Source organism: Nonomuraea sp. JJY05, assembly GCF_043496855.1.
Taxonomy (GTDB): Bacteria; Actinomycetota; Actinomycetes; order Streptosporangiales; family Streptosporangiaceae; genus Nonomuraea.
This window is the reverse complement of record NZ_JBIEIS010000009.1, coordinates 112815-343500: the sequence shown is the minus strand read 5'-3', so window position 1 is coordinate 343500 and position 230686 is coordinate 112815. Positions and strand designations below refer to the sequence as shown.

The 230686-nt window shown below is 71.5% G+C and carries 202 protein-coding genes, 1 tRNA gene, 1 pseudogene and 2 riboswitches (2 of these 206 only partly in view); of the genes and pseudogenes, 61 read left to right on the top strand and 143 right to left on the bottom strand.

Translation table 11 applies throughout. The features are described from left to right. Both ACFKCF_RS16645 and ACFKCF_RS16640 read right to left on the bottom strand, forming a co-directional pair. Positions 1 to 198 carry the start of an SPFH domain-containing protein gene (locus ACFKCF_RS16645; protein ID WP_394494471.1) on the bottom strand. 1035 nt of this gene lie to the left of the window's left edge, so only the first 198 of its 1233 coding nucleotides appear in the window; its start codon is at positions 196 to 198; its stop codon lies off the left edge, out of view. Position 199: 1 nt separating this feature from the next. Continuing rightward, positions 200 to 1804 (bottom strand): SPFH domain-containing protein, encoded by a 1605-nt coding sequence (locus ACFKCF_RS16640; protein WP_394494469.1) that lies wholly within the window; start codon positions 1802 to 1804, stop codon positions 200 to 202. Between the two features lie 208 nt (positions 1805 to 2012). Between ACFKCF_RS16640 and ACFKCF_RS16635 the strand changes: the two genes are divergently transcribed. After that, positions 2013 to 2246 carry a helix-turn-helix transcriptional regulator gene (locus ACFKCF_RS16635; protein WP_394494467.1) on the top strand — a complete coding sequence of 78 codons (234 nt, stop codon included), beginning with the start codon at positions 2013 to 2015 and terminating at the stop codon, positions 2244 to 2246. Positions 2247 to 2252: 6 nt separating this feature from the next. Here ACFKCF_RS16635 and ACFKCF_RS16630 read toward each other — a convergent pair whose 3' ends face one another. After that, positions 2253 to 3038 (bottom strand): class I SAM-dependent methyltransferase, encoded by a 786-nt coding sequence (locus tag ACFKCF_RS16630; protein WP_394494466.1) that lies wholly within the window; start codon positions 3036 to 3038, stop codon positions 2253 to 2255. A 137-nt stretch (positions 3039 to 3175) separates the two neighbouring features. On the opposite strand from ACFKCF_RS16630, the gene ACFKCF_RS16625 reads away from it, so the two are divergent. The 4 genes from ACFKCF_RS16625 to ACFKCF_RS16610 all read left to right on the top strand — a co-directional run bounded on the left by ACFKCF_RS16625 (position 3176) and on the right by ACFKCF_RS16610 (position 6015). Then, positions 3176 to 4228: a hypothetical protein gene (locus ACFKCF_RS16625; RefSeq protein WP_394494464.1), complete on the top strand. Its 1053-nt coding sequence runs from the start codon at positions 3176 to 3178 to the stop codon at positions 4226 to 4228. Further along, positions 4228 to 4845 (top strand): hypothetical protein, encoded by a 618-nt coding sequence (locus tag ACFKCF_RS16620; protein WP_394494462.1) that lies wholly within the window; start codon positions 4228 to 4230, stop codon positions 4843 to 4845. The genes ACFKCF_RS16625 and ACFKCF_RS16620 overlap by 1 nt, the downstream gene beginning before the upstream one ends. 10 nt (positions 4846 to 4855) lie before the next feature. Continuing rightward, positions 4856 to 5677, top strand: a complete 822-nt coding sequence (locus ACFKCF_RS16615) for an inositol monophosphatase family protein (protein WP_394494460.1) — start codon at positions 4856 to 4858, stop codon at positions 5675 to 5677. A 95-nt stretch (positions 5678 to 5772) separates the two neighbouring features. Continuing rightward, on the top strand, positions 5773 to 6015 hold the full coding sequence (locus tag ACFKCF_RS16610) for a hypothetical protein (protein WP_394494458.1): 243 nt from the start codon (positions 5773 to 5775) through the stop codon (positions 6013 to 6015). Here ACFKCF_RS16610 and ACFKCF_RS16605 read toward each other — a convergent pair whose 3' ends face one another. Then, positions 6016 to 7188, bottom strand: coding sequence for an SLC13 family permease (locus tag ACFKCF_RS16605; RefSeq protein ID WP_394494456.1), 1173 nt, complete (start codon positions 7186 to 7188; stop codon positions 6016 to 6018). It abuts the gene before it with no gap. A gap of 66 nt (positions 7189 to 7254) precedes the next feature. Here ACFKCF_RS16605 and ACFKCF_RS16600 point away from each other — a divergent pair, with 66 nt between their 5' ends. After that, on the top strand, positions 7255 to 12822 hold the full coding sequence (locus ACFKCF_RS16600; protein WP_394494454.1) for a TIR domain-containing protein: 5568 nt from the start codon (positions 7255 to 7257) through the stop codon (positions 12820 to 12822). A gap of 7 nt (positions 12823 to 12829) precedes the next feature. On the opposite strand, the gene coaE is transcribed toward ACFKCF_RS16600, so the two are convergent. Then, entirely contained in the window at positions 12830 to 13432 is a 603-nt protein-coding gene (gene coaE, locus ACFKCF_RS16595) for a dephospho-CoA kinase (RefSeq protein ID WP_394494452.1), read from the bottom strand. Between the two features lie 32 nt (positions 13433 to 13464). Here coaE and ACFKCF_RS16590 point away from each other — a divergent pair, with 32 nt between their 5' ends. After that, positions 13465 to 14151, top strand: coding sequence for a Clp protease N-terminal domain-containing protein (locus ACFKCF_RS16590; RefSeq protein WP_394494450.1), 687 nt, complete (start codon positions 13465 to 13467; stop codon positions 14149 to 14151). Here the strand turns inward: ACFKCF_RS16590 and ACFKCF_RS16585 are convergent. From ACFKCF_RS16585 to polA, 5 genes are all read right to left on the bottom strand, one after another. Beyond that, the gene (locus ACFKCF_RS16585) at positions 14039 to 14518 is read right to left on the bottom strand and encodes a GNAT family N-acetyltransferase (protein ID WP_394494512.1); all 480 of its coding nucleotides are present in this window, start codon (positions 14516 to 14518) and stop codon (positions 14039 to 14041) included. The genes ACFKCF_RS16590 and ACFKCF_RS16585 overlap by 113 nt on opposite strands. An 18-nt stretch (positions 14519 to 14536) precedes the next feature. Continuing rightward, entirely contained in the window at positions 14537 to 16129 is a 1593-nt protein-coding gene (locus tag ACFKCF_RS16580) for an alpha/beta fold hydrolase (RefSeq protein ID WP_394494448.1), read from the bottom strand. An 867-nt stretch (positions 16130 to 16996) separates the two neighbouring features. Further along, on the bottom strand, positions 16997 to 18484 hold the full coding sequence (gene rpsA, locus ACFKCF_RS16575; RefSeq protein WP_192792326.1) for a 30S ribosomal protein S1: 1488 nt from the start codon (positions 18482 to 18484) through the stop codon (positions 16997 to 16999). Between the two features lie 192 nt (positions 18485 to 18676). Further along, complete coding sequence (locus ACFKCF_RS16570) at positions 18677 to 19771, bottom strand: polysaccharide deacetylase family protein (protein WP_394494446.1); 1095 nt, start codon at positions 19769 to 19771, stop codon at positions 18677 to 18679. A 56-nt stretch (positions 19772 to 19827) separates the two neighbouring features. Then, positions 19828 to 22518, bottom strand: coding sequence for a DNA polymerase I (polA, locus tag ACFKCF_RS16565; RefSeq protein WP_394494444.1), 2691 nt, complete (start codon positions 22516 to 22518; stop codon positions 19828 to 19830). 131 nt (positions 22519 to 22649) lie between these two features. Between polA and ACFKCF_RS16560 the strand changes: the two genes are divergently transcribed. The 6 genes from ACFKCF_RS16560 (at position 22650) to ACFKCF_RS16535 (ending at position 27874) form a co-directional block, all read left to right on the top strand. After that, on the top strand, positions 22650 to 22994 hold the full coding sequence (locus ACFKCF_RS16560; RefSeq protein ID WP_394494511.1) for a PaaI family thioesterase: 345 nt from the start codon (positions 22650 to 22652) through the stop codon (positions 22992 to 22994). A gap of 384 nt (positions 22995 to 23378) precedes the next feature. Next, positions 23379 to 24668 carry a branched-chain amino acid ABC transporter permease gene (locus ACFKCF_RS16555; RefSeq protein ID WP_394494442.1) on the top strand — a complete coding sequence of 430 codons (1290 nt, stop codon included), beginning with the start codon at positions 23379 to 23381 and terminating at the stop codon, positions 24666 to 24668. Positions 24669 to 24684: 16 nt separating this feature from the next. Further along, complete coding sequence (locus tag ACFKCF_RS16550; protein WP_394494441.1) at positions 24685 to 25683, top strand: branched-chain amino acid ABC transporter permease; 999 nt, start codon at positions 24685 to 24687, stop codon at positions 25681 to 25683. Beyond that, complete coding sequence (locus ACFKCF_RS16545) at positions 25673 to 26623, top strand: ABC transporter ATP-binding protein (protein WP_394494439.1); 951 nt, start codon at positions 25673 to 25675, stop codon at positions 26621 to 26623. Before ACFKCF_RS16550 ends, ACFKCF_RS16545 begins: the two co-directional genes overlap by 11 nt. Continuing rightward, positions 26620 to 27411: an ABC transporter ATP-binding protein gene (locus tag ACFKCF_RS16540; RefSeq protein ID WP_394494437.1), complete on the top strand. Its 792-nt coding sequence runs from the start codon at positions 26620 to 26622 to the stop codon at positions 27409 to 27411. The genes ACFKCF_RS16545 and ACFKCF_RS16540 overlap by 4 nt, the downstream gene beginning before the upstream one ends. Positions 27412 to 27472: 61 nt before the next feature. Then, the gene (locus ACFKCF_RS16535) at positions 27473 to 27874 is read left to right on the top strand and encodes a hypothetical protein (RefSeq protein ID WP_394494435.1); all 402 of its coding nucleotides are present in this window, start codon (positions 27473 to 27475) and stop codon (positions 27872 to 27874) included. Positions 27875 to 27928: 54 nt separating this feature from the next. Here the strand turns inward: ACFKCF_RS16535 and ACFKCF_RS16530 are convergent, their stop codons facing one another. Continuing rightward, positions 27929 to 29230 (bottom strand): ABC transporter substrate-binding protein, encoded by a 1302-nt coding sequence (locus ACFKCF_RS16530; RefSeq protein WP_394494433.1) that lies wholly within the window; start codon positions 29228 to 29230, stop codon positions 27929 to 27931. A 188-nt stretch (positions 29231 to 29418) separates the two neighbouring features. On the opposite strand from ACFKCF_RS16530, the gene ACFKCF_RS16525 reads away from it, so the two are divergent. Beyond that, on the top strand, positions 29419 to 30261 hold the full coding sequence (locus ACFKCF_RS16525; protein ID WP_394494431.1) for a hypothetical protein: 843 nt from the start codon (positions 29419 to 29421) through the stop codon (positions 30259 to 30261). Between the two features lie 88 nt (positions 30262 to 30349). Here ACFKCF_RS16525 and ACFKCF_RS16520 read toward each other — a convergent pair whose 3' ends face one another. From ACFKCF_RS16520 to ACFKCF_RS16510, 3 genes are all read right to left on the bottom strand, one after another. Next, the gene (locus tag ACFKCF_RS16520) at positions 30350 to 31654 is read right to left on the bottom strand and encodes an ABC transporter substrate-binding protein (protein WP_394494429.1); all 1305 of its coding nucleotides are present in this window, start codon (positions 31652 to 31654) and stop codon (positions 30350 to 30352) included. Between the two features lie 230 nt (positions 31655 to 31884). Continuing rightward, on the bottom strand, positions 31885 to 33225 hold the full coding sequence (locus ACFKCF_RS16515; protein ID WP_394494427.1) for an ABC transporter substrate-binding protein: 1341 nt from the start codon (positions 33223 to 33225) through the stop codon (positions 31885 to 31887). A 153-nt stretch (positions 33226 to 33378) separates the two neighbouring features. Next, complete coding sequence (locus ACFKCF_RS16510) at positions 33379 to 33963, bottom strand: ANTAR domain-containing response regulator (RefSeq protein WP_394494425.1); 585 nt, start codon at positions 33961 to 33963, stop codon at positions 33379 to 33381. Positions 33964 to 34058: 95 nt separating this feature from the next. Here ACFKCF_RS16510 and ACFKCF_RS16505 point away from each other — a divergent pair. Then, positions 34059 to 34131 (top strand) — tRNA-Leu (locus tag ACFKCF_RS16505). 337 nt (positions 34132 to 34468) lie between these two features. On the opposite strand, the gene ACFKCF_RS16500 is transcribed toward ACFKCF_RS16505, so the two are convergent. Both ACFKCF_RS16500 and ACFKCF_RS16495 read right to left on the bottom strand, forming a co-directional pair. Next, positions 34469 to 34735 (bottom strand): hypothetical protein, encoded by a 267-nt coding sequence (locus ACFKCF_RS16500; RefSeq protein WP_394494423.1) that lies wholly within the window; start codon positions 34733 to 34735, stop codon positions 34469 to 34471. Between the two features lie 22 nt (positions 34736 to 34757). Further along, the gene (locus ACFKCF_RS16495; RefSeq protein ID WP_394494421.1) at positions 34758 to 35486 is read right to left on the bottom strand and encodes an SDR family oxidoreductase; all 729 of its coding nucleotides are present in this window, start codon (positions 35484 to 35486) and stop codon (positions 34758 to 34760) included. A gap of 71 nt (positions 35487 to 35557) precedes the next feature. Here ACFKCF_RS16495 and ACFKCF_RS16490 point away from each other — a divergent pair, with 71 nt between their 5' ends. The 3 genes from ACFKCF_RS16490 to dapD are packed head-to-tail and all read left to right on the top strand — an operon-like array spanning position 35558 to position 37892. Then, positions 35558 to 36559, top strand: a complete 1002-nt coding sequence (locus ACFKCF_RS16490) for a LysR family transcriptional regulator (protein ID WP_394494419.1) — start codon at positions 35558 to 35560, stop codon at positions 36557 to 36559. Beyond that, positions 36483 to 36905 carry a pyridoxamine 5'-phosphate oxidase family protein gene (locus ACFKCF_RS16485; RefSeq protein WP_394494417.1) on the top strand — a complete coding sequence of 141 codons (423 nt, stop codon included), beginning with the start codon at positions 36483 to 36485 and terminating at the stop codon, positions 36903 to 36905. The genes ACFKCF_RS16490 and ACFKCF_RS16485 overlap by 77 nt, the downstream gene beginning before the upstream one ends. A gap of 24 nt (positions 36906 to 36929) precedes the next feature. Then, complete coding sequence (dapD, locus tag ACFKCF_RS16480; protein ID WP_394494415.1) at positions 36930 to 37892, top strand: 2,3,4,5-tetrahydropyridine-2,6-dicarboxylate N-succinyltransferase; 963 nt, start codon at positions 36930 to 36932, stop codon at positions 37890 to 37892. Between the two features lie 517 nt (positions 37893 to 38409). Here the strand turns inward: dapD and pyk are convergent. The 6 genes from pyk to ACFKCF_RS16450 form a co-directional block, all read right to left on the bottom strand. Next, positions 38410 to 39840: a pyruvate kinase gene (pyk, locus tag ACFKCF_RS16475; RefSeq protein WP_364832680.1), complete on the bottom strand. Its 1431-nt coding sequence runs from the start codon at positions 39838 to 39840 to the stop codon at positions 38410 to 38412. A 35-nt stretch (positions 39841 to 39875) separates the two neighbouring features. Further along, positions 39876 to 40226 (bottom strand): DUF2784 domain-containing protein, encoded by a 351-nt coding sequence (locus ACFKCF_RS16470; protein WP_394494414.1) that lies wholly within the window; start codon positions 40224 to 40226, stop codon positions 39876 to 39878. Continuing rightward, the gene (locus tag ACFKCF_RS16465; protein ID WP_394494412.1) at positions 40223 to 41944 is read right to left on the bottom strand and encodes a S8 family peptidase; all 1722 of its coding nucleotides are present in this window, start codon (positions 41942 to 41944) and stop codon (positions 40223 to 40225) included. Before ACFKCF_RS16465 ends, ACFKCF_RS16470 begins: the two co-directional genes overlap by 4 nt. Positions 41945 to 42077: 133 nt before the next feature. Further along, the gene (locus ACFKCF_RS16460; protein WP_394494411.1) at positions 42078 to 43577 is read right to left on the bottom strand and encodes an MDR family MFS transporter; all 1500 of its coding nucleotides are present in this window, start codon (positions 43575 to 43577) and stop codon (positions 42078 to 42080) included. A gap of 86 nt (positions 43578 to 43663) precedes the next feature. Then, a complete protein-coding gene (locus ACFKCF_RS16455; protein ID WP_394494409.1) occupies positions 43664 to 44245 on the bottom strand; it encodes a TetR/AcrR family transcriptional regulator in 582 nt (193 codons plus the stop codon). Between the two features lie 109 nt (positions 44246 to 44354). Beyond that, a complete protein-coding gene (locus ACFKCF_RS16450) occupies positions 44355 to 45416 on the bottom strand; it encodes an aldo/keto reductase (protein WP_394494408.1) in 1062 nt (353 codons plus the stop codon). Positions 45417 to 45509: 93 nt separating this feature from the next. Between ACFKCF_RS16450 and ACFKCF_RS16445 the strand changes: the two genes are divergently transcribed. Continuing rightward, positions 45510 to 46340, top strand: a complete 831-nt coding sequence (locus ACFKCF_RS16445; RefSeq protein ID WP_394494406.1) for a helix-turn-helix domain-containing protein — start codon at positions 45510 to 45512, stop codon at positions 46338 to 46340. Between the two features lie 40 nt (positions 46341 to 46380). Here ACFKCF_RS16445 and ACFKCF_RS16440 read toward each other — a convergent pair whose 3' ends face one another. Beyond that, positions 46381 to 47859, bottom strand: a complete 1479-nt coding sequence (locus ACFKCF_RS16440) for a glutamate synthase subunit beta (protein ID WP_394494404.1) — start codon at positions 47857 to 47859, stop codon at positions 46381 to 46383. A gap of 76 nt (positions 47860 to 47935) precedes the next feature. Further along, positions 47936 to 52441 (bottom strand): glutamate synthase large subunit, encoded by a 4506-nt coding sequence (gltB, locus tag ACFKCF_RS16435; protein WP_394494402.1) that lies wholly within the window; start codon positions 52439 to 52441, stop codon positions 47936 to 47938. Positions 52442 to 53555: 1114 nt separating this feature from the next. Between gltB and ACFKCF_RS16430 the strand changes: the two genes are divergently transcribed. Then, entirely contained in the window at positions 53556 to 55100 is a 1545-nt protein-coding gene (locus ACFKCF_RS16430) for a bis-aminopropyl spermidine synthase family protein (protein ID WP_394494400.1), read from the top strand. A gap of 685 nt (positions 55101 to 55785) precedes the next feature. Here ACFKCF_RS16430 and ACFKCF_RS16425 read toward each other — a convergent pair. From ACFKCF_RS16425 to ACFKCF_RS16400, 6 genes are all read right to left on the bottom strand, one after another. After that, on the bottom strand, positions 55786 to 56373 hold the full coding sequence (locus ACFKCF_RS16425) for a hypothetical protein (protein ID WP_394494398.1): 588 nt from the start codon (positions 56371 to 56373) through the stop codon (positions 55786 to 55788). A 346-nt stretch (positions 56374 to 56719) separates the two neighbouring features. Further along, complete coding sequence (locus ACFKCF_RS16420; protein ID WP_394494396.1) at positions 56720 to 57460, bottom strand: hypothetical protein; 741 nt, start codon at positions 57458 to 57460, stop codon at positions 56720 to 56722. Positions 57461 to 59109: 1649 nt separating this feature from the next. Next, positions 59110 to 59814 carry a VIT1/CCC1 transporter family protein gene (locus ACFKCF_RS16415; protein ID WP_394494395.1) on the bottom strand — a complete coding sequence of 235 codons (705 nt, stop codon included), beginning with the start codon at positions 59812 to 59814 and terminating at the stop codon, positions 59110 to 59112. Then, positions 59811 to 60962: a prolipoprotein diacylglyceryl transferase gene (gene lgt, locus ACFKCF_RS16410; RefSeq protein ID WP_394494394.1), complete on the bottom strand. Its 1152-nt coding sequence runs from the start codon at positions 60960 to 60962 to the stop codon at positions 59811 to 59813. Before lgt ends, ACFKCF_RS16415 begins: the two co-directional genes overlap by 4 nt. 26 nt (positions 60963 to 60988) lie before the next feature. After that, a complete protein-coding gene (locus ACFKCF_RS16405) occupies positions 60989 to 61747 on the bottom strand; it encodes a DsbA family protein (RefSeq protein ID WP_394494392.1) in 759 nt (252 codons plus the stop codon). Then, the gene (locus tag ACFKCF_RS16400; protein WP_394494390.1) at positions 61734 to 62267 is read right to left on the bottom strand and encodes a MauE/DoxX family redox-associated membrane protein; all 534 of its coding nucleotides are present in this window, start codon (positions 62265 to 62267) and stop codon (positions 61734 to 61736) included. Before ACFKCF_RS16400 ends, ACFKCF_RS16405 begins: the two co-directional genes overlap by 14 nt. 169 nt (positions 62268 to 62436) lie before the next feature. Here ACFKCF_RS16400 and ACFKCF_RS16395 point away from each other — a divergent pair, with 169 nt between their 5' ends. Beyond that, positions 62437 to 62964 (top strand): TetR/AcrR family transcriptional regulator, encoded by a 528-nt coding sequence (locus ACFKCF_RS16395; protein WP_394494388.1) that lies wholly within the window; start codon positions 62437 to 62439, stop codon positions 62962 to 62964. A gap of 9 nt (positions 62965 to 62973) precedes the next feature. Here ACFKCF_RS16395 and ACFKCF_RS16390 read toward each other — a convergent pair whose 3' ends face one another. From ACFKCF_RS16390 to ACFKCF_RS16340, 11 genes are all read right to left on the bottom strand, one after another. Next, on the bottom strand, positions 62974 to 66852 hold the full coding sequence (locus ACFKCF_RS16390) for an endo-alpha-N-acetylgalactosaminidase family protein (RefSeq protein ID WP_394494387.1): 3879 nt from the start codon (positions 66850 to 66852) through the stop codon (positions 62974 to 62976). A 136-nt stretch (positions 66853 to 66988) separates the two neighbouring features. Beyond that, positions 66989 to 67783, bottom strand: coding sequence for a tryptophan synthase subunit alpha (trpA, locus tag ACFKCF_RS16385; RefSeq protein WP_394494385.1), 795 nt, complete (start codon positions 67781 to 67783; stop codon positions 66989 to 66991). A 74-nt stretch (positions 67784 to 67857) separates the two neighbouring features. Further along, on the bottom strand, positions 67858 to 69081 hold the full coding sequence (gene trpB, locus ACFKCF_RS16380; RefSeq protein ID WP_394494510.1) for a tryptophan synthase subunit beta: 1224 nt from the start codon (positions 69079 to 69081) through the stop codon (positions 67858 to 67860). 20 nt (positions 69082 to 69101) lie between these two features. Beyond that, a complete protein-coding gene (gene trpC, locus ACFKCF_RS16375; protein WP_192792295.1) occupies positions 69102 to 69941 on the bottom strand; it encodes an indole-3-glycerol phosphate synthase TrpC in 840 nt (279 codons plus the stop codon). A 129-nt stretch (positions 69942 to 70070) separates the two neighbouring features. Beyond that, positions 70071 to 70502 carry a DUF2752 domain-containing protein gene (locus ACFKCF_RS16370; protein ID WP_394494383.1) on the bottom strand — a complete coding sequence of 144 codons (432 nt, stop codon included), beginning with the start codon at positions 70500 to 70502 and terminating at the stop codon, positions 70071 to 70073. Between the two features lie 23 nt (positions 70503 to 70525). Further along, positions 70526 to 71107 (bottom strand): CD225/dispanin family protein, encoded by a 582-nt coding sequence (locus ACFKCF_RS16365; RefSeq protein WP_394494381.1) that lies wholly within the window; start codon positions 71105 to 71107, stop codon positions 70526 to 70528. 158 nt (positions 71108 to 71265) lie between these two features. Continuing rightward, positions 71266 to 71919, bottom strand: a complete 654-nt coding sequence (locus tag ACFKCF_RS16360; protein WP_394494379.1) for a DUF4190 domain-containing protein — start codon at positions 71917 to 71919, stop codon at positions 71266 to 71268. A 130-nt stretch (positions 71920 to 72049) separates the two neighbouring features. Further along, positions 72050 to 72652, bottom strand: a complete 603-nt coding sequence (locus ACFKCF_RS16355) for a Trp biosynthesis-associated membrane protein (RefSeq protein WP_394494377.1) — start codon at positions 72650 to 72652, stop codon at positions 72050 to 72052. A gap of 8 nt (positions 72653 to 72660) precedes the next feature. After that, complete coding sequence (hisI, locus tag ACFKCF_RS16350) at positions 72661 to 73008, bottom strand: phosphoribosyl-AMP cyclohydrolase (protein WP_394494375.1); 348 nt, start codon at positions 73006 to 73008, stop codon at positions 72661 to 72663. A gap of 156 nt (positions 73009 to 73164) precedes the next feature. After that, positions 73165 to 74946 (bottom strand): ABC transporter ATP-binding protein, encoded by a 1782-nt coding sequence (locus tag ACFKCF_RS16345; protein ID WP_394494373.1) that lies wholly within the window; start codon positions 74944 to 74946, stop codon positions 73165 to 73167. Then, on the bottom strand, positions 74943 to 76733 hold the full coding sequence (locus ACFKCF_RS16340; RefSeq protein WP_394494508.1) for an ABC transporter ATP-binding protein: 1791 nt from the start codon (positions 76731 to 76733) through the stop codon (positions 74943 to 74945). Before ACFKCF_RS16340 ends, ACFKCF_RS16345 begins: the two co-directional genes overlap by 4 nt. Positions 76734 to 76849: 116 nt before the next feature. On the opposite strand from ACFKCF_RS16340, the gene ACFKCF_RS16335 reads away from it, so the two are divergent. The 3 genes from ACFKCF_RS16335 to ACFKCF_RS16325 all read left to right on the top strand — a co-directional run bounded on the left by ACFKCF_RS16335 (position 76850) and on the right by ACFKCF_RS16325 (position 79247). Continuing rightward, positions 76850 to 77479 carry a TIGR03085 family metal-binding protein gene (locus ACFKCF_RS16335; protein ID WP_394494372.1) on the top strand — a complete coding sequence of 210 codons (630 nt, stop codon included), beginning with the start codon at positions 76850 to 76852 and terminating at the stop codon, positions 77477 to 77479. A gap of 128 nt (positions 77480 to 77607) precedes the next feature. Beyond that, the gene (locus ACFKCF_RS16330) at positions 77608 to 77823 is read left to right on the top strand and encodes a hypothetical protein (protein ID WP_185079467.1); all 216 of its coding nucleotides are present in this window, start codon (positions 77608 to 77610) and stop codon (positions 77821 to 77823) included. A 62-nt stretch (positions 77824 to 77885) separates the two neighbouring features. Then, positions 77886 to 79247: a glutamine synthetase family protein gene (locus ACFKCF_RS16325; protein WP_394494370.1), complete on the top strand. Its 1362-nt coding sequence runs from the start codon at positions 77886 to 77888 to the stop codon at positions 79245 to 79247. A 59-nt stretch (positions 79248 to 79306) separates the two neighbouring features. Here the strand turns inward: ACFKCF_RS16325 and hisF are convergent, their stop codons facing one another. The 9 genes from hisF to hisD are packed head-to-tail and all read right to left on the bottom strand — an operon-like array spanning position 79307 to position 85343. Continuing rightward, positions 79307 to 80068, bottom strand: a complete 762-nt coding sequence (gene hisF / locus ACFKCF_RS16320) for an imidazole glycerol phosphate synthase subunit HisF (protein ID WP_394494368.1) — start codon at positions 80066 to 80068, stop codon at positions 79307 to 79309. Then, entirely contained in the window at positions 80065 to 80454 is a 390-nt protein-coding gene (locus tag ACFKCF_RS16315; RefSeq protein ID WP_357728606.1) for a Rid family hydrolase, read from the bottom strand. The genes hisF and ACFKCF_RS16315 overlap by 4 nt, the downstream gene beginning before the upstream one ends. Before the next feature lie 42 nt (positions 80455 to 80496). Continuing rightward, positions 80497 to 81219, bottom strand: coding sequence for a bifunctional 1-(5-phosphoribosyl)-5-((5-phosphoribosylamino)methylideneamino)imidazole-4-carboxamide isomerase/phosphoribosylanthranilate isomerase PriA (priA, locus tag ACFKCF_RS16310; protein WP_394494366.1), 723 nt, complete (start codon positions 81217 to 81219; stop codon positions 80497 to 80499). Then, entirely contained in the window at positions 81220 to 81549 is a 330-nt protein-coding gene (locus tag ACFKCF_RS16305) for a hypothetical protein (RefSeq protein ID WP_394494364.1), read from the bottom strand. It abuts the gene before it with no gap. A 39-nt stretch (positions 81550 to 81588) separates the two neighbouring features. Then, positions 81589 to 82227 carry an imidazole glycerol phosphate synthase subunit HisH gene (gene hisH, locus ACFKCF_RS16300; protein ID WP_394494362.1) on the bottom strand — a complete coding sequence of 213 codons (639 nt, stop codon included), beginning with the start codon at positions 82225 to 82227 and terminating at the stop codon, positions 81589 to 81591. Continuing rightward, complete coding sequence (locus tag ACFKCF_RS16295) at positions 82218 to 82373, bottom strand: hypothetical protein (RefSeq protein ID WP_394494361.1); 156 nt, start codon at positions 82371 to 82373, stop codon at positions 82218 to 82220. Before ACFKCF_RS16295 ends, hisH begins: the two co-directional genes overlap by 10 nt. Next, complete coding sequence (gene hisB, locus ACFKCF_RS16290) at positions 82370 to 82963, bottom strand: imidazoleglycerol-phosphate dehydratase HisB (RefSeq protein ID WP_185073043.1); 594 nt, start codon at positions 82961 to 82963, stop codon at positions 82370 to 82372. Before hisB ends, ACFKCF_RS16295 begins: the two co-directional genes overlap by 4 nt. Continuing rightward, the gene (locus ACFKCF_RS16285; RefSeq protein WP_394494360.1) at positions 82960 to 84030 is read right to left on the bottom strand and encodes a histidinol-phosphate transaminase; all 1071 of its coding nucleotides are present in this window, start codon (positions 84028 to 84030) and stop codon (positions 82960 to 82962) included. The genes hisB and ACFKCF_RS16285 overlap by 4 nt, the downstream gene beginning before the upstream one ends. Then, positions 84027 to 85343 (bottom strand): histidinol dehydrogenase, encoded by a 1317-nt coding sequence (gene hisD, locus ACFKCF_RS16280; protein WP_394494358.1) that lies wholly within the window; start codon positions 85341 to 85343, stop codon positions 84027 to 84029. The genes ACFKCF_RS16285 and hisD overlap by 4 nt, the downstream gene beginning before the upstream one ends. 386 nt (positions 85344 to 85729) lie before the next feature. Here hisD and ACFKCF_RS16275 point away from each other — a divergent pair, with 386 nt between their 5' ends. The 3 genes from ACFKCF_RS16275 (at position 85730) to ACFKCF_RS16265 (ending at position 88569) form a co-directional block, all read left to right on the top strand. After that, on the top strand, positions 85730 to 85924 hold the full coding sequence (locus ACFKCF_RS16275; protein WP_394494356.1) for a hypothetical protein: 195 nt from the start codon (positions 85730 to 85732) through the stop codon (positions 85922 to 85924). Positions 85925 to 85972: 48 nt separating this feature from the next. Further along, positions 85973 to 86983 carry a non-homologous end-joining DNA ligase gene (gene ligD, locus ACFKCF_RS16270; protein WP_394494354.1) on the top strand — a complete coding sequence of 337 codons (1011 nt, stop codon included), beginning with the start codon at positions 85973 to 85975 and terminating at the stop codon, positions 86981 to 86983. A 104-nt stretch (positions 86984 to 87087) separates the two neighbouring features. Beyond that, positions 87088 to 88569 (top strand): trypsin-like peptidase domain-containing protein, encoded by a 1482-nt coding sequence (locus ACFKCF_RS16265; protein WP_394494352.1) that lies wholly within the window; start codon positions 87088 to 87090, stop codon positions 88567 to 88569. A gap of 258 nt (positions 88570 to 88827) precedes the next feature. Here ACFKCF_RS16265 and ACFKCF_RS16260 read toward each other — a convergent pair whose 3' ends face one another. Further along, a complete protein-coding gene (locus ACFKCF_RS16260; RefSeq protein WP_394494349.1) occupies positions 88828 to 89952 on the bottom strand; it encodes an MFS transporter in 1125 nt (374 codons plus the stop codon). Positions 89953 to 90005: 53 nt separating this feature from the next. Here ACFKCF_RS16260 and ACFKCF_RS16255 point away from each other — a divergent pair, with 53 nt between their 5' ends. After that, positions 90006 to 91133, top strand: a complete 1128-nt coding sequence (locus tag ACFKCF_RS16255; protein WP_394494347.1) for a helix-turn-helix domain-containing protein — start codon at positions 90006 to 90008, stop codon at positions 91131 to 91133. Between the two features lie 59 nt (positions 91134 to 91192). Further along, complete coding sequence (gene ybaK / locus ACFKCF_RS16250) at positions 91193 to 91648, top strand: Cys-tRNA(Pro) deacylase (protein WP_394494507.1); 456 nt, start codon at positions 91193 to 91195, stop codon at positions 91646 to 91648. On the opposite strand, the gene ACFKCF_RS16245 is transcribed toward ybaK, so the two are convergent. Next, positions 91645 to 93885, bottom strand: a complete 2241-nt coding sequence (locus ACFKCF_RS16245; protein ID WP_394494345.1) for a transglycosylase domain-containing protein — start codon at positions 93883 to 93885, stop codon at positions 91645 to 91647. The two genes, ybaK and ACFKCF_RS16245, sit on opposite strands and share 4 nt — an antisense overlap. 53 nt (positions 93886 to 93938) lie before the next feature. After that, a complete protein-coding gene (murA, locus tag ACFKCF_RS16240; RefSeq protein ID WP_394494342.1) occupies positions 93939 to 95249 on the bottom strand; it encodes a UDP-N-acetylglucosamine 1-carboxyvinyltransferase in 1311 nt (436 codons plus the stop codon). Positions 95250 to 95312: 63 nt separating this feature from the next. Here murA and ACFKCF_RS16235 point away from each other — a divergent pair, with 63 nt between their 5' ends. Beyond that, entirely contained in the window at positions 95313 to 95834 is a 522-nt protein-coding gene (locus ACFKCF_RS16235; RefSeq protein WP_394494341.1) for a hypothetical protein, read from the top strand. Positions 95835 to 95850: 16 nt separating this feature from the next. Here the strand turns inward: ACFKCF_RS16235 and ACFKCF_RS16230 are convergent, their stop codons facing one another. Then, positions 95851 to 97221: an amidase gene (locus ACFKCF_RS16230; protein ID WP_394494339.1), complete on the bottom strand. Its 1371-nt coding sequence runs from the start codon at positions 97219 to 97221 to the stop codon at positions 95851 to 95853. Beyond that, complete coding sequence (locus ACFKCF_RS16225) at positions 97218 to 98138, bottom strand: CPBP family intramembrane glutamic endopeptidase (protein WP_394494337.1); 921 nt, start codon at positions 98136 to 98138, stop codon at positions 97218 to 97220. Before ACFKCF_RS16225 ends, ACFKCF_RS16230 begins: the two co-directional genes overlap by 4 nt. Positions 98139 to 98262: 124 nt before the next feature. Here ACFKCF_RS16225 and ACFKCF_RS16220 point away from each other — a divergent pair, with 124 nt between their 5' ends. Together ACFKCF_RS16220 and ACFKCF_RS16215 are read left to right on the top strand one after the other, a co-directional pair. Next, positions 98263 to 99414: a sensor histidine kinase gene (locus ACFKCF_RS16220; RefSeq protein WP_394494334.1), complete on the top strand. Its 1152-nt coding sequence runs from the start codon at positions 98263 to 98265 to the stop codon at positions 99412 to 99414. Continuing rightward, positions 99411 to 100076 (top strand): response regulator, encoded by a 666-nt coding sequence (locus ACFKCF_RS16215; protein ID WP_394494331.1) that lies wholly within the window; start codon positions 99411 to 99413, stop codon positions 100074 to 100076. Before ACFKCF_RS16220 ends, ACFKCF_RS16215 begins: the two co-directional genes overlap by 4 nt. Positions 100077 to 100638: 562 nt before the next feature. On the opposite strand, the gene dnaE is transcribed toward ACFKCF_RS16215, so the two are convergent. Further along, the gene (gene dnaE / locus ACFKCF_RS16210) at positions 100639 to 104166 is read right to left on the bottom strand and encodes a DNA polymerase III subunit alpha (RefSeq protein ID WP_394494328.1); all 3528 of its coding nucleotides are present in this window, start codon (positions 104164 to 104166) and stop codon (positions 100639 to 100641) included. A 169-nt stretch (positions 104167 to 104335) separates the two neighbouring features. Here dnaE and ACFKCF_RS16205 point away from each other — a divergent pair, with 169 nt between their 5' ends. Together ACFKCF_RS16205 and ACFKCF_RS16200 are read left to right on the top strand one after the other, a co-directional pair. Next, positions 104336 to 105691 carry an amino acid permease gene (locus tag ACFKCF_RS16205; protein WP_394494325.1) on the top strand — a complete coding sequence of 452 codons (1356 nt, stop codon included), beginning with the start codon at positions 104336 to 104338 and terminating at the stop codon, positions 105689 to 105691. A 133-nt stretch (positions 105692 to 105824) separates the two neighbouring features. Continuing rightward, complete coding sequence (locus tag ACFKCF_RS16200) at positions 105825 to 106844, top strand: SGNH/GDSL hydrolase family protein (protein ID WP_394494322.1); 1020 nt, start codon at positions 105825 to 105827, stop codon at positions 106842 to 106844. A 7-nt stretch (positions 106845 to 106851) separates the two neighbouring features. On the opposite strand, the gene ACFKCF_RS16195 is transcribed toward ACFKCF_RS16200, so the two are convergent. Beyond that, the gene (locus ACFKCF_RS16195; RefSeq protein WP_394494320.1) at positions 106852 to 107829 is read right to left on the bottom strand and encodes a chorismate mutase; all 978 of its coding nucleotides are present in this window, start codon (positions 107827 to 107829) and stop codon (positions 106852 to 106854) included. A gap of 292 nt (positions 107830 to 108121) precedes the next feature. Between ACFKCF_RS16195 and ACFKCF_RS16190 the strand changes: the two genes are divergently transcribed. Genes ACFKCF_RS16190 through ACFKCF_RS16165 form a run of 6 tightly spaced genes read left to right on the top strand, consistent with a single transcriptional unit; the run spans position 108122 to position 114768 of the window. After that, complete coding sequence (locus ACFKCF_RS16190) at positions 108122 to 110002, top strand: serine/threonine-protein kinase (RefSeq protein WP_394494317.1); 1881 nt, start codon at positions 108122 to 108124, stop codon at positions 110000 to 110002. 10 nt (positions 110003 to 110012) lie between these two features. Beyond that, positions 110013 to 111596 (top strand): serine/threonine-protein kinase, encoded by a 1584-nt coding sequence (locus ACFKCF_RS16185; RefSeq protein ID WP_394494314.1) that lies wholly within the window; start codon positions 110013 to 110015, stop codon positions 111594 to 111596. Next, positions 111593 to 112435, top strand: a complete 843-nt coding sequence (locus ACFKCF_RS16180) for an AraC family ligand binding domain-containing protein (RefSeq protein ID WP_394494312.1) — start codon at positions 111593 to 111595, stop codon at positions 112433 to 112435. The genes ACFKCF_RS16185 and ACFKCF_RS16180 overlap by 4 nt, the downstream gene beginning before the upstream one ends. Before the next feature lie 11 nt (positions 112436 to 112446). Continuing rightward, positions 112447 to 113145, top strand: a complete 699-nt coding sequence (locus ACFKCF_RS16175) for an AzlC family ABC transporter permease (RefSeq protein WP_394494311.1) — start codon at positions 112447 to 112449, stop codon at positions 113143 to 113145. After that, positions 113142 to 113453 carry an AzlD domain-containing protein gene (locus tag ACFKCF_RS16170; protein WP_394494308.1) on the top strand — a complete coding sequence of 104 codons (312 nt, stop codon included), beginning with the start codon at positions 113142 to 113144 and terminating at the stop codon, positions 113451 to 113453. The genes ACFKCF_RS16175 and ACFKCF_RS16170 overlap by 4 nt, the downstream gene beginning before the upstream one ends. A gap of 10 nt (positions 113454 to 113463) precedes the next feature. Continuing rightward, entirely contained in the window at positions 113464 to 114768 is a 1305-nt protein-coding gene (locus ACFKCF_RS16165; protein WP_394494307.1) for a protein kinase, read from the top strand. A 12-nt stretch (positions 114769 to 114780) separates the two neighbouring features. Here ACFKCF_RS16165 and ACFKCF_RS16160 read toward each other — a convergent pair whose 3' ends face one another. Genes ACFKCF_RS16160 through ACFKCF_RS16150 form a run of 3 tightly spaced genes read right to left on the bottom strand, consistent with a single transcriptional unit; the run spans position 114781 to position 116655 of the window. After that, entirely contained in the window at positions 114781 to 115710 is a 930-nt protein-coding gene (locus ACFKCF_RS16160) for an RluA family pseudouridine synthase (RefSeq protein WP_394494305.1), read from the bottom strand. Next, the gene (gene lspA / locus ACFKCF_RS16155) at positions 115703 to 116302 is read right to left on the bottom strand and encodes a signal peptidase II (RefSeq protein WP_394494304.1); all 600 of its coding nucleotides are present in this window, start codon (positions 116300 to 116302) and stop codon (positions 115703 to 115705) included. The genes ACFKCF_RS16160 and lspA overlap by 8 nt, the downstream gene beginning before the upstream one ends. Then, complete coding sequence (locus ACFKCF_RS16150; protein WP_319719369.1) at positions 116266 to 116655, bottom strand: TraR/DksA C4-type zinc finger protein; 390 nt, start codon at positions 116653 to 116655, stop codon at positions 116266 to 116268. Before ACFKCF_RS16150 ends, lspA begins: the two co-directional genes overlap by 37 nt. Positions 116656 to 117108: 453 nt before the next feature. On the opposite strand from ACFKCF_RS16150, the gene ileS reads away from it, so the two are divergent. Continuing rightward, complete coding sequence (gene ileS / locus ACFKCF_RS16145) at positions 117109 to 120255, top strand: isoleucine--tRNA ligase (RefSeq protein ID WP_394494302.1); 3147 nt, start codon at positions 117109 to 117111, stop codon at positions 120253 to 120255. 576 nt (positions 120256 to 120831) lie between these two features. On the opposite strand, the gene ACFKCF_RS16140 is transcribed toward ileS, so the two are convergent. The 18 genes from ACFKCF_RS16140 to mraZ all read right to left on the bottom strand — a co-directional run bounded on the left by ACFKCF_RS16140 (position 120832) and on the right by mraZ (position 142915). Then, the gene (locus tag ACFKCF_RS16140) at positions 120832 to 122970 is read right to left on the bottom strand and encodes a hypothetical protein (RefSeq protein WP_394494300.1); all 2139 of its coding nucleotides are present in this window, start codon (positions 122968 to 122970) and stop codon (positions 120832 to 120834) included. 41 nt (positions 122971 to 123011) lie between these two features. After that, complete coding sequence (locus tag ACFKCF_RS16135; protein WP_364832558.1) at positions 123012 to 123884, bottom strand: DivIVA domain-containing protein; 873 nt, start codon at positions 123882 to 123884, stop codon at positions 123012 to 123014. Between the two features lie 106 nt (positions 123885 to 123990). Further along, positions 123991 to 124278 (bottom strand): YggT family protein, encoded by a 288-nt coding sequence (locus tag ACFKCF_RS16130; RefSeq protein WP_185073017.1) that lies wholly within the window; start codon positions 124276 to 124278, stop codon positions 123991 to 123993. Between the two features lie 80 nt (positions 124279 to 124358). Then, positions 124359 to 124859, bottom strand: coding sequence for a cell division protein SepF (locus ACFKCF_RS16125; protein ID WP_192792253.1), 501 nt, complete (start codon positions 124857 to 124859; stop codon positions 124359 to 124361). A 139-nt stretch (positions 124860 to 124998) separates the two neighbouring features. Further along, entirely contained in the window at positions 124999 to 125691 is a 693-nt protein-coding gene (locus tag ACFKCF_RS16120) for a YggS family pyridoxal phosphate-dependent enzyme (protein ID WP_387557751.1), read from the bottom strand. Between the two features lie 100 nt (positions 125692 to 125791). After that, positions 125792 to 127276 carry a cell division protein FtsZ gene (gene ftsZ, locus ACFKCF_RS16115; protein ID WP_394494298.1) on the bottom strand — a complete coding sequence of 495 codons (1485 nt, stop codon included), beginning with the start codon at positions 127274 to 127276 and terminating at the stop codon, positions 125792 to 125794. A 325-nt stretch (positions 127277 to 127601) separates the two neighbouring features. Then, positions 127602 to 128267 carry a cell division protein FtsQ/DivIB gene (locus tag ACFKCF_RS16110; protein WP_394494296.1) on the bottom strand — a complete coding sequence of 222 codons (666 nt, stop codon included), beginning with the start codon at positions 128265 to 128267 and terminating at the stop codon, positions 127602 to 127604. A gap of 193 nt (positions 128268 to 128460) precedes the next feature. Further along, the gene (gene murC / locus ACFKCF_RS16105) at positions 128461 to 129858 is read right to left on the bottom strand and encodes a UDP-N-acetylmuramate--L-alanine ligase (protein WP_394494295.1); all 1398 of its coding nucleotides are present in this window, start codon (positions 129856 to 129858) and stop codon (positions 128461 to 128463) included. After that, positions 129855 to 130931: an undecaprenyldiphospho-muramoylpentapeptide beta-N-acetylglucosaminyltransferase gene (gene murG, locus ACFKCF_RS16100; RefSeq protein WP_394494293.1), complete on the bottom strand. Its 1077-nt coding sequence runs from the start codon at positions 130929 to 130931 to the stop codon at positions 129855 to 129857. The genes murC and murG overlap by 4 nt, the downstream gene beginning before the upstream one ends. A 12-nt stretch (positions 130932 to 130943) precedes the next feature. Further along, on the bottom strand, positions 130944 to 132218 hold the full coding sequence (gene ftsW, locus ACFKCF_RS16095; RefSeq protein ID WP_394494292.1) for a putative lipid II flippase FtsW: 1275 nt from the start codon (positions 132216 to 132218) through the stop codon (positions 130944 to 130946). Then, positions 132202 to 133578, bottom strand: a complete 1377-nt coding sequence (gene murD, locus ACFKCF_RS16090; protein WP_394494290.1) for a UDP-N-acetylmuramoyl-L-alanine--D-glutamate ligase — start codon at positions 133576 to 133578, stop codon at positions 132202 to 132204. The genes ftsW and murD overlap by 17 nt, the downstream gene beginning before the upstream one ends. After that, complete coding sequence (gene mraY / locus ACFKCF_RS16085; protein WP_394494287.1) at positions 133575 to 134633, bottom strand: phospho-N-acetylmuramoyl-pentapeptide-transferase; 1059 nt, start codon at positions 134631 to 134633, stop codon at positions 133575 to 133577. Before mraY ends, murD begins: the two co-directional genes overlap by 4 nt. Next, a complete protein-coding gene (gene murF, locus ACFKCF_RS16080) occupies positions 134630 to 136363 on the bottom strand; it encodes a UDP-N-acetylmuramoyl-tripeptide--D-alanyl-D-alanine ligase (RefSeq protein WP_394494285.1) in 1734 nt (577 codons plus the stop codon). Before murF ends, mraY begins: the two co-directional genes overlap by 4 nt. Continuing rightward, on the bottom strand, positions 136363 to 137901 hold the full coding sequence (locus tag ACFKCF_RS16075; protein ID WP_394494283.1) for a UDP-N-acetylmuramoyl-L-alanyl-D-glutamate--2,6-diaminopimelate ligase: 1539 nt from the start codon (positions 137899 to 137901) through the stop codon (positions 136363 to 136365). Before ACFKCF_RS16075 ends, murF begins: the two co-directional genes overlap by 1 nt. A gap of 40 nt (positions 137902 to 137941) precedes the next feature. Further along, positions 137942 to 140668: a penicillin-binding transpeptidase domain-containing protein gene (locus ACFKCF_RS16070; protein ID WP_394494281.1), complete on the bottom strand. Its 2727-nt coding sequence runs from the start codon at positions 140666 to 140668 to the stop codon at positions 137942 to 137944. Continuing rightward, complete coding sequence (locus tag ACFKCF_RS16065) at positions 140665 to 141309, bottom strand: hypothetical protein (protein ID WP_394494279.1); 645 nt, start codon at positions 141307 to 141309, stop codon at positions 140665 to 140667. Before ACFKCF_RS16065 ends, ACFKCF_RS16070 begins: the two co-directional genes overlap by 4 nt. Further along, on the bottom strand, positions 141299 to 142264 hold the full coding sequence (gene rsmH, locus ACFKCF_RS16060) for a 16S rRNA (cytosine(1402)-N(4))-methyltransferase RsmH (RefSeq protein WP_394494277.1): 966 nt from the start codon (positions 142262 to 142264) through the stop codon (positions 141299 to 141301). Before rsmH ends, ACFKCF_RS16065 begins: the two co-directional genes overlap by 11 nt. 219 nt (positions 142265 to 142483) lie before the next feature. Beyond that, positions 142484 to 142915 carry a division/cell wall cluster transcriptional repressor MraZ gene (gene mraZ, locus ACFKCF_RS16055; protein ID WP_090930667.1) on the bottom strand — a complete coding sequence of 144 codons (432 nt, stop codon included), beginning with the start codon at positions 142913 to 142915 and terminating at the stop codon, positions 142484 to 142486. A 408-nt stretch (positions 142916 to 143323) separates the two neighbouring features. Here mraZ and ACFKCF_RS16050 point away from each other — a divergent pair, with 408 nt between their 5' ends. The 3 genes from ACFKCF_RS16050 to ACFKCF_RS16040 are packed head-to-tail and all read left to right on the top strand — an operon-like array spanning position 143324 to position 148093. Further along, a complete protein-coding gene (locus ACFKCF_RS16050; protein WP_394494275.1) occupies positions 143324 to 144364 on the top strand; it encodes an AAA family ATPase in 1041 nt (346 codons plus the stop codon). 40 nt (positions 144365 to 144404) lie between these two features. Continuing rightward, positions 144405 to 145667, top strand: a complete 1263-nt coding sequence (locus ACFKCF_RS16045; protein WP_394494273.1) for a DUF58 domain-containing protein — start codon at positions 144405 to 144407, stop codon at positions 145665 to 145667. Further along, the gene (locus ACFKCF_RS16040; RefSeq protein WP_394494271.1) at positions 145664 to 148093 is read left to right on the top strand and encodes a transglutaminaseTgpA domain-containing protein; all 2430 of its coding nucleotides are present in this window, start codon (positions 145664 to 145666) and stop codon (positions 148091 to 148093) included. The genes ACFKCF_RS16045 and ACFKCF_RS16040 overlap by 4 nt, the downstream gene beginning before the upstream one ends. A 222-nt stretch (positions 148094 to 148315) precedes the next feature. On the opposite strand, the gene ACFKCF_RS16035 is transcribed toward ACFKCF_RS16040, so the two are convergent. The 9 genes from ACFKCF_RS16035 to ACFKCF_RS15995 all read right to left on the bottom strand — a co-directional run bounded on the left by ACFKCF_RS16035 (position 148316) and on the right by ACFKCF_RS15995 (position 157982). Further along, the gene (locus tag ACFKCF_RS16035) at positions 148316 to 148723 is read right to left on the bottom strand and encodes a DUF3040 domain-containing protein (protein WP_394494269.1); all 408 of its coding nucleotides are present in this window, start codon (positions 148721 to 148723) and stop codon (positions 148316 to 148318) included. Positions 148724 to 148952: 229 nt separating this feature from the next. Next, the gene (dinB, locus tag ACFKCF_RS16030; protein ID WP_394494267.1) at positions 148953 to 150194 is read right to left on the bottom strand and encodes a DNA polymerase IV; all 1242 of its coding nucleotides are present in this window, start codon (positions 150192 to 150194) and stop codon (positions 148953 to 148955) included. 46 nt (positions 150195 to 150240) lie between these two features. Next, complete coding sequence (locus ACFKCF_RS16025) at positions 150241 to 150993, bottom strand: methyltransferase domain-containing protein (RefSeq protein ID WP_394494505.1); 753 nt, start codon at positions 150991 to 150993, stop codon at positions 150241 to 150243. Between the two features lie 447 nt (positions 150994 to 151440). Next, positions 151441 to 151851 carry a transcription antitermination factor NusB gene (gene nusB / locus ACFKCF_RS16020; RefSeq protein ID WP_080041071.1) on the bottom strand — a complete coding sequence of 137 codons (411 nt, stop codon included), beginning with the start codon at positions 151849 to 151851 and terminating at the stop codon, positions 151441 to 151443. Position 151852: 1 nt separating this feature from the next. Further along, the gene (gene efp, locus ACFKCF_RS16015; protein WP_394494265.1) at positions 151853 to 152413 is read right to left on the bottom strand and encodes an elongation factor P; all 561 of its coding nucleotides are present in this window, start codon (positions 152411 to 152413) and stop codon (positions 151853 to 151855) included. A gap of 26 nt (positions 152414 to 152439) precedes the next feature. Continuing rightward, positions 152440 to 153477: a M24 family metallopeptidase gene (locus ACFKCF_RS16010; RefSeq protein WP_394494262.1), complete on the bottom strand. Its 1038-nt coding sequence runs from the start codon at positions 153475 to 153477 to the stop codon at positions 152440 to 152442. Between the two features lie 70 nt (positions 153478 to 153547). After that, entirely contained in the window at positions 153548 to 155245 is a 1698-nt protein-coding gene (locus tag ACFKCF_RS16005; protein ID WP_394494261.1) for a serine/threonine-protein kinase, read from the bottom strand. Between the two features lie 179 nt (positions 155246 to 155424). After that, the gene (locus ACFKCF_RS16000) at positions 155425 to 156714 is read right to left on the bottom strand and encodes a dicarboxylate/amino acid:cation symporter (protein ID WP_394494259.1); all 1290 of its coding nucleotides are present in this window, start codon (positions 156712 to 156714) and stop codon (positions 155425 to 155427) included. Between the two features lie 227 nt (positions 156715 to 156941). After that, positions 156942 to 157982 carry an LLM class F420-dependent oxidoreductase gene (locus ACFKCF_RS15995; protein ID WP_394494257.1) on the bottom strand — a complete coding sequence of 347 codons (1041 nt, stop codon included), beginning with the start codon at positions 157980 to 157982 and terminating at the stop codon, positions 156942 to 156944. Between the two features lie 94 nt (positions 157983 to 158076). Here ACFKCF_RS15995 and ACFKCF_RS15990 point away from each other — a divergent pair, with 94 nt between their 5' ends. Then, a complete protein-coding gene (locus ACFKCF_RS15990) occupies positions 158077 to 158964 on the top strand; it encodes an endonuclease/exonuclease/phosphatase family protein (RefSeq protein ID WP_394494255.1) in 888 nt (295 codons plus the stop codon). Here ACFKCF_RS15990 and ACFKCF_RS15985 read toward each other — a convergent pair. The 32 genes and pseudogenes from ACFKCF_RS15985 to pyrR form a co-directional block, all read right to left on the bottom strand. Then, the gene (locus ACFKCF_RS15985) at positions 158950 to 159528 is read right to left on the bottom strand and encodes an NTP transferase domain-containing protein (protein WP_394494253.1); all 579 of its coding nucleotides are present in this window, start codon (positions 159526 to 159528) and stop codon (positions 158950 to 158952) included. The two genes, ACFKCF_RS15990 and ACFKCF_RS15985, sit on opposite strands and share 15 nt — an antisense overlap. Beyond that, on the bottom strand, positions 159525 to 160616 hold the full coding sequence (locus ACFKCF_RS15980) for an XdhC family protein (RefSeq protein WP_394494252.1): 1092 nt from the start codon (positions 160614 to 160616) through the stop codon (positions 159525 to 159527). The genes ACFKCF_RS15985 and ACFKCF_RS15980 overlap by 4 nt, the downstream gene beginning before the upstream one ends. Then, on the bottom strand, positions 160609 to 161685 hold the full coding sequence (locus ACFKCF_RS15975) for a VWA domain-containing protein (RefSeq protein WP_394494250.1): 1077 nt from the start codon (positions 161683 to 161685) through the stop codon (positions 160609 to 160611). Before ACFKCF_RS15975 ends, ACFKCF_RS15980 begins: the two co-directional genes overlap by 8 nt. Then, on the bottom strand, positions 161678 to 162544 hold the full coding sequence (locus tag ACFKCF_RS15970; protein WP_394494247.1) for an AAA family ATPase: 867 nt from the start codon (positions 162542 to 162544) through the stop codon (positions 161678 to 161680). The genes ACFKCF_RS15975 and ACFKCF_RS15970 overlap by 8 nt, the downstream gene beginning before the upstream one ends. Positions 162545 to 162639: 95 nt before the next feature. After that, positions 162640 to 163092 carry a PH domain-containing protein gene (locus tag ACFKCF_RS15965; RefSeq protein ID WP_394494245.1) on the bottom strand — a complete coding sequence of 151 codons (453 nt, stop codon included), beginning with the start codon at positions 163090 to 163092 and terminating at the stop codon, positions 162640 to 162642. Between the two features lie 19 nt (positions 163093 to 163111). Beyond that, entirely contained in the window at positions 163112 to 163579 is a 468-nt protein-coding gene (gene ribH, locus ACFKCF_RS15960) for a 6,7-dimethyl-8-ribityllumazine synthase (protein WP_394494244.1), read from the bottom strand. Positions 163580 to 163646: 67 nt separating this feature from the next. Further along, a complete protein-coding gene (locus ACFKCF_RS15955; protein ID WP_394494242.1) occupies positions 163647 to 164864 on the bottom strand; it encodes a bifunctional 3,4-dihydroxy-2-butanone-4-phosphate synthase/GTP cyclohydrolase II in 1218 nt (405 codons plus the stop codon). Then, a complete protein-coding gene (locus ACFKCF_RS15950; protein WP_394494240.1) occupies positions 164861 to 165520 on the bottom strand; it encodes a nicotinamide riboside transporter PnuC in 660 nt (219 codons plus the stop codon). Before ACFKCF_RS15950 ends, ACFKCF_RS15955 begins: the two co-directional genes overlap by 4 nt. After that, the gene (locus ACFKCF_RS15945; protein ID WP_394494238.1) at positions 165517 to 166107 is read right to left on the bottom strand and encodes a riboflavin synthase; all 591 of its coding nucleotides are present in this window, start codon (positions 166105 to 166107) and stop codon (positions 165517 to 165519) included. The genes ACFKCF_RS15950 and ACFKCF_RS15945 overlap by 4 nt, the downstream gene beginning before the upstream one ends. Further along, complete coding sequence (gene ribD / locus ACFKCF_RS15940) at positions 166107 to 167495, bottom strand: bifunctional diaminohydroxyphosphoribosylaminopyrimidine deaminase/5-amino-6-(5-phosphoribosylamino)uracil reductase RibD (protein ID WP_394494236.1); 1389 nt, start codon at positions 167493 to 167495, stop codon at positions 166107 to 166109. Before ribD ends, ACFKCF_RS15945 begins: the two co-directional genes overlap by 1 nt. A gap of 110 nt (positions 167496 to 167605) precedes the next feature. Then, positions 167606 to 167736: riboswitch (FMN riboswitch) on the bottom strand. Between the two features lie 75 nt (positions 167737 to 167811). Next, positions 167812 to 168621, bottom strand: coding sequence for an oxygenase MpaB family protein (locus ACFKCF_RS15935; protein ID WP_394494234.1), 810 nt, complete (start codon positions 168619 to 168621; stop codon positions 167812 to 167814). A 30-nt stretch (positions 168622 to 168651) separates the two neighbouring features. Then, positions 168652 to 169314, bottom strand: a complete 663-nt coding sequence (rpe, locus tag ACFKCF_RS15930) for a ribulose-phosphate 3-epimerase (protein WP_394494232.1) — start codon at positions 169312 to 169314, stop codon at positions 168652 to 168654. A gap of 73 nt (positions 169315 to 169387) precedes the next feature. Then, complete coding sequence (locus ACFKCF_RS15925) at positions 169388 to 170896, bottom strand: RsmB/NOP family class I SAM-dependent RNA methyltransferase (protein ID WP_394494230.1); 1509 nt, start codon at positions 170894 to 170896, stop codon at positions 169388 to 169390. 41 nt (positions 170897 to 170937) lie between these two features. Beyond that, positions 170938 to 171864: a methionyl-tRNA formyltransferase gene (gene fmt, locus ACFKCF_RS15920; RefSeq protein ID WP_394494228.1), complete on the bottom strand. Its 927-nt coding sequence runs from the start codon at positions 171862 to 171864 to the stop codon at positions 170938 to 170940. 4 nt (positions 171865 to 171868) lie between these two features. Then, the gene (gene def / locus ACFKCF_RS15915; RefSeq protein WP_394494226.1) at positions 171869 to 172417 is read right to left on the bottom strand and encodes a peptide deformylase; all 549 of its coding nucleotides are present in this window, start codon (positions 172415 to 172417) and stop codon (positions 171869 to 171871) included. A gap of 27 nt (positions 172418 to 172444) precedes the next feature. Beyond that, on the bottom strand, positions 172445 to 173779 hold the full coding sequence (locus ACFKCF_RS15910) for a hypothetical protein (protein WP_394494224.1): 1335 nt from the start codon (positions 173777 to 173779) through the stop codon (positions 172445 to 172447). A 37-nt stretch (positions 173780 to 173816) separates the two neighbouring features. Next, a complete protein-coding gene (locus tag ACFKCF_RS15905) occupies positions 173817 to 175250 on the bottom strand; it encodes a hypothetical protein (protein ID WP_394494222.1) in 1434 nt (477 codons plus the stop codon). Between the two features lie 49 nt (positions 175251 to 175299). Beyond that, on the bottom strand, positions 175300 to 177411 hold the full coding sequence (locus tag ACFKCF_RS15900) for a primosomal protein N' (RefSeq protein WP_394494219.1): 2112 nt from the start codon (positions 177409 to 177411) through the stop codon (positions 175300 to 175302). Positions 177412 to 177773: 362 nt separating this feature from the next. Beyond that, the gene (gene metK, locus ACFKCF_RS15895) at positions 177774 to 178964 is read right to left on the bottom strand and encodes a methionine adenosyltransferase (RefSeq protein ID WP_394494217.1); all 1191 of its coding nucleotides are present in this window, start codon (positions 178962 to 178964) and stop codon (positions 177774 to 177776) included. A 128-nt stretch (positions 178965 to 179092) separates the two neighbouring features. Next, positions 179093 to 179416, bottom strand: a complete 324-nt coding sequence (locus ACFKCF_RS15890) for a hypothetical protein (RefSeq protein ID WP_394494214.1) — start codon at positions 179414 to 179416, stop codon at positions 179093 to 179095. 179 nt (positions 179417 to 179595) lie between these two features. Further along, positions 179596 to 180873: a bifunctional phosphopantothenoylcysteine decarboxylase/phosphopantothenate--cysteine ligase CoaBC gene (gene coaBC / locus ACFKCF_RS15885; RefSeq protein WP_394494212.1), complete on the bottom strand. Its 1278-nt coding sequence runs from the start codon at positions 180871 to 180873 to the stop codon at positions 179596 to 179598. 8 nt (positions 180874 to 180881) lie between these two features. Further along, positions 180882 to 181151 carry a DNA-directed RNA polymerase subunit omega gene (gene rpoZ / locus ACFKCF_RS15880; RefSeq protein WP_043638590.1) on the bottom strand — a complete coding sequence of 90 codons (270 nt, stop codon included), beginning with the start codon at positions 181149 to 181151 and terminating at the stop codon, positions 180882 to 180884. Between the two features lie 5 nt (positions 181152 to 181156). Further along, positions 181157 to 181750 carry a guanylate kinase gene (gene gmk / locus ACFKCF_RS15875; protein WP_185072975.1) on the bottom strand — a complete coding sequence of 198 codons (594 nt, stop codon included), beginning with the start codon at positions 181748 to 181750 and terminating at the stop codon, positions 181157 to 181159. Between the two features lie 116 nt (positions 181751 to 181866). Beyond that, on the bottom strand, positions 181867 to 182190 hold the full coding sequence (gene mihF, locus ACFKCF_RS15870) for an integration host factor, actinobacterial type (protein ID WP_020541698.1): 324 nt from the start codon (positions 182188 to 182190) through the stop codon (positions 181867 to 181869). A gap of 717 nt (positions 182191 to 182907) precedes the next feature. Then, positions 182908 to 183603 (bottom strand): orotidine-5'-phosphate decarboxylase, encoded by a 696-nt coding sequence (gene pyrF, locus ACFKCF_RS15865; protein ID WP_394494503.1) that lies wholly within the window; start codon positions 183601 to 183603, stop codon positions 182908 to 182910. 55 nt (positions 183604 to 183658) lie between these two features. Next, positions 183659 to 184630, bottom strand: a pseudogene (locus ACFKCF_RS15860) (dihydroorotate dehydrogenase); the annotation flags it as partial. Beyond that, entirely contained in the window at positions 184620 to 185471 is an 852-nt protein-coding gene (locus tag ACFKCF_RS15855) for a dihydroorotate dehydrogenase electron transfer subunit (protein ID WP_394494210.1), read from the bottom strand. The pseudogene ACFKCF_RS15860 and the gene ACFKCF_RS15855, both read right to left, overlap by 11 nt. Positions 185472 to 185509: 38 nt before the next feature. Then, positions 185510 to 188797 carry a carbamoyl-phosphate synthase large subunit gene (gene carB, locus ACFKCF_RS15850; RefSeq protein ID WP_394494207.1) on the bottom strand — a complete coding sequence of 1096 codons (3288 nt, stop codon included), beginning with the start codon at positions 188795 to 188797 and terminating at the stop codon, positions 185510 to 185512. Beyond that, a complete protein-coding gene (gene carA, locus ACFKCF_RS15845; RefSeq protein ID WP_394494205.1) occupies positions 188784 to 189890 on the bottom strand; it encodes a glutamine-hydrolyzing carbamoyl-phosphate synthase small subunit in 1107 nt (368 codons plus the stop codon). Before carA ends, carB begins: the two co-directional genes overlap by 14 nt. Continuing rightward, entirely contained in the window at positions 189887 to 191173 is a 1287-nt protein-coding gene (locus tag ACFKCF_RS15840; RefSeq protein WP_394494203.1) for a dihydroorotase, read from the bottom strand. Before ACFKCF_RS15840 ends, carA begins: the two co-directional genes overlap by 4 nt. Beyond that, positions 191170 to 192087, bottom strand: coding sequence for an aspartate carbamoyltransferase catalytic subunit (locus tag ACFKCF_RS15835; protein WP_394494201.1), 918 nt, complete (start codon positions 192085 to 192087; stop codon positions 191170 to 191172). Before ACFKCF_RS15835 ends, ACFKCF_RS15840 begins: the two co-directional genes overlap by 4 nt. Beyond that, positions 192084 to 192629 (bottom strand): bifunctional pyr operon transcriptional regulator/uracil phosphoribosyltransferase PyrR, encoded by a 546-nt coding sequence (pyrR, locus tag ACFKCF_RS15830; protein ID WP_394494199.1) that lies wholly within the window; start codon positions 192627 to 192629, stop codon positions 192084 to 192086. Before pyrR ends, ACFKCF_RS15835 begins: the two co-directional genes overlap by 4 nt. A gap of 206 nt (positions 192630 to 192835) precedes the next feature. Between pyrR and ACFKCF_RS15825 the strand changes: the two genes are divergently transcribed. The 5 genes from ACFKCF_RS15825 to ACFKCF_RS15805 all read left to right on the top strand — a co-directional run bounded on the left by ACFKCF_RS15825 (position 192836) and on the right by ACFKCF_RS15805 (position 198109). Further along, entirely contained in the window at positions 192836 to 194080 is a 1245-nt protein-coding gene (locus ACFKCF_RS15825) for an arginine deiminase (protein ID WP_394494197.1), read from the top strand. Positions 194081 to 194090: 10 nt separating this feature from the next. Further along, entirely contained in the window at positions 194091 to 195026 is a 936-nt protein-coding gene (arcC, locus tag ACFKCF_RS15820) for a carbamate kinase (RefSeq protein WP_394494195.1), read from the top strand. Between the two features lie 10 nt (positions 195027 to 195036). After that, the gene (locus ACFKCF_RS15815) at positions 195037 to 196461 is read left to right on the top strand and encodes an amino acid permease (RefSeq protein WP_394494193.1); all 1425 of its coding nucleotides are present in this window, start codon (positions 195037 to 195039) and stop codon (positions 196459 to 196461) included. Then, entirely contained in the window at positions 196458 to 197315 is an 858-nt protein-coding gene (locus ACFKCF_RS15810) for a universal stress protein (RefSeq protein ID WP_394494191.1), read from the top strand. Before ACFKCF_RS15815 ends, ACFKCF_RS15810 begins: the two co-directional genes overlap by 4 nt. Before the next feature lie 299 nt (positions 197316 to 197614). Continuing rightward, positions 197615 to 198109 carry a transcriptional regulator gene (locus ACFKCF_RS15805; protein WP_026214021.1) on the top strand — a complete coding sequence of 165 codons (495 nt, stop codon included), beginning with the start codon at positions 197615 to 197617 and terminating at the stop codon, positions 198107 to 198109. Positions 198110 to 199127: 1018 nt separating this feature from the next. Here ACFKCF_RS15805 and ACFKCF_RS15800 read toward each other — a convergent pair. The 3 genes from ACFKCF_RS15800 to ACFKCF_RS15790 all read right to left on the bottom strand — a co-directional run bounded on the left by ACFKCF_RS15800 (position 199128) and on the right by ACFKCF_RS15790 (position 201382). Continuing rightward, positions 199128 to 199577, bottom strand: coding sequence for an SAV_6107 family HEPN domain-containing protein (locus ACFKCF_RS15800; RefSeq protein WP_394494189.1), 450 nt, complete (start codon positions 199575 to 199577; stop codon positions 199128 to 199130). A 413-nt stretch (positions 199578 to 199990) separates the two neighbouring features. Further along, positions 199991 to 200182: a ferredoxin gene (locus ACFKCF_RS15795; RefSeq protein WP_185072964.1), complete on the bottom strand. Its 192-nt coding sequence runs from the start codon at positions 200180 to 200182 to the stop codon at positions 199991 to 199993. Positions 200183 to 200188: 6 nt separating this feature from the next. Next, positions 200189 to 201382 carry a cytochrome P450 gene (locus tag ACFKCF_RS15790; protein WP_394494187.1) on the bottom strand — a complete coding sequence of 398 codons (1194 nt, stop codon included), beginning with the start codon at positions 201380 to 201382 and terminating at the stop codon, positions 200189 to 200191. 96 nt (positions 201383 to 201478) lie between these two features. Between ACFKCF_RS15790 and ACFKCF_RS15785 the strand changes: the two genes are divergently transcribed. Beyond that, positions 201479 to 202096, top strand: a complete 618-nt coding sequence (locus ACFKCF_RS15785) for a TetR/AcrR family transcriptional regulator (protein WP_394494185.1) — start codon at positions 201479 to 201481, stop codon at positions 202094 to 202096. A 50-nt stretch (positions 202097 to 202146) separates the two neighbouring features. Continuing rightward, the gene (locus ACFKCF_RS15780; RefSeq protein WP_394494183.1) at positions 202147 to 202665 is read left to right on the top strand and encodes a hypothetical protein; all 519 of its coding nucleotides are present in this window, start codon (positions 202147 to 202149) and stop codon (positions 202663 to 202665) included. Positions 202666 to 202694: 29 nt separating this feature from the next. On the opposite strand, the gene ACFKCF_RS15775 is transcribed toward ACFKCF_RS15780, so the two are convergent. Together ACFKCF_RS15775 and ACFKCF_RS15770 are read right to left on the bottom strand one after the other, a co-directional pair. After that, positions 202695 to 204461: a hypothetical protein gene (locus ACFKCF_RS15775; RefSeq protein WP_394494181.1), complete on the bottom strand. Its 1767-nt coding sequence runs from the start codon at positions 204459 to 204461 to the stop codon at positions 202695 to 202697. 156 nt (positions 204462 to 204617) lie between these two features. Further along, a complete protein-coding gene (locus ACFKCF_RS15770; RefSeq protein ID WP_394494179.1) occupies positions 204618 to 205346 on the bottom strand; it encodes a peptidoglycan-binding protein in 729 nt (242 codons plus the stop codon). A gap of 199 nt (positions 205347 to 205545) precedes the next feature. Between ACFKCF_RS15770 and ACFKCF_RS15765 the strand changes: the two genes are divergently transcribed. Then, positions 205546 to 206022, top strand: coding sequence for a YbaK/EbsC family protein (locus tag ACFKCF_RS15765; RefSeq protein WP_394494178.1), 477 nt, complete (start codon positions 205546 to 205548; stop codon positions 206020 to 206022). 10 nt (positions 206023 to 206032) lie between these two features. Further along, positions 206033 to 206593 (top strand): GNAT family N-acetyltransferase, encoded by a 561-nt coding sequence (locus tag ACFKCF_RS15760; protein ID WP_394494176.1) that lies wholly within the window; start codon positions 206033 to 206035, stop codon positions 206591 to 206593. A 585-nt stretch (positions 206594 to 207178) separates the two neighbouring features. Here the strand turns inward: ACFKCF_RS15760 and metF are convergent. Further along, the gene (gene metF, locus ACFKCF_RS15755) at positions 207179 to 208099 is read right to left on the bottom strand and encodes a methylenetetrahydrofolate reductase [NAD(P)H] (RefSeq protein WP_394494174.1); all 921 of its coding nucleotides are present in this window, start codon (positions 208097 to 208099) and stop codon (positions 207179 to 207181) included. A 169-nt stretch (positions 208100 to 208268) separates the two neighbouring features. On the opposite strand from metF, the gene ACFKCF_RS15750 reads away from it, so the two are divergent. Beyond that, positions 208269 to 209336 carry a polyprenyl synthetase family protein gene (locus ACFKCF_RS15750; protein WP_394494173.1) on the top strand — a complete coding sequence of 356 codons (1068 nt, stop codon included), beginning with the start codon at positions 208269 to 208271 and terminating at the stop codon, positions 209334 to 209336. A gap of 198 nt (positions 209337 to 209534) precedes the next feature. Here ACFKCF_RS15750 and thiE read toward each other — a convergent pair whose 3' ends face one another. The 3 genes from thiE to ACFKCF_RS15735 are packed head-to-tail and all read right to left on the bottom strand — an operon-like array spanning position 209535 to position 211725. Then, a complete protein-coding gene (thiE, locus tag ACFKCF_RS15745) occupies positions 209535 to 210173 on the bottom strand; it encodes a thiamine phosphate synthase (protein WP_394494172.1) in 639 nt (212 codons plus the stop codon). Then, positions 210151 to 210525 carry an Rv2175c family DNA-binding protein gene (locus ACFKCF_RS15740; protein ID WP_318787511.1) on the bottom strand — a complete coding sequence of 125 codons (375 nt, stop codon included), beginning with the start codon at positions 210523 to 210525 and terminating at the stop codon, positions 210151 to 210153. The genes thiE and ACFKCF_RS15740 overlap by 23 nt, the downstream gene beginning before the upstream one ends. A 30-nt stretch (positions 210526 to 210555) precedes the next feature. Next, on the bottom strand, positions 210556 to 211725 hold the full coding sequence (locus tag ACFKCF_RS15735) for an NAD(P)/FAD-dependent oxidoreductase (protein WP_394494170.1): 1170 nt from the start codon (positions 211723 to 211725) through the stop codon (positions 210556 to 210558). Positions 211726 to 211778: 53 nt separating this feature from the next. Continuing rightward, positions 211779 to 211896, top strand: a riboswitch (TPP riboswitch). On the opposite strand from ACFKCF_RS15735, the gene thiO reads away from it, so the two are divergent. The 4 genes from thiO to pknB all read left to right on the top strand — a co-directional run bounded on the left by thiO (position 211886) and on the right by pknB (position 215953). After that, positions 211886 to 213001: a glycine oxidase ThiO gene (thiO, locus tag ACFKCF_RS15730; RefSeq protein WP_394494168.1), complete on the top strand. Its 1116-nt coding sequence runs from the start codon at positions 211886 to 211888 to the stop codon at positions 212999 to 213001. Its footprint overlaps the riboswitch before it by 11 nt. After that, the gene (gene thiS, locus ACFKCF_RS15725) at positions 212998 to 213198 is read left to right on the top strand and encodes a sulfur carrier protein ThiS (RefSeq protein ID WP_394494167.1); all 201 of its coding nucleotides are present in this window, start codon (positions 212998 to 213000) and stop codon (positions 213196 to 213198) included. Before thiO ends, thiS begins: the two co-directional genes overlap by 4 nt. Next, entirely contained in the window at positions 213191 to 213946 is a 756-nt protein-coding gene (locus tag ACFKCF_RS15720; RefSeq protein WP_394494165.1) for a thiazole synthase, read from the top strand. The genes thiS and ACFKCF_RS15720 overlap by 8 nt, the downstream gene beginning before the upstream one ends. Before the next feature lie 105 nt (positions 213947 to 214051). Beyond that, positions 214052 to 215953 carry a Stk1 family PASTA domain-containing Ser/Thr kinase gene (gene pknB / locus ACFKCF_RS15715; protein ID WP_394494163.1) on the top strand — a complete coding sequence of 634 codons (1902 nt, stop codon included), beginning with the start codon at positions 214052 to 214054 and terminating at the stop codon, positions 215951 to 215953. A gap of 45 nt (positions 215954 to 215998) precedes the next feature. Here the strand turns inward: pknB and alc are convergent, their stop codons facing one another. From alc to uraD, 10 genes are all read right to left on the bottom strand, one after another. Continuing rightward, positions 215999 to 216949 carry an allantoicase gene (gene alc, locus ACFKCF_RS15710; protein ID WP_394494161.1) on the bottom strand — a complete coding sequence of 317 codons (951 nt, stop codon included), beginning with the start codon at positions 216947 to 216949 and terminating at the stop codon, positions 215999 to 216001. A 2-nt stretch (positions 216950 to 216951) separates the two neighbouring features. Continuing rightward, a complete protein-coding gene (allB, locus tag ACFKCF_RS15705; protein WP_394494159.1) occupies positions 216952 to 218256 on the bottom strand; it encodes an allantoinase AllB in 1305 nt (434 codons plus the stop codon). Further along, positions 218257 to 219411, bottom strand: a complete 1155-nt coding sequence (locus ACFKCF_RS15700; protein WP_394494157.1) for a glycerate kinase — start codon at positions 219409 to 219411, stop codon at positions 218257 to 218259. Between the two features lie 139 nt (positions 219412 to 219550). Then, entirely contained in the window at positions 219551 to 219763 is a 213-nt protein-coding gene (locus ACFKCF_RS15695; protein ID WP_394494155.1) for an EF-hand domain-containing protein, read from the bottom strand. Positions 219764 to 219811: 48 nt separating this feature from the next. Next, positions 219812 to 221197, bottom strand: a complete 1386-nt coding sequence (locus ACFKCF_RS15690; protein WP_394494154.1) for an 8-oxoguanine deaminase — start codon at positions 221195 to 221197, stop codon at positions 219812 to 219814. Next, positions 221194 to 221667 carry a (2Fe-2S)-binding protein gene (locus ACFKCF_RS15685; RefSeq protein ID WP_394494152.1) on the bottom strand — a complete coding sequence of 158 codons (474 nt, stop codon included), beginning with the start codon at positions 221665 to 221667 and terminating at the stop codon, positions 221194 to 221196. Before ACFKCF_RS15685 ends, ACFKCF_RS15690 begins: the two co-directional genes overlap by 4 nt. Continuing rightward, entirely contained in the window at positions 221667 to 222527 is an 861-nt protein-coding gene (locus tag ACFKCF_RS15680; protein WP_394494151.1) for an FAD binding domain-containing protein, read from the bottom strand. Before ACFKCF_RS15680 ends, ACFKCF_RS15685 begins: the two co-directional genes overlap by 1 nt. A 5-nt stretch (positions 222528 to 222532) precedes the next feature. Then, a complete protein-coding gene (gene pucL / locus ACFKCF_RS15675; RefSeq protein WP_394494149.1) occupies positions 222533 to 223393 on the bottom strand; it encodes a factor-independent urate hydroxylase in 861 nt (286 codons plus the stop codon). Beyond that, entirely contained in the window at positions 223394 to 223693 is a 300-nt protein-coding gene (uraH, locus tag ACFKCF_RS15670) for a hydroxyisourate hydrolase (protein ID WP_394494147.1), read from the bottom strand. It abuts the gene before it with no gap. After that, positions 223690 to 224190 carry a 2-oxo-4-hydroxy-4-carboxy-5-ureidoimidazoline decarboxylase gene (uraD, locus tag ACFKCF_RS15665; protein ID WP_394494145.1) on the bottom strand — a complete coding sequence of 167 codons (501 nt, stop codon included), beginning with the start codon at positions 224188 to 224190 and terminating at the stop codon, positions 223690 to 223692. Before uraD ends, uraH begins: the two co-directional genes overlap by 4 nt. 167 nt (positions 224191 to 224357) lie before the next feature. On the opposite strand from uraD, the gene ACFKCF_RS15660 reads away from it, so the two are divergent. After that, entirely contained in the window at positions 224358 to 225197 is an 840-nt protein-coding gene (locus ACFKCF_RS15660) for a deoxyribonuclease IV (RefSeq protein ID WP_394494144.1), read from the top strand. 338 nt (positions 225198 to 225535) lie between these two features. Here the strand turns inward: ACFKCF_RS15660 and ACFKCF_RS15655 are convergent, their stop codons facing one another. From ACFKCF_RS15655 to ACFKCF_RS15635, 5 genes are all read right to left on the bottom strand, one after another. Continuing rightward, positions 225536 to 227026: a cation acetate symporter gene (locus tag ACFKCF_RS15655; protein ID WP_394494142.1), complete on the bottom strand. Its 1491-nt coding sequence runs from the start codon at positions 227024 to 227026 to the stop codon at positions 225536 to 225538. 98 nt (positions 227027 to 227124) lie between these two features. After that, complete coding sequence (locus ACFKCF_RS15650; RefSeq protein WP_394494141.1) at positions 227125 to 227418, bottom strand: hypothetical protein; 294 nt, start codon at positions 227416 to 227418, stop codon at positions 227125 to 227127. Continuing rightward, a complete protein-coding gene (locus ACFKCF_RS15645) occupies positions 227415 to 228155 on the bottom strand; it encodes a LytR/AlgR family response regulator transcription factor (RefSeq protein ID WP_394494139.1) in 741 nt (246 codons plus the stop codon). The genes ACFKCF_RS15650 and ACFKCF_RS15645 overlap by 4 nt, the downstream gene beginning before the upstream one ends. Before the next feature lie 66 nt (positions 228156 to 228221). Beyond that, positions 228222 to 229379, bottom strand: coding sequence for a sensor histidine kinase (locus tag ACFKCF_RS15640; RefSeq protein WP_394494138.1), 1158 nt, complete (start codon positions 229377 to 229379; stop codon positions 228222 to 228224). 54 nt (positions 229380 to 229433) lie between these two features. Then, positions 229434 to 230075 carry a molybdopterin-dependent oxidoreductase gene (locus tag ACFKCF_RS15635; RefSeq protein ID WP_394494136.1) on the bottom strand — a complete coding sequence of 214 codons (642 nt, stop codon included), beginning with the start codon at positions 230073 to 230075 and terminating at the stop codon, positions 229434 to 229436. Between the two features lie 220 nt (positions 230076 to 230295). On the opposite strand from ACFKCF_RS15635, the gene aroF reads away from it, so the two are divergent. Beyond that, a protein-coding gene (gene aroF, locus ACFKCF_RS15630) for a 3-deoxy-7-phosphoheptulonate synthase (protein ID WP_394494135.1) crosses the window boundary here: on the top strand, positions 230296 to 230686 show its 5' end (the start). Its footprint extends 641 nt past the window's final position; only the first 391 of its 1032 coding nucleotides appear in the window; its start codon is at positions 230296 to 230298; its stop codon lies beyond the right edge, outside the window.

Genomic DNA, 230686 nt, shown 5'->3' with positions numbered 1-230686 from the left:
GATCACGGTGAGGTCGGTCAGGACCGCCATCCCCGCGAAGTACACCCCCAGGAACACCAGCGACATCCAGGCGAAGCCGCGCCGGTCCTTGGGGATCACGACGGGGACGAGCTGGCCCTGCTCGCCGCCGCGCAGCAGCTGGCGGATGTCGCCCCAGGAGGCCAGCGACTCCTTGATCTTCGAGAACTCGCGGCTCATGTCAGATCTCCCTCTTGCCGGGCAGCAGGCGTTCGACGGTGCTCTCCAGGTCCGCGTCGGGCTTCGGCGGCGCCTGGGGCTCGCTCACGTCGGCGGCGGCCTTCTTGAGCAGGACGGCGATCTCGGCCTCGCGGCCCTGCACGCGGGAGCCGATCTCGTCGAGCCTGGCGCGGATGGCGGCCATGTCCTCGGCGGAGAACAGCGCCGCGTCCTTGCCGCCCACCAGCTGCTGGGCCAGGGCCAGGAAGTCGATGTCGGTCTGCTCGCCCACCTGCACGACCTGCGGCAGCCTGGTGGCGACGGACTCCAGCTTGTTCAGCAGGTCCTGCTGGAAGCGGTAGTCGAGGATCTCGGGCGCCTCCGCTGCCGACAGCGCCCTGATGTCCAGCGCCTGCGCCTCCAGGAGCGCGGCGTTGGCGTTGGCCGTGGACTCGGCCTCGACCAGGCGCTGCCTGGCCTGCGCGGTGGCCTGGTGGCTGGCGCGTTCGAGGGCGGTGTCCATGCGGGCCTGGTAACCGGCGATCTCCGCCTGGATGGCGCTCAGCGTCTCCTGCAGCCCGGCCAGCTCCTTGACCAGGTCGCCCTCGTTCTGCTCCTTGCGCAGTTGCAGCTCGTACTCGTAGGTGTAGGCCTCCTTGGCGACCCGGACCATCTCGGGGGCGGCCAGGTCCATCCGGTATTCCTGGCTGGACGGCTCGGCGTGCGTGATGTTCACGTCGGTGAGCCGTACGGCGGGCAGGAACTGCTGGTTGAGGCTCTCCAGCATGCCCAGCGTGCTCTCGCCCACCAGGTCGTAGATCTCCTCGGCCCGCTGGGCGTAGATGAGGGAGCGGGTGACCTCGCTGATGGCGTTCTGGAGCTTGGACTGGAAGCCGCTGACCGAGCCGAGCACGAAGATGAACTCCGCCGGGTTCTCGATCCTGAACTGCAGGAACAGGTCCACGCTGGCCTTGACGCCCTGCTGCGTCGGCGCTTCGCTGATCGGCGCGTTGAACGGGTACTCGCGGGTGGTGTTGACGATGTAGCTGACCCGCTTCCACGGGTTGAACAGCGTCACCCGGCCCGGGTCCGCGATGTGCACCAGCTTGCCGAACTGGGTGATCAGGGCCTTGCAGCCCTCGGGCACCATCACCACGCTGCGCCGCCACCACAGGAACGCGGCCGCCAGGACCAGCACCACCCAGTAGTGCGGGCCGAAGATCAGATCGGTGTTGGGGATGACGTTGCCGAGCGCCCCGATCAGGCCGAGCACCACGAGGATGCCCAGCGGCACGATCACCTTCGCGGTGCTCCCCTTGGGGATCACCACCGGGGAGATGACGTGCATGCCGTTCTCGGTGAAGCTGCGGTTGACGATCTCGCCGGCCTCGTTCAGCGACGCCGACCTGGCCTCGATGGCCGTGCCGACCGACGCTCCGCCGTCGCGGGCCGCGGCGAAGTCGTGGGGGTTCAGCGCGAAGCCCCGGGCCTGGCCCGTGAACTGTCCCGCCTGTTCGACGACCTGGCCCATGGCCTGCCCCATCGCCTGCCGCATGTCACCCCCTTGGGCAACCGCTTGGGCTATGCCCTGACCTGCCTGGATCAGTGCCTCTCTGGGTCGTGACATCGAACCTTCCTTCTCCGCTACAGGCGAATCCGACCGTATCGGGTGCGACTTACTGTTCGCTTGCAATGCATGTCATATGTCTATTGCGTCCCGTAGTAGGTGTGCTGTCTATGTAGTAGAGCTACTATCTGGCGAATTGATGGATGCGATAAGAGAGCTCGCAGGCGGTCCCAACCCGACCGGGTCTCTCCAGCCCCAAGGAGGCTCGATGGGCGAGACCGTCCACAACCGCATCGCGCTGCTGCGCGCAGAGCGGAACGTGACCCGCAGGCAGCTGGCCGACGCCCTGGGGGTCCACTACCAGACCGTCGGCTACCTGGAACGAGGGGAATACAGCCCCAGCCTCTTCCTGGCGCTGCGGATCGCCGCGTACTTCGAGGTGCCGGTGGAGGTGGTCTTCTCGATCAGCCCGTTCCCCCGGATCGGGGAGCGGACCGCCTGACCTCGGTCAGGCGGTGGCCACGGCCAGGAGGTGACCGCTGACCCCCAGGAGCGACGGCTCCGACTCCAGCCTGCGGGCGGCGTCGAGCAGCAGCTCGCGCCGCTCGTCGTCGTCCAGCCAGTCGTCCACGTCGCCGTACAGCCAGAAGGCGCCCTCCAGGCCGTAACGGTCGGGGCGCGGCAGCCCGGCGTCGGCGAACTCGCCCAGGATCTCCTCGGGGTCGTGGAAGTAGCCGCGGAAACCGCCCGGCCTGCACGAGATCATCACGCCGGTCTCCAGGGCCCGGTAGTCGGCCGCCCGCTGCTCCTCGTCCAGGAGGAAGCCGCGATAGACGCCGTCGTGCACGGCCGCGAACCGGCTGATGAGGGCCGCCACGACCAGCCCGCCCGGGCGCACCGCGCGTCCGGCCTCGGCCAGGGCGCGGACGCGGTCGGCCCGTTCGGGCAGGTGATAGAGCGGGCCGAGCAGCAGCGCCGCGTCGGCCCGGCCCGAGGGGACGGGCAGGTCACGGGCGTCCCCCAGGCGGGCGCTCACCCCGGGCAGCGCGGCGGCCTCCTGTACGTGCAGCGGCACCGGGTCGATCAGCTCCACCTCGTAACCGGCGGCGGCCAGCCACTCGGCGTGCGCGCCGGTGCCCCCGCCCACGTCGAGCACCCGCGCGGGCGCCGGCGGCAGGACGCGGCGCAGCACGTCACGCGTGCGCCAGTACTCCAGCCGGTTGCGTCCCCGACGCAGCCTGGTCAGCTCGCCGCCCTGCTCGTAGTAACCCAGCACCTCGGGATCCATGATCATGCGAGCCGATGCTACCCACGGGACCCGCGCGGGTTCGAGCCGATAAAGCTCCCTGGCTCTGGGTGTACTGGTGGTCGCATGGCGCGGTCGTTACCATGACCTCGGGACTGAATGATCGTCGAACGGCGGGGCGAGCGATGACACGGTTCGTGGCGGCGGTGAAGCAGGTCGCCCCATGGGCTGCGCAGAACGCCGACGGGGCCATCGCGCTGGTGCTCGCGATCGTGATCGGCGTCGTGGGCGTCATGCCCAACGAGATCGTGCCCGACGAGGTGCAGTCCCAGCTGGTCAACGCCGCGACCCTGGTCATCATGGCGCTGGTGGCCACCGCGCTGCTGCGCGACCGCGCGCGCCAGGCCCCGGTCGAGGAGACGATCACCTCGGGCGCGCTGGCCGAGCTGCCCGCGCGCCTGGCCCGCCTGCAGGAGATCGAGGCGCTGGTCGACAGCACCCGCAAGGCCCTCGACGCGCTCCAGCTCGTACGGGTGCTGGGCAGCAGCCAGGAGATCGCCCAGTCGCACGCGGAGGCGCGCAAGGACACCCACCGGTGGAGCTTCAAGGGCGGCACCGGCACCTACCTGCGCGCGGTCACCCTGCCCGAGTGCGTCGCCGCGGCCCGCAGGGAAAAGCGCCACCTCACGGTCAGGGTCGAGGTGATCGACCCGTCCAACCTGGAGGTGTGCGAGGCGTACGCCCACTACCGCCGCTCGCTGTCGGACGCCCCCGACGGCACCGGCGAGACGTGGACGACCGACCGGGCCAGGAAGGAGTCGTACGCGACGATCCTGGCCGCCTTCTGGCACCGCCAGCGCTACGGGCTGCTCGACATCGCGGTGGGCCTGTCCTCGACGATGACCACGTTCCGCTGGGACGTGTCGGCCACCCGCCTGATCATGACGGTCGAGGACCCCAACAAGGCGATGACCGCGCTGGCCGGCACCTTCTACTACGAGAACTGCGACACCGAGCTGCGGCTCAGCTTCGAGCAGGCGCGGCGGGTGCCGCTGGAGATGTACAAGAAGGTGCCGTTGAGCGACGAGCCCACCATCGAGGAGGTTCAGGAGCTGTTCGAACGCATCGGGATCCCCCTGCCCAAGGCGTACAACGGCCGTGACGTCGTCGACATCGCCCGCAAGGCGTTGCGGGCGATGGATCCCTATGGCGAGCCCCATGATCGAGCTGGTCTGTGATGAGCCATCACGGCGTCCACCAGCGGGTGCTCGGGGGTGAGGCCAGGGCCTGGGCGCTGGAGACGCTCTCGTCCGGCGGCCTGACCGCGGTGCGCCACCCGCTCGGATTCGTGTGCCTGCCGCTGGAGCGCGACGGCGGCGAAGGGGTGTGCCTCCACCTGTGGTCCGACTCGTTCGCGCACGCCGAGAGCACGACCTCGCAGATCCACTGCCACAGCTGGGACCTGGTCAGTCACGTCCTCTACGGCCAGGTGCGCAACGTGCACGCGGTGGTGACCGATGCCGGCCGGGACGCCACGCACCGGGTCTTCGAGGTGGTCAGCGGGGCCGACGGTGACCGCATCTCGCCCACGGGGCGCACCGTGCGGCACGCGACGGGCCTGGTGGAGGTGTTCGGCCCCGGCGACACGTACACGCTGGCCGCCGACCGCTTCCACAGCAGCGTCGTGCCGGAGGGCGGCGAGGCGGCCACGATCGCGCTGGGACGGGGCCGGCCCGGCAGCCGCGACCTGTCGCTCGGCCCGCTGGGCGGCGGGCCGCACCACGTGGCCAGGCAGCCCCTGGACGCCCAAGAGACCGAGCTGGCCGTACGCCTGATCACCGCTCACCTGACCTGAGAGGCATCCGATGGACCTGGATCACGCCCGCACGGTCGCCGTCGAAGCCGCCGAGGCCGCGGGGGCGCTGCTCCGGGAGGGCATGCGCGGCGTGGTCGGCGTCCGGGCCAAGGGCGAGGCGGGCGACGTGGTGACCGACCTCGACCTGGCCTCGGAGAAGCTGCTGCTGGAGCGCATCCTGACGGCGTACCCGTCGCACACGGTGATCGCCGAGGAGTCGGGGCTGGTGGGGGCCGCGGGCGGCGAGTGGACGTGGCTAGTCGACCCGCTCGACGGCACCAACAACGTGGCGATCGGCCTGCCCGCGTACGTGGTGGGCGTGGCGCTGTGCCGGGGCGGGCGTCCCGTGCTGGGCGTCGTGCACGATCCCGTCTCCGCCCGGACGTGGTCGGCCGTGCGCGGGCGGGGCGCGCTGTCCGCCGCGGCGGGGTCGTCCTCGGGGGTACGCCTGGCGCCCCCGTACGCGCCGAGCCCGCACGGGCCGCTGCTGGCCTGGACCCAGGGCTACGACGTGGGCAGGGGCGACGCGACCGTGCGCGCGCTGCGCTCGGCGCTGGAGCTCAACGCACGCCGGGTGCTGCAGCTGTGGGCGCCGCTGCTGGCGTGGGCGATGCTGGCGCGCGGCGACATCGACGGCATCGTGGGCTACCGGGCCGAGGCGGTCGACCTGCCCGCGGGCGCGCTGCTCGCCCGGGAGGCCGGCATCGAGATCAGGGCGCTGGACGGCGGCCCGTTCGAGGAGTGCATCGACGGCACGGCCGACGACCGCAGCTTCGTCGCCGCCCATCCCCGGGCGGTCCCCGGGCTGCTCGCCCTCCTCGGGCTCGAATGAGGAAAAGTCCACAGAATATGTGTGTCGTTCGTCGATGAGTTCCGCTCCCGTTCGTCGTCTATTTAAGAGAACGGAACAAGGGAGAGGGGCTCGACATGATGACCACGACCGAGCTGGCGCAGGTGCTCTTCGCGACCGCTCTGCAACCGTCCGACCGGCTGTCCCCGTTCCAGATCCGCGAGGCCGTGGACGAGCGGCTGTGCCGGTGCGGCGGCGACCCGGCCCGGTGCGCGGCGTACGTGGCGCAGGAGGCGGGCGACCACCCCGACACGTACGTCGTGCGGATGCGCTGGGCGCTGGACGCGGTCGCCGGCGCCTACGCGCTGGCCGCCGCCTGATCAGCCGAACCGCACCAGGGTCCACACGGTGGCGAGCAGCCCGACCACGGCCAGGCCCGTGCCGGTCAGCAGGAAGCGCCGCATCGGGACCTTGACCTCGTGGCGGCGGCACGACTCGAACCACAGCAGCGTGGCCAGCGACGCCCACGGCGTGATGACCGGCGCCACGTTGGTGCCGGCCAGCAGGGCCAGCAGCTGGTCCTGGTCGGCGGCCGGGATGACGGTCTCGACGGCCTTGTAGGCGGGCAGGTTGTTGATGGTGTTGGAGAGCCCGGCCCCGACGGCGGCCGTGCGGTAGGGGTCGCCCTCCGTGCCGACCATCCAGGTCATCAGGTCGGACAGGCCGTGCCTGCTGAGCGTGGGCACCACCAGGAACAGCCCGGTCACGAAGATCACGAGCTGCCACGGGATGAGGCTCCAGGTCAGGCGGTCGCGGGCGCGTACCAGGAAGGCCACCACGACGATCGCGGCAGCGCCCGTGGCGGCGACGGCGACGTGCGCCTTGAGCAGCAGCATCGCGATGAACAGCAGGCAGCCGGCCGACGCGGCGCCGAACAGCACGCGGTCGGCCACCGGCTCCAGCAGCGGCGGGGTGTAGCGCAGGTCGCGCCGCTGGCCGCGGCGCCAGTAGAACACCCACAGGAACACCATCGTCACCGCGATCGAGGCGAGCTGCGGGGCCCACATGCGCGCGGCGAACTGCTGGGCGTCCAGGCCGATCTTCTCCATGCCCAGGAGGTTGGTCAGGTTGGAGACTGGAAGCAGCAGGCTGGCGGTGTTGGCCAGCCAGATCGTGGTCATGGCCAGAGGGAGGGCGGCGATGCGGGCTCTGGGGGCGAGGGCGAGCATGACGGGCGTGAGGAGGACCGCCGTCGTGTCCAGATTCAGAAATATCGTGATAAATGACGCGAAAGCAGTGCAAAGAAAGAAAAGCGCGGCGTAGTTGCCGCGGCCGAGCACCGCCATCCTCGCCGCGATGGCGTCGAAGACTTGCGCCTCCTTGGTCAGCTCGGCCAGCACGATGATCGCGACCAGGAAGATCAGCAGCGGCCCGATCTCGTCGAGGCTCTCAGCCGCCGCCTCCCAGGGCAGCAACCCGGTCGGCACGAACACCACGCCGAGTATGAGCAGCCCGATCCTGACCAGGTCGAGCACTCCAAGTCGCCGCCACACCCGTAGATGATCCCATACCTGCGAAAGGGCGCTGAAACCGGCGCTCTCACAGGGGATACTGAGCTCATGGCGCGTGACGGCAGGCCGACAGAGATCTTCGTCAGCTACTCCCCGGCCGACACGGCGTGGGCGACCTGGATAGCGTGGGAGCTCGAGGCGGCCGGCTACAAGACCATGATCCAAGAGTGGGACTTCGTGCCGGGCACCAACTTCATCGACTTCATGGACCGCGGGGTCAGCGAGGCGCAGCTGGTCGTGGCCGTGCTCTCGCGCAACTACCTCAACTCCCGCTACGGCCGGATGGAGTGGCAGGCCGCGCTGCGGGCCGACCCCGACAACCCCTCCAACAAGCTCGTCACGATCAGGCTGGAGGACGTCCGGCTCGAGGGCCTGCTGTCCACGATCACCTGGGTCGACCTGCTGGGCGTCACCGACCCGGGGCAGGCCAGGGCGCTGCTGCTGGGCCGGGTGCGGGAGGCGATGGCGGGCCGGGCCAAGCCGGAGGCGGCGCCCGCGTTCCCCGACGGCTCCAGGGCGGCGGTGCCCGCCCCGACGCTCCCGCCGCCGGGCGACCGGGCCAGGGCGCGGCGCACGCCGGTGACGGCGCCGAAGTTCCCCCCGACGGTGAGCAGCGACCGGGCGCGCGCGTCGATCAGCGTGCTGCACATCGGCGGCCCCAGGTTCGGCAGGGCGCTGCCCGATCCGGGCGAGCCGTTCACGCCCGAGGACATGCAGGCGCGCATCTGGGCGGACCTGACCGCCATGTACGACCGGGGCATGCCGCGCCCCGACCTCATGCTGGTCACCGGCGACCTGACGGAGTCGGGCAGCCTGGGGCAGTTCGGGCAGGCGACGCGGTTCGTGACCGACCTGCGGCTGCTCATCGGGCTGGAGCAGCACCGGCTGATCCTGCTGCCCGGGCCGCGTGACGTGACCAAGGCCGCCGCCAGCGCGTACTTCATGACCTGCGAGGCCGACGACGTGAGCCCGCAGCCGCCCTACTGGCCCAAGTGGCGGCACTTCGCCGGGCTGTTCGGCGAGGTCTACCAGGGGCTGGACGACCGGGTGTTCGACGGCGGGCAGCCGTGGACGCTGTTCGAGGTGCCCGATCTGAAGGTGGTCGTGGCGGGGCTCAACTCGACGATGGCGATGAGCCACCTCGAACGCGACGCGTACGCGCAGCTCGGGGAGGCGCAGGCGGCCTGGTTCGCCGAGCGGCTGCGGCCCTACGAGGAGAGCGCGTGGCTGCGGCTGGGCGCCATCGGGCATCCGCCGGGCGAGCTGCGGGACGCGCCCACGTACGAGCGGCTGCTGGCCCACCGGCTCAACCTGCTCTTCCACGGCGGGTCCGCCCACCAGGCCGAGGGCATGATCGCCGCGCCGCGCTCCGGGCGGCACCAGGTGGTCGAGATCACCCCTGACGGCCTGCGGATCTGGCGGCCCGACGCGGGCGAGCCCGAGCCGCTCCCGCACCGGTGGAAGGCCGTGCGGGCCACGTTCACCGGCGACAGCCCGGCCCCCGAGCCGCCCGCGCCCAAACCGGACGAGCGCGCGCCGAGCCCGGTCGAGCTGCTGCTCGACCGGATCGCCGAGGTCTGCGAGGCCAGGCACGAGCGGGCCAGGATCCGCCGGTTCGACACGCACCTCGTGGTCACCCACCCGGAGGACGGCTTCGTCCGCCAGACGATGATCGGCGCGCACGTGGGCGAGCTGACCGAGAGCGCCGCCGACGGCTTCGCCCGCCAGGCGCACGCCACCGGCCTGGCTGCCGAGCTGGTCTACCAGGGGCCGCCCGCCTCCCGGGCGGTCCGCGACGACCTGATGCGCAAGGGGGTGCGGCTGCGCACCTTCACCGAGTTCCAGGGGCTGCTCGACCTGACCGGCTACGTCGCCGAGCAGACGGCCAGGCTGACGGCCGACCGCCGCTATCCGCCCGACCTGTACGTGCCGCAGCGCTACCGCGAGCTCGACCGCCCGGGCGGCCAGGTCAAGCACGGTCTGACCGACGAGCTGATGCGGCTGCTGGCCACCGACCACGGCCGGTTCCTGCTGCTGCTCGGCGACTTCGGCCACGGCAAGACGTTCGCCCTGCGGGAGCTGGCCCGGCGCATCCCGGCCGAGCTGCCGCACCTGACGCCGATCCTGATCGAGCTGCGCGCCCTGGACAAGGCGCACTCCGTGGACGCGCTGGTGGCGGCCCATCTGGCCGGGCACGGCGAGGAGTTCATCGACCTCAAGGCGTTCCGCTACCTGCTCAGGCAGGGGCGCATCGTGCTGCTGTTCGACGGGTTCGACGAGCTGGTGACCCGGCTGACTTTCGATCGGGCGGCCGATCACCTGGCCACGCTGCTGGCGGCGGCCGAGGACAAGGCCAAGATCGTGGTCGCCAGCCGCACCCAGCACTTCAAGTCGCACAGCCAGGTGCTGACCTCGCTCGGCGAGATGGTGGGGGTGCTGCCGCAGCGGCGGGTGCTCAGCGTCGAGGACTTCACGCACGACCAGATCCGCTCCTACCTGGCCAACCGGTTCGACGACGGCGACGAGGCCAGCGCGCGCATGTCGCTGATGGGCGAGATCAAGGACCTGCTGGCGCTGGCCCAGAACCCGCGCATGCTGACCTTCATCGCCGACCTCGACGCCGACCGGTTGTGTACGGTGGCGGACACCCGCCACACGATCAGCCCCGCGCTGCTGTACGACGAGATCCTCAGCTCCTGGCTGGCCTTCGAGGAGCGGCGGGCCAGGATCCCCGGCTCGGCCACGGCGTTGACCGTCGACGAGCTGTGGCAGGCGGTGACGGCGCTGGCGATGCGGCTGTGGGACACCGGCGAGTCGCTGCTGGGCGTGGACGAGCTGACCGAGATCGGCGAGACGCTGACGGACCTGTCCGACGGGCAGCTGTCGGCGGCGCACGCGGCGTACCGGATGGGCTCGGGCAGCCTGCTGGTGCGGACCGAGGACGGGATGTTCGGTTTCATCCACGCGTCGGTGATGGAGTGGCTGATCGCCCGCCACATCGCCCTCGACAACCTCGCGCTGCTGTCACGCAGGCCGCTGTCGGCGCTGACCGTGGAGTTCCTGTGCGACCTGGCCGACGTACGGGCACTGCGCGCGTGGGCGGCCGAGCCGCCGGGCGACGACGTGTCCAGGGCGAACGCGGTCAAGATCTCGGCCAGGCTGCGCACCCCGGCGCGGGCCGACCTGCGCGGTGCGAACCTCAAGGGCGAGGACCTGTCGGCCAGGGACCTGAGCGAGGTCGACCTCACCGGCGCCGACCTGTCCGAGGCCACCCTGGCGGGCACGAACCTGTCCAGGGCCGTCCTGCGCGAGGCCAGCCTGACCGGGGCGCGGCTCGACGGCGCCGCGCTCACCGGGGCCGACCTGACCGGCGCCGACCTGTCGGGGGCGCGGCTGGCGCGGGTCGACCTGAGCGACGCGGCGGTCGAGGGCGCCCGCTGGCACCGGGCCTCGCTGATCGACGTGACCGGCACGCTGCCCCACCTGCCCGGCGCGGCGGTGGTGCCGGGCCGGCCGGTGGAGGTCGAGTTCGCCCCGGCCGGCATCGGCGTCCCGTACGGCTACCACTTCCAGACCAGCCGCCTGCCCGAGCCCATCGCCTACAGCCCCGACGGCTCCACGATCGCGATCGGCAACGAGGACGGCGGCGTGCTGCTCTGCGTCGGCGGCGCGCCCGTGCGCACGCTGCAGGGGCACCGGGGCCGCGTCTACGCGGTCACGTTCGCCCGCACCCGCGACCTGCTGGCCACCGGCGCGAGCGACGGAGCCGTGCTGCTGTGGGACTCCCTCACCGGCGAGTGCCTGCACGCGCTCAAGGGCCACGCCGACGGCGTCTGGCCGGTACGCCTCAGCCCGGCCGGCGACCTGGTGGCGGCCGGGGGCGGCGACGGCATCGTACGCGTGTGGGAGACGGCCACCGGGCGGCTCGCGCACGCGCTCGAAGGGCACCAGGCGCCGATCTACACGGCGTCGTTCGGCCACTCGGTGCTGGTGACGGGCGACGCGGCCGGCGTCGTACGCGTCTGGGACCTGACGTCCGGGCAGGTGAAGGAGACGCTCGACGGCCATCGCGGCAGCGTCTACCGAGCCGTGCACAGCCCCGACCGCCGCCTGCTGGCCACCGGCGACGAGGCGGGCACCGTCAGGCTGTGGGACACCGCCACGTGGCGGCCGCTGCACGTGCTGAGCGGGCACGCGGGCAGCATCTACTGCGTGGCGTTCTCGCCGGACGGCTCGCTGCTGGCCACCGGCGACACGGCGGGCGCCGTACGCCTGTGGGAGCCGTCGGGCGAGTCCCGGGGCGTGCACACCACGCACGCGGCGGCCGTCTACCAGGTGACCTTCAGCCCCGACGGGCAGTCGCTGGCCAGCGGCGACTCGGGCGGCGTGCTCCGGCTCCAGCAGGTCGGCGGCGGCCGGCGGGTCGAGCTGACGGGCCACCGCAGCTCCGTCTGGCCGTTCGCGTTCCGCCCCGACGGCCAGCAGATCGCCACCAGCAGCAACGACGGCACCGTGCGCCTGTGGGACCCGGGCTCGGGCCAGTGCCAGCGGGTGCTGCGCGGCCATGGGCGGCGCATCTCGTCGGTCAGGTTCAGCGCCGACGGCTCGATGCTGGCGACCAGCGGCAACGACGGCGTCGTACGCGTGTGGGAGCCGCGTACGGGGCGGCGGCTGCGGGAGTTCACCGGCACGGCCGACCGGCTCATCTCGGCCCTGTTCTCCCCCGCCGGGCCCGTGCTGGCCACCTCCAGCAACGACGGCGGCGTGCACTTCTGGAACGCCGTCACCGGCGACTACGAGCGCGAGCTGAGCGCCGAGACCGACCACGTCTGGGCCGAGGCGTTCAGCCCCGACGGCAGCCTGCTGGCCACGGCCAACGACGACGACAGCGTCAAGATCTGGTACCGCCCGACCGGGCGGCTGGCGGGCAACCTGGCCGACCACCGCGGGCGGGTGCGCTCGATCGCGTTCAGCCCCGACGGCGAGTACGTGGCCACGGGCTGCGACGACCGGCTCGTACGCCTGTGGCACGTGGCCTCCGGCGGCCGGGTCGCCACGCTCAAGGGCCACACCGACCGGGTCTACTCGGTGGTCTTCTCCCCCGACGGCCGCCACCTGGCCAGCGCCGGCAACGACGGCCGGGCCATGGTGTGGGAGCTGCGCCCGGGACAGCCGTGGCAGCCGCGCCTGGTGCACGAGCTCTGGCACGAGGGGCGGCTGTGGAGCCTGGCGTTCGACGCCACGGGCGAGCGCCTGGCCACGGGCGGCGACGACCTGGTGGTGCGGGTCTGGGACACCGCGACCGGGCGGCCGCGGCACACGCTGGCCGGGCACGCCCGCCGGGTCTGGTCGGTCGCCTTCAGCCCGGTCGCCGACCTGCTGGCCAGCGCGGGCGACGACGGCGTGGTGATCCTCTGGGAGGGCGGCGAGCGGCGGGCCACCCTGCTCGGGCTGGCCGAGGGGTGGGCGGCGCTGGCGCCCGACGGGCGCTACAAGGTCCAGGGCGAGCCGGCCGGGCAGTTCTGGCACGTGATCGGGATGACCCGGTTCGAGCTGGGCGAACTCGACCCCTACCTGCCGGGCGTGCGGCAGGTGCCGCTCGACTCGCCCTTCTGAGCTCGGGTCAGCCGCGGCCGGCGCGCCTGGTCAGCTCCTCCCAGACCTCGTCCACCCGGGCGTCGAGCTCGGCCAGCGAGCCCTCGTTCGGAATCACGATGTCGGCCACCGCCAGCCGGTCCTCGCGGGCGGCCTGGGCGGCGATGCGGGCCTTCGCGTCGGCCTCCGCCATGCCCCGGTGCTCGGCCAGGCGCCGGACGCGGGTCTCGTCGGCCGCGTCGACGACGATGACCACGTCGTACATGGGGGCCAGGTGGTTCTCCGCCAGCAGCGGCACGTCGTAGACGGTGATCGCGTCGTCGGCCGCCCGGCTCTGCAGCTCCGCCACCCGCTCCCCCACCAGCGGGTGGACGATCGCGTTGAGCGCGGCGAGCCGGTCGGGGTCGGCGAAGACGATGGAGCCGAGCTTCTCCCTGTCGAGCGAGCCGTCCAGGCGCAGCACGCCCTCCCCGAACGCGGCCACCACCCTGGCCAGCCCCGGTGTGCCCGGCTCGACCACCTCGCGGGCGAGCCTGTCTGCGTCGATCACGACGGCGCCCTTGGCCGCGAGCCGCCTCGACACCTCGCTCTTGCCCGATCCGATACCGCCTGTGAGCCCAGTCTTCAACACGGGCAAAAGCCTACGGCGTCATCATCGTAGACATGAAGACGACGATCGTACGGGCCGCGCACGAGCAGGCCGCGGCCGTCGGGGACGACTGGGTGGGGCCGCAACACGTCGTGCTCGCCCTGCTGGCCGGTGAGTCCCTGGCCGCCCGGGTGCTGACCGAGGCGGGGCTGGACCACGCGCACGCGCTCGCGTGCCTGCCGCACCACGCCAGGCCCGCGCACGGGGCGGGCGGCTTCGCCAACCCCGCCTTCTACAAGCTGTACGGCATCGCGACCGGCCTGGCGCTGGCCGCGGGCCACCGGCACGCGGAGCCGGAGCACTGGCTCATGGCCCTGGCCTACGACATCGAGGAGGAGAGGGGGCCGACGCCGCTGCACCTGTTCGGGGTGGATCCGGCGGCGGTGGCCGCGGCGCTGCGCGCGCACGGGGTCCGGACGCCGCCGATCGGCCCGCCCGTGCACGTGCCGTGGCGGGGCCGCCACCAGGTCATCGTGCCCGCCTCCGCCCTCCAGGGCGTGCTCGACCGGCTCAACGCCGAGCATCCGGCGGGCTCGGAGTGGCGCTGGGGATGGAACTGGGTGGACGACGACCTGGGCCGCGCCGTGATCACGGCTGAGGAAGGGATCGATCTGGCCGCATACGCAGGTGGATCAGCGTCAGATGATCGTCCATCCGCTCCCGGCTCGTCTCCCGGTAGCCCAGACGGCGGTAGAGCTTGAGGTTGGCCTCTGACAGGTGCCCCGTGAACAGGTCGAACGCCTCCGCCTCCGGCACCGCCTCGTGCAGGGCGGTCAGCAGCGCCGTGCCGATGCCCTGCCCCTGGCGGTCGGGGGCCACGACCAGGCGGCCGACCAGGCAGGTCGTGCCGGACACCTGCCCGCGCACCGCCCCGATCACGCGGCCGGCGTCGAGCGCCTTGAGCACGACGGCGCCCTCGATGACCTTGCGGACCTGCTCCAGCGACTCGACGAGCGGCGGGATGTACGGGTCGCCGTACAGCTGGGCCTCGCTCACGTAGGCCGCCCGCTGCAGGGTGAGGATCTCGCCCGCGTCCGCCGTAGTCGCCCGTTCGATCAGCACGCGCAGCACCTTATCGTTCGCCGTTCACGAATACATGCCCGCCGTGAGCTCGCCGGGGCATTCGGTGCCCTCCTGCGGCAGCTCCCCGTTGACGAGGTAGTCGTGCACGTGCGTGCGCAGGCAGGTGGCGCGGAGCCGGTTGATCCCCTGGAGCAGGTACGCGTCGGGCCCGTCGCCGTGCGACAGCACGACCGCCCCGGGGATGCGCCCCGCGGGCCGGGCGTCCGCGTCCAGCCGGCCGATCCCGACCAGGACCGTGGGCTCGTGGCGCGGGGCCGGCACGTGCGGGGGCCAGCTCGGGGCGCCCTTTCGCGGTATGCCCAGGCATCGCGCGACCTCGTAGCGGCCGCTCACCCATCCCACGCGCGGCGCCACCTCGCGCAGCCGCGTCTCCATCGCGAGGAAGCGCCGGTAGGCGGGCACGGCCGGCATGAAGTCGTGGCAGAGCATGGATCCGGAGACGGTCGCGGACGCCGCCGGGTTGCTCACGGCGGCCGGCTTGATCGCGGGCGCTCCCGGGGCGCTGCCGGTGGCCGGCTTGGTCGTGTCGCCTTCTCCGGCCTCGGAAGCCATCACCGCCGGCCTGGTCGCGTCGCCCTCCCTGACACCGGAGGCCGTCGCCGCCGCCCCGGTCGCGTCGCCCTTCCTGACCCCGGAGGCCATCGCCGCCAATCTGGTCGCGTCACCCTCCCTGGCCTCGGACATGGCCCGGGCCAGTTCCGGCCAGCGCCCCGGGACCAGCCCGGCGTGGACGGCCACCGCGAGGTGGCGGGCCTTCACCGTATGTCCGGGGCCGGCATGCAGGGGCGTGCGGCGGGTCAGGGCGTCGTAGACCTTCACGGCGTCGGCGTCGTCGAGCGGGCAGCCCAGGTGCCTGCGGCACCAGTCGCGGAAGGCGAACAGCTGCTGTTCGGCCGCCCGCGCCTGGTCGGTCAGCCGCTGCTCCAGGGCGGGCTCGGTGTGGTCGGGCCCGCCTTCCAGGTACATCCGCCCGACCCGGTGCGGGAACAGCTCCATGTACGCCTGCCCGTACACGGCCCCGTAGGAGGCGCCGAAGTACCGCAGCCGGGGCTCCCCCAGCTCGGCGCGCAGGGCGTCGAGGTCGTGGGCGACCTGCCAGGACGTGAGCCCGTCGTAGGCGGGTCCGGCGGCGGCGCGGCAGCTCCGGTCGTAGGCGGCGTTGTCGCGGGCGTAGGCGCGCCACCCGCCCCGTCCGGGGGCAAGGACGAGGCGCAGCGGGTCGGGCTGCGCCACCGCGCACCGGACGGCGGCCGCGCTCCCCCGGTCGCCCAGCCCGCGCGGCTCGACCAGCACCACGTCGAACCACCTGGTCAGCTCGCTCACGCTCTCCGGCCGGGCGCGCACGCCCTGGACGGTGGAGGCCGCGCCGGTGTTCACCACCAGGAAGCCGCGGCTGTGCTGCGGGTCCTGCGCGGGCATCCTCGCCAGGTCGATCTCGGTACGGGCGCCGTCCGGCCTGGCCCAGTCGACGGGCACGGACAACTTGGCGCACTGCAGCCCGTCGCCGCAGTCCTGCCACTGGGGAACGGCCGCGCCCTTCACCGCCGGCGACGCGGTGGCCGCGGCCGCCAGCGCGGCCGTGGCAAGGATGATCACCCGCTGAACCATGCCCAATGCGTCGCCCCTGGGAATCGATCGTGGTGTCAACAGCGCAGGTCAGTCTGTCAGCACCGATCGTCACGGGCGGAGGGCTCGCCAACACCCAAGGTAAAATCTCCGACCCCCTCAACGAACCGCCCGAAAAGCCCCCTACGCCCCCCGCACGCCCATGGCGCCGCATCCACACAGAACGACCTCGGCAGCCCCCACGCGCTACGCCGCAACCGCACCGCACCGCCCGCCAGCACCCGCGCCCAGCGCCGCGCACCGCACCGCAGCACACCGCACCGCACCGCACCGCCAGCGCCCGCGCACGAAGGCCACACGCCCATAGCGCCCGCCCACAGCGCCGCGCCCACGATGCGGCTACGGTGCGGCTGCGGCGCCGCTGTGCGGGCCTCTGTGGCACGGTGTGAGCGGAGCGCCGCCGTCCCGGTGTCACCCCCGCCTCAGGGAGCGCCGCGCACGCATAATGGCGCCCACGGCTTCTTTCGCCCGGTGCCCAGATGCCCAGCGCCTCTCACCCGATGCCCGAAGGCCGAGCCCACGGAGCCCAAGCCCACGGAGCCCAAGCCCACGGAGCCCAAGCCCACGGAGCCCAAGCGCACGAAACCCGAGCCCGCAGACTCCCAGCCCGCAGACTCCCAGCCCGCAGACTCCGAGCGCACGGAAGCCGAGCGCCGGGAGACCGAGTCCCCAGGAGGCGGGAGGCCGTGGCGGCAGGGGGCACGTTTAGGGGCGGTCACCGGCGGTCGGACCGGAACCCCCGTGGGCAACGTATGGGGGCAGGCATGCGGAAGGCCCCGCACCGTGAACGATGCGGGGCCTTCCGGAGTTACGACCGGGCCTCAGCCGACCCGAGGGTCAGCTCTGACCGCCGGCGAGCTTCTCGCGCAGAGCCGCGAGCGCCTCGTCCGAGGCGAGCGCACCGCTGGCCGGAGCCGACGACGAGGAGGAGCCACCGGCCGGAGCCTGCGTCTCGCCGCTGTAGGACGAGGGAGCGGCCTCGCCGGCCTCCGCCTCGGCCTTGCGGGCCTCCTCGATCTGCTTCCGGTGAGCCTCGAAGCGCGTCTGGGCCTCGGCGTACTGCCGCTCCCACTCCTCGCGCTGCTTGTCGAAGCCCTCGAGCCACTCCCCGGTCTCCGGGTCGAAGCCCTCGGGGTAGATGTAGTTGCCCTGGTCGTCGTACGTGGCCGCCATGCCGTACAGGGTCGGGTCGAACTCGACCTCGGCCCCGACGCCCTCGTTGGCCTGCTTCAGCGAGAGGCTGATGCGACGACGGTCGAGGTCGATGTCGATGATCTTCACGAAGATCTCGTCGCCGACCTGGACGACCTGCTCCGGGATCTCCACGTGGCGCTCGGCCAGCTCGGAGATGTGGACCAGGCCCTCGATGCCCTCCTCGACCCGGACGAACGCGCCGAACGGCACCAGCTTGGTGACGCGGCCCGGCACGACCTGGCCGATCTGGTGGGTGCGGGCGAACTGCTGCCACGGGTCTTCCTGGGTCGCCTTGAGCGACAGGGAGACGCGCTCGCGCTCCATGTCGACGTCGAGGACCTCGACCGTGACCTCCTGGCCGACCTCGACAACCTCGGAGGGGTGGTCGATGTGCTTCCAGGACAGCTCGGACACGTGGACCAGACCGTCGACCCCACCGAGGTCGACGAAGGCGCCGAAGTTGACGATCGAGGAGACGACGCCCTTGCGGACCTGACCCTTCTGGAGGGTGTTGAGGAACGTCTGGCGAACCTCGGACTGCGTCTGCTCGAGCCAGGCGCGGCGCGACAGAACCACGTTGTTGCGGTTCTTGTCGAGCTCGATGATCTTGGCCTCGAGCTCGCGGCCGACATACGGCTGCAGGTCGCGGACGCGGCGCATCTCCACGAGGGACGCCGGCAGGAAGCCACGCAGGCCGATGTCGAGGATGAGACCACCCTTGACGACCTCGATGACGGTGCCGGTGACGATGCCGTCCTCGTCCTTGATCTTCTCGATCGTGCCCCAGGCGCGCTCGTACTGAGCACGCTTCTTGGACAGGATCAGGCGGCCCTCTTTGTCCTCCTTCTGGAGAACCAGGGCTTCGACGTGCTCCCCGACCTCCACGACGTCAGCTGGGTCGACATCGTGCTTGATGGAAAGCTCGCGCGAGGGGATGACACCCTCGGTCTTGTAGCCGATATCGAGAAGAACCTCGTCTCGATCGACCTTGACGACGGTGCCCTCGACGATGTCGCCGTCGTTGAAGTACTTGATGGTCTCGTCGATCGCCGCGAGGAAGGCTTCCTCGGACCCGATGTCGTTGACCGCTACCTGCGGGGTGCTCGAGGTGGCCTCAGTGCTGGACGTCATGTGTGGAATTGCTCCGAACGCGGACAGGATGTCGATGTGGCGGATGCGCGGCAGGCCCTCTTCCGCATCAAGCCGAGGAATTACGACATCGACGTGACCGAGCGCGAGCCCGCTCCGTCTGAGGCGCGCGCGAGCCCACAGCGCAGCGATCAGCATATGAGACCATCGCCACGGGGTCAATCCGGGGAGCAATCAATACGCGATGACCTGCAGTTTGCTCTTGGCGTCGATTTTACCTCGCAGTTTCTCCGGTATGGAGATGCGGGCCGGGTCGCCGTCGGAGACATAGCGCTCGCCAGGGTGCTTGTCCAGCCATTCCAGCCAGTACTGCGAGCACCACTTGCGGCACTCGCCCTTCTTGCCGTTGCTCTGGATGCGCTGGATGGCTCCCCGGTCGAATTTTTTCGCGTAGGGCGAAAGTGACGGCTCCGCACCAGCGAGGAAGACGCCCGCGAAATCATACCGGGTGCCGTCCCAAGCCCCGGTACGGGCGAGCTTCTTCGGCCGGGGCATCGACCCGAACGGCAGGGCCATGGTCCGCGACTGCGGCACGCCGAGCTTCTTGAGCAGGCGTTCGAGCCGGACGATCTGCTCGCGGACCTTCTTCTTGCGCAGCACGCGCAGGTTGGGGTGGCTCCAGGTGTGGTTGGCCACCTCGTACCCGTGGTCGATCAGCCACTTGACGGCGGCCGCCTGGGACTCCCGGTCGGTCAGCCCGAACGGCTCCCTGTTGATCCAGAAGGTGGCGACCGGCCGGAACCCCGGATATTTCCTGGCCACCTCCTGGAGGACGGCCACGGCCGTGCCGGCCTTGGGGTTGCCGTTCGCGTCGAGCGCGAAGTGGCTCGGGTGCCCGTCGTCGAACGTCAGCACGGCCGGGAACTTCCCCGCCGGCACCTTGATGTCGCCGGTGGCGAACTCTCTGGCGGTGATCGGCACGTAGCCCTGCTTGGCCAGCTTCTCCAGCTCTTTCCTGAGCTGGTCGGGCGTCCTGTCGATCGAGGCCAGCCGTTTGGCGAGGATCCGGTGGTACATCAGGACCGGCACCAGCCCGGCCTCGTTGGCGTGCACCTGCCGGGCGAACTCGGGCGTGGCCACGACCCCGGGCGGCTCGCCCACCGGCGTCTGGCTCGGCGGTGCGACGCTGCCCTGGATCTTGGCCAGGTCCTTCGGCTTGGCGTGGGGGCGCTGCTCCGACGGTAAGAGGCTCAGGCCGACGACGGCCACCGTTACCACCACCACGTTGGCGATGCCGATGATCCGCGTGAGGGACGCTGAAATCCGCACAGAGCTCCTGGCCGACTGGTGAAGTTTCCTCCAGGTTAGTCGAAAGAGATGATCAGTCAGTGCCCGGCGTCCTCCCACGTACGCCCGACGCCCACGGAGACCTCCAGCGGGACGCGCAGGTGGTAGGCGGCGTTCATCTGGTCGCACACGAGCTGCTTGAGCTGCTCCAGCTCCCCTGGCGCGACCTCGAACACCAGCTCGTCGTGGACCTGCAGCAGCATCCTGGAGGCCAGCTTCTCCTCACGGATGGCCTGGTGGACGTTGAGCATGGCGACCTTGATGATGTCGGCGGCCGAGCCCTGGATGGGCGCGTTGAGCGCCATCCGCTCGGCCATCTCGCGGCGCTGGCGGTTGTCGCTGGTGAGGTCGGGCAGGTAGCGGCGGCGACCCATGATCGTCTCGGTGTAGCCGTCGGTGCGCGCCTGCTGGACGATGGCCTGCAGGAAGTCGCGCACGCCGCCGAACTCGGTGAAGTATTCCTCCTTCAGCGCCCGCGCCTCCGAGACCGGGATGTTGAGCTGGCCGGACAGCCCGAAGTCGGACAGGCCGTAGGCCAGGCCGTAGTTCATGGCCTTGATGCGGGCCCGCAGCTCGCCGTCGATCTGCTCGGGCGGCAGGTTGAACACGCGCGCGGCGGTGGCCTGGTGGAAGTCGTGGCCCGACTCGAACGCCGCGATCAGCGACTCGTCGCCCGACAGGTGGGCCATGATGCGCAGCTCGATCTGGCTGTAGTCGGCCGTCAGCAGCGTCTCGTAGCCCTCGCCCACCACGAAGCCCTGCCGGATGCGGCGGCCCTCGGCGGTGCGGATCGGGATGTTCTGCAGGTTGGGCTTCTCGGAGGACAGCCGGCCGGTGGCGGCGATGATCTGGTTGAACGTGGTGTGGATGCGCCCGTCGTCGGAGATCTCCTTGATCAGGCCCTCGACGGTGGTGCGCAGCTTCTGCTGGTCGCGGTGGCGCAGCATGATCGTCGGCAGCTCGTGCTCGGTCTGCGTGGCCAGCCAGGCGAGCTGGTCGGCGTCGGTGCTGTAGCCGGTCTTGATCTTCTTCGTCTTGGGGAGGTTGAGCCGGACGAAGAGGATCTCCTGCAGCTGCTTGGGCGAGCCCAGGTTGAACTGCTCGCCGACGGAGCGGTGGGCCTCCTCCACGGCGTGCTTGACCGCGGCCCCGAACTCGGCCTCCAGGCCCGCGAAGTATTGGCCGTCGACGGCGATCCCGGCCCGCTCCAGCTCGGCCAGCACGGTCAGCAGGGGCAGCTCGACGTCGGCCAGGAGCTGGGTGCCGCCGCGCCCGGCCAGGAAGGTCTCCAGGGAGTCGGCCAGCTCGCGCACGGCGTGGGCGCGCAGCGCGAGGTCCTTGGCCGGGGCGTCCTCGTCGTCGCCGAACAGCGCGGCCTGCCCGGTGGACTCCTCCTCGGCCCGCAGGTCGCGGTGGAGGTAGCGCCTGGCGAGGTCCTCGAGCGCGAACGTGCGCTGCCCCGGCATCGCCAGATAGGCCGCCAGCGCGGTGTCGCAGCTCAGGCCGCGCAGGTCGAGGCCCTGCGCCCAGAGCGCCAGGATGGGCCCCTTGGCGTCGTGGACGGCCTTGGGCCTGCTCTCGTCACCCAGCCAGGCCCGCAGGGCCGCCTCGTCGGCCTCGGTGAGCTTGACGGGGTCGAGGTGGGCGGCGGTGCCGTCGGGCGAGGCGATGGCGATGCCCTCGACGCGGCCGGTGCCGCTGCCGTAGGCGCCCTTGAAGGCCAGCCCGGCCCGGCCCGCGGGCATCGCCGACAGCCAGCCGGCCACCCGGTCGGGGCCGAGCAGCACGGTCTCGACCTCGAAGCCCTGCTCGGGCTCCTGCTCGCCGCTGCCGAGCACCTTGAAGACGCGCTCGCGCAGCTCGCCGCGGATCTGCAGGGAGTCGAACAGCTTGTTGATCTCCTCGCGGTCCCACGCGCCCTGCGTGAGGTCGCCGAGGTCGGCCTCGATCGGGACGTCGCGCAGCAGCTCGGTGAGGCGCCGGTTCATCAGCACCTGGGCGACGTGCTCGCGCAGCTTGTCGCCGACCTTGCCCTTGACCTCGTCGACCCGGTCGACCAGCGCGGTCAGCGAGCCGAACTCGCGCACCCACTTGGCGGCGGTCTTCTCGCCCACGCTCGGGATGCTCAGGAGGTTGTCGCTGGGGTCGCCGCGCAGGGCGGCGAAGTCGGGATACTGCTCCGGCGTCAGGCCGTACTTCTCGACGACGGCCTCGGGCGTGAACCGCGTCATGTCGCTGATGCCGCGCCGGGTCATCAGGACGGTGACGTGCTCGTTGACCAGCTGCAGCGCGTCGCGGTCGCCGGTGACGATCAGGACGTCCATGCCCTCCGCGTGCGCGCGGGTGGCGAGCGTGGCGATGAGGTCGTCGGCCTCGAAGCCCGCCTTGGACAGGCGCGGGATGCGCAGGATGTCGAGCAGCTCGTAGATGAGCTGCATCTGACCGCGGAAGTCCTCCGGCGTCTCGCTCCTGTTGGCCTTGTAGTCGGAGTAGGCCTCGTGGCGGAACGTCGGCTCCGACCTGTCGAAGGCCACCGCCACATGGGTCGGCTGCTCGTCGCGCAGGACATTGGTCAGCATCGAGGTGAACCCGTAGACCGCCTCGGTGTGCTGACCATCGGTGGTCATCAGGTTGGCGTCTTTGAGCGCGTAAAAAGCGCGGTAGGCCAGGGAATGCCCGTCTAGCAGCAACAGGCGCGGGCGGCTGGGGGTCACTTCACTCTTCGGCACACCCGCAGCCTAGTCTGCGTCTGCGACAGAAAACCTGAGCTCGGAAGAGTGGAGACGTCCCTTTGACGCAGACCAACCCCCTGGACTTCTCGGTGCTCGGCGCCGTGCACGAGGGCACGCTGGCCGACCGCATGGGCATCGAGTTCCTCGAGGCCGGCCCCGAGAAGGTCGTGGGCCGCATGCCGGTCGAGGGCAACACCCAGCCCTACGGCCTGCTGCACGGCGGGGCCTCGGCCGTGCTGGCCGAGACGCTGGGCTCGGTGGCGGCCGCCATCCACGCGGGCCCCGAGCGCATCGCCGTGGGCATCGAGATCAACGCCACCCACCACCGCTCGGCGACCGCCGGACACGTCACCGGCGTGGCGACCAGGCTGCACGGCGGCCGGACCTTGGCGACGTACGGCATCGAGATCACCGATGAGCAGGGAAAACTCGTTTGCACCTCTCGTCTCACCTGCATGCTGCGCGACAGGTGAAACTCCTGCCCCTTTGCGCGTCGCGCCCGTAGGTCATACGGTGGTCCGAACGCGAGCCCGCGGGGTGGCCCAGTAGAAAACGTGTGCGGCCGGGGAAGCCCTACACGGTCCCAAAGGCCGCCCGCGCGGGCTCGTCCACGTTTTACGGCGATCGTTACGGATTCGTTCACCAAGCCGCCAGGCGTCTCCTGCGATTTAGCCCCTGACCTGGCTTGTTGTTTGCTCACATCAGCGACACACACATGTCACTAATTGGTGACGAACGATACTGAACCGGGCGCCACCAGAATAAGCTCCCGCCACAGCATCCCAGTTGTGCCTGCGATGCGCGCGTGTCGAGATGGAGGGGCACAACCCCGCCTTGACCTACTTGAGGGAGCACCATTGCGCAGAGCCGTGATCGCGTTCACGGCCTTCCTGAGTGGACTCGTCTTCCTGCTGGCCAGCCCCGCCCACGCGGGGCCCGCCGATTGCCAGGGACTGAGGGGAACACTCAAACTCCAAGGCCAGCCAGTGAACGGCGCCAAAATCGCCGTGACCACCGAGAGCGGACAACCCGTTAAGGAGGTCACGAGCAACGCACAAGGCACTTGGGACGTTCAGGTCGACAAACCCGGTAAGTACAAGGTCACCCTGGACGTCAGCAGCCTTCCGCAGAACGCGGAGGTGCGTGGCGGCAACAACGTCCGCACACCGACCGTCTTCGAGGGCAACTGCTCGACGGTCCTGTTCGCCCTCCAGGCCAAGGGCGCCCCTGGCCAGCAGCCGCAGGACGGCGGCGGCGAGAGCTCGTTCTGGACGACGGCCGCGCAGCTGACCTTCGAGGGCCTCAACCTCGGCCTGATCATCGCCCTGGCCGCGCTCGGTCTGTCGCTCATCTACGGCACGACCGGCCTGACCAACTTCGCCCACGGCGAGCTGGTCACGCTCGGCGCGATCCTCGCCTATGCGTTCAACGTGGGCTTCGGGCTGCATCTCATACCCGCCGCCGTCATCGCGGTCGTGGTCGGCGGCATCCTCGGCTACCTGCAGGACCGCCTGTTCTGGGGCCAGCTGCGCAAGCGCGGCACCGGCACCATCGCCATGATGATCATCTCGATCGGCGTGGCGCTCTTCCTGCGGTACGTGTTCCTGATCCTCTTCGGCGGCCAGAACGAGGCCTTCGCCCAGTACACCGCCCAGCCCGGCATCCAGGTCGGCCCCATCTCGGCCGCCCCCAAGAACTTCGTCGCCATGGGCATCGAGCTCGCGGTCCTGATCATCGTCGGCCTGGCCCTGATGCGCACCCGCACCGGCAAGGCGGCCCGCGCCGTGGCCGACAACCCCGCGCTCGCGGCCTCGTCCGGCATCAACGTCGACCAGGTCATCAGGATCATCTGGACCACGGGCGGCGCCATCGCCGCGCTGGCGGGCATCATGCTCGGCCTGTCGCAGAGCCTCAAATACACGATGGGCCAGGACATCCTGCTGCTCATCTTCGCCGGCGTGACGCTCGGCGGGCTCGGCACCGCGTTCGGCGCGCTGGTCGGCTCGCTGGTGGTGGGCCTGTTCATCCAGGTCTCGACCCTGTGGGTGCCGCCGGAGCTCAAGAGCGTCGGCGCGCTGGCCGTACTCATCATCGTGCTCCTCGTCCGGCCGCAGGGCATCCTGGGCCGCCGCGAGCGGATCGGCTGATCGGGGGAGGATCAGAATGGACTGGATCACGATCATCAGCACCACGCTCAAGTCGGCCATCGGCGTGGACACGGTGCTGTACGCCCTCGCGGCCATCGGTATCAACATCCACTTCGGCTACACCGGCCTGCTCAACTTCGGCCAGGCCGCGTTCATGGGCGTGGCCGGCTACGGCCTGGCCGTCACGGTCACCGTCATGGGCCTGCCGTTCTGGATCGGCATCTTCGTCGGCCTGGCGGCCGCCGTACTGCTGGCGATCCTCATGGGCATCCCGACGCTGCAGCTGCGCGCCGACTACCTGGCCATCGTCACCATCGCTGCGGCCGAGATCATCAGGCTCGTCTTCCGCTCGGTGGCCTTCAAGGACATCTTCGGCGGCTCCGACGGACAGCGCGGCTTCTCCGACGGCTTCTACGCGCTCAACCCCTTCCCCGAGGGCGAATACGGCTTCAACCTCGGCCCGGTGCCGATCTTCTTCAACAACCGGGTGCTGTGGGTGCTGTTCGTCGGCTGGGTGCTGATCGCCATCTGCTGCGGCATCGTCTACCTGCTCATGAAGAGCCCGTGGGGCCGTGTGCTCAAGGCCATCCGCGAGGACGAGGACGCCGTGCGCAGCCTCGGCAAGAGCGTCTTCTCGTACAAGATGCAGTCGCTCATCCTGGGCGGCGTCATCGGCTCGCTCGGCGGCTTCATCTACGGCCTGGCCTTCGCCTCCGTGCAGCCGGACGTCTTCGGCACCGAGACGACCTTCTACGTCTACACCATGGTCATCCTCGGCGGCGCGGCCCGGGTGCTCGGCCCGGTCGTCGGCTCGATGATCTTCTGGGTGCTGCTGGTCTTCATCTACGGTGTGCTCACCGAGGCGGTCGGCGCCGGGTACATCACGTTCATGGACACCAACCAGGTGGGCGCTTTCCGCTACATCATCGTGGGTCTTGGCCTCATCCTGTTGCTCGTCTTCCGGCCACAGGGCGTCTTCGGTGACAAGAGGGAGATAGCAATCGATGCACGCTGAAACCCACACCCAGGCAGGCACCACCGAGCGCAAGGCGGCCGCCCTGGCGGCGTTCAAGGACCTGGCGCGCGATCCCGGCGTGCCCAAGCCCGACCCCATCCTCGTGGTGGACAACGTGGTGCGCCGCTTCGGCGGCCTGACCGCGGTCGAGGTCGGCCACGTCGAGATCCAGCGCGGCTCCATCACCGCGCTGATCGGCCCCAACGGCGCCGGCAAGACCACGTTCTTCAACCAGCTCACCGGGTTCGACACGGCCGACTCCGGCTCGTGGACGTTCAACGGGCGGGCCATGAACGGGGTGCCCGCGCACAAGGTGGCCCGCGCCGGCATGGTGCGCACGTTCCAGCTCACCAAGGCGCTGTCCCGGCTGACGGTCATGGAGAACATGCGCCTGGGCGCCCAGCAGCAGAAGGGCGAGAGCTTCTTCCGGGCGCTCGTGCCGAGCCTGTGGCGCGGCCAGGAGGACGAGATCACGGTGCGGGCCGAGGAACTGCTGGAGCGGTTCAAGCTCGCCGCCAAGCGTGACGACTTCGCCGGGTCGCTGTCGGGCGGCCAGCGCAAGCTGCTGGAGATGGCCCGCGCGCTCATGGTCCAGCCCGAGCTGGTCATGCTCGACGAGCCCATGGCCGGGGTCAACCCGGCGCTGACGCAGTCGCTGCTCGGCCACGTCAAGGACCTGCGCGAGCAGGGCATGACGGTGCTGTTCGTGGAGCACGACATGGACATGGTCCGCGACATCAGCGACTGGGTGATCGTCATGGCGCAGGGCGCGGTCATCGCCGAGGGCCCGCCCTCGACGATCATGTCCGACGAGCGCGTGATCGACGCCTACCTGGGCGCCCACCACGACGCGCCGCTCTCGGAGACCGAGCTGGAGGCCCAGCTCCACGAGGCCGAGGCGGCGCTGGAGGCCGAGATCGAAGAGGAGACGCAGAAGTGACCGTCCCTGAGCCGGCCCAGTCGAAGGCGGCCGTCACCGACCGCAGCGACCACCTGGCGGGCGCCGAGGACGCCGTGCTGAGGTGCGACGAGCTGATCGCCGGCTACCTGCCGGGCGTCAACATCCTCAACGGCTCCGACCTCTACGTCAAAGAGGGCGAGCTGATCGGCATCATCGGCCCCAACGGCGCCGGCAAGTCGACGCTGCTCAAGGCCATGTTCGGACTGGTCAACATCCGCAGCGGCACCGTGCTGCTGAAGGGTGAGGACATCACGAACATGAAGGCGCACTCGCTGGTCGCCCGCGGCGTCGGCTACGTGCCGCAGACCAACAACGTCTTCCCCAGCCTCACCATCGAGGAGAACCTCGAGATGGGCGCCTTCCAGGTGCCGGGGAAGTTCAAGGAGCGCTTCGATTTCGTGGCCGAGCTGTTCCCCGCGCTCAAGGAGCGGCGCAAGCAGCGCGCCGGCTCCCTGTCCGGCGGTGAGCGGCAGATGGTCGCGATGGCCCGGGCCCTCATGACCGAGCCGTCCGTACTCCTGCTCGACGAGCCGTCGGCGGGCCTGTCGCCCAAGCTGCAGGACCTGGTGTTCATCCAGGCCCAGCAGATCAACAAGGCGGGCGTGACGGTGATCATGGTGGAGCAGAACGCGCGGCGCTGCCTGCAGATCTGCCACCGCGGCTACGTCCTCGACCAGGGCCGCAACGCCTACACCGGCACCGGGCGGCAGCTCGCCAACGACCCCAAGGTCATCGAGCTGTACCTCGGCACGCTGGCCAAGGCGTAAGACGACCGAGAACGGCGAAGGGGCTCCCATGGGGCCCCTTCGCCGTTCTTTAATGTGCGTTGTGAAACGTTTGGCGACAGTCGCGCTCATCCTTCCCGTCCTGCTCGTCGGATGCCAGGGCAACGCCTCGTCCGCGTCCAAATACAGCACCGGCGGCGATCCCACCGACAGCCCGTGCGCCCGCGTGGTCTCGGCCATCGGGTACGCCAACCTCATGCTGAAGCCGAAGGGTCAGGAGGACCGGCAATATTTCGAGGACGCCGTGATCGGCCGCCTGGCGGAGCTGCGCGGGATCACGCTGGAGTTCGGAGACCGGCTGCCCGACTCGCTGCAGGGCGCCGTACAGACGATCAAGACCACGACCGCCGGGCTGTCCAGGAACGACGTGCCCCGGGCGCGGCAGGTGGCGCTGCTCAAGCAGTACCGCGTGGCCGCCGACCAGATCGTGGCGGGCTGCAGGTAACGACGAGAAGGGCCCGGCCGTGACGGCCGGGCCCTTCTCTGTGAGGCGGCGGTACTAGCCGGCGATGTTGCCGGTGCGGTACTCCAGCGCCTTGGTGGCGTACTTGTTGTTGGCGCCGTACTGGTAGATGCCGATGGTGGCCACGGACGGGTCACCGGCCTCGTTGAACTCGACCGGGCCGCTGACGCCCTCGTAGTCGATGTCCTTGCCGGCCTTCAGCAGGTCCACGCACTCCTTGAAGGACTTGCACTTCTCGCCGCCCTTGCTCACCTCGGCGAGCTTGGCCGCGATGTCCGTGCCGGCGTCGCTCTTGGCGGCCTCGGCGGCCAGCGCGATCAGGTTGGCCGCGTCGTAGGACTCGGGGGCGTAGCTGAAGTCCTGGAGCTTGGGGTTGACGGCCAGGAGCTTCTTCTCGAACTCCTCGGGGGCCGCGGCACCCGGGATCGTGCCCTTGACGCCGTCGAGCGTGCCCTTGGGCATCTTCACGTAGTTCGTGTTGGACGTGTTGCCGTCCACCATGTACCACTTGTGCTTGCTGGCGGGCAGGCCCTGCTTGACCAGCTCGGCCACGACCTTGGCGGTCTCCTCGAACCCGATCAGCACGATGCCCTTGGGGTTCTTGGCCTTGATCTTGGCCACGTCCGCGGAGAAGTCGGCCGCCTTGGGGTCGTAGTCGACCCGCTCGACGACCTCGCCACCGCCGTCGGTGACGGTCTTCTGCACCTGGTCGGCCAGACCCGTGCCGTAGGAGTCCTGCATGGCCAGGATGCCCACCGTGTCGTTGCCGTCGGCCACCACGAGGTCACCCAGCACGCGCCCCTGCAGCTTGTCGGGCGGCGAGGTACGGAAGTACAGGCCCTTGTCGTTGATCGTGGTGAACTTGTCGGAGGTGTTGGCCGGCGAGAAATGCACCACGCCCGCACCGGTGATCTTGTCGATCACCGACTCCGACACCGATGACGACGCGGCGCCGATGATGGCGTCGGCCTTCTGTGCCAGCAGCTTGTCCACCGACTGCGAGGCGATGTTGGTGGTGGTGTCACCCGAGTCGGTGTCGTACTTGGTGATCGGCTTGCCGAGCACGCCACCAGCCTCGTTGATCTCCTTGACGGCGGCGTCGACTCCCGCGATCTCGGGCGGGCCGAGGAAGGCCAGCGAACCGGTCTGGGGCAGCAGGGTGCCGATGGTGAGAGTGCCATCGCCCTTCGCCGCGGCGGGCGCCGACGACGATGGCGCGGCAGCAGACTCTGACGTCTGCGTGGCGGTGTTGCCGCCGCCACCGCCGCAGGCTGTCAGGGCGAGGCTGGTGGCAGCCACGACAGCCAGCGCCCGCCCCACGGGAGCAATGCGGATCATGAAGTGTCTCCTTCATTTCCAGGCCGGGATCGGTCAGCACCGCCGAGCGTTCCCGAACGAATGCAGGAAACGTATAAAACTGCTGCGTGCTCCAACCAGATGCACTGGGGAACTGTCGGCACTTGGATGCGGAGTCGTAATCAGTCCTCAACTTACGGACCTGGGCAAGCACGCTTAATCTGCATCGAGTGAAGCGCTTTACGGTTCCCCTCGCCATGGTGCTCCTCCTCGCCGGTTGCGGAGCCTCCGGACGGCCTTCCCCGCCACCCGCGACGCCCCCGGCGGGAGTATCCGTCTCGCTGGCGCAGTGGCGTTCGGACGAGCCCGTGCACGCGCTGGAAGTGGCCGTCCGCAACACCAAGGACACACCGGTCTATTTCGCCGACGTCCAGCTGGTCACGCCTTCGTTCGAAACCCTGCCGGCGCAAAGGACCGACGCCACCATCAAGAAGACCGAGCGGACGGACCTGCGCATCACGTACGGGCCCGCCAACTGCCTGCCCCAGGGGCTGCCCCAACTCCAGCCTGCCACAGTCGTGGCGCACGTCAGCACCGGCTCCGAGCAGCCGCGGAAGGTGGTCTTCAGCGTCCCCCACCCCGATCCGCTGCTGGCCAGGCTGCTGCGCGACGAGTGCTCGGAGTTCCTGATCAAGGAGGCGGCGGACATCGAGTTCGGCCCGGAGTGGAAGGACGTCGGCAAGGCCATGCGGGGCAACCTGGTGATCACCCGGCGCGGGAACGGCGCCGTCACCGTGACCGACATGGGCGGGACCACCCACTTCATCGTCACGCCCGAGCACCGGCCCCTGGGCGTGCTGGCCGCCGGTCGGCAGCGGCTGGAGGTGCCGATCGCGCTCACCCCCGGCCGCTGCGACCCTCACGCGTTCGCCGAGGCCAAGAAGGCCTTCCTGTTCCCCGTACGGGCCAGCATCGACGGGGGTCAGGAGCGCGTGGTCATCGTGGTGCCGCCCAAGCCGCTGCAGGACCGCCTCATCCCCTGGGCGATGAAGACGTGCGGATTGGGACGATGAGAAACCTGCCAAGCGAACTGCCGCTACGGCGTTGACCGGGCACAAGCCTGGGGCGGCAGTCCGATGAGCAGGATTCTTGTCGGAAGGCCTAGCCCTCGATCTTGCCGGTGCGGTACTCCAGCGCCTTGCCGGGGTACTTGTTGTCGTCGCCGTACTGGTAGACGCCGATCGTGGCCACCGCCGGGTCACCGGCGTCGTCGAACTCGATCGGGCCGCTGAGGCCGTCGTAGTCGATGTCCTTGCCGGCCTTCAGCAGGTCCACGCACTCCTTGAAGCTCTTGCACTTCTCGCCGCCCTTGCTCACCTCGGGCAGCTTGGCGGCGATGGAGGCACCGGAGTCGTCCTTGGCCGCCTCGGCGGCCAGCGCGATCAGGTTCGCCGCGTCGTACGACTCGGCAGCGTACGTGAAGTCGGTCAGCTTGGGGTCGAGCTCCTGCAGCTTCTTCCTGAACTCCTCGGGCGCCTCGGCGCCGGGGATGGTGCCCTTGACGCCCTTGAGCGTGCCCTTGGGCATCTTCAGGTAGTTGGAGTTCGACATGTTGCCGTCCACCATGTACCACTTGAACTTGTCCGCCGTCAGGCCCTGCTTGACCAGCTCGGCCACGACCTTGGCGCCCTCCTCGAAGCCGATCAGCACGATCGCCTTCGGGTTCTTCGCCTTGATCTTGGCCACGTCGGCGGAGAAGTCGGCCGACTTCGGGTCGTAGTCGACCCGCTCCACCACGCTGGCGCCGGCCTCCTCGGCGGTCTTGGTGACCTGGTCGGCCAGGCCGGAGCCGTAGGAGTCCTGCATGGCCAGGATGCCGATGGTGTCGTTGCCGTCGGCGGCGATCAGGTCGCCGAGCACGCGGCCCTGGAGCTTGTCCGGCGGCGCCGTACGGAAGTACAGGCCCTTGTCGCTGATCGTGGTGAACTTGTCCGAGGTGTTGGCCGGCGAGAACTGCACGACCCCCGCACCCGTGATCTTGTCGATGATCGACTCCGACACCGACGACGACGCGGCGCCGATGATGGCGTCGGCCTTCTGCGCCAGCAGCTTGTCCACCGACTGCGAGGCGATGTTCGTGCTCGTGTCACCCGAGTCCGTGTGGACCTTGGTGATCGGCTTGCCGAGCACGCCGCCGGCCTCGTTGATCTCCTTGACGGCCTGGTCCACGCCGGCGAACTCGGGCGGGCCGAGGAACGCGAGCGACCCCGTCTGCGGCAGCACGGTGCCCAGGGTCAGCGTGCCGTCGCCCTTCGCCGCGGGGGCCGAGGAGGCCGCCGTGGACGGGGCCGCCGACTCGGACTGCTTCGCGGCCGTGTCGCCACCGCCACCGCCACAGGCCGTCAGAGCCAGGCTCGCCGCGGCCGCGACGGCCAGCACGCGCCCCGTTGGAGCAATGCGGATCATAAAAGAGACTCCCCCTATCTCAACGAAGGAACGATCACCTTCGCTGGGTTTTCCGAGCTCAGCATGCCTGTTCGAACAGGTGATGGGGAGTTCTTACGCGGCTTTTATGCGGATTCGTAATGTCCCAAACACTGATAGTAATGATGTGTTTCGTGTGAGTTACGGTGTTGCCGGAGCACAAGACAGCCCAGATCCGGAAATGTCCGGATCTGGGCTGTAACGGGCGCCCCTCAGCCCGCGATGTTGCCCTGGCGATATTCGAGCGCCTTCGCCGCGTCGAACTTGTTGTCCGCGCCGTACTGGTAGACCCCGATCGTCGCCACCGACGGGTCGCCCACCTCGTTGAAGTCGACCGGCCCGCTGACGCCCTCGTAGTCGATGTCCTTACCGGCCTTCAGCAGGTCCACGCACTCCTTGAAGCCGATGCACTTCTCGCCGCCCTTGCTCACGTCCACCAGCTTCGCCGCGATGGCCGCCCCCGAGTCGTCCTTGGCCACCTCGGCCGCCAGCGCGATCAGCGTCACCGCGTCGTACGACTCCGCCGCGTACGTGAACTCGGTCAGCTTGGGATTGACCGTCAGCAGCTTCTTCTGGAACGCCTCGGGCGCCGCCGCGCCGGGCAGCGTGCCCTTGACGCCCTTGAGCGTGCCCTTCGGAGCCCTGGCGAAGTTGGTGTTCGACATGTTGCCGTCCACCATGTACCACTTGTACTTGTCCGCCGTCAGCCCCTGCTTGACCAGCTCCGCCACGACCTTCGCCGTCTCCTCGAACCCGATCAGCACGATGCCCTTGGGGTTCTTGGCCTTGATCCTGGCCACGTCGGCGGAGAAGTCAGGCGCCTTCGGGTCGTAGTCGACCCGCTCGACGACCTCGCCACCGCCGTCGGTGACGGTCTTCTGCACCTGGTCGGCCAGACCCGTGCCGTAGGAGTCCTGCATGGCCAGGATGCCCACCGTGTCGTTGCCGTCGGCCACCACGAGGTCACCCAGCACCCGCCCCTGCAGCTTGTCCGGCGGAGCCGTGCGGAAGTACAGCCCCCGGTCGTTGATCGTGGTGAACTTGTCCGAGGTGTTGGCCGGCGAGAACTGCACGACCCCCGCCCTGGTGATCTTGTCGATGATCGACTCAGACACCGACGAGGACGCCGCGCCCACGATCGCGTCCACCTTCTGCGTCAGCAGCTTGTCGGCCGACTGCGAGGCGATGTTCGTGGTGGTGTCACCCGAGTCGGTGTCGTACTTGGTGATCGGCTTGCCCAGCACCCCGCCCGCCTCGTTCACCTCCTTGAGCGCCAGGTTCACCCCCGTGAACATGGGCGGGCCCAGATACGCGAGCGAACCCGTCTGCGGCAGCACCGTGCCGATCGTCAGCGTGCCGTCCCCCTTCTTCGCGGCCGCGGCCGAGGAGGGCGGAGCCGAGGAGGACCCGGCGGGGGCGGCGGTCGTACCTCCGCCCGAACACGCGACCAGCACCAGGCACGCCGCCGCGACGGCGACCGGTAAGCGGGCGGCGGCGAGCACCGGTACGCGGATCGCTGTGGCGGCGACCGGCGCGCGGGAAATACGGATCATCGAAAGCGTCTCCGTTCGAGATGAGCGGACCTTCCGTCCGCCCATCAGTTACGCGCCGGGACACCTCCCACGAAAAGCACTCGAAGCCGGTTGGATGCCCACTCGTGACCACACCACAACCCACCGGCCCGAAAGAGCTGATATTGGCCTTCTTCAGCTCCGCTCGGCCGCGTCGTCTATAACGATCTGAGCAACCTCACGCATGCTCAACCGCCGATCCATCGACGCCTTCTGGATCCACCTGAACGCCTGCGGCTCACTCCAGCCGTGCTGCGTCATCAGCTGACCCTTGGCCCGCTCCACCAGCTTCCTGGTCTCCAGCCGCTCCGACAGGCTCGACACCTCGGCCGCCAGCGCCACCATCTCCTCGTGCCGACTGACCGCCATCTCGATCGCCGGCACCAGATCCGCCTTGGTGAACGGCTTGACCAGATAAGCCATCGCCCCCGCGTCCCTGGCCCGCTCGACCAGGTCACGCTGGGAGAACGCGGTCAGGATCAGGCACGGGGCGATCCGCTCGGCCACGATCCGCTCGGCCGCCGAGATGCCGTCGAGCACGGGCATCTTCACGTCCAGGATCACGAGGTCCGGCCTCAGCTCGGCGGCCAGCCGGATCGCCTGCTCACCGTCCCCGGCCTCGCCCACGACGACGTAGCCGTCCTCCTGGAGCATCTCCTTGAGGTCGAGGCGGATCAGGGCCTCGTCTTCCGCGATCACTACTCGCCGCTGCGTACTCACGAGCAGAAGAGTACCGATGTCCGGTACATTAGAGCCACGCTGGCGGTCGGCAGGCGATCTAGCTCGGCGCTAGGATGCACCGTAAATCCGGAAATGCCCCGGTATTCCAACGGCAGAGAAGATGGCCTCAAAATCCATTCAGTGTGGGTTCGAATCCCACCCGGGGCACTTTTCAACCGCCCGGCCTCTCGACCGGGCGGTTTTGTCATACCCGCCTGCGCCACTCTCCGCATGCACGAGCTCGCTCTACGCAATCGTACGCTACGCCTGCTGGAGTCCGGGCTGAGCGTCGTCGAGGCGAGTCGCCAGACCGGCGTCAGCCCGAGCACCATCCGCCGGTGGCGCGAGGTGCCCGAGACTCACTCCCCCATGGCCCACGGTTGCGCCCGTTGTGCGCCGATTCCGCTCTCTCCGGCGCCCGCCGACGGCTATGCCCACCTGCTCGGTCTCTACCTCAGCGACGGCCACATCGTGCGCTGCCCAAGGGGGTCCACCTGCTCACCGTCTACTGCGACGACAGCCGGCCCGGCCTCATCGAAGAAGCCGCCGCCACCATGGCGCGGGTGATGCCCGCCTCGGCGGTGAGCCGGCGCAGGCGCAACGGCTGCACCGAGGTCAGGAAGCCTTTCCAAGCACTGGCCGCACCTGTTCCGCAGCACGGCCCCGGTAAGAAGCATGACCGCCCCATCGGCTCGGCGTGGCCTGGCGGTTCAACAACCGCGACGAGCTCTCGGTCGCCCGACGAGAGGCGGTGGAGCTGCTCGATCTTCACGTCGGCCCGAAATACTGACCGGTCACCAGGGCACGATCCCGGCGTCGTCGAAGAAGCCGCCCGTCGGGCCGTCCGGGCCGAGGGTGGCCAGGCGGATGACGACGGCGGCTCCGTCCGCGGCCGTGCGCGTGAGCTCGTACGGCAGGTCCCTGGTGAGGTCGGTGGCGCAGGCGCCCGGGGCGGCGGCGTTGACGAGGATGCCTTCCTCGCGCAGTTCCTTGGCGTACTGGACGGTCAGGGAGTTGAGCGCGGTCTTGGACACGGGATAGGTGGCCGAGGGCGGCAGGGCCGACATGTAGTGGCCGGGGTCGGTGTGGTGGGCGAGGGAGCCGACGCCGCTGGAGACGTTCACGATGCGGGCCGCCGGTGAGCGTCTGAGCAGGGGGAGCATGGCGTTGGTGACCATGAGGACGCCGACGACGTTCGTCTCGAACACCTCCCGGACGATCGACGGGGACATGGCGCTGGGCGGGTCGCCCATGGGGCCCGAGATGCCGGCGTTGTTGACCAGCACGTCGAGGCGGGTCAGCGTGGCGGCGGCGGCGTCGATCGTGGCCGGGTCGGTGACGTCCAGCACGACGGGGCGCACGTCGCCGCCCTCGGCGCGGAGCCGGGCGGCGGCCTCCTCCCCCCGCGCCCGGTCGCGGGAGCCGAGCAGCACCGTCATGCCCTTGCGCGCGAGCCCGGCGGCGACCTCGTATCCGATGCCCTTGTTCGCCCCGGTCACCAGGGCTGTGGTCTTGTCCGTCATATCGGGAAGCACACCATCGCCGGCCGTTCCGGGGCCAACACCCGGTGGGTCATGGGCCATACCCTGAGGGTATGGAAACGCGCGAGCTGGCCTATTTCGCCGCCGTCGCGGAGGAGTTGCACTTCGGGCGGGCGGCCGAGCGGCTCGGCATGGCGCAGCCGCCGCTGTCGAGGGCGATCCAGAAGCTGGAGCGGCGGCTCGGGGTGACGTTGTTCGACCGGTCGGGGCGGCGGATCTCGCTGACTCCGGCGGGCGAGGTGCTGTTCAGGGAGGCGGCCAAGGTCCTCGACGCGGTGGCCGCCGCGACGGCGCGCACTCAGCGGGCCGGGCGCGCCGAGCCCCGGCTGGTGGTGGCGATGAAGGCGGGCGGCGACGGCGGCCTGCTGCCGGAGATCCTCGCCGCCTACCGCGTCCATCCGGACGCCGTCGAGGTGGACCTGGTCCTGTGCGCGGTGACGGAGCGGGCGCGGATGCTGCGTGACGGCACGGCCGACGTGGCGTTCCTGCACAGCCCGTACGAGGATCTGGCGGGCTTCGACAGCGAGCCGCTCCGGGAGGAGGGCAGCGTGGCGATCGTGCGGCCCGGGCACCGGCTGGCGACGCGGCCCTTCGTGCACCTGGCCGAGCTGGAGGACGACCCGACGCCGTGCTGGCCGGGCCGGCATTCCGACCTGAACGATCCCTCCATGCTGATGCAGCTGGTGGCGTTGGGGCGGTTGATCGCGGTGGCCCCGGAGTCGGTGCGGGATCAGCTGCGGCGGGATCTGGTGTGCGTGCCGGTGCTCGACGGCCCCCCGACGACGGTCGTGCTGGCCTGGCCGGAGGGGGCGCGGTCGCGGGCGCTGGCGGCGTTCGTCCGCACGGCGACGACGGTCGCGGCCCGGCATGCCACCGCGAACGGGGATCACCTGGGCAAAGCTGCGATTGAGCAGCTTTCGGGACCGCTCCCACCGGGAATAGCCGTCTCAAGATCGATGCAGACGGGGGTGGGGCGGCATGCCGTTGAGCGTGGCGGCGAGGGAGGCGTTCCTGGCGGAGCCGCACATCGCGAGCCTGGCGGTGGAGACGGGTGACGGGCGCGCGCCGCTGATCGTGCCCGTCTGGTACGACTACGTCCCCGGCGGCGAGATCCGCTTCCTGACGGACGGCGATTCGCGCAAGGCCAAACTGATCGCGAAGGCGACCAGGTTCTCGATGCTGGTGCAGCGGGCCAGCCCGACCTACCGGTACGTGTCCGTCGAAGGGCCCGTCGTGCACTCGGGGCCCACGACGCTGGAGGACCTGACACGCATCTCCTCCCGCTACCTGCCGCCCGACGCGGTGGAGGGATACGTGCAGGGCTCGGACCTGCACGTGCTCATGACGTTCCGGATGCGGCCCGAGCACTGGCTCTCCGCCGACCTGGGCGCCCTCGGCTGACCCGGAAACGGTATTTTTGGGCCCGTGACTGCTATCGATCCCACCTCGACCGGCGCGTTCGGCGTCGGCCTCGCGACCATCGCCGCCGACGGCACCGTACTCGACACCTGGTTCCCCGCCCCCGAGCTGGGCGACGCGCCCGCGACGGGCACGCAGCGGCTCTCCGCCGGCGAGGCCGGTGAGCTGGCCGAGCTGACGGGTCCCGACGCGGCGCGGGGCGTGGAGGTGGTGGCGGTGCGCACCGGCATCGCCAAGCTCTCCGAGGCGCCCGTGGACGCCCACGACGTCTACCTGCGGCTGCACCTGCTGTCCGCGCGCCTGGTCAGGCCGCACGGGGTCAACCTGGACGGCGTCTTCGGCCTGCTCGCCAACGTCGTGTGGACCAATTTCGGCCCCTGCCCGGTGTCCGACTTCGAGCGGACGCGCCTGCGGCTGCGGGCGAGGGGCGCGGTGACGGTGTACGGGGTGGACAAGTTCCCGCGGATGGTGGACTACGTGCTGCCTTCCGGCGTCCGGGTCGCCGACGCGGACCGGGTGCGCCTGGGCGCCCACCTGGCGAGCGGCACCACGGTCATGCACGAGGGCTTCGTGAACTTCAACGCCGGCACGCTGGGCGCCTCCATGGTCGAGGGCCGCATCTCGGCCGGCGTGGTCGTCGGCGACGGCTCCGACGTGGGCGGCGGCGCCTCCATCATGGGGACGCTGTCCGGCGGCGGCAAGCAGGTCATCTCGATCGGCGAGCGCTGCCTGCTCGGCGCCAACGCGGGCATCGGCATCTCGCTGGGCGACGACTGCGTGGTGGAGGCCGGGCTCTACGTGACGGCGGGCACGAAGGTGACGCTCCCGGACGGCACGGTGGTGAAGGCCGCCGAGCTGTCCGGCTCGAACGGGGTCCTGCTGCGCCGTAACTCGCAGTCGGGCGCGGTGGAGGCGGTGCCCCGCACGGGCGGCGGCATCGAACTGAACGCCGCCCTGCACGCCAACTGACACACCGACCGCTCCCACGGGCGGCGCCCTGACAACCAGCGCCGCCCGCCGACGGCCCCGCTGACCCCGCGGGTGGCGCCCACCCCTCGACACAGCGCACGTCGCTGGGCGCATGGCGGTGGGGCCGCCGTCAAGCAAGAGCAGGCAGCACCGTGGGCGCCCTGCATCCCTCGGCGCACGGCCAACCGGAGCACGCAGGCATCCTCCGCGCACGGCCAGGCCGGAGCCCGAAGGCGCCCTGGGCGCACCGCACGTCCCCTGGCGCGCCGGTCAGGCGAAAACCACGGAGATGGCTCACGGCACGCTGCTACGGCGGCGCGCCGGTGAGGCGGGTGAGCGTCTCCCTGGAGGGCCCTCAGCCACGGTCGGCGGATGGTTCCGACCGTGGCCGGCCGTAAAAAACCCTAAAAGCCCTAGCCACGGTCGGCGGGTGGTGCCGACCGTGGCTAGCCAGAAAAGACCCCAAAAAGCCCCAGCCACGGTCGGCGGACGGTGCCCGCCCACGAAGCCGTAAAATTCAGTGCGCGTGGGAGACGGCGGAGCCGATGGTGTGGACGCGCAGGGCGTTGGTGGAGCCCGGGGTGCCGGGAGGCGAGCCGGCCACGATGACCACCTTGTCGCCCTTCTCCAGCCGCCCGGACGACAGCAGCGACGCCTCCACCTGCCGCACCATGTCGTCGGTGTGGTGCACGAACGGCACGTGGAACGTCTCCACCCCCCACGTCACCGACAGCTGCCCCCGCACGTGCGGCGACGAGGTGAAGGCCAGCAGCGGGATCGGCGAGCGGTAGCGGGCCAGGCGGCGGGCCGTCTCGCCGGACATCGTGAAGGCCACCAGCGCCTTGGCCCCGACGACGGCCCCCACCTCGGCCGCGGCGCGCGCGATGGCGCCGCCGGTGGTCTCCGGCATGCGCTCCAGCTTGTGGGTGGCGTGCAGGGACGTCTCCTCGGCGGCGCAGGCGATGCGGTCCATCGTGGACACGGACTCGATCGGGTAGTTGCCGACCGACGTCTCGCCCGACAGCATGACCGCGTCGGCGCCGTCCATGACCGCGTAGGCCACGTCGGAGGCCTCGGCGCGGGTGGGGCGCGGGGCGTTCATCATCGAGTCGAGCATCTGGGTGGCGACGATGACCGGGTGGGCCTTCTCGCGGCACAGCTCGATGATGCGCCGCTGCACGATCGGCACCTGCTCCAGCGGCAGCTCGACGCCGAGGTCGCCGCGGGCGACCATGATGCCGTCGAAGGCGTCGACGATCTCGGGGAGGCGGTCGACGGCCTGCGGCTTCTCGATCTTGGCGATCAGCGGCAGGCGTACGGCCTCCTGCTCCATGATGTTGCGCACCACGTCGGCGTCGGACGGGCGGCGGACGAAGGACAGGGCGATCATGTCGAAGCCGGTGCGCAGCGCCCAGCGCAGGTCGGCCTCGTCCTTGTCGGTCAGGGCGGGGGCGCTGACGTTGACGCCGGGCAGGTTGAGGCCCTTGTTGTCGGAGATCATGCCGCCGATGACGACGCGGGTGGTGATGCGCTCACCGTCGACGCGGGTGGCCTCGAGCACGAGGCGGCCGTCGTCGACGAGGATCGTGTCACCGGGGCGCACGTCGTTCGGCAGCCCCTTGTAGGTGGTGGAGACCTGCTCGCGGTCGCCCGGGACGTCTTCGGTGGTGATGGTGAAGACGTCGCCGAAGCCCAGCCTGACGGGGCCCTCCTCGAACGTGCCGACACGGATCTTGGGGCCCTGCAGGTCGGCGAGCACGCCTACACCGCGGCCGAGTTCGGCCGCCACCTCCCTGACCCGGTCGTAGACCTCTCTGTGCATGTCATGATTGCCATGGCTGAGGTTGAACCGTGCCACGTCCATGCCTGCGGCGATCAGCTCGCGGAGGCGTTCTTTGGACGAAGTGGCGGGGCCTAGGGTGCAGACGATTTTCGCGCGACGAGTCACGAGTCCTACCTTAATTGGTACAGACCACTTGGCAGTCACTGACGACGGAGAACGTAGCCTACGTAAGAGAACAGAACGAGAACGGCAACCCCCAGACGTACCAAGTTCGTGTACTGCTCCGGGTAGATCACGCCCTCGATGTAGTTGTCGATGAATCCGCCGGCAGGCAGCCCGGCCAGCCCGGCATTGCGGCGTCCCCAGTCCTCGATCACGGTGAGCGGGCACTCGACGCCGGTCACGATCGAGACCAGGCCCCAGCCGACCACGGCCAGATGCGCCCAGAGCGTACGCCGCCAGCGCCACGCGAGGAACCCGCCCACGGCCAGGTAGACCAGGAACGCGAAGTGCATCACCATCGCGGCCTCCGCGATGATGCGATACATCATGGTTCGACGGTAGCCGCTTTCCAGGCGTCCACGACACCGTGCCCGAAGAAGCCGTTGTCCGCCTGGTCTCCCTCGCAGACCTGCGTGATGTCCTGGCCGTAGGCCTTGTACACGTACTGGCGGGGCGTGGGGCACGGCTTGGGGGTGGCGGTCTTGTACAGCAGGTCCTCGACGGTGGCCGGGGCCAGTTCGAGGCCGCCCCTGCCGGGTTTGCCGAAGCGGCTGATGAGGATGGCGGCGACTCCCGTGGCGTGCGGGGCGGCCATGGAGGTGCCGTCGAGGTACTGGTAATAGCCGCAGGTGCCGTTCTTGCAGTCCTTGACGACGTCGGCGCCCTTGGGCTCGCCCTTGGCGTCGATCCGCCCGGCGGCCCGCAGGACGTTCTCGGGCGCGGCGCCCAGGATCGAACGGGTGGCCCTGGCGCCCTTGCCGTCCAGCGCGTCGCCGCCCGGCGCGGACACATCGGCCTGCTCGACGCCGTAGTCGCTGTAGATCGCCTTGCGGCCGGAGGGGCCGAGCCCGGCGACCGAGATCACGCCGGTGGACTCGGCGGGCACGTTGATGCAGGAGTTGTCGACCTTGCGCTCCTTCTTCTCGCCCACCGGGTAGCCGGGGCTCTCCTTGTCGACCTTGGGGTGGCCGAGGTCGGTGGAGCCGTTGCCGAGGGCGGAGATGAGCGTGACGCCGCGCTGGCGGGCGTAGTCGAGCGCCCGCTGCATGCCGGTGATGACGGCGGCCTGTTCGAGCTGTTCCTTCTTGGAGTCGGCCTTGTTGGCCGTGCAGTTGAACAGCCAGGGGTCCACGTAGTAGCTCATGTTCACGACGTCCACGCCGATGTCGCCGGCGTAGGTGAGCGCGTCGAGGCTGGGCTTGAGGAAGAAGAATCCGGAGTCCTGGCCGGCTCTGATGTTCACGATCTGCACGCCGGGGGCGACGCCCGCGATGCCGAGGCCGTTGATCGGGGCGGCGATCGTGCTGGCCACGTGGGTGCCGTGGCCGTCGTCGTCCTCGTCCACCGGGTCCTTGCAGCCGCTGACCTCGCACGGACCGTCGAGCGTCTCGCCGTCCTCGTCCTTGGGTTTGTCGGTGACGAAGTTGCGGCTGAGCTCGCGGTTGAAGTTAGGGGCGAGGTCGGGGTGCTTGCCGTCCACGCCGGTGTCGATGACGCCGACCAGCACCTGCTTGCTGCCGGGCGCCTTGGCGTTGGCGCGGTCGGCGCCGATCATCCGCATGTCCCACTGGCGGCCGGCGAGCGGCTCTCCCGAGGCGCCCTTGATGAGCGACCGCGCGTCGGGGAAGGCCACCGTCCGGGCCTCGGCTCCTCCGGTACCGCGGGTGGAGAGGGCGGCCACCGTGCGCGCCTTGGCTCCTCCGGTACGGCGGGTGACGGGGGCGGCGCGGCCGGCCTCGGCGAAGCCGATGCTGCGGTCCGGGGACACCCCGACGACGGACCCGTCGGCGCCCACGCTCTCGACGAACCTGGCGCCACCGCCCGTGGCCGTCAGGTAGCCGAGTTTGGCGTCGTTCGCGAGGGTGGTGCCGCCGGCGCGTTCGACGGCCTGCTGTGCCTGGCGCTGCCCGCCTTCGGTGTAGAAGACGAGGTATTCGGGGCCCGCGGAGGAGACGGGGCGGGAAGGGGTGTCCGATGTGCCGGGCGAGCAGGCGGCCATCGCGACCACGGCGGCCAGCGCTGTCAAGCCCGAGGCGACTCGCCGCATTGTTCCCCCATCCACCCACTGCCGCAGATTCTGCATCTTCCCGACAGTTACCAGGTGATGCAACCTACTGATGAAATTTCGGACTATAGGTGGCTAAGCGGACCCCGGGTGCGGGATCCGCTCGGCCCTGGGCTCAGGCCCGTACGCCGGACTTCGGGGCCGGCTCGGACGGGACCTGGTCGGTCAGCCGTACGTCCCTCAGGAAGGCCAGCAGCAACGCGGCGGCCAGCAGGATCGGCCCCACCCAGGCGAACACCCCGCTGATGGCGTCGGAGAAGGCCAGCTGCGTGGCGTGCCGCGCGGCCTCAGGCAGCGCCTGGATGGCCTCGGGCGTGAGCGAGGCGTGCCCCAGCGCGAGCCTGCCGCTGAAGACACCGCCCAGCACCGCCACGCCCACCGCGCCGCCGACGCCCCGGGCGAACGTGACGGCCGAGGTCGCCGCGCCCCGCTCCGCCGCCGTGGCGCTGGTCTGCACCACCAGCAGCACGTTCTGCATGACCATGCCGAGCCCGGCCCCGAAGAGCACCATGTACGCGCCGGAGACGAACCCGCTGGTCCCGAAGTCCATGGTGGAGAACAGGAACCCGGCGACCCCGGCGAGCGCCGTCCCCGTGACCATGAACCACTTGAACCGGCCGAACCGGTGCACCAGCTGCCCCGTCAGCGTCGACGAGACGACCATCCCGATCATCATCGGCAGCAGCAGCAGCCCCGAGTCCGCCACACTCGCCCCGGTGGCCAGCTGCAGGAACACGGGCAGGAACGTGGCCGCGCCGAGCATCGCGGTGGCCATGAGCACGACGCAGGCCACCGGGATCGTGAACATCCGGTCGCGGAACAGCCGCAGCGGCAGCACCGGTTCGGCCGCCGCCCGCTCCACCAGCACGAACAGCACGGCCAGCAGCACCGCGCCGCCGCCGAGCCCGATGACGACCGGCGAGGACCAGGCGTAGAGGGTGCCGCCCCAGGAGGCGAACAGCGTCAGGCAGGTCAGCACCCCGGAGATGAGCACGGCGCCGAGCCAGTCGATCCGGTGCGGGGAGACGCGCTTGGGCAGCTTCAGCACGGCGAACGCCACGGCCAGCGCGATCACGCCGAGCGGCAGGTTGATGTAGAAGATCCAGCGCCAGGAGACGTGCTGGGTGAGGTAGCCGCCGAGGATCGGCCCGGCGATCGAGGCCAGGGTGAAGACCCCGCCGAAGATGCCCTGGTACTTGGCCCGTTCGCGGGGCGTGACCAGGTCGCCGACGATGGTCATGGTCAGCACCATGAGACCGCCCGCCCCGATGCCCTGGAAGGCCCGGAAGGCGATGAGCTGGCCCATCGACTGCGCCAGACCGCACAGGGCCGAGCCCAGGACGAACAGGACGATGGCCGACAGGTAGAGGTTCTTGCGGCCGTACATGTCGCTGAGCTTGCCGTAGAGGGGCGTGGCGATGCCCGAGGTCAGGGCGAACGCGGTGACCAGCCACGACAGGCTCTCCAGGCCGTGCAGCTCGCCCACGATGGTCGGCATGGCGGTCGCCACCACGGTCTGGTCGACGGCGGCCAGGAACATGGTGAGCATGAGTGAGCCCATGCTCACCCAGAGTGAGCGCCCAGGTGCGGCCTCGGCTGTGGTTGTGGATAGCATTGGTCGTCTCCTTGCTTCTTTCGCGAGGGCAGGAGTGATCGGCGGCGATCGGGGGTGCCACCCCGGTCGCCGCTTCCTCTATGGGGTCAGAGCCCGTTCTCGAGCAGCGTGAACGCCTCTTCCAGCAGGTCCTCCACCGAGCCGCGGCCGGCCGTCGCCTCCTGGATCGCCGAGATGGCCGCGCCGAACGAGGCCACGATGAGCAGCCTGGCGTGCATGGGACCGGTGACGCCCGGACGGCTCCTGACGGCCTCGAAGACCGTTTCCATGATCTTCGTCTCGTCGGCCGCCCTGGCCTTGGCCGCCAGCTCGGGGTGGCGCTTGCGCAGCTCCATGAACGGCTCCATGTCCGTCCAGATCCGCTGACTCCGGACGGCGAAGGTCCGCATGACCGTTTTCAGCGCCTGGAAGGCGGGCTCGCCGGCGGGCCTTTCCGTGAGCATGCCGACGAGCTCCTCAGGGTGCCAGAGAGGCTCCATGACGAGCGCCTCTTCCTTGGAGGCGAAGTAGTTGAAGAAGGTGCGCGGCGAGATGTCGGCCGCCGCGCTGATCGCCTCCACGGTCGCGGCCTCGATCCCCTCGTCGAGCGCGAGCTTCACCGCGGCCATCCGGATGGCCTGCCGCTTCTCGGCCCGCCGACGGTCTCGACGCTGCTGCGGACTCTCCATACCTTGCACTGTACGCAACCCTTGCACACTCTGCAAGCCTTGCAGGGAGTGCAATTCCCCGGACATGCGAAGGCGCCCGCCGTACAGACGGGCGCCTCAACGCAAGGGGTCAGCGGGCGAGGTCGAGCTTGACACCGCCCAGGATGACCTGGCGCGGCATCGGCCGGGCCAGGAACTCGTGCGGGAATCCGAGATCCACCCGGCTGGCCTCCTCCAGCGCGGCCAGCTGACTGTCGCTGAAGCGCACGTCCAGGGCTCCCAGGTTGTCCTCCAGCTGCCCCAGCGTGCGCGCCCCCACGATGGGCGCCGTGACGCCGGGGTTGAGCGTCGTCCAGGCCAGCGCGACCTGCGAGGGCTTGACCACGAGCTCGCCGGCGACCTGCTTCACGACGTCGGCGATGTCCAGGGCGCGCTCGGTCAGCGACCCGTTGGCCGCCGCGACGTTCTTGCGCGTGCCGGACGGGTCGGCGGAGATCTCCTCGGCGAGGTCGTCCCGGCTGTACTTGCCGGTCAGCACCCCGCCGGCCAGGGGCGACCATGGGATGACGCCCAGCCCCATCTCCCGCGCCATCGGGATGAGGTCGCGCTCGACGGTCCGCTCGACCAGGCTGTACTCGATCTGCAGGGCGATCAGCGGCGCCCACCCGCGTAGGTCGGCGATGGCCTGCATGCGCGACACCTGCCAGGCGGGCGCGTCGGAGATGCCCACGTAGAGCACCTTGCCCGCCCTGACCAGGTCGTCCATGGCCCGCAGGATCTCCTCCACGGGGGTGGTGAAGTCCCAGGCGTGCAGGTAGAGCAGGTCGATGAAGTCGGTGTTCAACCGGCGCAGGCTCGCCTCGACCGACTGCACCATGCTCTTGCGGTGGTTGCCGCCGGAGTTCGGGTCGCCGGCCCGCCTGGCCATGGTGTACTTCGTGGCCAGCACCAGCTCCTCGCGCCGTCCCGACGCGAACTCGCCGATCAGCGTCTCCGCGGTGCCCTCGGTGTACTGGCTGGCGGTGTCGATGAAGTTGCCGCCCCGCTCCACGTACGTGTCGAAGATCCGCCGCGACTCGTCCTTGTCCGAGCCCCAGCCCCAGTCCGTACCGAACGTCATGGTCCCCAGAGCGAGCGGCGAGACGCGCAGTCCCGAGCGGCCGAGCAGGCGGTAGGTGTCAAGAGTCGTCATGCCATCAAGGCTGCTCCGGCCGGGATCCAGGGGGAAGGGAAGGCTTTTCCTGGGACGGGCCTTCCTAGGCAGGCGGGTCGTAGGATCGAAGGGATGAACACCGTGGACCAGACCCGCGAGCTCGCCGCCTTCCTGCGCACCCGCCGCGAACGCCTGGATCCGGGCGACGTCGCCCTGCCCGCCCGTCGCGCCCAGCGGCGCACGCCGGGCCTGCGCAGGGAGGAGGTCGCCGAGCTCGCGGGCGTCAGCGTCGACTACGTGATCCGGCTGGAGCAGGGCCGCGGCCTGCGTCCCTCGGCCGAGGTGCTGGAGGCGCTGGCCGAGGCGCTGCGGCTGAGCGAGGACGAGCGGGCCTACCTGTTCGAGCTGGCCCGCCAGCGCCCCAACCGGCAGGCGCCCGCCGCGGAGGAGGCTGGTCCGCTGGCGCGGCTCGTGCTCGATCTGTCGCCGCTGCCCGCCATGCTGCTCAACCACCGCTTCGACATCCTCGCGTGGAACCCGGAGATGGCGGGGCTGATGATGGACTTCGGCACGCTGCCGCCGCAGCAGCGCAACAGCCTGTGGCTGTGCATGCTCCACCCGGGCCTGCGCGACTTCTACCGCGACAGGGAGCGCACGCTGCGCGAGGGCATCGCCGACCTGCGGGCCTCGTGGGCGGCCCATCCCGACGACAAGGCGCTGATCGAGCTGGTCGACGAGCTCACCGCCGGCAGCGAGGAGGTCGCCCGCCTGTGGGCGCTGCGCGACGTCCGGGTGAACGGCCGGGGCCGCAAGCGGCTGCGGCACGCCGTCAAGGGCCCGCTGACCGTCGACTACGAGGTGCTGGCCCCGATCCAGGCCCCCGGCCAGCGGCTGGTCATCTACCGCGCCGCCGACGCCGACTCCCAGCGGGTCCTCGACGCCATCGCCCACGAATGCGCGTGAAAAAGCCGGGACCGCGCTGAGCGGTCCCGGCCTCTCCTCGTTAAACCAGCGGCCGCGCGGTCGGCAGGATCGGGTACGGCAGTGCCGTCTCCCCGGTCAGGTACCGGTCCACGCCCGAGGCGGCGGCCCGCCCCTCGGCGATGGCCCACACGATGAGCGACTGCCCGCGGCCCATGTCGCCGGCCACGAAGACGCCGTCCACCTTGGACATGTACGTCTTGTCACGCGAGACGTTGCCCCGCGCGTCGTAGAAGCCGTCACCGGCGGCCTCGGCCAGGTCCTGCAGCAGTGAGCCCTTCTCCGGGCCGAGGAAGCCCATCGACAGCGTCACCAGCTCGGCCGGGATCTCGCGCTCGGTGCCCGGGATCGGCTTGAACCCGGCCTGCGGCCCTTCGACCTCGACCAGCCGCAGCGCCCGCACGTTGCCGTCGGCGTCGCCGACGAACTCGGTCGTGGAGACCGCGTAGACCCGCTCTCCCCCGCCGTCGGCCAGCTCCTCGTGGGCGCTCTCCATCTTGAACAGGATGGGGAACGTCGGCCACGGCTGGCTGCCGGGCCTGCTCGCCGGCGGCTGGGGCATGATCTCGAGCTGGGTGACGGACGCGGCACCCTGCCGGATCGCCGTGCCGATGCAGTCGGCGCCGGTGTCGCCACCGCCGATCACCACGACGTGCTTGCCCTCGGCCGAGATGGGCGAGGTCTCGAAGTCGCCCTCCTGGACCTTGTTGGACAGCGGCAGGTATTCCATCGCCTGGTAGACGCCCTTGAGCTCGCGCCCGGTCACCGGCAGGTCGCGCCACTGGGTGGCCCCGCCCGACAGCACCACGGCGTCGAACTGCTCGCGCAGCTCGGCGGCGGTGATGTCGACGCCGACGTTGACGCCGGTGCGGAACTCGGTGCCCTCGGCCCGCATCTGCTCCAGGCGGCGCTCGATGTGCCGCTTCTCCATCTTGAACTCGGGGATGCCGTAGCGCAGCAGGCCGCCGATCCGGTCGGCCCGCTCGAACACGACCACGTCATGCCCGGCCCTGGTGAGCTGCTGCGCGGCGGCCAGGCCCGCAGGGCCCGAGCCGACGACCGCGACCCTCTTGCCGGTCTTGACGGCCGGGGGCTGCGGGGTCACCCAGCCCTCGGCGAACGCCCGGTCGATGATCTCGACCTCGACCCGCTTGATCGCCACGGGGTCGGAGTTGATGCCGAGCACGCACGCCGCCTCGCACGGGGCCGGGCAGAGCCGGCCCGTGAACTCGGGGAAGTTGTTCGTGGCGTGCAGCCGCTCGATCGCCTCGCGCCAGTCGGTGCGGTAGACGAGGTCGTTCCACTCGGGGATGAGGTTCCCGAGCGGGCAGCCGTTGTGGCAGAACGGGATGCCGCAGTCCATGCAGCGGGCCGCCTGCTTGGTCAGCTTCTCCCGCGAGAAGTCCTGGTAGACCTCGCGCCAGTCGCTGATGCGGACGTCCACGGGGCGGCGCGCCGGCAGCTCCCGGTCATGCGTGAGAAAACCCTTGGGGTCAGCCATTCGGTACGCCTCCTTTAACCCTGCACGTGCTTCGGCCAGAACAGCCCGCCATGGCGGCAGGGCTCGTTACGGCGGGTCATGACTGCACCGCGGCCGCCATGACGGCCTCGTCGATGTCCCTGCCTTCGATGCGGGCGGCCTCGGCGGCGGCCAGCACCCGCTTGTAGTCGGTCGGCATGATCTTGCCGAACCGGCCCAGCGCCGCGTCCCAGTCGGCCAGCAGCTCCTTGGCGACCGGCGAGCCGGTCTCCGCGAAGTGCTTCTCGACGGTCTCCTTGAGGAACTCGCCGTCCTCCTCGGTGAGCGTCTCGATGGCGACCATCTCGCGGTTGACCCGCTCGGCCTTGAGGTCGAGCAGGTAGGCGATGCCGCCCGACATGCCGGCCGCGAAGTTGCGCCCGGTCGGCCCGAGGACGACGGCCCGGCCGCCGGTCATGTACTCGCAGCCGTGGTCGCCCACGCCCTCGACGACCGCCGTGGCGCCGGAGTTGCGCACGCAGAACCGCTCGCCCACGACGCCGCGGACGAACACCTCACCGGACGTGGCGCCGTACAGGGCGACGTTGCCGGAGATGATGTGGCCGTCGAGCGGGGCCTCCTCGTGCGGCCGGACGGTGATCCGCCCGCCGGACAGGCCCTTGCCGAGGTAGTCATTGGCGTCGCCGGTCAGCCGCAGCGTGATGCCGCGTGGCGCGAAGGCGCCGAACGAGTTGCCCGCCGAGCCGGTGAACGAGATGTCGATCGTGTTGTCGGGCAGGCCCTGGCCGCCGTACCGCTTGGTCACCTGGTAGCCGAGCATGGTGCCGACCGTGCGGTTGACGTTGCGGATGGGCAGCTCCAGCGTGACCGGGGTGCCCTCGTTGAGCGCGCCCTCGGCGAGCTGGATCAGCGTGTTGTCCAGCGCGTGCTGCAGGCCGTGGTCCTGCTCGACGACCCTGCGCAGCGCGGTGCCCGCGGGCAGCTCGGGCTGGTGCAGGATCGGCGCCAGGTCGAGGCCGCTGGCCTTCCAGTGGTCCTCGGCCGCCGACATGTCGAGCATCTCGACGTGCCCGATCGCCTCGTCGAGCGAGCGGAAGCCCAGCTCGGCGAGGTATTCGCGGATCTCCTCGGCGATGAACTCGAAGAAGTTGACCACGAACTCCGGCTTGCCGCTGAAGCGCTTGCGCAGCTCCGGGTTCTGCGTGGCGACGCCCACGGGGCAGGTGTCGAGGTGGCAGACCCGCATCATGACGCAGCCGCTGACGACGAGGGGCGCGGTGGCGAAGCCGTACTCCTCGGCGCCGAGGAGCGCGGCGATGACGACGTCGCGGCCGGTCTTGAGCTGGCCGTCGACCTGGACGACGATGCGGTCGCGCAGGTCGTTCAGCAGGAGCGTCTGCTGGGTCTCGGCCAGGCCGAGCTCCCACGGCGCGCCCGCGTGCTTGAGCGACGTGAGCGGCGAGGCGCCGGTGCCGCCGTCGTGCCCGGAGATGAGCACCACGTCGGCGTGCGCCTTCGACACGCCCGCGGCCACCGTGCCGACGCCGACCTCGGCGACCAGCTTCACGTGGACCCTGGCCTCCGGGTTGGAGTTCTTCAGGTCGTGGATGAGCTGGGCCAGGTCCTCGATCGAGTAGATGTCGTGGTGCGGCGGCGGCGAGATGAGGCCGACGCCGGGCGTGGAGTGCCTGGTCTTGGCGATCCACGGGTAGACCTTGTGGCCGGGCAGCTGGCCGCCCTCGCCGGGCTTGGCGCCCTGGGCCATCTTGATCTGCAGGTCGGCCGCGTTCACCAGGTATTCGCTGGTCACGCCGAACCGGCCGGAGGCGACCTGCTTGATCGCTGACCTGCGGGCGGCGTCGTAGAGCCGCTCGGGGTCCTCGCCGCCCTCGCCGGTGTTGGACTTGCCGCCCAGCTGGTTCATCGCGATGGCGAGCGTCTCGTGCGCCTCCATGGAGATGGAGCCGTACGACATCGCGCCCGTCGAGAACCGCTTGACGATCTCCGAGGCCGGCTCGACCTCCTCGATCGGGATCGGGTTGCCCTTGCGCAGCTTGAACAGGCCGCGCAGGGTCATCAGCCGCTCCGCCTGGGAGTCCACGAGGTTCGTGTACTCCTTGAAGATCTCGTAGCGGCGGGTCCTGGTGGCGTGCTGCAGCTTGAAGACGGTCTCGGGGTTGAACAGGTGGGGCTCGCCCTCGCGCCGCCACTGGTACTCGCCGCCGACCTGGAGCCTGCGGTGAGCGTTCTCCGCGCGCGGGTAGGCGTGGCGGTGGCGCTGCGCGACCTCCTCGGCCAGCACGTCGAAGCCGACGCCGCCGAGGCGGGAGGTGGTGCCGGTGAAGCAGGAGTCGATGACCTGCTGGCTCAGGCCGAGCGCCTCGAAGATCTGCGCGCCGGTGTAGGAGGCCACCGTGGACACGCCCATCTTGGACATGACCTTGATGACGCCCTTGCCGTACGCCTTGATCAGGTTGCGCACGGCCTTGCGCTTGTCCATCTCGAGCGCGCCGGTGTCGACCAGATCCTCGATGGTCTCGATCGCGAGGTACGGGTTGATCGCGCCGGCGCCGTACCCGATGAGCAGCGCCATGTGGTGGCACTCGCGGGCCTCGGCGGTCTCGATCACGAGACCGATCTTGGTGCGGGTCTTCTCCTGGATCAGGTGGTGGTGCACCGCGCCGGTCAGCAGCAGCGACGGGATCGGCGCCAGCGTCTCCGACGAGCCGCGGTCGGACAGCACGATGATCCGCGCGCCGCCGGCGATCGCCTCGGACGCCTCGGCCCTGATCTCCTCCAGGCGGCTCAGCAGCGCCTCGCCGCCGCCGGCGACCTCGTACAGGCCGCTGATGACGTACGGGTGGAAGCCCGGCAGGTCGTGCTCGTCGTTGATGTGGATGATCTTGGCGAGCTCGTCGTTGTCGATCACCGGGTACGGCAGCACGAGCTGGCGGCACGACGACGGGCCCGGGTCGAGCAGGTTGCCCTCGGGACCGATGGTGCTGGCCAGCGAGGTGACCAGCTCCTCACGGATGGCGTCCAGCGGCGGGTTCGTGACCTGCGCGAACAGCTGCGTGAAGTAGTCGAACAGCAGCCGCGGCTTCTCGCTCAGCACGGCCACGGGCGTGTCGGTGCCCATGGAGCCGATCGGCTCCTGGCCCGCCTTGGCCATCGGCGACAGGATGATGCGCAGCTCTTCCTCGGTGTAGCCGAAGGTCTGCTGCCGCTTGACGAGCGCCTCGTGCGTGGGGATCTCCCGCTGCCGGGCGGGCAGCTCCTCGAAGCGGACGAGCCCCGCGTGCAGCCAGTCCTCGTACGGCAGCTCGGCGGCCAGCTCGGCCTTGATCTCGTCGTCCTCGATGATCTTGCCGCGGGCGGTGTCGATGAGGAACATGCGGCCCGGCTGCAGGCGGCCCTTCCTGACCACGTCCTCGGGCTTGAAGTCCAGCACGCCGGCCTCGGAGGCCAGCACGACCAGGCCGTCGGCGGTCACCCAGAAGCGGCCGGGGCGCAGGCCGTTGCGGTCGAGCACGGCGCCGGCCAGGGTGCCGTCGGTGAACGTGATCGACGCGGGGCCGTCCCAGGCCTCCATCATCGAGGAGTGGAACTCGTAGAAGGCCCGGCGCGCGGGGTCCATCTCCGTGTGGTTCTCCCACGCCTCCGGGATCATCATCAGCACGGCGTGGGGCAGGCTCCGGCCACCGATGTGCAGGAGCTCCAGGGCCTCGTCGAAGCTGGCGGTGTCGCTGCCATCCGGGTCACAGATGGGGAAAAGTCGTGAAATATCGCCCGGGATGTGGGCGGACTCCAGCATCGCCTCACGGGCCCGCATCCAGTTGCGGTTGCCCTTGACCGTGTTGATCTCGCCGTTGTGGGCGATGTAGCGGTACGGGTGGGCGAGCGGCCAGCTCGGGAACGTGTTGGTGGAGAAGCGCGAGTGCACCAGCGCGATCGCCGTCTCGTAACGCTCGTCGCTCAGGTCGGGGAAGAACGGCTCGACCTGGTCGGGCGTGAGCATGCCCTTGTAGACGATCGTCCTGGCGGACAGCGAGGGGAAGTAGACGTCCGCCTCGTGCTCGGCCCTCTTGCGCAGGCAGAAGGCCAGCCGGTCGAGCTCCAGCCCCTCCCGGCCCCCGGGGTCGGCCACGAACAGCTGGGCGAAGTGCGGCATGACGGCCCTGGCGCTGGGCCCGGGCAGCTCGCGGTCGACCGGCAGCTCGCGCCAGCCGAGCACGGTGAGGCCCTCCTCGGCCGCGATCTCCTCGATCAGGCCGGTGGCGACGCCCCTGGCCTGCTCGTCGAACGGCAGGAAGGCGATGCCGGTCGCGTACGCGCCGGCATGGGGAAGCGCGAACGGCACGCTCTCGCGGTAGAACCCATCGGGGATCTGCGTCAGGATCCCGGCTCCGTCGCCGGTGTCCGGCTCGCTACCCTTGGCCCCCCGATGATCAAGATTGCACAGAGCCGTCAGCGCCTTGACCACGATCCCGTGCCCACGGCGCCCCGCGACGTCGGCAACCATGGCGACACCGCAGGCATCATGCTCGTTGGCGGGGTGGTACAGGCCCTGGGGCTCGGGGAACCCGAGGTGGGCAGCAGGCATTTAATCCCTCCCGTCGTCATCGTCTGTCTCTAACTGCTCTACAGGCGGGGACGACGTTGGCCCTGCTGCATATCGTGGGTAGAGGTTACCGCACGCTGCCGGAATGGTGCCCGCCACGTCCGCATTGCGAACATTCGGCCCCATCCCAACATCCGAACTCCCTATCCCAAACCCCGGACGTGGGCAAAGAAATTCCCGCCACAGGTCCACGATTTGCGGCATGGGGAGCGAGTCGTCCCCACTCCATCCCCCGCCCAAACCCCAACCCCACCAATCCGCCGGCACACCACCCCGCCCGCCCCCAGATTCCATCCCCACGCCGCCACGATCCCCACCACCCCACCCCCGCGGAGCGGACCGCCGAAATCCCAACCCACCACCTCACCGCACGACCTCACCCCGCGCCGTCATGCCCCTTCAGCATCCACCGCCGCTTGGCTCCCTCCAGCACCTCACCGCCGCGCCGCTCCCTTCAGCGCCTCACCCTGGCGCCGTTGGCTCCCTCCACCGCCTCACCCACGTGCCACGCCCGCGGCCCTCCAACTCCCACCGAACCACCACAGTCACACCGCTTTAGCTGCCACCGCTTGCCGCAGCGTCGGCCGAAGCAAAGCCCCGAAGGCCGCCCTCACCACCGAGCCCCCGCTCACGCAGGGCCGCACGCGCCTGCCGTCCCGGGCTGTCCACCCTCGCGCCTCGATAGGGTTGCCCTCGTGACTCCTCCGCTCCTCGAAGGGAGCGGCTTCTCGCCAAGCCGCCTGCGCAATGTCGCGAAGGTTGATCGACGCGTCGACATCGGCGTGCCCACGCTGCCCGCGCCGAGAACCCGCGGCGGCCCCGCGCCCAAGCACCGCCGCGAACACCCTCCGACCCGCGCCCAGGATCGATCCACTCGATCCAGACGTGCCGGCGACGTCACACCCGGCCCGACCGAGCGTGCCGTACACCTGCTCGCCGGTGGGACGCGGCAGGAACGCGGACGAATCGCGTCCCACCACCTCCCACCCTCGGTAACGACATCACCACGCTATCGGCATGCGCCGACAAAATCTGGAGGGAGGGAGCGCGGACTCCTCCGCCGGCTGAGGCAGGCGGTCATCTCCGCGCGGATCTGATGGAGCGTGACGGGGTGGAGCGCCTGCTCGCGGAGGCCGGGCCGGACAGCAGGCGGTTGCGGCACGCCCTGACCCTCCTGTGCGATGCCCAGTGGTGGACGCTGGCCGATCTGGTCAGGGAGACCGCCACGTCCAGGCGTACCGTCGAGACCCTCCTGCGCGAGGTCCCGCTGGAGCGCAAGGGCGACGCGTTCCGGGTCCCGCTGACCCACGCCAACGACTACCAGGACCTCCTCGCGCTGGCCCCGCCGCCGGAGGATCCGGTGGCCCATCTGCTCCCCCACTACGCCGCGGAGCTCTCCCGCCTCAAGGACCTCGTGGCCCGGGCCCCGCGCGCCCGTCACGTGCTCGACCACGTCTCGGCCACTCCGGAGACGATCCTGAGGCGGGCGTTGCTGCTGGGTTCCCGTTTCTGGCTCCCCGGCACGCGACTGCTGTGCGTGGGGGACCACGACCTGACCTCGCTGGCCGTCAAGCTGGTCCATCCGGAGACCGACGTCACGGTGGTCGACATCGACGAGCGCGTCCTGGCGTACATCGACGCCCAGCACCTGGGTGTCCGCACGCGCTGGGCCGACCTGCGTCTCGGCCTGCCCGCGTCCGCCCGTGACCACGACCTCGCGCTCACCGACCCGCCGTACACGCCGGAGGGCACCGGCCTGTTCGTGGCGCGCGCCGCCGAGGCGCTGACGGACAACGGCCGCATCCTGCTCGCGTACGGTGCCAGCGAACGTACGCCGATGCTGGCCTTCAAGGTCCAGCAGGCCCTGGCGGACCTCAACCTCGCCTACGAAGCCATCTATCCCGACTTCAACCGATATTTCGGTGCAGAAGCCATTGGCTCGGCCGCCGACATGTACATCCTCCGGCCCACCACCAAGACGCGCCCGGCCGTGACGTCCCGCCTGAGCCGCCAAACCACCTCCATCTACACTCAAGGCCCACAATCGGTCGAAAGCGCCCATAACGCCCTCTCAGCGCCGCAGGAGGCCATCCGGGACTTCAACCCCGACCTGCTGGTGGGCGAGTGGCCCAAGGACCTCACCGAACCGCGGGTACGGCTCTCGACCTGGCTCGCCAAGCCCTACGCCGCCACCCTGGACCGCGTGGCCGTGGCCCTGCCCCCGGGCCTGGAGGCCGCCCTCCCCCGGATTCTCCTGGCCACCCGCGCCTCCCACGTACGCGTCGTGGGCGCCGAGCTGCCGGCGCTGCCTGACGTACTGTCCACGGTCTACAAGCTGAGCGCGGGCGGCGACGTCCTGGACGCCGTACGCCTGCCGCAGCCGCCCGGCGATGCGGCCTCGGTGCTGCGCAGGATCCTGGACAACGGGCACGCCAAGCTGGCCAACACATGGCGCGAGGCCCTCATCGCGGTGGCCCGTACCCAAGGCTCGGCCCTGACCAAGAACGAGGCCCGCACCCTCATCGCCGAAGCCGCCCCATGGTCGGAAGGCCTGACTCCCCTTGACGCCCCCCTCCACCGACTCTCCACCCTCCCCGAAGCAGTCACCACAACCATCTCCGCCCTGACCACAACCACCTGACCCACCCCGAACCCCCACCGCCCTCCACCGAAGGGCCCGGGTCATCCGGTCACGGCCAGAGCCCGACCGATGCGTCACGGCCGAGTCCGGTCAAGGCCGGGGTCCACTCGAACCGGGCTGTCGAGCGGCAGCGGATCGATGCCGCAGGCCGCCCTCACCGCTGCCATGGCGTGCGGGTGGCGGGCGTGGCTACCTTCCTGGTTCACCCGCCGCGAATCTCGGCCACCCATCCCGGCCACCATCGCGCTCGCGGGCCGCCGTAGTCGCGGTCTGGGGCGTGGCCACCGTCCCGGTTCACCGCCGCGAGTCGCGGTCACCACCCCGGTCACCGCTCCGGGGCACGGGTCGCGGTCGCGATCAACCCCGGAGCCGCGAGTCCCGGTCACCACCACGCTCGCGGGTCGCCGTCGCCGCCGTCTTGGGCGTGGCTACCGTCCCCGATTCACCGACGCAAATCTCGGCCGATATCCCGGTCACCATCGCGGGGCGCGGGTCACGATCGCCGCCCCAGTCACCGTGGCGGATCATCATCACGGTCCCAGCCGGCGGTCGCCCGTCCCGGTCACCATCGCAATCTCCGTCCCGGGCCGCCGCCGCGGTCGTGGGGCGCCGTCATGCAACCGCGACTTCCCGAGTCGCCATCGCAGTCGCGGCCGCCATCGGAGCTTGGACGGCAGCGGTTGGGTCAGGTTGCGGCGACGATGCGGCCCTGGACCACGCGTCCCAAACCGTCCAGCGCCACGAGGGCGGCTACCAGGTCCTGGGCGGGCGCCGATCCTCCGGCCCAGCTCACGGTCACGTAGTGGCCCATCGCCCGCGCCTGGGCCCGGCTGCCGGCCGGCTCGAACCCGATGTCCTGCCGTACGAACCCGTCCTTGCCCAGCGCCGACACCAGCGCGTCAGCCGCCCGCCCGTCGCTCAGGTTGAAGATGACGAACTGACCCGCGACCGCACCCCCCTTGTACGTGGCCTGGAGCGCCTGCGTGCAGCCCGTGGCCGAGACCCCCGAGAGCACCTCATTACAGTCGTTGAACTGCTGCGTGGCGTCCCGACGCATGGTGCCCAGGGTCTGGGTGGCCGGGGTGAAGACCTCGTTCAGGGTGAGAGGCGCGGCGTCGTTCTGGCGGCTGTTGATGGCGGAGTAGAAGGCGGAGGTGGGCTCGGCGTGGAAGCTGGCAGGCCTGGGATCCTCGCGCCGCAGCCACAGCCAACCGGCCACCGCGACGACCGCCACGAGGGCGATGCCCAAGGGGATGACGACTCGACGCGACATCAGCAGGCCACCTCCGCGATCGCGACGACATCCCGGGGCCCAGGGCGGCCGCCCTCCATGATCGCGACCACTCCCCCGGGCCTCAGACGACCGCCCTCAGCTCCTCCGGGCCCCAGGCGACCGCCGCCGGCTCCGCCGGGGCTCAGGCGACCGCCCCCGGTTCCCCCGGGCCCCAGGCGACCGCCCTCAGCTCTCCCGGAGCTCAGGCGACCGCCCCCAGTTCCCGCGGGGCTCATGCGACCGCTCCCAGTTCCCCCGGGGCTCATGTGACCGCTCCGAGCGATCGTGGCGACGTCACGGCAGCGGGGCCAGGGGCGGGTGTTGTTCGGGGGCAGGTCGTTCGGCATCAGGAGGACGGTCCTGCGATCGTGACGACACGGCGGTAGACGGCCTTCTCCGCGCCGCGTAGCGCCAGCGTGAGCGAGACGAAGTCGTCCTTGGGGCCGGGGTCCGCGCCGTCGGTCTTCCCCAGCCACACCAGGCCGACGTAGTGGCCGAGGGCGTAGCCGCCCGCCTCGGAGTAGCCGCCCGCGGGGAAGGCGGCCTTGGGGGACTCCAGGGGACGCGTCCAACCGCCCCGGTAAAGCGACTTCAAGGACTCCACCAGGTCGGCGGCCGACTTGCCGTCCTTGAGGTTGAGTAGCGTGTACTGGCCGATGTACCGGCCGTCGGAGCTCGCATAGAGGCCGCGGGCGACTTGGGTGCATTCGGCGTCCGACACCAGTTCGAGGAGGTTCGGGCCCCACAGCGCCGCCGAGCAGTCGGTGTCGAGTTTCTTGGCGACCAGCTTGAGCTTGAGCTTCTTGGACACGGCGAGCTCGCTCTGGCCGAACACCTCCTTCTCGGTCAGTGCTCGCTGGTCCTTGGCCCTGTCCGTGACAGGATCGAACAGCTTGGGCGAGCCCCACCCTCGGAAGACGCGCGGGAGCGCCGTGTCCGGCGCTATGACGGAGGCGCCGGCTTGCCGTTCCGAGGAGTAGTCGCCGATGGAGTTGATGGCGGCCACCAGCCCGGCCCCGCCTGCAAGCACGCCGACGATCGTGGCGATGATGACGATCAGCCGCTGCTGCTTGGGTTGCAGTCCCATGTGGGTGAGCAGCGGGAACTGCCAGTCGGAAGGCGGGGGACGCCGTCGCGTACGCGAGAACTTCCCCGGCCGCCCACCATCATCGGCCTTCCCGTCGCGAGCCGCAGAAGCCGAAGCCCCACCGTCGGCCCCGAAGTCCCATCGGTCATCGTCGCCCAGCCGATCATCCTCGGCCCCGACCACTGCCCAACCGCCATCGGCCCCAGCCACCAACCGGCCGCCATCGGCTCCAGCTACTGAGCGACCACCATCGGCCCCTGCGGCCGACCGACCACCGTCGGGCTCAGCCGCCGAACGACCGCCTTCGGTCCCGGCCGCCGCATGGCCGCCTCGGGATCCAGCCGCCGCATGGCCGCCTTGGGTCCCGGCCGCCGCATGGCCGCCTCGGGACTCGGCCTCCGCATGGCCGCCTTGGGATCCGGCCGCCGAACGGCGACCGCGGCCTCCGGATGCGGAACGACCTCCGTCGGTCTCGGCCGTCGAACGTCGGCCGCCGGATCGGCGGGATCGGGTCCCGTCGGTGACGGACCGCATGCCGCTGACCGCCCAGTCGCCACCGACCGCCTCGGCCCCGGGCTCGCCGCCGTCGGCCGCCCAGTTTCCCCGGTCGCCGTCGCTCGCCGACTGGTCATCGGCGCCGTGGCTCGCCTTCGCCCGCCTGGGCCCGGAACGCCTTTCGCCGCTGTCGCCGGTCGGCAACCGCCCGCCACCGGTCGCCTCGGCCAACAGCCGACCATCGTCGCCCTGGCCTCCCGCCGGCCAGCCACCGCCGCCGGTTCCAGCCCCGCCAGAGACTCCAGACCCGCCAGAGGCTCCGCCGGCCGCGTGTCCATCACCGTCCGGACCTACAGGCGGCCGAGCACGACCGGCCCGCCCCTCATCGGCCAAGCCCGCCGACCGGCGACCACCGGCACGACGGCTGCCTCGTCCCTCCGACGCGGGCCGCCCGCCGCCAGTACGGTCGATGTCACCCGAGCCTGACGCCCGCCGACCACCAGCACCGCCAGCGTCCCGCATATCCTGGGCCGGCCAACTACCACCGGCGTCCTGGACATCCCGAGCAGGCCAACTACCACGCGCGTTCGGCACATCGCGGGCCGGCCAACTGCCACCGGCGTCCTGGACATCGCGTGCAGGCCAACTGCCGCTCGCGCCCTGGACATCCCGTGCAGGCCACGTACCACCAGTGTCCTGCACGTTCCGGGCCGGCCAGCTACCGCCCGCGCCCGGCACATCGCGGGCCGGCCAACTGCCGCCCGCGTCCTGGACATCCCGAGCAGGCCAACTACCACCGGCGTCCTGCACATCTCGCGCCGGCCAACTACCACCAGCCCGGCCAGCAGCATCGGGACCTGACGCCCGGCGACCATCAGCACCACCAGCGTCCCGCATATCCCGAGCCGGCCAACTGCCACCGGCATCCTGGACATCCCGAGCAGGCCAGCTACCACCGGTGTCCCGCATGTCCCGCGCAGGCCAACTACCACCGGCCTGGCCGGTGGCCTCCGGGCCTGGGATCGGCTGGCCAGGGCCGGGGCCGGGGGCGTCCTGGGGTCTGTCGGGTGAGCGGCCGCCGCGGGTGCGGCCCGTGCCGTCCTGGCCGGAGGAGGATCTGCCGTGACCGCCCGAACCGGCTCTTCTGCGGGCCATCACAGGCCCGCCGCCCCGATCAGGCTGCCGAGGCCGAACGTGACCGCCGCGGCGATCGCGCCCACCACGAGCTGGCGCAATCCTGAGAACCACCAGCTGCGCGCCGTCACCGCCGAGACCAGCGCGCCCGCCGCGAACAGGGCCACGCAGGACACCGCGGCCGACAGCACCAGGTCCCTGGCGCCGAACAGGTACGGCAGCAGGGGCAGCACCGCCCCCACGCTGAACGACAGGAACGACGACACCGCGGCCAGCGCCGGTGAGGGCAGGTCGCCGGGGACGACGCCCAGCTCGTTCTGGGCGTGCACCTCCAGCGCGCGATCCGGGTTGCGGGAGATCTGCCTGGACACCTCGGCGGCCAGGCCGGGCTCCACGCCCTTGTCGACGAACGTCTCCGCCAGCTCCGCCTGCTCGTCGTCAGGGTTGCGGGCGAGCTCGCGCCGTTCGACGGCGATCTCGGCCTGGGCCAGCTCGCGCTGGCTGGCGACCGAGACGTACTCGCCGCCCGCCATGGACAGCGCGCCGGCGGCGAGCCCGGCGACGCCTCCGAGGGCGATGACCTTGGTGTTGGCCGTGCCGCCCGCGACACCTGCGATGAGCGCGAAGTTCGACACCAGGCCGTCCATCGCGCCGAACACCGAGGGCCGCAACCAGCCTCCGGTGACGTCACGATGCTGGTGGTGGATCTCCGCGCGACCGCTCATCGCGAGTTCTTCTCCTTCGTCACGACTTCGGCGTCAGATGCATCTACCCCGTCGGCGGGGGTCACATCATCCGCCGACGACGCCGGGGCGTCCGTGACTTCGGCGTCCGTGGTCTTCTCGGCCGCCGGTGCCCCGTCGTCCGCGACTTCGGCGTCCCTGGCATTCTCGGCCGCCGGTGCCCCGTCGTCCGCGACTTCGGCGTCCTTGGCGTTCTCGGCCGCCGGAGTGTCCGCACCGTCGTCGGTGGAGGCCGGCTCCTGCGGGTCCTCGGAGTCGGCGTCCGCCTGGTCGGCGGGGTGGGCCGGGTCGGCCGGGTCGGCCGGGGCCACGATCTCCACGGTGTCCCGCTTCCTGGCCAGCCAGAAGTACGCCAGCGCCGCCACGAACAGCACGATCGACGTCCACTGGTTGATCCGCAGCCCGAGGAACGTCACCGCGTGGTCCACGCCGCCGACCGGGTCGATGCGCAGCCCCTCGATCCAGAAGCGGCCCAGCGTGTAGCCGGCGACGTAGAGGGCGAACAGCCGCCCGTGGTGCAGGGCGAAGCGCCGGCCCGCGAAGATGAGCACGAAGCCGAGCGCCACGTCCCACAGCGACTCGTACAGGAAGGTCGGGTGGTAGAGCACCCCCGGCTCGCCCCCGTGGTCGCCGTCGATCTCCAGGCCCCACGGCAGCGTGGTCGGCGAGCCGTAGAGCTCCTGGTTGAACCAGTTGCCCCAGCGGCCGATGGCCTGGGCGAAGGCGATGCCGGGCGCGACCGTGTCGGCGACGGCGCTCATGGAGATGCCGCGTTTGCGCACGGCGAACCAGACGCCGAGCGCGCCGAGTGAGATCGCGCCCCAGATGCCGAGGCCGCCCTCCCAGATGTAGAGCGCCTTGATGGGCTCCTTGATCGCGCGCGGGCCGAAGTAGGTCTGCCAGTCGGTGATGACGTGGTAGAGGCGGCCGCCGATCAGGCCGAAGATGACCGCGGGGACCGCGATGTCGACGATCGTCCCCTTCTGGCCACCGCGGGCCTGCCAGCGCCGCTCGCTCAGCCAGACGGCGACGATGACGCCGAGCACGATGCATAGCGCATAAGCCCGGATCGGGATGATTCCGAGATACCAGACCCCCTGGGAAGGGCTGGGAATCGAGGCAAGGGGCATGTCAGGTGAGGGTAGCGGAAGTGAGACTACTTGGCCGCCTTCGTAATCGCTTCGCGCAGATCTTGCGGGCTGAAGAGTACGGGATTGTCGATTTCCTTGCCGTTCAGTTTCACCGTCGGCGTATGGTCGATCTTCTGTGCGTCGATGACCTTCTTGCTGTACGCGAGCTGCGCATCGGCGTGCTTCTGCGTGGTGACGCACTGGTCGAAGTCCGGCGCGGTCACCCCGGCCTGCTTGCCCCAGTTCTTCAGCTGGTCGACCGTGAAGCCGGCCTCGGTCTCGGACGGCTGGTTCTGGTAGAGCAGGTCGTGGAAGGCGATCCACTGCTTGCCGTCGGCGACGCACCGGGCGGCGCTGCCCGCGCGTACGGAGTTGGACTTGGTCGGCTCCTGGGAGAAGATCGTGATCGGGTGGTAGACGACCTTGGCCTTGCCCTCGGCGGCGAGGTTCTTGAAGGTCTGGCCGCTGACCCGCTCGAGCTCCTTGCAGGCGGGACACTGGAAGTCCTCGTAGATGTCCACCACCGGCGCGGTGACGCCCTGGTTGGCCATCGCGACCGAGCCGTCGGGCTGCACCGTGACCGCCGCGAGCGCCCCGCCGGCCACCTCCGACTGCGAGGTGCTGGCCGCGTACCACCAGCCGAGCCCGACGGCGGCCACCGCGACCGCCCCGGCGGTCACGTACGTGGCGATGCGCCTGCGCCTGTCCCGCAGCCGCGCCTCGGCCTGCTGTTCCCTGATCTTCTCGCGCGCCGTCTTCGTCTTGGTGCGCTCAGCCTTGCTCATCGTCGTCATCCCCTTCATTACGATTGTCGCCCCCCAGTCCGAGGGCGCCGTCGAGCGCGAAACGGCCCGGCGGGAAACGCACGGCCCAGGCGCCGAGCAGCACGAGCCCGAAGTCGCGCAGGATGTCGAGCAAGTACGTCGGCTCCTCCCCTACCCCCAGCTGGCCGCCGCCACCGAAGCAGCCGCAGTCGATCCGCAGGCCGTGCGCCCACGCCCAGGCGATGCCGAACACGAAGGCGAACATGAGCAGCCCGGCGATCACCGCGGCCACCCTGGTCAGCAGACCGACGACCAGCAGCAGGCCGACCACGATCTCCAGGATCGGCAGGGCGTAGCCCACCGTGACGGCGATCGACTCGGGAAGCAGCTGGTAAGCCTTGACCGCCACGACCGAATCGGCCGGGTTGCCGATCTTGAGCCCACCCGCCGCGATCAGCACCCCGCCCAGGACCAGCCGGGCGACGGTCGTCACCCAGGGTATCGCCGAGAACTCACCGCGTGACGATAGTGACGCGTCCACACGCCATCTCCTCTTCCTCTGCGCCGGGATGGGCACAGTACCGGGAATCCATATGACCACGCGGCGGATAAGCACCGGCTAAGCCGTGTTTCTTGCGGGAATTACGCAGTCAAGTAAAAATTTACTCATGCCAGTAACGGTCACGAGCTCCGCCAGAAGGGCGCAGATCGTGACAGCGACCATCACCACGATCGCCGAGCTCGGCTACCACCAGGCGTCCTTCGCCCGGATCGCCCGTTCTGCCGGGCTCAGCAGCACGCGCCTGATCTCGTACCACTTCGAGGACAAGGACGAGCTGATCCGCCAGGTGATCGCGACGATCCAGGGGCGGCTCTCGGCGTTCGTGACCGAGCGGGTGAGCGCCCGGCGCACGGCCGGCGCGGCGCTGGAGACGTACATCCGCTCCCTGGCGGAGTACGCGGGCGAGCACCGCGCGGAGATGCGCGCGGCCGCGGAGATCTCACTCAACTTCCGCCCCGAGGCCACCGCCCTGTCGGCGCTGTCCCAGGTCGAGCGGTTACTGGTCTGGGGGCAGGAGAGCGGCGAGTTCGGGGCGTTCAACGTGCGGGTGACCGCGATGGCGGTCCGGCGCGCGCTGGAGGGGCTGCCGTTCCTGCTGGAGGCCGATCCGGAGGCGGACCCGGCCGGGTACGCCGACGAGCTGGCCGGGCTGTTCGCCAGGGCGGTCCGGGCATGAGGGCCCCGCTCAGCCGCACGTGAACCTGGCCTCGCCCCAGTCGGCGTGGTCGTTGCCGTTCCCGTCGCCGCCGTCCCCGGCCACCAGGTCCACGTAGCGGGCTCCGGTCAGGTCGGCGCTCAGCTCGTACGCCGCGTCGGCGGTCCGCAGGACCGGACTACGGGCCACCGGCGCCCCGTCCGCCACCACGTCGAACCGCACCGACCCCCGCGTGGCCTGCACGTCGTCGACCCCGACGGACGCCGTGAACCTCGTACACGCGCCGCCCAGGTAGAACCGGACTCTGGCCGGCGCGTGCGTGCCGAGCCCCTTGGCGAACGTCCGCCCGCCGACGACGATCGGCCCGCCGTCGGCCTCGCCGGTGTCGCCGTTGGACCGGTCGCGCTCCACCGGCCCCCAGCCGTTGTCCGCGGTGACCCACTCCAGGTCGCTCGCGTAGGCGTCCCCCGCGGGCGGCGGAGGCAGCGTGCGCACGACCGCGGACGCGGTGAGCCGCTTCGCCACGCCGCCCACCGTGTAGCCGGCGCCGGCCCCCAGCTCGTAGCTCCCGGAGGCGTCCGCGGGCGGGGTGACCTGCCAGGTCGTGGTCAGCTTCCCGCCGGGATCGACGGTGCCGGTGCCGTCGCCCGCGACCGTCCACCCGTCCGGGACGTCCAGCGTCACCCGCACGTCCTGCGCCGGCGCGTCCTCGAGGTTCGTGAACGTGGTGACGACCTCGTTGGCTTTCCCCTGCTCGAAGACGGCGGCGGGCGTCACCTCCAGCGACCCGCACGCCTGCGCGTCCGGCACCGGGCCGAGGCCGGTCACGGAGAAGTCGTCGAGGACGAAGTCGGCCCCGGCCTGCTCGGCCTTGAGCGAGCGCAGCCCGACCCACATGTCCCCGCATCCCGCGACCACCCGCTCCCTGAACGTCGCCGTGCTCCGCCGCTCGGGGATGGGCGTGCGCCGCGTCTCGACGCTGGATCCGCCCTTGTCGTAGCCGGTCACCCACTGGTACGCGTCCGCCTGAGCGCTCTGGTAGGCGAAGGACACCTCGTACGCGTGCCCCGGCTCGAACCGGGCGGTCCACGGCAGCGTGCGGTAGATGAGCCCCTGACGCTCCTCGTGCGCCTTCAGCGACCAGTCGCCGCTCAGCACGTCGTCGATCGTCTTGCCGTTCCACCCGGCCTGCGTGTACGGTTCGTGCCGCTCGGACAGGTGCGTACGCGCGTCGAACGACCCGCCCGCGTCCCCCTTCACGAACGGCCCCCAGCCCGGCTCGGCCGACTCGAACGTCTCCACGTCACCGGCCGGCTCCCGCTCGAACAGCCGCACGTCGTCCACCCGCACGTCCCCGTCCCCGGCGGCGGCCGTGATCCGCAGCGTGGCCGAGGTGCCGGGCGCGGTGAAGGTCACCTTGGCCCGCTGGAAGAAGGTGTCGTGCTTCTCGTCGGAGGCGATGTAGTTCCTGGCCGTGGACCGGCTCACGGTCACCGCCTGCCCGGCGGCCTCCAGGGTGGTCTCGCGCGTCCTGCCCGGCTCGACCTCGACGAAGGCGGAGGCGGTGTAGGTGCGGCCGGGCCGCAGGCCCGTCAGCCGCTGCTCCAGCCGCGCCTGCGCCCCGCCGCCGAGCAGCGCCACCCGCTGGCCCAGATCGTTCTTGCGGACGCTCACGGGGCCCGTGACGGTCCATCCGGCGAGCCGGTCGCCGTTGAAACCGGGGTCGCGCACCCCGCTACCCTGCCCCCAGCCGGGGTCCGGCTGCCGGGGCGCCTTGCCGGGGTAGAGCACGTACGGCACGCCCGCCTCCGCCCGCAACGTGATCCTCCCGCGGACCGGGGTGACCGTGCCGGCCGCCACCCGCCCCTGGTCGGTGAGCCGGTAAACGGTCATCGGCCGGTCGGCGTCCCAGGTCGTCTCCCCTCCCGCGGGGTTGTAGTGGTAGTACCTGCCCTGCCACGGCAGCAGGTAGGTGCCCCCGTCGAGCACCTTGTGCCCACCGGCGAACAGTTCGCGCCTCCCGTCCCGATACGTGCCGCGCACGCCGCCGGTGAAGACGATCTCGTCCGCGTTCCAGTCCATGATCTTGTAGTGCTGCAGGAACTTGACCGGCAGGTTGTGCTCCCAGATGTTGCGGTAGAACACGGTGAAGTCGTTCTTCGCCTGCCAGCCCTCGAACTCGACGATGCGGGCGTTGCCGAGGATCGGATGGGCGTTCCAGACGTCCTTCTCGTCATTGCGGATGAACCGGATGATCTGGGAGTTGAGCCCCTTGTTGGTGACCCCGCCGTAGTTGAGGTCGTTGGCCCAGTGCGACCACAGGGACGCGCGTTCCAGCTTGTCCGACCACTCCGTACTCACCTGCCAGCCCTGCTCGCGCAGCTCGGCCAGCGTGCGGTCGGCGACCCAGCCGAACGGCCTGAACACGTCCAGGTACAGCACCGCGAGGTTGCGGTCGGTCTCGGCGCGCAGCTGCGCGAAGCGCCCGGCCAGGGTGCCCCTGGTGAGATCGCCGCGCTGGTCGATCAGGTACGCCTGGTCGAGCCAGTTCCAGCCCTTGGCGCCCTTGTCGACGAGCTGCTCGCTGAAGTTCCTGGCCTCGGGGTAGGACTCGGTGGCGTTGACGTGCACGCCGAACGTGGCGTTCCAGCCCTTGCCGGCCTTGAGCAGCGCGTTCAGGTCCTTCAGCCCGCCCGCGCGCCGGTTGTAGTTGCCGCCGTAGTCGGGGTGCGCCGAGTCGTGGCCCTCCGACTGGTAGCCCTTGAGCAGCGCGAGCTGCCCCAGGCCGTCGGTGGCCAGCGAGATGCGCTTGACGTCGTCCAGGGTGCGCAGGAACGGGTGCGTGGCCTGGCTGGAGAAGTTGAACGGGATGTGCGTGACCACCCGGTCCCTGGTCCGCTCCGCGCCGGGCGCCTTGACGGCGACGGCCCGGAACGCCACCGCGCCGTCCTGCCAGTCGAGCGCCCCGTCGCCGTTGGCGTCGGGCGTGACCACGACCTTGGCCCAGGGCGGCTCCTCGGTGAACGGCGAGCCGGTCGCGCGGTATGTCCACTGGCCGCTCCACACGCCCACGGTGACCGTGCCGCCGGCGTCCTTCCTGGCCTGGTGCCAGAGCCTGGCGGCGTCGCGGTCGGTAAGGCCCGAGGGGCGGTCGTAGGTGGAGTTCGTCTCGATCGCGGCGGCCAGCCGGTCGGTGTTGACGATCCCGTACGTGGCCCCGACCGGATCGTCGTCGGGCGTGGTGCCCGGGGTGACCGCGGCGAAGACGTCGGCGGTGCGGGTGGAGTTCGGGTCCAGCCGGGTGAACGCGGTCGCCGCGCCCGGCTGCGCGCTCGACACCGACACCAGGTCGTGGCCGGGCAGGTCGATGGTGTTGACGCGGAACGCCTCGGTGTCGGCCACCGAATCGATCCGGAACGTCGTCACCCGGCCCTTGACCCCGATGCTCGCCCCGAGCGCGACGCCGTCGAGATCGGGGAAGGCCAGCCGGTAGCGGGCGGTCGCGCCGTCGCTCCCGGTCAGCGCCACGGTGACGGCTCGTGCCTGGCCGTTCAGGACGACGGCGGGCACGCCCGCGCTGCCGCCGAGCCTTGCGCCGCTCGCCCGGTCGACGTAGCCCAGGACGCGCGGGAAGTCCGGGTCGAGCTCCACGCGCAGCGCCGGGGACGAGATCGCGATCGGCCGGGCCACGCGCGCCGGCCTGGGCTGCTCGTTCTGCGCGGTGGGGCCGGGCGGGGGCGCACCGGTCCGCGGCGCCTCCGGGGACGGTAACTCGTACGTCGGGGCGGGCGCTGGGGCAGGCGTCAGGGCGGCAGCCGGTACGGGGTCGGGACCGGCGGACGCCGGTGCGGTCATGGCCGTGACCGCGAGTGTGAGGGCCGCTGCGAAGGTGACGGGACTGGGACGCATCGGTGTCCTTTCGGGGTCGTGCGTCACACCGCTTCGGGGCCCCGATCATCACCCGCGCGGGACCGCACGCCAAGGACCTACGCGCCAGATCCTTGCACCAGTCCCGAAATTTCGTCACATAGGCGGTAAAGCGCCCTTACCGGCGGACCCCCTGCGCCATGTCCCTGGCCAGGGCTCCGATGGAGGCCCGGCCCTCGGCCTCGTCGGGCGCGTCGAGGATGCGGCGGATGAACGCCGACCCCACGATCACGCCGTCGGCGTAGGCCGCCACCTCGGCCGCCTGCGCGCCCGTGCCCACGCCGAGGCCCACGCACACCGGCAGGTCCGTGTGTGCCCGGGTCCGCTCGACCAGGCCCTCCGCGGCGACGTTGACGCTCTCCCTGGCGCCGGTGACGCCCATCAGCGAGGCCGCGTACACGAAGCCCGTGCAGCAGTCGACGACGGCCTTGATGCGCTGCTCGGTCGAGCTGGGCGCCACCAGGAACACCGTGTCGATGCCCGCGGACGCGGATGCCGCCCGCCACGGCTCCGACTCCTCGGGCGTCAGGTCGGGCGTGATCGTGCCCACGCCGCCCGCGTTGGCGAGGTCGCGGGCGAACCGCTCGGCGCCGTACTTGTCGATGGGGTTCCAGTACGTCATGACGAGCGTGGCGGCGCCGGTGGCGGCGACGCCCTCGACCGTGCGCAGCACGTCGGCGATGCGCGTGCCGTTGACCAGCGAGCGGTGCACCGCGTCCTGGATCGTCGGCCCGTCCATGAGCGGGTCGGAGTAGGGCAGGCCGATCTCGATGACGTCGCAGCCGGCCTCGACCAGGGCCGCAGCCGCGGCGACGTCGCCGCCCTTGGAGGGGAAGCCCGCGGGCAGGTAGCCGACGAGCGCGGCCCGGTTGTCCGCCTTCGCCTTGGCGAAAACCGTCTGAAGAGTCGTCATGTCTGTCCGTTTCGAAGGTCGAGTCCCACCATTTATCCCCCGGCGCAGGGCCCCGCGCCGGGGGTGGCGGCTCGTCAGAGGTTGAAGTATTTCATCGCCGTGCCCATGTCTTTGTCGCCGCGCCCGGAGAGGTTGACCAGGATGGTCGCCTCGGGGCCGAGCTCGCGGCCCAGCTCCAGCGCGCCCGCCAGGGCGTGGGAGGACTCGATGGCCGGGATGATGCCCTCGGTCCTGGCCAGCAGCGAGAACGCGGCCATGGCCGCGTCGTCGGTGACGCCGTGATAGGAGGCACGGCCCGAATCCTTCAGCCAGGCGTGCTCGGGGCCGACGCCCGGGTAGTCGAGCCCGGCCGAGATCGAGTGGGACTCGATGGTCTGGCCCTCGTCGTCCTGCAGCACGTAGGTGCGCGAGCCGTGCAGCACGCCGATCGACCCGGCGGTGAGCGTGAGCGCGTGCTCGCCGGACTCCAGCCCGCGCCCGGCGGCCTCGTAGCCGTGCAGCTGCACGCCCTCGTCGCCGAGGAACGCGTGGAAGATGCCGATCGCGTTGCTGCCGCCGCCGACCGCCGCGCACACCGCGTCGGGCAGTCCGCCGGTCAGCTCCTGGATCTGGCGGCGGGCCTCGACACCGATGATGCGCGCGAAGTCGCGGACGATCTCGGGGAACGGGTGGGGCCCGGCGATCGTGCCGAACAGGTAGTGGGTGGTGTCGACGTTGGTCACCCAGTCGCGGAACGCCTCGTTGATGGCGTCCTTCAGCGTCTGGGAGCCGTTGGTCACCGGCACCACGGTGGCGCCGAGCAGCTTCATCCTGGCGACGTTGAGGGCCTGGCGCTCGCAGTCGACCGCGCCCATGTAGATCACGCACTCCAGGCCGAGCAGGGCGGCCGCGGTGGCGGTGGCCACGCCGTGCTGGCCCGCGCCGGTCTCGGCGATCACGCGCTTCTTGCCCAGCCGCTTGGTCAGCAGGGCCTGGCCGAGCACATTGTTGATCTTGTGAGCGCCGGTGTGGGTGAGGTCCTCACGCTTGAGCACGATCCTGGCGCCGCCGGCGTGCTCGCTGAAGCGCGGCACGTCGGTCAGCGTGGTCGGCCGGCCCGCGTACGTGCGCAGCAGATGGTCGAACTCCCGCAGGAACTCCGGGTCGTTCTTGGCCTTCTCGTAGACCGCGGCCACCTCGTCGAGCGCCGGGATGAGCGCCTCGGGGACGAACCGGCCGCCGAAGATGCCGAACTTGCCGTGCACGTCGGGGTCGTCGCCGAGCGGGCCGTTGCCCGTCAGGTCGGCGGCGGTCAGGATGGAGCCTTCGTGTGCCACTGCTATCCCTCTGCTGAGTGGTCGGGGCGCGTCGCGGGATGGGCGCCGGCGGTCACCAGGGCCTCCACTGCCTTGCGCGGGTCCTTGCCGGTGACCAGGCTCTCCCCGACCAGGACGGCGTCGGCGCCGGCCCTGGCGTAGGCGAGCAGGTCGTGCGGGCCGCGCACGCCCGACTCGGCAATCTTGATCACATTATCGGGGATCTTGGGCGCCAGCTTCGTGAAGACCTCGCGATCGACTTCGAGTGTCTTCAGGTTGCGCGCGTTGATCCCGATGACCCGGGCACCGGCGGCGACCGCCCGCTCGAGCTCCTCCTCGGTGTGCACCTCGACCAGCGGGGTGAGCCCGATCGACTCGGCCCGCTCGATCAGCGACACCAGCGCCTCCTGCTCCAGGCAGACGACCATCAGCAGGGCCAGGTCGGCGCCGTGGGCCCGGGCCTCCCAGAGCTGGTAGGAGGTCAAAATGAAGTCTTTGCGCAGGATCGGGATGTCGACCCGGGCGCGCACCGCCGCCAGGTCCTCGAGGCTGCCGCCGAACTTGCGCCGCTCGGTCAGCACGCTGATGACGTGGGCGCCGCCCTCTTCGTAGTCGGCCGCCAGCGCGGCCGGGTCGGCGATGGCGGCCAGCGCGCCCTTGGACGGGCTCGACCGCTTGACCTCGGCGATCACCGAGATCCTGTCGCCCCCGAGCGCGGCCATGGCGTCTCTGGGAGCGTGGGCGCGCTCGGCCCGCCGCTTGAGCTCGTCAATGGACACGGCCTGCTGACGTGCGGCGAGGTCGGCGCGCACCCCGTCGAGGATGTCGTCGAGGACACTCGGCCCTTCCGTCCGCTCACTCACGCGCTTGAGGTCCCTCCGGTCGACTGTGGGGGCGGCTGAGAGTTCGCGTCGCGTCCGCTCTCTGCCTGTCCTGCGATGGTATCGGCCCGCACGGGGTCACCTCACCACAGGCCCCCCAAGTGGAAGGCCCTACGGAGCGAGGAACGCCCCGAACGGCAGGTTACGGACGACCCAGTAGACCATGATGAGGGCGATGAAGGCCCACAGCCACGCCGGATGGGCGAGCGTGGTGCGTCTCGGCCTGCCCTGCCAGGCGCGTACGACCCATCTCCCCCACCAGAACAGCAGGAACGGCATCATGGCCACGGCGAGAGGGTTCATCCCCAGGGCGGTGACCGGGTCGAGGTGGGCGAGCGCGTGGATGGTGCGAAGCGTGCCGCAGCCCGGGCAGTAGAGGTGGGTGATGTACAGGAACGGGCAGGTCGGGTAGTGGCCCGGCTGGTTGGGGTCCACCACCCCGACGAACGCGAACACGGCGGCCGTCGCGCCCGCAACACCGAGCGGCGCGAGCAGCCCCTTGAGGCGTGCCGTGCCGCGCCGCTCGGTTGTTGCGATGCCCATGCTCCCAGTATCCGCCTTCCGGCTCAGTAGCTCGACGTGCTCGGGACGCTGGCGGCCAGGAGGACGAACACCACGACGTAGAAGAGGATGATCAACACCCACCAGATGATGCCCGCGATCAAGGACCGCTTCCACCAGGTCTTGGCCTCCTCGCTCGCCAGCGCGGCGCCCTGGTAGTCACCGATCTGCCACTTCGAGTTGACCTGCGAAGACTTGACGATCGACACGATGCCCAGGGGAAGGCAGCAGAACAGGGTGGTCAGGATGGCCCAGACCAGGTGGTTGTCCGGCGGGTTGCCGCCGGCCGGGGGCTGCTGGCCGTAGCCACCGCCGTAGCCACCGCCACTCGGGGGCTGCTGGCCGTAGCCACCGCCGCCGTAGCCGCCACCACTCGGAGGCTGCTGGCCGTAGCCACCACTGCTCGGGGGCTGCTGACCGTAGCCACCGCCGTAACCACCGCCACTCGGGGGCTGCTGGCCGTAGCCACCGCCGCCGCTCGGAGGCTGCTGGCCGTAGCCGCCACCGCCGCTGGGAGGCTGCTGACCGTAGCCGCCGCCGGGCGGCTGCGAGCCGTAGCCGCCGTCGCCCTGATTGCCGTAACTCATGAAGGACCTCTCATGTCGTCATCTGTGGCGTTGCGCGCGGCAGCCTAGCGAGGATAAGTCCCCTACGTGGAATAACGTCCATTTTGCGGACAATTCGTAATCGGACCGCAAGCGGCTCGTCACGGTCCGGCCACGCTCGCGGAGGGTTACCGACCGGTTCAGTAGTCGTACGAGGACGACGTGGCGGCCGCGCTGAGCCCGATCATCGACAGGATGAATCCGCCGAAGATGAGCCAGCACAGCACCCAGATCACGACGGTGATGTAGGAGGTGACGAGACCGCCGACGGCCATGCCCGAGCCCTCCTCGCCGGTCTTCTTGATCCTGCTGAGGGCGATGTGGCCGAGGATCACGCCCGGGATGCTGGTCAGACCGCAGAAGATCAGGCCGATGATGCCCAGGACGAGCGAGGCCACCGCCATGCCGTTGGTCGAGCGGGGCTGCTGTGGCGGCATGCCGTAGCCGTAGGCCGGCTGGCCGTAGCTGGGGGGCTGCTGGCCGTAGCCGCCGACGCTCGGGGGCTGCTGGCCGTAGCCGAGCGGCTCCTGCGGATAGCTGGGCGGCTGCTCGCCATAGCCGCCCTGGCCGTAACCGCCCCCGCTGCCGGGCTGCTGGCCGTAACCGCCGCCCCCGCTCGGGGGCTGCTGGCCGTAACCGCCCCCGTAGCTCGGCGGCTGCTGGCCGTAGCCGCCACCCCCGCTGCCGGGCTGCTGACCGTACCCGCCGCCCCCGCTGCCGGGTTGCTGACCGTACCCGCCGCCGGGCTGCTGCGCGCCGTAGCCGCCGCCGCTGCCCTGATCCCCGTAGCTCATGCGCTTGGCTCCTAAGTCTTCGTGGCGTTGCAACGGCAGCTTATTGAGGAAACGTTTGCCAAGCAGACAGAGGTTCAGAACAGTAAAGAAATCGTCATAGCGCAGGCCCGCCGGAGCCGCGGCCACGGAGTCAGCGGGAGTCGGTTGGGTCGTCGCCGCGGTCGAGCGCGTCCCACAGCGCCCTGTCGTCCTTGACCTCGGCGCGGGCCTGGTCCGCGCCCCCGTCCGCGCCCCCGTCGGCGCCCCCGTCGGCCCTCCCGTCGGCGCCCCTGTCGTAGCGCGCCGACATGCCCGCCCACCTGCCGCCGCGCACGATCGCGGCGATCCCGCCGGCGACCACCAGGATCGCCCCGGCGGCGGTGACCGCCGGCCAGAGCGGGGCGACCTCCCAGGGGAGGTCGGCGGTGCCGCGCAGGACGTTCTGCTCGCGCAGCCAGCCGGTGACGGTGTCGCCGCCGAGCGCCGCCCACGTCCCGGCCGCGGCGCCCGCCCCGCACAGGGCGACCAGCGCCCCGACGACGCGGCGGCCCACGCCCTTGGTGGCCAGCACGGCCACCACCCCGGCCAGCGCGGCCAGGGCGACGGGGGTCAGGACGGGGCTGAGCTCGGCTCCGGTGGGCGCGGCGAAGCCCGCCTCCAGGATCCGCACCCAGGCCCGGCTCGCGCCGAACAGCACGAGCACGCATCCCAGGACGGTCGTGCCCAGCCAGCCCCACAGCTCTCTGTGCCCCATGCGGCCTGCTATCCGAGCGCGATCTCGAGCTGGTCGGCGTCGAAGCACGTGCGGTCTCCGGTGTGGCACGCGCCGTCGACCTGGTCGACCTTGAGGAGGACGGCGTCGCCGTCGCAGTCGAGCGCCACCGACTTGACGTGCTGGACGTGGCCGGAGGTGTCGCCCTTCACCCAGAGCTCGGCGCGGCTGCGGGACCAGTAGGTGGCCCGGCCGGTGGTGAGCGTCCGATGCAGCGCCTCGTCGTTCATCCAGGCCAGCATGAGCACCTCGCCGGTGTCGTACTGCTGGGCGATGGCGGCGACGAGGCCGTCGGCGTCGCGCTTCAACCGCGCGGCGATCTTGGGGTCAAGGGACATGCGTCCATTCAACCAGCCTGCCCGCGTGGCCGGTTTACCGGGCACGCGGGCAGCCGCGCGTTCGATCAGGAGCGGGCCGCCGACACCCACGCGGGCAGCCGCGCGTTCGATCAGGAGCGGGCCGCCGACACCCACGCCGGCAGGCCGCGCGTTCCATCAGGAGCGGGCCGCCGACACCCACGACGCGTGCAGGTCGGCGTAGACGCCCGGCTCTCCCACCAGCTCGGCGTGCGGGCCGCGCTGGACCAGGCGGCCCGCGTCGAAGACCAGGACCTCGTCGGCGTTCTCCGCCGTCGACAGGCGGTGCGCGATCGAGACGGCCGTACGGCCCCGCGTCACGCCCTCCAGCGCCCGCGCCAGCCGTACCTCCGTGGCCGGGTCCACCGCCGAGGTGGCCTCGTCCAGCAGGAGCAGGTCGGGGTCGGCCAGGTACGCCCGGGCCAGCGCCACGAGCTGCCGCTCGCCCGCGGAGAGGGACTCGCCGCGCTGCCCCACGGGGGTGTCCAGCCCGGCGGGCAGGCCCTCCAGCCAGTCGGCCAGGCCCAGCTCGGTCAGCGCGAGCCGGATCTCCTCGGCGGTGGCCGACGGCTTGCCGAAGCGGATGTTCTCCTCCAGCGTCCCGTCGAACAGGAAGCCGTCCTGCGGCACCATGACGATCCGCTCGCGCAGCGAGGAGAAGCGGACGTCGCGCAGGTCGTGGCCGTCCACCGTGACGCGGCCCGCGGCCGGGTCCATGAGGCGGGTCAGGAGCTTGGCGAACGTGGTCTTGCCCGACCCCGTCTCCCCCACCACCGCGACCCGCGAGCGCGGCGGGATGTCCACGGTGACCTCGCGCAGCACGGGCGCGCCGCCGGGATAGGAGAAGTGCACGTTCTCGAAGGCGACCGAGATGGGGCCACGGGGCAGGCTCACGCCCTTGTCACCGGGGTCGGCCACGTCGGGCGGCGTGTCGAGCACGCCCAGGATGCGGCGCCAGCCGGCGACGGCGTTCTGGGCCTCGTTCAGCACCTCGGTGGCCGTCTGCAGCGGCGAGACGAACAGGGTGACCAGGAACAGGAACGCCACCAGCTGCCCCTGCGTGATGTCGCCCGACAGGCCGAGCCGCACGCCGAACACCACGATCGCGCCAATGGCGACGGCGGCCACGATCTCGGTCAGGGGGAAGACGAAGCCGACGATGGTCTGTGCCCTGACCTGGGCGCGCCGGTTGGCGTTCACGGCCGTGTCGATGCGCTCGGCGGTGCGGCGCTCGGAGGCGTACGCCCTGATGACGGTGGCCCCGACGACGGACTCGCTGACCGCCGCCAGCATGTCGCCGGTGCGCTCGCGCACGATCGTGTACGCCCGCGACAGCAGCCGCTGGAAGCGCGGCAACGCGACCATCAGCGGGATGAAGCACGCCCAGACGAGCAGGGTGAGCTGCCAGGAGTAGACGAACATGAGCACGGTCGCCACGAACAGCTGCCCGAACGCCACGATGATCATCAGCCCGCCCCACTGCATGAACGCGCTGATCTGGTCGATGTCGTTGGTGACACGCGAGACGAGGGAGCCGCGCCGCTCGGTGTTCTGGGTGAGCACCGACAGGTCGTGCACGTGGCGGAAACCGCGCACGCGCAGGGTCGCCAGGGACGACTCGGTGGCCTTGTAGAGGCGGACGTTCATGACGTACGCGGCGAGGGCCGTGAGCAGCACCGCGGCCGCGCATATGACAACAGCCTTGGTGATGTACGGAAGGTCCGGCGAGCCGCCCTTGAGCCCCGTGTCGATGGTCTGCTGGACCGCGATCGGCACGATGATCTTGCCGATGGTCGCGATGACGGCCAGCGCCAGCGTGCCCGCCAGCCCCTTGCGGAACTCGGGCGTGAACGAGAGCCCCTGCCGGATCGTGGCCAGCGCGGAACGCTCAGAATTGGCCTGGATGCTCTGCGCCGTCATGCGCTGACCCCTTCTTCCTCTTCGGCCTGCAGGTCGATGGCGGCGCGCTCGGCTTCCTCGCGCTCGTAGGCGGTCACCAGGTTGCGGTAGCCCTCGCAGCGCTCCAGCAGCTCCTCGTGCGTGCCCCGGTCCACGACCCGGCCGTGGTCGAGGAAGACCACCTCGTCGGCCAGGGCGATCGTGGCCATCCGGTAGGCGACGACCACGACGGTCGAGGCCTCGGCCGCGTCCCGCAGCCCGAACAGGATCTTGGCCTCGACCTGCGGGTCCACGCTGGAGGTGGCGTCGTCGAGGATGAGCAGGCGGGGCCGGCGCACGACCGCGCGGGCCAGCGCGAGGCGCTGGCGCTGGCCGCCGGACAGCGTCGCGCCGCGCTCGCCGATCCGCGTGTCGAGCCCGTCGGCGAGCCTGGCCACGAAACCGTCGGCCTGGGCCAGCCGCAGGGCGGCCCACACGTCCTCGTCACCGGTCTCCAGCCCGAGCGCGATGTTGCCGCGCACGCTGTCGTCGAACAGGAACGTCTGCTGCGGCACCAGCGCCACCGACTCGGCGATGCCGCCGTAGGCCAGCTCGCGCAGGTCCACGCCGTCGAGCAGCACCTGTCCGGTGCCGGGGTCCACGAGCCGGACGAGCAGCTGCACGAGCGTGGACTTGCCCGACCCGGTGGGCCCGACCAGGGCGACGGTACGGCCGGCGGGCACGTCGAAGGTGACGTCGTGGAGCACCTCGGCCTCGCCGTAGGCGTAGGAGACGCCGGAGATCTCCAGCGCGGCGGGGGTGGAGGAGGTCGTGGCCGCCACGCCGCCGTACTCCATGGAGCCGGTGGCCTCCAGCACGGCCTGCACCCGCTGCCAGCCGACGACGCTGCGCGGCAGCTCGGCCAGCACCCAGCCGAGCGCCCTGATCGGGAAGGACAGCAGCGTGAACAGGTACGCCACCTGCACGAGGTCGCCGGAGTCGATCGAGCCGGAGGACAGCCGCGCCGCGCCGACGGCGAGCACCGCGAGCACGCCGATCGTGGGCAGCGCCTCCAGCAGCGGGTCGAACAGCCCGCGCACGCGCCCGACCGCGATGTTGGCGTCGCGCAGCTCGTGGGCGCGCCGCCGGAACCGGTCAGTCTCCAGCTCCTCCCGGCCGAGGGTCTTGACGACGAGGGCGCCGTCGAAGCTCTCGTGAGCGATCTCGCTGACCTCGGCGCGCAGCTGCTGCGCGCGGGTGGCGAGCGGGCTGAGCTTGCGCTGATAAATCAGGTTAAGTACGGCGATAGCCGGAAAAATCAAGAAACCCACCAGCGCGAGCGCGAGATCCGTGAACAGCATCGCGATCGCCGCGGTGAACAGCATGACGATGACGCCCACGGCCATCGGCAGCGGCGCGAGCGGCGCCCAGGCGGCCTCGGCGTCGGCGCTGGCGTTCGACAGGAGCTGCCCGGTCGGGTGCTGGTGGTGCCAGGACAGCGGCAGCCGCAGGTACTGCTTGGTCACGTCCCTGCGCGACCTGGCCTGCATGCGGTACTGCATGACCCCTGCCAGGATGCGGCGCCCGGCCACGCCGACCGCCTTGAGCAGCGCCGTCCCGACGATGAGGAGCACTCCTGTCCAGAGCGCCCCCGAAGCGATGCGGCCCGACTCGAAGGCCGGCAGCACCACGTTCTGGGTCGCCCAGCCCAGCGCCCATGCGGACGCGACGGTCATGCCGCCGTAGAGCGCGCTGGCCAGCACCGCCAGCGCGAACACCGCCTTCTCCGTGCGAATGGCCACCCCAAGGACACGCAGCCCTTGACGCATCACGGCCGAGGTGACCTTGGTCGCCACGCGGCACGTTCCCCTTTCAATCCGGCATTTCTACCTAAGTCACTATCACTCCAGATGTGCACGTTATTCCCACCGGTAGGGTTGACCACGTGACGTACGCTCGCGACGAACGCTCCGCACTCTGCGACCTGTTCGACCGCCTCGGCCCGGACGCCCCGACGCTCTGCACGGGCTGGACCACCTACGACCTGGCCGCCCACCTCGTGCTGCGCGAGCGCAGGCCCGACGCGATGGGCGGCATCGCGCTCAAGCCCCTGGCCGGCTACACCGCCTCGGTGCAGGACGGCCTCAAGGCCCGCCACCCCTTCCCCGAGCTGGTCGGCCTGGTACGCAAGCCGGGCGGCGTCTACGGGCTGCTGCCCTTCCTCGACGACGCCGTCAACACGCTGGAGTTCTTCGTCCACCACGAGGACGTCCGCCGCGCCCAGCCGTCATGGGAGCCCCGCGAGCTGTCCGACGACCTCGAACGGCTCGTCTGGAAGCGGGTCGCCACCGGAGCCCGGCTGATGCTGCGCAAGGCGCCGGTCGGCGTGGTGCTGCACCGGCTCGGCGGCGGCGTGGCGCTCGGCGGCCCCCGCGGCGGCGCGCGGGTCGAGGTCACCGGCCGGGCGGCCGAGCTGCTCATGTTCTGCTTCGGGCGGCAGCGGCACACCAGGGTGGAGCTGACGGGCGACCCGGAGGCCGTCGAACGGCTGCGCGACGCCTCCCTCGGCGTCTGAGTGATCCAGACGACCTATCGCGGAAATCCCGATGAACTAGGGGTTCACGCCAGACCTTCTGCGCTTACCATTGGCTCAGTAAGGAAGCCCCCCGGTTAGGATCATGTACATCTTCACAGAAGATGCCGATGATCGCCCAGATCCGGGTATATACGGCTGGGAATGGACTGCAGGAGGCCCCCATGCAGGTCAAGAAGGTGATCACCTACGTGGCTGTCGCGTTCGTGGTGTTCTACCTGTTCACCAAGCCGACCCAGGCTGCGGCGGCGGTCAACGGAGTGTTTGAAGGAATCCTTCACGGAGCCGACCAATTGGCTGTGTTCTTCACAAATGTTCTGACCTGACGCGAGGCTTCTGTCTGCGCCAGATGCTTCCCCGCGCTGCCGGATCGTGTTACGCAGGCAGGATGAGAGATCGCCCGAGCGGCAACAAGATCAATCAGCTCGATCCGAACGCGCGGCGGATCCTCGAGCGAACCGAGCTCGAGGGCATCGAGCTGATCCGTTTTCTCTACGCCGACCACGGTGGCGTGATCCGGGGCAAGGCCGCGTCCCGGTCGAGGTTGGCCGAACGGCTCAACACGGGCATCGGGCACACGGTGGCCATGATGGCGATGAACATGCTCGACCAGCTCCAGGACGTCGAGCACATGGGTCCGGTGGGCGAGGTCCGCATTGTCCCCGACCCCGCCACCTACGTCCCGTTGCCCCATGCGCCGGGCGCGGCGGCGATGCTGTCCGACCTGCGCCTGCCGGACGGCTCGCCATGGGGCGCCTGCGCGCGCACCTTCCTCAAGGACGCCGTCGCCGAGCTCGCCACCGAGGGCTACACGCTGGTCGCGGCGTTCGAGCCGGAGTTCACGCTCGGCCGCCGCCTGCCCGACCCGACCGGCGGCCCCGACCGGCTGGTCCCGCTCGACGACTCGCTGTGCTACGCCAACGCCGGGTTCGACACGGCCCACGACTACACGATCAAGCTCATCCACGCCCTGGAGACGCAGGGCCTGCGGGTCGAGCACTACCATCCCGAGCTGGGTCCCGGACAGCAGGAACTGTCGGTGCGCCACGCGCCCGCGCTGCGCGCCGCCGACAACCACGTCCTCTACCGCGAGACCGTGCGCGGGACGGCGCTGCGCATGCAGATGTGGGCCACGCTGGCCCCCAAACCGCTGGCCGACCAGGCGGGCAACGGCGCCCACCTGCATCTGTCCCTGTGGAGCGACAACCGCAACGTCTTCGCCGAGGACGGCGAGGTGCGCGACGGGTTCATCGGCGGCCTGCTGGCCCACCTGCCCGGCCTGACGGCGCTGACGTGCGGGAGCGTCAACAGCTTCCGGCGGCTGGCGCCCCGCACGTGGTCCAGCGCGTACGCCGTCTACGGGCCCGACAACCGCGAGGCCGCGGTACGCGTGTGCTCCCCGCTCGGCGAGAGCGGCGAACCCAACCTGGAGTTCAAGCCGTCCGACTCCTCCGCCAACCCCTACCTGGCGCTCGGGGCCGTCATTCACGCCGGCCTGGACGGCATCCGGCGCAAGCTGGACCCGGGGGCCCCGGTGGACGTCGACCCGGACACCCGGCCCGGCCAGTACACCCGTCTGCCCGCGTCGCTGGACGAGGCGCTGGACGCGCTGGAGGCCGACGAGGTGCTCATGGAGGCGCTGGGGCCGCTGCGGCGCAGCGCGTACCTGGCGGTCAAGCGCTCGGAGGCGGCGGCGTTCGCCGCGAAGGACGTCGCGTACGAGCTGTTCCACCACCTGCGGGTCTTCTGACGGACGCGCGCAGGCGGGCCTCGCGACCCGCCCGCACGCGTGACACCCGCCCCGGCGGGCTAGCGGACCGGGTGGCCCGCCATCCGGAGCGTGTCCTTGACCTCGGAGATCTTGAGCGTGCCGAAGTGGAACACCGACGCCGCGAGCACCGCGTCGGCGCCCGCCGCCACCGCCGGAGGGAAGTCCTCCAGCCGTCCGGCGCCGCCGCTGGCGATCACCGGCACCCGCACCGCGGCGCGGACCGCGCGCAGCATCTCCAGGTCGTAGCCGTCGAGCGTGCCGTCACCGTCCATCGAGTTGAGCAGGATCTCCCCCACGCCGAGCTCCTCGCCGCGGGCCGCCCACTCCACCGCGTCGATCCCGGTGCCGCGGCGACCGCCGTGCGTGGTCACCTCGAACCCGCTGGGGGTGCCGGGCGCGCGGCGCGCGTCCACGGACAGCACGACGCACTGGGCGCCGAAGCGCCGGGACGCCTCCGTGAGCAGCTCGGGCCGGGCGATGGCCGCGGTGTTGAGCGAGACCTTGTCGGCCCCGCCCCGCAGCAGGCGGTTGACGTCCTCCACCGAACGCACGCCACCGCCGACGGTGAGCGGGATGAACACCTGCTCGGCGGTCCTGCGCACCACGTCGAGCATGGTCTCCCGCTCGCCGGACGACGCCGTGATGTCGAGGAAGGTCAGCTCGTCGGCCCCCTCCTCGTCATAGCGCCTGGCCAGCTCGACGGGGTCGCCCGCGTCGCGGAGGTTTTCGAAGTTGACGCCCTTGACCACGCGGCCGGCGTCCACGTCGAGACAGGGGATGACTCTTACGGCTACGGTCATGCTCGGTGTGCCTCGATTTCGATCTCGACCAGCATTCTCGGGTCGACCAGCCCGGCGACCCTCACTCCGGTGCAGGCGGGGCGCACCTTGCCGAAGACCTCGCCGATGGCCTGCCCGACGAGGTCGAAGTGGCGCTGCTCCACCACATAGTAACGGACCATGACCACGTCCTCGCTGGTCAGACCGCCCATCAGGACGGCCTCCAGCGCGATGTCGATCGCGGTCAGGCTCTGCCTGTAGGCGTCGCCCACATGGCGCACCTCTCCGTCGACGGTGGCGGTGCAGCCGGACACGATCACCCGGTCGCCCGCCACGACGGCACGGGCGTAGCCGTACCGCTCCTCCCAGATGCCGCCGGAAAACACCCTGCGTCCGGTGCTTTCCATACCAAAGATGCTGACGCTCATCTCGCCCCCTCCCGGCAAGAGCTACACGCGTACTGCGGCAAGCGCGTTTTCCAGTGTGAACGCGTGAGCGTAGAGGGCCTTGCCCACGATGGCGCCCTCCAGCCCGTCGGGGACGAGGGACGCGAGCGCGACCAGGTCATCGATGGAGGAGACGCCGCCGCTGGCCACAACGGGCCGGCTGGTGCGGGCCAGGATCTGACGGTAGAGGTCGAGGTTCGGGCCCTTCAGCATGCCGTCCTTGGTCACGTCGGTGACGACGTAACGCGGGCAGCCGTCGGCCTCGAGGCGGTCGAGGACCTCCCACAGGTCACCGGCGTCCTCGGTCCAGCCGCGGGCGGCCAGCGTGGTGCCGCGCACGTCGAGCCCGACCGCGATCTTGTCGCCGTGCTCGGCGATGACCTTCCGGCACCACTCGGGCTTCTCCAGAGCGGCGGTGCCGATGTTGACCCGGCGGCAGCCGGTGGCCAGCGCCGCGGCCAGGGAGTCGTCGTCGCGGATGCCGCCGGACAGCTCCACGTTCACGTCGAGCCGGCCGATGACGTCGGCGAGCAGCTCCCGGTTGCCGCCCCGGCCGAACGCGGCGTCCAGGTCGACCAGATGGATCCACTCGGCACCCGCCTCCTGCCAGGCCAGCGCGGCGGCCAGCGGCTCGCCGTAGCCGGTCTCGGTCCCGGCCTCGCCCTGCACCAGGCGCACGGCCTGGCCGTCGACGACGTCCACGGCGGGCAGCAATACGAGCGACATTCAGATCCTCCGGTCGAAAGCGAGGGTCACGACAACGGGCACCAGCAGCAGCGAGAAGACCAGGACGGCGAGGCTGAGCGGGAACGAGCCCCACACCAGCCACACGATGGCCTGGACGAACAGGAAACCCAGCGCGACCACGATGTTCTGGGCGCGGTGGCGGCGGGCGATCAGGCCGCCCTGGCGGTAGAACCGCACCGGGCGCGGGGTCAGCCGGGCCAGGAGGGCGCGGCGGCGGGCCCGGCGCGCCTGCCGCTCCTCGTTGGCCCGGATCGCGCGCGCCCGCTCCGCCTCCCGCTCGGCCCTGCGGCGCGCGCGTTCCTTGCTCATGGGAGCTCCTTGCTCACGAGAGCCGGGTGCTCGGCGCGCTCACAGCGTGCCGAGCCAGTTCTTCAGCAGCACGGCTCCGGCGTCGCCGGACTTCTCGGGGTGGAACTGGGTGGCCTTGAGCGGGCCGTTCTCGACGGCGGCCACGAACGGGACGCCGTGCTCGGCCCAGGTCACCAGCGGCTCGGCGAACCCCTCGCCGGCGTGCAGCTCCCACTCGCGCACCCCGTACGAGTGCACGAAGTAGAAACGCGTCGCGGCGTCGATCCCGGCGAACAGCACGCTGTCGGCGGGCGCCTTGACCGTGTTCCACCCCATGTGGGGCAGCACGGGCGCCTCGAGCCGCTCCACCGTGCCCGGCCACTCGGCGCAGCCCTCGGTCTCCACGCCGTGCTCGACGCCCCGGGCGAACAAGATCTGCATGCCCACGCAGATGCCCAGCACCGGACGCCCGCCGGACAGGCGCCGCCCGATGATCCGCTCGCCGCGCACGCTGGTGAGCCCGGTCATGCACGCCTCGAACGCGCCGACGCCCGGCACCACGAGACCGTCGGCCTCCATGGCGGCGTCGAAGTCGGACGTGACGGTCACGTCGGCGCCCACCCTGGCCAGCGCCCGCTCGGCCGAGCGCAGGTTGCCCGACCCGTAGTCGAGCACCACGACCTTCTTGCCTACCACCACAGCACCCCCGCCGTGATCGCCATCGCCGCGCCCAGCGCGCAGACGGCCGCACCGATCTTGAGCCCCTGCTTGGCCAGTGAGAACACGCCGCCGATCAGGAACAGGCCGATGAACACCATCGCGATGGCGAGGATGTTCTCGGTCATAGGACGCCCTTGGTGCTCGGCACGCCCGTGGCGCGCGGGTCGAGCTCGGACGCCTCGCGCAGCGCCCTGGCCAGGGCCTTGAACTGGGCCTCCACGATGTGGTGGGCGTTGCGCCCGTAGGGCACGTGGACGTGCAGGCAGATCGCGGCCTGCGCGACGAGCGACTCCAGGATGTGGCGGGTCATCGTCGTGTCGTACTCGGGGCCGATCATCGGCGCCATGCCCTCGGGCTCGGAGTGCACGAGATAGGGGCGCCCGGACAGGTCGACGGTGACCTGGGCGAGCGACTCGTCCAGCGGGCACGACGCGCTGCCGAACCTCCTGATGCCCGACTTGTCGCCCAGCGCCTCGCGGAACGCCGCGCCCAGCGCGAGGGCGGTGTCCTCGATCGTGTGGTGGGAGTCGATGTGCAGGTCGCCCTCGGTCTTGACCGTCAGGTCGAACAGCCCGTGCTTGCCCAGCTGGGCCAGCATGTGGTCGAAGAAGCCGACCCCGGTGGACACCTCGACCCGGCCGGTGCCGTCGAGGCCGACCTCCACCAGGACCGAGGTCTCCTTCGTAACGCGCTCGACGCGGCCTACGCGACTCACAAGACTCCTTCCAGGGCGGCGCGGAAGGCCGCCATCTCCTCACCGGTGCCGATCGACACCCGCAGCCATTGTGGCGGGCCCACCTCGCGGATGAGCACCCCGCGCTCCAGCAGCCCCTCCCACACCTGGCGCCGGTCGGGGAAGCGCCCGAACAGCACGAAGTTGGCGTCGGAGTCGGCCACGGCCAGGCCCTTGGAGCGCAGCCACGCGACCGTGTCGTCGCGCTCGCGCCGCAGGGCGTCGACCGTGCCCAGCAGCTCGGCGCGGTGCCGCAGCGCCACGCGCGCCGCCGCCTGGGTGAGCGTGGACAGGTGATACGGCAGGCGCACCAGCAGCAGCGCCTCGACCACGGCCGGGTGGGCGGCGAGGTAGCCGAGCCGGGTGCCCGCCATGGCGAACGCCTTGGACATCGTCCTGGTGACGATCAGCCTGGGGTGCTCGGGCAGCAGGGTGAGCGCCGACGGCGTGCCCTCGCGGGCGAACTCGGCGTAGGCCTCGTCGACCACGACCATGCCCCGGGCGGCGCCCAAGACGGCCTTGATGGTCTCGAGCGGCTGGGCGGTGCCGGTCGGGTTGTTGGGCGAGGCCAGGAACACGATGTCGGGCTGGTGCTCCTCGATCGCCGCCGTCGCCTTGCCGGGGTCGATCGAGAAGTCGTCCTCGCGGCTGGCCGCGACCCACTCGGTGCTGGTGCCGCTGGTGATGATCGGGTGCATCGAGTAGGACGGCTCGAACCCGATGGCCGTGCGGCCGTGACCGCCGAAGGCCTGCAGGATCTGCTGGAGCACCTCGTTGGAGCCGTTGGCGGCCCACACCTGCCCGGTGGTCAGCCCGTGGCCGAGGTAGCCGGCCAGGTCGGCGCGCAGGGCCGTGGCGTCCCTGTCGGGGTAGCGGTTGAGCTCGCCCGCGCTCGCCCGGACCGCCTCGGCCAGGTCGGCGACCAACTCCGGCGAGGGCGGGTAGGGGTTCTCGTTGGTGTTGAGCCTGACGGGGACGTCGATCTGGGGCGCGCCGTACGGCGACTTACCCCGGAGGTCGTCTCGGATGGGCAGGTCGTCGAGGTTCACGCGGTCTCCGTGGGAATCTGCCAGTCGAATCGGGCGCGGACCGCGGCGCCGTGGGCCGGAAGGTCCTCGGCGTCCGCCAGCACCGACACATGGGCCGCCGCGCCCGCGAGGGCCTCGCGGGTGTAGTCGACGACGTGGATGCCGCGCAGGAACGACTGCACCGACAGGCCGCTGGAGTGGCAGGCGCAGCCGCCCGTGGGCAGCACGTGGTTGGACCCGGCGAGGTAGTCGCCGAGCGACACGGGGGCGTACGTGCCCACGAAGATGGCCCCGGCGTTGCGGATCTTCCCGGCCACCTCGGCGGCGTTCGCGGTGTGGATCTCCAGGTGCTCGGCGGCGTAGGCGTCCACGACCTTGATGCCGTCCTCGATCGAGCCGACCAGCACGATGCCGGACTGCCTGCCGCCCAACGCCTCGGCGATGCGCTCGGAGTGCCTGGTCGCCGACACCTGGCCCGGCAGCTCCTTCTCGACCGCGTCGGCCAGCTCGACGCTGGTGGTGACCAGCACGGCGGCGGCGATCGGGTCGTGCTCGGCCTGGCTGATCAGGTCGGCGGCCACGTGGACCGGGTCGGCCGTCTCGTCGGCCAGGATGGCGATCTCGGTCGGGCCCGCCTCGGAGTCGATGCCGATGCGCCCCTTGAGCAGCCGCTTGGCCGCCGCCACCCAGATGTTGCCGGGACCGGTCACCATCGTGGCGGACGGGCACTCCTCCGTGCCGTAGGCGAACATGGCCACCGCCTGCGCCCCGCCCACCGAGTAGACCTCGTCCACGCCGAGCAGCGCGCACGCGGCCAGGATCGTGGGGTGCGGCAGCCCGCCGTACTCCTTCTGCGCCGGGCTGGTCACGGCCAGCGAACCGACGCCGGCCTCCTGCGCCGGCACGACGTTCATGACCACGCTGGAGGGGTAGACCGCGCGGCCGCCCGGGACGTAGAGGCCCACCCGGTCGACCGGCACCCACCGCTCGGTGACGGTGCCGCCGGGCACGACCTGGGTGGTGACGTCGGTGCGCCGCTGATCGCGGTGGACCAGCCTGGTCCGCCTGATCGACTCCTCCAGCGCCACCCTGACCTTGGGGTCGAGCTCACGCAGGGCCTTGCCGATGGCCTCGGCGGAGACGCGGGTGGAGGCGATCTCGACGCCGTCGAACCTGGCGGTCAGCTCCCGTACGGCTGCCGCCCCGCGATGGCGCACGTCGTCGCAGATGAGCCGCACCTTCTCCAGGGCGGCCTCGACGTCGAGCTCGGCGCGGGGCAGCACGTCGCGCAGGTCCTCCGGAAGAGAACCGCGCATGTCAATACGGGAAATCACCATCACAGTCTACGGAGTCCGGCCCCTGAATCAGGTTCTGTCCACCATCCGGGACGGCGTGCCGCCCTCATCGGAGCGGAGGACGGCGGGTGGCCGTGGGCGGCGCTCGCCGACGTCGCAGCCCACGGCCGCCGCAGCCCCGGACCGGGCCCGCCGGGGCACTGCCGCGGCCGTCGCGGGGCACGGCCACGGCCGGGAAAGCCGAGAGTCGTCACCACTGCCCGCCCCAGGCCCCCGATAACGCCGAACGCCCAAAAGGCGGCAATTTCTCCTTACCCAAAGGTTGTGAGCCCATGTCCCGGAAAAGCCGTCACCCCGCCCGCCGAGGCCAGGTGCGGACTTTCCCATTACGTGTCCATTATGTCCACGCCCTTACAGTTACGCGGGTGGGACAGTGGCGAGGCCCCGGCGGCATCGTGGTGGAGGCGATCATCCTGGACGATCGCCCGCTGCTGCGTGTCTCGCACCGGGTCAACGGCACGACGTACCTGCAGGGCTACTGCGCCACCGTCGCCGAGCTCGCCGCCCACGGCGTGGACCTGGCCGAGCTCGTCGAAGACACCGCGCTTGACCATCTGTAGACCCCGCTCCGCCACTGTCGATCAGCCCCCCGGGGTACGGCATGCACCATGGTGCGGCTGCCGGCCTACGCGCCGATGCTGGCGCAGCTCGGCACCCTGACCTCCGTCCAGGGTGCGGACTGGGCCGTGGAGATGAAATGGGACGGCGTGCGCGCCCTCGCCTACCTCCAGGGCGGCTCCGTCCGCCTGATGTCGCGCAACGCCAAGGACATCACCCCCGCCTACCCCGAGCTCCAGCTCATGGCCGGCGCCGCCGGCGGGCACGCGGCCGTGATCGACGGGGAGATCGTGGCGTTCGACGAGACCGGGCGGCCCAGCTTCGAGGCGCTGCAACCCCGGATGCACCAGCGCCATCCGGCGGCGGTGGCCGAACTGGCCAGGTCGGTGCCGGTGACGTTCATGGCGTTCGACATCCTGCACCTCGACGACGACAGCACCGTCTCCCGCCCCTACAGCGCCCGCCGGGAACTGCTCGAGACCACCTTCACGCCCGGCTACCGCTGGGAGGTGCCCGTGTGGTTCGCCGACCACGCCGGGCTCGCGTTCGACTCCTCCCGGCAGCTCGGGCTCGAAGGGGTCGTGTGCAAGCGGATGGGCTCGCCGTACCGGCCCGGCAGGCGCAGCGGCGACTGGACGAAGGTCAAGAACGTACGCACCGCCGAGGTCGTGATCGGCGGCTGGAAGCCGGGGGGCGGGCGGCGCTCCGGGATGATCGGGTCGCTGCTGCTGGGCGCCTACGACCAGCGGGGACGGCTGCGGTTCGTGGGGCACGTCGGGACCGGGTTCACCGAGGCCATGCTGCGCGACCTGGGCGAACGCCTGGCGCCCCTGGAACGCCCGGGCCCGCCGTTCGACGAGCCGGTGCCGCGCGAGCACGCCAGGGACGCGCGGTGGGTGGAGCCGCGCGTGGTCGGTGAGGTGCAGTACGCCGAGGTCACCGGCGACCTCCGCCTGCGCCACCCGTCGTGGCGCGGGCTGCGGCCCGACCGCGAGCCGTCCGAGGCCGGCACCGCAGAGTTCCTGCCGCCGGGTCGTGACAGCGACGCCGCAGCCGGCTGAACGCCCGGGACGGTATGGCGACACGGGTCGCCTAACTACGCTTCGTCTGCATTTCGTAACTTAGAGTTATCGAGACGTTGCCGATTTCGCTTAAAGGGGACACCGTGCCGAAGGTCCTGGTCACCACGCTCACCACGCTGGCCGGCGTCGCCCTCGCGGTGCCCGCGACCGCCGGGCAGCAGCCCCCCTTGACCCCCGTCCAGGACCGCGCCTGGGGCGCCGCGTCGTCCCCCCTGATGCAACCCGCCCGCGCCGTGCGCTACTGGACCGCGAGCAAGCAGGCCCGCGCCAACGCCGCGGAGCTGCCCAAGAGCCTCAAGGCACGGGCCCAGGGCGCCGCGGGGTTGCCGAAGAGCCTGGAGGCTCAGGTCCAGCTGCGCAGCGTGCCGGAGGACAAACGGATCACCCCCGGCGGGGACGCCAACGGCTACGCCTCCACGCCCCGCCCGTACACCGCCGCCTCCCAGAGCCGCGTCACCGGCCGGCTGTTCTACGTCAACTCCAACGGGCTGGACGACTCCTGCAGCGCGTCCGTCGTGCGTTCGGCGGTCGGGCTGCTCATCGTCACCGCCGCCCACTGCGTCTACAGCGTGCCGCTGGGCGCGTCGGCCGGCCGGTGGCACACGAACTTCGCGTTCGTGCCCGCGTACGACGGACAGGCCGCCGACGTGCGGGGCCGCGAGCCGTACGGGCGGTGGGGCGCCCGTCGGGCGTGGAAGCCCGACGCCTACACCGGCATGAGCGGCGGCGACTGGAACTCGCACTACGACATCGCCCTCATCGAGGTCGGCAGGAAGAACCGCACGCTCCAGGACGCCGTCGGCGCCTTCACCCCGATCCGCAACCAGGGCGGCGAGTACACCGTCGCCACGACGGGCTACCCCGGCGTGACCGGCAGGAAGCCGTACGACGGCAGGGACCAGCTCTGGTGCCTGGCCAAGACCGAGCCCACCGGCGGCATCGCCGACACCGGCACCCTCCTCGTCTCCCGCATCACCGCCACGTCCGACAGCGGGCGCATGGAGACGCGCAACTGCCACCTGTTCAAGGGCCACAGCGGCGGTCCGTGGCTGCTCAGAGGCACCGACGATCTGATCGGCGTGCTGTCGGCGGGCACGGAGGACGGCGGCGCGGACGGCTACTCCGTCGCGAACGCCCTCAACGCCGAGAGCTACGGTGCGATCATCAAGCAGGCCGACCCGCAGGGGGTGTACGACGCGCTGTCCATCAGCTCCTCGGGCCCGCGCCGCCCGGTCAGGCGCGGCGGCGGCACCGCGGTCGTCAGGGCCACCGTGACCATGCGCGGACTGATGGGCGCCGCCCAGGTGCCCGTCACGTTCAACGTGCCGGCCGGCACGAGCCTGTCCTCGGTGAACGGCGCGTCGTGCAAGCGCTCGGGCAAGCAGGCCACCTGCACGATCGCCGCCATCCACCCCGGGAGCCCGGTCCGGCTGACGGCCCGCGTCCGCGTCAACCGCCGCGCCGCCCTTTACCCGCGCGTCACCACGCACGTGGACTCGTCCCGCCTCGACCCCAACCCGGGCGACAACACCAGCACCGTCGCCCTCTCCACCTACCGCCGCTGAACAGCACCCGAGTCTTTTAAGGCCGACCACACCCCAGACCACACCCGGCCTCGCCACGGACCACACCCGGCCTCACCCCGCCTCGCCGCCGACCACACCCGCCCACCCCCAGCCGTTACGGCGGAGCACGGCCGGCCGCCGCCCGCCGCCGTCACGACCGGCCCTCACTTCAACGCCCCTCGGCCGCGCGGGCGCGGACCGTGACGTCGCCGACTTCCCCGTTTCCGTGGGCCACGGTTGACCCTGCGCGACGGAAGGTCAGGCGGCGGGCTCCAGCACCGGCTCCTTCAGCGTCCGGGCCAGCAGCCAGGCCAGGGCCGGGAAGACGATCAGGCACGCCAGCGCCGTCCGCAACGTGGTGGCCTCCGCGAGCGCGCCCACCAGCGGGCTGGCCAGGCCGCCCACGCTCACCGCGAGCCCCAGGGTCACGCCGCCGGCCGTGCCCACCCGGGTGGGCAGGAAGTCCTGGCCCAGCGTGACATGCAGGGAGAACGGCGCATACAGGGCGATGGAGGAGGCCGCGACGAAGACGTACGCGACAGGTCCCGGCGCCAGCACCACCCCCGCGACCGCCGGCACCGCCAGCGCGTAGGCCAGGCGCATCGTCCGCATCCGCCCCCACCGGGCCGCCGCCCTGCCGCCCAGCACCGTCCCTACCGCCCCGCCCGCGAACAGCACGAACAACGCCACCGCGCCCGCCGCCCCGCCGCCCATGTAGAGGGCCACGAAGGCGCTCAGCCCGACGTACACGACCGAGCGGAACACGATCACCAGCGTCAGCCTGACGAACGACGGCCAGTCGTCCCGGCCGGACACCGGCGCCGCGGCCCGCGCCGCCCGCCCTCCCCCGGCCAGCGCCCGGACCGCCGGGAGTGTCGCCACCGCCCCCAGCACCGCCGGCGCGGCCAGGAACGGCGAGGCGCCCAGCCCCCACCCCGCCAGCAACGGCGTCACCAGCACGGGAGCCGACGCGAAGCCCAGCGTCCCGCCCAGCGAGAACCAGCTCATCCGGACGTGGCTGCCCTCGCTCGCGATCCTGGCCAGCCGCGCGGACTCCGGATGGTAGGCCGCCACGCCGAGGCCGGACAGCGCCACGGCCAGCCAGGTCAGCACGTAGGAGTCCGTCACCCCGCCGAGCGCCACCCCGGCGCCCGCGACGAGCGTGCTCACCGGGATCAGCCACGGCATCCGCCACTTGTCCGTCAGCACGCCGAACACCGGTTGCACGACCGACGACAGCAGCGTGGCCGCCAGCACGATGCCGGACACGGCGACGTACCCGTAGCCGCGGCCCGCCACCAGGAAAGGCACGAGCGCGGGGACGGCGCCCTGGTAGAAATCCACGGCCGCGTGGCCGGCGGCGAGCATCGGGGTCCTGTTCACCCCCCGATCCTTTCCCGATGGCGGCTGGCCCGCTTCCGATAAAATGCCAATCCATGACGCCAATCCGCCATCTCCCCGAGGCGCCGACGGGGCGGCGGCCACTGGCGCCGGGCGCGGGGATCGACGCCCACCGGCACGACACCCACCAGATCGTCTACGCCTGCCGCGGCGTGCTCTCGGTCACCACCAGCGCGGGCACCTGGGTCGCCCCGGCCAACCGCGCCATCTGGATCCCGGCCGGCACCGTCCACGAACACCGCGCCCACGGCGACACCGACCTCCGCCTGGTGGGCCTCGCGGACAACCCCCTCGGCCTCGACCACCCCACGGTCCTCGTCGTCGGCCCCCTGCTCCGCGAGCTGATCATCGCCTACACGACCGACACCCAACCCTCCCCACCCCGCCACCCTGACGGTCCCGGCACCCCACCACCGCGCCCGGACGACGGCCGCCCAAGGAACTCCAGCACTCTGAAGGACGTCCCCCTCGACCCCGCGAACACCGGCCACGCCCTTCCGGCCACCCGCCGCCCACCAACCACCCCCGGCAGCGCCGACCACGCCTTTTCCGACGCCCTGCGCGACGATCGCAGCCCCGGCACCGTCCCTGGCACCGGCGACAGCACGGGAGACAGCGGAGGCGGTATCCGAGGGCGTGGCAGCGGCGTTGGAGAGCGCAGCGGTGGAGGCGGCGCGGGCGACGGCGGGGACGGCCGTGAGGGCGGCGGTGGACGCGGTGGTGGACGCGGTGGTGTGGGCGACGCCGGAGGGCGTGGCGGTGGGGACGGCGGAGAGCGGGAGCGGTTGTGGGCTGTGCTCGTCGATCAGCTCAAGCGCGCCCCCGAGCAGCCGCTTCACCTGCCCACCGCCCGCGACCCCAGGCTGGCCGCCGTCTGTGCGATCCTGCACCGCGACCCCGCCGACGGCAGGACCCTGGCACAGCTGGCCGCCCAGGCCGGCACCAGCGACCGTACGCTGGCCAGGCTGTGCCGGCGCGAGCTGGGCATGAGCTTCCCGCAGTGGCGCACCCAGCTCCGCCTGCACCAAGCGCTGCTCCTGCTGGCCGACGGCGTCGCCGTGACGACCGTCGCCCACCGGTGCGGATGGGCCTCCGCGAGCGCGTTCATCGACGTGTTCAGGCGGGCGTTCGGGTACACCCCCGGCAAGGCCTTTACGTTGTAGATTCGCTACAATCGGATTCCGTGAGCAAATCGAAAGGCAAGGGCGGCACCCCGGCCACCATGGCGCTGACCAAGGCCAAGGCCGAGTTCACGCTCCACCCGTACGAGCACGACGCCTCGGCCCAGGCCTACGGCGAGGAGGCCGCGGACGCGCTCGGCGTCCCGTACGAGCGGATCTTCAAGACGCTGGTGGCCGAGGTGGAGAGCGGGCTGGCCGTGGCGGTCGTGCCCGTGGCGGGCAAGCTCGACCTCAAGGCCCTGGCCAGTGCGCTCAACAGCAAGCGGGCCGCCATGGCCGACGCCGCCAAGGTGGAGCGCGTCACCGGCTACGTCGTGGGCGGCATCAGCCCCCTGGGCCAGCGCAAGCAGCTGCCGACGGTGGTCGACTCCTCGGCGCTCGACTTCGAGACGATCTACTTCTCGGCCGGCAAGCGCGGCCTCCAGATCGAGACCGCGCCCGACAACCTCATCACGCTCACCAGAGCCGTCACCGCTCCCATCGGGAAGTCCTCCTAGCCGCGCGCTCCTCGCGGCCGCCGGGGCTCCGGCGTCTCCAGGGGCGACTGGCCGAGGAGCCACTCGAAGAGCCGCCGGTGCCGCCGGAAGAACGGGTGGTCGCCGCGCCCCCGCCCGCGCTCGGCCTCGCGCCTCTTCCGCTCCTCCTCGGCGAGCGCCTGCTCGAGGCCCGGCGTGTTGCCGCCGCCGAAGCGGGCCATGTCCGGCCCGGAGAAGCCCTTGGGCTCGACGCCCCGCAGCGCGGACTCCATCGACTCCACCCAGATCGGCCCGGGCAGCGACGCCCCCTGCACCGCTCCGTAGTAGTCGTCACCGATCTGCACCCCTTGCAAGGGGAAGCGATACGACCCGCGGATGTCCCCCACGCTGACCGCCGCCGCCAGCGAGGGCGTGTAGCCGGCGAACCAGGCCGAGGTGTACCCGTTGTTGGTGCCCGTCTTGCCGGCGGCCGGCCGGCCGATGCTCTGGCCCTGCATGGTGCCCTTGGAGAAGACGCCCTCCAGCACGTGGTTGACCGCGTCCGCGACCTCCTGCTCGATGGCCCGCTCGCACGAGGGCGGCACGTGGGTGCGCCGCCCGTCCCTGCCGACGATCTCGACGATGGCCAGCGGCCGGCAGTAGATGCCCCTGGCCGCGAACGTCGCGAACGACGCCGCCACCGTCACCGGGTCCATCTCGTTCACGCCCAGCGTGAACGTCGGCACCTCCTTCAGCGGCTCCCCGTCCGCCCTGGCGATCCCGAGCGCCTTGGCCGTCCGCACCACGTTGCAGAGCCCGACCTTGCGCTCCAGCATCATGTAGAAGATGTTCACCGACTTCCAGGTGCCGGTCTCGATGCTGTGCGGGCCGCCGGAGCCCTCGCCGGTGGCGTTGAGTATGCGGGTGTCCGGGTCGTTCACGGCGCGGCCCGAGCAGTCGCGGTAGCCCTGCCCGGGCACGAGCTCGCCCGGCGTGTTGAAGCCGTCCCCGAACCGCCACCCCTGCTGGAGCGCCGTGGCCAGCGTGAACACCTTGAACGTCGACCCGGCCTGGAACCCCTGACCGCCTCCGTGCGCCACGTCCGCAGCCAGGTTGAAGGTGGTCTTGGGGCCGTTCTTCCGGTTGCCGGGGTTGCGGCCAAAGCGTTTGCTTGCCGCTATCGCCCTGATCCGCCCGGTTCGCGGCTCGACCATGGCCTCGGCGGCCACCTCGGTGTCCTCCGGCCAGACGTGGCGGCGGATGGCCTGTTCAGCGGCGCGCTGCGCGATCGGGTCGAGGCTGGTCCTGATCGTCAGACCGCCCCTGGCCATCCGGGTCCGCCGCTCGGCCTCGGTGTTGCCGAAGACGGGGTTCGACAGCAGCTCGCGCTGGACGTAGAGGCAGTAGAAGGGGTAGGCGCTCTGCTCGCACCCGCCGGGCTCGGGCCTGAGCCTGATGGCCAGCGGCGCGGCCTTGGCGCTCGTCGCCTCCTGCTGGCTGATCAGCTTCAGCCCGGCCATGCGGTCGAGCACGAGGTCCCGCCGCGTCTTCAGGCGCTCGCGATGGGCCCTGCCGAGCGAAGGGTCGGTCGAGTACGGCATGCGCACCGCGCCCGCCAGCGTGGCCGCCTGGCTCAGGCTCAGCCGGGAGGCCGACGTGGAGAAGAACCGCCTGGCCGCCGCCTCCACGCCGTGGGCTCCGGCGCCGAAGTAGGCGATGTTGAGATAGCGCTCCAGGATCTGGTCCTTGCGGTACTTCTTCTCCAGCGCCAGCGCGAGCCGCAGCTCGGTGATCTTGCGGGCCAGGTTCGGGGCGCGGGCGCGGTCGCGCTCGGCCTCGTTGCGGGCGGCCTCGATCAGGATGTTCTTGACGAGCTGCTGCGTCAGGGACGAGCCACCCTGCCTGATGCCGCCGGCCTGCGTGTTGGTGAGCAGTGCCCGGAAGGTGCCCCGGACGTCGAGGCCGCCGTGCTCGTAGAAGCGGGCGTCCTCGATGGCCACGATCGCCTTGCGCATCACCGGGGCGACGGCGTGCAGCGGCACGGCCGTCCTGTTGGCCTCGTAGAACTGGGCGAACGTCCTGCCGTCCTTGTCCAGCAGTCTGGTCACCTGGTCCAGGGGCTCCTCGCGCGGGGCGGGCGGCAGGTCGACGAAGGTGTTCGCGACGTTCTTGGCGGCGATGCCGCCCCCGCTCACCACGGGCGCGGCCAGTGCCGCGGTCAGCACCCCTCCGAGCGCCCCCGCCAGCCCGAGCGCGCCGACGGATCTGAGTACGGTCACGTCACATGATCTGCGACGTCCGGATCCGCGCCAAACGCCCGCTTGTCACCTGTTTACCGTTGCCTGCGGATGTGCAGACCGAGGGAGGCGAACTGTTCGAACGGCCGGTGGTAACCGCGTTCGATGTGGTGCACGCCGCGCAGCGTGGACGGCCCGTCGGCCACCGCGGCCGCCAGCACGGCCGAGAACCCCGCCCGGATGTCGGGCAGCGTCACGTCGGCGCCCTTGAGCTTGGACACGCCGCGCACGACGGCCGAGTGCCTGGCGTTGGTGTCGTGGTAACGGCAGGCCGGGCCGCCCAAGCACTGGTCGAACACCTCGATCTCGCAGCCCATCTTCTGCAGCGCGGGCACGTACACCAGGCGGTTCTCGAAGACCGTCTCGTGCAGCACCGACATGCCCTGGCTCTGCGTGAACAGCACCATGAGCGGCGTCTGCCAGTCCGTCATGAACCCGGGGTGGGTGTCGGTCTGCACGGCCGCCGCGCGCAGCCCCTCGGGCGGCGCGGTGGCGCACAGGTACTCGTCGTTGATGTCGAACTGGGCGCCCATCCTGGCCAGCGTGGTGATCGCGGTGACCAGGCGGTCCTGCGGGCAGCCGTGCACCCGCACCTCTCCCCCGGTGACCAGGCCGGCCGCCAGGTAGGAGAACGCCTCGATGCGGTCGCCGGTCAGCCAGGTGGAGGCGCCGCGCAGGCGTTCGACGCCCTCGATGACGATCCTGCGGTCGGGCGAGAGCTCGATCCTGGCCCCCATCCGCTGCAGGAACAGCGCCAGCTCCACCACCTCGGGCTCCATCGCGGCGTTCTTCAGCACCGTCTTGCCCTCGGCCAGGACCGCCGACATCAGGATCGTCTCCGTGGCGCCCACGCTCGGGTACGGCAGCTCGATCCGGGTGCCGTGGAGCCGGCCGGCCTTGGCGAAGATGCCGGTGTCGCCGACCTCCACCTCGGCGCCCATCGCGCGCAGGGCCTCCACGTGGAAGTTGACCGGCCGCCGCCCGATCGGGTCGCCGCCCACCAGCGGGACGAACGCCTCCCCCGCCAGGTGCAGGAGCGGGCCGAGCATGAGGATGGGGATGCGGTTCAGGCCGGTGAACGCGTCCGGCACCCTCGGCTCGATCGCCTGCCCCCGCGCGATCCTGATCTCCGTGCGGGAGATCTCGACATGGATGCCGAGCGCCCGCAGCATGGCGGCGGTGATCTCCACCTCGCCCACCTCGGGGGCGTTGTGGATGCTGCTCTCACCGCCGCCCAGCATGGCGGCGACCATGTGCTTGGAGACTCCGTTCTTGGAGCCGCGTACTTCGACGTCCCCCCGGAGCGGGCCGGAGGGCTCTATCAACCAGACCTCTTCTGCAATCACGAAGCGAGCCTAGCCGGGGGATACCATCGAGCTGATTCGGACACACATGTAAGGGGGAGTGGCGTGACGAGGGAAGTGCGCGCTTTCGCGGTAACTGTCCTCGCACTCGCCACTCTCGGAGCGGCTGCCGGGCTGGTCTGGTCAGGGATCACGCCGCGGGCGCCGTACCAGGTCACCGCTCAGGGGACGGTGCTGGCCGACCCGTCCACGCAGGCGCTGATCGCGGCCGACGGGTGGTTCGCGGTGATCACCGGCGGCCTGGGGCTGCTGTGCGGCGGGGTCGCGTGGTTCGCCGCGCGGCGGTGGATGCTGGCGGTGCTGCTCGGGCTCTGCGCGGGCGGCATCCTGGCGGCGATGCTGACGCTGTGGGTCGGGTCCACGTTCACGATCGGGGCGGTCGTGGTCGAGGCCGCCGCCGCGCCCGGGGTGAAGGTCGTCCCCGGCGCGCTGAAGCTGACGGCCTCCGGCGTGCTGGTGTCCTGGCCGCTGCTGGCGGTGGGGCTGTTCGGGTTTCTGGAGGGCATGCACGGCTATCGCGAGTCGCCGCTGCGCCACCCGTACGGCGACCCGTCCGAGCCCCTCTGAGCCACCTGCGCGGCGGCTACAGCGGCGGGCGGCGCTCGCCGTGCCGGGTGGCCTGCTCGAACGCGCGGGCCACGCGCAGGACCCTGGCGTCCTCGAACGGCCGGCCCACGATCTGCACCCCCACCGGAAGCCCGTCCGCCGTGAACCCGGCCGGCACGGACGCCGCCGGGGCGTGCAGCACGCTGATCCAGTACGCGGAGCGCATCCAGGCGAGGTAGTCGGGCATCGGCTCCCCGTTGATCTCGCTGACGTGGGGCTGCTCGACCGGGAACGGCGGCACCTGGCTGACAGGAGCGATCAGCACGTCGTAGGTGTCGAAGAACGCGGCCATCCGCTGGTAGAGGCGGCTGCGGCCCCGCTCGGCCCGGGCCAGGTCGGCGCCCGTGACCTTGCGGCCCTGCTCGACGTTCCAGGCGGTGTTGGGGCCGAGCCCGGTCAGGTCGCCGAAGGACAGCACGTAGTTCCACGCCCGGTAGGTCCTGAACGCGTCCTCGGCCTCCGACAGGTCCAGCTCGACCTGCTCGACCGCGGCCCCCAGCCGCTCGAACACCTGCGGCGCCGTCGCGGTGACCTCCGCCGTCCTGGGGTCCACCGGCAGGCCGCCGAGATCCGGGCTCCACGCCACGCGCAGCCCCCGCACGCCCTCCTCCGGCTCCGGGGCGAAGACCTCCTTGATCGAGTACGGGGAGCGCCGGTCGAACCCGGCGATCGCCCCGAACATCAGCGTGACGTCCTCGACCGTCCTGGCCATCGGCCCCTGCACGGACAGCGTGTACCAGGCGTTGGTGTCGGACGGGTCGGGGACGCGGCCCGGGGTGGGGCGCAGGCCGACGACGTTGCAGAAGGAGGCCGGGTTGCGCAGCGAGCCGCCCATGTCGGACCCGTCGGCCAGCGGGACCATGCCGGTGGCCAGGGCCGCGGCGGCGCCCCCGCTGCTGCCGCCGGCGGACTTGGACAGGTCGTAGGGGTTTCTGGTGGCGCCGAACACCTCGTTGACGGTGTGGGAGCCGGTGCCGAACTCCGGCGTGTTGGTCTTGCCCATGGTGATGGCCCCGGCGGCGCGCAGCCGCTGGACGATCACGTCGTCCTGGGCCGGGACGTTGTCGGCGAAGAGCGACGATCCGTAGGTGGTGCGGATGCCGGCCGTGTCGACGAGATCCTTGTGCGCGACGGGCAGGCCGTGCAGCGGACCGGCCGGCTCCCGCGCGTCGGCCGCCTTGGCCGCGTCGAGCGCCTGCTCGGCGACCAGGGTCACGATGGCGTTGACACGCGGGTTGACCTGCTCGATGCGGTCGAGGTGGGCCTGGACGACCTCGACGGCGCTCACCTGCCTGGTCCTGATCAGGTGCGCCAGCTCGGTCGCGGTCACGTAGTGCAGTTCGCTCACCCTTGGATCCTGCCCCACGAGCCGCGGCGCGACGACGGCGAGGGTTGCCCACCCCGGCCGCGCCCGCTCGTCGGATCACCACCGGAACGCCCCGCCTCCCAGGAGCTCTCCCGGGCCAACCCACCGGATCCCGGTTCCATGGGCTCGGTCTGGCCGTCCTTGCGCCTGGCCAGGATGAGCAGGCCGGCGACGGTGAGCGTGCAGGCCAGGATGACGAGCTGCACGCCGTACTGGACGTCCTCGGTCGGGAGCACGATGTTGCCGGTGTGGAAGCCGGTGTGCACGCCGACCGCCATCCACACCGCTCCGGTGCGCGCCCGCGCCGCGGCGCAGGCGAAGCCGAGGCCGATCGCCTGGAGCACGTAGAGCAGGCGTTCGGCGGGGGTGTCCGCCGCGCTCTGGGAGATGATGTGCAGCGCGCCGAAGGTCACGGAGACCACGATCAGCACGGCCCTCGGGGACAGCCGGCCCGACAGCGTGTCGAACAGGTGTCCCCGCCACAGCAGCTCCTCGGGGAACGCCTGGCCGAGCAGGGCGATGGCGACGTAGAGCGGCAGGTAGGGGAGCTGGACGCGCACCACGTCCCACGGCGCCCAGGTGGCCACGCCGAGCGCCACCGACAGCGCGCTGGAGGCGGTCACCGCGGCCGCGCCGGCCAGCACACCCGCCAGCAGGTGCGGCACGGCCCGCCAGGACCTCGTGAGCCCCACGCCCCGCCACGACTGGCGGCCGAGGAAGCGGCGGATCAGGTAGACGATGCCGAGCGAGGCCAGCGTGATCCCGGCCACGCCCACCGGCCGGTAGAGGGCGTCGCCCGGGTCCAGGAGCAGCATCGCCGGGAGGGCGCCGCCGTACACCTGCGCGAACATCGCGGCGACGGCGATCAGCACGGCCCAGACAGGATGAGTGGCTTTCATGGACCGCCACGCTATGAAGCCCCGCGGCGCCGCACATCGGCCCGTGGTCTGAACCCGTCATGACCTTCGTCATGGGTCCTCAAGGAGGATCACAACGCCCTCGCGGGAAACTATGGTCGAAGCCATGCAGCGTCCTCTGGCCCGGCTGCGCGTCCCCGAGCGGCCCGTCCTGTTCACCGTCGTGTTCTGGGTGGTGCTCATCGCCACCGGGGCCGTCGCGTACGCGGTCGAGCCCACGACGCCGCCCTGGGCCGGGCCCTTCGGGGCCAACCTGGCGCTCGTGGCCGTGCTCTGGCTGCTGCTGCCCTGGCGGCGCTGCGAAGGGTGGCGGCGGCCCCTGCCGGTGGTGTTCCTGCTGGCGACGTTCGCGCTGGGCTACACCGGGTCGGCCGAGATCCATCAGTTGCTGACGCTCCTGGCGATCGCCAACGTGGCGTTCGTCTACGGCATGCGGACCGCGGCCGTCATCGTCGGCTGCCTGGCGGGCACGCTGTTCGTCACGGTCCTGGCGGTGTTCGGCCGCGGCCTGTCCGAGGCCACCGTGCAGGCCGTGCCCGTCATCGTCTTCGCCGCGTTCGTGCTGGGCATGACGTCGGCCGTGCTGGAGGCGCGGCGCAGGCGGGAGGAGGCGCAGCGGCTGCTGGCCCGGATCAGGGAGCTGACGGTCGCCCAGGAGCGGGCGCGGATGGGCGCCGAGATGCACGACTCCATCGGCCACCACCTGACGGTGATCAAGCTGAGCCTGGAGAACGCTGAGCGGTTCCGCTCACGCCGCCCCGAGGCCGCCTGGGACGAGGTGCGCCAGGCCAAGGAGCTGACCGTGGAGGCGCTCGCCGACGCCCGCCGGTGGGTCCGCGCGCTGCGCCCGCTCGCGCTCGAGGGCCGCGTCGGCAGCGCGGCGCTGGAGCGGCTGGCGGCCTCGTTCGATGGCACGGGCCTCGCGGTGTCCTTCGAGGTGGTGGGCGGCGAGGTGCCTCTGGAGCCCGACGTGGAGCTGGTGCTCTACCGCGTGCTGCAGGAGGGGCTCACCAACGCCGTCCGGCACGCCGGGGCCCGCCACGTCGACGGCACGCTCACCTTCTCCGGCGAGGCCGTCGTCCTGGCGGTCGCCGACGACGGCAAGGGCCGCGACCGCGGGGCACGCGGCGGGTTCGGCCTTAGCTCGCTCGCCGACCGCGCCCGCGCCGTGGGCGGCACCCTGGTCGCGGGCGACCGGCCGGGCGGCGGCTTCGAGGTGCGGGCGGAGCTGCCGGTCCGGGCCAAGGTGGCGACATGAGGCCGATCAGGGTGCTCCTGGTCGACGACCAGGAGCTGATGCGGCAGGGCCTGCGCAAGATGCTGGAGATCGAGGACGGCATCGAGGTGGTCGGCGAGGCCGCCGACGGCGAGCAGGCGCTGCTGGTGGCCGCGCAGTGCCACCCGGACGTGGCGCTGGTCGACGCCAGGATGCCCAGGATGGACGGCGTCGAGCTCATCTCCCACCTGTCGGCCCGGCACCCCGGGGTGGCCGCGATCGTGCTCAGCACGTTCGACGAGGACGACTACATCTTCGGCGCGCTGCGCGGCGGCGCCGTCGGCTACCTGCTCAAGGACTGCACACCGGAGGACCTGGTCGACTCCGTCCGCCGGGCCGGTCGCGGGGAGACGGTGCTCGCCTCACCGGTGGCCGCCCGCCTGGTCGCCGAACTCCGGCGCACCCCGCCCGCACCGCCCCCACCGGCCGCGCCGGCCGCACCGCACGACCGGGGGCGGTTGTCGGCCCGGGAGGCGCAGGTGGCCGCTCTGATCGCGGCGGGGGCCTCCAACCGCGAGATCGCGGCCCGGCTGCGCATCACCGAGGGCACGGTGAAGAACCACGTCTCCAGCCTGCTCCGCAAATACGGCCTCCGCGACCGCACCCGCCTCGCCCTCCACCTCAAGGACACCGCACTCCCCTGACCCCACTGCCGCACAGACCCTGACCAGCGCCGACCACGACCACCGTCCCACCCGGGCGCACCCCAGCCTCCTCAGGGCCGCGACGACGGCCGTCACACCCCGAGCGGATCGCGACGCCACCGGAGGCCGCGGCGACCGCTGTCAGGCTGCGCGCCGGATCACGGCGTGACGGCAGCGGGGTTCCTGGCCGACCGCCGCAGCTGCCTGGCTGATCGGGATTCCCTGCTGACCGGAGTGCTTGGCCGACCACCGTAGGCACGCCCGAGCGGGAGCGACTGGCCGACCGGCGTGGGTGCCTGGTTGGCTGCTGCGGGTGCGTTGCTCGGGCGGGTGACCGCTCGCCACCCTGACGGCCCACTGTGCGCGCGTCACGGCGGCCCGCCCCGCACACCCGGTGAGCGTCCCCCTGGACAGGGCCCCGCCACGTGCGGCGGGTGGGCCCTCCCGTGCGCCGCCGTAAAGGACCCAAGGACAGCCGCCACGTACGGCGAGTGAGCCTTCCCGTGCGCCCGCCCTGAAGGGCCCTAGGACGGCTGCCAGGTGCAGGGGTCAGGGGGCGACGTCAGGCGCCCAGGCAGGCCGGGCCGAGGAGTTGCTTCAGGTCGCCCATGAGAGCCGGCGAGGGCGTGACGCGGAGCCGGTCGTGGACGCGCATCACCGTGGTCCTGGGGCCGTTGTGGACCTGCAGGTGGACCTCCGACGTGCCCGGATGCGTAGCGAGGATCTCCTTCAGCCGCCCCACCACCGGCGGCGTGCAGCGGGTCAGCGGCAGGCTCACCAGCAGCGGTCCGCCCGCCTCCTGGGTCAGGTCGGGCGCCGTCACCTCCATGGCGATGATCTTGGCGACGTCCTCCCGCTTGTCGATGCGTCCCTTGACGAAGACGATCGCGTCCTCGGCCAGGATCGTCGAGCACAGCTGGTACGCCGACGGGAAGATCATCACCTCGATCGAGCCTTCGAGGTCCTCCAGCTGGGTCAGCACCCAGGTGTCGCCCTTCTTGGTGACCTTGCGCTGCACCCCGCTCAGGATGCCGCCCACGGTCACCACCTGGCCGTCGGCCCGGCTCTCGTCCTGGACGGCCGCGATCGAGCAGTCGGCGCCCGCCGACAGGATGTGCTCGACGCCGAACAGCGGATGGTCGGAGACGTAGAGGCCGAGCATCTCCCGCTCGAACTGCAGGAGCGTGTTCTTGTCCCACTCCCCCACCGGGATCTGCACGTCGAAGGTCTGGTCCTCGCCCCCGTCGATGGCCCCGAACAGGGAGTCCTGGCCGATGGCCTCATTCTTCTTGATGTCGATGATCGCGTCGACGGCCTGCTCGTGCACCATGACCAGGCCCTTGCGGACGTGGCCGACCGAGTCGAACGCGCCCGCCTTGATCAGCGACTCGATCACGCGCTTGTTGCAGACGACGGCCGGCACCTTGCGCAGGAAGTCCTTGAAATCGGCGAAGCGGCCCTTCTCCTTGCGCGCCTTGAGGATGCCGTCGACGACGTTGGCGCCGACGTTGCGGATGGCGGACAGGCCGAAGCGGATGTCGGTGCCGCGCGGCGTGAAGTCGAAGTCGGAGTCGTTGACGTCCGGCGGGTAGACCTTGATGCCCATGCGGCGGCACTCGTTGAGGTAGAGGGCCGACTTGTCCTTGTCGTCCTTCACCGAGGACAGCAGCGCGGCCATGTAGGCGGCCGGGTGATTGGCCTTGAGGTAGGCGGTCCAGTAGGAGACCAGACCGTAGCCGGCGGTGTGGGCCTTGTTGAAGGCGTAGTCGGAGAACGGCAGCAGGATGTCCCACAGCGCCTTGATGGCAGCGGCCGAGAAGCCGTTGTCCTGCATGCCCTTCTCGAAGAACTCGAACTGCTTGTCCAGCTCGGACTTCTTCTTCTTGCCCATCGCGCGCCGCAGCAGGTCGGCGCCGCCCAGGGAGTAGCCGGCGACCCGCTGGGCGATGGCCATGACCTGCTCCTGATAGACGATCAGGCCGTAGGTCGTGTCGAGGATGTCCTTCAGCGGCTCCTCGAGCTCGGGGTGGATCGGGGTGATCTCCTGCTGGCCGTTCTTGCGCAGCGCGTAGTTGGTGTGGGAGTTGGCGCCCATCGGGCCGGGCCGGTAGAGGGCGAGGGCGGCGGAGATGTCCTCGAAGTTGTCGGGGCGCATGAGCCGCAGCAGCGAGCGCATGCCGCCGCCGTCGAGCTGGAAGATGCCCAGCGTGTCGCCGCGGGCCAGCAGCTCGTAGGACTTGCGGTCGTCGAGCGGCAGCTTCAGCAGGTCGATCTGCTCGCCGGTGGTGGACTCGATCATCTTCACGCAGTCGTCGATGATCGTGAGGTTGCGCAGGCCCAGGAAGTCCATCTTCAGCAGGCCGAGCGTCTCGCAGGTTGGGTAGTCGAACTGCGTGATGATCGCGCCGTCGGAGTCGCGGCGCATGACCGGGATGTAGTCGGTCAGCACCTCGGCCGACATGATCACGCCGGCGGCGTGCACGCCGGTCTGCCTGATCAGGCCCTCCAGGCCCTTGCCGAGGTCCATCGTCGCCTTGACGTCGACGTCTTCCTCGTAGAGCTTGCGCAGCTCACCGGCCTCGGCGTAGCGCGGGTGGTCCTTGTCGAAGATGCCCGACAGCGGGATGTCCTTGCCCATGACGGCGGGCGGGAACGCCTTGGAGACCCGGTCGCCCAGCGCGTAGGGGTAGCCCAGGACGCGGCCCGCGTCCTTGATGGCGGCCTTCGCCTTGATGGTGCCGAACGTGGCGATCATGGCGACCTTGTCGGCGCCCCACTTCTCGGTCACGTAGCGGATCACGTCGCCGCGCCTGCGCTCGTCGAAGTCGATGTCGACGTCGGGCATGGACACGCGCTCGGGATTGAGGAAGCGCTCGAAGATCAGGCCGTGCGGGATCGGGTCGAGGTCGGTGATGCCCAGCGCGTACGCCACCAGCGACCCGGCCGCCGAGCCACGGCCGGGGCCGACGCGGATGCCGTTGCTCTTGGCCCACATGATGAAGTCGGCGACCACGAGGAAGTAGCTCGGGAAGCCCATCTGGATGATGACGCCCAGCTCGTTCTCCGCCCAGGCGCGGTGCTCCTCGTCGACGCCCTCGGGGAAGCGCCGCTCCAGGCCCTTCCAGACCTCCTGGCGGAAGAACTGCTCCTCGGTCATGCCGTCGGGGACGGGGAAGGTCGGCATGAGGTTCTTGTGCTGGAAGAACCCCTCGGGGTCGACCTTCTCGGCCACCAGCAGCGTGTTGCGGCAGCCCTCGGCCCACAGGTCGGAGGAGTCGACCGCGCGCATCTCGTCGGCGGTCTTGATGTAGTAGCCGCTGCCGTCGAAGCGGAAGCGGTCGGGGTCGGACAGCTGCTTGCCGGTCTGGATGCACAGCAGGGCGTCGTGGGAGGGCGCGTCGGACTCGTAGGTGTAGTGGGAGTCGTTGGTGACCAGCGGCGGGATGTTCAGCTCCTTGCTGATCCTGGTCAGCCCGTCGCGGACGCGGCGCTCGATGTCGAGCCCGTGGTCCATGATCTCCAGGTAGAAGTTGTCCTTGCCGAAGATGTCCTGGAACTTCGCCGCGGCCTTGAGCGCCTCGTCGTACTGGTTGAGCCGCAGCCTCGTCTGCACCTCGCCCGACGGGCACCCGGTGGTCGCCATCAGGCCCTCGGAGTGCTCGGCGAGGATCTCGGCGTCCATCCGCGCCCACTTGCGCACGAACCCCTCGGTGTAGGCGCGCGAGGACAGGCGCATCAGGTTGTGCAGGCCCGTCTTGTTGCGCGCCCAGATCGTCATGTGGGTGTAGTAGCCACCCGCCGAGACGTCGTCCCGCTTCTGGTGCGGCTCGCCCCACAGCACCGGCTTCTTGTTGTGGCGCAGCTCCGGCGCGACGTAGGCCTCGATGCCGATGATCGGCTTGATCCCGGCGCCCGTCGCCTGCTTGTAGAAGTCGTACGCGCCGTGCATGTTGCCGTGGTCGGTGATCGCGATCGCCGGCATGCCCAGGTCGCCGACCTGTTTGAACATCTGCTTGAGCCGGGCGGCCCCGTCCAGCATCGAGTATTCGGTGTGTACGTGCAGATGGACGAACGAGTCGCTGGACGACATGGAGCGGCGCCTCCCGGTCTCGCTGGAGTGGTGCGCTCCGAACTCTAGTGGTCCGGACCGACATCCTCATGCCCGCGCCGCGCCCCTGCCCTGACCGGCGCGCCGGGAGCCCCGCGGCCATCAGCCCCGATATCGTCTTGTTCACTGTGAGTAGTTGAGGAGACACTCGGTGCGCACGCAGACGGACGAAGGATACCGGCACGCGCTCGGCAACCGCCAGGTCCAGATGATCGCGATCGGCGGGGCGATCGGGGTCGGCCTGTTCCTCGGTTCGGGCGGCCGGCTGGCCGCCGCGGGGCCCGCCCTGGTGCTCTCGTACGCCGCCGCCGGGGCGGCCGCCTTCTTCGTCATGCGGGCGCTCGGCGAGCTCGTGCTCTACCGCCCGGTGGCGGGGTCGTTCGTCGAGTACGCGGGCGAGTTCATCGGCCCGTGGGCGGCGTTCGCCAGCGGCTGGATGTACTGGATCAACTGGGCGTTCACCGGCATCGCCGAGCTGACGGCCATCGCCGCCTACATCCATTACTGGGCCCCGGCCTTCCCGCAGTGGCTGACGGCGCTCATCGCCCTGGGCTTCGTCCTGTCGGTCAACCTCGTGTCGGTCCGGCTGTTCGGCGAGCTGGAGTTCTGGTTCGCCATGCTGAAGGTGCTGGCGATCACGGTCTTCCTGGTGGTCGGCCTGGTCCTGGTGATCTTCACGATCGGCCAGGCGACGCCGCACAACCTCGTCTCCCACGGCGGCTTCTTCCCCAAGGGCTTCCCGCTGGTGCTGATGAGCCTGCAGTCGGTGGTGTTCGCGTACGCGTCGATCGAGCTGGTCGGCATCACGGCGGGCGAGACGGCCCGGCCGCACGAGGTCATGCCGAAGGCGATCAACGGCGTGGTGTGGCGCATCGCGATCTTCTACGTGGGCTCGGTGGCGCTGCTGGCGATGGTCCTGCCGTGGACCGCCTACCACGCGGGCATCTCGCCGTTCGTGACGGTCTTCTCGGGCCTCGGCGTCCCGTGGGCCGCCGACGCGATGAACCTCGTGGTGATCACCGCCGCGCTCTCGTCCTGCAACTCCGGCCTGTACGCCACGGGCCGCATCCTGCGCTCGATGGCCATGAAGCAGGAGGCGCCCGGGTTCACGGGCACGCTCAGCTCCAGGTTCGTCCCGATGGGCGGCATCCTGTTCACGGCGGTCATGTTCCTGGCCGGGGTGGCGCTGTTCTACTTCCTGCCCGAGCGCGCCTTCAACATCGCCACCGCCGTCGCCTCCCTCGGCGTGATCACGACCTGGAGCGTGCTGGTCTGGTGCCAGCTGCGGCTGCGCCGGTCGGGTCACCTGTCGGTGTTCCCGATGCCCGGCGCCCCGTACACGAACTGGTGCACGCTGGCGTTCCTGGTGCTCGTCGTCCTGCTGATGCCCTTCGCCGACCCCGACCAGCGGGTGGCGTTCTTCCTCATCCCGGCGCTGGCCGTGGCCATCGCCGTCGGCTGGCGGGTGGTCAGCCGCCGCCGGACCGTCAACGGCGGCCGCCCCTGACTGAGTACTCTCGATGTGCCGGCACAGAGCCGCCGCACGGGGGGAGGCCGCACTGGACGACGCGACACGACAGACGCCACCGCGGGCGCCGCAGCAGGCGCCACGACGGGCGCCGAGGTGGACGAGACGGTCGGTGATCCAGACCGTGGCGGCCGCCGCCGCCGGCGTCGCGCTCGCCCTGGCATGCGTGCCCCTGGGCGTCTTACCCAAGCTGGCCTGCGCCGTGCTGGGCGTGGGCTGCCCGGCCGGTCAGGAGCCGCACGGGAGGCTGCCGCAGGCCACCCGCCTGACACCCGTGCAGGTGGCGCAGGGCGGCATGTACGTGGCGCTCGGCGACTCCTACTCCTCCGGCGAGGGCGTCTGGGACCTGGACGAGAAACCGTTCAACGACGGCGCCGACCGCTGCCACCGGGCCTCGGGCTCGTACGTGCCGCTGGTGGCGCAGGCCTACCGCTTCGGGGGCGGCACCGCCTTCTACGCCTGCAGCGGCGCCACCACCACCCAGATCCTGTCGGGCCAGTACGGCCAGAAGCCGCAGATCACCCGGGTGGGCCCGAACGCCAGCCTGGTGACGCTGAGCATCGGCGGCAACGACGCCGGATTCACGAAGGTGCTCACGGGCTGCATCGTCAAGCTGCCGTGGTCGTCGGCGTGCGTGGAGCAGGACGCCGCCGTCGCCCGCCGCATCGACGAGCTGCGCCCCAGCCTGACCAAGGTGCTGCGCGAGCTGCGGACGCGGGCGCCGAACGCCCGCATCATCGTCCTCGGCTACCCCCGGCCCTTCCCCAAGGACCCCGTGGCGAGCGTCGACAACCTGAGCGCCGAGGACCAGGCCTGGCTGAACGGGATGACGCGCCGGCTCAACGACACGGTCGCCTCGGTGGTGTCCGACTTCGACCGGACGATCGCGGCGTTCGGCGTGCCGGGGAGCGTGGAGTACGTGGACGCCTACGAGGCGTTCACGGGGCACGAGGTGGGACAGCCGCAGCCGTACCTGAACGGCCTGGCCGTGAACATGGAGGAGCTCAAGGTCAACGCCCGCAGCTACCATCCGACGGGCGACGGCTACCGCCGCTTCGCCGAGCTCATCACCAAGCAGGTCGCCGCCGGGCCCGGCCGCCCCATGAACAACTTCCGCCTCGACGCCCCCTGAGGCCCGCTCACTCGGCCGAGCGCTCCTCGGCCAGGTGGAGGCCCGCCTCGATGACGGCGTTCATGATGGGCGCGAGCCGGGCCTCCCCCAGCGACGGCGCGCGCAGCGCCATCCGCGCCACGAGCGCGCGCTCGCGGGCCAGGTCGCGTCCCGCGAACCCGCCCACCGGCTTGATCCGCTGCACGATGCCCGCCAGCGCCGCCCGCCGTTCGAGCAGCGTGGCCAGGGCCGCGTCCACCCGGTCGATCGCCTCGCGGCACTCCGGCAGCGTGCCGGGCGCCTCGGGCCGCACCAGCGCGCCCACGACCGTCACGGCCTCCTCTGCCGCGCGCAAGGCCGTCGCCGGGGAGAGCTCCTGGCGCGCCTCGGCGAGGCTCCCCGGGCCCACGAACTCCAGCGCCCCGCTCCTGGAGGGCTCCGCCGTCCTCGCTCCGGCGTAGGTCCCGAGCCTGGCCGCCGGAGCACTCCGTTCGGCCGAGTCCACGACGAGCCCGTCGGCGCCCGCCGCCACGGCCGCCGCGGACAGCGCCGCGTCCCGCGAGACGTCGGCGAGCACCGGGCGCCCCGAGACCGCGCGGGCCGCCTGCATCAGCCCCAGGTCCAGCCGGCCGCCCTCGCACAGGAGCACCCGCCCGTCCCCCTCCCGCGCGCAGTAGTCGGCCAGCTCCAGCCACTCCTCCAGCGAGGCGGCGGGCCGCCGCTCCACGACCACCGGCAGCCCCAGCCCGGCCGCCGAGCGCACCAGCGGGATGTCGCGCGTCCACGACGAGCCCACCACGACCGCGTCCGCCCGCTCGGCGATGGCCGGCAGATCGGCGGCCGAGTACGGCTCGACCAGCGTGGCGTGCTCGCCCAGCACCTCGTACGCGTCGGCCTCCCCGCGGTGGGCCCGCAGGTCGACCCGGCCGCCGATCACCACGGCGGGCCCTTCGCCCACGAGCGTTCCGCCCACCGCCACGGCGCGCCGTTCCAAGGTCGATGACATCCTCGACTCCCCCAACTCGGGCCGGCCCCTGTGCAGCCGGCGGGAAAACCAAAAAGGCAGAGACGGGGTTGTCTCTGCCTCGTGCCGGCTCCAGGTGGTCGCTAGCTGACGACCGGCTCTCCCGGAGCCGGCTCGATAAACGCGTAGCGACAAGTCATGTCTGAAACACTACACCCATGGCCTCACCTGCCGGGCGGTGCCTCTCACATGACGGACTGTCCTTCAGGCGAGTCGCCGTTGATCCCTCGCTATGGGAGTATTTCTTGGCCTAGAGGAGGGTTTGAGGCCGTTGATGTCGGATCGCAAGCAGGAGGGACGCCGCATCGCCGGCCGCTACCAGCTGCAGGAACCCATCGGCAGGGGCGGGATGGGCGTCGTCTGGCGCGCCTACGACGAGCTCCTTGACCGCACGGTCGCGGTCAAGGAGGTCAGGTACGCCGCCGCCCTGGGCGAGGAAGTGCAGCTGCTGAACCGGCGCACAATGCGCGAGGCGAGGGCGGCGGCGAGGTTCGAGCATCCCAACGTGATCGTCGTGCACGACGTGATCGAGGAGGATGACCGGCCCTGGATCGTCATGCAGCTCGTCCAGTCGCGCTCGCTGGGCGCCGTGATCAAACAGGACGGGCCGCTGGCACCCAAGCGGGTGGCCGAGATCGGCCTGGCCGTGCTGGACGCGCTGCACCGCGCCCACGAGGCCGGCGTGCTGCATCGCGACGTCAAACCCGAGAACGTGCTGCTGGCCGACGACGGCCGGGTCGTGCTCACCGACTTCGGCATCGCCACGCTGGAGACCGAGACCCAGCTCACCGTGACCGGGCTGGCCGGGACGCCGGCGTTCATCGCGCCCGAGCGGCTCAAAGGGCTGCCCGCGCGGCGCGAGTCGGACCTGTGGTCGTTAGGGGCTACGCTGTACACGGCCGTGGAGGGCCGCTCCCCGCACGAGCGGGGGATGGCCCTGGCGACCATGCACGCCGTGCTGACCGACGAGCCCGACCCCGCTCCGCACGCCGGCCCGCTCACCGACGTGATCATGGGCCTGCTGAACAAGGAGCCGGTCCAGCGGCTCACGTACGAGGAAGCGCAGCGGATGCTGCGGCAGGTCATCGCCCAGGCCAGCCCGCCGCCGACCGCGCAGTTCCCCGCGTCCCAGACGGTCCGCGTGCCGCGGCCCACCACGCCGCCGCCGCCGCGCAAGGCCCCCGCCCCGGCCGAGCCGCCGTCGCAGAGCGAGGCCTCCGCGCAGGGCAAGGCAGCCGTCCAGAACAGGTTCCGCGCGCTGGGCAAGCTGCGCCAGGCGCCGCCCGTCGTCGACGACACCCCGACCGACCCGGACCTGGTCGCCACCCCGATCTCGACCCCGGCACCCGCCGTCCCCGAGACCGGGTCGCGGATCACGCCCGCGCCGACCGCGAACCCGGCCCCCGCGGCCGCCGAGTCCACGATGGACGCCACCAGGACGGACCAGCGCCGGGCCGGGCCGGTCATCGCCGCCGCGGTGGCCGTCGTTCTCGTGGCCGTGGTCGGCGGCTACCTCGGGCTGAGCTCGGCCCCCGACGAGCGCGACACGAAGAAGGGCGCGTCCCAGGCCACCGTCCCCACGGGGTCTCCCTCGCACGCATCGGCGAGCACCTCCCCGTCGAGCTCCGCCGAGCCGAGCGCCTCCCAGCCACCGTCGCCGACGGCCACTCCGACCCCCGAGAAGGAGAAGGAGAAGGAGGACAACCCGCTGCCGGCCGGCTGGAAGATGTACAAGGACAAGAAGCTCGGCTTCTCCATCGGCCTGCCCAAGGGGTGGGACGTGCTGACCCGCGACGGTCCGCGAGTCAGGTTCCGGGGCCCCGGCGCGGCCTCCAACGCGTACCTCATGATCGAGGACGGCGGGAAGTCCAGCAAGGACCCGTACAAGGACTGGAAGAAGCAGGAGCCGAGTCTCAAGAACAACTTCGGCGGCTACAAGAAGCTCGACATCAAGCGGGTCGACTACCAGAAGGCCGCCGCGGACTGGGACTTCACCTGGAACACCAACACCGGCAAGACGCGCGTGCGCAACCGGGGCTTCATCACCGACAACGGGCGGGCGTACGCGATCTACTGGCACACGCTGAAGAGCCACTGGAAGGACGACTACAGCTTCTTCGAAGGGTTCTGCGCGACGTTCAAACCGGCCAAGTAGGCTTCGCTGCGTGGAAAGGCGGGTCAGCAACCGATATCGCCTCGTCGAGCCGCTCGGCGAGGGCGGCATGGGCGTGGTCTGGCGTGCCTACGACGAGCTGCTCGACCGTACGGTGGCGATCAAGGAGGTCCGCTACACGGGTGTCGGCGACGCCAAGCGGGCCGAGCTCAACGGCAGGACCATCAGGGAGGCCAGGGCGGCCGGCCGCCTCGACCACCCGTCGGTGATCGTCATCCACGACGTCGTCGAGGAGGACGGCCGCCCGTGGATCGTGATGCAGCTCGTACGCTCGCGGTCGCTGGCCGAGGTGGTGCGCGAGCGCGGGCCCCTCACCGTGGGGCAGGTCGCGGTGATCGGCGGTCGGGTGCTCGACGCGCTGCGCGCCGCGCACGCCACCGGAGTGCTCCACCGTGACGTGAAGCCCGAGAACGTGCTGCTGGCCGACGACGGCAGGGTGGTGCTGACCGACTTCGGCATCGCCTCTCTGGAGGCCGAGGCGGGGCTGACGGCGACCGGCGGGCTGGTGGGCACGCCCGCGTACATGCCTCCCGAGCGCCTCAACGGCGAGCCCGCGCGTCCCGAGTCGGACCTGTGGTCGCTGGGGGCGACGCTGTACGCGGCCGTCGAGGGCCGGCCGCCGTTCAAGCGCGACTCGTGGGCCGCGACGGTCGCGGCGGTGCTGCGCGACGAGCCCGAGCCGCCGGCGCGGGCCGGCGCGCTGCAGCCGGTCATCATGGGGCTGCTGCGCAGGAGCCCGGCCGAGCGCCTGCCCGCCGCGGAGGCCGCCAGGCTGCTGTACGAGGCCGCCACGAGCCCCTCCCCGCACCCGACGCCCCCGGGGGGCTGGCAGCCGGCGTCCGGCGCCGCGAACACGGCCGAGGGGTCGCCTCCCACGCTCTCGACGCGACCCAGGCGCGGCAAGGCGCTGTGGATCGGCCTGCCCGCCGCCGTGGCGGTGCTGGGCGCGGGCGGCTTCCTGGTCTCCAACTACTGGACGAGCACCGCCGCGATCACGAGCCCCACGCCCACGGGCCCCGTCCCCACCCCCACCCCCACCGCGGAGCCGACCACGTCGGGCATGCCCACGCCTGAACCCACGCCTGAGCCCACGCGGGCGCCCACCACGACGGCGCAGCCGGTGCCCGCGGGATGGCGGGCGTTCAGGAGCACGCAGGGCCGCTTCGGGATCGCCGTGCCCGAGGGGTGGCGGGCCGTGAAGAACGCCACCAGGGACCGCATCACCTTCAGCGGCCCCGACACCCCCGGGGCGATGATCGTGGAGTGGACCGTGCCCGAGTTCGCCTGGACGGACCCGGCGAAGCAGTGGGCGAGCCTGGAGAAGGAGATCCAGGCGAAGGGCGAGTTCGAGGGCTACAGCCGGATCGGCATCGTCTCCACCACCTACCTCGGCCGCAAGGCCGCCGACTGGGAGTTCACCAGGATCCGCAACGGGCAGCGGATCCACGTGATCAACCGCGGCTTCCGCACCGCCGACGGCCGCCCGTTCGCCCTCTACTGGGAGACCACCGACGCCCGCTGGGCCGCGGACAGGCGCTACTTCGACACGTTCGCGAAGACCTTCAGACCTCGATGAAAGAGCAGGCGCACTTCTGGCGGCACCCGGCGGTGCCGGGCACCGACCTGCTGAAGGCCCGCTACGTCACCCACCGCTTCACCCGGCACGTGCACGACGGCTACGCCATCGGCGTGATCGTCAGGGGCGTGGAGGAGTTCGACTACCGCGGCACCCTGCACCGGGCGGGCGCGGGCGAGGTGGTGCTGGTCAACCCCGAGGCGGTGCACACCGGCCAGGCGGGCACGCCGGACGGCTGGGCGTACCGCATGCTCTACCCGTCGATCGACACGCTGGCGGGGATCGCCGCCGAGCTGGGCGTGCCGTACGCGACGCCGCACTTCCCCAGGCAGGTGGTGCGCGATGACGAGGTGGCGCTGCTGCTCGGCAGGGCGCACCAGGCGGCCGAGCGCGGCGACGCGCTGGCGGCCTCCACGCTGAGCCGCACGCTGTTCGCGCGGCTGGTGACCCGCCACGCCACGCCCAGGCCGGCGGCGGTCCTGCCCGCCGAGGGCCGGCGGGCCGTGCGGGAGGCGCTCGACCTGCTGCACGACAGCCTCGTCGACCCGCCGACGCTGGACGACCTGGCCGACGCGGTGGGCGCGCGGCCGTTCGCGCTGCTGCGGGCGTTCAAGGCCGAGACGGGCCTGCCGCCGCACGCGTACCTCACCTCGCTGCGGGTACGCCAGGCGCGCCGGCTCCTGCAGTCCGGGGTACGCCCGGCGCAGGTGGCCGCCGAGGTGGGCTTCACCGACCAGGCTCACCTCAACCGGCATTTCAAGCGCATCGTGGGCGTGCCGCCCGCGGCGTACCAGCGTGCTGCAGGAACGTACAAGACCGGCGGTTCCCCCACCTCCTAGCCTCTTACAGCATGGAACAGACAACTCACCGTTCCGCCGCCGTGCGGGACGGCCTCGGCGTGGGCGTGGCCGTGGGGCTGTCGGGGATCGCCTTCGGCGCCGCCGCGATCACCGCGGGCCTGAGCGTGCCGCAGGCGTGCGTGCTCAGCCTGCTGGCGTTCACCGGCGCCTCGCAGTTCGCGCTGACCGGCGCGGTGGGCGCGGGCGGCGACCTGGTGACCGCCACCCTCGGCGCGCTGCTGCTGGGCGGCCGCAACACGCTCTACGGCCTGCGCCTGGCCGACCTGCTGCGGGTACGCGGGCAGCGTGGACCACTGGGGGGACCACTGGGCCGACGACTGGGCCGGCTGCTGACCGCGCAGGGCGTCATCGACGAGACGACGGCCGTCACGCTGGCCCAGCCGACCCCGGAGGCGGCCCGCACGGGCTTCGTGACCACGTTCGCCAGCCTCTACCTCACCTGGAACCTGACCACGCTGGCGGGCGCCTACGGCGCATCGTTCCTGGGCGACCCGGGCGTGCTGGGGCTGGACGTGGTGGGCCCGGCCGCCTTCCTGGCCATTCTGTGGCCCCGGCTGACGGCCAGCGCCGAGCTGCGCCGGCTGGCCGTCGCCGCGGTGGCCATCGCCCTGTGCGCCACCCCGTTCCTGCCGCCCGGCGTGCCCGTGCTGCTGTCGGCGGCCGCGGTGCTGGTGGTGATGGCGCGATGACGCTGTGGTGGGCCATCGCCGCGGTCTGCGCGGGCTGCTACGTGCTCAAGCTGGCCGGGCTGGCGGCGCCGCGCCGGGTGCTGGAGCATCCGGCGATCCGCAGGTTCGCCGAACTGGTGCCGGTGGCGCTGCTGGCGGCCCTGATCGCGGTGCAGGTGTTCACGGAGGAGGGCGGGCTGCGCTTCGACCCCGCGCGCACGGCCGGGCTGGGCGCCGCGGTCGTCGCGCTGCTGTTGCGGGCGCCGTTCCTGGTCATCCTGGCCGCGGCGGCCCTCGTCACCGCGCTTGTCCGGTTCTTTCTGGGGTAGTCGCCGATGCATGTCCGATTCAACAGAGATGGTCGGTGGGCGTTACCGGCTGCTCAGGACGATCGGCCGGGGCGGGATGGGCACGGTGTGGCAGGCTCATGACGAGGTGCTGGGCCGGGACGTGGCGGTCAAGGAGGTCCTGCCGCCACCCGACCTGACGGATCCCGAGCGCGAGGTGTTCGCCGTACGCACGTTCAGGGAGGCCAGGGCGGCCGGCCGGGTGGCGCATCCGGGCGTGGCCACCGTGTACGACGTCCTGGAGGAGCGCGGTCACCCGTGGATCGTCATGCAGCTCGTCCGCTCCCGCACCTTGGGGGAGCTCGTCCGCGAGGACGGCCCCATGTCCCCGATGGAAGCCGCGGACATCGGGCTGCAGCTCCTGGAGGCGCTGCGGGCGGCGCACGCGGCGGGCGTGCTGCACCGGGACGTCAAACCGGACAACGTGCTGCTGGCCGAGGACGGCCGGGCGGTGCTCACCGACTTCGGCATCGCCACGACCGAGGACGAGGCGCCCGTGACGAGCACGGGCGTCCTGATCGGCACCCCCGCGTTCATGGCGCCGGAACGCGCGGCGGGCGGCCAGGCCAGGCCCTCCTCCGACCTGTGGTCGCTGGGCGTGACGCTCTACATGGCCGTCGAGGGGCGCTCGCCCTTCCAGCGGGACAACCCCCTGGCCACGCTCGGCGCGGTCCTGCACGCCGAGCCGGAGCCGCTGGCCCGCGCGGGCGTGCTCGGCCCCGTACTGCTCGGTCTGCTGCGCAAGAACCCGGCCGAGCGCATGTCGATGGAGGAGGCCGAGCAGCGGCTGGCCGCGATCCTGACCGGCAGCGCCCCCGAGCGGACGGGCCCCGTCACCGAGCCGGGTGCGGCTCCCCCGCGGCGGCGGCGTTCGCTGCCGCTGGCCCTGATCGCGAGCGGCGCCCTGGTCGTCGCGGCGGTCACGGGCGGCGCGGCCTGGTGGTCCGGCCAGCCGCGGAACCTGACCCGCAGCCCGGGCCCCGCCCCGGCCGTCGTGACCGCCGGACCCTCCACCGGGGATCCCGCCACCGGAACCCCCTCTTCCACCGGCCCCCGGCTCGCTCCGGCGCCCTCCACTCCGGAGAGCTCCCCGCCGGCCGTCGAGGGCGGGCACAGGACGCCGGCCGGCGAGCGGAAGGACCCCACCCGGGAGCCCACGCCGACCGGTGAGCGCAAGAACCCCTCCCGGACGCCGACGCCCAGCGCGAGCGGCAAGAAGGATCGGGACAACACCACGCCTGCCCGGAGCCCGGACTCGGTCGAGCCGTCGGAGCCGGCCGGCGAGGACGCCGAGTAGCCCCCGGGGCGGTCAGGACTCGGCGCGGACGATGTCCAGCGCCTTCTGCAGGTCCTGCGGATAGTCCGTGCTGAACGACATCCAGTCGCCCGTGGTGGGGTGCTCGAACCCGAGCGCCACCGCGTGCAGCCACTGCCGCGTGACGCCCAGCCGGGCCGCCAGCGTCGGGTCCGCCCCGTAGAGCAGGTCGCCGACGCAGGGGTGCCGCAGGGCCGCCATGTGCACCCTGATCTGGTGCGTGCGCCCGGTCTCCAGCTTGATGTCCAGCAGCGAGGCCGCGCGGAACGCCTCGACGGTGTCGTAGTGGGTGATCGACGGCTTGCCGCCGGCCACCACCGCGAAGCGCCCGTCGCCGGACGGGTGGCGGTCGATGGGCGCGTCCACCGTGCCCCTGAACGGGTCGGGATGCCCCTGCACCAGCGCGTGGTAGCGCTTGTCGACCGTGCGCTCCTTGAAGGCCCGCTTGAGCCGTGAGTACGCGACCTCGCTCTTGGCCACCACCATCGTCCCCGTGGTGTTGGCGTCGAGCCGGTGCACGATGCCCTGGCGCTCGGCGGCCCCGCTGGTGGCGATCGTGTGACCGGCCCCGAGCAGCCCGCCGATCACGGTCGGCCCGGTCCAGCCGACGGTCGGGTGGGCGGCCACGCCGATCGGCTTGTTGATCACGATGACGTCGTCGTCCTCGTACACGACCGTCATGCCCGGCACCGGCTCGGCGACCGGCATCGGCGTGGTGACCGGCGGCGGCATCGTCACGTCCAGCCACGCGCCCGCGTGCACCCGGTCGGACTTGGCCGGCTGCCGGCCGTCCACCAGGACCTCGCCCGCGCCGATCAGCTCGGCCGCGCGGGTGCGGGAGAAGCCGAACAGCCGCGAGAGCGCGGCGTCGAGCCGCTCGCCCTCAAGCCCGTCGGGGACGGGCAGGCTCCGCTGCTCACTCACCCTTCTCGGCCCCCTTGGTCTCCGGGGTCTCTTTGGACCCGTCGATCTGCACGTTGCGCCAGGCCAGCAGGACCGCCAGGATGCCGCCGCAGACGATGGCCGAGTCGGCGATGTTGAACACGGGGAAGTAGTCGATGACCGGGAAATGCCCGGGAAGCACCTCGATGAAGTCGACGACGTGCCCCTGGAGCTGCGTGGAGCGCCCGATCCCCGAGGGATAGCGCAGCAGCCGGTCGGTGAGGTTGCCGAGCGCGCCGCCGAGCAGCAGCCCCAGCGTGACCGCCCAGGCCCGGCTGCCGAGCTTGCGGGCGGTGCGCACGATGGCGACGACCACGCCCGCGGCGATGAAGGTGAAGACGAAGGTCATTCCGGTGCCGATGCTGAACGCGGCACCGGAATTGAAGATCACCCGGAACTGCAGCACGTCCTGGATGACGACGAGCGGCGCCTGGCCCTCGAGTGTGCGCAGCACCACCGTCTTGGTGATGAGGTCGGCCGTGTAGATCACGGCCGCCAGCACGACGAGGACGGCGAACAGGCGCCCGCGGGGGCGGGCTACCGGCGCTCCTCCTTCTGCTTGCAGGCCACGCACAGCGTCGCCCTCGGGAACGCCTGAAGGCGTTCCTTGCCGATCGGCTTGTGGCACGATTCGCACACTCCATAGGTCCCTGCGTCGATCCTGGCGATCGCACGTTCGTTCTGCGCGACCAGATCGCGCGCATTCAGGGTAAGGGCGATCTCGCGTTCGCGCTCGTACGTCTTCGCGCCGGCGTCCGCCTGGTCGTCGCCCGCCCCCTGGGTGACGTCTCCAGAGGCTATCTCCGTCTCGTGGCGGTGGATGTCCGCGTTGAGCTGGTCGATCTCGCTCTGGAGCCTGCCGCGTACCTCGGCCAGCTCTTCTTCCGACCACATCGAAGGTGTAGCGGTCTGCGTGGGTGCCGCCATGGCTGCCTCCATTGCTGATCAAGGCCGTAAATGGTGCGGGCAGCTTAGGATCCACATAACGGAACGGCAAACGACCCGCCGGACGGTTTACCTCCCCCGTACTATCCCGCCTCGCGCATTAAACTCCTCCACAGGGGCGTCCATTCCCGCAACTTTGTCGGTTGCGTACCGACGGCACCGCAGGCGGCTCGCCCTGGAAACCAGGAAGCCTTCGGCTCCACTCTGCGTTATGGTTTGAGACTGCAAGGCGTTGATGGGGCCCGACTGTGAGGGATATCACCCCGGAGCCGCCGGAAGAACGGCTCGCCAGAGCTCATTAGACCCGGCCGCAGATCAAACGAAGAGGGCCTCGCCCGCGTGGCGGGGTCAAGAAGGGTGGTACCGCGGAGCCGCGTGGCTTCGTCCCTTCACGCTCGCCCTACCGGCCGACGAAGCGTGGAGGTCACGCCCGAAATGTCTTCCCCATCTTTCCGCTCTCTTCCCGCGCAGGTCGACCTGCCCGCGCTCGAGCGCGAGGTCCTCGACCGCTGGCGGGACGGGAAGATCTTCGAGCGCTCCGTGGAGCAGAACTCCGGAAACCCGTCCTGGGTCTTCTACGAGGGCCCGCCCACCGCGAACGGCCTGCCCGGCGTGCACCACGTCGAGGCGCGGGTGTTCAAGGACCTGTTCCCGCGCTACAAGTCCATGCGCGGATTCAGCGTCCCGCGCAAGGCCGGCTGGGACTGCCACGGCCTGCCCGTCGAGGTCGGCGTGGAGCGCGAGCTGGGCCTGACCGGCAAGAAGGACATCGAGGAATACGGCATCGCCGAGTTCAACGCCAAGTGCCGCGAGTCGGTGCTGCGCCACGTCGACGCCTTCGAGCAGCTGACCGAGCGCATGGGCTACTGGATCGACCTGTCCCAGGCGTACCGGACCATGGACCCGTCCTACATCGAGTCGGTCTGGTGGTCGCTGAAGGTCATCTGGGACAAGGGGCTGCTGTTCCGCGACTTCCGGATCACGCCGTACTGCCCGCGCTGCGGCACGGGCCTGTCCGACCACGAGCTGGGCCAGCCCGGCGGCTACGAGACCGTCTCCAGCCCGTCGGTCTACGTCCGCATGCCGGTGACCTCCGGGCCGCTGGCCGAGCTGGGCGCCTCGCTGCTGGTGTGGACGACCACGCCGTGGACCCTCGTGTCCAACACGGCCGTCGCCGTGCACCCCGACGTGACGTACGTCGCGGCCCGCACCGCCGACGGCGAGGTCCTGGTGGTCGCCGAGCCGCTGCTGTCGGTCCTCGGCGAGGGCGCGACCGAGGTGGCCCGCCACACCGGGCGCGAGCTGGAGCACACCGCCTACTCCCGCCCGTTCGAGCTGGTCGACATCCCCGGCGCCCACTACGTCGTGCTCGGCGAGTACGTCACGGTCGAGGACGGCACCGGCCTGGTCCACCAGGCCCCCGCCTTCGGCGCCGACGACATGGCCGTGATCAGGCAGTACGACATGCCCGTCGTCAACCCGATCGGCCCCGACGGCCGCTTCCTCGACGACGTGCCCATGGTCGGCGGCCGCTTCTTCAAGGACGCCGACGAGGAGCTGACCGAGGACCTGCGCGCCCGCGGGCTGCTCTACCGCGGCGGCCACTTCGAGCACAGCTACCCGCACTGCTGGCGCTGCCACACCCCGCTGCTCTACTACGCGCTCCCGTCCTGGTACATCCGCACCACCGCGGTCAAGGACAAGATGCTGGCGGAGAACGCCGGCACCAACTGGTTCCCCGAGACGATCAAGTGGGGCCGGTTCGGCGAGTGGCTGCGCAACAACGTCGACTGGTCGCTGTCGCGCTCGCGCTACTGGGGCACGCCGCTGCCGCTGTGGGTGTGCTCGGCGGACGAGTCCCACGTGACGTGCGTCGGCTCGCTGGAGGAGCTGAGCGTCCTGGCCGGCCAGGACGTCTCGGCGCTCGACCCGCACCGCCCGTACGTGGACGACGTGAGCTTCGACTGCCCGTCGTGCGGCGCTCTCGCGCGCCGCGTGCCGGACGTCATCGACGCCTGGTACGACTCCGGCTCCATGCCGTTCGCCCAGTGGGGCGAGCGGGGCAAGCCGGAGGGCGTCTACCCGGCGCAGTTCATCTGCGAGGCCACCGACCAGACGCGCGGCTGGTTCTACTCGCTGATGGCCGTCGGCACGCTGGTCTTCGGCCAGTCCTCCTACGAGAACGTGCTCTGTCTCGGGCTCATCCTGGCCGAGGACGGCCGCAAGATGAGCAAGCACCTGGGCAACATCCTCGAGCCGATCCCGCTGATGGACCAGCACGGAGCCGACGCGCTGCGGTGGTTCATGGCCTGCTCGGGCTCGCCCTGGGCGTCGCGCCGGGTGGGGCACAACACGCTCGAGGAGATCGTCCGCAAGGTCCTGCTGACGCTCTGGAACACCTCATCGTTCTTCACCCTCTACGCCAACGCCGAGTCCTGGTCGCCGGCCATGCTCGCGCAGGCCACGCCCGCGGCCGAGCGCCCGCTGCTCGACCGCTGGGTGCTGGCCGAGCTGCACAGGACGGTGGCCGAGGTCACGGCGTCGCTGGACGAGTACGACACCCAGCGCGCCGGGCGCCGCCTGGCGGACTTCCTCGACGACCTGTCCAACTGGTACGTGCGCCGCTCGCGCCGCCGGTTCTGGCAGGGATCGCCGGAGGCGTTCGCGACGCTCTACGAGTGCCTGGAGACGGTGACGCGGCTGATGGCCCCCGTCACGCCGTTCGTCACCGACTACCTCTGGGACGTCCTGCGCTCCCCCGAGGCGCCCTCCTCGGTGCACCTGGCCACCTGGCCGGAGGTGCGCGAGGACCTGCTGGACCCGGCGCTGTCCGACCAGATGGCCCTCGTGCGCCGCCTGGTGGAGCTGGGCCGCTCGGCCCGCGCCTCGTCGGGCGTCAAGACCCGCCAGCCGCTGCGCCGTGCTCTGGTGGGAGCGCACGGCTGGCCGTCGCTGCCCGAGGAGCTCCGGGGCCTGGTGGCGGACGAGCTGAACGTCCACACCCTCGAAGACATGTCCGGATTTAGCGCCGATCTCGTGACTTACTCGGTCAAGCCCAACTTCCGGGCCCTGGGCAAGCGCTTCGGCTCCCAGACCAAGCTCGTGGCGGCCGCGGTGGCCGCCGCAGACGCCACCCGCGTGGCCCGGGCCCTCCGCTCGGGCTCCACGGTCATGGTGGAGGCGGACGAGCTGGGCGAGATCATGCTCGGCCCGGACGACGTGATCGTCAACGAGCAGCCCCGCTCGGGCTGGGCGGTGGAGACGGGCGCCATCGGCACCGGCACGGGCGAGACGGTGGCCCTGGACCTGGAGCTCACCGACGAGCTGCGCCGCGCCGGCCTCCTGCGCGAGGTCATCCGCCTGGTCCAGGACGCCCGCAAGTCGACCGGCCTGTCGATCACGGACCGCATCGACCTGTGGTGGTCCACGTCCTCCCCCGAGCTCGCCACGGCCCTGCGCACCGAGGGGCACGTGGTGGCGGAGGAGGTCCTGGCGACGACGGTCACGGAGGGCCCGGCACCGGACCTCCCGTCCCACACGGACGAGGACCTGTCCCTGACCTTCCACCTCCGCCGCGCCTGACCCGGGTGATGGGGTGGGGCCCGCCCCACCGCATCACCACAGCGACCCGGCACCCGCACCCCGCACCACTGACCACGGATCCCACCGCCGGGGGTCCTGTCTCGCTGACCACGGATTTCACCGGCCGGGGGCCGTCCCGACGCGCCCCACCGGCCACCAATCCTCACCCCAAGGCCGCCCCGACGCGCCCCACTGGCCACCGACCCCAGCGTCCCGAGGCCGCCCCGACGCATCCCATGGGCCACCGATCCCACCGCCCGGGGACTGTCCCGATGCATCCCACCGGCCACCGATCTCACCGCCCCGAGGTCGTCCCGATGCGCACCGCCCCACCGGTGCCCGGCAGACCCGGCCCTGGGTCACATCACCTCGCCGGCGCCTGTCAGCGGCTCGGGTCCGGACCGGCTGACGGAGCGCGCCGCCGAGGGACGGAGACGCTCCGGCGCCTCCTTACGTGACCGGCTCGATGGAGACCGCCGTTGCCCGGTGGCCACGTCGCGAGCCCCGACCATACGGCCAGGGGTCGCCCGGCAGGCCGGCTCACGGACAACCGCGGCGGACGCTCGCGGTGGCCGCTCAGCTCACCGTCTCGCGGTCGTGCTGGCACACCGAGCAGCTCGTCAGCCCGGCCGCCTCAGCCTCGGCGAGCGTCATCGTCTCCACGCCCGACTCCCCCGCGCCCCTGATCAACGGGCAGGCGGTGCTGTGGTAGCGGCGGGTGCCGATGATGACCTTCACCGTGGCAGAACCCTCGCCCTTACCTCCTGCGCCACCACCCGAGGAGCCGGTGGGCTTGTCGCCGGCCTTGGCCGAGCCGGAAGACTCAGGCTTGGCCGGGGCTCCAGGCTTGGGCGCCGAGCCGCTCCCCTCGCCCCTGGACGCCGCGCCCGCGTCTCCCTTGGGAGCATCGGGCTTGGTGGAAGTGGCGTCGCCCTTGGAGCCCGCGCCCGAGGACCCGGGCGTCGAACCCGTCGCCGTGCCGGATGTGCCGGACTGCGCCCCTGAGGCTGCAGGCCCGCCGGTGCCGGAGGTCCCGGGCTTCGGGCCCGCGCCGCCGGGCGCTCCCGGCTTGGCCGGGCCACTCGCCGCAGAGGGCCGCTCAGAGGCCGACGTGCGGTCGGAGGCCGACGTGCAGTCCGAAGCAGACGTGCGGTCCGAAGCAGACGGGCGATCGGAGGCCGACGGGCGGTCAGAAGTGGGCGGGCGGTCGGGAGTGGACTTTCCGGTCGTCGAAGGCTTGGCGGCCGGGCCCGTGCCGGAAGGGCGGCCGGCGCTCGTGCCGGGGCCGGGGGGCAGCGGGCCCTTGGGCTTGGCTTCCGACTCGGCGGAGGACGCGGGCCGCTCCGGCACCGTCGCGCTCTCCCCCGCCGTGGCAGGCGTCTTGGCGGCCCCGGAAGGGCGCTGTGACGGCCCGGAAGCCCCACCCGAGGGTCCTGGGCGAGCGGGCGTCCCAGAGGAGGACACACGCGGCTGCGGCGCCGTGGCGGGACCCGAGGAGTCGTCGTCGGTCACGCCCGAGGACGGCCCACCGGCGGGCTGTCCCGGCCGGGCACCGGTCGATCCCGGCTTCGCGCCCGACGACGGGCCACCGGGCTGCCCCGGCTTCGACGACGGGCCGCTGCCGGTCTGCCCCGGCTTGCCGCCAGGCCCGGCGGGCTTGGCGCCGGACTGCTCAGGCGTGCCACCCGGCTGGCCGGGCTTGGTGCCGGACTGCCGGGGTGTGCCGCCAGGCCCGGCGGGCTTGGCGCCGGACTGCTCAGGCGTGCCACTGGGCCGGCCTGGCTTGGCGCCAGGCTGCTCCGGCGAGCCGGTGCGCTGCGAAGGCTTGGCCGTGGGCGCTCCGGCCTTGCCCGGGGCTCCCGTGGCGGGACCTTCCGGGGAGGCGGAGGGCGAGCCGGGCCTGCGCGCGGAGGGCGACGGCCGGAAATATGAGGTCTCCGCGTCCGCCTGATCCTCATCCGGTTCGGCGGAGGAGGCGGAGGAGGAGGAGGGGCGGCCGAACCACGCGGTGGCGCCTTCCTCGCGGGAGGCGGGCTCCGGGTCGGGAGTGGAAGCCTTCGCGGCAGGCTTCGGCGGGGCGACCGGCGGACGTACGTCGCGGGTCTCCGCGGAGTCTTCCGCCCGGCTCGCCGCCGTGACGGCGGCGCCGGGGGGGACGACGGGCTCGGGGTCGGCGGCAGGCGGCAGCTGCCGTCCGCCGAGCGCGGCGTCAGGCAGGCACGTCGTGCAGGGCGTGAAGCCCTCCTCGCGTGCCTCTTCGTACGTGAGCTCCTCGCTGTCCCGGCCGCTCAGCTGCCGGCAGCCGGACACGTGGTAGCGCTTGCGTCCGGGGATCACCAACACGATCGCATCCGGCGAGATGCCGCTCGCCGCGGGGCGGCGGGGTGCGGCGGCGGGAACGGTCGCCGTCCGCTGCGGCGCCTGCGGATGCGGATGGGGTCGCGGTGGGGGCTGGTGACCCATGGGGCCGGTCTGGTTGTACGGCGAGCCTGGGCCCGGCGGCATGAGCCCTTTCGGTGGGGTGGCCGGCGCAGCGGCCTGCCCACCACCGGGAAAAAGCTCGTTTCGCCGCAGGAACGCCCCGATCACGAGGAACAGCGCGGACAGCACGCTGACCACGATGGACCACATGATCAGGAACGGCTTAGCCAGTACGAAGCCCGCGATCAGCAACACGACCGCCGCGAGCACCAAACCAGCACTGATAAGGATCACAGGGGGCTCTTTCGAGTGACAGGTCCTAGTGACCCGCTACTTTACCGGCGGTCGTTGTGAGGACCGTCACCGCCGGGGAAGGCACCCTGCGGGGCCTCGCCGCCGAACGGGCTGGGACCACCGGGAAGAGGCGGCTGGCCCTGCGACACGGCGTGCGACATGGCGGGCGCCTGACCCGTCGGACCACCGGACATCACCGGGAACCCACCGCTGCCCTCGGCGGAGACGTTGAGCTCGGCGAGCTGGTTTTCCAGGTAGAGCTTGAGCCTGCTGCGGTATTCGCGCTCGAAGCTGCGCAGCTCCTCGACCTTGCGCTCGAGCTCGTCGCGGGTCTGCACCAGCGAGCCCATCGCCTGGCGGTGGCGCTCCTGCGCGTCGCGCTCGAGCGTCTCGGCGCGGGCGCGGGCGTCGCCGATGACCTGCTCGGCCTGGCGGCGCGCCTTGGTGAGGATCTCGTCGGCCTCGCGGCGGGCGCGGGTGACCGTCTCGTCCGCCTCCCGGCGGGCGTCGGAGATCGCCTGGTCGGCGGTCTGCTGGGCGAGGGCGAGCACGCGGGCCGCGGTGTCCATGTTGTCCTCGGCGGGAGGCATGTTCATGGCGACGGGGACCGGCTGCTGCACGGGCGGCGGCTCGGGGGCGCGCATGGGCTCCGGCTGGGGCGGCGGAGCCATCATCTCGGGCTTGGGCTGCTCCTGGACCGGGGCGGAGGCCATGGGCATGTTCATGCCGCCAGGCACCTTCCCCCGCAGGCACTCGGCCAGCTTGGCGCGGAGCTCTTCGTTCTCTTGGATCAGACGGTCGAGCTCAGCCTCCACCTCGTCGAGGAAGGCGTCGACCTCTTCCTCGTCGTAGCCCGGCCGCAGCCGGGTGGTACTGAACTGCTTGTTCCGCACATCAGCGGGCGTCAGCGGCATTTTTTGGTCTCCTTGGCGCGCTTTGGAGTCTGTCCGGAGGGACGGTAACCCGAATCACTTCAGCGCGGACACGAGTTGGATCACGACCTGCGCCACACTGCCCCCGTCATCGAAGCAGCCCCGCGAGCTGGATCAGCAGCAGGACGGCGATGAACAGGACAGTGAAGCTTAGGTCAAAGGCCACCGTACCCAACCGGAGCGGGGGAATGAAACGGCGGAGGAACTTGAGAGGTGGGTCAGTTGCGGTGTAAGTGGCCTCGGCCAGCACCAGGACGATGCCGGACGGGCGCCACTGACGAGCGAAAGCCTGGACCGTCTCGAAGATCATTCTGCCGATGAGCAGCACCAGATAGAGAGACAGGACTACGACCAAGATCTGACTGACGATCCCCACGGCCTGGCCGCGCCTCCACTTCTGATGCGCCCTCCCGGTCTCGGCGAGACCCGGATGGGTGCGATAGACATACAGAGACTCTAACTCTGGTTGAAGAACCCGCGTTCCGCGATTCGGGCCTTGTCCTCGGCGGTCACCTCGACATTGGCAGGGGACAACAGGAACACCTTGTTGGTAACACGTTCAATGCTGCCATGTAGGCCAAAGACCAGACCTGCCGCGAAATCGACAAGACGCTTGGCGTCGCTGTCAACCATCTCCGTCAGATTCATGATGACCGGGGTGCCGTCTCGGAAGTGCTCTCCGATGGTACGCGCCTCGTTGTACGTCCGGGGGTGGAGCGTCGTGATGCGGGCCAGATCGGTCGTGCGGCGCTCCAGGATCGTCGTGGCGGGCCTGGGCGCGGGCACCCCTGCCTCGGGCTCGTCGTCGCGGTCCTGGACCGCCACGGGCCGCTCGTCGCCGGTCCGCTGCACCTCGTCCTCGTAGGCGTAGTCGTCCGGGTAGGTTTCGTACCTCTCGTAGCGGTCGTCCTCCACGAGACCGAGGTAGACCGCCATCTTGCGCATCGCGCCGGCCATCGCTACGTCGTCCTCCTGCTCACGGTCGCACTCGCTCGAGCCCGTCGCCGGATCCCGAGGCGGTAGCCGTACCCCCTTGGAGCTCACCGCTGATCGACCTCTACTTGGTCATGGGCCTGAAGACCCACTTGAGGGGACATTACCTGACGAAGGGCTTGCGACGACCGAGCAACGCCGTACCGACCCGCACGTGTGTCGCGCCGTACGCGATGGCTTCGGTGAGGTCCTCGCTCATACCGGCTGAAATCATCGTGGCCCGCGGGTGCTGCTCCTCCAGGCGCGTGGCCACGTCGCGCAACCTGGCGAACGCCTTGGCGGGCTCCTCCCCCAGCGGCGCCACGGCCATGACGCCGCCCAGCCACAGACCCTCGGCCAGCGCCACCTCGTCGGCCAGCTCCAGCACGTCCGCGGCGCGGGCGCCGCCTCTGTCGGGGTCGTCGTCGAGCGCGACCTGGATGAGGCAGCCGACCCTGCGGCCCTGGCGCACGGCCTCCTTGCTGATCGCCTCCACCAGCCGCAGCCGGTCGACGGAGTGGATCACGTCGGCGTACGCGACGACGGAACGGACCTTGTTCGTCTGGAGCTGGCCGACGAAATGCCAGGTCAGCGGCAGGTCGGCAAGCTCTTGCGCCTTGGGCGCGGCCTCCTGGTCCCGGTTTTCGCCGACGTCGCGCACGCCCAGCTCGGCGAGGATCCGCACGTCCTCGGCCGGGCGGGTCTTGGTGACGGCGATCAGCGTGACCTCGCCGCGGTCGCGCCCCACCGCGCGACAGGCCGCCGCGATGCGCGTGTCGACCTCGGCGAGCCCGGCCGCGATCTCGTCCCTTCTCACGTGGCTCTCCCTTTCACTACACACGCCCGTGCGGTACGCCTCGCGCGCACGACGGCGCCGCTCCCGGATCCCTGCCGGGGAGCGGCGTCAGGCTACCGGGCTATTTGAGGAAGTCGGGGACGTCGAGCTCCTCTTCCTGTTCCTCGAAGATCACCCGAGGACGTTTGGCGGGCTCCGACATGCGGGAGGTGATGGGCGTGGGCGGGTTGGCGGGCTCGGGCGTGGGCCGGGGGATGGAGACGGGGCCGGACGGCTCGTCGGCCGGCGGCTCGTCGTCGGGCCCGGGGATCTGCGCCGACTCCACCGGGCGCACCGGCTCCGGGCGCGGCGGCTCGGGACGGAGCTCCGGGCGGGGATCCGCCCTGAACTCCGCGCGCGGCTCCGGCCGGGGGTCGGCCCTGAACTCGGCCCGCGGCTCCGGACGGGGCTCAGGACGGAATTCGGCGCGCGGCTCGGGCCGGAAGTCCGCACGCGGCTCCGGACGCACCTCAGCGCGCGGCTCAGGGCGCAGCGCGGGCTGCTCCGACTTCACGCTCGGGGAAGCGACGCTCGGCCGCACAGGGGACGACGCGGGAGGCGCGGCCGGCGGGGCGGCGGGACGGCTCGCCGGACGGGGCAGCGGCTTCTCCACCGGGGGCGGCACGTCGTCGAATCCGGCCGCGATCACCGTCACGCGGACCTCGTCGCCGAGCGCGTCGTCGATGACCGTACCGAAGATGATGTTGGCGTCGGGCGCGGCCGCCATGGACACGAGCTGCGCGGCCTCGTTGATCTCGAACAGACCGAGGTCGGAGCCGCCCGCGATCGACAGCAGCACGCCGTGGGCGCCGTCGATGCTGGCCTCCAGCAGCGGGCTGGAGACCGCCATCTCGGCCGCCGCCACCGAACGGTCGTCGCCGCGCGCGTGGCCGATGCCCATGAGGGCCGAGCCGGCGCCCGACATGACCGACTTGACGTCGGCGAAGTCGAGGTTGATCAGACCAGGGGTGGTGATCAGGTCGGTGATGCCCTGCACACCGGACAGCAGCACCTGGTCCGCCGCCTTGAACGCGTCCAGCACGCTCACCTGCCGGTCGGAGATCGACAGCAGGCGGTCGTTGGGGATCACGATCAGCGTGTCGACCTCGTCGCGCAGCGTCTCGATGCCGGCCTCGGCCTGCATGGCCCTGCGCCGTCCCTCGAAGCTGAACGGCCGGGTCACGACGCCGATGGTGAGCGCGCCGAGCGACCGGGCGATGTTGGCCACGACGGGCGCGCCGCCCGTGCCGGTGCCGCCACCCTCGCCGGCCGTGACGAAGACCATGTCGGCCCCCTTGAGGACCTCCTCGATCTCCTCGCGGTGGTCCTCGGCCGCCTTGCGCCCCACGTCGGGGTTGGCGCCCGCGCCCAGTCCGCGCGTGAGCTCACGGCCCACGTCGAGTTTCACATCGGCGTCACTCATCAGCAGCGCCTGGGCGTCGGTGTTGATGGCGATGAACTCGACGCCCTTGAGTCCCTCCTCGATCATCCGGTTGACGGCGTTGACTCCGCCGCCGCCGATGCCGACGACCTTGATGACCGCGAGGTAGTTCTGCGGTGCTGCCACGACGAGGGGCCTTTCCGCTCGTTGACTTGCCATTTCGGTGCGGATCGTCTCCGCTTTTTGTCACTTCGGGTAACTCTCAACCTCAGGTTGAGATTTAGATTTATGTCAACCTGAGGATTGATACGGACAGTAGGAGTCCCCTACCTGGCGGGTCAACTAACCGCGCCGCAAGCACGTCCGGCGTGTCGCGGGCTGTCCGTTTCGCTCCGAAGTCGCGCCTGGTCGGGGGCTCCTCTGCCCGACGTACGACTTAAGGCTCTCACGCCGCGACCCCCACCTCGCACAAGCTGGGAGATGCCGTTGCCGCGCACTTGCCCAGTCTTGATCACTTCAGCGTCACCACGTCCGGGGAGCTGACGTCGTACACCGTGGCTTTCTCGCGTTTGAGCAGTGATGTGAGAATGCGGGCCTTCTCCTTGGGCCGGTCGGCCCCGCCCCAGATGACGGTGCGCCCGTCGGACAGCAGCAGGGTCACGCCCTCGGCCGTCCCCGCGCGCACCTCCCTGACCTTGGGCGCCAGTGCGGCCGGGACCGCCTGGATGACCTGCAGCGCCGCCGTCATGGCCGGGTCGCCGACGGCGGGGTTGTCGACCTTCAGCAGCGGCAGCATGGGCGGCGCCGCGGACTTGACCTCGATCACCACGCCCTGCTTGTCGACGATCGCCACCTTGCCGCCCGCGGGGATCGCGGCGACGGGCTCGCGCTCGACCACTTCGATCTTGAGCGTGCCCGGCCAGATCCGGTCCACCTTCGCCTTGGCGAGCTGTCTGATGCCCAGGACGCGGCTTTCGACGTCGGCGAGGTTGACGGTGGCCAGAGGATGGAGGTCCGGCACGCCGGCCTGCTGCTTGATGCGCTCGCTCGGTACTGTGAGATTTCCCACGATCTCGATCGAGCGCACGCCCAGCACGGGCGAGAAGAACACCAGCCAGGCGGCCGTGCCCACCACTCCCGCGGTCAGCAGCCCCAGGAACGCCGTCCTCGCCTTCATCGCCCTCCCCATGCCGGCTCCCGGGTTCCGGCCCCGGGCGTCGGCACAGAACCTACGCCGACGCGCGCTCCGGCACCCGCGCGCCACGCCCAAACGCCCCCCCAACGGGACGGACGCCCTCCAACGCGCGCACGCCCGTACTTCCCCCAGGGACTCCCGCCCGTCAGGCGCGCGCCTTGAGTGCGCGAGGGTCTCAGGAGAGGCGGGCCACGATCTGGGGGCCGAGCTCCGTGACGTCGCCCGCGCCCATGGTGAGCACGATGTCACCCGGCCGCGCCCGCTCGGCCACCATCGCGGGCACCAGGGCCCGGTCGGGCGCGTACGCGACCCGCTCCGGAGGCAGCGGCACCTTCCCGGCCACCATCGCGCCGGAGACGCCCGGCTCGGGATCCTCGCGGGCCCCGTAGACGTCGAGCACGATGGCCTCGTCGGCCAGCCCGAGCGCCGCGCCGAACTCGTCGGCGAAGAAGCGGGTGCGCGAGTAGAGGTGCGGCTGGAAGATCGCGATGACCCGGCCGTCTCCGGAGTAGGAGGCGACCACGTCGCGGGCGGCCTTGAGGTCGGCGGTGAGCTCGGTCGGGTGATGGGCGTAGCTGTCGAAGACCGCGATGCCGCTGGCCTCGCCCTTGGCCTCGAAGCGCCGCTTGGCCCCCGTGAAGGCCCCCAACCCCTCTCTGATCTCCTCGAAGGGCAGCCCCAGCTCGTCGGCCACGGCGATCACCGCGGTGGCGTTGAGTGCGTTGTGCGCCCCGGGGACGGCCAGCCGGACCTCGCCCCTGCCCTCGATGCCGAAGACCGTGCCGAACCCGTCGGGCCTGACCCCGCTCACGCGGTAGTCCTCGCCCTCGGCCCCGTACGTCTTGACCCGCAGCCCCCGCTCGCGCGCCCGGCGCGCCAGCTCGGCCGCGCCCGGGTCATCGGCGCACGCGATCAGTAGCGAGCCCACCCGCTCGGCGAAGCGGGCGAAGCTGGCGTGCACGGCGTCCGGGTCGCCGTAGTTGTCGAGGTGGTCGGCCTCGACGTTGGTCACCACGGCGATGTCGGGCGCGAGCATGAGGAAGGAGCCGTCGCTCTCGTCGGCCTCGGCCACGAACACCTGGCCCTGCCCCTCGTCGGCGCCGAGCCCGGTGGTGACGAGCTGCCCGCCCACGCAGTAGGACGGGTCGGCGCCGCACTTCTGCAGGGCCACGGTCAGCATCGAGGTGGTGGTGGTCTTGCCGTGGGTGCCCGCGATGGCCACGGCGGTGCGCCCGGCCATGACGGAGGCCAGCGCGGCGGCCCGCGGGATGATCCGCAGCCCCTGCTTGAGCGCCTCGCCCAGCTCGGGGTTGGAGTCGCGGATGGCGGTCGAGACGACCACGGTGTCGACGTCCTTGATGTGCGAGGCGGCGTGGCCGATGTGGACCGTGGCGCCCAGCTCGCGCAGCTCGGTGACCAGCTCGGAGCTGCGGGCGTCGCTGCCCGACACCCGCACGCCGCGCTTGAGGAGGATGCGGGCGATGCCCGACATGCCCGCGCCGCCGATGCCGATGAAGTGCACCCGCCCCAGCTCCGCTACGGCGACGGGATCGACCAGCTTGACGAGACTCATCGGGCTATCTCCAACACTTTCCGGGCAAGCATGATATCGGCGTCCTTCCGGCCAAGTCTGGAGGCGGCCTCCGACATGGCGGCGACCCGCTCGGGGTCACGGAGGATGGGCAGCACGTTGTGGATGATCCATTCGGGTGACAGTTGGGCGTCGTCGACCATCAGGCCGCCGCCGCCGCGGGCGATGCGCCCGGCGTTGACGGCCTGCTCGCCGTTGCCGTGCGGCAGCGGCACGTACGCGGCCGGCAGCCCCACCGCGGTCAGCTCCGCGCACGACAGCGCGCCGGCGCGGCACAGCGCGAAGTCGGCGGCCGCGTAGGCGACGTCCATGCGGTCGACGTAGGGCAGCAGCACGTACTGCGGGTCGCCCGGCGGGGGCTCGTGGTCGACGTTGTTGTTGGGGCCGAGCACGTGGAGCACCTGCACGCCCGCGCCGCGCAGCACGGGCGCGGCGGCGAGCGCGGCCTGGTTGAGCGACCTGGCGCCCTGTGAGCCGCCGAAGACCAGCAGCGTCGGCCGGTCGTTCTCCAGCCCGAACCAGGAGCGCGCCTTGTCGCCCGCCGACAGCCGGTCGAGCGTGACGATCTCGCGGCGCAGCGGGGTGCCGATGTATTCGGCCTTGGGCATCGCCGCGTCGGGGAAGCCGGTGAAGACGTGGTCGGTGAGCCGGGCGCCCAGCCGGTTGGCCAGCCCGGGGCGGGGATTGGCCTCGTGCACGACGATCGGCACGCCGCGCCGCTTGGCCGCCAGATAGGCGGGGGTCGCGACGTAGCCGCCGAAGCCCACGAGGACGTCGGCCTGGACCCGGTCGAGTATGCCGGCCGCGGCGTTGATCGCCCCGGCCAGCCGGCCCGGCACGGTGAGCAGGCTCGGAGTGATCGCCCTTGGCAGCGGCACGGCCGGCACCAGCTCCAGCTCATAGCCCCTGGCGGGCACGAGCCTCGTCTCCAAACCGCGCTCGGTGCCCATGCAGGTGATGCCGACGCTCCGGTCAAGATGGCGCAGCGCGTCCGCAAGGGCGAGCGCGGGCTCGATGTGCCCGGCCGTCCCCCCACCGGCGAGGACCACCCTCATCTCGGTCACTCCCTAACGTGTCACTCGGCCTCTGGACGTACCCCCCAGGCCAAGCCAGCTTAGGGCCCGGGCGGCCGGTCCGGGGCCACGAGCTTTCAAGGCCTCCCGCGCACCCGGCTCCCGTTTGGCGAACGACAGCAGCATTCCGAGCGCGGCGAGCGTGGGCAGCAGCGAGGAACCGCCGTACGAGACCAGCGGCAGGGGGATGCCGGTGATCGGCAGCACGCCGAGCACGGCGCCCATGTTGACGGTCGCCTGCCCGACGATCCAGGCCACCATGGCGGCGGCGGCGAGCCTGGTGAAGGCGTCGTTGACGCGGACGGCGACGCGCAGCCCCGCGTACCCGAGCAGCCCGAACAGCGCCACCACCATCAGCGTGCCCATCAGCCCGAGCTCCTCGCCGAGGATGGCGAAGATGAAGTCGCTCTCGCCGTGCGGCAGCCAGCTCCACTTCTGCCGGCTCTGACCCAGCCCGATCCCGAACCAGCTACCGGAGCCCATCGCGATCTGCCCCTGCACGGCCTGGTAGCCGGCGCCCTGCGCGTCGGCCCACGGGTTGAGGTAGGCCCCGATGCGCGCCATCCGGTACGGCTCCACCTTGATCATGATGACCGCGGCGAGCACCGCGAGCGCCATGAGGCCGCCGAACAGCTTGATCGGCGCCCCCACCACCCACAGCAGCGCCAGGAAGATCAAGAACAGCACCAGCGTGGTGCCCAGGTCGCGGCCGAGCATGACCATGACGGCCAGGATCGCGGTGCCGGGCATGAGCGGGATCAGCAGCTGCCGCCACTCGATGCGGCCCTGCCGCGCCCGCCTGGCCAGCAGGTCGGCCCCCCACAGCACGAGCCCGAGCTTGGCCGGCTCGGACGGCTGGAGCGTGAACGGGCCGATGTAGATCCACCGCTGCGCGCCCAGCTCGGACGAGCCGATGAACAGCACCATGACCAGCGCCAGGATCGACAGCGCCATCATGGGGTAGCCCGCCCAGCGGAAGAACTTGACCGGCAGCCGCGAGCAGGCCCACATCACCGGCAGGCCCACCGCGGCCGACAGCGACTGCTTGAAGAACCACGAGAACGGGCTGCCGGTCTTCTGCAGCGCCTCGACGCTGGAGGCCGACAGCACCATCATCAGGCCGAGCGCGAGCAGCAGCGCGCTGCACATGATGATCAGGTAGTACGTCGTCAGCGGCTTGTCGAGCAGCTCCTTCAGCGAGCCGAGCTGCTCGCGCGCCCAGCCGCCCGGCCCCTCGACGGCGCGCGGCTCCTCAGCGCTCGCGCTCACGTCGCAGCCTCAGCCCGCGTACGGCGCGCGCGAAGGCCTCCCCCCGCGCCGGGTAGTTGGCGAACATGTCGAGCGAGGCCCCCGCCGGGGAGAGCAGCACGGTGTCCCCGGGCGAGGCCAGCCGGGCGGCTTCGGTGACGACTCTTTCCATCGCACCAGTGTCCCGATCGGCGATGTCCACGACGGGGACATTCGGCGCGTGTCGCGCGATGGCTTCGGCGATCCTGGCCCGATCGGCCCCGAGCAGCACCGCTCCGCGCAGTCTGGGGGCCGCCTGGCGCACCAGGTCGTCGACGTCCGCGCCCTTCAGCTGCCCGCCCGCGACCCACACGATCGACGGGTACGAGGCCAGCGCCGCGGCGGCGGCGTGCGGGTTGGTCGCCTTGGAGTCGTCGATGTAGTCGACCTCGCCGACCCGGTCGACGTGGGCGAGGCGGTGGGGGTCGGGCACGAAGTCGCGCAGCCCCTGGCGCACCGCCTCCGACGGGACGCCGAGCGAGCGGGCCAGGGCGGCGGCGGCCAGCGCGTTGGCCACGTTGTGGGGCGCGAAGGGCCGTACGTCCTCCAGCGTCGCCAGCTCCTCGGCCGCCTCCACCGGGTCGGCCACGAACGCCCGGTCGACCAGCAGGTCCTCCACGACGCCGATCTCGCCGCGCTTGGGCACCCGCAGCGTGAACCCGACCGCTCCCGGATAGGGCGCGGCCAGCCTCGTGGCCTCGGGATCGTCGGCGTTGTAGATCACGTGCGCGGCCCGCTCGAAGATGCGGCCCTTGGCGGCGGCGTACTCCTCCATGGAGCCGTGCCAGTCGAGGTGGTCAGGGGCCACGTTGAGGATGGCCGCGGCGTGCGGGGCCAGCGTGCTGGACCAGTGGAGCTGGAAGCTGGACAGCTCGACGGCCAGCGCGTCGTACGGCTCGGCGACGGCCCGCACCACGGGGACGCCCACGTTCCCGACGGCCAGTGACTTGTGCCCGGCGGCCAGCAGGATCGAGGTCAGCATGCGCACGGCGGTGGTCTTGCCGTTGGTGCCGGTCAGCGCGAGCCACGGGGCCGCCTGCGCCGGGCGCAGCCGCCAGGCCAGCTCCACCTCCCCCACGACCTCGACGCCCGCCTCGAGCGCGGCGGCGATCAGGGGGTGGTGCGGCGCCCAGCCGGTGGTGACCAGGCGCGTCGCGCCCTCCGGGATCTCCATCGCGCCGAAGCGGGTCTCCACGCCGGCCGCGGCCAGCTCGGCGGCGGCGGCGAGCTGGCGCTCGCCCTCCACCGCCTCCACGACCACGACGCGCTCGCCGCGCTCGGCCAGCACCCGCGCCACGGCGGTGCCGGACACGCCGAGCCCCGCCACACACGTCACGCTCATGCCTTCGGCATCCACTCGACGTAGAACAGCCCGAGCCCGAGGGCCGAGCAGAGCATCGCGATCAGCCAGAACCTGACCACGATCGTGGTCTCGGCCCAGCCCTTCAGCTCGAAGTGGTGCTGCAACGGCGCCATCCTGAACACCCGTTTCCCGGTCATCTTGAAGAACCCGACCTGGATGATGACCGAGAGGGTGATGATCACACACAGGCCGGCCAGGATGATCAGCAGAAGCTGGGTGCGGGTGGCGATGGCCAGGCCGGCCAGCACGCCGCCCAGGGCCAGCGAGCCGGTGTCGCCCATGAAGATGCGGGCGGGCGGCGCGTTCCACCACAGGAACCCGATCAGCGCCCCGAGCACGGCGGCGGCCACCACGGCCAGGTCGAGCGGGTCACGCACCCAGTAGCAGTTGGGGCCGAGCTGGTCGATGCAGTTGTTGCGCAGCTGCCAGTTGCCGATCAGCACGTACGCGGCGAGCACGACGCCGGTCGCGCCGCTGGCCAGACCGTCGAGGCCGTCGGTGAGGTTCACCGCGTTGGAGAACCCGACGATCATGAAGAGCACCCAGATGGTGAATCCGACGATGCCGATCGACGGGCCGATGTCCCGCAGGAACGACACCCGGGTCTCGGCGGGGGTGATGCCGTAGACGTTGGGCTGGCGGACCACCAGGAACGCGAAGACGGCGCCGACGATGAGCTGGCCGAGCGCCTTGGCGCCGCTGCGGAGGCCGAGGCTGCGCTGCTTGTAGATCTTGATGAAGTCGTCGAGGAAGCCGACCGCGCCGAGTCCTGTCATCAGGAACAGCACCAGCATGCCCGACACCGTGGGGGGAGCCAGGGTGGCCAGGTGGGAGGCGCCGTAGGCGAGCAGCGCGGCCAGCACGAACACGATGCCGCCCATGGTGGGGGTGCCCCGCTTGCCGTGGTGTCCTGACGGGCCTTCCTCGCGGATCTGCTGGCCGTAGCGGCGCCGCGACAACAGCCGGATCGCCAGCGGGGTGCCCAGCATCGACAGGATCAGGCCCACCGCACCGGCGATGATGATGTCGGTCACTGGGCGGCACCTCCGAGCACGAGCTCGGCCGTCCGTTCCAGCCCCATGGCTCTCGGTCCCTTCACCAGCACCGCGTCGCCCGGCCGCAGCCATCCGGCCAGCTCGGCCGCGGCCGCCTCGGCATCGGGCACGTGCACGATTCGCATCGCCTGCGCAGGATACGCGGCCCCGCCACCAGGAGACGCCCCGGCCACCGGCCCACCCGGGTGAGGCCCACCTGCGTGCGGCCCGGCGGGAGCGCCGCCGAAGGGTGCGCCCATGGGAGGCCCGCCCGGCTGCGGGGCCCCCTGCTCGGGGGACGGCCCGTGCCAGCCCTGATCCGGGGAGGGCCCGTGCCAGCCCTGGTCCGGGGAGGGCCCATGCCAGCCCTGGTCCGGGGAAGGTCCGTGCCAGCCCTGAGGCGCGCTCTGGTGGGGAACGGGCGCCTGCGGGACCCCGGCCGCGGCCTGGGCCGCCGCCTGGGCGTCCAGGGCCGCCTGAGCGGCCGCCTGGGCCTCCGCCGCGGCGGCGCGCGCCCCTTCCAGCACCGGGCCCGCGTCCGGGCCGGCCACGATGAGCCCGGCCAGGCCGGAGCCGCCGGCCAGCCGGCCCAGCTCCGCGTTGAGCGCGGGCCCTTCCTCGCCCAGCTCGCGCAGCGCCGCGATGACGGCGAAGCGCCGCCGCCCCCGGCCCAGCACCTCGAAGGCCGCGAACGCCGCCCGCATCGAGTCGGGATTGGCGTTGTACGCGTCGTTGACGACCGTGACCCCGTCGGCCCGGTCGGTGACCTCCATCCGCCAGCGGCTGAGCGGCGTGGCCTGCGACAGCTCGGCGGCGATGGTCGCCACCGGCAGGCCCAGCTCGTAACCGGCCGCGGCGGCGGCGAGGGCGTTGTCGACGGCGTGCTCGCCGTACAGCTGGAGCGACACGGGCGCGGACCCCGAGGGCGTGCGCAGCGTGAAGGAGGCCCGCCCGCGGGCGTCGACCGTGACGCCCTCGGCGCGGATGGAGGCCGACTCACCCCGGCCGAAGAACGTGACCCGCGCGTCCGTGCGCGAGGCCATGGCCCGCACCAGCGGGTCGTCGGCGTTCAGCACGGCCACGCCGGTGCGCGGCAGCGCCTCGACCAGCTCGCCCTTGGCCTTCGCGATGGCCTCCTTGCCGCCGAACACGCCGAGGTGGGCGGTGCCGACGTTGAGCACCACGCCGATCTGCGGCGGCGCGATGCGGGTCAGGTCCTTGATGTGGCCGATGTTGCGCGCGGCCAGCTCCAGCACCATGAAGCGGGTCTCGAGGTCGGCCCGCAGCACGGTCAGCGGGTGTCCGAGCTCGTTGTTGAAGCTGCCGACGGGGGCGATCGTGGGCCCGACGCGGGCGGTGAGCCGCGCCAGCAGGTCCTTGGTGCTGGTCTTGCCCGCCGAGCCGGTCACGCCGATCACGGTGACCTTGGGCAGCGCGGCCGCCTGGGCGGTGGCCAGCTCGGCCAGCGCGGCGGCGGCGTCGGGCACGATCACCGCGGGACCCTCGACCGGCCTGGTGGCCAGCACGGCGACGGCTCCGGCCCTGATCGCCTGCGCGGCGTAGTCGTGGCCGTCGACGCGCGCGCCCTTGATGGCCACGAACAGCGATCCCGGTTCTACGGCCCGCGAGTCGATCACGACGGGCCCGCGTACGACCGCGCGGGGATCGGCCATGCCCGTCAGGGCGCCCGAGGTTATCTCGGCGATCCTGGCCAGAGGCAAGGGGATCATCAGTGCTTCCTGCTTTCCGTGCTTTCCTTGCGTGCCGCGATCGCCTCCGCGACCACCTCACGGTCGTCGAAGGGGATCACTTCGCCTGAAATGTACTGACCCTGCTCATGACCCTTGCCGGCCACGACGATCACGTCGCCCTGCCCGGCCCGGGCGATCGCCAGGCCGATGGCGGCCGCGCGGTCGGGCTCAATGATCACATGAGCGCGGTCGTGCTGCGGAACGCGGAGCGCTCCCTCCATCATCGTCACGAGAATGGCCAGCGGATCCTCCGAGCGCGGATTGTCGCTCGTGAAAATGGCCACATCCGCCAGCTGGGCGGCGAGCTCGCCCATGATAGGCCGTTTGCCCTTGTCGCGGTCGCCGCCGCAGCCGAGCACGATCGTCAGCGTGCCCGCCGTGACGGACCGCAGCGAGCGCAGCACCGACTCCACGGCGCCGGGCTTGTGGGAGTAGTCCACGACGGCCTGGAACTCGTCTCCCGCGGCCGTGATCCGCTGCATGCGCCCCGGCACCCCGGTGAGCGAGCCCACGCCGTGCACGGCGGTGTGCAGCGGCACCCCGGCCTCGACGAGCGTGACGATCGCGCCGAGCGCGTTGGCGACGTTGAACGGCCCCGGCAGCGAGATCTGGGCGTCCGCCTCGACCCCGCCGGGCCCCACGACCCTGAACGCGCTGCCGTCGGCGCCCAGCCGGGCGTCCAGCGCCCGCCACTCGGCTTCCGGGTCGCCCAGCGCCGAGTACGTGGTCATCGGCACCTTCGCCAGGTCGAGCAGCTCGCGCCCGTAGCGGTCGTCGATGTTGGTCACGCCGGCCCGGCTCAGCTCCGGCTGGAACAGCCGCACCTTGGTCGCGAAGTAGTCCTCGAAGTCCTTGTGGAAGTCGAGGTGGTCCTGGGAGAGGTTGGTGAACAGGGCGACGTCGTAGAAGATCCCGTCGACCCTGCCGAGCGCCAGGGCGTGGCTGGAGACCTCCATGACGGCCGCGCTGACGCCTTCCTCGCGCATGAGGGCGAACAGGCCGTGCAGCTGCGGCGCCTCGGGCGTGGTGAGCGTGGGCTGGAACCGCGCCTCACCCGCGCGGATCTCGACGCCGCCCACCAGGCCGGCCCGGTGCCCGGCGGCCCGCAGGCCGGCCTCGATCATGAACGTGGTGGTGGACTTGCCGCTGGTGCCGGTGACTCCGAGGACCTGGATGTCGTGGGCCGGCTGCCCGTACACCCAGGAGGAGATCTGCCCGAGCAGGGCGCGCGGGTCGGGCACGATCAGCACCGGCAGCCCGGTCGCGACGGCCTCGTCGCGGCCGGCGCGGTCGGTGAGCACCGCCACGGCTCCCTTGGCCATCGCCTCGGCGGCGAAGGCGGCGCCGTGGGCCTGGTTGCCGGGCAATGCCACGTAGAGATCTCCGCGCATGACGTTGCGGGAGTCGATGGTGACGCCGGTCAGGGCGGCATGAGGCGACCGCGACGTGCCTGAGTCGGCGTCGAGCATGGTCGCGAGCCCGGTCAGCGGGCGGGGCGGGCTGGTCGTAGGACGCATAGACGACGGGGGACGCACGGCGAGAGCGTACCTTCCCTGGTCACTGTCCCGCGCGCATCCGCACCGGCGGCGCGGCGGAGCCTGTGGGAGGAATCTTCTTGCTCTTGATGGCGAACGTCATCACATCCTTGAACACGGGGGCCGCCAACTGCCCGCCGAAGTGGCCGTTCTTCGGGTTCTGCAGCACCGACAGCACCACCAGCCGGGGCTTGTCGGCGGGCGCGAACCCGACGAACGAGGCCGTGTAGCCCTCGTACCGGCCGAGCTTCGCATCGTAGCGGTTGGCCGTGCCCGTCTTGCCCGCCACCCGGTAGCCGGGGATGGCCGCGAGCAGTCCCGTGCCCTCCGCGCTCACCGCGCTCTCCAGCATCGTCGTGATCTCCTTGGCAGTCGTCGCGCTCACCACTCTGGTCTGCTTACCTGCGGGAGCGGGAACGAACCTGCCGGACGTGTCCGTCGTGCCGGCCACGATCCGCGGCTCGATCTTGACGCCGCCGTTGGCGATGGTCTGATAGACGCTGGCCATCTGCAGCGCGGTCACCGAAACGCCCTGCCCGTAGGCGACGGTGCAGCTCTGGCTGCCCGACCAGTTCTTGTAGTCGGGCAGCAGCCCGGCCTCCGCGCTCGGCACGCCGCCGCCCGGCCGCGTGCCGAACCCGAACGCCTTCAGCATCCGGTAGAGGCGTTCACTGCCGACCTTGCGCGCGGCCATGATCGTGGCCACGTTGCTGGACTCGGCCACGGCCTGGCGGAAGGTCATCGACTCCGCCTTGTGCGCGTGCGCGTCGCGCAGCACCTGGTCGGCGCACCTGATCCGGTCGGGGACCTGGAACACCGTGTCGGGCGTCACCGCGCCGGCCTCGATCGCGGCGGCGGCCGTGATCACCTTGTTGGTGCTGCCGGGCTCGAACACGTCGGCGGCGGCCTTGTTGACGTACATGGCCGCGGGGGCCTTGCGCCAGTTGTTCAGGTCGAGCTCGGGGGCGTTGGCCATGGCGATGATCTGGGCGCTCTGCACGTCCATGACGATCACGGTGCCGCTGTCGGCGCCGGCCTTCTCGACCTGCTCGGCGATCGACTCCTGGGCGGCCCACTGGATGTCGCGGTCGATCGTCAGCCGCACGTCCTGGCCGTTGACGGGGGCGGTGTGCTGGCTGCTGGTCATCGGGATGCGCAGGCCGTCGCGGCCAGTCTCGACGCGCTGCTCGCCGTCCTGGCCGGCCAGGAGGGTGTTCCTGGCCTGCTCGATGCCACCCAGGCCGGCGCCCTCGTCGCCGACGAACCCGATAAGGCTGCCCGCCAGGTCGCCCGCCGGGTAGAGCCTGCGGTAGGTCTTCTTCGCCGCCAGCGCGGGCACGCCGGCCTGCTGCAGGCGGGTGGCCACGACCGGGTCGACGTCCGTGGCCAGGCGCTGGTAGCGGGTGTTGGTCCTGGCCAGCTTGGCGGCGATCTCCTGCTCGCTCTTGCCGAGCTGCTGGGCCAGGAGGGCGGACCACTTGGCCCGGGTCTGCGGGGTGACCTTGGACGGGTCGATGGACAGCTCGCGCGCCTCTACGGTGATGGCCAGGCCGTGGCCGTTGGCGTCGGTGATCGAGCCGCGCTTGGCGGGGATCTCTTCGGTGTGCGTGCGCTGGCCCACCGCCGCGGCCTCGTACACCTTGGAGTCGAGGCCCTGCATCTGGATCAGCCGCCCGGCGAAGATCGACAGCACGAACGTCATGCCGATCAGGCCGATGTTGATGCGCCTGCGCGGGTTGCCCAGCCGCAGCACCAACGGCGGCCTGGGCGGGCGCGGCGGCGGACGGCGCGGCCCTCGGGGCGGGGGCACCTCCCCGCCGCGGCGCGCCGCCACCCGCTCACGGCCCCGTGCCGCCTCCGGCCTGGCGGCCTGCGGCCTCGGGCCGCCCGCCTGGGGACGCCGCAGGGCGGCATCCTCCCTGGCCCGGCTCCGGACGTCGTCCTCCGGCCGGCCGCGGCGCGGCGCGTCGTCCTCCTGCCTGCCGCGTGCTCGCTCGTCGCCTCCCTGGACGCGCCCGCGCAGCCGGTCGGCGTCATCGCGCCCATGAGGAGCGCGCCCTCTGGGCCGGTCGCCCTCGGCACGGCTCCGCCCCGCGCTGTTCTTCGGGCGCTCGTCCTCGTCACGACCGCGCCCCGCGCCACCCCTCGGGCGCTCGTCCTCGTCACGACCGCGCCCCGCGCCACCCCTCGGGCGCTCGTCCTCGTCACGACCGCGCCCCGTGCCGTTCTTGGGGCGGTCGTCCTCGTCGCGAGGGCGCCTGCGGGTGCCGTCCGCGGCGTCGCCGCGCGAGCGCCCGCGTCCCGAGCCGCCCGGACGGGCGCGGTCCGGGCCGCTCTGGCGGGTGCCGTCGCGGCGGGCGCGGTCGGGGCCGCTCTGGCGGCTGCCGCCGGAGCGGGGACGGCCGGGCTCACCCGGGTCGGCGCGGTCGGCGTCGTCGCCGCGGCGGGAACGGCCACGCGGCTCGTCGCCGGACTCGCGCGGCGGTCGCCCCCGAGGCGGGTCGTCAGGGCCGAACGGCAGGTCGAGAGGGTCCGGCGGGCGCTTGCGCGGCTGGCGCGGCGGATTCTCCGGCGACGCCGGGCGGCCGGAACCCTCGGAACGGCCCCCATCAGAACGTGCGGAGCCGCCCTGCCGCCCCGCCCGTCCAGGACCGCCCGGCGTACGACGAGCGGCGCCGGGCCCTCCTTGAGAGCCGGCGCCGCCAGCGCCGCGGCCGGGACCCTGCCCCCTGCCGCCTGAGTTGCTCACCGTTCCCTGTCCGCCTGCCCGCTCTGGCCGTCGGCGCCCGCACCGCTCCAGCTGTCGACGTTGTCCCAGTTGCGGTGCTGGCCCTGGTTCTCGGCCTGCGTCGCGAGGACGTCGGGCTGATTCTTGAGCTGGTACTCGAGGTCGATCTTCTCCTTCTCCTGACGCGCCACCGCGATCTCGTCGCGCAGGTTGGCGTCGGTGATGGCGTCCTTGGCGAGCATGGTGTTGAGCAGCAGGAGACTAACCAGGCCGCCGCAGAGCAGCCCGACGACGAGCAGCACGAACGGCGCGCGCTGCCGGCGCGCGGGCCGGCGCCGCGGCATCGGCCGCCGGATCTGCGCGCCCACCGCGCCGATCCGCTTGCCGACGGTGCGAGCGCCGGTGCCGGTGCCCGTGCCCGTACGGGTCCCGGGACGGCTGTCCGGGCGCACGCGGGTGGCGCCGTCGGCGCGCTCCCGCTCGGCGCCGGGCCGCTTGCCGTCGAGGTCGAGGCGCGCCCGCTCGGCCGCCGACAGCTTGCTCTCGACGTCAGGACGGGGCCGCGGCTTGGACTGGTGCGGCGCCCCGAGCCGGCGCGTACCCGTCTTGGGGGTCGCGCGGCGGACGGGCGCTCCCCGGCCGGTCTCCTGCTCAGTCGTCAACACGGATCCTCTCTGCCGCCCGTAGCCGGGCCGAGGCCGCCCGCGGATTGCGGGCGAGCTCTTCTTCGCTTGGGAGCTCGGCTCCCCTCGTCAGGAGGCGGAACCTCGGCTGGTGAGCCGGCAACGGGACGGGCAGCCCGGGGGGGCTGGTGTCCCTGGTTCGCGCCGTGAGGGCCTGCTTGGTGAGCCGGTCCTCGAGCGAGTGGTAGGAGAGCACGACGACTCGCCCACCCAGCGCCAGCGCGTCGAGCGCCGCGGGCAGCGCCGCCTCCAGGGCGGACAGCTCCGCGTTCACCTCGATGCGCAGCGCTTGGAAAGTCCTCTTGGCGGGGTTTCCCCCAGTGCGCCGGGTCGCGGCGGGAATCGCCTCTCGCACGATGTCCGCAAGCCGCTTAGTCGAGGTTATGGCCTCTTTGGCCCGTTCCTTGATGATCAGGCCCGCGACACGCGGAGCAAATCGTTCTTCTCCGTAGTCGCGCAGGATGCGGGTCAGCTCCGCGGCGGAGTAGGTGTTGACCACCCGCTCCGCCGTCAGCTCCTGGTCGGTGTCCATCCGCATGTCGAGGGGCGCGTCGTAGGAATAGGCGAACCCGCGCTCCGCCTCGTCGAGCTGCGGCGAGGAGACCCCGAGGTCGAACAGGGCCGCGTTGACCGTGGTGCGGCCCGCGCGGGCGAGCACCTCGGCCAGGTCACCGGAGGAGGCGTGGACCAGGGTGATCCGGTCCGCGTACGGGCTCAGCCGGCGAGTCGAGAAGTCGATCGCGAAAGGGTCGCGGTCGATCCCGATCAGATGCAGTGATGGATAGGCGGCGAGCAGGGCCTCCGAGTGGCCACCGAGGCCGAGGTTGGCGTCGACGACGACCGGCTCGCTGCCGGCCAGCGCAGGCCCGAGCAGCTCCAGAACGCGCTCGAGCATCACCGGAACGTGACCGCCCGTGCCAGCGTTGTCCTGCATCTCCAACCCCCCTCTCGCGCCCTTGCCCGCGGATGACGCGTATAGATCGATCGTCGGCCACCTCTGAGTCCCCACCCGGCGCCGCCCGGCCAGGTCCCCATCCGCACCCTCTTCGTGGACGCCTGTCATCTGACACCGGGGAAGGTGCATCAGCTGACCGGCAGTGGTTGCGGGTGGAGACCTCGCCGAACGACAGCACCGACGGATCGACCGTGGTCACTACAAGATCCCTGGCAGCACCTCCTCCGACAGATCGGCGAACGCCTGCTCCTGCGCGCTGAGATAGGTGTCCCAGGCCTGCGCGTCCCAGATCTCCAGCCGGGTGTTGGCCCCGATGACGACGCAGTCACGCTCCAAGCCCGCGTACTGACGCAGGCTCTGCGGGATCGTGATGCGCCCTTGCTTGTCTGGCTTCTCGTCGGACGCACTGGCGAAGAAGACGCGGCTGTAGTCACGCACCGCCTTGGCGGTGACCGGGGCGGTGCTGAGAGCCTCGGTAATGCGCTGGAACTCCTCCACGGGAAAGACGTAGAGGCATCGCTCCTGGCCTTTGGTGATCACAAGACCCTCCGCCAGCTCCTCACGGTACTTAGCCGGCAGGAACAGCCGTCCCTTGTCGTCCAGACGCGGTTGATGGGTGCCGAGGAACACCGGACCCACCTCCCGTGCCTCGTGAAGCGCTCAGCGCTGGCGCACCGGGCCCTCCACTGCGCACCACCATACTCCACTTCTCCCCACCGTCAACTGATTCGAACCGTCTTCATCATCGGTTTCCGTTGCGTTACCGCAGGTCAGAGCGATGGAGTGGGGTGGAGCGGGGTGACCGGGCGGTCAACCCTCATGGGCGTGTCGAGGGTTCAAAAGACCGCGGAAATAGGGGCTCGGCTCGTTCGGGAAGCCCTCGGTGGAGGAAAGTGGAGCGCCCGGCGGGGTGCCGTGTCACGGGATTCGTACCGCTATGCGACAAGAACAGGAACATCACCAGGGTTCCCTGGAATATCCACAAATGTCGCCCGAGAACCCACAGCGTCGTAGGGTCGTACACACAATGGAAAAGGAATGGCATGGCTCCCGCAAAGGCACCCTACGGGACAGCCGTCGCACTTCTCTCATGGAGGCCCGGTGGCAGTAACCCATGATGTCCCTCCCCAGCTCGACGAGCTGGTCTCCACCGCGCACCGGATTCGGGGCTCCATCGAATCGGTGATCGAGGGCAAGGGCGACGCCGTCCGCATCACGCTCACCGTCCTGCTCGCGGAGGGTCACCTCCTGATCGAGGACGTTCCCGGGGTCGGCAAGACCATGCTGGCCAAGGCGCTGGCGCGCTCCATCGACTGTCCGGTGCGCCGCGTGCAGTTCACTCCCGACCTGCTGCCCAGCGACATCACCGGGGTCAGCGCGTACAACCAGCAGACCCGGGAGTTCGAGTTCAAGCCCGGCCCGGTGTTCGCGAACATCGTGGTCGGCGACGAGATCAACCGCGCCTCCCCGAAGACGCAGTCCGCGCTGCTGGAGTGCATGGAAGAGCAGCAGGTGACGGTGGACGGCCAGACGTACCAGCTGGACGCGCCGTTCATGGTGATCGCCACCCAGAACCCCATCGAGATGGAAGGCACCTATCCCCTTCCCGAGGCGCAGCGCGACCGCTTCACCGCGCGCATCGCGATGGGCTACCCCGAGCCGAACGCCGAGCTGGAGATGCTCGACGTGCACGGCGAGACCTCGCCGCTGGACAAGCTGGAGCCGGTGGCGACGACGGCCGAGGTGCGGGCGCTCATCGAGGCCGTACGCGGCGTCTACGTCTCGCAGGCGGTCAAGAAGTACGCCATCGACCTCGTCGTGGCCACCCGTCACTCCCCTGACCTGCGGCTGGGCGCCTCGCCCCGGTCCACGCTGCAGCTCGTACGGGCCGCCAGGGCGCACGCCGCGCTGGCCGGTCGTGACTACGTCATCCCCGACGACCTGCAGGACCTGGCCATCCCCGTGCTGGCGCACCGGCTGCTGCCCAGCGTCGAGGCCCAGGGGCAGCGCCGCCTGCCCGAGCAGGTGGTGACCGATCTGATCAGGCGCGTGCCGGTGCCGGAGACCAGAGGCCGCTAATGGATGGGCTGCGTATTCGGCACTGGTTGAGCGAGGCGCGGTGAGAGCCGGACTGCGGGCGCTTACCTCCAGGGGCAGGTCGTTCCTCGCCTCCGGCATCGCGGCGCTGCTGATGGCCGTGATCCTGGGCGAGAACGACCTGTTCAGGATCGGCGTCCTGGTGACGGCGCTGCCGCTGCTGGCGGCCATGGTGGTGGCGCGCACGCGCTACCGGCTGAGCTGCGCCCGGCGCCTGGACCCGCCGAGGGCCGAGGTCGGCGGCGAGGCCACCGTGACCCTGCGGCTGGAGAACGTCACCAGGCTGCCGACCGGCCTGCTGCTCATCGAGGACACCGTTCCTTATGCGCTGGGCGTGCGGCCCCGGTTCGTGCTGGACCGGGTCGAGTCGCGGGGCGTGCGGGAGATCGACTACCGGGTGCGCTCGGACCTGCGCGGCCGTTACACGATCGGCCCGCTGTCGGTCCGCATCGCCGACCCGTTCGGGCTCGTCGAGCTGACCCGATCGTTCACGATCAGCGACACGCTCGTGGTGACGCCGCACGTGGCGGCGCTCCCCCACGTGCGGCTGTCGGGTGAGTGGACGGGCGGCGGCGACAGCCGTACCAGGAGCGTGGCAGCGGCAGGCGACGACGACGTGGCGCCGCGCGAATACCGGCAGGGCGACGACCTGCGCCGGGTGCACTGGCGCTCGACGGCCCGCCGCGGCGAGCTGATGGTGCGCCGCGAGGAGCAGCAGTGGCAGAGCCGCGGAGCGCTCCTGCTGGACACCCGCAGATACGCGCACCGCGGCGAGGGCCCGCGCTCGTCGTTCGAGGTGGCGGTCTCGGCCGCGGCCTCGATCGGCGTGCACCTCGCCCGCGAGGGCCTCGGCCTGCGGCTGGTGACCGACCAGGGCGCCGAGCACCTGACCGACACCGGACTGAGCTGGTCGCTGCTCGACACCCTCGCCGTGGTGCGGCACAGCCCGGCCCGCTCCCTGGAGATGGGCGTCTCGGCCCTGCGCCAGGGCGGGGGCGACGGGCTGATCGTGGCCGTGCTCGGCGACCTCGACCCGGAGGAGGCAAGAGAGCTGGCCAGGCTGAGGCACAGCGGCATCACCGCCGTGGCGGTGATGCTCGACGTGAGCACCTGGGACGGCGGGGACCGCGTGGCCGCGGAGAACCACCAGGCCGTGCAGACGGTCCTGGCCGGATACGGCTGGCGCATCGTGCGCCTGCCCGCGGGCACCTCGATCGCCTCCGTCTGGCAGAACGCCGCCAACCGCGGCAGGTACGCGCTCAACCCGGCGGGAGGTGCGGCATGAGGCTGACCATCGCCTCCGGCGTGGCCGCGTTCGCCGCGGCATTCCTGCTCTACCCGCTCTTCCAGGGCGGCTCCTGGTTCTGGACGTCGCTCGGCGCCGTGCTCGCCGTCATGGCCGCGGGCCTGCTGAGCAGCCGCCTGTCGCTGCCCGCGTGGGCGGCGCCGCTGGTCGCGCTGCTCGCGGTGTGGGTCTACCTGACCGCGGCGTTCGCCTCCGCCAAGGCGTGGGCGCTGGTGGTGCCGACCCGCGGGTCGGTGGTGGAGCTGGGCAGGCTGCTGGGGGTCGGCTGGGCCGACATCCAGCGCTTCGCCGCTCCCGTACCGGAGACCACCGGCATCACGCTGCTGACCACCGGCGGCGTGGCGCTGATCGCGATCGCCGTGGACCTGCTGGCCGCGCGGCTGCGCAAGGCGGCGCTGGCCGGGCTGCCGCTGCTGGCGCTGGCCACCGTTCCGGCGACGATCCTGCCCGACCCGATCAGCTGGCCGGCGTTCATCCTGGCCGCGCTCGGGTTCATCGGCCTGCTGATCGCCGACGGGCGCGAGCGGGTCGGCCACTGGGGCAGGGCGGTGCTGGTACGGCGGACGACCCGCGCCACGTCCTCCCGCCCCGACGCCCGCGGTTCGGCCGACACCAGCGGGCTGCGGCTGTCGGGCAAGCGCATCGGGTTCGCCGCGATCGTGCTGGCGGTCCTGGTACCCGCCCTGCTGCCGGCCATGGAGCCGGTGTCGTTCTTCACGTTCGGCGTGGGCGGCAACGGCTCGGGCCGGGGCAACTCGATCAGCATCCCCAACCCCGTCGCGGGCCTGAGAGGCCAGCTGGAGCTGCCGGAACGGCGTGTGGTCCTCACCTACGCCAACAACGACGACAAGCCCCGCTATCTGCGCATCTACGCGCTCGACACGTTCGACGGCCAGCAGTTCGGCATGACGGATCCCCAGGGCGCCCTGCGGAACAGGACCGACAACGGCCCCCTCCCGGCGCCGCCCGGCCTCGGCCCCCAGCCGAAGATCAAGACCGTCACCACGAACATCCAGATCAGCGACGAGCTCACGAAGCTGGAGTTCCTGCCGCTGCCGTACCCTCCGAGACAGATCCAGATCGACGGCGACTGGCGGGCGGACGCGGCCACGCTCATGGTCTTCTCCACCCGCGACGAGGCCGTCGGCGCCGAGTACGACGTGACCACGAGCGAGCCGGAGCCCACGCCGGACCTGCTGGACTCGCTCAGCGGGACCCGTCCCAACGTCGATCCCCGCTTCCTGAGGCTGCCGGACAACATCCCGCCCGAGATCGCCGAGCTCGCGACCAAGCTGACCGCGAACGCCAGGACGGACTACGAGGCGGCGGTGAAGCTGCAGCAGTTCTTCACCGGCGGCGACTTCACCTACAACCTCAGCACGCAGGGGCACGGCAACTCGGCGCTGCGGGACTTCCTGCTGCGCGACCGTACGGGCTACTGCGAGCAGTTCGCCACGTCGATGGCGGTGCTGGCCAGGCTGGTGGGCATCCCGGCGCGGGTGGCCATCGGCTACACCGGCGGCACGAAGGTCGGCGACCGGTGGCAGGTCGGCACGAACGACTCCCACTCCTGGCCCGAGCTGTATTTCGAGGGCGTGGGCTGGCTGCCGTTCGAGCCCACTCCCTCGGGCGCGGCCGGCCAGGGCAGCGCGCGGGTGCCCGAGTACACCCAGCCCAGGCCGGAGGCGACCGGGGAGGCCTCGACGCCGACGCCGGGCTCGACCAGTTCGTCCGCTGACGAGCCGGTCGACCCGCAGGCCCGGCGCAACCCGCGCGAGCTGGACCGCGAGGGCGTGGTCGCCACCGGCGGGCTGCCGACGGACGACTCGATGCCGCTGATCGGCCAGATCGGCATCGGCGCGGGAGCGCTGCTGCTGGTGCTGCTGATCCCCGCGGGCCTGCGTCTGATCACCAGGAACCGGCGCGTGCGCACGCTGGGCTGGAAGGTCTCGGAGCCGTCGGACGAGCTGACGGCCACGATCGCGTCGAAGTCGGGAGGCCGCCATCCGTCGGTCGCCGCCGCCTGGGCGGAGCTGGACGACGTGCTGTACGACTACGGCATGGCCCGCCAGCTCAGCGAGACCCCGCGGGCGCTGGCACGGCGGCTGACCCAGCAGTACGAGTTCGACGCGGACTCGGCGGCGGCCATCACGGCCATCGCGTCCGCGGTGGAGCGGGTGCTGTTCGCCAGGGATCCCGGGCAGGTCGGGCCGTTGCGCAAGGACCTGCGCAAGGTGCGCCAGGCGCTGGCGGCGACGGTGTCACGCGGGCGCCGGCTGCGGGCGGTGCTGCTGCCGCCGTCCACGCTGCGGCGGCTGCGGGGGCTGGGCGAGCGCCTGCTCGACGGGTTCGACCTGCTGGAGAACATCAAGCTGCGAAGGACGGCCACCCACAAGGGCTCCTGACCGACCGACGCGTCCGGCCGTCCCCCTCGTCGAGGGGGACGGCCGGTTTCGTCTCCGGGGGCGTCGGCGCCTTCCTTGCTGGCTTCGGGGGGCAGGGGACCTGCGTCCGTCGGCTGAGCCTTCACCCGCCGGGGCGGACGGGCGCATGCTGGGGACAGGAAGGGCCGCCTCCCACACGAGGGCCGCCCGGACGCTGGTCCGGACGGCTCCGCAGGTCAGCGGTCAGCGCTCATCGTTGCGGCGGCGCCAGCGCTCTTCCATGCGCTCCATGAACGTGCCCCGGCGAGCCCGGCGGGTCTGCTTGCCCGGAGGAGGGGCAGAGCCCGAGGCGGGCGCGGAGTCACCGAACCCGTTCATGCGTTTCCAACTGGACAGGCCCCACAGACACGCGGCGAGCATGACCACGAAACCGCCGACGCCGAGAGGGATCAGGGCACTGCCACTCATCACCACGCCGACCATCATGATGACGACGCCGAGAGCAAAGCCGATGGAGGCCTTGATCAGACGACGCTTGTAATGGCTGCGCGGGTCACTGATCCTTACGGTGTTGGCCCACTTCGGGTCCTCGGCGTAGAGGGCCTGCTCGATCTGGTCGAGCAAGCGCTGCTCGTGCTCAGAGAGCGGCACGGCGCCTCCCAAGGACAGCCCCAGGACGGGGAAGACGGCAACGGACGACACGGGGTGTCCGAACCTCGCGGTCGGTTATCCCCAGAATACGAGGCTGTAGACGTAGGCGAAAGCAAACGTCCAACGCAGACCAAACCGGAGGTGTCGCCATGGCTCCATTGTGGCCCATCTCGCCCCCCTTCCCCCAAAATCGCGACACTGATGCCCCATAAAAATCCGGACATCGGCGTCATCTCTCTACATCATCAAGCTTGCCACGTACGAGCGATGCTGGGACCACCGCATCGGGACCGAATCGCCGGATCGCCTTGTCCATGGCCTGCTCGGCCTCGCGCCAGCCGGTCTCCCGCTCGCCGAGGCCGAGCTGGTGGGTGGCCTCGCCCGCGGGCCGCAGGTTTTCCATCCTGACCCCGACCAGGCGCAGCCGCACGCGCTGGAGGCCGGCCGCCTCGTACAGCTGGCAGGCTGTGGCATAGATCACCTGGGCCACGTCGGTCGCCTCGCGCAGGGTGCGCGAGCGGTTGATCGTCGTGAAATCAGCGCGGCGGAGCTTCACACTTACAGTCCTTCCCACGTGGCCGCCCTTACGCATCCTGGCGGCCACCCGCTCGGAAAGACGCAGCAACTCCCGCTTGATCACCTCGGGATCGTCCACGTCGGCCGCGAACGTCTCCTCGTTGCCGATGCTCTTGTCGGCGACGTGGGCGCTCACCGCCCGCTCGTCGCGGCCCCAGGCCAGCGCCGCCAGGTGGCCGCCCACGGCCTGGCCGAGCTCGCGCTGGAGGGTGGCGGGCGGCACCCTGGCAAGGTCGCCGACCGTGCGGATGCCCAGGCGTACGAGAGACTGCTCGGTGCGCTCGCCGACGCCCCACAGCGCCGAGACCGGCAGCGGGTGGAGGAAGTCGACGACCTGGTCGGCGGGCACCACCAGCAGCCCGTCGGGCTTGCACTGCTTGCTGGCCAGCTTGGCCACGAACTTGCTGCCGGCCACGCCGACCGAGCACGTGATGCCGTAGCGGTCGAGGACCTGCTCCCTGATCATCGCGGCGATGGCGGCGGGCGGGCCGAGCCGGCGCCTGGCGCCGGCGACGTCGAGGAACGCCTCGTCGGACGCGATGGGCTCGACCAGCGGGGTGATCGTGTGGAAGATCTCCATGACGCCCTTGGAGACCTCGGAGTATTTGCCGTGGCTGGGCGGGATGATCGTGGCCTGCGGGCACAGCCGGCGCGCCCTGCTCATCGGCATCGCGGAGTGCACGCCGTGGGCCCTGGCCTCGTACGTGGCGCTGAGCACGACGCCGCGCCCCGCGGGCGAGCCCACGATCACCGGGCGGCCGCGCAGCTCGGGACGCTCGAGCAGCTCGACGCTGGCGAAGAAGGCGTCCATGTCGACGTGCAGGATCGGGCAGCCGCTGTCGTCGGCCCCGGTGCGTGGAGCGGGGCCGATGCCGGTGATCTGCTTGCGAGACACGCCGTCGATTCTATCCGAACATGCGTTCTATACCCAGAGTCGGGCCTCAGGACCTGTGCGCGAGCACGTGCAGCTGAGTAGCGATGTCCCGCAGCACGGGGTGGGTGGCGGCGACCTGCTCAAGGGCGACGAGCGCCTCAGCGGCGCCGGGCTCGCCGTCGACGAGCCTGCTCGGGACCAGGTCGGCGAAGACGCGCACGCCGTGGACGGCGCCGACGGCGAACCCGGTCGCGGTCAGCAACTCGGCGAGCGTCTCGGCGGCGAAGCGCCTCGGGGTGGGGTCGCGGTCGCCCCAGGTGCCCCGCGGGTCGTCGAGCACCGCCCGCGCCTCTTCGAACTGGCCCGCGAGCGCCCGATGGATGGCGCTGCCGACGGGATTGGCGGCCAGCACGCTCACCGCGCCGCCCCTGCGCAGCAGTCCCGCGACGGCGGTCAGCGCGCTGATCGGGTCTTCGACGTATTCGAGCACGCTGTGGCAGAGCACCAGGTCGGCACTGTCGCGGCTGAGCAGCTCGCCCAGGTCGGCGGCGTCGCCCTGCAGGGCCCGCACGCCCACGCCCTTCTCCTTGGCACGGCGCTCGAGCGCGGCCAGCGAGTCGGGGCTCGGGTCGACGACGGTCACGGCGTGACCCAGCGCCGCCAGCGGCACGGCGAACCCGCCGGTGCCGCCCCCGGCATCGACGATGTCGAGCCCCTCTCGGCCGGTCGCCGCCGTCCGTTCGGCCAGCGCGGACCGCAACGCGTCCCAGACGACGGCGGTCCGCACCGCCGGGGTCCTCGTGACGCCTTCAGCACGCAACGTCGGCTCGCCTCCCTCTCCCCTCGCGACGGGCCCGCGCTCCGGGCCCCTCGCGATCGCGCACTCTATGAACTGCGCTTCTCCGCGGACGGGCCCCAGCCTACGCCGTGCGCCGGTCCCCCGCTCGCCGCCACCCGCCGCGCCCCCGTCCGGGTCACCGGTGGGGTCAGGCGTCGAACGCGGCGGCCAGCCGTTCGGGCGGCCCAGCCGCCACGCGTCGGTCAGCAGCTCGCCCATCTCCTCGGAGCCCACCGGCAGCACCAGAACGTCGCCCTCGGGCGAACCACCGCCGCAGACACGGAAAGGGGCGCGTCGCGGCTGGTGACGCGCCACTTGTCCGCACGCCCTCTGGCCACGGCCAGGCTTCCGCGAGCCGTGCAGGCGCTTGGTTGGAAGGTACGCCTAACTTGTTTGGAACGTACCCCGAACTCCGGCTTTTGACGGTGTCTAAAGGGTGAGGCTTGGCTTGAGCTGCTTGAAGCGGGCCAGCAGCCCGTTGACGAACTGCGGCGACTCGTCGGTGGACAGCTCACCCGCCAGGTGCACCCACTCGCTGATCACCACGCCCTCGGGCACGCCGGGCATCCAGAGCAGCTCGTACGTGCCCCCGCGCAGCAGGTTACGGTCGACGGCGGGCATCCGGTCGAGGGTCCAGCCCTCGGCGTACGTGGTGATCAGCTCGTCGATGCGCGCGTGGTGCCGGGCGACGCCCTCGACGATGGTCGAGGTGTATTCGTTCACCGGGGGCTCCTGCCGCTCCACGCGTTCGGCGAGGATCTTCAGGGGATCCTCGCCGCGCAGCTCGGCCTCGAAGAGGATGTCAAGCGCCCGCCGGCGTGCTTTGCCGCGTGCCGACACCTCAGGCCCGGCCGAGGTATTCGCCGCTGCGGGTGTCGACCTTGACCTTCTCGCCGGTGGTGATGAACAGCGGCACCTTGACCTCGGCGCCGGTCTCCAGCGTGGCGGGCTTGGTGCCGCCGGTGGAGCGGTCGCCCTGCAGGCCGGGCTCGGTGTTGGCGATGGTCAGCTCGACCGCGGCGGGCAGGTCGACGTAGAGGGCCGAGCCCTCGTTGAACGCGACCGTGGCCAGAGTGTTCTCCAGCATGTAGTTGGCGGCGGTGCCGACGGTGCCGCTGGGCACGTTGACCATGTCGTAGGTCTCGGTGTCCATGAACACGAAGTCGTCGCCGTCCTTGTACGAGTACTGCATCTCGCGCTTGTCGACGTTGGCCACGTCGACCTTCACGCCGGCGTTGAAGGTCTTGTCGACGACCTTGCCGGAGAGGACGTTCTTGAGCTTGGTGCGCACGAACGCGCCGCCCTTGCCCGGCTTGACGTGCTGGAACTCGACCACGGCCCAGAGCTCACCGCCATCGAGCTTCAGCACCATGCCGTTCTTGAGGTCGTTGGTCGTCGCCACTCGTTCTTCTCCCGCGTGCGGCCGCTCTAAAGGACGAGCAGCTCCTTGGACGTCTTCGTGAAAAGTTCCGGCCCGCCCTCACGTGTCACCAGGGTGTCCTCGATGCGAACCCCGCCCCGGCCCGGGAGATAGACCCCAGGCTCGACGGTGATCGGAACTCGATCCTCTAGTCTACCGGTCCGCGAAGGGCCGAGGAACGGCTCCTCGTGGATCTCCAGGCCGACGCCGTGTCCCAGGCCGTGCCGGAAGCGGCTTCCGTACCCCGCGTCCTCGATGACGGTGCGGGCCGCCGCGTCCACCTCCCTGGCCCCCGCGCCCGGCGCGAGCGCGTGCCTGCCGGCCCGCTGCGCCTCGGCGACCAGGTCGTAGATCTCGCGCTGCCAGTCCGTCGGCGGGCCCAGGCAGACCGTCCTGGTCATGTCGGCGTGGTAGCCCTGGTAGCGGGCGCCGAAGTCGATGGTGACCAGGTCGCCGGCGCGCAGGTCCCTGCCGGAGGGGGCGTGGTGCGGGATCGCGCCGTTCTCGCCGGCGGCCACGATCGTGTCGAACGCGGGCTTGTCGGCGCCCAGCTCGGTCATGCGGTGGTCGAGGAGGCGGGCGACGTCGCGCTCGCTGATCCCCGGGACGATTTTCCCGGAAATATCGGCAAATGCCTGGTCGGTGATCTCGCAGGCCGTACGGAGGAGCTCCAGCTCGCCGTCGTCCTTGACCGCCCGCAGCAGCTCCACCACCGGCTCCAGCGGCACCAGCCCCCCGCCGAGGCGCCGGTACGTGGCCACGCTCATCCACGCCGCCTCGATCCCGATCCCCGGCTCCGCGAGCGCGCTCTCCACGTCGTACGCCTCGACCGACGGCACGTCCAGCGTGCGGGCCACCTCGATGTAGCGGTTGTCGGTGGCCAGCAGCGCCGTGCCGTCGGCCCTGACCAGCACGGCGGCGTTCGAGCTGGCCAGCCCGGTGAGGTAGCGGACGTTCACCGGCGAGGTGACGAGCAGGGCCGGAACCTCACGCTCGGGCAGCAACTCGGCGAGGCGGGCCCGGCGTGCCACGTAGTCGACGTTCATGGCGCCAATGTACGTGTTCCGCCCCTGACGTCACTATCGCCCGCCACCTGGCCGAGCCCGCCTGGAGCACCTAGTTGTCGGGCAGCTGCCAGTCGTTCAGGACCTGCGCCGCCGGCCCGGTCCTTTCCATGCCGCCCTTCTCCTGCGCCCGCCTGAGGTCGCGGTAGACGCCGGCGATCTGGTCGATCCCCGCGTCGATGCGGCCCTCCTCGAAGCTCCTGGCCGCCTTCCTGATCTTGTCGCGGGCCTTGCCCGCCACCTTGGGGTCGATCGCGCCCATGGCCTGCTGGGCCATCAGCGCCTCGTCGAACTCCGACAGCCACTTGCGGTAGCCGCCCGGCGGGATCGCATCGCCGAAGGTGGCCTTGGGCTGGACCGTCCCGCGCAGCGAGGTCGGCTCGGGCCCCAGGGTGTTCACCAGGCCGGGCGTCGCGTCCGGCGTGGACTCCTCGGTGGGGAGGGTGGTCGGCAGCGTGGTCGGCGGTGTGGTCGGCGGTGTGGTCAGCTCCATGGTCGGTTCGGGGGTCGGGGTGGAGGCGGTCAGCGGCTCCTCCTTCCTCGCGCCGGCCCACATCACCATGACGACGGTCACCACCGCGATGACCACCACGGCGCCGCCGAGCTGGAGGATGAGCCTGCGGTTCGACGCGGGGGCGGGCTCGAGGTCGCCCGCCTGGTACACGGCGGTGTCACCGGCCCTCGGGCCTCCGCCGTGCCCCGCGGCCTGGAAGACCTCGGTCGCGCCCGACCCGTCGCCCCGGAACGTGCCGGCCCCGGGCGCGCCGCCCTGGCCGCCGGGCGGCACTCCGCCGTCCCGGAGGGAGACGCCCGTCACGGGCATGGCCGGCCCGGGCGGAGGCGACCCAGGGGGAGGCGGCACGAGGAGAGCCTGCCCTGGCGGAGGTGACACGGAGGAAGGCTGCCCAGGCCCGGGCGGCACGGGTGGTGCCGCGGCGGGCGGTGCGGCCGGGTTGCCGCGCGGCCGCGCGATGGCGGCCAGCGCCCGCCGGATCGCCTCACCGCTGCCGGGCCGCTTCGCGGGATCCTCGGCGATCATGGCCAGCACGAGCCGATCCAGCTCCGGGGACACCTCGCCCCTCGACGCGCTCGGCGGTGCGGCCGCACCCCGCCCCGAGGCGCCGCCGGAGTCGCCCTCCGCCCCGGCGCCGAAGGGCGGCCGGCCGCACAGGAGCTCGTAGCAGACGCATCCCAGCGCGTACAGGTCCCCGGTGGCCGCGGCCTCCTGCCCCGCCGCCCGCTCGGGCGCCACGTACCGCGGGTCCCCCGGCACCCGGTCGTCCATCCCGAACCCGACGACCTTGAGTACCCCGCTCCCGGCCAGCCGGAAGCTGTGCGGGGCGACATTCCCGTGGACGACCCCGGCCCGGTGCGCGGCGTCGAGCCCGGCCGCGGCCTGCCCGACGAGGTCGCACACCTCGACGATCGGCAGGGGCCCGCGCGCGGCCAGCTCCTCGCCCAGGCTGGGCCCGGTGAGGAACTCCATCACCAGGAACGGCGCCCCGTCGTGGTCACCGACGTCCAGCACCATGGCCACGTTCGGATGGATCACCCGGGCCACGGCCTGGGCGTGCTGCCTGAGCACCTCCCGGGTGGTGGCCCCCGCCACCCGGGCGCCGAGCACCTTCACGGCCACGACCCAGTCGGCCCGCGTGTCGTACCCTCGCCACACCTCACCCATCGGCCCGCTGCTGATGCGCTCGTCAAGCCGATACCGGTCAGCGACCAAGGACGGCGTCGCGTCGGACATATCCCCGCCAATTACTCGAATATCAGGATTTCCGACCCACCATAGGGCCCCACAGCCCCTGCCGCCCCATCATCCGGCCCCATCATCCGGCCCCGTCATGCAGCCCCGTCATGCAGCCCCGTCATCAAGCAGGGCGGCCCGCCGCTCGCGTACGAGCAGTGGGCCCCCCGCTGGCGAGGTCAGGCCGCCACGGGCTGCGGCGCGCGCCCCACCGGCGCGGCCGCGTCGAGCGGCTGGGGCGCGGCGTTGAAGACGGCATCGTCCAGCCGGCCCTCCGAGCGCGCCACCAGGACGGGGACGACGAGCTGCCCCGCGACGTTGGTGGCGGTGCGGATCATGTCGAGGATCGGGTCGATGGCCAGCAGCAGGCCGACGCCTTCAAGGGGCAGCCCCAGCGTGCTGAGCGTGAGCGTCAGCATGACGGTCGCGCCGGTCAGGCCCGCCGTGGCGGCCGAGCCGACCACCGACACGAACGCGATCAGCAAGTAGTCGCCGAACCCGAGGGGCACGCCGAACACCTGGGCCACGAAGATCGCGGCCAGCGCCGGATAGACGGAGGCGCAGCCGTCCATCTTGGTGGTGGCGCCGAACGGCACCGCGAAGGAGGCGTAGTCACGGTCGACGCCGTTGCGCTCGACGGTGACCCGCTGCGTCAGCGGCAGCGTGCCGACGGACGAGCGGGAGACGAAGGCCAGCTCGATCGCGGGCCAGGCGTTGCGGAAGAACTGGACGGGGTTGACCTTGCCCCACACCGCCAGCACCGTCGGGTAGACGGCCAGCAGCACGATGAAGCAGCCGATGTACACCCCGGCGCTGAACTTGGCCAGCGGCGCCAGCAGGTCCCATCCGTACGTGGACACGGCCTTGCCGATCAGGCCCGCAATGCCGATGGGGGCCAGGCGCAGGACCCACCACAGCGCCTTCTGGACCAGTTCCAGGACGGAGCGGGCGAGGTTGAGGAACGGTTCGGCCTTCTCGCCCACCGCCAGGGCCGCCGCGCCGAGCACGACCCCCAGGAAGACGATCTGCAGGACCTTCACCTCGGTGAAGGCGGTGACGATGTTGGTGGGCAGGATGCCGGTGACGAAGTCGAGCCAGGTGCCCGCGCCCTCGGTGTCCACGGCCTTGGCGGCGGCGGTGTCGAGGGTGACGCCCTGGCCGGGGTTGATGAGCAGGCCGAGGCCGATCGCCAGCGCCACGGAGACGAACGCGGTGATGAGGAACCACACCAGCGTCTTGGACGCGAGCCGGGCGGCGCCGTTGACGTTGCGCAGGTTGGCCACGCTGACCAGCACGGCGGTGAAGACCAGGGGCGGCACGGCGAGCTTGAGCAGCTGGACGAAGATCTGCCCGATGCGGGTCAGCGTCTCGGCCAGCCAGGCCACGTCCCAGATCTTGGCGGCGAAGCCCAGCGCGATGCCGGCCGCGAGGCCGACGAGCAGTTGCAGGGAGAAGGAGAATCTCTTCATGGGTGGGGGAAGCTCCCGAGGAAAACGGCATGCCGACCGGCCACGCGAGCGGGCATGCCAGGTGAGGATTTGGGTGATCGAGGCTGACGCGGTCAGCGACAGAGCGATCCGTGCAACCGGCACAGATCGATGTGCAGCCGCTCGACGAGCCACACGAACACCAGGGAGAACCTCACGAGCTCCCACAACACCCATAAAAACGGGCATATTCCACTAAAGGATGTGACTCACCCCACGATGTCCTTAATGGTCTCGATCAGCCGCACCCGGTCCTCGTGGGTCCTGCCGAGCGGCGCCACGTTCAGCGTGGTCACCCCCGACTCCTTCATCGCCTGGACGCGGTCGCGCACGAACCCCTCGCTGCCGATCAGCGACATGCTCTCCAGCAGCTCGCCGGGCACCAGGGCGGCCGCCTCGTCCTTCTTGCCCTCGAGGTAGAGGTCCTGGATCCGCTCGGCCTCCTTCTCGTAGCCGTAGCGCCTGGCCAGGTCGTTGTAGAAGTTGCGGCCCTTGGCGCCCATGCCGCCGATGTAGAGGGCCGCCATCGGCCGCCCGAACTCCAGCAGCCCGGCCACGTCGTCGCCGATCGCCAGGGACGCCTGCGCGATCACGTCCAGCTCGCCCAGCTCGGGGTCGCGCTTGGCCTTGCCGGTGGCCAGGGACGCGCCCCACACGCCGGCGGCCTTCTCGGGCACGTAGAAGATCGGCTCCCAGCCCTCGGCCAGCTCGGCGGCCAGCTCGACGTTCTTGGGCCCGATGGCGGCGATCACGATCGGGATGCGGGGCCGTACCGGGTGGTTGATGAGCTTCAGCGGCTTGCCCAGGCCCGTGCCCCGGTCGGGCGGGAGCGGCAGCGTGTAGTGCTTGCCCTCGTGCACCAGGCGCTCGCGCCGCCACACCTGGCGGCAGATCTCGATGACCTCCCTGGTACGCCCGAGCGGCGCCGTGTACGGCACCCCGTGGAAGCCCTCGATCACCTGCGGCCCCGACGCGCCGAGGCCGAGCGTGAAGCGCCCGTCGGAGACGTAGTCCAGGCCCGCGGCCGTCATGGCCAGCAGCGTCGGCGTGCGGGAGTAGATCGGCAGGATGCCGGAGGCGATCTCCAGCCGCTCGGTCCTGGCCGCGATGTAGCCCATCTGGCTGACGGCGTCGAAGCTGTAGGCCTCGGCCACGAACACGATGTCGAGCCCGGCCTTCTCGTAGTCCGCCAGCTCGGCCACCGTCTCCTTGAAGCCGCCCGAGTAGTTGAGTGCCATACCGATGCGCATGCCGGGCTCCCGATGAAACCGAATGATATTCCGTTGCGACGCGAACAGGCTATCGCGTCGGCGCGGCGGGCAGGGAGCCACTAGCCTGGATCAGGTGCTGAGTCGGCTCGTCGTCATCGTGTCCGCCGTGGTCGCCGTGACCATGGCCGGACACCGGCTGATACCTGCGCTCGGCGGGTTCACGCCGGTGATGGAGAGCCTGCTGCCCTGGCTGGGGGTGTCCGTGCCGCTGCTGCTGGTGGCCGGCGCGCTGGCACGCTCCAGGATGGCCCTGGCCGCGGCGCTGGTGCCCGGGGTGGTGTGGGCGGCGATGTTCGGCTCCACGCTGCTGCGCACGCCGCCGGGCGGCCCGAGCGACCTGGCCGTCGGCACGGTCAACGTGGGCGTGACCAACAACGCCTCGGGCGAGGCCGTCCGCATGATCGCCAAGGACCTCGACCTGCTGGCCGCCCAGGAGCTGACCAGCGGCGGCCCCGCGGCCAAGCAGCTCAACAAGATGTTCAAGTACCACTATCCGGTCAGCACGGTCGGCCTGTGGAGCCGCTACCCGATCAGCGAGACCAAGCCGCTCGACGTCGGCCTGGGCTGGCCGCGGGCGCTGCGCGCGGTGGTCGCCACCCCCAAGGGCAAGGTGACCGTCTACGTCATGCACCTGGCCTCGGCCCGCCCCGGGGAGACCGCCTCGCGCGACGCCTCTCTCGCGCACGCGCGCAAGCTCATCGACGCCGACCCGAGCAGGCGCATCCTGCTGCTCGGCGACCTAAACACCGCCACCACCGACCGGGGCATGCGGGGCCTGACCCCGCCGCTGAGCGACGCGCAGACCGTGGCGGGCGACGGGTTCGGGTTCACCTGGCCGTCCGAGTTCCCGATCACCCGGCCCGACCACATCCTGTTCAAGGGCATGACGGCGACCAAGGCGGGCGTCGCCCCCGCGACCGGCAGCGACCACCGCGCCGCCATCGCCTCACTGCGGCTCTAGGTGGGGCTCCAGCAGCCGCAGATCCTGGGGCGTGTCGATGTCGGCCGGGTCCCCGTGCTCGTCGCACGGCACCTCGGTGACCAGCTCGGGGTGCTCCTTCATGAACGGCCGCGCCCCCACGTCCCCCACGGCCAGCTCCGCCACCTCGGCGAAGTGCTCGCGGGCAATCAGCACCGGGTTCCTGCGCTTGCCCCCGTAGGTGGCGACCGCCAGCTCCGCGCCTGAGGCGATCAGCGCCCGTACCGCGCCCGGGCCGATGAACGGCTGGTCGACCAGCGCGATCACCACGGACTCCGCCTCCCGCGGCAGCGCGGCGAGCCCGACCCGCAGGGACGAGCCCATGCCGGACGCCCAGTCCGGGTTGCGCACGGTCACCGCCCCGCGCACCTGTACGGTGGCCGCGCCGAGCACGACCACGACGGGGTGGCAGCCGCCCTCCTCCAGCAGTCGCACGCCGCGGTCGACCAGGCGCTCGCCCGCGTACTCGACCAGCGCCTTGGGCGTGCCCAGCCGGGCGCCCTCCCCCGCGGCCAGCAGCAGCCCGGCCACCTTCGCGCTCTTCATGAGCCCTCGTGGTGGATGCGGCCCTCGGTGCTGGACAGCGGGCGGCCCGAGCCGCCCCAGCGCAGCTGGATCAGCTCGGCGGCGATCGACACGGCCGTCTCCTCGGGGGTGCGCGCGCCGAGGTCGAGCCCGATGGGCGAGCGCAATCTGGCCAGCTCGGCGTCGGTGAGCCCGGCCTCGCGCAGGCGTTCGAGCCGGTCCTCGTGGGTGCGGCGCGAGCCCATGGCGCCCACGTACCCGGCATCAGTGCGCAGGGCCACCTCCAGCAGCGGCACGTCGAACTTGGGGTCGTGGGTGAGCACGCAGATCACGGTGCGCCCGTCCACCTGCACGGAGGCCAGGTAGTCGTGCGGCCACTTGACCACGACCTCGTCGGCGTCGGGGAAGCGCTTGGCGGTGGCGAAGATCGGGCGGGCGTCGCAGACCGTGACGTGATAGCCGAGGAACTTGCCCACCCTGGCCACCGCCGCCGCGAAGTCGATCGCCCCGAACACCAGCATGCGCGGCGGCGGCGCGAACGACTGCACGAACACCGCCAGGTCGTCCAGCCGCCGCTCCCCCTCGCCGCCGTAGTGCCTGATGCCGGTCAGCCCCTGGGCGAGCATGCCGCGCGCGTCGTCGTCCACGGCCTCGTCGAGCCGGTCGAGCCCGAGCGTGCCGGAGGAGCGGTCCGGCCAGATGATCCGGCGGGCGCCGATCCGCCCGGGGCCGGAGAGAATGGTGGCGACGGCCACCGGCTCGTGCGCGTCCACGGACATCGCGATCTCGCCCAGTTCGGGGAAGGTCTCGATGGAGATCGGCTCGACGAGGATGTCGATGATGCCGCCGCAGGTCAGCCCGACCGCGAACGCGTCGTCGTCGCTCACGCCGTACCGCTGCAGGACGGGCTCGTCGACCTCGGCGGCCAGCTCGAACACCGCGCCCTCGACGCACCCGCCGGACACGCTGCCGACCACCTCGTCGCCGCGCACCGCCATGGCCGCGCCCGGCGGCCTGGGCGCGCTGCTGAACGTGCTCACCACCGTCGCCAGCCCGAACTTGAGCCCCGACCTCCACCACCTCATGATCTCCGGCAGCACGTCACGCATGGGCCAGCCTTTCGCTGAGTCGCTCGTATGCGGCCAGGCTGTGCCCGGCCACCAGGTCGTCCACGTACGGCAGGGCGGCCCGCATGCCGCCCGTGAGGGGCTGGTAGTCCGCATACCCCTTGTGCGGGTTGACCCAGATCACCCGGTGCGCCTGCCTGGCCAGCCTGGCCATCTGCGTCCCCAGCAGGGCCGGGTCGCCGCGCTCCCACCCGTCCGAGGCAATCACCGCGATCGCTCCGCGCGCGCTGTAGCGGGACAGGTACTCCTTGAGCTCGTCGCCCAGCCGGGTCCCGCCGCTCCAGTCGGGGACGGCCTTGGAGACCTCGTTCAGGGCGGTGCCGGGGTCGCGGTGGCGCAGCTCGGCGGTGACGGCGGTGAGCCTGGTGCCGACCGAGTAGACCTTGGTGGCCCGGGGCTCGCTCCTGACCAGCGCGTGGGCGAAGCGCAGCAGGGTCTCGGCGTACGGGGCCATCGAGCCGCTGACGTCCACGAACAGGACGACCGTGCGCGGCCGGGTGGTGTGCCGCTTGTGCCGGAGCCGGGCGACGTCACCCTTCCTGAGCGCGTCGCGGATGGTGCGGCGCGGGTCGAGCACGCCCCGGTGGGCGCCCTCGAAGCGGCGCGAGCGCCGCCGTTCGCGCCCGCACCTCAGCATGGCCAGCATCCGGTGCACCTCGGCCCGCTCGGCCTCGGTCAGCCTGGCCACGTCGCGGTGCCGCAGCACCTCGGCCCGGCTCGCCGTCGCGGGCGAGGCCGTCCCGTCGTCGCCGCCGTCCGCCTCGCCGTGCGTCTCGGCCGCCAGGTGCCTGGTGACGCTGGTCGTGCTCGTACGGGCCACGCCCGCCCGTACCCCGCCGAAGTACGCGGCGAAGCACCGGTCGTAGCGGGGCAGGTCGTCGGGCGTGGCGCAGAGCGTGAGCCGCCCGGCCCAGTAGACCTCGCCGGAGTCGGCCACGTCGAGGTGGTCGAGCGCCCTGAGCATGTTCTGGGTCCGCTCGTGATCGGCGGCGACCCCGGCCGCCCGCAGCGTCCTGGCGAACGCGGTCACGGTGGCGACCAGCTCATCCATGGGCCAGCAGCCCGTTGCCGAGCACGTTGGAGACGTCCTCCCGGTACTTGAGGGCCGCCCCGAGGGTGGCCGCGGCCAGGGCAGGATCGAGCTCCTTGGCCCCCAGCGTCAGCAGCGCCTCGGTCCAGTCGAGCGTCTCGGCCACGCCCGGCGGCTTGACCAGGTCCGCCTGCCGCAGCCGCTCGGCCGCCCGCGCCACCTGCACGGCCAGCGTCTCGGTGCAGTCGGGCAGCCGGCGCAGCAGGATGGCGACCTCGCGGTCGAAGCCGGGGTGCTCCAGCCAGTGGTAGAGGCAGCGCCGCTTGAGCGCGTCGTGCACCTCGCGCGTCCTGTTGGAGGTGACCACGACCACCGGCGGCGTCGTGGCCCTGACGGTCCCGAGCTCGGGGATGGAGATCGTGAAGTCGGAGAGCACTTCGAGCAGGAACGCCTCGAACTCGTCGTCGGCCCGGTCGATCTCGTCCACCAGCAGCACGCTCGGCTGCGTCTCGATGGCCTTGAGCAGGGGCCGCGCGATCAGGAACCGCCTGTCGTAGATCTCCCCCTCCAGCCGGCCGACGTCGGTGACGCCCGCGGCCTCCGCGGCTTTCAGGTGGAGCAGCTGGCGTGCGAAGTCCCAGTCGTACAGCGCCTGGGCGGCGTCCAGCCCTTCGTAGCACTGGAGCCTGATGAGCGGCGCCTTGAGCAGCGCCGCCAGCGTCTTGGCCAGCTCGGTCTTGCCGACCCCCGCCTCCCCTTCGAGGAAGAGCGGCCGGCCCATCTTCAGCGCCAGGAAGGCGGCCGTGGCCAGCCCTTCGTCGGCCAGGTAGGCGTGCCGGTCGAGGAGCTCGATGAGCTTGTCCGGCGACTCGATGTCCATTGCCTTGATTGTCCGCCGCAGCACTCCTTCAGGCTACGTCGACACCCGGCCCGGCGATATTCGTCCGCCGGCGATGACAGCAGGTCATCGACCGGCTACTTCTCGCGAGCCTCGCCGCGCTCCCGGATCAGGGCCTCCAGCTCGGCCGTGGCCTGGGCGGCGCGGAGCTTCTCCGAGCCCTGGATGCCCATGGCCCCGATGGTGCGCCCGTCGGAGGTGTCGATCTTCGGCCAGGGGTCGCCCACCAGCAGCGTGACCTCCAGGATCTCCGGCCACGAGTAGCGGTGGGTGCGGGCGGCGTTGACGATCGTGATGCCCTCGTCGTCCGCCTCCACCCGCACCCGCCCCAGCAGGTGGAGCACGAACGCCACCGCGCACCCGAACGCCACGATCGCCAGCCGGTCGGGCAGCTTGAACGGCTCGGCGATGAAGACCGCCATGAGCACCGACCCGAGCACGACCACGGCGCCGGAGCTGTAGGCGACGATCCGCGGTCTGCGGGGACGCCAGGTGACGGGCAGGGGCGGTGGAGTGATCGGCTCGGGCACGAAGGAAACCTACCGCAGGCTAGTGGAGGTCCCGCAGGAGGAGGGCGGTCTCGAGCGCGGCGACGGCCGACTCGTATCCCTTGTCCTCCTTGCTCCCCGGCAGGCCCGACCGGTCGAGGGCCTGGTCCATGGTCTCGCACGTGAGGACGCCGTTGCCGACGGGCGTCTCCTCGTCCAGCGAGATCCGGGTCAGGCCCGCGGTCACCGAGTCGCAGACGTAGTCGAAATGGGCGGTCTCGCCCTTGATGACCGCACCCAGCGCCACCACCGCGTCGCAGCGGCGGGCCAGCGCCTGGGCGACCACCGGGATCTCCAGCGAGCCCGGCACCCGCACCACGGTCGCCGTGGCGCCGCTGTCGTCGCAGGCCTGCAGGGCCCGGGCCACCAGCTGGTCGGTGATCTTGGCGTGCCAGCTGGCCGCCACCACCCCCACGCTCAGCCCCGAGGCGTCGGGCACCGCGACGCCCGGCCTCCCCTCACCGCTCATGCGACCGCCTCCGTCGGCCGCAGGAGCGGTGGACCGCTGTGTTCGATCGGTCGCTCGCCACGCTCGCTCATGATGCCTCCGAGATGTGATGGCCGAGGCGGTCGCGCTTGGCCGTGAGGTAACGCTCGTTGTGCGGGTTCATGGCCACGGGGAGGGGCTCGCGGCCGAGGACCTTGATGCCGTACCCGTCCATGCCCTTGAGCTTGGCCGGGTTGTTGGTGAGCAGCCGCACCGATCTGACGCCGAGGTCGGCCAGGATCTGCCCCGCGTTGGAGAACTCCCGCGCGTCCACCGGCAGCCCCAGCTCCACGTTGGCGTCGACGGTGTCGCTGCCGTTGTCCTGCAGGTTGTACGCCTTGAGCTTGGCCAGCAGGCCGATGCCCCGGCCCTCGTGGCCGCGCAGGTAGACGATCACGCCACGGCCCTCCTGGGCGATGGCCGCCATGGCGTTGCCGAGCTGCACCCCGCAGTCGCAGCGCAGCGAGCCGAACACGTCGCCGGTCAGGCACTCGGAGTGGGCCCGGACCAGGATGTTCTCGCCGTCGGACAGGTCGCCGAAGACGAGCGCGACGTGCTCGCCGCCATCGAGCGCGCTGGCGTAGCCGTAGACCCGCCACATCCCGTACGCGTTCGGCAGCCGCGTCTCGGCCACCCGCGTGACCATGCTCTCGGCCCGGCGGCGGAAGTCGACGAGCTGCTCGATGGAGACCAGCGCCAGGTCGTGCTCGTCGGCGAAGCGGCGCAGCTCCGGCAGCCTGGCCATGGTGCCGTCGTCGTTGACCACCTCGGCCAGCGCGCCCGCGGCCGACAGGCCGGCGAGCCTGGCCAGGTCGACGGCCGCCTCGGTGTGGCCGCGCCTGGCCAGCACGCCGCCCTCCTGGTAGCGCAGCGGGAAGATGTGCCCGGGGCGCACCAGCTCGTTGGGCTCGGTCGCGGAGTCGGCGAGCGTGCGGATGGTCTGGGCCCGGTCGGCCGCGGAGATGCCCGTGGTGACGCCGTCGCGGGCGTCCACGGTGATCGTATACGCCGTGCGCATGCGCTCCTTGTTGTGCACCACCATGAGGGGCAGCCCGAGCCGGTCGAGCTCCTTGCCCTCCATGGCCACGCAGATCATCCCGCTGGTGTGCCTGATCGTGAACGTGCACAGGTCGGCCGTGGCCTTGGCCGCGGCGAAGATGAGGTCGCCCTCGTTCTCCCTGCTCTCGTCGTCGACCACGACGACGGGCCGGCCGTTGCGGATGTCGTCGATGGCCCGCTCGATCGGGTCCAGCTTGATGTCGCTCATCGCGCCACCGCCACGCCGACCTCGGCCGTCCGGTATTCACGCAGCCACTTCACGAACCCGATCACCACCAGCACGAAGAAGATCCCGTACACCCATCCTGAGACAACCAGCCCCGAGCTGAACGCCAGCGGCACGCCCACCAGGTCGACGGCCACCCACACGATCCAGAAGTCCACCAGCGCCCGGCCCTGCGCCCAGGTGGCCATCGCGCTGCCGACGAAGATGTAGGCGTCGGCGGCCACCAGGAAGGCGCCCTCCGGCAGCGGCACCTGCGCGCCCCACGACAGGCCGGTGAAGAAGAACAGCAGCCCGACCAGGGCCGTGCCCAGCAGCATCACGCCGATCAGCACGGACCGCTCCCACCACGCGGCGGGGCGGACGCGCAGTTGCCTGCCGTCCTGCGTGCCGCGCCGCCACGCCCACCAGCCGTAGACCGCCAGGCCCGCGAACAGGGCCTGCTTGAGCGCGTTACCGGTGATGTGCGCGTTGATCGAGGCGATGAACAACAGCACCGAGCCGGCGAACTGCACCGGCCAGGTCCACATCGACTTGCGCATGGCGAGCAGGACCGTCGACAGGGCGGCGATGTTGCCGATGAGGTCCGTCCAGAGCACATGGGTGCCGAATACGTTGAATCCGGCGTCGGCCCAGTTCACTGCCTGACCACCAGCCTTTCCACATACTTAGCGATCACGTCGACCTCGATGTTCACGATGTCGCCCACCTGGCGCTCGCCCATGGTCGTGAGCTTGAGCGTGGTGGGGATGAGGCTCACACCGAAGCTGTCGTCGTCAACCGTGGTCACCGTCAGGCTGATTCCGTCGATCGCGATCGAGCCCTTCTCCGCCACGTACGGGCTCAGCGCCCCGGGGAGCGAGAACCGCACGTCGTCCCAGCTCTCGCCGGGCTCCCTGGACAGCAGCACGGCGGTGCCGTCCACGTGGCCCTGCACGATGTGGCCGCCGAGGCGCTGGTCGGCGCGTACGGCGCGCTCCAGGTTCACGGGGGAGCCCTGGAGGAGTCCGCCGAGGGAGCTGCGGTCGAGCGACTCCCTCATCACGTCCACGGTGAACACGTCGTCCTCGACCTCGACGACGGTGAGGCACACGCCGTTGACGGCGATCGAGTCGCCGTGCTTGGCGTCGGAGGTGACGACGGGGCCGCGCACCGACAGCACGGCCCCGCCGCCCGCCTGGTCGATGGCCACCACTTCGCCCTTTTCCTCAATGATTCCGGTGAACATCACTGCTCCCTGCCTGGTTGAGTGGCGGGCCGGGCGATCAGCCGCACGTCCGGCCCTATAGGGGAAATTTCGTCAAAAGTCAGGCGGTGCATCTCGCCGATCGTCCCCACCCCGGCCGCGCCGAGCGCGGCCCGCCCGGAGCCGAGCAGCGCGGGGGCCAGGTACGCGACCACGCGATCCACCAGGCCCCGCCGCAGGAACTCCCCGGCCAGCGTGGGGCCGCCCTCCAGGAACACGCTGACGACCTCGCGCGCGGCCAGCTCCCGGAGGAGGGCTTCGAGGTCGAGACCGTGGCCGTGGCGGGGGAGGCGCAGGAGGTCGGCCTTGAGCCCGGTGTCGGTGTTGTCGGCTACGGCGACGAGCGTGGGGGCGCTGTCGTCGAGCACCCGGGCGTCCTGCGGCGTCCTGCCCCTCGTATCGACCACGACCCGCACCGGCCGCCGCCCGGCCACTCCCCGCCCATCACCCGCGTCAGGACTCCCCGCCCCACCACGGACGCCGACGCCCGCGCTCCGAAGCCCCTGCCCGGCGTCGGCGGCGCCCTCAGCCGGACGCATGCCGCCCGCACTCTTGTCGCCCGTCCCACGGCGGGAACGTGCCGACGCGGGAACCACCGCGCCGACGCGCGCCTCCGGATCGCCGGCTACGCCCGCCTCCTGGCCGTCGCCGCCAGGAGCGCTCGCACCGTTGCCGGCACCCGCACCGGCGCTCTGGCGGCCCTCCACGCCGCCGACAGCTGCGAGGACGGCGGCGGGGCGGGCCGTGAGGTGGGGGTCGTCGGCGAGGACGGTGCCGATCCCGGCGACGATCGCGTCCGAGGCGGCCCGCAGCCGGTGCACGTCGGCCCTGGCCTCGGGCGAGGTGATCCACTGGCTGGTCCCGTCCTCGGCCGCCGACCGCCCGTCGAGCGTGGCCGCGAACTTCCAGGTCACGTGCGAGCGCCCGAGCCGCGCGTACGTCAGCCACTCCTCGTTGCCCCGCGCCGCCTCGGCGGCCAGCACCCCGGACGTCACCGAGATGCCGTGTGCCCGCAGCCGCGCCGCGCCGCCGGCCGCCCTGGGGTTGGGGTCCGGAACCGCGATCACCACCCGCGCGACCCCCGCCGCCAGCAGCGCGAGGCTGCACGGCCCCGTCCGGCCGGTGTGGTCGCAGGGCTCGAGCGTCACGTACGCCGTGCCGCCCCGCGCCCGCTCCCCCGCCTGCGCCAGCGCCACGACCTCGGCGTGCGGTCCGCCCGCGTACGCGTGGAAGCCCTCGCCCGCCACCTGGCCGCCGGCGTCGAGCACGACGCAGCCCACGACGGGGTTGGGGCTGGTGGTGCCGTGTCCGTGCCCGGCCAGTTCGACGGCGCGCGCCATGTGCGCGGCGTCCTGCGCGGGTATCTCCACCCCGGGTCTCCTACTCGCCAGTAGCTCCAAGCCACGGCGGGCCCCGGGGGATTTCGGCCCTGATGCTGCTGTGCGTCAGGGCAGGCGCCCGGCTGGGAACACCGGACACCTCGCGCGCTTCCTCCCATCCGGACTTTAACCGTCGGTCCCGGAATTTCACCGGGTCAACCGGCCGATGGCATCGGCCGGGTCGCGGACTTTAACCGCCGGTTCGGAATTACACCGACCCCGGAGCACGCTAGCTCTCTTGGCTACCAGTGTGCCATGCCCGAATTGCCGTGCGCGACCGCCCTGGCATATTTGACCAAGCGCTAGGTCAAGCAGCCATGAGCCGGCGCGCCCGCCGGGCGGCGGGGCTGTAGAGGACGTCCCCCGGGACCAGCCCGATCCCGGTCTGCAGGGTGCGCAGGGTCGCCGTGGCCCACAGATCGCCGACCGGCGTGGCGGGCAGCCCGTACAGCCGTCTCGCCCAGCGCGGCAGCGTGGCGAACGACAACAGCGTGAGCGCGGGCAGCGCGGGCCTGAGCGGGGCCAGCATGCGCGGGAGCGGGGCGTTCAGCGACAGGCGGAGCGGGTGGGCCGCCTCGGGGACGAACCGCAGCCCCGGCCGCGCGGCGTCGATGTAGTCGCGCAGCTCGGCCACCGACCCCGGGACCTCCTCCGCCTTCAGCCCCACTACCTCGGCCGCCCGCCGCCACTCCGCGACGAACGTGTCGGCCTCGGCGTCCGTCAGCCGCACCCCGGCCCGCCGGGCGACCGACAGGTAGGAGTCGACCTCGCCGACGTGGACCCAGCGCAGGGCGTCGGGCTCGTCGAGGTGGAAGGTGGTGCCGGTGTCGGGGTCGTAGGCGGTCAGGTTGGCGTGGATCTTGCGCACGCGCCGTCCCGCCCGTTCGACCTCGGCATCGGTCCCGTACGTGCGCACGCGTACGAACTCGGTGGTCCGTACGAACCGCGACCAGGCCTCATGGGGATCCATGAGCGCGGAGTTCTGCAGCACCCCGCGCATCGCCCGCGGGTGCAGACCCTGCATCAGCAGCGCCCGGATGCCACCCACCAGCAGGATCGGCTCGCCCATCACCCGCCACGTCACCGAGCGGGGCCCGAAGATCCCATGGTCGCCCATAAGTGAATGGTTACCCAGGTGATGGGCGATTCATGCGCTTTTGAGGGTGGCGGCGGCCCGGAGAGCGTCGACGGCGGCACTCGGGTCGGAGGCGCCGTAGACGGCGCTGCCCGCCACGAACACGTCGGCGCCCGCGTCCGCGCACCGCTCGATCGTGCCCGCGTCGACTCCCCCGTCGACCTGCAGCCAGACCCGCCCGCCGTGCCGTTCGATCATCTGGCGCGCCCGTCGGACCTTGGACAGCACCCCGTCGAGGAACTTCTGCCCGCCGAAGCCCGGCTCCACGGTCATCAGCAGCAGCATGTCGACCTCGCCCAGCAGGTCTTCGTACGGCTCGACGGGCGTGGCCGGGTTGAGCGCGAGACCGGCCCTGGCGCCGAGCGAGCGGATCTCGCGCAGCGTCCTGATCGGCCCCTTGGCCGCCTCGGCGTGGATGGTCACGCTGCCCGCCCCCGCCTCCGCGTACTGCGGCGCCCAGCGGTCGGGATCGTCGATCATGAGGTGGCAGTCGAGCGGCGTCGAGGTCGCCTTGCGCAACGCCTCGACCACGGGCAACCCGATGGTGAGGTTGGGCACGAAGTGGTAGTCCATGACGTCGACGTGCAGCCAGTCGGCATTGGGCACGGCGGCGGCCTCGTCGGCGAGCCTGGCGAAGTCGGCGGCGAGGATGCTGGGCGAGATCTGTACGGCCATGATTGCCCAAGTCTAGTGAACGGCCCGCGCCCGGCTCCCATCAGTCCGGGCGGAGCTCCGCCCGGACGACGTCTCACGCCTGGGGGCTCTTGCGGAGCAGGGCCAGGAACATGGCGTCGGTGCCGTGCCGGTGCGGCCAGAACTGGGCGTGCGGGCCGTCGCCCAGGTCGTCGGCCTCGGGCAGGTAGGCGCGGGCGTCGAGCTGCTCGACGTCGCCCCGGCGCGCCACCACGTCCCCGACCACGACCCGGGTCTCGGCCAGGTGCGGGGAGCAGGTGACGTACGCGACGACGCCGCCCGGGCGCACGGCGTCCAGCGCGGTGCCGAGCAGCCGGCGCTGCAGCTTGCCCAGCTCGGCGATCCCGTGCGGATCCCGCCGCCAGCGTGCCTCCGGCCGCCGCCGCAGCGCTCCCAGACCGGTGCAGGGGGCGTCGAGCATGACGCGGTCGAACACGCCGGGCCGCCACGCGGGCTCGGTGCCGTCCGCCGTGAGCACGGCCGCGTCCCTGGTCGTCTGCCAGACCAGCCGCGCCCGATGCTGCTGCACGTCGGCCGCCACCAGCCGCGCGCCCCCGGGGAAGGCCACGGGGCCGGTGCCGGGGAAGGCCGCGGGGCCGGTGCCGGGGGCCGGGGCGTGGGCGCGGTCCCTGGCTTCCTTGCTCAGCCCCACGAGGTCCCCGTGGGTGGCGATGGCGTCGAGCAGTCCCGCCTTGCCGCCGGGGCCCGCGCACATGTCGAGCCAGAGCTCGTCGCCGTCCCCCTCCAGGGGGACGCGGGTCAGGGCGAGCGCCACGAGCTGGCTGGCCTCGTCCTGGACGGCGGCGCGGGTCTCGGCCACGGCCTCGATCTGGCCGGGGTCGCCCTCGCGCAGGTAGGCCGCGTACGGCGAGTAGCGGCCGGGCAGGGCGTCCGCGGCCTCGAGCTCCTCCACCGAGCAGCGCCCCGGCCGCGCCACCAGCGTGACCAGGGGGCGGGCGTTGTCGGCGTCGAGCAGGTCGGGCATCTCGTCGGGCCCACCGAGCGCGTCGCGGAAGGCGGAGACGATCCAGCGGGGGTGGCCGTAGGCGACCGCCAGATGGCCCACCGGGTCGTCGGCCGGGTCGGGCGCGACGATCGGCAGCCATTCCTCCAGCGTCCTGGAGCCGATCTTGCGGAGCACCGCGTTGACGAACTTGGCGGCCCCGGGGCCGATGCGCAGGCGTACGAGGTCGACGGTGGTGCCGACGGCCGCGTGCGGCGGGACGCGCATGCGCAGCAGCTGGTGCGCGCCCAGCCGCAGCGCGTCGCGCACGTCCGGGTCGGGCACGCGGTCGCTGCACATCTCGATGACGGCGTCGTAGGTGCCGAGCCCGCGCAGCGTCCCGTAGGCGAGCTCGGTCGCCAGCGCGGCGTCGCGCCCCTTGATGCCGCGATCGCGCAGGAGCCGCGGCAGCAGCAGGTTGGCGTACGCGTCGCGCTCGTCGACCGCGCGCACGACGTCGAAGGCCGCGTTGCGGGCGTGGTCGCGTGCGGGTCTCGGCGGCCGCCGCGCACGGTCGCCGCCGCCCCTGCCGCCGGCGCCCTGGTCCCCCCTCGTCCTCATCCCCTCAGACTTTCCCTCACGCCGCGCGCCGGCACCCCGCGTCACTTGAAGATCTCTTTGCTCTCCGGGCGAACCCCGCGAGCCCACTCCACGGCCCCCATCACCCGCTTGCCCTGCGGCTGCACCTCACCCAGCTCCACCGCGTCAGTGGCCGTCCCGATCAGCACGCTCGTCTTGGAGGCGGCGATCTCGCCCTCGGGCAGCCGCTCGCCGGGCACGATCCGCACGGGCCCCACCTTCACCCGCTGCTCCCGGAACTCGCTCCACGCCCCGGGCGCGGGGGTGCAGGCCCGGATGCGGCGGTCGACGTGCATGGCGGGCTTGGTCCAGTCGATCCGGGCGTCCCCCACAGTGATCTTGGGGGCGATGGTCACCCCGTCGGCGGGCTGCGGCCGGGCCTCCAGGGTGCCGTCCTCGACGCCGTCGAGGGTGGCGGCCAGCAGCCCCGCCCCTGACACCGACAGCCGCTCCAGCAGCGACCCGCTGGTGTCGTCCGGGCGGATCGCCTCGGTCACCACGCCGTAGACGGGCCCGGCGTCCAGCTCCTTGACGATCTGGAACGTCGTGGCCCCGCCGATCTCGTCGCCGTGCAGGATCGAGTGCTGCACGGGGGCGGCCCCGCGCCAGGCGGGCAGGATCGAGAAGTGCAGGTTGATCCATCCCTGGCGGGGGACGTCCAGCGCCGACTGCGGCAGCAGGGCCCCGTACGCGACCACCGGGCAGCAGTCGGGCTCCAGCGCGCGCAGCCGGTCGAGGAACTCCGGGTCGCCGGCCTTGGCCGGGCGGAGCACCTCGATGCCCGCCTCCTCCGCGAGCTCGGCCACCGGCGAGGGGTGGACCTTGCGCCCGCGCCCGGACTGGGCGTCGGGGCGGGTGACGACCGCGACGACCTCGTGGCGCGGCGAGTCGATCAGGGTGCGCAGCGACGGCAGCGCCGTCTCCGGCGTGCCCGCGAAGACCAGACGCATGCTCTCAGAGCGCCCTTCCGCCGGTGGCGTGCGGCGAGACCTTGATCACAGGGGCGGACAGGCCGCTCCACTCGGCCTCGCGCACGGCCTTCATGGCCAGCTTGCGCTGCTTGGGGTCCATGCGGTCGATGAACAGGATGCCGTCGAGGTGGTCGGTCTCGTGCTGGAAGCAGCGGGCCATCAGGTCGGTGCCCTCCAGCGTGACGGGCTCGCCGTGCATGTTGAAGCCCTTGGCCACGGCGCGGATGGCGCGCGGCGTCGGGTAGGACAGGCCGGGGAAGGACAGGCAGCCCTCCTCGCCCTCCTCGTCCAGCTCGGCGGACAGGTCGAGGTCGGGGTTGATCACGTGGCCGAGCTGCTCGTCCACGTAGTAGGTGAACACCCGCAGCCCGACCCCGATCTGCGGGGCCGCCAGGCCGGCGCCCGGCGCGTCCATCATCGTGTCGGTGAGGTCTTTGACCAGCTTGCGGAGCTCCTTGTCGAAGTCGACGACCGGGGCCGCCGGGGTGCGCAGCACCGGGTCTCCGAACAGCCGGATCGACTGGATCGCCAAGGGGGTTACTCCGTTCTCGTCTTCGGATCAACCCAGTTTAGTGCTCTCCAGGGAGCGCGCCTTCATCGCCGCCTTGCGCGCCGCCTTGACCACGGCCTGGTCGTCGTGGGCGGAGGCGAGCATGTCGAGCACGGCGATCGTGTCGGGGTGGTCCACCGCGGTCATCTCGCCGACCAGCTTGATCAGGTCCTCCCCCGGCTCGGGCGTGTCGAGCCGGCCCGCGGCCGGGCCCGACAGGTGCATGAGGGCGGCCAGGGAGTCGACCGCGATCCAGGTGTGGTCCTCGGGGCTGAGCGTGGGCGCGTCGAGGTCGCGGATGTGCAGCCAGGAGGCGGCGTAGCGGCGCATCAGCGGATGGCCGAGCGCCTGCCTGACGGGCCCCTCGGCCTCCGGGCCCAGCTCCTCGAGGATGGCGCCGACCGCGCCGCGCTGCCCCGCCGTGCCGGAGGCGGCGATCTCGATCAGGTCGCGGGCCGCGGTCTCCGGCTCGCGGCGCTCCAGCCACCCGGCGACGGCGCTCTGCGTGGCCGAACCCTTGACCAGCGCCGCCACCAGCTCGGCCGCCGACAGGTCGGCGAACACCTCCACCTCGGCCGTCGTCGGCGCGTCGTGGCCCTCGCGCAGCAGGTCGCGGCGGATGGCCCAGACGCCGAGCGGGGTGAGCGCGGTGCGGCCGGCCGCGGTCTGCTCGACGAGCCCGCAGTACGTCAGCAGCGACAGCGCCTCCAGCAGCTCGGCGGGCAGCGCGGCGGCCAGCCGGCGCATCTCGACGGGGCCGGGCGCGCAGGCGACCTCGTGGGACTGGAGGATGCCCCTGGCGAGGTTGGCGGTCGCGACGCCGGAGCGCACCGAGTAGATCGTGGCGAGCATCTCGGCCAGGTGGCCGTCGACCACGGCGGAGCCCGTCAGGCCCGCGTCGGCGCGGTCGAGCACGTCCATGACCACGCCGTCCCAGAACTCCAGCGTGGCCTCCACCGTGAGCTGCATCGACAGCGGCCCGCGCGCGGCGCGGCCGCCGAGGATCTGCAGCAGTCCGGTGTTGACGGCGACGATCCAGATCAGGCGCAGCCGGGAGGCCGGCAGGCCGAGCTCCCGGGCGGCGGCCTCGGCGTCCGCCTCGCTCAGGTGCCCTTCAGGGGTGACCTGGCGGGTGCCCGTCCACGTGGTGAGCCTGATGGCGTCGGCGACGAGCGGCACCCCGGGCACCGCCGCGGCCAGCTCGGCCTCGGGCGCGAGCAGGACCGGCGGGAACGTCAGCGCTTCGTGCTCCACGGGAGTCTCCTCAGGAGGCCGTGGGGGCACGGCGGCCTGCTCATCGATCAGCTTGCGCAGCTCGGCGAGGTCGAAGACGTTGTTTGCCACCCACGAAACTTACTGCACAGGAGTCACATGGGCGTACTCAACGGATGGCGCGGGACCGGGCTTTGAAGGCGGCCTTGCGTGCCGCCTTCGCGACCGTGCCGTCGGGGATGGAGCGTCCCAGCAGCTCCAGGACCTCGACGACGTCGGGGTGGTCGACCCGCCACATCTCCTCGATCATATGGGCGGGCGGGCCCGAGGCGGCCATGTTCTCGGCGAAGATCTCGGGATCCTCCTCGGCCGCGGGCATCGCGAGCGCCAGCATGTCCACGCTGACCCAGAGCAGCTCCTCCTGGGTGAGCTGCGGCGCGGGCAGCCTCCTGGCCGCCAGCCAGTGGATGACGTGCGGGCGCAGCTCCTGGTCGTCGAGGTAGGCGCGGACCTCGGGCTCGGCCTCGGCGCCCAGCCGGTCGACGATGGTGATCGCGATGCCGCGGGCCACGGCGGGCGCGCCGGAGGCGGCGGCCAGCAGCTCGGCGGCGGCCTCGCCGGACGCCCGGCCGCTCAGCCACCCGCTGATGTCCTGCTCGGCGAGCTCGGCGGGCACGCCTTCGAGCAGCCCTTCGATGAGCCCGAGCGCGTCGGCCTCGGCCAGGTCGGGGGCCTCGGGCGCGTCGAGGCCGAGCGACAGGTAGTGCTCGCGCAGTCCCCAGACGCCCAGCGGGGTGAGCTCCGCGGCGTCGTCCGTGACCTGGATCATGCCGCACCAGGACAGCCGGTCGAGCGTGCCGGCCAGGTCGGCCTCGCCGTCCTCGGCGATCTCCTCGAGGTAGTCGCCGATCACGGTGACGGGCACCCGCACCTGGAGCCGGTAGAGCATGTCGAACAGGTCGTAGTGGCCCTCGTCCTGCTCGACCAGGTCGGCGACCCGAGCCGCCCAGCCCTCCAGCGGGTCGCCGGTGTCGGGCAGCGGGTGCTCGGCCAGCAGGGGCACGCTCTCCAGCGCCGCGAGGAGGTCCTCCCGCGAGGCCAGGCGGGCGGCGGGCAGCGGCGTGCACCCGGGGCAGTCGCAGGGAGCCTCGCCCAGGTCGGGCACCTCGCCGGAGGGGATGGCGACCTCCCGCTCGAGCGACTCGGGGCCGATGGAGCTGAACAGGCTCTTGGCCATGCCGAAGTTCGCGGGGTCGGCGAGGGCCTCGGGCATGCGCGGCGCGATGTCGTCGAGCCTGTCGCGCATGAGCACCGCCGTCGGCTCCGGCACCGCGCCCGCCTCGCTGAGGTAGTCGACGAGGGTGCGGGCGGCGGCGACGGTCTCCGGAGCGCTCTCCGGCGGGGCGATGACCTTGCGCGGATAGATGGACAGCAGCAGCTCGTCGAAGGTCTCCGGGGTGAAGTCACCCAGTTCGTTGACGTTGAGGTAGTCGCTGGCGTAGTCGCAGAGCAGGCGGACCTCGTCCGCGTCCACCTCGACTTCCCGCGCGTGCCCCCAAGCGCGCAGGTCGTCGATGGCCTGGTTCACCCATTCGATCGACACATGGGCACGCTAACGGCTGGTCTCCAGATGAGCGAATCGGGGAAATGGTCTAAATCAGGTCGAGCGGGTCGACACTCACCTTCACGACATCGGGCGTCTTACGCGCCGCACGAACCCCACTGGCCCCTTTGAGCGCGGCCGCCAGGGCCGCTCCCCCGGATCTCGGCACCCGGATCATGGCGCGTTCCTGGCCGGCCTCGTCCACGGGCACGGGGCCGAGCACCTCGGCGTCGGGCGGCAGGCGTGCCTCCTCGAGCATCTGCCTGACCGCGCTCGCCGCGCCGGTGAGCGTGGCCATCCGCACCGCCGGCGGGAAGCCCAGCTCGGCGCGGTCGCCCAGCTCGCGCTCGGCGTGGGTGACGGGGTCCCACCTCAGCACCGCCTGTACGGCGGGCAGCGCGGCGTCGCCGAGCACCACCAGCTCGGCGGCGGGGCGGAGCAGGGCGGCGGCGTTCATCCACCTGCGCACCGCCTCCTCGGCCGCCCTCAGGTCGGCCCTGCCCAGGAGCGCCCAGCCGTCGAGCAGCACGGCCGCCGCGTAGCCGTCCTCGGCCACGGGCTCGGCGCCCGGCGTGGCGACGACCAGCGCCCGGGTGGCGGGAACGGTGGCCAGCACACCGTCGCGGCCCGACGTGCGCACCTGCACGGAGGGGAAGGCCCTGCCGAGCTCCTCCGCGGTGCGCCTGGCGCCGGTGATCACGGCGCGGAGCCTGGGGCTGCCGCAGGACGAGCAGCGCCAGTCGGCGTCCACCCGGCCGCACCAGCGGCAGTAGGGGGCCGCGTGGCCGCCTCGGAGGGCGAGCGGCCCGTGGCACAGGTGGCCGGGCCCCGCCGGTGCCTCCGGGATTTGGAAGGCCGTCCCGGCGTGCGGGTCGGACGGCGACGCCGCTCTCCGCGTGGGAGGCAGGGCGCAACGGGCGGGAGTGCGGCAGTGCCGGCAGGCCAGGGCGGGCAGGTAGCCGCGTCTGGGCACCTGCACCAGCACGGGCCCGCTCTCCAGGCCGTGGCGCAGGGCCCGCCAGGCGAGGCTGGGCAGCCTGGCCTGGCGGGCCGCCTGGTCCTTGGCCAGCTCGGCGTCCTCACCCGCGGGGCGCACCCGGGGGGCGAGGCCCCTGATCGTCGTGCGGGCGCCCACGATCGGCCTGGCCCAGCCGGAGGCGACGAGCTGGGTGGCCTCGGCGGTGCGCGCGTATCCGCCGATGAGCATCGCGGCGCCGCTCCTGTGGGCCCGCAGCCCCAGAACCTCGCGGGCGTGCGGATACGGCGCCAGGCGCTCGGCGTGGAGGTCGTCGCCGTCGTCCCAGATGGCCACCAGGCCGAGATCGGCGACGGGGGCGAACATGGCGGCCCTCGTGCCGACGACGGCCCGCACCTGGCCTCTCAGCACCTTCAGCCACCGCCGGTAGCGCTCGGCCGGGCCGAGGTCGGCGGTCAGCGCCACGTGCCTGCCCGGCCCCAGCACCCGGGCGAACTCGCCGTCGGCCAGCGCGACGTCCTTCCCGTCGGGCACCACGACGACCGCTCCCCTGCCGCCGTCCAGCGTCGCCCGCACCGCCTCGGCCGTCGCCCCCGTCCATCCCCTGGCGCCCGGCAGGGCCGACCACACGGCCCGGGGCGCGCGCCCGTCGCGCAGCGCGCCGAGGAAGGAGGGGCCGGTCGGGTACGCGTCCCATGCGCTTTCGGTCCGGGACGGCTCCGCGGGCGGCAGGTCCTGCTTGGCGGGCTCCTCCGCCTCGGCCTTGGCGTGGCGGGGCGGGACGGCCAGGCGGAGCACGTCGGTCAGGGTGCCCGCGTACCGGTCGGCGACCGCCCTGGCCAGCCCGGCGATCTCCGGGGTTAGCACGCGCTCGGGGGACACCACGCGCTCGAGTGGCATGAGCCTGCCGTCGTGCTCGCTCTCGTCCACCCGTTCCAGCAGGAACCCGTCGACCAGCTTGCCCGCGAACCGTACCCGCACCCGCACGCCCGGCTCGGCCGTCTCGTGCATGGAGTCGGGCACCAGGTAGTCGAAGGGGCGGTCGAGGTGCGGCAGCGGGCTGTCCACCACGATCCTCGCCACGGGGCGCTCAGGGGCGGGCGCGGGGGCCCCTTTGGTGTCCTTCGACGACGCTGGGGGCCGCACGGCGTCGAGCGGCAGAAGGGCGTCGTCGGAGTCGGTCACGCATTACGTCTACCAGACCGTTCGCCGTGACCGGGCGAGAGCGGAACTGTCGCCGGGGCCAGGCGTCCCAAGCGGTCGCGGGCGCGCCGACAGGGCGCGTCCGCCCAGGTGGACCGAGCCCGGCCCCGGGGACGCGCCGTCGGAGCCCGTACGGCACGGCGGCCGTACCCTCGTCAGAAGGGCCGTGCGCCGCCAGACCCCGACAGCCGGACGGCGGCCGCGAGTGTCGTCCGTCGAAACCTCAACGGCCGGACGGCACCCGCAAGTGTCGCGCGCCGGAACCTCACCGGCTCCGGGCGCGCCTGGCACGCCCAGAGGCGCCGCGCAGCAAGGCGGCACCCCTTGAGCTCAGACGGCGTGGGTCAGAGACCGGCGGCGTTGCGCAGGGCCTCGGCGCGGTCCGTGGACTCCCAGGAGAAGCCCTCACGGCCGAAGTGGCCGTAGGCGGCGGTCTCGGAGTAGATCGGGCGCAGCAGGTCGAGGTCGCGGATGATGGCGGCCGGGCGCAGGTCGAAGACCTGGAGGACGGCGTCCTGGATCTTCTCGACCGGCAGCTTCTCGGTGCCGAAGCACTCCACGAACAGACCCACCGGCTGCGCCTTGCCGATCGCGTAGGCGACCTGGACCTCGCACCGGTCGGCCAGGCCGGCGGCGACGACGTTCTTGGCCACCCAGCGCATGGCGTAGGCCGCCGAGCGGTCGACCTTGGACGGGTCCTTGCCGGAGAAGGCGCCGCCACCGTGGCGGGCCATGCCGCCGTAGGTGTCGATGATGATCTTGCGGCCGGTCAGGCCGGCGTCGCCCATGGGGCCGCCGATCTCGAAGCGGCCGGTCGGGTTGACCAGCAGGCGGTAGCCCTCGGTGTCGAGGTGGTCGAGGCCGGCCAGCACGGGGTCGACCACGTGCTCCTTGATGTCCGGCGTCAGCATCTCCTGCAGGTCGATCTCCGCCGCGTGCTGCGTGGAGACCACCACGGTGTCGAGACGGACGGGCTTGTCGCCGTCGTACTCGATGGTCACCTGCGTCTTGCCGTCGGGACGGAGGTAGGGCACCGTGCCGCTCTTGCGCACCTCCGACAGCCGCTGCGCCAGCCGGTGGGCCAGCGTGATCGGCAGCGGCATCAGCTCGGGGGTCTCGCGGCAGGCGTAGCCGAACATGAGCCCCTGGTCGCCCGCGCCCTGGCGGTCCAGCTCGTCCTCGGCCTGGTCGACCCGGCTCTCGTAGGCGTCGTTGACGCCCTGGGCGATGTCGGGGGACTGGGCGCCGATGGACACCGACACGCCGCACGAAGCGCCGTCGAAGCCCTTGTGGGAGGCGTCGTAGCCGATCTCGAGGATCTTCTCCCGGATGAGGGCCGGGATGTCGATGTAGGTCTCAGTGGTGACCTCGCCTGCGACATGGACCTGGCCGGTAGTGATCAGCGTCTCGACCGCGACCCGGCTCTTGGGGTCGTCCTTGAGCATGGCGTCGAGAATCGCGTCACTGATCTGGTCAGCGATCTTGTCCGGGTGGCCCTCGGTGACCGACTCGGAGGTGAACAGGCGACGTGACAACTCAGTGGCTCCTCATGCAGCGGCTGCTGACGGATTTAAGGCCCGGGACGCATGGGCATGCCTGGGCCTCGCCGAAGTCTAGCCCCACCCGGTGCCAGGGCGCGAAACCGTCCGCCATCCGGTTTGCGTCACAGCTCGGGCAGGGGGTCGGGCGGCAGAGTCTCCGGCGCGAAGATCTCCGCGTCGGCGGCCGCCACCACCGCGGCGTACTCCTCATCGAACTCGAACACGATCGAGTCCAGCTCGATGACCGGTCCAGGCAGGATGGGGCCGAGCCTGGTGTGCCGCGGGAACTCCGCGAACACCGCGACCGGCCGATCGCTCCTGAGCGTCCTGGTGGCCAGCACCGATATGGAGGAAGCGGTGACCACGATCAGGAAATTCCCCGTCCCGGCCGGTCCTGCGGACACCGCCGGAAAGACGTAGCAGATCTCCCCCTGGTCGCCGAGCAATGTTCTACAACGGTCTCTGACAGCAGAACCCACCGGCATTCCATCCCCCTTCGCCCCAAGTATCCGCAGGCGTATAGGGGTGAGCAATAGGAGATCGGGTAATCGCTCTTGCACGATTCGAACGGTCCAACGGGGGGTACGAGGCCCGGATACGCACTTCCCGGAAGTCCGGCGCCACGCTAGGGGAGGCGGGCCGCCACGAGGTCCCACACGACGTCGGCGAGGGCCTCCTTGGGCCCGAACGGCACCTCGACCGGGTCGCCGCCCGCCACCAGCACGGTGGCCGCGTTGTCGGGCGTGCCGAACGCCAGCCCCTCCCCCACCTGGTTGACGACCAGCAGGTCGCAACCCTTGCGGGCGAGCTTGGCCTGGCCGTTGGCGAGCACGTCGTGCGTCTCGGCGGCGAACCCGACGATCACCTCGGGGTACGCCCCGCGCTCCAGGCTCGGCATGGCCTCATCCGGCTCCTGGTCCGCGAGGGGCTGGGCCGCGCCTCGGGAAAGCGTCTGCGTGGCTCGGGCCTCGCGGCGGAGGGCGCCGAGCTCGGCGAGGATGTCGGGATTCTCGGCCAGGAAGATCGGCTCCGGCTCGCCGCCCGTCTTCTTGATCTTCGCGTCGTGCCGCGTGGCGGGCCGGAAGTCGGCCACCGCGGCGGCCATGACCACCGCATCGGCGTCGGCCGCGGCGGCGAGCACCGCCTCGCGCAGCTCGTACGCCGACTCCACCCGCACGACCTTGGCCCCGGCGGGATCGGGCAGCGTGACGTTGGCCGCCACCAGCGTCACCTCGGCCCCCCTGGCGAGCGCGGTGCGCGCCAGCGCGTAGCCCTGCCGCCCCGACGAGCGGTTGCCGAGGTAGCGGACCGGGTCGATCGCCTCCCGCGTGCCTCCGGCGGAGACGACGATCTTGCGCCCGGCCAGGTCTCGGGGCCGGCCGCGCAGCACCCGCAGGCAGACCTCGAAGATCTCCGCGGGGTCGGGCAGGCGCCCGGGGCCGGTGTCGGCGCCGGTGAGGCGCCCGACGGCGGGATCGATCACGACGGCGCCCCGCTCGCGCAGCGTCTCGACGTTGGCGCGGGTGGCGGGGTGCTGCCACATCTCGGTGTGCATCGCGGGCGCGAACACGACCGGGCAGGTGGCCGTCAGCAGCGTGTTGGTGAGCAGGTCGCCGGCCAGCCCGTGGGCCGCCCTGGCGAGCACGTCCGCGGTCGCGGGCGCCACCACGACGAGATCGGCCTGCTTGCCGATCCGGACGTGGGGCACCTCGTGGACGTCGTCCCAGACCTCGGCGGAGACGGGGTTGCCGGACAGGGCGGCCCAGGTGGGCGCGCCCACGAACTTCAGCGCCTCGCGGGTCGGCACGACCCGCACCTCGTGCCCCGACTCGGTGAACAGGCGCAGCAGCTCGCAAGCCTTGTACGCGGCGATGCCGCCGCTGACGCCCAGGACGACCTTCATCGAAGGAGTCAGACCGCGCCTTCGATGGGCTCGGCGTTGAGCAGACCCTCGGAGACCTCGCGCAGCGCGATGGACAGCGGCTTCTCCTGCGCGTGCGTCTCGACCAGCGGGCCGACGTATTCCAGCAGGCCCTCGCCGAGCTGGGAGTAGTAAGCGTTGATCTGGCGAGCGCGCTTGGCGCCCATGATCACCAGGGAGTACTTGCTGTCGACGATGTCGAGCAGCGCGTCGATCGGCGGGTTGGTGATGCCCTCCGCGGCCGGGGTGGTGCCTGCCACGATTGTCAGACCTCTCGGTTGGTGGTTGTCGTGACCCCCTGAGGGTCAGTCATCAAGGCTATCAGCCGGCGGCACACGTCTTGGACGCTTGTGTTCACGAGTGTCAAGTCGAACTCCTGCTCCGCGGCCATCTCGACCCGCCCCGCCTCCAGGCGGCGCGCGATGACGTCCTCGGGCTCGGTGCCGCGGCCACGCAGCCGCTTCTCCAGCTCCTCCCACGTGGGCGGGGCCAGGAACACCAGCAGGGCCTCGGGCATGCTCCTGCGCACCTGCCTGGCGCCTTCGAGGTCGATCTCGAGCAGGGTGGGGACCCCGTCGGCGAGCTTCTTCAGCACCGGCTCGCGCGGCGTGCCGTAGCGGTTTCCCGCGAACTCCGCCCACTCGAGCAACTCCCCGGCCGTCACCAGCCGGTCGAACTCCTCGCCGTCGACGAAGTAGTAGTGGACCCCGTTCACCTCACCGGGACGGGGCCTCCTGGTGGTCACCGAGACCGACAGCCACACCGCGGGGTGTGCCCGCCGGAGCTCGGCGACGACCGTGGACTTGCCGACGCCCGACGGCCCTGAAAGGACCGTCAGCCGCCGTTCGCTCAAGGGCAAGAATCCGACCTCCGCTCCGGGCCCGAATGCCTCGTAGGCACTGATTTCGCCGGACCAGGACCTGTCGGTCACTTTCCTACCCCCCGTTGAACCTGCGCTTTCTTGTGGAACAGAGATTAGCTCTCGTTGCCACCGAACTCGCGCTCGAGGGAGGCCCTCTGGTTCGCGCCGAGACCCCGCACGCGGCGGGACTCGGCGATGGCAAGCCGCTCCATGAGCTGCTTGGCGCGGACCTTGCCGACGCCGGGGAGCGATTCCAACAGAGCCGACACCTTCATCTTGCCGATGACGTCGTCGGTCTGCCCATCCTTGAGCACCTCAGCCAGAGAAACCGCGCCATGCTTGAGCCGGTTCTTGACCTCGGCACGCTCTTTACGGGCCTTGGCAGCCTTCTCCAGGGCTGCGGCGCGCTGCTCGGGGGTCAGTGGAGGAAGAGCCACGCCGGGTCACCTCGAATTTCTGTCGATGTACTCGGACGGGAAGGGAAACTAGCTGGTCATCGCCCCCTAAGCAACGTCAAGCGCCGTTTCTCTCCTCACAAAATCCACTTCATCACTCTGCGTGAGTGTAAAATCACATTGTGCTGATCAAATCGCCCTCACTTCCCGGTTCGCGCGTCGGCCCGCGACGGTGTCGCGAAACGCAACGATGATCGCATTCCAGCCACCCGCCGATGTCCGAAATCCTGCGCAGACCAGGGCCGAAACCCGTTCCGAAGATCGCGTGCGCAGCCCCCCGCGCATGCATTACGATCTTGCCAGGCACCCCGGCACGGCATGATCCACATCCCCACGGACGGCACCCTCGCGCCACGTGCCCACCACCCCGATCCGAGCCCGCGGATCACCCACCCACCCCGCCAGGCATGACCCGCGTCGCGGGGTCACCGCGCCATGATCGTGAGGCTGAGGGGCGGCCTCTCCGCTTCGGCGCGACAGCACGGGGGTGGAACCAGGCGTCGGCGGCGCGATGGGCCGACGATCCACCACGGAGCCGGCCAAGAGTGCGCGTCGTCACGGCGACCGGCCCGTGAGCCTTCACGACCGGCCATGACAGACGGCAACGGACGTCGGCGCGTGCGGCCCACCGTGCGCAGCCGTAAAGGATGAATGGCTTGAAGGGCGCGCGGCCCACCGCGCGGAAACCAGAAAGCGGGGTTAGGAGGCGCGCCGGAGGGAGGAGGCGATGGCGGCGGCGGCTGCGCCCGGGTCGGGGGAGGCGGTGATGGGGCGGCCGATGACGAGGAGGTCGGCGCCGTCGGCGAGGGCCCGTTCGGGCGTGGCGACCCGCGCCTGGTCCTGCGTGTCGGCCCCCGCGGGCCGCACCCCCGGCGTGATGAGCGTGATCCCCTCCCCCACCTCGGCCCGCACGGCGGACACCTCGTTGGGCGAGCACACCAGCCCCTTGGCGCCCGACTCCACCGACAGGGCGGCCAGGCGGCGCACGGCGTCGTCGGCGGGCCCCACGAGCCCGATGCGCGCCAGGTCGGCCTCCGACAGCGAGGTCAGGATCGTCACCGCGGCGATCTTGGTCTGCGGGTCCGCGGCCTCCACGGCGGCGCGGATCATGGCGGGGCCCCCGGCGGCGTGCACGGTGAGGATGGCCGGGCGCAGCCGGGAGACGGCGCGGGAGGCGCCGGCGACGGTGTTGGGGATGTCGTGGAGCTTGAGGTCGAGGAACACCTGCACGCCGCTGGCCCCCCGCACCGAGGCGATCACGTCGGGGCCGTAGCGCAGGTAGAGCTCCAGGCCCACCTTGACCGTGCTGACGTGCGGCGTCACCAGGGCCGCCCACTGGGCGGCGGTCTCCAGGTCCGGGGCGTCCAGGGCGACGGCGATGGGCGCGGGGGTCAGGAGCGGGGCGGGAGTCAAGACGAACTCTCCTCGGTACGGCGACTGATGACCATGGTGTGCTCTCTTCGGAGTCGACGAGCAGGTGGCGGGGAGCGCTCCCCGGCGGACGGTGGGCCAGGCCGACGGCGTCGGCCAGGCGCTGGAAGCCGCGGGCCCTCAGCAGGTCCTCAAGCTCGCGTTCGATGCGCAGGCAGGCGTAGGGGTCGTGGAACAGCGCCGTGCCCACTCCGACCACGCAGGCGCCCGCCAGGACGAGCTGGAAGGCGTCCCTGCCGCTCATCACGCCGCCGATGCCGATGAGGGGCACCCCGGGCAGGGCGGCGTGGACCTGCCACACGCACCGTACGGCGAGCGGCAGGATCGCGGGCCCCGACAGCCCTCCGGTCACGGCGGCGAGCGAGGGCCGCAGCGCCTCGGTGTCGATGGCCATGCCCAGCGGGTTGTTGATCATGGACAGCGCGTCGGCCCCCGCGTCCACGCAGGCCCGCGCGACCGAGACGATGTCGGCCACGTCGGGGGCCAGCTTGGCCACGACCGGCACGTCGTAGCGCATGATGGAGCGCACGGAGGCGATCACCTCGGCCGCGGCACTGCCCTCGCGGGCGAAGACGCGGCCGCGGTCCTCCATGTTCGGGCAGGAGAGGTTGACCTCCAGGGCAGTGACCCCGGGCGCGTCGGCCAGCCTGCGGGCCAGCTCGGAGTATTCGGCGACGGTGCCGCCGCCGATCGAGACGATGGTCTTGATGCCCCGCTGCGCGAGCCAGGGCAGCTCGCGCTCCAGGAACGCGTCGATGCCCGGCCCCTGCAGGCCGACCGCGTTGAGCATGCCCGAGGGGGTCTCGGCCATGCGCGGCGTGGGCCGCCCGGCACGCGGCGCCATGGTGATCGAGCGGGTGGTCAGCGCCCCGAGCCGGTGCAGGTCGAAGAACTGGGCCAGCTCCCGCCCGGACGAGGCGCATCCGGCGGCCGTGGTGATCGGGTTCGCGAGCTCCACATGCGCCAGAAATGTCCGCATATCAACTGACATGTCGTGCACCGCCTCCGGGGGCACCGAGCGCGTCGAACGGGATCGTTCCCACGTCCTCGAAGCGCACCCGCTCCCCCCGGAACACCGGTCCTTCCGCGCACGCCCGCACCATCCTGGTCACCCCGTCGTCCCCGATGACGGGCAGCACGCACGTCATGCACACCCCGATACCGCAGGCCATCGACTCCTCGACGGCCACCTGCACCGGGATGTCGAACTCCATCCCCACCGCCGTCACGGCCCGCAGCGTCTCCATCGGCGCGCAGGCGTAGACGGCGTCCGCCCGCGTGTCGGCGATCACCGAGGGTAGCGCGTCGGTGACCTTACCGCGGAGCCCGAGCGAGCCGTCCTCGGTGGTCAGCGTGGTGGTCTCGGCGATGCGGCGGGCCCGCATGGCCCCGAACACCCGCTCGGCGCCGGTGCCGCCCAGCACGAAGTCGACCCGGCAGCCCCGCGCCAGCAGCGCGTCGGCCAGCGGGAACAGCAACGCGGAGCCGTACTCGGAGCCGACCAGCACGCAGTGCACCGGGTCACGCGGCAGCGGAAAGGGCCGGCCGAGCGGCCCGACCAGGTCGAGCGTGTCGCGGGCGCGCCGCTCGGCCAGCCAGGCCGTGCCGGGGCCCCGGGCGGTGAAGACCAGCTCGACCGTGCCGCCGTAGTCGGACTTGACGTCATGGATGGACAGGGCGCGGCGCGTCACCATCGAGGTCTGGGCCCCGCCGACCGCGACGGAGACGAAGTGACCGGGGCGGTAGCGCTCGGCTATGCCGGGCGCCACCACCGTCAGCGCATGGTAGGCGTCGACCCGGCGCGTGGTCAGCACCGTGCCCGTCACCTGCACCGGAGTGCCGGCCAGTCGTCTTCACCTCCCGTGCGGGGTCAGCCCCGGAGTGCCTGCGCGTGCTCCTGGAGCGACCGTACGCCGACGTCGCCGCGGACGATCGCCTGGATGCCCGCCGCCGCCGCGGCGAGCCCTGAGACCGTGGTGATGCACGGGATGCCGCGCAGCACCGCGGCGGTGCGGATGTCGTAGCCGTCGAGCCGCGGCCCCGACTGCCCGGGGCTGCCGAAGGGCGTGTTGACGATCAGATCGACCTCGCCGTCGAGAATGGCCTGCACGCTCGTGCGTTCACCTCCGGCACCGGGACCCTCGCTCTGCTTTCGCACGATCTTGGCATGGACGCCGTTGCGGCGCAGCACCTCGGCGGTCCCCTCGGTGGCCAGGATCTCGAATCCGAGATCCGCGAGCGCCTTCACAGGGAAGATCATGGCACGCTTGTCCCGGTTGGCCACGGACACGAACGCGCGTCCCTTGGTCGGCAGCTCGCCGTAGGCGGCCGCCTGGGACTTGGCGAACGCGATCCCGAAGAACTCGTCGATGCCCATGACCTCGCCCGTGGAGCGCATCTCGGGCCCCAGCACGATGTCCACACCCCGGAACCGGTTGAACGGCAGCACCGCCTCCTTGACCGCGATCGACGCGTCCATCGGCAGCGTCCCGCCGTCGCCGGTCGCGGGCAGCATGCCCTCCTCGCGCAGCGAGGCGATCGACGCGCCGAGCATCACCCGGGCCGCCGCCTTGGCCAGCGGCACCGCCGTGGCCTTGGACACGAACGGCACGGTGCGGCTGGCCCGCGGGTTGGCCTCCAGGACGTAGAGGACGCCGGCCGACATCGCGTACTGGACGTTCAGCAGGCCGCGCACGCCCACCCCGGCGGCGATGGCCTCGGTCGCGGCGCGGATGCGCTTGATGTCGTGGCTGCCGAGCGTGATGGGCGGCAGCGCGCACGCCGAGTCGCCGGAGTGGATCCCGGCCTCCTCGATGTGCTCCATGACGCCGCCGAGATAGAGCTCCGACCCGTCGTAGAGGGCGTCGACGTCGATCTCGATGGCCTCGTCCAGGAACTTGTCCACCAGCACCGGGTGGCCGCCCTCCTGGGCCGCCATGTACGTCGTCAGCGTCTCCTCGTCGTACACGATGGCCATGCCGGCGCCGCCGAGCACGTAGGACGGCCGGACGAGCACGGGGTAGCCGATCTCCTCGGCGATCTCCCGGGCCTCGGCGACGGTGAGCGCGGTGCCGTGCTTGGGCGCGGGCAGCCCGGCCTCGGCCAGCACCCGCCCGAACGCGCCGCGCTCCTCGGCGAGGTGGATCGACTCCGGCGAGGTGCCGACCACGGGCACGCCCGCGTCCTTGAGCGCCTGCGCCAGCCCCAGCGGCGTCTGGCCGCCGAGCTGCACGATCACGCCCGCGACCGGGCCCGTCTGCTGCTCGGCGTGGACGACCTCCAGCACGTCCTCCAGCGTGAGCGGCTCGAAGTAGAGCCGGTCGGAGGTGTCGTAGTCGGTGGAGACGGTCTCCGGGTTGCAGTTGACCATGACGGTCTCGAACCCGGCCCTGGACAGCTCGAACGAGGCGTGCACGCACGCGTAGTCGAACTCGATGCCCTGCCCGATGCGGTTGGGCCCGGAGCCGAGGATGATGACCTTCTCGCGCTCGCCATCGGGGACCTCGTTCTCCTCGTCGTAGGTGGAGTAGAGGTACGGCGTCTTCGCGGCGAACTCGGCGGCGCAGGTGTCGACGGTGTTGTAGACCGGGCGCAGTCCCAGCGCGTGGCGCAGGTCGCGCACCCGGGCCTCGTCGATGCCGCGGATCTCGCCGATCTGCGCGTCGCTGAACCCGTGGCGCTTGGCCCGCTCGAGCACCTCGGAGGTCAGCTCGGCGGCGGCGGCGACCTCCCCGGCCTCCTCGTGGAGCAGGAAGAGCTGGTCGACGAACCACGGGTCGACGCTGGTCGCCTCGAACAGCTCCTCGGGCGTGGCGCCCGCCCTGATGGCCTGCTGCATCGTGCGCAGCCGCCCGTCGTGCGGGGTGCGGCACCGCTCGAGCAGCTCGGCCTTGTCGCCGGGCGTGCCCGCCCAGGAGAAGGAGGACTCCTTCTTCTCCAGCGACCGCAGCGCCTTCTGCAGCGCCTCGGGGAAGGAGCGGCCGATGGCCATGGCCTCGCCCACGGACTTCATGTGCGTGGTGAGCGTCTGGTCGGCGCCCCTGAACTTCTCGAACGCGAACCTCGGCACCTTCACCACGATGTAGTCGAGCGTCGGCTCGAAGGAGGCCGGGGTCTCCTTGGTGATGTCGTTGGGGATCTCGTCGAGGGTGTAGCCGATGGCCAGCTTGGCCGCGATCTTGGCGATCGGGAACCCGGTGGCCTTGGAGGCCAGCGCCGACGAGCGCGACACGCGCGGGTTCATCTCGATGACGATCATGCGGCCGGTGCGCGGGTCGACCGCGAACTGGATGTTGCAGCCGCCGGTGTCGACGCCGACCTCGCGGATGACGGCGATGGCGACGTCGCGCATGTTCTGGTATTCGCGGTCGGTCAGGGTCAGCGCGGGCGCGACGGTGACGCTGTCGCCGGTGTGGACGCCCATCGGGTCGATGTTCTCGATGGAGCAGACGATGACGACGTTGTCGTGCTTGTCGCGCATGACCTCCAGCTCGTACTCCTTCCAGCCGAGGATCGACTCCTCCAGGAGCACCTCGGTGGTCGGAGAGGCGTCGAGCCCGGCGCCGCCGATGCGGCGCAGGTCGGCCTCGTCGTAGGCGAACCCGGAGCCGGCCCCGCCCATGGTGAAGGACGGCCTGACCACGACCGGGTAGCCCAGCTCGCCGGCGGCGGCCAGGCACTCCTCCATCGTGTGGCAGATGGCCGACCTGGCCGACTCGGCGTTGAGCCCGCGCTCGCGGGCGACCTTGGCGACGATCTCCTTGAACCGCTCGCGGTTCTCCCCCGCCTGGATCGCATCGAAGTCGGCGCCGATCAGCTCGACGCCGTACTTGTCCAGCACGCCCGACTCGTGCAGCGCGACCGCGGTGTTGAGCGCGGTCTGCCCGCCCAGGGTCGGCAGCAGCGCGTCGGGGCGCTCCTTGGCGATGATCTTCTCGACGAACTCGGGGGTGATCGGCTCGACGTACGTGGCGTCGGCGAACTCGGGGTCCGTCATGATCGTCGCCGGGTTGCTGTTGACCAGGACGACGCGGAAGCCCTCGGCCCGCAGCACGCGGCACGCCTGGGTGCCGGAGTAGTCGAACTCGCACGCCTGGCCGATCACGATCGGCCCCGAGCCGATCACCAGGACGGACCTGATGTCCTCACGCTTGGGCACGGCTCATGACCTCACTGAACTCGTCGAAAAGGTAGGCGGCGTCGTGGGGCCCCGCGGCGGCCTCCGGGTGGTACTGGACGCTGAAGGCCCGCCCGTCGAGCAGGCGCAGCCCCTCCACGCAGCGGTCGTTGAGGTTGACGTGGCTGACCTCGGCCTGACCGTACGGGGTCTCGAACGGCCCGTCGAGCGGCGCCCGCACGGCGAACCCGTGGTTGTGCGCCGAGATCTCGACCTTGCCGGTGCGCACGTCCTGGACGGGCTGGTTGACGCCCCGGTGCCCGTAGCGCAGCTTGTAGGTGGAAAGGCCCAGGGCCCGCCCGAAGAGCTGGTTGCCGAAGCAGATCCCGAAGAACGGGACCTTGGCCTCCAGGATCCCTTGCAGCGCGCTCACGTCGGCCGTGGCGGGGTCGCCTGGCCCGTTGGAGAAGAAGACCCCGTCCGGCTCGACCGCCATGATCTGCTCGTACGTGGCCGTCGCCGGCAGCACGTGCACCTCGCAGCCGCGCTCGGCCATCCGGTGCGGCGTCATGCCCTTGATGCCGAGGTCGACGGCCGCGACCGTGAACCTCTTCGCACCGATCGCGGGCACCACGTAGGGCTCGGTGGTGGCCACCTCGGCGGCCAGGTCGGCGCCCTCCATGCGGGGCGACTGCCGCACGCGCTCGACCAGCTCCTCGACCGGCTCGGTGGGCGCGGTGAAGATGCCGGCGCGCATGGCGCCGCGCTCGCGCAGGTGGCGGGTGAGCGCGCGGGTGCCGGAGATGGCGATCCCGACGACGCCCTGCTCCTTGAGGTAGTCGTCGAGCGAGCGGTTGGCCCGCCAGTTGGAGACGATCCTGGACGGCTCGCGCACGACGTAGCCGGCGACCCAGACGCGCCCGGACTCCGGGTCCTCGTCGTTGACGCCGGTGTTGCCGATGTGGGGCGCCGTCATGGCGACGATCTGCCGATGGTAGGACGGGTCCGTGAGGGTCTCCTGGTAGCCGGTCATGCCGGTGTTGAAGACCATCTCGCCGAACGTCTCTCCCTCGGCGCCGTACGGACGTCCCTGGAAGACGCGGCCGTCTTCCAGGACGAGCACCGATGTGTTCAAACCAGCTTCCCTTCGAGAACGGTCGCCCTGCCGCGCAGGAACGTGGCCACCACCCGGCCGGGCAGCGTCATCCCCTCGTAGGGGGTGTTCCTGCTCTTCGACGCGAATGCGGACGGATCCACCTCGGTGCGCGCGGACGGGTCGTACAGCGTGATGTTGGCCGGGGCGCCTGCTTCCAGCGGCTGGCCCTGGCCGCCGAGACGGCCGATGCGGGCCGGGACGACGGACATGCGCTGGGCGACGCCCGCCCAGTCGAGCAGCCCGGTCTCCACCATGGCCTCCTGGACCACGCTGAGCGCCGTCTCCAGGCCCACCATGCCCATGGCCGCGGCCGACCACTCGGTCTCCTTGTCCTCGACCGGGTGGGGGGCGTGGTCGGTGGCGACGATGTCGATCGTGCCGTCGGCCAGCGCGGCCCGCAGCGCCTCGACGTCGGCGCGGGTGCGCAGCGGCGGGTTGACCTTGTAGATCGGGTTGTAGGCGCCCACCGGGGACTCCTCGACCAGGTCGTCGGTGAGCAGGAGGTGGTGCGGGGTGACCTCGCAGGTGACGTTCCAGCCCTTGGACTTGGCCCAGCGGATGATCTCGACCGAGCCGGCCGTGGAGACGTGGCAGATGTGCAGCCTGGAGCCGACGTGGGCGGCCAGGAGGCAGTCGCGGGCGATGATCGCCTCTTCGGCGACCGCGGGCCAGCCGGTCAGGCCGAGCCTGCCGGAGATCACGCCCTCGTTCATCTGGGCCCCGGCGGTGAGCCTGGGCTCCTGGGCGTGCTGGGCGATGACGCCGTCGAACGCCTTGACGTACTCCAGGGCGCGGCGCATCAGCACGGCGTCGTCCACGCACTTGCCGTCGTCGGAGAAGACCCGTACGCGGGCGGCCGAGTCGGCCATCGCGCCCAGCTCGGCGAGCTGCTTGCCCTCCAGGCCGACGGTGACGGCGCCGACGGGGTGGACGTCGCAGTGCGCGAACTCGCGTCCGAGCCGCCACACCTGCTCGACGACCCCGGCGGTGTCGGCGACCGGCGAGGTGTTGGCCATGGCGTGCACGGCGGTGTAGCCGCCCCGGGCGGCCGACTGCGTGCCGGTCTGCACGGTCTCGGCGTCCTCGCGGCCGGGCTCGCGCAGGTGGGTGTGCAGGTCGACGAGGCCGGGCAGCGCGATCGCGCCGCCGCCGTCGACGGTCTCGGGCCCCTCCAGGCCCGGGCCGATCTCGGCGATCATCCCGTCGGCGACGCGGATGTCGACGGGCTCCCCGCCCAGAATCCGAACGTTTCTGATGATCACGCGCTCTCTCCCCCAAGCAGCAGGTACAGCACCGCCATGCGAATGGTCACGCCGTTGGCGACCTGCTCGACGATCGTCGAGCGCGCCGAGTCGGCCACCTCCGCGGCGATCTCCATGCCCCGGTTCATCGGCCCGGGATGCATCACGATGGCGTCCTCGGGCATCTTGGCGAACCGGTCGCGGTCCAGGCCGTACCGGCGTGAATACTCCCGCTCGCTGGGGAAGTAGGCGGCGTTCATCCGCTCCTTCTGCACCCGCAGCATCATCACCACGTCCGACTTCGGCAGCACCGCGTCCAGGTCGTAGGAGACCTCGCACGGCCAGGAGCCGACGGAGACGGGCAGCAGGGTCGGCGGCGCCACCAGCGTGACGTCGGCGCCGAGCGTGTCGAGCAGCAGCACGTTGGAGCGGGCGACCCGGCTGTGCAGCACGTCGCCGACGATCGTGACCTTGCGCCCTTCGAGGCTGCCCAGGCGGCGGCGCATCGAGAAGGCGTCGAGCAGCGCCTGCGTGGGGTGCTCGTGGGTGCCGTCGCCGGCGTTGACGACGCTGCCGCGCACCCAGTTGGCCAGGCGGTGCGGCGCGCCGGAGGCGCCGTGGCGGATGACGACCGCGTCGGCGCCCATGGCCTCCAGGGTGAGCGCGGTGTCCTTGAGCGACTCGCCCTTGGACACGCTCGACCCCTTGGCCGAGAAGTTGATCACGTCGGCGGACAGCCGCTTGGCCGCCGCCTCGAACGAGATGCGCGTGCGGGTGGAGTCCTCGAAGAACAGGTTGACCACGGTGCGCCCGCGCAGCGTGGGCAGCTTCTTGATGGAACGTTCCGAGACTCTCGCCAGTTCCTCGGCGGTGTCGAGGATGAGGAGGGCGTCGTCCTTGCTGAGGTCGCCCGCGGAGATCAGGTGGCGGTTCACTTGGCGTCCCCCTTCATGAGGAGCACGGCGTCGCGGCCGTCGATCTCCTGCAGGTAGACCTTGACCTTCTCGCTCTTGGCCGTCGGGAGGTTCTTGCCGACGTAGTCGGCGCGGATGGGCAGCTCGCGGTGGCCGCGGTCGACCAGCGTGGCCAGCTGCACCGCAGTGGGCCGGCCGAGGTCGTTGAGCGCGTCGAGCGCGGCGCGCACGGTGCGGCCGGAGTAGAGGACGTCGTCCACGAGCACGACGACCCTGCCGTCGATGCCGTCCGGCGGCAGCTCGGTGCGGCCGAGCGGCCTGGCGGGCCTGAGCCGCAGGTCGTCGCGGTACATCGTGATGTCGATGGAGCCGACCGGGATCTTGACGCCTTCGAACTGCTCGATGCGCTCGCCGAGCCTGCGGGCCAGCGTGGCGCCGCGGGTGGGGATGCCGAGGAGCACGACGTCGTCGGCGCCCTTGGTGCGCTCGAGAATCTCGTGCGCTATCCGGGTAAGGGCCCGGTGGATGTCCGGGGCCTCTAGGACAGCCCTGGAATCGGACATGGCGAATCTCACCACCTTTCCCGCCTCACGGGACGGGTCTTAAAAGGGTGCTGGGTCGGCACACACAGTACCAGGGGCTACCAGGAACAACGCGAGTGGCCTCCCATGGCGTCACGGAGCTTCATCGGGGTACGGATGGCGCACCGGCTCCCCCGGGGAGACTCGGATACTGCCCGGGGAAGCCGCCAGGAGGGGATGCAGCGAAGATGGCCTTTCACGTCGATTCCGAGGTCGGGCACCTGCGCCAGGTGCTCCTGCACAAACCGGACCTGGCGCTCAAACGGCTGACCCCGTCCAACAAGGACGCGTTCCTCTTCGACGACGTGCTGTGGGTCCAGCGCGCGATGGAGGAGCACGAGGAGTTCCGGCGGGTGCTGACCGCCCGCGGCATCAAGGTCCACCTGCTGGCCGACCTGCTCAGGGAGACCGTCGACATCCCGGAGGCGCGCAAGCACATCCTCGACGCCGTCATCGACGAGCGCTGGCTCGGCCCCGGCGCCATCGACGACGTCCGCAACATCCTCGACGGGATGGACTCCGCGACGCTGCAGGTCTACCTGACCGGCGGCATCACCAAGGGCGAGCTGCTCGAGATGGGCTGCGACCCCGGCTCCGTGACCTTCCACACCATGCGCGACGACGACTTCATCCTGCCGCCGCTGCCCAACCACCTCTTCACCCGCGACACGTCCTGCTGGATCTACGACGGCGTGTCGATCAACGCGATGAAGAAGAAGGCCCGCATGCGCGAGACGGTCAACATGGAGGCCGTCTACATGTACCACCCGACGTTCGCCGACGGCTTCAACCGGCCCGGGCAGGGCGGCTTCCACTGCTGGATGCCGGGCCAGCCGGTCGCGCCGGCGACCGTCGAGGGCGGCGACGTGCTGGTCATCGGCAGGGGCGCGGTGCTGGTCGGCATGAGCGAGCGCACCCAGCCGCAGGCGGTGGAGATGCTGGCGCAGCGGCTGTTCGCGGCGGGCTCCGCGCGGAGGATCGTGGCGCTCGACATGCCGAAGGCGCGGGCGTTCATGCATCTCGACACCGTGATGACGATGCTGGACGTGGGCGTGTTCACCAAGTACGCGGGCCTCGGGATGCTCCCCGCGTACACGATCGAGCCCGGCGAGACCCGCAAGGAGCTCAAGGTCACCGACCACCCGCCGCAGGACATGCACCAGGCCATCGCCCACGCCATCGACCTGCCCGCCATCACGGTCCTGACGCCCAAGCAGGACCTCCACGCAGCCGAGCGGGAGCAGTGGGACGACGGCTGCAACGGGCTGGCGCTGGAGCCCGGCGTGGTCGTCGCCTACGAGCGCAACACCACCACGAACGCCTACCTGCGCGACAACGGCATCGAGGTCATCACGATCAGGGGCAGCGAGCTCGGCCGGGGGCGCGGCGGCCCCCGCTGCATGAGCTGCCCGCTCGAACGCGACGGAGTCTGAGGAGGGCCGGATGCGGGTCATCGTCGCCCTGGGCGGCAACGCGGTGCTCAAGCGCGGCCAGGCGCCGGACGCGGACGTCCAGCGGGCCAACGTCCGCGCGGCCGTCAAGACGCTCGCCCGGCTCGCCGACCGGCACGAGCTGGTCATCACCCACGGCAATGGCCCGCAGGTCGGCCTGCTGGCCCTGGAGAGCGCCGCGGACCCCAATCTTGCCCGGCCGTACCCGTTCGACACGCTCGGCGCGCAGACGCAGGGCATGATCGGCTACTGGATGCAGCAGGCCCTGCAGAACGCCCTGCCCGGCAGGCAGGTCCAGGCCATGGTCACGCAGACGCTGGTGACGGCCGTCGACCCCGCGTTCGAGCAACCGACCAAGTTCGTCGGCCAGGTCTACGAGCGGGAGGAGGCCGAGAAGCTGGCCGCCGAGTACGGCTGGACGGTCCGGCGCGACGGCGACCACTGGCGGCGCGTCGTCCCGTCGCCGACCCCGCGCCGCATCGTCGAGACCCGGCTGATCCGCCAGATGATCCGCGAGGGCGTCATCGTGGTGTGCGCGGGCGGGGGCGGCATCCCGGTCGTCCGCGACGAGCGCGGCCGGCTGACCGGCGTGGAGGCGGTGGTCGACAAGGACCTCACCGCCTCGATGCTGGCCGAGGCCCTGGAGTGCGACGCCTTTCTCATCCTCACCGACGTGCCGCGCGTCATGCGGGGCTTCGGCACGCCGCACCAGACGGAGATCGCCCACACCACGCCGCACGAGCTGCGCGCCCTGGAGTTTCCCGCGGGGTCGATGGGGCCGAAGGTGGAGGCGGTGTGCCGGTTCGTGGAGACGACCGGCGACATGGCCGCGATCGGAAAACTCGACGAGGCCGAGCGCATACTCGAGGGCTCAGCGGGAACGATCGTGACACCCAATGGCAGGTGGCCGCTGACGAGCACGCTGTAGGGGGTGTCCGGTGACACTGGCCCGACGGCTCTTTCGCACCAAGCCCACGGAGCGCATCATCGCGGAGGGCGGTCACGGCGAGGGGGGCGAGCTGCGGCGCACCATGTCGCTGTGGCAGCTGACGCTGTTCAGCGTGGGCGCCACGCTCGGCACCGGCATCTTCGTCATCCTGGGGCAGGCGGTGCCCAAGGCGGGGCCGGCGGTGGTGGTGTCGTTCGTGCTGGCGGCGATCACGGCGCTGTTCTCGGCCCTGTCGTACGCCGAGCTGGCCGGGACGATCCCGGTGTCCGGCTCGTCCTACTCCTACGCGTACGCGACGCTGGGCGAGCTCGTGGCGTGGATCTGCGGCTGGTGCCTCATGCTGGAGTACGCCGTGTCCGTGGCCGCGGTGGCCGTGGGCTGGGGCGAATACCTCAACTCGTTCCTGCGTTCCCTGTTCGGCTTCACGCTGCCCGCGGCGATCACCCGCTCCCCCGGCCAGGACGGCGGCGTGATCAACGTCACCGCGATCGTCATCGTCCTGCTCGCCACCTGGCTGCTGCTGTACGGGGCCTCCGAGAGCGCCACGGCGAACGCGATCTTCGTGATGATCAAGGTCGTGGTGCTGCTCTTCTTCTGCGTGGTGGCGTTCACCGCCTTCCAGGCCAAGAACTTCACGCCCTTCGCCCCGCTGGGGATCGCCGGCATCACGGCGGCGGCCTCGCAGGTGTTCTTCTCCTATATCGGCTTCGACGCCGCCTCCACCGCGGGCGAGGAGGCCAAGAACCCCAAGCGCGACCTGCCCCTGGCAATCATCCTGTCCCTGGCCATCGTGACGGCCATCTACGTGCTCGTCGCGCTGGCCGCCATCGGCGCGATGCCGTGGACGCAGTTCGACCCGAAGCACACCGAGGCGAGCCTGTCCTACATCGCCGACCTGGCCGTCGGCGCCACCTGGCCGGGACTCATCGTCTCGTTCGGGGCGGTCATCGCCATCGCCAGCGTCGTGCTCACGGTCATCTTCGGCCAGACCCGCATCCTGTTCGCCATGTCCCGCGACGGGCTGATCCCGCGCGTCTTCCAGCGGGTCGACATGCGCCACCAGGTCCCCGTCGCCAACACCCTCATCGTCGCCGCGTTCATCTCCGTGCTGGCCGGTCTGGTGCCGCTCGGCCAGCTCGCCGAGGCGACCAGCATCGGCACCCTGTTCGCCTTCGCCATCGTGAACATCGGCGTGCTCGTCCTGCGCTACCGCAGCCCCGAGCTGCCGCGCAGCTTCCGCACGCCGCTGTTCCCCGCCACGCCGGTGCTCGGCGCCGTCTTCTGCGTCATCGTGATGGCGGGCCTGGCCGGGGTCACCTGGGTGGCGTTCGGGCTGTGGATGGCGGTGGGGCTGATCTGCTACTTCCTGTACGGCTACGGCCATTCGCGGCTGAATGCCGGGTGGTCCGAATGAAGCTCCGGAACGTGCTGACCGGCTGCATCCCGGAGCCCAGGGGCAGGGACGGGCTGGCGCTGGCGGCGCTGGTCAAGGAACAGGTCCGCGGACATCTGACCGTGGCCTACGTGCAGCCGCCCGCGTGGTCCGCGCCCGGCCCCGCCAGGGCCGAGGAGAGCGCGTGGCGCGCGTACCTGATGGAGCAGGCCGACGCGACGCTCTGGCAGGCGCGCGAGGTGGCCGGCGAGGACGCCGACTACGTGGTCCACACCCACAAGGGCAGCGGGCGCGGGCTGGTGGAGCTGGCGCGCAGGCGCGGCGCCGACCTCGTGGTGATCGGCTCGGCCCCCGGCGGCGGCAAGAGCCGCATCGCCGTCGGCAGCACCGCCGACCAGCTCCTGCACTCGTCCTCCGTTCCCGTGCTGCTCGCCCCGCGCGGCTACGGCGACAAGCCCCCCGCCGCCTTCGAACGCCTCACCGTCGCCTACCGCCGCGGCCCGGGCTGCGACGCGGCGGTCAAGGACGCGGTGGCGGTGGCCGCGTCGCTGGACGTGCCCCTGCGGCTGGTCACGCTGGTGATCAGCACCGGCAGGCGCGCCAGGATCGAGGAGGAGATGCTCGTCCGACTGCGCGACGAGGCGGCCTCCAACCTGCGGGCGGCGACCCGCGGACGGCCACGCGTGGAGGTGGAGGTGCTGGAGGGCCGCAACGTCGCGCAGGCGCTCGGCACGACCTCGTGGCTCCCCGGCGAGATGATCATATGCGCTTCCAGCGCCACCGGGCCACTCAGGCGGGTCTTCCTCGGAGACACCTCGATCAAGATCGTACGGGCCGCGACCTGCCCTGTCATGATTCTCACGCGGCAGACCTAGGGCGGGGAAATTTCTCGTCAAACTCTGACGAAGTAGTGTTACCAGCGGGACATGAGGGGCGATTGTGGCGATCCCTACCGGATCGGATTCGGCATCTTTTTTCCAATCAGCTTGACCTCAGGCGTCCGCCCCTTTACCGTCACTGTGCGTAACCACACCTCGCGGCGTTCTGGGGTAAACCTGGGGCCATGGCTACCGATGGTGCCGGGCTTGGCACCAGACCCCCCGGTGGCTAGGGCATACGCCGCAAGGGAGCACAATCTACTGAGAGCGATACATACAAGACCGGGGGCCACACAATGCCGTCTGAGTACGCAAAGTCGCTGGGTGCACGACTCCGCGCCATACGCACCCAGCAGGGCCTGTCCCTGCATGGAGTCGAGGAAAAGTCGCGTGGCAGGTGGAAAGCCGTGGTCGTGGGCTCGTACGAGCGTGGCGACCGTGCGGTGACCGTACAGAAGCTTGCCGAGCTTGCCGACTTCTACGGGGTGCCCGTATCCGAGCTGCTGCCGGGCGGAGCCGCGCCCAGCCCGCTCGGACCGACGCCCAAGCTTGTGATCGACCTGGAGCGCCTGGCCACGCTGCCGAAGGAGAAGGCGGGGGCACTGGCCCGCTACGCCGCCACGATCCAGAGCCAGCGCGGTGACTACAACGGCAAGGTGCTGTCGATCCGCCAGGAGGACCTGCGCTCGCTTGCCGTGATCTACGACAAGTCGCCCAGTGAGCTGACCGAGGAGCTGATCAGCTGGGGCGTCCTCGACGCCGAGGCCCGTCGCGCCGTCGAGTCGTTCTGAGGCCGTCCCTCTCCCCTGAGGTCGCCCCTCCCTCCGAGGCCGTCTCACCCCGCTCTGAGGCCGCCTCACCCGCCTGAGGGCTCGCCACCGCCAAGCGGTCGGCGAGCCACCTGGCATCGAGCGCCCCTCTCTGGTCCGCCGCACTTTCCGAGCGGCACCAGGCCTGGTGCCGCGCCCCCCTGGACGCATCCCGCTCCGTAGAGCGGGCCGCAGTCCTGGAAAGCGCTTACTGGCGCGCTGGGCCCCACTTGGCGCACCACCGAGCGAGCGGGATCGGTGGTGCCCGCCGACGCAAGCCCCGCCAAAGGGCCGTCACAGCGGCACTCAGCCCCGCGGAAGCCCCGCTCCAGCACGGTCGGCCGCCAGGGGCTGGGCAGGCGAGCTGAGGTCGGCCGTCGAAGGTTGCTTACCGGAGCAGGGCCGGACACACGAGCCACGGCTGCTTGGGACTCCGACCGGAGCTGGGCTGGACACGCGAGCCAAGGCTGCTTCGGGCTCCCCCGGGGGCAGGGCTGGAAGCAGGAGCCACGGCTGCTCGGGGGCGCCGGCGGGGCAGAGCGACGGACGGAGCCGAGAAAGCGCGCGTCTCCACCTCGAGCCGGAAGCTCGTCGGCGTTCGGCCGCGTTATGGCGCGGCAAGAGCCGGTGGGCGGCCAAGGGGACATCCGCCCGGGGCCGTGACGTCGGCGCTTGGGGCCGTGTCGCTGGCGCTTGGGGCCGTGACGCTGGCGCTTGGGGCCGTGACGTCGGCGTTCGGCCGCGCGAAGGTCGCGTTCGGGCGTGGGGCAGCGGCCTCGGGACCCGGCGCACCCAAAGCCGGGATCAGCCCGGCGCACCCAGGGCCGGATCAGCCCGGCGGCTGGATTGCCCACCCGGACCAGAGGGTGACTCAGCCCGGCGAAAGGGACGTCCACCCGGGCGCGCGACTGAGCTCAGCCCGGCGAAGAGGACGTCCGCCCCGACATGCGGGTGAAGTCGGCCCGGCGAACGGAATGTCCGCTCGGGACGTGTGGGTGGGTCAGCCTGCCAGCTGGACGTTGACGACCGGCAGCTGGGGCTGGGCCGGCACGCCGAGCAGGTTTTCCACCGTGGAGACGAACGTCTCCGCCTCGACCAGGAGCTCGTCGGCGTCGGCCGCGCTGACCCGGCTGACCATGCCCGCCTCCGCGGCGGCGCGCTTGGCGGCGCTCACCGAGAAGTAGGCGGCCCACTCGGCCAACTGCGGCTCGGCCTCGGGCAGCAGCTCCCAGGCGCTGCGCAGGCGCCGCCTGCGGCCTTCCATGGGACGGGGGCGGGCGGCCAGGATCGCCGCCGCCGCGCGAAGAGCCGCCAGGTGTGCGGCCACATATCGGGATGCCGGAGTGCGAGCGCCGGTCGCCTCCGCCAGGCAGGAACGAGAATCGGTCAAGTGTGCCCGAACCGCAGGCGACAGCCGGGGCCCGGGCGTTTCTCTAGGCCGTGGTGCCATCTTGCGCGCCTCCTTGGAGTCGTGGGCGGCCGCCGGCGTCTCCGCCGGTGGTGCCAACACTTGCAGACCCCACCGACATTTCCACCGGGTTGGCCGGATGTGGAGCTTCCCCACTCCCCGTCCGGCCAGGACACGCCCACTCGTCTCCGCCGACGACGAGGACGTGCCCTTCGCCCATGGAGCCTGGCCGCGGGGGAACGCTTGAGGAAGCGAACGGCCCGCGACCAGGTCCTGGTGACGTTGAGCCGCGAGCCCCACCGTCACTAGGTCGAACATAATTTCGATCACGCTCGGTGTCAACCGATTCCACGAACACAGGTTCGACGAGCATGATTCGGAAGGCGCGAAAAAGCCGCCGCCGCGGAGAGTCTGCGGCGACGGCCGGGTGGTTCAGGAGGACGGCAAGGCGGTCGTCAGACGACCGAGATGGCCCCCGACGGGCAGAGGGTCACGGCGCGGCGCACGCCGTCCTCCAGCTCCGCGGGAGGCACCTTCTGCAGGAGCACCACCGTGCCCTCGTCCTCGCTCTGGTCGAACACTTCCGGCACCGTCAGCGCGCACATGCCCGCCCCGATGCACACCGTCGTATCTGCCTTGATTTCCATGGTGACCTACCAAGTGACTGGGAGGCGGTGCACTCCATAGATGCTCATGTCCGAGCGCATCGGCACCTCCTCGGGTGTTACGGCCAAGCGTAGACCTGGGAAGCGGCGCAGCAGCGCAGGGTATCCGATGCGCATTTCGATGCGGGCGAGCTGCTGCCCCAGGCACTGGTGGATGCCGTGGCCGAAGGTGAGGTGCCCGCCCGCGGGCCTGGCGACGTCGAGCCGGTCGCCGTCGGGGAAGCGGGACGGGTCGCGGTTGACGGTGGGCAGGTGGAGCGCCACGCACTCGCCCGCCTTGATGAGGTTGCCCTCGACCTCGACGTCCTCCAGCGCGGTGCGCATCGGGCCGAGGTGGATGATCGTGAGGTAGCGCAGCAGCTCCTCGACGCCGTTCTCCACCACCGACGGGTCGTCGCGCATGGCGGCGAGCTGCGCGGGGTTCGTGAGCAGCGCGTACGTGCCCAGGCCCAGCATGTTGGCGGTCGTCTCGTGCCCGGCCACCAGCAGCAGCAGCGACACCCCGGCGAGCTCCTCGTCGTCCAGCTCCCCGCCCTCGATGAGCCCGCTGATCAGGTCGTCGGCCGGCTCCTTGCGCTTGCGCTGGACGAGCCCGTACATGAACGCCGTGATCCGGCCGAGCGCGGCCATCGCGTCCTCGGCCTTGGCCTCCAGGTTGACCAGGAGCTTGGTGTCCTCCTGGAACTGCGCGCGGTCCTCGTACGGCACCCCGAGCAGCTCGCAGATCACCAGCGACGGGATCGGCAGCGCGAACTTCTCGACGAGGTCCACGGGCCCGCCGGCGGCGGCCATGTCGTCCAGGCAGGCGTTGGCGATCTCCTCGACCCTGGGTTCGAGCATCTTCATCCTGCGGACGGTGAACTGGCCGGTCAGCAGCCTGCGGAAGCGCGCGTGCTCGGGCTCGTCCATGCGCAGGAAGAACCCGGGCGGCGTCTTCGCGTCCTTCTGCATCCTCATCCGGAGCAGGGTGCCCTGGATCGGCGGGTGCGCGAGCTCGGGGCGGTTGCTGAAGCGCGGGTGCGCGAGCACGGCGCGGGCGGCGGAATAGCCGGTCACCAGCCAGCCCCGGTGGCCGTCGGCGAAGGTCATGCGGTGCATGTGCGCCCGTTCTCGCAGCTCGGTGGCTTCGTCGGGCGGATCGAACGGGCGCTGCCGGTCGGTGGGAAACGTCACGTCGGACATGTTTCGGCTCCTTTCCGAGCTTCACCTCCAGAAAACCTCATTCATTGCAAAACTTCAATGCATGAAAATCATAAACGCATGCAGTATAGTTCCGTCATGGTGGATAACGGCGGCGTGGGTCTGCGGGAGCGCAAGAAGCAGCGCACGCGCCGGGCACTGGTCGAGGCCGCGCTCCGGCTGTTCGACGAGAAGGGCTTCGACGAGACCACGCTGGCGGAGATCGCCGCGGAGGCCGACGTGTCGACGCGCACGTTCTTCAGCTACTTCGCGAGCAAGGAGGACGTGGTCTTCTACGACTCCGCGCGCAAGATGGAGCTGGCCGCCGCGACGGTGGCCGGCAGGGCTCCCGGCGAGTCGCCTGGCGACGTCCTCCTGCGGATCGTGGAGGAGAGCCTGACCTGGCTGACCACGTACGAGGAGCTCACGTTCGAGGACGCCGAGCTGCGGATCCGGCTCGTGCTCAAGGAGCCCACGCTGCGGGCGCGGGCGCTGGTGATGCTGCTCGAGAGCCAGACCACGCTGGCGCGGGCACTGCGGGAGGCCTTCCCCGAGCTGGACGCGGTGGAGGCGGCCGCCGCGGTGGGCGCGATGTTCGGGGCGGTGAAGCTGGCGGTCGTCGCCGACCTCGGCCACGACCTGTCCGCCGAGCAGATGTGGAGCGCGGCGCGCCGGGCGGCCGAGATCGCGCTCTCCGGCCTGCGCTCCCTCGGATAGCTCCGGATGCCCGCTTTCTGAGAAGCTGTCCGGAACGGAGAGGGGGCCGGATGGCGGGCAAGAGATGGCTGATCGCTGTCGTCCTGCCGGCGCTGGGGCCGGTCCTCGCGGCGGCGTACGCGGTCGTCAACCTCGTGGCCATCGAGGCGGCCGTCAAGGCGCAGATCACGGGACCGGAGTGGGCGGGCGGCCGGCTCGCCGCCGACGGGATGACGGCGGTGGGCAGGGACTCCTGGCGGCTGGTCCTGGCCGCCGCCGCCGTCGTCGGGACCCTGGGAGTGGTGTACGCCGTCATCGGCGCACTTCTGCGGCGGGGCGGCCGGGGCCGCACGCCCCTGCTCGTGCTGTCGGGCGTCCTGATCGTCCCGTACGCCCTCGCGGTCCTCGTCGCGCTGATCAACCCCGCCAAGGCGCTGGCGGGGCTCTACGACACCCCTGACTTCGCCGGCGGCCTTCCCGCGTGGCAGCCGGCCACCGTGCTCGTCCTGGTGGCGGCCGGGCTGGCACAGGCCGCGGGAGTGGCGACGGCGGCCGCGCAGGGCCGGCGGGCCGCGAACGCCCGCTCCTGAGGGCTCAGGCAGCGGCCGTGCTTAAGGGCTCAGCGGCAGCGGTCGTTCGACCAGGTGGTCCAGCCCATCTGGGCGCCGCCGCGTCCCGTGGCGGCCCAGCCCGGCGGCGGAGCCGTCCCGTACGGGACCACGGCGGTGCACGCGCCCGACGGGGGCCGCTCCTTGTAGAACTCGATCCGGGCCCACGACACCCGGTACGCCAGCGGCACCCAGATGTTCCACCGCACCCGCCGGTCCACCGCCACGCGTCCGGGAGGCGGGGCGGGCAGCCAGTCCGCGCCCGACGGGCGTGCGGGCGCCTGCCCGGCCGTGAACGCGATGTCGATCAGCGCCAGCACGCCCACCACCACGAGCAGCCTGGCCCGGCGGGCGGTCAGGAAGGCCGCCCCGGTCAGGCAGGCCAGCAGGACCAGGGCGGGTACGGAGGCCTCGACCAGGTCCAGCGCGTCGTTCTCACCCGTGAGGAAGATCACTTCGGGGAAGTCGAACGCGATGAACGCGTACCGCTCCAGCCGGTCCCCCGCGTACCAGGCGGCCACCCCGCCGGTCACCGCCGTCAGCCCGGCGGCGGCCAGCGCGTGCCGAACCACGGCCAGGCGCCCGCCCTTCACCAGGACGATCAGACCGGCCAGGGTCCAGGCCACGGCGACGCAGGCCAGGTAGCGCCCGTAGACGTAGTTGCCGACGCGGTGCTCGTCGGGCAGGGCGGCCGAGGAGGCGTACGCGATGCCCAGGGTCGCCAGCAGCAGCGTGCCCGCCAGGACGCGGTGCTGGTACGGCGCGGACCGCCGTACCAGCGTGGCCGCCGCGCCCGCCAGGCCGACGCCCGCGAGCCCCCAGGTGCCGGCGACGAGGTACCAGAGCTGCCCGGCCGCCCCCGACAGCGCCCACGCCTGGCCTTCGAGGCTCGTGAGCCTGGACACCAGCAGCCCCGACAGGTCTCGGGGCCCGCCCGGATACAGCGCGGCGCTCAGCGCCCCGTTGAGCGCCTTGCCCGCCGCCGCGACCACGGCCGCGCTCACCAGCGCCGCGACCCCCGGCCCCACGGCCCTCCCGCCGACCGGCCCCACCCCATTCCCGCGGACCGGCTCCACCGCCTTCCCACGGACCGCCGCCACCGCTCTTCTGCAGACCGCCGCCACCGCCGCTCTGCGGACCGTCACCACCACCACGGCCAGGACGCATACCACCAGCACCACGGTCCCCCGCAGATGCGCCGCCATCGCGAACGCCGCCAGCGCGCCCGCCACCGCCCCGGCCCACACCGACCGGTAGGCGACCAGGTCGTGCAGCGCGAGCAGCCAGGCCAGGACGAGCACGGGCAGAATGGCGTCGGTCAGCGCCAACCCGGAGAACACCACCAGCGCCGGCGACAGCCCCGCGACGAACGCCGTGATCAGCGCCGCCCGCCTGCCCAGCCCCATCCGCCGCAGCAGCAGGTACGCCAGCGGGTACGCGCTCGCCGCCGCCATCGACCCCATCCCGGCCACCAGCCGGTACGCCAGGACGGGGTCGGAGGTGAACCAGAAGATCGGGGCCAGCAGCAGCGGATAGCCACCCTGGTAGAACGTCGAGCCGGTGAGGTCCGCGCCCGGCCCCCCGGCCAGCCAGCGGGCGGCGAGGAGGTATCCGGTCTCGTCCGGGTTGGCCACCGGTCCGGTGTGATACCGGTACAGCCACAGCCGTAACGCCACGTGGGCGACCCAGCCGGCCGCCAGCACCCACCACAGGCGGGCCCGTCCCGTGTGCCGCGCCGCCGGGCGAACGGGCGCGGGCGTCATGAACGCAGTCGTCATGCTCTCCCCCCAAGAAAGTCAGGAGGGAGTCCAGCAAAAGCTCCATAACGGGCCCGTCACCACTTCTGGTTATGCGGGCGTTATGCCGCCGGCGGCGCGGCGTTCGTGCTCAGAGGCGCTCTCGGGGGCGCTCCGAATGCGCTCTCGGAGCCGCTCTCAGAGACGCTTGAACCTGCCGCGGACGTGCACCGGCACGCCCTTGCCCAGCATCCCGGGCAGGACCTCGGCCACGTTCATCGGCATGCGCACGCACCCGTGCGAAGCCGGATACAGCGGCACCGACAGCGCGCCGTGGAAGGCGATGCCGCCGTTGAAGAAGATCGGGTTGTAGAGCTGCCCCAGGTACGACCTGTGCCAGCCGCGGGCGCGCCACGTCGTCCGGTAGTCGCCCGTCGGCGTGGTGGCCGAGCCGCAGAACCGCTGCTGTTTGCCCTGCCACGAGGCGGTCTCGCAGTAGGGGACGCCGCTGCCGGAGGACACGTGGGTGATCAGCTTCACCTCGCCGTCCACGTACAGGACCATGATCTGCTTGGTGAGGTTGACCTCGGCGCGGGTCGGCTTGCCGTTCTTGACCAGGACCTGCGGCGACTCGGGGGTCTCCAGGGCGTCCCACGTGCGCCTGGCGACGGTGCTGGTCGGCTTGATGCCGTTCACCTTCTGGAACGCCCACACGGCCGCCAGCGTCGCGCCCCCGTACCGGCCGTCGGCCTTGCCGGGACGGTAGCCGAGCTGAGCCAGGCGCCTCTGCAGCCACTGGACGGCCTTGCCCTTTGCGCCGAGCCTGAGCGTCTTGCGCGGCGCGGTGACCGTGGCGTGGGTGGTGGCGGCGGGACCGGACCGGGCTCCCGCGGAGGTATGTGTGGCGGCCGGGGACCCCGTCCTCATGGACGCCGTCGAACGATGCGCCCCATGCGTGCCGCAGCCCGCGAGTGCGACGGCGCCAGCCGTCAGGAGAGCAGCCACCCCGGACAGCCGTCGAGCCCCCACCAGTACCACCTCTCATACCATGAACAAAGGATCAGCCGACCCTATACCACTCATCATGAATCGGTAATGGAGCGGTCAACCTGTTTAGAGTGTGTCCATGTCTGAGAAGTTGCCGTCCAATGCGGTCGTCGTTCAATCCGCTCTGCGCGAACTGGGAGCGGGCGGCGAGATCATCGTCCTGCCCGAGAAGGCGCCCACGGCGGCGACCGCCGCGGCCCAGGTCGGGTGCGAGGTCGGGGCCATCGCCAACAGCCTGATCTTCGACGCGGACGGCGCGCCGCTCCTCGTGCTGACCAGCGGGGCGCACCGCGTGGACGTGGAGCTGATCGCCCGCACCGCGGGGGTGGGGAAGGTACGCCGGGCGACGCCGGAGTTCGTGAGGGCGGCGACCGGCCAGCCCATCGGCGGCGTGGCCCCGGTCGGGCATCCGGCGCCCGTGCGGACCCTGGTGGACAACTGGCTGAGCAAGCACGAGGTGGTGTGGGCGGCCGGGGGGCATCCGCTGACCGTGTTCCCGACGACGTTTGACGAGCTCGTGCGGATCACCGGGGGTACGGCGGTGGACGTCGAGTAGTGTGCGACGCGTGATCGAGTTTCGCGGGGCGGGGCCGGCCGAGTTCGTCGAGCGGCTGGACACGGTGATCGACATCTACACGGCTGCCATGAACCCGCCCGCGGACCAGATCAACGGCCGCAAAGCCATCATGCGAAATCACGCGACTTATCCCCATTTCCAGTGTTATTTCGCAGAATTGCGCGATCCGTCCCTTTCCGCCCCCGTCACCGTCGGCTTCGCGTACGGCTTCCGCGGCACCCCGGGGCAGTGGTGGCACGACGTGGTCTTCCGCGCCCTGACGGACCGGCTCGGCCAGGAGGCCGCCAACGCCTGGCTCGGCTACGCGCTGGAGCTGGCCGAGATCCACGTCCACCCGGACTTCCAGAGCAAAGGCATCGGCCGCGCCATGATCCGCACCCTCTGCGCGGGCCGCCCCGAGCGCTCGGCCGTCCTGTCCACCCACGACCAGCCCACGGCCGCCCGCCACCTTTACGCCAGCATGGGCTTCACGGACCTGCTCACGCGCTTCATCTTCCCGGGCGGCTACGAGGACTACGCCATCATGGGCCGCCCCCTGCCCTTGACGTGAGGACCACGTCCTGATGAACCCGTGACTGTTGGGTTTGTCTGCCGATTACTTGGGGCACCATCCATTACGCAAGGTAGTCACCCCTTTACTAACCGTCTACTACCCCCTGCCCGTCACCCGCCCGGTCCCCCTGCGGGCGGGTGACGGGCCCCTTTCACTTCCACCACGGCAGACGCCCAGCACGGCAACGAACGATCCAATGACCCGACGCGCCAGCCAACGACCCGGTTGGACCCAGCACTTCGAAAGGATGACTCCCTCGCCCCAGCACGCAGGCGCCCAGGTCCGCCCGGCCCACTCCGGCGCCGGTGCGGCGAGAGGGGGTCGGCGGGAGGCGGCGCAATGTGTGCGGCGCGTGGTCACCGCCGGCGCCTCGGTCAAGCGATCCTGCCGACCGCTCAGGCCAACGCTTAGCGCCCCGGACGGAACCCGCGTTGCGCCGTTGCGGTGGGCGGCCCCGTGCGGGTCAGCCGGCGTCTCCCTGGAGGCCGCCGGCCACGTGCGGCGGGTGGCGCCGCCCGTGCTCCGCCGTAAAAGCCATAAAAAGCCGTAAAAACAGGGGGTTTAGGGCCGGAGAAATGGGGGTCAGGCGGAGAGAGGCACCGCGTCGAGACGTTGGAAGACCTCGCGCGAGGCGCTGGAGCGGTTGAAGGTGATGAAGTGGATGCCGGGCGCGCCCTCGTCGAGCAGCCGCCGGCACAGCTCGGCCCCGTGCTCGATGCCCAGCCGCCGCACCGCCGCCGGGTCGTCGGCGACCTCCTCGAAGCGGGCCGCCACCTCCGCCGGGAACGGCGCTCCCGACAGCTGCTCCGAGCGCGCGATCGTGCTCATCTGCGTCACCGGCATGATGCACGGGATGATCGGCGTGTCGCACCCCCGGGCCGCCACCCGGTCGCGCAGCCGCAGGTAGTCGTCCGCGCGGAAGAACATCTGCGTGATCGCGTAGTCGGCGCCCGCCTCGCACTTGCGCACGAAGAACTCGGTGTCGCTCTCGATGGACGGCGAGCGCGGGTGCTTGTAGGGGAAGGCGGCGACGCCGACGCAGAAGTCGCCCGACTGCCTGATCAGCCGCACCAGCTCCTCGGCGTAGAGGACGCCTTCGGGGTGCCGCACCCAGTCGGCCGCCGGGTCGCCGGGGGGGTCGCCGCGGACGGCCAGGATGTTGCGCACCCCGGCGTCGGCGAAGCGCCCCACCAGGTGGCGCAGCTCGCGGATCGAGTGGTTGACCGCCGTGAAGTGCGCCACGGGCGTGAGCGTCGTGTCGTGGGCGATCCGCTCGACGATGTCGACCGTGCGGTCGCGCGTGGAGCCGCCCGCGCCGTAGGTCACCGACACGAACGTCGGCCGCAGCGACTCCAGCTCTCTGATCGCCTTCCAGAGCTGCCGCTCTCCCTCGTCGGTCTTCGGCGGGAAGAACTCGAAGGAGAACGACCGGCCACCGGCGGCGAGCATGTCGCGGACGGTGGGAACACGATCGGGCAGGATGGAGGGTCGACCAAGCGCCATGTCCCAAGGTTACAGGGACCTCGCCCGCCCAAGGTCACGACCGCGTCACCCCGGCCGCCACACCGATGTCACCGGCCCGGGTCGCGCATCATCGCCCACGCCACCCCAGATGCCCCTATTGGGACACCTGCACATCCGATCGCCCGCACGCGGCCACTAGTCTCAAGGCATGACCACTGACGCCGTTGGCATGGACACCCTGCGCACACAGGTGGAGCGTGCCCTCGGAGAGTTCGTCGAACGACAGCTGCCCATCCCCGGTGACCCCGAGCTCGAGCCGCTGCGCACGGCCGCCGACGAGTTGCTGTCCGGCGGCAAGCGGCTGCGTCCGGCGTTCTGCTACTGGGGCTGGCGCGGCGCGGGCGGCACGGACGTGCCCGAGATCTTCACCGCGGCGGCCTCGCTGGAGCTGCTGCAGGCCAGTGCGCTGGTGCACGACGACGTGATGGACAAGAGCGACCTGCGCAGAGGCATGCCGTCCGCGCACCGCCGGTTCCAGGCGTTGCACGAGAAGTCGGCTTGGCACGGGTCCGGGGAGCAGTTCGGCGAGGGCGCGGCGATCCTGCTGGGCAACCTGCTGCTGATCTGGTCGGGCGAGATGTGGCGCACCAGCGGCCTGCCGCCCGAGTCCCTGGCGGCGGCCCAGCCCGTGCACGACCACATGCGTACGGAGCTGATGTGCGGCCAGTACCTCGACCTGCTGGAGCAGGCGCACGGCGAGAACACGTTCGAGTCGGCGCTGCGGGTGGCGCTGTTCAAGAGCGGCAAGTACTCGGTGGAGCAGCCGCTCCGGCTCGGGCTGGTGCTCGCCGGCGGCAAGCTCGCTCCCTGGATGGACGAGCTGTGCACGGGCTACGGCACGCGGGTCGGGATCGCGTTCCAGCTGCGTGACGACATCCTGGGGGTCTTCGGCGACCCGGCGCAGACGGGCAAGCCCGCCGGCGACGACCTGCGGGAGGGCAAGCGGACGATGCTCGTGGCCCGCACGCTGGCGGCGGCCTCCCCGGGTGCGGCGCAGACCGTCCGGCGGCTGCTCGGGGATCCCGGGCTGGACGAGGGCGGGGTGGAGACGCTGCGGCAGATCATCGACGACACGGGCGCGCTGCAGGAGTGCGAGGACCTGATCGGCGACTATCTGGGCGAGGCGCTGTCCGCGCTCGACGGGGCGCCGATCACGGTGGAGGCGCGCGCGGCTCTGACGGAGCTGGCCATCGCCGCCACCTCCCGCAAGACCTGACCGAACGGCACGGGCGCCTCTGACTTGGAGGCACCCGCCTGGTGGCGGGCGCCTCGCCGGTCCGGGACCTCATGGATTCCCCAGGTCCCGCGTGGTGACGGGCGGCTCGCCGGTCCAGGGCCTCAGGGGTCACAAACCCCGTCTCGTGGCGGGCGCCTCATGAATCCCAAGGCCCGTGTGGTCGGGCTGCCGCCGCGGTCAGACGGAGGACAGGCGCTTGGCGAACTCCGCCGCCGCCGCGCCCGGATCCTCCGCGTCCGTGATCGCGCGTACGACCACCACGCGGCGCACGCCGTACGACATCACCTCGTCCAGATTCGCGAGGTCGATGCCGCCGATCCCGAACCACGGCCGCGTGGTCTCCAGCGCGGCCGCGTGCCGGAGCAGCGGCGGGCCGGGGGCCGGGCGGCCGGGCTTGGTGGGCGTGGGCCAGATGGGGCCGCAGCAGAAGTAGTCGACGCCCGGCTCCGCTGCCGCGGCGGAAGCCTCGGCCACGGAGTGGGTGGACCGTCCGATGACGATGTCGTCGCCGAGTATCTCTCGCGCGACCGTCACAGGAAGGTCGTCCTGCCCCAGGTGGAGCACGTCGGGCCGGGCGGCGTAGGCGATGTCCGCCCGGTCGTTGACGGCCAGCAGTTTGCCGTGCCGGTCGCAGGCGTCGCGGAAGACTTCGAGGAGCGCGAGTTCTTCGCGGGCCTCCAGGCCCTTCTCCCGCAGCTGGATGATGTCCACGCCGCCGGCCAGCACCGAGTCGAGGAACTCTGCCAGGTCGCCGCGGTCGCGGCGGCCGTCGGTGCAGAGATAGAGGCGGGCTTCAGAAACCGAGGGCTTGGGCACGCCGCTTGACCTCGGTATGACGGCCGGCCTTGATCGCCTCGATCGGCGATCCGGGCAGGGACTCGTCAGGGGTGAAGAGCCAGCGCAGCGACTCGACATCGTCGTAGCCGGCGTCCAGCAACACGGTCAGCGTGCCGGGCAGGCCCTTCATCACATCCTTTCCATCGAGGAACACCGCAGGCACCTGCGGCCCGCCGCTCCCCCGGCGTACACCGAGCAGCTTGTGGTCCTTGAGGAGTTGCTTGGCCCGGCCGATCGGAAGGTCTAGGCGCGAGGCCACTTCGGGGAGCGTGAGCCACTCGTCGACGAGCTGGTCGGTCTCCCGGTCGATCTGTGCAACAGAAAGCGTCACGAAACCACAACTACCACATGCCGTGCTTGCTCAAACAACACAATCCCGTAGAGGGACTTCTGGATCTACCAGGCGTTCCGCGTCGAGACGGTGTCCCGCGTCGATGATGCGGCGCCCCTGTACGAGGTCCCGCGGCCGGTCCACGGCGAGCACCGCGGCGAGGACGTCGTCGGCCGTGAGCCAGACGGCCGACCACTTGCCCTCCGGCTCGCCCCGATAGATCAAGCGCTCTCCGGCCGAATGATGACCGGCATATTGCACCATGTGCCCGAACTGTTCCGACCAGAAGTACGGAACGGGATCGTACGCGATGTCCTCGCCCAGCAGGCTCGCGGCGGCCACCTCGGGGGCGTTGAGCGCGGTGTCCCAGTGCTCGACCCTGAGCCTGGTCTGCCAGCGGCGCGACCACCAGGCGGCGCAGTCGCCGACGGCGACCGTGCCGGGGAGGGAGGCGCGCAGGTGCTCGTCCACGACGACGCCGTTGTGGAGGTCGATGTCGGCGCCGGTGAGCCATTCGACGGCCGGGCGCACGCCGATGCCCGTGACCACCACATGGGCGTCCACGAACTCGCCGCCCACCAATCGCACGCCGCCCTCGTCCACGGAGTCGACCATGGTGTCGAGCCGCAGGTCGATGCCGTCGTACCAGCGCTCGGTGCGGGCCCCGATCTCGGCGCCGACGGCCGTGGCGAGCGGCGCCGGGCCGGCCTCGATCACGGTCACCGCGCACCCGGCGCGGCGGGCGGCGGTGGCCACCTCCGCGCCGATCCAGCCGGCGCCGATGATCGCGACGCGGGCGCCGGGGACGAGCACGGCCCTGAGCTCGTGGGCGTCGTCGAGCGTGCGCAGCACGTGCTGCGGGCCGTCGCCGGGCAGCCTGATCGGCTCGGCGCCGGTGGCGATGACCAGCCCGTCGTAGCCGATCTCGCCCTCCGTGGTCTCCACGACGCCCTCGCGCAGCGCCTTGGCGCTCACCCCTGGCCGGAACTCCACGTCGATCGCCGCGAGGTCGGTGTCGACGTAGCTGGTGTCGGCGTCACCGAACAGCACGGCCTTGGACAGCGGTGGACGGTCGTAGGGGCGATGCCGCTCCTCCCCGACCAGCGTGATCCTTCCGCCGAACCCCCGTGCGCGCAGCGCCTCCACGGTGCGCACTCCGGCCAGGCCCGCTCCCACCACCACGACTCTGTTCACGTTCATGACCCTAACGTGGGCCGGTGTCCGGGCGTCGCAGCGAGGCCGTAGGCTGGGGGCGTAAGACGCGCGGGAGTCCGGCCGTGACCGGGCTGAGAGGAAGGCTGCCTTCGGGCCTTCGACCGCAAGACACCTGATCCGGATCATGCCGGCGAAGGGAGCGCGGATGGACGTGATCGTGGGCGGCGGGGTCGTCGGGCTCTCCGTGGCCTGGCGGCTGGCTCGCGAGGGGCGGCCCGTCACCCTGGTCGACCCGGCCCCCGCCTCGGGGGCCTCGCACGCGGCGGCGGGGATGCTGGCGCCGGTCAGCGAGGTCACCTACACGGAGGTGCCGCTGCTGCGGCTCGGCGTGGCGTCGCTGCGCCGCTGGCCCGACTTCGCCGCCGAGCTGGCCGCCGACGCGGGTCTGGCAGGCCCCGAGGCCCTGGACCTGCGCTCCGAGGGGACCCTCGACGTGGCGTTCGGGGCGGACGACCTGGCCGCGCTGGACGAGCTGGCCGCCTACCTGGAGAAGCTGGAGCTGCCCGTCCGGCGGCTGACCGGCCGCGAGTGCCGCCGCCTGGAGCCCATGCTGGCCCCCTCGGTGCGGGGCGGGCTGCTGGCCGCCGGCGATTCCTGGGTGGACCCGCGCCGCGTGACGGCGGCGCTGCTCGCCGCGCTCGAGCGGCGCGGAGTCCAGCTCGTACGGGCGCGCGCCGGCGAGCTGCTGCGCGACGGCGGCCGGGTCACGGGGGTTCGCCTGGAGCCGTCCGGCGACGATGACCGGCGGGCCGAGCTGCGGGCGGAGCGGGTGGTCCTGGCGGCCGGGGCGTGGAGCGCCGGGCTGGCCGAGGTGCCGGTGCGGCCGGTCAAGGGGCAGATCATGCGGTTGCGTTCCCCGCAGCCGCTGCTCACCCGGTGCGTCCGCGGCACCGTGCACGGCACTCCGGTCTACCTCGTCCCCCGGGGCGACGGCGAGCTGGTGGTCGGGGCCACGCAGGAGGAGATGGGCTTCGACACCAGGGTGACCGCGGGCGGGCTCTACGAGCTGCTGCGCGACGCCAGGGAGCTGGTGCCGGGCGTCACCGAGCTGGAGGTCTCCGACGTGGTGGCCGGGCTGCGGCCGGGCACGCCGGACAACCTGCCGCTCATCGGGCCGAGCGGCACCCCGGGGCTGGCGCTGGCCACCGGTCATCACCGGGGCGGCGTGCTCCTGTCGCCGCTCACGGCGGACATCCTGCTGGGCGAGGAGGGCGAGCTCGCGGCAATGTGCTCACCTGGGAGATTTCGGGAAATTTCATGATTGTGACGATCAACGGAGCCTCGCACGAGGTGGCCGACGGCATGACCGTGGCGCAGGCCGTACGCACATTGACCACGGCCACCACCGGAGTGGCCGTGGCCGTCAACGACGAGGTGGTCACGCGGAGCTCGTGGGAGACGACGGCGCTCAGCGACCGTGACCGGGTGGAGGTTCTGACGGCGGTGCAAGGTGGATGATCTGATCATCGCCGGGGAGAGCTTCTCCTCCCGGCTCATCATGGGCACCGGCGGCGCGCCCTCGCTCGACGTGCTCGACCAGGCGCTGGCCGCCTCCGGCACCGAGCTGACCACGGTGGCGATCCGGCGGGTCGACCCCAGCGCCCCCGGTTCGGTCCTTGACGTGCTGCGCAAGCGGGACATCAAGGTGCTCCCCAACACGGCGGGCTGCTTCACGGCGGGCGAGGCCGTGCTGACGGCGCGGCTGGCGAGGGAGGCCCTCGGCACGAACTGGATCAAGGTCGAGGTCATCGCCGACGAGCGCACGCTGCTGCCCGACCCGATCGAGACGTTCGACGCGGCCGAGCGGCTGGTCGCCGACGGGTTCGTGGTGCTGCCGTACATCGGGGACGACCCCGCGCTGGCGCGGCGGCTGGAGCAGGCGGGCTGCGCGGCCGTCATGCCGCTGGGCGGGCCGATCGGCTCGGGCCTCGGCATCCGCAACCCGCACAGCATCGAGCTGATCGTCGAGGCCGTGTCCGTGCCGGTGGTGCTCGACGCGGGCATCGGCACGGCCAGCGACGCCGCGCTGGCGATGGAGCTGGGCTGCGCCGCCGTCATGCTGGCCACGGCGGTCACCAGGGCGCAGCGGCCCGATCTCATGGCGCTCGCCATGAAGCAGGCCGTGGAGGCCGGACGGCTGGCGCGGCTGGCGGGCCGCATCCCGCGCAGGCGCTACGCCGAGGCCTCCTCACCGATGACTCCCTGACCCGAGTGACGCGTGGGGAGCTGGGACGTTCCAACGGGAACGTCTCAGCATCGGTTTCGGGCGGCGAGGCCCTCCCAGTGGCAAAACGCCCGTAAACTCAGCGGGGTGGATACGACGACTGCGGACCCCCTGGTCGGGCGGCTCCTCGATGGGCGATACCGCATCGAGAGCCGGATCGCCCGGGGCGGTATGGCGACCGTCTACCTCGCGCTGGACGTCCGCCTGGACCGGACGGTGGCGCTGAAGGTCATGCACCCTTCGCTGGCCGAGGACCCGGCGTTCGTCCGGAGGTTCATCGGCGAGGCCAAGTCGGTTGCCCGCCTCTCCCATCCCAACGTGGTGCACGTCTTCGACCAGGGGACCGACGCCGACGTCGTCTACCTGTCGATGGAGTACGTGCCCGGCAAGACGCTGCGCGACATCCTGCGCGAGCGCGGCAGGCTGCCCGCCCGCGAGGCGCTCGAGATCATGATCCCGGTGCTCGCCGCCCTCGGCGCGGCCCACCAGGCCGGGATGGTCCACCGCGACGTCAAGCCGGAAAACGTCCTGATGACCGACGACGGCCGGGTCAAGGTCGTCGACTTCGGCCTGGCCCGGGCCATCGAGGCCACCAACCAGACCCGCACCGGCGTGATGATCGGCACCATCGGCTACATGGCGCCCGAGCAGGTCACCACCGGCGCCGCCGACGTGCGCAGCGACGTCTACGCCGCGGGCATCATGCTGTTCGAGCTGGTCACCGGCCAGCAGCCCTACGACGGCGCGACGCCCATGTCGGTGGCCTACCGGCACGTCCACGACACCGTGCCCGCGCCGTCGTCGGTCGTCCCCGAGGTGCCGCCGCTGATCGACACGCTGGTGGCCCAGGCGACGGCCCGCGAGCCGGACCAGCGCCCCGCCGACGCGACCGCGATGCTCGTGGCCGCCGTCGACGCGCACCGGATGCTGCCGCGCCTGACCAACCCGCCGGCCTCCCATGCCCAGACGCAGGTCTTCAACGCCTCCGGCGCCGTCTCGATGCCCCAGCCCGCCCCCGCCCACACCTTGATCCAGCCGCGGGCGGAGGTGCCGCCGCCGCGGCGGCAGGGGTTCAGGCCCAACTGGTTCCTGGTGGCGCTCGCCGGGGTGATGGTGGTCGCGGTCGGGCTGACGGGCTGGTATTTCGCGCAGCCCGAGATGGTCTCCGTGCCCGACCTGGTCGGCAAGAACATGGCGCTGGCCAAGCAGAGCGCCGCCGCGGCCGGCCTCAAGGTGCAGGAGGCCGAGGGCCGCAACGACGAGAAGGTGGCCGCGGGCCTGGTCCTGCGCACCGACCCGGCGGCGACCACCGAGGTGGAGAAGGGCGCCACGGTCACGCTGGTGCCCTCGCTCGGGCCCAAGCGCGTGGCCGTGCCCAACACCGAGGGCATGACCGGCGACCAGGCGCGGGCCAAGATCGCCGAGGCCGGGCTGACCGTCGGCGTCGTCAAGCGGCTGGCCAACCAGGAGGTCGAGCGCGACAAGGTCATCCGCACCTCGCCGCAGGTCGGCGAGAAGGTGCGGGAGGGCGCCAAGGTCGACATCTACGTCAGCGCCGGCATGGTGATGCCCGACGTCAACGGCATGCCCAAGGACGAGGCCGCCCAATATCTCGGCGGGCTCGGCTTCCAGGTGCAGGTCAACGAGGTGGACGACGACGCCGAGCCGTGCACGGTCATCGCGCAGACGCCCAAGGCGAAGTCCGAGGTGGACAAGGGCGCGCAGGTCATGGTCACGGTGGCGCGGTGCCAGACGGACTTCTGGGACTGGCTCAACGGCGACAGGGACGACGAGGCCCGCGACGATCAGCAGTTCGCCCTGGTGCCGGCGGTGATCGGCAAGGAGGTCAGGGACGCCAGGACCGAGTTGGAGGCCCTGGGGTTCAGGGTGACGGTGCGGCGGCTGGGCAACCGCGGCGTGGTCCAGTTCCAGCGGCCGTTGCCCAACAGCGAGCGGCCGCAGGGGAGCACGGTCGTCCTCTGGCAGTGAGCCCTGCGACCCGCGGCCTCGGGCGATCACAGCGCGCCGGGGTGGTCAGGGGGTGGCGAGGTGGCCGTGGAGGCGGACGCGGGCGAGACCGCCGTCCGGGTAGATGTCCACCCGTACGTGCGTGACCGGGTCCGGGTGGGCCAGGCGGAAGCGGTGCGGGGTGTCGGGCTGCAGGCGCGTCCTCGGCAGGAGCTCCACCTCCCGGTCGCCGTCCAGGCCCGTCAGTGAGACCGCGCCCGGCGCGTTGAACAGCAGGTTCGTGGTGTCGATCTCGGCCAGCCTGATCACGCCGCGCCCGGCCAGCCGGATGACCAGCCAGTCGTTGCCGTCGCCGCGGCGGCGAGCGGTCTCCCAGCCCTCCGCCTGGTGGCGGGCCAGGCCGGGGGCGATGGCGTTGTTGGGGGCCGAGTAGAACTCGTTGGAGCAGGCGGTGACCAGGGCGCCGTTCGCGAGCGCGGCCAGGTCGAGGCCGAGCCCGTCGTACACGGACAGGTCGGGCCGGGCCTCCCCGTGCACCCGGAGGCGGGCGACGCCGCCGTCGGGGAAGATGTTCAGCCGCACGTGGGTGAACCGGCGCTCGTCGGTGACGGCGAAGTGGTGCTCGCTGTCGCCTGTGAGCTCGGCCCGGGGGACGATCTCCGTCCACGGAGCGGCCTCGAGCTCGGCCGGGGAGGGGTGGCCCTCGACCGAGGCCGCCTCGACGCGGGCGTGAGGCGGGTAGTTGCCCTTGAACCACGCCGTGTCGATCACCACGCCGCGGATCACGCCGGGGACGCCGAGCCGCACCAGGGCCCAGTCGTGGCCGGGCGAGCGGCGGCGGCGGGTCTCCCACCCGTCGTAGACCTGCCCCTTGCTCCCGAACGTCTCCGCCTGGAAGCCGGGCCGCCCCGGCCGGATCAGGCTCTCCTTCTCCGCGAACGACTCGTCGCTGGCCGCCACGACGGAGCCGCCGAGCGTGCGCAGGGCGAGGTCAGGCAGGGTGATGAAGCCTGGCAAATCTACTGCTCTCCCAACAGGAATCGTCCGTGCGGCGCGCCGTCCACGGGCCGCCCGCGCAGCCAGGTGGTCAGTACGGCGCCCTTGAGCACCCGGCCGTGGTACGGGGTGACCGGGTTCTTGTGGTGGAGGCGCGCGGCGTCCACCGGGTTGTCGGCGGACGGGTCAAATGCCACCAGATCAGCATCATTACCCGGCTTTATCCCGCCTTTTCCGGAAATTTCGGCCATTGCCGCCGGATTGGCTGACATCCAGCGCACCACGTCCCCCAGCCCGTACCCCCTCCGCGACGCCTCCGTCCAGACCGCGGGCAGCCCGAGCTGGAGCGAGGCGATGCCGCCCCAGGCGGCGGCGAAGTCGGGCACCTTGAGGTCGGCGGGCGAGGGCGAGTGGTCGGACACGACGCAGCTCAGCACGCCCCTGGCCAGCCCGTCCCACAGCAGGTCGCGGTTGGCCTCGGAGCGGATGGGCGGGCAGCACTTGTACGCGGTCGCCCCCTCGGGCACCTGCTCGGCCGCCAGCGTCAGGTAGTGGGGGCAGGTCTCCGCCGTGACCGCCACGCCCTCGGCCCGGGCCGACTCCAGCACCTCCAGGCAGGAGGCGCTGGAGACGTGCAGGATGTGCACCCGGGCGCCGGTCTGCGCCGCCAGCCGCACCACCCGCGCGACGGCGCTGCGCTCCGACTCCCCCGGCCGCGACTCCAGGAACTCGCGGTACGTCGGCCCGCCCGGCTCCCCGAGCAGCGCCGGGTCCTCGGCGTGCACCACCATCACGCCGCCGACCGAGGCCACCTCGGACAGCGCCTCCCGCAGCTCGGAGTCACCGAGCGGCGGGAACTCCTCCACCCCCGACGGCGACATGAAGCACTTGAACCCGTAGACCCCGCGCTTGCGCAGGGGCGCGAGGTCCTTGACGTTGCCCGGCACGGCCCCGCCCCAGAAGCCCACGTCCACGTGGCACTGCCCCTCGGCGGCCCGCAGCTTGGCCTCGAAGGCCGCCACGTTCACGGTGGGCGGGAGGGAGTTGAGCGGCATGTCGAGGATCGTGGTGACACCTCCGGCGGCGGCCGCCCTGGTCGCCGAGCCGAACCCCTCCCAGTGCGTCCGCCCCGGCTCGTTGACGTGCACGTGGGTGTCGACCAGGCCGGGGAGCAGGGCCAGGTCGCGCAGGTCGATGTCCTCGGCGGCCTCGAGCGGGGCGGCGTAGTCGTACAGGCCGGCGATCTTCCCGCCCCGCACGGCCACCGCCGCCGCCCGCTCGCCCTCCGGGGTGACGGTACGGCGGGATCGGATCACCAGATCGGTCATCTAGTCCCCTTCGAGATGGACGGCGGCCAGCCGCGCGGCCAGGCGCTCGAGCAGGGGCCCGGCCTCGGCCATGCAGCGTTCGGGGTCGGGTTCGAGGTCGGTGAGGGCGTAGGCCGCCTCGATGCCGGCGGCCCGCAGCTCGTCGTCGGTGAGCGTACGGCGCCCGCAGACGGCCACCACGGGGACGCCCGCCTGCGCCGCGGCCCGCGCCACCCCGACGGGCGCCTTGCCGCGCAGGGACTGCTCGTCCAGCGACCCCTCGCCCGTGATCACCAGCCGCGCGTCCTTGACCAGCTCGCCGAACCCGAGCAGGTCGAGCAGGTAGCCGATGCCGGGCCGGATCTCGGCGTGCAGGAACGCCAGCGCGGCGAACCCCACGCCGCCGGCCGCCCCCGCCCCCGGCGCCCCCGCCACGCCCATCGCGCGCGGCGTGTCGTCGTGCTCGACCGCCCCCATCAGCCCGTGGGTCGCGGTCGCGACGGCGGCCAGCCGGGTCAGACCGGCCTCCAGCGTCTTGACGTCGTGCGGGGAGGCGCCCTTCTGGGGCCCGTAGACGGCGGCGGCGCCGTGCGGCCCGAGGAGCGGGTTGTCCACGTCGCTGGCCACCACGAACTCCACGCCGGAGACGTCCACGAAGCCCGACAGGTCGATCCGGGCGAGCTCCTTCAGCGCGGCCCCGCCCCGGGGGAGGTCCTCGCCGTCGGCGTCCAGCAGGCGCGCGCCGAGCGCCTGCGCCATGCCGGCTCCCCCGTCGGTGCAGGCGCTCCCGCCCAGCCCCAGGACCACGCGCTTGGCGCCCCGGCGCACGGCGTCGGCGATCAGCTCGCCCGTGCCGTGGCTGGTGGCGGTCAGCGGCTCGTGCCCGCCGGGCAGGCGGCGCAGCCCCGACGCCTCGGCCAGCTCCACCACCGCGGTCGCGTCGGTGTCCTGCCAGGCGTACGAGGCGGAGATCCGCTCGCCGGTGGGCCCGGTGACCTCGATCGTGACCCGGCCGAACCCGCCGGCCACGGCCGCGTCCACGGTGCCGTCGCCCCCGTCGGCCACCGGCAGCTCCACCGTGGGCACGCCGAGCCCGGCCGAGACCCGGGCGGCCACCTCGGCCGCCGTCAGCGACCCCTTGAACTTGTCGGGGGCGACCAGAACCTGCTGAACCACTACGAACCCCTACAGGATGGTGAACAATGTCCTGACACGCCTTCCTGCCCGGTGCGAGCGGGCAGGAAGGCGTGACTCATCATCACATCCCCGCGCCGCGCGGACCGTCCGGGGCCCGTTCCGGAAACCGGCCGGAAGGTCAGGAGACCGTGCGGATGAACTCCTCCAGCGAGTAGCGGCCGTCCTGGTCGGAGTCGGCGGCCTGGCTCATCGCCCCCAGCGCCTCCGCCGGGAGGCCGGGGAAGTGCCGCTTCAGCTCGGCCTCGCTGATGTAGCCGTCGCCGTCGGTGTCGATCGACGCGAAAGTGCTCTTGAGCTGCGCCAGCCGCTCTTCTGGGAGTTCCTCGGGCACGGGATGACCTTCCTGCTCGTTCGGGACGTTCCCACCCTAGTCTCCCGGTCAGTGGTGGAGCTCCTTGGCCGCGGTGAGGCCGCGTTCGCGCGCCAGCCGCATCAGCCGGCGGTGGGCGTCGGCGCCCGCGCGCCCGGCGGCGTCCTGAGGGACGGTCCTCAGCTCGCCGTCCTCGACCACGACCCGGCCGCCGACCAGCACCCGCGCCAGCGGTGGCGGAGGGCCGAAGACGAGCGCGCAGACCGGGTCGGCCACCGCCGAGGTGAACGGGCCGTCGACCCGCCACAGGGCGAGGTCGGCCAGCTTGCCGGGTTCGAGCGAGCCGAGCTCGTGCTCGCGGCCGAGGTTGCGGGCCCCGCCGAGCGTGGCGATCTCGAGGGCCTGGCGGGCCGTGAGCGCCTGGGGGCCGAACCTGGCGCGCTGGAACAGCAGGGCCTGCCGCAGCTCTCCCACGAGCGGCGTCAGCTCGGAGGAGGCGCTGCCGTCCACGCCGAGGCCCACGTTCGCGCCGCGGCGCAGCATCTCGGAGACGCGGGCGATGCCGGCGCCGAGCCGGCCGTTCGACGAGGGGCAGTGCGCGGAGCCCGTGCCGGTGGCGGCGAGCTTGCCGATGTCGTCGTCGCTCAGGTGCACGGAGTGCGCGAACCACACGTCGGGCCCCAGCCAGCCCAGCTTCTCCATGTAGTCCACGGGGCGCAGCCCGAACTGGGCCAGGCAGTGCTCGTCCTCGTCCGAGGTCTCGGCGACGTGCGTGTGCAGGCGCACGCCCTTGGCCCTGGCCAGGGCGGCGGACTCGGTCATCAGCTCGGCGCTGGAGGAGAACGGCGAGCACGGCGCGACCGCGATCCGCAACATCGAGGAGAAGGACGGGTCATGGTAGGCGTCCACGGCCTCCGACGTGGCGGCCAGGATCTCGTCCAGCTCCTCGACCACGACGTCCGGCGGCAGCCCGCCCTGCGACTGGCCCCGGTCCATCGAGCCGCGGGCGGGGTGGAAGCGGATGCCCACCTCGCGGGCGGCCTCGATCTCGGCCGCGAACAGGTCGCCCCTGCCCTTGGGGAAGATGTAGTGGTGGTCGCTGGAGGTGGTGCAGCCCGACAGCGCCAGCCAGCCCAGGCCCGCCGTGGCCGCCCCGTTGACCACTTCGGCGTCCATGGCGGCCCATACCTGGTAGAGCGCGACCAGCCACTCGAACAGCGTCGCGTCCTGCGCCAGGCCCTGCGAGGCCCACTGGTAGAGGTGGTGGTGGGTGTTGACCAGGCCGGGGGTGGCCAGGCAGCCGGTGCCGTCGATCCTGGTCGCGCCCGGCCCAGCGCCCGGCGCGGGCCCGGGGCCGAGCTCCGCGATCCGGTCCCCCTCGATCCTGATATATCCCGTTTCGATCTCCGGGCCGGCGACCGGCGCGATGTGGACGTTCTCGATGAGCAGGCTCACTCGGCGCCCGCCTTCCGCGCCGCGGCCAGCCGTACCGCTTCGATGATCTTCTCGTAGCCCGTGCACCGGCACAGGTTCCCGGCCAGCGCCTCCCTGATCTCCGCGTCGGACGGCCGCTCCACCCGGGCGATCAGGTCGTGCGCCTGCACCACCAGCCCCGGCGTGCAGAACCCGCACTGCACGGCCCCGCACTCCACGAACGCCTCCTGGACCGGATCGAGCCGGTCCCCCTCGGCGAGCCCTTCGACGGTGCGCACCTGGCGCCCCTCGGCCTGCCCGGCGGCGACCAGGCAGGAGCAGACCGGCAGGCCGTCGAGATAGACCGTGCAGGATCCGCATTCGCCCTGCTCGCAGGCGTTCTTGGAGCCGGGGAGCCCGACGCGCTCGCGCAGCACGTACAGGAGGCTCTCGCCCTCCCAGACGTCGTCGGCGATCTCCTCGCGGCCGTTGACGGTGAAGGTGACGCGCATCAGGCGGCCCTCTTTCCCAGATGGTCGTTCCAGGCCCAGGCCAGCGTGCGGCGGGCCATCACGCCGATGGCGTGCACCCGGTAGGCGGCCTTGCCCCGTACGTCGTCGATCGGCGCCGCGGCCGCCGCGCACAGCTCACCGAATCGCCTGGTCAGCGCCGGATCGAGCGGCGCCGTCCAGTCTAGTTCGCGGGCCAGCAGCTCCTCCGCCTCCAGCGCCCGGCGCGGCGTGGGCGCCGCGGAGCCGATCCCCGTGCCGACCCGCCGCTCGTCCGGGTGCAGCGCGATCGCGAACGAGCACACCGCGATCACCATGGCGTTGCGCGTGCCGACCTTGGAGAAGTACTGGGGCCCGGTCGCGGGCCTGACGTGGACGGCCCTGATCAGCTCGTCGGGCTCCAGCGCGCTGCGCTTGACCCCCAGGTAGAACTCGTCGGCCGGGATCATCCTGACGCCGCGCTCGCGCGAGTCCACCTCGACCACCGCGCCGGCCGCCAGCAGCGGCGGGTGGCTGTCGCCGGCGGGCGAGGCCGCGCCGAGGTTGCCGCCGACGGATCCGCGGTTGCGGATCTGCGGCGAGCCGACCGTGCGCGCGGCCTGGGCGAGCCCCGGCAGCGGCCCGCCCAGCTCGTCGATGATCCGCGCGTACGGCACCGCGGCCCCGACCCGGCACGTGCCGCCGACCATGGCCCACTCCCGCAGCTCGGTCACCTGGTTGAGGTCGAGCAGCGCCGCGGGCCTGCGCACGTCCATGTTGATCTCCACCATGACGTCGGTGCCGCCCTGGATGGGCACCGCGTCGGGCCGGTCCGCCTTGGCGGCCAGCGCCTCTTCCCACGTCGTGGGTCGCAAGAAGTCCATGTCCCCTACTCCCAGGCGAATCCGGCGCCGGGTGCGTCCTCCCGCAGCACGCTGCCCTCGATCAGGCCGTAAGGGCGGTCGGCGGCGTGGAAGACCTCGTTGTCGTTGTCCAGGCCGAACGGCGACAGGTCCACGGTGAAGTGGTGCTTGTTCGGCATCGCGAGCCGGATCTCGCAGATCTCGGGACAGGTGCTCAGGGCTCGCTCGCCCATGGCGTAGAGGGTCTGCTGGAGCGACAGGCTGTGGGTGTCGGCGAACGCGTCCAGCAGGCACTGCCGCACCTGCTCGTACGACTTGCCGTACGCGGGCGTGTCCCCCGTGTGCCGCCAGCGCGCGGCGACGGCGGTGGCAAGGACGCGGTCGGTGGTGGGCGGCAGCGTGGTGTACTCGTCCACGATGTAGCCGTGGAACTCCGAGCCGGTCGTGTTCATCAGCACCAGGTCCTTGAGCCCGGACACCACCGTGGAGCGGCCGTCCCGGTCGCGGTGGACGACGCACGTGCGCACCTCGCCGCCGTCGCGCACGAACGAGTGCGGACCGCGGCGGGTCCACGCGTACTCGTCGATCTCGACCCTGGCGTGGTGGACCGTCGGCTGCGACTGCACGAAGTGCCCGGCCAGCAGGAGGGCGAACTCCTCGATCTGGCCGACGCCGTGCTTCTTCGCCAGCGCGTACGCGGTGTTCTTCTGCGTGTCGGTGGGCAGGACGGCGGCGTTGTCGCCGGTCAGGTGGACGGCCTCCATGTCGCCGGAGAGGGAGGTGCTGACGTTGAGGTCCTTGACGTGGTGGACGGGCCCGTCCCTGACCACGTGGACGAGCCTGGTCTCCGCCTTGCCGTAGCGGTTGGGTCCGAGCCTGATGGACATCTAGCTCCCTCGGTAGGTGGAGTAGGCGTACGGGCTGAGCAGCAGGGGCACGTGGTAGTGCCGTCCGGGGTCGGCGACGGTGAAGGTGACGACGACCTCGGGGTAGAACGTCTCCTCCAGGTAGGCCCCGGTGTCGAAGACGACCCGGTGGACGCCGGCTCCCGGGTGCCAGCCCTTGATGCGCCCGTCGTCGTCGGTGCGCCCCTCGGCCACCACCCGGCCCTCGTGCTCCAGGCGGACGTGGACGCCCTGCGCGGGCAGCCCGGTGACCGCGTTCAGCACGTGCGTCGAGAAGCTCATGTCCCCTCCTTCATGAGCTTGCGCAGCCGCAGCGCGGTGATCGCGGCCAGCTCGCCCCGCACGGCCGCCCGCTCGCTCTCCTCGTCGTTGCCCAGCCGCTCGCGCAGCCTGGCCAGCATCTGGGTCCCGGTGAGCCCGGTGGCGCAGATCAGGTAGACGTGCCCGAACCGGTCCTCGTACGCCTTGTTGCCCGCCGCGAGCGCCGTACGCACCTCGTCCTCCACCCCTGACTGCTCCTGGCGCGACCACGACGCCTCTTTGCCCTGGCCCGCCGCCCGCTCCCCGATCCTCGGGTGCGCCCGGAGCGCCTCCAGCACGTCGTCCCACCCCAGGTCCCGGACGGCCGCCTCGGCGGTGGCGGCGAGCTCGTCGAGATCGTCGTACGGCCGCAGTGCCGCCACCTTCGCGGCGAAGGCGCGCGAGGAGCAGCAGGCCAGCAGCTCCTGCTCGGCGCCGGCCGGGGACCTGGCGTTGAAGTCGCTCAGCGTGTCGGGCATGTCAGAAGTACACACACCCGCTTCGTGCCCGGTCCATCCACGAGAACTCCGAACCGGCCGCCCCCGCGGCCAAAACTTTTCGTGTCATCATCCAACCGGCGGGCCGACGCGCCCGGTCCGCGCCGGCCCCCGGGTTGTCGGGGCGTGCACCTACACTGAGACCCATCATGACCCCAACATCCCTGATCGGCGGGCACGTGCTCGTCGCGGGCGGCCTGGCGACGGGCGGCCTCGCATACATGGCCGAGATCGGCGCCGAGATGATCCAGGTCTTCGTGACCAACCCGCGCGGCTGGGCGCTCGCCGAGGGCAAGCCCGACGAGGACGCCAAGCTGGCCGAGTCGGGCGTCGAGACGTTCGTCCACGTGCCCTATCTCGCCAACTTCGGCTCGCCCAGCCCGGAGACCCTGGCCAACTCCATCGCGCTGGTGCGCCACACGCTGCGGCGCGGCGCCGACCTCGGCGCCAAGGGAGTCGTGGTGCACACGGGCTCGGCGGTCACGCAGTCGCGCGACGACGCGCTGCGCCAGGTGCGGGAAAACCTGCTGCCGCTGCTGGAGGAGATCCCCGACGGCGGGCCCGACCTGCTGCTGGAGCCGATGGCCGGGCAGGGCGCCATGCTCTGCGCCACCGTCCAGGACATCGAGCCCTACCTGGCCGCGCTCGACTGGCATCCGCGCGCCGGCATCTGCCTCGACACCTGCCACGCCTTCGCCGCCGGTCACGACCTCGCGGCGCCGGGCGGGGTGAAGGAGACGTTCGACGCCCTGCACGAGATCGCTCCCGGGCGGCTCAAGCTGATCCACGCCAACGACTCCAAGGACGTGTGCGGCGCCAAGAAGGACCGGCACGAGAACATCGGGGCGGGCCACATCGGCGCGCAGCCGTTCGCCGAGCTCATGCGCCACCCGGCCGTGGCGGGGGTGCCGATCTGCATCGAGACTCCGGGCAAGGCGCCCAAGCACGCCGAGGACATCGCCCTGCTGAAGAAGCTGCGCGACTCCTGACCCGGCCGTCTCGTCGCGAAAGGGGCGCCTGCTCGCGCGATCCGGCCGCCCCCGAAGGGCCGAATCGCGGGGCCGGCTGAGGGCCTCAGCAGGCGCCCCTTCACGTGACCGGCGTGGCGGGCCCCACCCCCGGATGGGGCCCGGCAGCCGTGGTGACCTGCGCGGTCACCGGTGAAGCCGGCGCATCAGGCCTGTCGTGAGCCCCCCGGCTCGTCCCCCCCGATGCGCCGGAGTGGCTTTCCGTTGCCGAAACACTACGGTCGCGATCTTGCGGGCGATACCCTGTTTTCGGACAGCTCGTTGAACGGTCCGTAGTCATCGATATACGGAGAGTGCTGTTACGATGAGCGGTCGCCGTGCTGCGACGAGCGGTAGCCCCGTGGGCCCGCGAGGTCCTCGGGCAGGTGCATCCGGGCCATCATCCGCCCCACGCCGCGCGGCATCCGACCCGGTGTGACCAGGGAAATCATCACCATCGCGGCAAAGGCGACCGGCACCGCCACCGGCGCGGGGTTGGACGTGAGCACGCCCATCTTCACGCCCGCCTGCTCCTCGATCACCAGCACCGCCGTCACGCCCCCGCCGAGCGCGAATCCGGCCGCCACCCCCGCGTCCGTCAGCCGGCGCCACCAGATCCCGAGCACCAGCAGCGGGCAGAGCGTGGCCGCCGAGAGGCTGAAACCGAGCAGGACGAGCGCCACCGACGCCTGCGGCCCGGTGACCGCCGTCAGCGCGAGCGCGGCCAGCAGCACCAGGCACACGGCCGTGCGGAAGGCGCGGACCCCGACCCGGGCCAGGCACGCCGACACCGCTCCCCCGACCGCCACCAGCACGCCCGCCGTGGTGGCCAGGAAGGCGGCGAACGCCCCGGCGGCCAGCGCCCCGGTGAGCACGTCGCCCACGGGCCCTGGAAGCAGCCTGGCGGGCAGCAGCAACACGATCTCGTCCGGGGGGCCCCTGTGCACGTGCCCGTGGCCCAGGAGCCCGTACAGCGGCGGCACGAGACAGAACACCGCCAGCATGGCCTGCGTCGCCACGATCGACCGCCTGGCCTCGCGCCCGTCGCTGTTGGTGTAGACCCGGACGATCACGTGCGGCAGCCCCATCGTGCCCAGCGCGCAGGCCACCAGCACGGTCAGCACGCCGGGCAGCGACGGGTCGCCCACCCCCGCCAGCCCCGGCTCGGCGGCCCGGTAGGCCCCCTCGAACCAGGTGACGGACCGCGCGCCGGCCGCCCACCAGCACACCGCCCCCACCCCGGCGAACACGATCAGCTTCAGCCAGAACTGCGCGGCCAGCACGCTCGTCACGCTCCCCAGCCCGCCCGCCCAGGCCACGACCAGCGCCGCCGAGGCAATGGCCGCCCACCCGAGCCACGGCGGGAGCCCGGTCAGCAGCCGCACCACCGTCCCCGCCGCGTGGAGCTGCGCGACCATGAAGGCCAGCCCGATCGTCAGGACGAGGAACGTGGCGAAGCGCCGCAGCCTGGCCGATCTCAGCCGCCACTCGGCGAAGTCGGGCAGCGTGTACGTCCCCGAGCGCCGCAAGGGCGCGACGACCAGGGCGAGGATGACGACGAACCCGGCCGTGGCCCCCAGCGGGTACCACAGCATCGGCCCGCCCCGGGTGGCGATGAGCCCGGCCAGGCCCAGGCAGGCCGCGGCCGAGGTGGCCTCGGAGGCGATGGCGGCGCCGTTCCACCAGGGCGGAACGGCCCTGGCGGCCACGTAGAAGTCGCAGACGCCGCTGGAGCGGCGCGGTCGCGCGGAGCCCACCATGACGCCCAGCACCAGCACGAAGGCGATCCCGGTCAGCACCGCGACGGTCATCTCTCCGCCCGCCCGCTCATCTCCCCAGCCGCTCCACCCGCCGCAACCCCAGCCCGCTCATCTCCCCAGCCGCTCCACCCGCCGCAGCCCCAGCCCGCTCACCTTTCCAGCCGCTCCGCGCGCCTGAGCTGCAGCACTGCCAGCACGACCCAGACCCCCTGCACGGCCAGCGAGAGCGCGAACCAGGCCCAGGGAGCGGGCATCCACACGGCGATCACCGGGACGCCCGCCAGCAGCGCGGCCACGGCGCCCACGGTCAGCAGCGCCTGCCGTAACTGCCGCCCCACGATCGCCGGCACGTCGGGCCCGCCGTCGTCCGGGTCGAACCGGTCGCGGGAGCGCCCGAGCGCGACCGGCCTGCGGGACACGATCACCCGCCGCTCCGCCGTCACGAGATCACGTCCCTGTGGTGGCGTACGAGCTGGTCGCGCACCTGGCGGCTGTGCCGCCTGCTGACCTGCAGCGTCTCGGTGCCGACGGTGAGCGTCATCCGCCCGCCCTCGAAGCGCAGCTCGCTGACGTGCCGCCCGGAGACCAGCGTGCTGCGGTGGATGCGGATGAACCCGGCGCCCGACCAGCGCCGCTCCAGCGCGGCCAGCGACATGCGCACGAGGTAGCTGCCGTCGACGGTGTGCAGCCGCACGTAGTCGCCCTTGGCCTCGGCGAACCAGACGGCCTGCTGCGGCACGAACCGGGTGCGCCCGCCGAGCTCGACCGGGATCACCTCGTCCTGGCCGGGCTCGGGCACGGGCAGGGAGGTGGCCTCCAGCCGCCGCACGGCCTCGGCCAGGCGCTCGGCCCTGACCGGCTTGAGCAGGTAGTCGACGGCCTCCAGCTCGAACGCCTGCACCGCGCACTCCTCGTGCGCCGTCACGAACACCAGCCGGGGCGGGCTGGGGAACCCGCCGACCAGCCGGGCCAGGTCGAGCCCGTCGAGCCCGGGCATGCGGATGTCGAGGAACACCCCGTCGAGCCGCTCGCCCCCGCCGATCATCTGGACCATGTCCTGCAGCGCCGTGACGCCGTCGGCGGCGGTCGCGACGTGTTCGATCCGTTCGTCCTGGCGCAGCAGATAGGCGAGCTCCTCCAGAGCGGGGACCTCGTCGTCGACGGCCAGGACTCTCAGCATGTCCTCCACGCTGCCGTATGAAAGCAAAGGTCACAAGCGACACGCCAGCATAGCGTAATGAAATGACTACAATGAGCTAAGCTGGCTCTTGGGCACCCGCAGCCTCACCTTGGTGCCCGCGCCCAGCGCCGTCTCCACGACGAGCCCGTAGCCGTCGCCGTAGATCTGGCGCATCCGCAGGTCCACGTTGGCCAGCCCGATGCCGCTGCCCTCGCGGGCCGGGTCCTCGTCGAGCATCCGCCGCGCGCACTCCGGGTCCATGCCCGCGCCGTCGTCCTCGACCGTGATGTGCGCCTCCGGGCCCGCGTCGCGCACCACGACCCGCACCTCGCCGCTGCCGCCGCGGCCGCGCATGCCGTGCTTGATGGCGTTCTCGACGAGCGGCTGCAGGCACAGGAACGGCACGGGCACGGGCAGCACCTCGGGCGCCACCTGCATGCTGAAGCGCAGCTTGTCGCCGAAGCGGGCGCGTTCGAGCAGGAGATAGCGGTCGACGCAGGTCAGCTCGTCGGCCAGCGTCGTGAAATCGTGCGCCCTGCGCAGCGCGTAACGGGAGAAGTCGGCGAAGTCGAGCAGGAGCTCGCGAGCGCGCTTGGGGTTCGTGCGGACGAACGAGGCGATCGTCGTGAGCGCGTTGTAGACGAAGTGGGGCGAGATCTGCGCCCGCAGCGCGCGCATCTCCGCCTCCAGCGCGCGCCGCCGCGAGGCGTCCAGGTCGGCGAGTTCGAGCTGGCCCGACACCCAGCGGGCGACCTCCGTGACGGTGCGCACGAGGGCGGCGCTCACCTCGTCGTCGAAGGCCGCCAGCGTGCCCACGACCGTGCCGTCCACCGTCAGCGGCACCACGACCGCGCCGTGCGGCTCGCCCGCGAACACCTGGGCCCGCCCGGCGGCCAGGGCGGCGCGGGCGTAGGTGAGCACGTCGTCGGTGCACGGCCCCTCCCAAGCCAGCGCGGCCTCGGTGGAGGTGATCGCGACGGCCTGGGTGCCGAGCAGCGTGCGCAGATGCCGTACGGCCCTGCGGGCCGAGTCGCGGTTGAGCCCGGTCCGCAGGGCGGGGGCGGCCATCGCGGCGATGTGCAGCGTGGTGAACGTCGCCTCGTCCGATCTACGGCACTCCGGCAGCGCCAGAAGGCGCCACCGGGCACGGGCGAGCCCGTAGCCGGCGACGAAGGCCAGGGAGGCCAAGGAGGAGGACAGCGCCACGCACGCGGTGGTCAGCACGGGGAAAACCGTAGCCAATACAGAGCGTGTCCGGGGGAAAACCCGCAGTGAAGTCTATGGAGGACCCTCGCCGGGTTCTTCCTGGTAGGAGTAGCGCTGCTCGCGCCAGGGGTCGGCGACGTTGTGGTAGCCGCGTTCCTCCCAGAAGCCCCGTCGATCTTCGACGAGGTATTCGATGCCGCGCACCCACTTGACGCTCTTCCACGCGTACAGGTGGGGCACGACGATCCGCAGCGGGAAGCCGCGGTCGGGGCTGAGCGGCTTCTCGTCGAGCTCCATGGCGAACAGCGTGTCCTGGGCCGCGAAGTCGGCCATGCGCAGGTTGGCGCTGTAGCCGTACTCGGCCCAGATCATCACGTGGCGCACGCCGGGAGCCGGCGGGGCGGCCGCCATGATCGTGGCCGGGGTGACGCCGGACCACTCGTTGGCCATGAGCGAGAACTTGGTCACGCAGTGGAAGTCCGCGATCCGGGTGGCGCGCGGCAGCCGCTCGAACTCCTCCCAGGAGAAATGGTGCTCCGCCCCGGACGCGGTGGCGCCGAAGACGCGGAAGTCCCAGCTCTCCGGTTTGAACCGGGGCACCCTGCCGTAGTGGATCACGGGTCGGCCGCGCGGCACGTACTGGCCTGGAGGCAGGCGCGACTCCTCCACGATCACTCCCCTCACCTGACTCGCCGTGTGGGGCCATCCTGCCATCGGATGGATGGTGCTTCGCGAGCGGGTTGGGTGCGCTATCCTTACGGCCTATGCGCAACGCGTCCCTGTTTTGGTATGGCGACGGACCCGAGTCCGTTCGCCATCTGACGCTGCGCTAGCAGACAGGCGAACGAAGGCCCCGGGTCCGACAGGACCCGGGGCCTTCTGCGTTTCCGGACAAAGGTTTCGGACGAGATTTTCGGACGAAGGAGAAGTACAGATGGTGATCGTGATGGGCCCCGAGGCCACCGCGGATGATCTCTCGGCGATCGTGTCGGTCGTCCAGGCGGCCGGGGTCGAGGCTTTCGTCAGCAAGGGCGTGAAACGGACGATCGTCGGCCTGGTCGGCGACGTGGCGCAGCTCGACCCGGCCACGTTGCGCGGCATGGGCGGGGTGCGCGACGTCATGCGCGTGTCCACCCCGTACAAGCTGGTCAGCAGGGAGAACCACCCGGAACGCTCCACGGTCCACGTGGGGGGCGTGCCGATCGGCCCCGACACCGTGACGTTGATCGCGGGGCCGTGCGCGGTGGAGACGCACCAGCAGACGCTGGACGCGGCCAGGATGGCGCAGGCGGCCGGGGCGGTGCTGCTGCGCGGCGGGGCCTTCA

Excerpts from the sequence above, each read along its gene's own strand:
- hisF (WP_394494368.1), bottom strand. The coding sequence starts at position 80,068 with ATGACCGTAGCCGTAAGAGTCATCCCCTGTCTCGACGTGGACGCCGGC.
- ACFKCF_RS16110 (WP_394494296.1), bottom strand. The coding sequence starts at position 128,267 with ATGAAGGCGAGGACGGCGTTCCTGGGGCTGCTGACCGCGGGAGTGGTG.
- ACFKCF_RS16635 (WP_394494467.1), top strand. The coding sequence starts at position 2,013 with ATGGGCGAGACCGTCCACAACCGCATCGCGCTGCTGCGCGCAGAGCGG.
- rsmH (WP_394494277.1), bottom strand. The coding sequence starts at position 142,264 with ATGCAGGACAACGCTGGCACGGGCGGTCACGTTCCGGTGATGCTCGAG.
- ACFKCF_RS16515 (WP_394494427.1), bottom strand. The coding sequence starts at position 33,225 with ATGATCCGTATTTCCCGCGCGCCGGTCGCCGCCACAGCGATCCGCGTA.
- ACFKCF_RS16405 (WP_394494392.1), bottom strand. The coding sequence starts at position 61,747 with ATGAGCAAGGCTGAGCGCACCAAGACGAAGACGGCGCGCGAGAAGATC.
- ACFKCF_RS16460 (WP_394494411.1), bottom strand. The coding sequence starts at position 43,577 with ATGCTATCCACAACCACAGCCGAGGCCGCACCTGGGCGCTCACTCTGG.
- ACFKCF_RS15775 (WP_394494181.1), bottom strand. The coding sequence starts at position 204,461 with ATGACGACTGCGTTCATGACGCCCGCGCCCGTTCGCCCGGCGGCGCGG.
- coaBC (WP_394494212.1), bottom strand. The coding sequence starts at position 180,873 with ATGAAGGTCGTCCTGGGCGTCAGCGGCGGCATCGCCGCGTACAAGGCT.
- pucL (WP_394494149.1), bottom strand. The coding sequence starts at position 223,393 with ATGTCCATCAGGCTCGGACCCAACCGCTACGGCAAGGCGGAGACCAGG.
- metF (WP_394494174.1), bottom strand. The coding sequence starts at position 208,099 with ATGGCGCTTGGTCGACCCTCCATCCTGCCCGATCGTGTTCCCACCGTC.
- ACFKCF_RS15770 (WP_394494179.1), bottom strand. The coding sequence starts at position 205,346 with ATGAGGACGGGGTCCCCGGCCGCCACACATACCTCCGCGGGAGCCCGG.
- ACFKCF_RS16640 (WP_394494469.1), bottom strand. The coding sequence starts at position 1,804 with ATGTCACGACCCAGAGAGGCACTGATCCAGGCAGGTCAGGGCATAGCC.
- ACFKCF_RS15795 (WP_185072964.1), bottom strand. The coding sequence starts at position 200,182 with ATGGAAATCAAGGCAGATACGACGGTGTGCATCGGGGCGGGCATGTGC.
- ACFKCF_RS16305 (WP_394494364.1), bottom strand. The coding sequence starts at position 81,549 with ATGAGCAAGGAACGCGCGCGCCGCAGGGCCGAGCGGGAGGCGGAGCGG.
- ACFKCF_RS16195 (WP_394494320.1), bottom strand. The coding sequence starts at position 107,829 with ATGTCATCGACCTTGGAACGGCGCGCCGTGGCGGTGGGCGGAACGCTC.
- ACFKCF_RS15790 (WP_394494187.1), bottom strand. The coding sequence starts at position 201,382 with ATGTCCGACGTGACGTTTCCCACCGACCGGCAGCGCCCGTTCGATCCG.
- arcC (WP_394494195.1), top strand. The coding sequence starts at position 194,091 with ATGCGGGTCATCGTCGCCCTGGGCGGCAACGCGGTGCTCAAGCGCGGC.
- murG (WP_394494293.1), bottom strand. The coding sequence starts at position 130,931 with ATGAGGGTGGTCCTCGCCGGTGGGGGGACGGCCGGGCACATCGAGCCC.
- ACFKCF_RS15805 (WP_026214021.1), top strand. The coding sequence starts at position 197,615 with ATGCCGTCTGAGTACGCAAAGTCGCTGGGTGCACGACTCCGCGCCATA.
- ACFKCF_RS15645 (WP_394494139.1), bottom strand. The coding sequence starts at position 228,155 with ATGCTGAGAGTCCTGGCCGTCGACGACGAGGTCCCCGCTCTGGAGGAG.
- ACFKCF_RS16125 (WP_192792253.1), bottom strand. The coding sequence starts at position 124,859 with ATGGCCGGCGCGATGCGCAAGATGGCGGTCTACCTCGGTCTCGTGGAG.
- ribH (WP_394494244.1), bottom strand. The coding sequence starts at position 163,579 with ATGAGCGGTGAGGGGAGGCCGGGCGTCGCGGTGCCCGACGCCTCGGGG.
- ACFKCF_RS16520 (WP_394494429.1), bottom strand. The coding sequence starts at position 31,654 with ATGATCCGCATTGCTCCAACGGGGCGCGTGCTGGCCGTCGCGGCCGCG.
- ACFKCF_RS16445 (WP_394494406.1), top strand. The coding sequence starts at position 45,510 with ATGAACACCGTGGACCAGACCCGCGAGCTCGCCGCCTTCCTGCGCACC.
- ACFKCF_RS16000 (WP_394494259.1), bottom strand. The coding sequence starts at position 156,714 with ATGAAGAGATTCTCCTTCTCCCTGCAACTGCTCGTCGGCCTCGCGGCC.
- ACFKCF_RS15800 (WP_394494189.1), bottom strand. The coding sequence starts at position 199,577 with ATGGCACCACGGCCTAGAGAAACGCCCGGGCCCCGGCTGTCGCCTGCG.
- ACFKCF_RS16150 (WP_319719369.1), bottom strand. The coding sequence starts at position 116,655 with ATGGCGGCACCCACGCAGACCGCTACACCTTCGATGTGGTCGGAAGAA.
- ACFKCF_RS16550 (WP_394494441.1), top strand. The coding sequence starts at position 24,685 with ATGGACTGGATCACGATCATCAGCACCACGCTCAAGTCGGCCATCGGC.
- ACFKCF_RS16545 (WP_394494439.1), top strand. The coding sequence starts at position 25,673 with ATGCACGCTGAAACCCACACCCAGGCAGGCACCACCGAGCGCAAGGCG.
- ACFKCF_RS15655 (WP_394494142.1), bottom strand. The coding sequence starts at position 227,026 with ATGACCGTCGCGGTGCTGACCGGGATCGCCTTCGTGCTGGTGCTGGGC.
- ACFKCF_RS15825 (WP_394494197.1), top strand. The coding sequence starts at position 192,836 with ATGGCCTTTCACGTCGATTCCGAGGTCGGGCACCTGCGCCAGGTGCTC.
- priA (WP_394494366.1), bottom strand. The coding sequence starts at position 81,219 with ATGTCGCTCGTATTGCTGCCCGCCGTGGACGTCGTCGACGGCCAGGCC.
- ACFKCF_RS15635 (WP_394494136.1), bottom strand. The coding sequence starts at position 230,075 with ATGGCAGGATGGCCCCACACGGCGAGTCAGGTGAGGGGAGTGATCGTG.
- ACFKCF_RS16630 (WP_394494466.1), bottom strand. The coding sequence starts at position 3,038 with ATGATCATGGATCCCGAGGTGCTGGGTTACTACGAGCAGGGCGGCGAG.
- ACFKCF_RS15975 (WP_394494250.1), bottom strand. The coding sequence starts at position 161,685 with ATGGATGAGCTGGTCGCCACCGTGACCGCGTTCGCCAGGACGCTGCGG.
- ACFKCF_RS16420 (WP_394494396.1), bottom strand. The coding sequence starts at position 57,460 with ATGGGACTGCAACCCAAGCAGCAGCGGCTGATCGTCATCATCGCCACG.
- ACFKCF_RS15945 (WP_394494238.1), bottom strand. The coding sequence starts at position 166,107 with ATGTTCACCGGAATCATTGAGGAAAAGGGCGAAGTGGTGGCCATCGAC.
- ACFKCF_RS16040 (WP_394494271.1), top strand. The coding sequence starts at position 145,664 with ATGAGGCTGACCATCGCCTCCGGCGTGGCCGCGTTCGCCGCGGCATTC.
- rpe (WP_394494232.1), bottom strand. The coding sequence starts at position 169,314 with ATGGCCGTACAGATCTCGCCCAGCATCCTCGCCGCCGACTTCGCCAGG.
- dnaE (WP_394494328.1), bottom strand. The coding sequence starts at position 104,166 with ATGTCGTCCAGCGACTCGTTCGTCCATCTGCACGTACACACCGAATAC.
- ACFKCF_RS16325 (WP_394494370.1), top strand. The coding sequence starts at position 77,886 with ATGAGAGATCGCCCGAGCGGCAACAAGATCAATCAGCTCGATCCGAAC.
- ACFKCF_RS16255 (WP_394494347.1), top strand. The coding sequence starts at position 90,006 with ATGACGCCAATCCGCCATCTCCCCGAGGCGCCGACGGGGCGGCGGCCA.
- ACFKCF_RS16345 (WP_394494373.1), bottom strand. The coding sequence starts at position 74,946 with ATGACGGCGCAGAGCATCCAGGCCAATTCTGAGCGTTCCGCGCTGGCC.
- ACFKCF_RS16355 (WP_394494377.1), bottom strand. The coding sequence starts at position 72,652 with ATGGGGCACAGAGAGCTGTGGGGCTGGCTGGGCACGACCGTCCTGGGA.
- ACFKCF_RS16450 (WP_394494408.1), bottom strand. The coding sequence starts at position 45,416 with ATGACGACTCTTGACACCTACCGCCTGCTCGGCCGCTCGGGACTGCGC.
- ACFKCF_RS15780 (WP_394494183.1), top strand. The coding sequence starts at position 202,147 with ATGGCGGGCAAGAGATGGCTGATCGCTGTCGTCCTGCCGGCGCTGGGG.
- ACFKCF_RS16340 (WP_394494508.1), bottom strand. The coding sequence starts at position 76,733 with ATGCGTCAAGGGCTGCGTGTCCTTGGGGTGGCCATTCGCACGGAGAAG.
- ACFKCF_RS15955 (WP_394494242.1), bottom strand. The coding sequence starts at position 164,864 with ATGAGCGACATCAAGCTGGACCCGATCGAGCGGGCCATCGACGACATC.
- fmt (WP_394494228.1), bottom strand. The coding sequence starts at position 171,864 with ATGCGTCTGGTCTTCGCGGGCACGCCGGAGACGGCGCTGCCGTCGCTG.
- rpsA (WP_192792326.1), bottom strand. The coding sequence starts at position 18,484 with ATGACGTCCAGCACTGAGGCCACCTCGAGCACCCCGCAGGTAGCGGTC.
- murC (WP_394494295.1), bottom strand. The coding sequence starts at position 129,858 with ATGAGTCTCGTCAAGCTGGTCGATCCCGTCGCCGTAGCGGAGCTGGGG.
- ACFKCF_RS16365 (WP_394494381.1), bottom strand. The coding sequence starts at position 71,107 with ATGAGTTACGGCAATCAGGGCGACGGCGGCTACGGCTCGCAGCCGCCC.
- ACFKCF_RS16625 (WP_394494464.1), top strand. The coding sequence starts at position 3,176 with ATGACACGGTTCGTGGCGGCGGTGAAGCAGGTCGCCCCATGGGCTGCG.
- ACFKCF_RS16620 (WP_394494462.1), top strand. The coding sequence starts at position 4,228 with ATGAGCCATCACGGCGTCCACCAGCGGGTGCTCGGGGGTGAGGCCAGG.
- murD (WP_394494290.1), bottom strand. The coding sequence starts at position 133,578 with ATGAGCGTGACGTGTGTGGCGGGGCTCGGCGTGTCCGGCACCGCCGTG.
- ACFKCF_RS16600 (WP_394494454.1), top strand. The coding sequence starts at position 7,255 with ATGGCGCGTGACGGCAGGCCGACAGAGATCTTCGTCAGCTACTCCCCG.
- ACFKCF_RS16495 (WP_394494421.1), bottom strand. The coding sequence starts at position 35,486 with ATGACGGACAAGACCACAGCCCTGGTGACCGGGGCGAACAAGGGCATC.
- ACFKCF_RS16075 (WP_394494283.1), bottom strand. The coding sequence starts at position 137,901 with ATGCGTCCTACGACCAGCCCGCCCCGCCCGCTGACCGGGCTCGCGACC.
- ACFKCF_RS16215 (WP_394494331.1), top strand. The coding sequence starts at position 99,411 with ATGAGGCCGATCAGGGTGCTCCTGGTCGACGACCAGGAGCTGATGCGG.
- ACFKCF_RS16360 (WP_394494379.1), bottom strand. The coding sequence starts at position 71,919 with ATGAGCTACGGGGATCAGGGCAGCGGCGGCGGCTACGGCGCGCAGCAG.
- uraD (WP_394494145.1), bottom strand. The coding sequence starts at position 224,190 with ATGCCCGACACGCTGAGCGACTTCAACGCCAGGTCCCCGGCCGGCGCC.
- ACFKCF_RS15810 (WP_394494191.1), top strand. The coding sequence starts at position 196,458 with ATGAAGCTCCGGAACGTGCTGACCGGCTGCATCCCGGAGCCCAGGGGC.
- ACFKCF_RS15765 (WP_394494178.1), top strand. The coding sequence starts at position 205,546 with ATGTCTGAGAAGTTGCCGTCCAATGCGGTCGTCGTTCAATCCGCTCTG.
- ACFKCF_RS16440 (WP_394494404.1), bottom strand. The coding sequence starts at position 47,859 with ATGGCTGACCCCAAGGGTTTTCTCACGCATGACCGGGAGCTGCCGGCG.
- ACFKCF_RS16470 (WP_394494414.1), bottom strand. The coding sequence starts at position 40,226 with ATGATGTATCGCATCATCGCGGAGGCCGCGATGGTGATGCACTTCGCG.
- ACFKCF_RS15935 (WP_394494234.1), bottom strand. The coding sequence starts at position 168,621 with ATGGGCGACCATGGGATCTTCGGGCCCCGCTCGGTGACGTGGCGGGTG.
- ACFKCF_RS16430 (WP_394494400.1), top strand. The coding sequence starts at position 53,556 with ATGGAGCGTGACGGGGTGGAGCGCCTGCTCGCGGAGGCCGGGCCGGAC.
- ACFKCF_RS16560 (WP_394494511.1), top strand. The coding sequence starts at position 22,650 with ATGGGCATCGAGTTCCTCGAGGCCGGCCCCGAGAAGGTCGTGGGCCGC.
- ACFKCF_RS16465 (WP_394494412.1), bottom strand. The coding sequence starts at position 41,944 with ATGCGGCGAGTCGCCTCGGGCTTGACAGCGCTGGCCGCCGTGGTCGCG.
- ACFKCF_RS16370 (WP_394494383.1), bottom strand. The coding sequence starts at position 70,502 with ATGGGCATCGCAACAACCGAGCGGCGCGGCACGGCACGCCTCAAGGGG.
- gltB (WP_394494402.1), bottom strand. The coding sequence starts at position 52,441 with ATGCCTGCTGCCCACCTCGGGTTCCCCGAGCCCCAGGGCCTGTACCAC.
- ligD (WP_394494354.1), top strand. The coding sequence starts at position 85,973 with ATGGTGCGGCTGCCGGCCTACGCGCCGATGCTGGCGCAGCTCGGCACC.
- ACFKCF_RS15925 (WP_394494230.1), bottom strand. The coding sequence starts at position 170,896 with ATGAGGACGAGGGGGGACCAGGGCGCCGGCGGCAGGGGCGGCGGCGAC.
- ACFKCF_RS16455 (WP_394494409.1), bottom strand. The coding sequence starts at position 44,245 with ATGGAGAGTCCGCAGCAGCGTCGAGACCGTCGGCGGGCCGAGAAGCGG.
- ACFKCF_RS16225 (WP_394494337.1), bottom strand. The coding sequence starts at position 98,138 with ATGAAAGCCACTCATCCTGTCTGGGCCGTGCTGATCGCCGTCGCCGCG.
- ACFKCF_RS16175 (WP_394494311.1), top strand. The coding sequence starts at position 112,447 with ATGGAACAGACAACTCACCGTTCCGCCGCCGTGCGGGACGGCCTCGGC.
- ACFKCF_RS15970 (WP_394494247.1), bottom strand. The coding sequence starts at position 162,544 with ATGGACATCGAGTCGCCGGACAAGCTCATCGAGCTCCTCGACCGGCAC.
- thiO (WP_394494168.1), top strand. The coding sequence starts at position 211,886 with ATGGACGTGATCGTGGGCGGCGGGGTCGTCGGGCTCTCCGTGGCCTGG.
- ACFKCF_RS16315 (WP_357728606.1), bottom strand. The coding sequence starts at position 80,454 with ATGGAAAGCACCGGACGCAGGGTGTTTTCCGGCGGCATCTGGGAGGAG.
- ACFKCF_RS16170 (WP_394494308.1), top strand. The coding sequence starts at position 113,142 with ATGACGCTGTGGTGGGCCATCGCCGCGGTCTGCGCGGGCTGCTACGTG.
- ACFKCF_RS16610 (WP_394494458.1), top strand. The coding sequence starts at position 5,773 with ATGATGACCACGACCGAGCTGGCGCAGGTGCTCTTCGCGACCGCTCTG.
- ACFKCF_RS16005 (WP_394494261.1), bottom strand. The coding sequence starts at position 155,245 with ATGTCCGACGCGACGCCGTCCTTGGTCGCTGACCGGTATCGGCTTGAC.
- ACFKCF_RS16050 (WP_394494275.1), top strand. The coding sequence starts at position 143,324 with ATGGCATGGCTCCCGCAAAGGCACCCTACGGGACAGCCGTCGCACTTC.
- ACFKCF_RS16615 (WP_394494460.1), top strand. The coding sequence starts at position 4,856 with ATGGACCTGGATCACGCCCGCACGGTCGCCGTCGAAGCCGCCGAGGCC.
- ACFKCF_RS16180 (WP_394494312.1), top strand. The coding sequence starts at position 111,593 with ATGAAAGAGCAGGCGCACTTCTGGCGGCACCCGGCGGTGCCGGGCACC.
- ACFKCF_RS16530 (WP_394494433.1), bottom strand. The coding sequence starts at position 29,230 with ATGATCCGCATTGCTCCCGTGGGGCGGGCGCTGGCTGTCGTGGCTGCC.
- ACFKCF_RS16485 (WP_394494417.1), top strand. The coding sequence starts at position 36,483 with ATGCCGTTGAGCGTGGCGGCGAGGGAGGCGTTCCTGGCGGAGCCGCAC.
- ileS (WP_394494302.1), top strand. The coding sequence starts at position 117,109 with ATGTCTTCCCCATCTTTCCGCTCTCTTCCCGCGCAGGTCGACCTGCCC.
- allB (WP_394494159.1), bottom strand. The coding sequence starts at position 218,256 with ATGACCGATCTGGTGATCCGATCCCGCCGTACCGTCACCCCGGAGGGC.
- trpA (WP_394494385.1), bottom strand. The coding sequence starts at position 67,783 with ATGACGACTCTTCAGACGGTTTTCGCCAAGGCGAAGGCGGACAACCGG.
- ACFKCF_RS15980 (WP_394494252.1), bottom strand. The coding sequence starts at position 160,616 with ATGCGTGACGTGCTGCCGGAGATCATGAGGTGGTGGAGGTCGGGGCTC.
- lgt (WP_394494394.1), bottom strand. The coding sequence starts at position 60,962 with ATGCCCCTTGCCTCGATTCCCAGCCCTTCCCAGGGGGTCTGGTATCTC.
- hisI (WP_394494375.1), bottom strand. The coding sequence starts at position 73,008 with ATGTCCCTTGACCCCAAGATCGCCGCGCGGTTGAAGCGCGACGCCGAC.
- ACFKCF_RS15985 (WP_394494253.1), bottom strand. The coding sequence starts at position 159,528 with ATGAAGAGCGCGAAGGTGGCCGGGCTGCTGCTGGCCGCGGGGGAGGGC.
- ACFKCF_RS15785 (WP_394494185.1), top strand. The coding sequence starts at position 201,479 with ATGGTGGATAACGGCGGCGTGGGTCTGCGGGAGCGCAAGAAGCAGCGC.
- ACFKCF_RS16190 (WP_394494317.1), top strand. The coding sequence starts at position 108,122 with ATGTCGGATCGCAAGCAGGAGGGACGCCGCATCGCCGGCCGCTACCAG.
- uraH (WP_394494147.1), bottom strand. The coding sequence starts at position 223,693 with ATGAGCTTCTCGACGCACGTGCTGAACGCGGTCACCGGGCTGCCCGCG.
- ACFKCF_RS15735 (WP_394494170.1), bottom strand. The coding sequence starts at position 211,725 with ATGAACGTGAACAGAGTCGTGGTGGTGGGAGCGGGCCTGGCCGGAGTG.
- ACFKCF_RS16330 (WP_185079467.1), top strand. The coding sequence starts at position 77,608 with ATGATCGCCCAGATCCGGGTATATACGGCTGGGAATGGACTGCAGGAG.
- murF (WP_394494285.1), bottom strand. The coding sequence starts at position 136,363 with ATGATCCCCTTGCCTCTGGCCAGGATCGCCGAGATAACCTCGGGCGCC.
- ACFKCF_RS15685 (WP_394494152.1), bottom strand. The coding sequence starts at position 221,667 with ATGCGCGTCACCTTCACCGTCAACGGCCGCGAGGAGATCGCCGACGAC.
- ACFKCF_RS16220 (WP_394494334.1), top strand. The coding sequence starts at position 98,263 with ATGCAGCGTCCTCTGGCCCGGCTGCGCGTCCCCGAGCGGCCCGTCCTG.
- ACFKCF_RS15750 (WP_394494173.1), top strand. The coding sequence starts at position 208,269 with ATGACCACTGACGCCGTTGGCATGGACACCCTGCGCACACAGGTGGAG.
- ACFKCF_RS15995 (WP_394494257.1), bottom strand. The coding sequence starts at position 157,982 with ATGCGCATCGGTATGGCACTCAACTACTCGGGCGGCTTCAAGGAGACG.
- ACFKCF_RS16490 (WP_394494419.1), top strand. The coding sequence starts at position 35,558 with ATGGAAACGCGCGAGCTGGCCTATTTCGCCGCCGTCGCGGAGGAGTTG.
- ACFKCF_RS16390 (WP_394494387.1), bottom strand. The coding sequence starts at position 66,852 with ATGCGTCCCAGTCCCGTCACCTTCGCAGCGGCCCTCACACTCGCGGTC.
- thiS (WP_394494167.1), top strand. The coding sequence starts at position 212,998 with ATGATTGTGACGATCAACGGAGCCTCGCACGAGGTGGCCGACGGCATG.
- ACFKCF_RS15660 (WP_394494144.1), top strand. The coding sequence starts at position 224,358 with ATGACCCCAACATCCCTGATCGGCGGGCACGTGCTCGTCGCGGGCGGC.
- ACFKCF_RS16590 (WP_394494450.1), top strand. The coding sequence starts at position 13,465 with ATGAAGACGACGATCGTACGGGCCGCGCACGAGCAGGCCGCGGCCGTC.
- ACFKCF_RS16165 (WP_394494307.1), top strand. The coding sequence starts at position 113,464 with ATGTCCGATTCAACAGAGATGGTCGGTGGGCGTTACCGGCTGCTCAGG.
- ACFKCF_RS16425 (WP_394494398.1), bottom strand. The coding sequence starts at position 56,373 with ATGTCGCGTCGAGTCGTCATCCCCTTGGGCATCGCCCTCGTGGCGGTC.
- ybaK (WP_394494507.1), top strand. The coding sequence starts at position 91,193 with ATGGCGCTGACCAAGGCCAAGGCCGAGTTCACGCTCCACCCGTACGAG.
- ACFKCF_RS15680 (WP_394494151.1), bottom strand. The coding sequence starts at position 222,527 with ATGGACTTCTTGCGACCCACGACGTGGGAAGAGGCGCTGGCCGCCAAG.
- ACFKCF_RS16295 (WP_394494361.1), bottom strand. The coding sequence starts at position 82,373 with ATGACCGAGAACATCCTCGCCATCGCGATGGTGTTCATCGGCCTGTTC.
- ACFKCF_RS16010 (WP_394494262.1), bottom strand. The coding sequence starts at position 153,477 with ATGAACGTCGACTACGTGGCACGCCGGGCCCGCCTCGCCGAGTTGCTG.
- ACFKCF_RS16415 (WP_394494395.1), bottom strand. The coding sequence starts at position 59,814 with ATGAGCGGTCGCGCGGAGATCCACCACCAGCATCGTGACGTCACCGGA.
- pyrR (WP_394494199.1), bottom strand. The coding sequence starts at position 192,629 with ATGTCCGATTCCAGGGCTGTCCTAGAGGCCCCGGACATCCACCGGGCC.
- ACFKCF_RS16135 (WP_364832558.1), bottom strand. The coding sequence starts at position 123,884 with ATGCCGCTGACGCCCGCTGATGTGCGGAACAAGCAGTTCAGTACCACC.